Source organism: Pseudomonas asplenii (assembly GCF_001293465.1).
Classification (GTDB): Bacteria; Pseudomonadota; Gammaproteobacteria; order Pseudomonadales; family Pseudomonadaceae; genus Aquipseudomonas; species Aquipseudomonas fuscovaginae_B.
On sequence record NZ_JSYZ01000001.1, the window covers coordinates 154774 to 327502 of the forward strand.

General features: G+C 63.7%; 146 protein-coding genes and 1 pseudogene. 79 read left to right on the forward strand and 68 right to left on the reverse strand.

Annotated features, from left to right (window positions below):
• Window positions 1–110: 110 nt before the first annotated feature.
• Both PF66_RS00770 and ybaK read right to left on the reverse strand, forming a co-directional pair.
• Window positions 111–893 carry a PhzF family phenazine biosynthesis protein gene (locus tag PF66_RS00770; protein WP_054057474.1) on the reverse strand — a complete coding sequence of 261 codons (783 nt, stop codon included), beginning with the start codon at window positions 891–893 and terminating at the stop codon, window positions 111–113.
• A gap of 96 nt (window positions 894–989) precedes the next feature.
• The gene (gene ybaK / locus PF66_RS00775; protein WP_017902750.1) at window positions 990–1460 is read right to left on the reverse strand and encodes a Cys-tRNA(Pro) deacylase; all 471 of its coding nucleotides are present in this window, start codon (window positions 1458–1460) and stop codon (window positions 990–992) included.
• A gap of 372 nt (window positions 1461–1832) precedes the next feature.
• Here ybaK and PF66_RS00780 point away from each other — a divergent pair, with 372 nt between their 5' ends.
• The 13 genes from PF66_RS00780 to PF66_RS00840 all read left to right on the forward strand — a co-directional run bounded on the left by PF66_RS00780 (window position 1833) and on the right by PF66_RS00840 (window position 16077).
• Entirely contained in the window at window positions 1833–2681 is an 849-nt protein-coding gene (locus PF66_RS00780; RefSeq protein WP_054057473.1) for an MIP/aquaporin family protein, read from the forward strand.
• Window positions 2682–2774: 93 nt separating this feature from the next.
• Window positions 2775–4280, forward strand: coding sequence for a glycerol kinase GlpK (gene glpK / locus PF66_RS00785; protein WP_054057472.1), 1506 nt, complete (start codon window positions 2775–2777; stop codon window positions 4278–4280).
• A gap of 298 nt (window positions 4281–4578) precedes the next feature.
• Window positions 4579–5334 carry a DeoR/GlpR family transcriptional regulator gene (locus PF66_RS00790; RefSeq protein ID WP_054057471.1) on the forward strand — a complete coding sequence of 252 codons (756 nt, stop codon included), beginning with the start codon at window positions 4579–4581 and terminating at the stop codon, window positions 5332–5334.
• A gap of 290 nt (window positions 5335–5624) precedes the next feature.
• Window positions 5625–7163 (forward strand): glycerol-3-phosphate dehydrogenase, encoded by a 1539-nt coding sequence (glpD, locus tag PF66_RS00795; RefSeq protein ID WP_054057494.1) that lies wholly within the window; start codon window positions 5625–5627, stop codon window positions 7161–7163.
• A gap of 420 nt (window positions 7164–7583) precedes the next feature.
• Complete coding sequence (locus PF66_RS00800) at window positions 7584–8498, forward strand: glutamate/aspartate ABC transporter substrate-binding protein (RefSeq protein ID WP_054057470.1); 915 nt, start codon at window positions 7584–7586, stop codon at window positions 8496–8498.
• 202 nt (window positions 8499–8700) lie between these two features.
• A complete protein-coding gene (locus tag PF66_RS00805) occupies window positions 8701–9447 on the forward strand; it encodes an amino acid ABC transporter permease (protein WP_054057469.1) in 747 nt (248 codons plus the stop codon).
• Window positions 9447–10118, forward strand: coding sequence for an amino acid ABC transporter permease (locus PF66_RS00810; protein ID WP_054061667.1), 672 nt, complete (start codon window positions 9447–9449; stop codon window positions 10116–10118). Before PF66_RS00805 ends, PF66_RS00810 begins: the two co-directional genes overlap by 1 nt.
• Window positions 10115–10849 carry an amino acid ABC transporter ATP-binding protein gene (locus PF66_RS00815; protein WP_054057467.1) on the forward strand — a complete coding sequence of 245 codons (735 nt, stop codon included), beginning with the start codon at window positions 10115–10117 and terminating at the stop codon, window positions 10847–10849. The genes PF66_RS00810 and PF66_RS00815 overlap by 4 nt, the downstream gene beginning before the upstream one ends.
• Before the next feature lie 140 nt (window positions 10850–10989).
• Window positions 10990–12891, forward strand: coding sequence for a sensor histidine kinase (locus PF66_RS00820; RefSeq protein WP_054057466.1), 1902 nt, complete (start codon window positions 10990–10992; stop codon window positions 12889–12891).
• Between the two features lie 44 nt (window positions 12892–12935).
• Window positions 12936–14213, forward strand: a complete 1278-nt coding sequence (locus tag PF66_RS00825; RefSeq protein ID WP_241494274.1) for a sigma-54-dependent transcriptional regulator — start codon at window positions 12936–12938, stop codon at window positions 14211–14213.
• 151 nt (window positions 14214–14364) lie between these two features.
• Window positions 14365–15285 (forward strand): arginase, encoded by a 921-nt coding sequence (locus PF66_RS00830; protein WP_054057464.1) that lies wholly within the window; start codon window positions 14365–14367, stop codon window positions 15283–15285.
• Entirely contained in the window at window positions 15282–15656 is a 375-nt protein-coding gene (locus tag PF66_RS00835; protein WP_054061669.1) for a transporter, read from the forward strand. The genes PF66_RS00830 and PF66_RS00835 overlap by 4 nt, the downstream gene beginning before the upstream one ends.
• A gap of 19 nt (window positions 15657–15675) precedes the next feature.
• A complete protein-coding gene (locus PF66_RS00840; RefSeq protein ID WP_054057462.1) occupies window positions 15676–16077 on the forward strand; it encodes a transporter in 402 nt (133 codons plus the stop codon).
• Window positions 16078–16105: 28 nt separating this feature from the next.
• Here the strand turns inward: PF66_RS00840 and PF66_RS00845 are convergent, their stop codons facing one another.
• Both PF66_RS00845 and PF66_RS00850 read right to left on the reverse strand, forming a co-directional pair.
• A complete protein-coding gene (locus PF66_RS00845) occupies window positions 16106–16966 on the reverse strand; it encodes a fatty acid desaturase family protein (RefSeq protein ID WP_054061670.1) in 861 nt (286 codons plus the stop codon).
• Between the two features lie 115 nt (window positions 16967–17081).
• Window positions 17082–17855: a MipA/OmpV family protein gene (locus tag PF66_RS00850; protein ID WP_054061671.1), complete on the reverse strand. Its 774-nt coding sequence runs from the start codon at window positions 17853–17855 to the stop codon at window positions 17082–17084.
• Between the two features lie 228 nt (window positions 17856–18083).
• Here PF66_RS00850 and PF66_RS00855 point away from each other — a divergent pair, with 228 nt between their 5' ends.
• From PF66_RS00855 to PF66_RS00880, 6 genes are read left to right on the forward strand one after another with little or no spacing between them, the layout of a single operon-like run.
• Entirely contained in the window at window positions 18084–18803 is a 720-nt protein-coding gene (locus PF66_RS00855; RefSeq protein ID WP_054061672.1) for an MtnX-like HAD-IB family phosphatase, read from the forward strand.
• Window positions 18796–20190 (forward strand): aspartate aminotransferase family protein, encoded by a 1395-nt coding sequence (locus PF66_RS00860; RefSeq protein ID WP_054057458.1) that lies wholly within the window; start codon window positions 18796–18798, stop codon window positions 20188–20190. The genes PF66_RS00855 and PF66_RS00860 overlap by 8 nt, the downstream gene beginning before the upstream one ends.
• Window positions 20187–21041 (forward strand): alpha/beta hydrolase, encoded by an 855-nt coding sequence (locus PF66_RS00865; RefSeq protein ID WP_054061673.1) that lies wholly within the window; start codon window positions 20187–20189, stop codon window positions 21039–21041. The genes PF66_RS00860 and PF66_RS00865 overlap by 4 nt, the downstream gene beginning before the upstream one ends.
• An 11-nt stretch (window positions 21042–21052) precedes the next feature.
• Window positions 21053–22177: a GNAT family N-acetyltransferase gene (locus PF66_RS00870; protein ID WP_054061674.1), complete on the forward strand. Its 1125-nt coding sequence runs from the start codon at window positions 21053–21055 to the stop codon at window positions 22175–22177.
• Window positions 22177–23970, forward strand: a complete 1794-nt coding sequence (locus PF66_RS00875) for a sensor histidine kinase (RefSeq protein ID WP_054061675.1) — start codon at window positions 22177–22179, stop codon at window positions 23968–23970. The genes PF66_RS00870 and PF66_RS00875 overlap by 1 nt, the downstream gene beginning before the upstream one ends.
• Window positions 23960–25360 carry a sigma-54-dependent transcriptional regulator gene (locus PF66_RS00880; RefSeq protein ID WP_054057454.1) on the forward strand — a complete coding sequence of 467 codons (1401 nt, stop codon included), beginning with the start codon at window positions 23960–23962 and terminating at the stop codon, window positions 25358–25360. Before PF66_RS00875 ends, PF66_RS00880 begins: the two co-directional genes overlap by 11 nt.
• Window positions 25361–25495: 135 nt before the next feature.
• Here the strand turns inward: PF66_RS00880 and PF66_RS00885 are convergent, their stop codons facing one another.
• Window positions 25496–26503 (reverse strand): alpha/beta fold hydrolase, encoded by a 1008-nt coding sequence (locus tag PF66_RS00885; protein ID WP_054061676.1) that lies wholly within the window; start codon window positions 26501–26503, stop codon window positions 25496–25498.
• 226 nt (window positions 26504–26729) lie between these two features.
• Between PF66_RS00885 and metR the strand changes: the two genes are divergently transcribed.
• On the forward strand, window positions 26730–27647 hold the full coding sequence (metR, locus tag PF66_RS00890; RefSeq protein WP_054057452.1) for a transcriptional regulator MetR: 918 nt from the start codon (window positions 26730–26732) through the stop codon (window positions 27645–27647).
• Window positions 27648–27707: 60 nt separating this feature from the next.
• Here the strand turns inward: metR and PF66_RS00895 are convergent, their stop codons facing one another.
• The 3 genes from PF66_RS00895 to PF66_RS00905 form a co-directional block, all read right to left on the reverse strand.
• The gene (locus PF66_RS00895) at window positions 27708–28346 is read right to left on the reverse strand and encodes a LysE family translocator (protein WP_054057451.1); all 639 of its coding nucleotides are present in this window, start codon (window positions 28344–28346) and stop codon (window positions 27708–27710) included.
• Window positions 28347–28369: 23 nt separating this feature from the next.
• Window positions 28370–28798: an NUDIX hydrolase gene (locus tag PF66_RS00900; RefSeq protein WP_054057450.1), complete on the reverse strand. Its 429-nt coding sequence runs from the start codon at window positions 28796–28798 to the stop codon at window positions 28370–28372.
• A 90-nt stretch (window positions 28799–28888) separates the two neighbouring features.
• Window positions 28889–30229 carry an HD domain-containing phosphohydrolase gene (locus PF66_RS00905; RefSeq protein ID WP_054057449.1) on the reverse strand — a complete coding sequence of 447 codons (1341 nt, stop codon included), beginning with the start codon at window positions 30227–30229 and terminating at the stop codon, window positions 28889–28891.
• 244 nt (window positions 30230–30473) lie between these two features.
• On the opposite strand from PF66_RS00905, the gene PF66_RS00910 reads away from it, so the two are divergent.
• The 5 genes from PF66_RS00910 to PF66_RS00930 are packed head-to-tail and all read left to right on the forward strand — an operon-like array spanning window position 30474 to window position 38812.
• Complete coding sequence (locus PF66_RS00910) at window positions 30474–32726, forward strand: putative bifunctional diguanylate cyclase/phosphodiesterase (RefSeq protein ID WP_054061677.1); 2253 nt, start codon at window positions 30474–30476, stop codon at window positions 32724–32726.
• Window positions 32726–34600 carry a putative bifunctional diguanylate cyclase/phosphodiesterase gene (locus PF66_RS00915; RefSeq protein WP_054061678.1) on the forward strand — a complete coding sequence of 625 codons (1875 nt, stop codon included), beginning with the start codon at window positions 32726–32728 and terminating at the stop codon, window positions 34598–34600. Before PF66_RS00910 ends, PF66_RS00915 begins: the two co-directional genes overlap by 1 nt.
• A 35-nt stretch (window positions 34601–34635) precedes the next feature.
• On the forward strand, window positions 34636–35595 hold the full coding sequence (locus tag PF66_RS00920; protein ID WP_054061679.1) for a cytochrome-c peroxidase: 960 nt from the start codon (window positions 34636–34638) through the stop codon (window positions 35593–35595).
• On the forward strand, window positions 35592–37406 hold the full coding sequence (locus PF66_RS00925; protein ID WP_054061680.1) for a DAHL domain-containing protein: 1815 nt from the start codon (window positions 35592–35594) through the stop codon (window positions 37404–37406). Before PF66_RS00920 ends, PF66_RS00925 begins: the two co-directional genes overlap by 4 nt.
• Window positions 37403–38812: an ATP-binding protein gene (locus tag PF66_RS00930; protein WP_054057444.1), complete on the forward strand. Its 1410-nt coding sequence runs from the start codon at window positions 37403–37405 to the stop codon at window positions 38810–38812. Before PF66_RS00925 ends, PF66_RS00930 begins: the two co-directional genes overlap by 4 nt.
• 22 nt (window positions 38813–38834) lie before the next feature.
• Here the strand turns inward: PF66_RS00930 and PF66_RS00935 are convergent, their stop codons facing one another.
• Complete coding sequence (locus tag PF66_RS00935; RefSeq protein WP_054061681.1) at window positions 38835–40160, reverse strand: APC family permease; 1326 nt, start codon at window positions 40158–40160, stop codon at window positions 38835–38837.
• 201 nt (window positions 40161–40361) lie between these two features.
• A complete protein-coding gene (locus PF66_RS00940) occupies window positions 40362–41183 on the reverse strand; it encodes a carbon-nitrogen hydrolase family protein (protein ID WP_054061682.1) in 822 nt (273 codons plus the stop codon).
• Window positions 41184–41325: 142 nt separating this feature from the next.
• Between PF66_RS00940 and PF66_RS00945 the strand changes: the two genes are divergently transcribed.
• Window positions 41326–42126, forward strand: coding sequence for a helix-turn-helix transcriptional regulator (locus PF66_RS00945; RefSeq protein WP_054057441.1), 801 nt, complete (start codon window positions 41326–41328; stop codon window positions 42124–42126).
• A gap of 33 nt (window positions 42127–42159) precedes the next feature.
• Window positions 42160–43770 carry an FMN-binding glutamate synthase family protein gene (locus tag PF66_RS00950; protein ID WP_054057440.1) on the forward strand — a complete coding sequence of 537 codons (1611 nt, stop codon included), beginning with the start codon at window positions 42160–42162 and terminating at the stop codon, window positions 43768–43770.
• 214 nt (window positions 43771–43984) lie between these two features.
• Here the strand turns inward: PF66_RS00950 and PF66_RS00955 are convergent, their stop codons facing one another.
• Genes PF66_RS00955 through PF66_RS00965 form a run of 3 tightly spaced genes read right to left on the reverse strand, consistent with a single transcriptional unit; the run spans window position 43985 to window position 46900 of the window.
• Window positions 43985–45550, reverse strand: a complete 1566-nt coding sequence (locus PF66_RS00955; protein ID WP_081005904.1) for a glycosyltransferase family 39 protein — start codon at window positions 45548–45550, stop codon at window positions 43985–43987.
• Window positions 45543–46514 (reverse strand): glycosyltransferase family 2 protein, encoded by a 972-nt coding sequence (locus tag PF66_RS00960; protein WP_054057438.1) that lies wholly within the window; start codon window positions 46512–46514, stop codon window positions 45543–45545. The genes PF66_RS00955 and PF66_RS00960 overlap by 8 nt, the downstream gene beginning before the upstream one ends.
• Window positions 46511–46900: a GtrA family protein gene (locus tag PF66_RS00965; RefSeq protein WP_054057437.1), complete on the reverse strand. Its 390-nt coding sequence runs from the start codon at window positions 46898–46900 to the stop codon at window positions 46511–46513. The genes PF66_RS00960 and PF66_RS00965 overlap by 4 nt, the downstream gene beginning before the upstream one ends.
• Before the next feature lie 165 nt (window positions 46901–47065).
• On the opposite strand from PF66_RS00965, the gene PF66_RS00970 reads away from it, so the two are divergent.
• From PF66_RS00970 to opgC, 3 genes and pseudogenes are all read left to right on the forward strand, one after another.
• Window positions 47066–47908: an alpha/beta fold hydrolase gene (locus tag PF66_RS00970; protein ID WP_054057436.1), complete on the forward strand. Its 843-nt coding sequence runs from the start codon at window positions 47066–47068 to the stop codon at window positions 47906–47908.
• 212 nt (window positions 47909–48120) lie between these two features.
• A partial coding sequence (locus PF66_RS00975) for an OpgC domain-containing protein (protein ID WP_241494272.1) occupies window positions 48121–49015 on the forward strand: 895 nt, incomplete at its 3' end.
• 2 nt (window positions 49016–49017) lie between these two features.
• Window positions 49018–49259 (forward strand): annotated as a pseudogene (gene opgC, locus PF66_RS33350) (OpgC domain-containing protein); the annotation flags it as partial.
• Between the two features lie 233 nt (window positions 49260–49492).
• On the opposite strand, the gene PF66_RS00980 reads toward opgC, so the two are convergent.
• Window positions 49493–50911, reverse strand: coding sequence for an amino acid permease (locus tag PF66_RS00980; protein ID WP_054057434.1), 1419 nt, complete (start codon window positions 50909–50911; stop codon window positions 49493–49495).
• Between the two features lie 522 nt (window positions 50912–51433).
• Here PF66_RS00980 and PF66_RS00985 point away from each other — a divergent pair.
• Window positions 51434–54532, forward strand: coding sequence for a transglycosylase domain-containing protein (locus tag PF66_RS00985; RefSeq protein WP_054061684.1), 3099 nt, complete (start codon window positions 51434–51436; stop codon window positions 54530–54532).
• 26 nt (window positions 54533–54558) lie between these two features.
• On the opposite strand, the gene PF66_RS00990 is transcribed toward PF66_RS00985, so the two are convergent.
• Window positions 54559–55065, reverse strand: coding sequence for a C40 family peptidase (locus PF66_RS00990; RefSeq protein WP_054057493.1), 507 nt, complete (start codon window positions 55063–55065; stop codon window positions 54559–54561).
• 261 nt (window positions 55066–55326) lie between these two features.
• On the opposite strand from PF66_RS00990, the gene PF66_RS00995 reads away from it, so the two are divergent.
• Together PF66_RS00995 and PF66_RS01000 are read left to right on the forward strand one after the other, a co-directional pair.
• The gene (locus tag PF66_RS00995) at window positions 55327–55911 is read left to right on the forward strand and encodes a PadR family transcriptional regulator (protein WP_054057432.1); all 585 of its coding nucleotides are present in this window, start codon (window positions 55327–55329) and stop codon (window positions 55909–55911) included.
• Window positions 55908–56690 carry a siderophore-interacting protein gene (locus PF66_RS01000; RefSeq protein ID WP_054057431.1) on the forward strand — a complete coding sequence of 261 codons (783 nt, stop codon included), beginning with the start codon at window positions 55908–55910 and terminating at the stop codon, window positions 56688–56690. Before PF66_RS00995 ends, PF66_RS01000 begins: the two co-directional genes overlap by 4 nt.
• 45 nt (window positions 56691–56735) lie before the next feature.
• Here the strand turns inward: PF66_RS01000 and PF66_RS01005 are convergent, their stop codons facing one another.
• Both PF66_RS01005 and PF66_RS01010 read right to left on the reverse strand, forming a co-directional pair.
• Window positions 56736–57410, reverse strand: coding sequence for a Pr6Pr family membrane protein (locus PF66_RS01005; RefSeq protein WP_054057430.1), 675 nt, complete (start codon window positions 57408–57410; stop codon window positions 56736–56738).
• A 9-nt stretch (window positions 57411–57419) separates the two neighbouring features.
• Window positions 57420–57644 carry a VF530 family DNA-binding protein gene (locus PF66_RS01010; protein ID WP_054057429.1) on the reverse strand — a complete coding sequence of 75 codons (225 nt, stop codon included), beginning with the start codon at window positions 57642–57644 and terminating at the stop codon, window positions 57420–57422.
• Between the two features lie 266 nt (window positions 57645–57910).
• Here PF66_RS01010 and PF66_RS01020 point away from each other — a divergent pair, with 266 nt between their 5' ends.
• Together PF66_RS01020 and PF66_RS01025 are read left to right on the forward strand one after the other, a co-directional pair.
• Window positions 57911–59935 (forward strand): TonB-dependent receptor, encoded by a 2025-nt coding sequence (locus tag PF66_RS01020; protein ID WP_054061686.1) that lies wholly within the window; start codon window positions 57911–57913, stop codon window positions 59933–59935.
• Window positions 59936–60349: 414 nt separating this feature from the next.
• Entirely contained in the window at window positions 60350–62743 is a 2394-nt protein-coding gene (locus PF66_RS01025; protein ID WP_425357880.1) for a glucose/quinate/shikimate family membrane-bound PQQ-dependent dehydrogenase, read from the forward strand.
• A 56-nt stretch (window positions 62744–62799) separates the two neighbouring features.
• Here the strand turns inward: PF66_RS01025 and PF66_RS01030 are convergent, their stop codons facing one another.
• From PF66_RS01030 to PF66_RS01045, 4 genes are read right to left on the reverse strand one after another with little or no spacing between them, the layout of a single operon-like run.
• Window positions 62800–63222 carry a group I truncated hemoglobin gene (locus PF66_RS01030; protein ID WP_054061688.1) on the reverse strand — a complete coding sequence of 141 codons (423 nt, stop codon included), beginning with the start codon at window positions 63220–63222 and terminating at the stop codon, window positions 62800–62802.
• A complete protein-coding gene (locus PF66_RS01035; RefSeq protein ID WP_054057425.1) occupies window positions 63222–64088 on the reverse strand; it encodes a DUF3034 family protein in 867 nt (288 codons plus the stop codon). The genes PF66_RS01030 and PF66_RS01035 overlap by 1 nt, the downstream gene beginning before the upstream one ends.
• Before the next feature lie 5 nt (window positions 64089–64093).
• The gene (locus PF66_RS01040) at window positions 64094–66451 is read right to left on the reverse strand and encodes a putative bifunctional diguanylate cyclase/phosphodiesterase (RefSeq protein ID WP_054057424.1); all 2358 of its coding nucleotides are present in this window, start codon (window positions 66449–66451) and stop codon (window positions 64094–64096) included.
• Window positions 66435–67124, reverse strand: a complete 690-nt coding sequence (locus PF66_RS01045) for a methylamine utilization protein (RefSeq protein ID WP_054057423.1) — start codon at window positions 67122–67124, stop codon at window positions 66435–66437. The genes PF66_RS01040 and PF66_RS01045 overlap by 17 nt, the downstream gene beginning before the upstream one ends.
• A gap of 296 nt (window positions 67125–67420) precedes the next feature.
• Between PF66_RS01045 and lon the strand changes: the two genes are divergently transcribed.
• The 5 genes from lon to cmoB all read left to right on the forward strand — a co-directional run bounded on the left by lon (window position 67421) and on the right by cmoB (window position 72939).
• Complete coding sequence (gene lon / locus PF66_RS01050; protein WP_054057422.1) at window positions 67421–69856, forward strand: endopeptidase La; 2436 nt, start codon at window positions 67421–67423, stop codon at window positions 69854–69856.
• A 234-nt stretch (window positions 69857–70090) separates the two neighbouring features.
• Entirely contained in the window at window positions 70091–70483 is a 393-nt protein-coding gene (locus tag PF66_RS01055; protein WP_054057421.1) for a protease inhibitor I42 family protein, read from the forward strand.
• 1 nt (window position 70484) lies between these two features.
• Complete coding sequence (locus PF66_RS01060) at window positions 70485–71141, forward strand: lysoplasmalogenase (RefSeq protein ID WP_054057420.1); 657 nt, start codon at window positions 70485–70487, stop codon at window positions 71139–71141.
• A 101-nt stretch (window positions 71142–71242) separates the two neighbouring features.
• Window positions 71243–71986: a carboxy-S-adenosyl-L-methionine synthase CmoA gene (gene cmoA, locus PF66_RS01065; protein WP_054057419.1), complete on the forward strand. Its 744-nt coding sequence runs from the start codon at window positions 71243–71245 to the stop codon at window positions 71984–71986.
• Window positions 71983–72939 (forward strand): tRNA 5-methoxyuridine(34)/uridine 5-oxyacetic acid(34) synthase CmoB, encoded by a 957-nt coding sequence (gene cmoB / locus PF66_RS01070; RefSeq protein ID WP_054061689.1) that lies wholly within the window; start codon window positions 71983–71985, stop codon window positions 72937–72939. Before cmoA ends, cmoB begins: the two co-directional genes overlap by 4 nt.
• A 6-nt stretch (window positions 72940–72945) precedes the next feature.
• On the opposite strand, the gene tadA is transcribed toward cmoB, so the two are convergent.
• The 7 genes from tadA to treP form a co-directional block, all read right to left on the reverse strand.
• Window positions 72946–73437: a tRNA adenosine(34) deaminase TadA gene (tadA, locus tag PF66_RS01075; RefSeq protein ID WP_054057417.1), complete on the reverse strand. Its 492-nt coding sequence runs from the start codon at window positions 73435–73437 to the stop codon at window positions 72946–72948.
• Entirely contained in the window at window positions 73437–74813 is a 1377-nt protein-coding gene (locus PF66_RS01080) for a multicopper oxidase family protein (RefSeq protein WP_054057416.1), read from the reverse strand. Before PF66_RS01080 ends, tadA begins: the two co-directional genes overlap by 1 nt.
• A gap of 105 nt (window positions 74814–74918) precedes the next feature.
• A complete protein-coding gene (locus PF66_RS01085; protein ID WP_054061690.1) occupies window positions 74919–75221 on the reverse strand; it encodes a PTS transporter subunit EIIB in 303 nt (100 codons plus the stop codon).
• A 2-nt stretch (window positions 75222–75223) separates the two neighbouring features.
• On the reverse strand, window positions 75224–77764 hold the full coding sequence (ptsP, locus tag PF66_RS01090) for a phosphoenolpyruvate--protein phosphotransferase (protein ID WP_054061691.1): 2541 nt from the start codon (window positions 77762–77764) through the stop codon (window positions 75224–75226).
• Window positions 77765–77826: 62 nt separating this feature from the next.
• Window positions 77827–79047 carry a maltoporin gene (locus tag PF66_RS01095; RefSeq protein WP_054057413.1) on the reverse strand — a complete coding sequence of 407 codons (1221 nt, stop codon included), beginning with the start codon at window positions 79045–79047 and terminating at the stop codon, window positions 77827–77829.
• Window positions 79048–79152: 105 nt separating this feature from the next.
• Window positions 79153–80802, reverse strand: a complete 1650-nt coding sequence (gene treC, locus PF66_RS01100; RefSeq protein ID WP_054061692.1) for an alpha,alpha-phosphotrehalase — start codon at window positions 80800–80802, stop codon at window positions 79153–79155.
• Between the two features lie 31 nt (window positions 80803–80833).
• On the reverse strand, window positions 80834–82276 hold the full coding sequence (gene treP, locus PF66_RS01105) for a PTS system trehalose-specific EIIBC component (protein WP_054061693.1): 1443 nt from the start codon (window positions 82274–82276) through the stop codon (window positions 80834–80836).
• A gap of 224 nt (window positions 82277–82500) precedes the next feature.
• On the opposite strand from treP, the gene treR reads away from it, so the two are divergent.
• Window positions 82501–83205 (forward strand): trehalose operon repressor, encoded by a 705-nt coding sequence (gene treR, locus PF66_RS01110; RefSeq protein ID WP_054057410.1) that lies wholly within the window; start codon window positions 82501–82503, stop codon window positions 83203–83205.
• 217 nt (window positions 83206–83422) lie between these two features.
• Here treR and PF66_RS01115 read toward each other — a convergent pair whose 3' ends face one another.
• The 6 genes from PF66_RS01115 to PF66_RS01140 all read right to left on the reverse strand — a co-directional run bounded on the left by PF66_RS01115 (window position 83423) and on the right by PF66_RS01140 (window position 89088).
• Complete coding sequence (locus tag PF66_RS01115; RefSeq protein ID WP_054061694.1) at window positions 83423–83836, reverse strand: helix-turn-helix domain-containing protein; 414 nt, start codon at window positions 83834–83836, stop codon at window positions 83423–83425.
• Between the two features lies 1 nt (window position 83837).
• Window positions 83838–84149: a type II toxin-antitoxin system HigB family toxin gene (locus PF66_RS01120; protein WP_054061695.1), complete on the reverse strand. Its 312-nt coding sequence runs from the start codon at window positions 84147–84149 to the stop codon at window positions 83838–83840.
• Window positions 84150–84444: 295 nt separating this feature from the next.
• Window positions 84445–86022, reverse strand: coding sequence for a glutamine-hydrolyzing GMP synthase (gene guaA, locus PF66_RS01125; RefSeq protein ID WP_054057408.1), 1578 nt, complete (start codon window positions 86020–86022; stop codon window positions 84445–84447).
• A 105-nt stretch (window positions 86023–86127) separates the two neighbouring features.
• Window positions 86128–87597, reverse strand: a complete 1470-nt coding sequence (gene guaB, locus PF66_RS01130) for an IMP dehydrogenase (protein WP_054057407.1) — start codon at window positions 87595–87597, stop codon at window positions 86128–86130.
• A gap of 82 nt (window positions 87598–87679) precedes the next feature.
• On the reverse strand, window positions 87680–88228 hold the full coding sequence (locus PF66_RS01135) for a hypothetical protein (RefSeq protein ID WP_054057406.1): 549 nt from the start codon (window positions 88226–88228) through the stop codon (window positions 87680–87682).
• Between the two features lie 92 nt (window positions 88229–88320).
• On the reverse strand, window positions 88321–89088 hold the full coding sequence (locus tag PF66_RS01140) for a sulfite exporter TauE/SafE family protein (RefSeq protein ID WP_054061696.1): 768 nt from the start codon (window positions 89086–89088) through the stop codon (window positions 88321–88323).
• 101 nt (window positions 89089–89189) lie between these two features.
• On the opposite strand from PF66_RS01140, the gene PF66_RS01145 reads away from it, so the two are divergent.
• The 4 genes from PF66_RS01145 to rlmF all read left to right on the forward strand — a co-directional run bounded on the left by PF66_RS01145 (window position 89190) and on the right by rlmF (window position 93566).
• Window positions 89190–90086: a LysR family transcriptional regulator gene (locus PF66_RS01145; protein WP_054061697.1), complete on the forward strand. Its 897-nt coding sequence runs from the start codon at window positions 89190–89192 to the stop codon at window positions 90084–90086.
• A gap of 162 nt (window positions 90087–90248) precedes the next feature.
• Complete coding sequence (gene xseA / locus PF66_RS01150; protein ID WP_054061768.1) at window positions 90249–91628, forward strand: exodeoxyribonuclease VII large subunit; 1380 nt, start codon at window positions 90249–90251, stop codon at window positions 91626–91628.
• Between the two features lie 18 nt (window positions 91629–91646).
• Entirely contained in the window at window positions 91647–92468 is an 822-nt protein-coding gene (locus PF66_RS01155; protein ID WP_054061698.1) for a M23 family metallopeptidase, read from the forward strand.
• A 57-nt stretch (window positions 92469–92525) separates the two neighbouring features.
• Window positions 92526–93566 carry a 23S rRNA (adenine(1618)-N(6))-methyltransferase RlmF gene (gene rlmF, locus PF66_RS01160; RefSeq protein ID WP_054061699.1) on the forward strand — a complete coding sequence of 347 codons (1041 nt, stop codon included), beginning with the start codon at window positions 92526–92528 and terminating at the stop codon, window positions 93564–93566.
• A 71-nt stretch (window positions 93567–93637) separates the two neighbouring features.
• Here the strand turns inward: rlmF and PF66_RS01165 are convergent, their stop codons facing one another.
• Entirely contained in the window at window positions 93638–93919 is a 282-nt protein-coding gene (locus PF66_RS01165; RefSeq protein WP_010445708.1) for an HU family DNA-binding protein, read from the reverse strand.
• Between the two features lie 399 nt (window positions 93920–94318).
• On the opposite strand from PF66_RS01165, the gene yejK reads away from it, so the two are divergent.
• The gene (gene yejK / locus PF66_RS01170) at window positions 94319–95326 is read left to right on the forward strand and encodes a nucleoid-associated protein YejK (RefSeq protein ID WP_054057843.1); all 1008 of its coding nucleotides are present in this window, start codon (window positions 94319–94321) and stop codon (window positions 95324–95326) included.
• A gap of 3 nt (window positions 95327–95329) precedes the next feature.
• Window positions 95330–95680: a glutaredoxin family protein gene (locus PF66_RS01175; protein ID WP_054057842.1), complete on the forward strand. Its 351-nt coding sequence runs from the start codon at window positions 95330–95332 to the stop codon at window positions 95678–95680.
• A gap of 123 nt (window positions 95681–95803) precedes the next feature.
• Here PF66_RS01175 and PF66_RS01180 read toward each other — a convergent pair whose 3' ends face one another.
• From PF66_RS01180 to PF66_RS01220, 9 genes are all read right to left on the reverse strand, one after another.
• A complete protein-coding gene (locus PF66_RS01180; protein WP_054061700.1) occupies window positions 95804–96739 on the reverse strand; it encodes a glutathione S-transferase family protein in 936 nt (311 codons plus the stop codon).
• A 126-nt stretch (window positions 96740–96865) separates the two neighbouring features.
• A complete protein-coding gene (locus PF66_RS01185; protein ID WP_054061701.1) occupies window positions 96866–97195 on the reverse strand; it encodes a GIY-YIG nuclease family protein in 330 nt (109 codons plus the stop codon).
• Between the two features lie 46 nt (window positions 97196–97241).
• Window positions 97242–97712 carry a nuclear transport factor 2 family protein gene (locus PF66_RS01190; RefSeq protein ID WP_054061702.1) on the reverse strand — a complete coding sequence of 157 codons (471 nt, stop codon included), beginning with the start codon at window positions 97710–97712 and terminating at the stop codon, window positions 97242–97244.
• A gap of 102 nt (window positions 97713–97814) precedes the next feature.
• Window positions 97815–99128, reverse strand: coding sequence for a CynX/NimT family MFS transporter (locus tag PF66_RS01195; protein ID WP_054057838.1), 1314 nt, complete (start codon window positions 99126–99128; stop codon window positions 97815–97817).
• Window positions 99118–99777: a FadR/GntR family transcriptional regulator gene (locus PF66_RS01200; RefSeq protein WP_054057837.1), complete on the reverse strand. Its 660-nt coding sequence runs from the start codon at window positions 99775–99777 to the stop codon at window positions 99118–99120. Before PF66_RS01200 ends, PF66_RS01195 begins: the two co-directional genes overlap by 11 nt.
• A 145-nt stretch (window positions 99778–99922) precedes the next feature.
• Entirely contained in the window at window positions 99923–100687 is a 765-nt protein-coding gene (locus tag PF66_RS01205) for an amino acid ABC transporter ATP-binding protein (RefSeq protein ID WP_054057836.1), read from the reverse strand.
• A gap of 10 nt (window positions 100688–100697) precedes the next feature.
• Entirely contained in the window at window positions 100698–101792 is a 1095-nt protein-coding gene (locus PF66_RS01210; protein WP_054057835.1) for an amino acid ABC transporter permease, read from the reverse strand.
• A 10-nt stretch (window positions 101793–101802) separates the two neighbouring features.
• Window positions 101803–102984: an amino acid ABC transporter permease gene (locus PF66_RS01215; RefSeq protein ID WP_054057834.1), complete on the reverse strand. Its 1182-nt coding sequence runs from the start codon at window positions 102982–102984 to the stop codon at window positions 101803–101805.
• Window positions 102985–103051: 67 nt separating this feature from the next.
• The gene (locus PF66_RS01220) at window positions 103052–104083 is read right to left on the reverse strand and encodes an amino acid ABC transporter substrate-binding protein (RefSeq protein ID WP_054061703.1); all 1032 of its coding nucleotides are present in this window, start codon (window positions 104081–104083) and stop codon (window positions 103052–103054) included.
• Window positions 104084–104560: 477 nt separating this feature from the next.
• Here PF66_RS01220 and PF66_RS01225 point away from each other — a divergent pair, with 477 nt between their 5' ends.
• From PF66_RS01225 to PF66_RS01245, 5 genes are all read left to right on the forward strand, one after another.
• On the forward strand, window positions 104561–105217 hold the full coding sequence (locus PF66_RS01225) for an alpha/beta hydrolase (protein ID WP_054057833.1): 657 nt from the start codon (window positions 104561–104563) through the stop codon (window positions 105215–105217).
• 81 nt (window positions 105218–105298) lie between these two features.
• Complete coding sequence (gene rhlB / locus PF66_RS01230) at window positions 105299–106759, forward strand: ATP-dependent RNA helicase RhlB (RefSeq protein WP_054057832.1); 1461 nt, start codon at window positions 105299–105301, stop codon at window positions 106757–106759.
• 133 nt (window positions 106760–106892) lie between these two features.
• Window positions 106893–107840 carry an ornithine cyclodeaminase family protein gene (locus PF66_RS01235; protein WP_054061704.1) on the forward strand — a complete coding sequence of 316 codons (948 nt, stop codon included), beginning with the start codon at window positions 106893–106895 and terminating at the stop codon, window positions 107838–107840.
• Between the two features lie 129 nt (window positions 107841–107969).
• A complete protein-coding gene (locus tag PF66_RS01240; protein WP_054061705.1) occupies window positions 107970–109097 on the forward strand; it encodes an NAD(P)/FAD-dependent oxidoreductase in 1128 nt (375 codons plus the stop codon).
• A 68-nt stretch (window positions 109098–109165) separates the two neighbouring features.
• Complete coding sequence (locus PF66_RS01245; RefSeq protein ID WP_054061706.1) at window positions 109166–109795, forward strand: helix-turn-helix transcriptional regulator; 630 nt, start codon at window positions 109166–109168, stop codon at window positions 109793–109795.
• 52 nt (window positions 109796–109847) lie between these two features.
• Here PF66_RS01245 and PF66_RS01250 read toward each other — a convergent pair whose 3' ends face one another.
• From PF66_RS01250 to PF66_RS01275, 6 genes are all read right to left on the reverse strand, one after another.
• The gene (locus PF66_RS01250; protein ID WP_054057828.1) at window positions 109848–110624 is read right to left on the reverse strand and encodes an ABC transporter substrate-binding protein; all 777 of its coding nucleotides are present in this window, start codon (window positions 110622–110624) and stop codon (window positions 109848–109850) included.
• Between the two features lie 298 nt (window positions 110625–110922).
• Complete coding sequence (gene moaE, locus PF66_RS01255) at window positions 110923–111372, reverse strand: molybdopterin synthase catalytic subunit MoaE (protein ID WP_054057827.1); 450 nt, start codon at window positions 111370–111372, stop codon at window positions 110923–110925.
• Window position 111373: 1 nt separating this feature from the next.
• The gene (locus tag PF66_RS01260; protein ID WP_054061707.1) at window positions 111374–111619 is read right to left on the reverse strand and encodes a MoaD/ThiS family protein; all 246 of its coding nucleotides are present in this window, start codon (window positions 111617–111619) and stop codon (window positions 111374–111376) included.
• Entirely contained in the window at window positions 111616–112089 is a 474-nt protein-coding gene (gene moaC / locus PF66_RS01265; protein WP_054057825.1) for a cyclic pyranopterin monophosphate synthase MoaC, read from the reverse strand. The genes PF66_RS01260 and moaC overlap by 4 nt, the downstream gene beginning before the upstream one ends.
• A gap of 106 nt (window positions 112090–112195) precedes the next feature.
• Window positions 112196–113590, reverse strand: a complete 1395-nt coding sequence (locus PF66_RS01270; RefSeq protein WP_054057824.1) for a PhoH family protein — start codon at window positions 113588–113590, stop codon at window positions 112196–112198.
• Between the two features lie 379 nt (window positions 113591–113969).
• Window positions 113970–115094 (reverse strand): polysaccharide deacetylase family protein, encoded by a 1125-nt coding sequence (locus PF66_RS01275; RefSeq protein WP_054061708.1) that lies wholly within the window; start codon window positions 115092–115094, stop codon window positions 113970–113972.
• Between the two features lie 241 nt (window positions 115095–115335).
• On the opposite strand from PF66_RS01275, the gene yaaA reads away from it, so the two are divergent.
• The 16 genes from yaaA (at window position 115336) to PF66_RS01360 (ending at window position 135660) form a co-directional block, all read left to right on the forward strand.
• Window positions 115336–116115, forward strand: a complete 780-nt coding sequence (yaaA, locus tag PF66_RS01280) for a peroxide stress protein YaaA (protein ID WP_054057822.1) — start codon at window positions 115336–115338, stop codon at window positions 116113–116115.
• Between the two features lie 1068 nt (window positions 116116–117183).
• Entirely contained in the window at window positions 117184–118500 is a 1317-nt protein-coding gene (locus PF66_RS01290) for a nucleotide sugar dehydrogenase (RefSeq protein WP_054057820.1), read from the forward strand.
• 167 nt (window positions 118501–118667) lie between these two features.
• Complete coding sequence (gene alg8 / locus PF66_RS01295; RefSeq protein WP_054057819.1) at window positions 118668–120149, forward strand: mannuronan synthase; 1482 nt, start codon at window positions 118668–118670, stop codon at window positions 120147–120149.
• Between the two features lie 37 nt (window positions 120150–120186).
• Window positions 120187–121365 carry an alginate biosynthesis protein Alg44 gene (locus tag PF66_RS01300; protein WP_054057818.1) on the forward strand — a complete coding sequence of 393 codons (1179 nt, stop codon included), beginning with the start codon at window positions 120187–120189 and terminating at the stop codon, window positions 121363–121365.
• A 9-nt stretch (window positions 121366–121374) separates the two neighbouring features.
• On the forward strand, window positions 121375–122778 hold the full coding sequence (gene algK, locus PF66_RS01305; protein ID WP_054061709.1) for an alginate biosynthesis TPR repeat lipoprotein AlgK: 1404 nt from the start codon (window positions 121375–121377) through the stop codon (window positions 122776–122778).
• Entirely contained in the window at window positions 122775–124259 is a 1485-nt protein-coding gene (locus PF66_RS01310; RefSeq protein WP_054061710.1) for an alginate export family protein, read from the forward strand. Before algK ends, PF66_RS01310 begins: the two co-directional genes overlap by 4 nt.
• A 26-nt stretch (window positions 124260–124285) precedes the next feature.
• Window positions 124286–125875 carry a mannuronan 5-epimerase AlgG gene (gene algG / locus PF66_RS01315; RefSeq protein WP_192842766.1) on the forward strand — a complete coding sequence of 530 codons (1590 nt, stop codon included), beginning with the start codon at window positions 124286–124288 and terminating at the stop codon, window positions 125873–125875.
• Between the two features lie 11 nt (window positions 125876–125886).
• The gene (locus PF66_RS01320) at window positions 125887–127320 is read left to right on the forward strand and encodes an alginate O-acetyltransferase (protein WP_054060206.1); all 1434 of its coding nucleotides are present in this window, start codon (window positions 125887–125889) and stop codon (window positions 127318–127320) included.
• 11 nt (window positions 127321–127331) lie between these two features.
• Entirely contained in the window at window positions 127332–128441 is a 1110-nt protein-coding gene (locus PF66_RS01325; RefSeq protein WP_301600503.1) for a mannuronate-specific alginate lyase, read from the forward strand.
• 188 nt (window positions 128442–128629) lie between these two features.
• A complete protein-coding gene (locus PF66_RS01330; protein WP_054060204.1) occupies window positions 128630–130186 on the forward strand; it encodes an MBOAT family O-acyltransferase in 1557 nt (518 codons plus the stop codon).
• An 11-nt stretch (window positions 130187–130197) separates the two neighbouring features.
• A complete protein-coding gene (locus tag PF66_RS01335) occupies window positions 130198–131376 on the forward strand; it encodes an alginate O-acetyltransferase (protein ID WP_054061712.1) in 1179 nt (392 codons plus the stop codon).
• Window positions 131377–131392: 16 nt separating this feature from the next.
• Window positions 131393–132058, forward strand: a complete 666-nt coding sequence (locus PF66_RS01340; RefSeq protein WP_054060202.1) for an alginate O-acetyltransferase AlgF — start codon at window positions 131393–131395, stop codon at window positions 132056–132058.
• Between the two features lie 139 nt (window positions 132059–132197).
• On the forward strand, window positions 132198–133649 hold the full coding sequence (locus PF66_RS01345; RefSeq protein WP_054060201.1) for a mannose-1-phosphate guanylyltransferase/mannose-6-phosphate isomerase: 1452 nt from the start codon (window positions 132198–132200) through the stop codon (window positions 133647–133649).
• Between the two features lie 202 nt (window positions 133650–133851).
• Window positions 133852–134316 carry a hypothetical protein gene (locus PF66_RS01350; protein WP_054060200.1) on the forward strand — a complete coding sequence of 155 codons (465 nt, stop codon included), beginning with the start codon at window positions 133852–133854 and terminating at the stop codon, window positions 134314–134316.
• 107 nt (window positions 134317–134423) lie between these two features.
• Window positions 134424–134825 (forward strand): thioredoxin family protein, encoded by a 402-nt coding sequence (locus PF66_RS01355; RefSeq protein ID WP_054060199.1) that lies wholly within the window; start codon window positions 134424–134426, stop codon window positions 134823–134825.
• A gap of 10 nt (window positions 134826–134835) precedes the next feature.
• Entirely contained in the window at window positions 134836–135660 is an 825-nt protein-coding gene (locus PF66_RS01360) for an SDR family oxidoreductase (protein WP_054060198.1), read from the forward strand.
• 92 nt (window positions 135661–135752) lie between these two features.
• On the opposite strand, the gene PF66_RS01365 is transcribed toward PF66_RS01360, so the two are convergent.
• From PF66_RS01365 to PF66_RS01380, 4 genes are read right to left on the reverse strand one after another with little or no spacing between them, the layout of a single operon-like run.
• Window positions 135753–136613: an efflux RND transporter periplasmic adaptor subunit gene (locus tag PF66_RS01365; protein WP_054060197.1), complete on the reverse strand. Its 861-nt coding sequence runs from the start codon at window positions 136611–136613 to the stop codon at window positions 135753–135755.
• A gap of 10 nt (window positions 136614–136623) precedes the next feature.
• A complete protein-coding gene (locus tag PF66_RS01370) occupies window positions 136624–136824 on the reverse strand; it encodes a DUF1656 domain-containing protein (protein WP_010445139.1) in 201 nt (66 codons plus the stop codon).
• A complete protein-coding gene (locus PF66_RS01375) occupies window positions 136814–139000 on the reverse strand; it encodes an FUSC family protein (protein WP_054061713.1) in 2187 nt (728 codons plus the stop codon). Before PF66_RS01375 ends, PF66_RS01370 begins: the two co-directional genes overlap by 11 nt.
• 10 nt (window positions 139001–139010) lie before the next feature.
• Window positions 139011–140522, reverse strand: a complete 1512-nt coding sequence (locus PF66_RS01380) for an efflux transporter outer membrane subunit (RefSeq protein ID WP_054061714.1) — start codon at window positions 140520–140522, stop codon at window positions 139011–139013.
• Window positions 140523–140784: 262 nt separating this feature from the next.
• Between PF66_RS01380 and PF66_RS01385 the strand changes: the two genes are divergently transcribed.
• The 5 genes from PF66_RS01385 (at window position 140785) to PF66_RS01405 (ending at window position 146124) form a co-directional block, all read left to right on the forward strand.
• Window positions 140785–141192: a hypothetical protein gene (locus PF66_RS01385; protein WP_054060425.1), complete on the forward strand. Its 408-nt coding sequence runs from the start codon at window positions 140785–140787 to the stop codon at window positions 141190–141192.
• Window positions 141193–141207: 15 nt separating this feature from the next.
• Window positions 141208–141555, forward strand: coding sequence for a hypothetical protein (locus PF66_RS01390; RefSeq protein WP_054060424.1), 348 nt, complete (start codon window positions 141208–141210; stop codon window positions 141553–141555).
• 6 nt (window positions 141556–141561) lie between these two features.
• Window positions 141562–143859 carry a hypothetical protein gene (locus tag PF66_RS01395; protein WP_241494273.1) on the forward strand — a complete coding sequence of 766 codons (2298 nt, stop codon included), beginning with the start codon at window positions 141562–141564 and terminating at the stop codon, window positions 143857–143859.
• Window positions 143860–143956: 97 nt separating this feature from the next.
• On the forward strand, window positions 143957–144913 hold the full coding sequence (locus PF66_RS01400; protein WP_054060423.1) for a LysR family transcriptional regulator: 957 nt from the start codon (window positions 143957–143959) through the stop codon (window positions 144911–144913).
• A gap of 236 nt (window positions 144914–145149) precedes the next feature.
• The gene (locus PF66_RS01405) at window positions 145150–146124 is read left to right on the forward strand and encodes a 2-hydroxyacid dehydrogenase (RefSeq protein WP_054061770.1); all 975 of its coding nucleotides are present in this window, start codon (window positions 145150–145152) and stop codon (window positions 146122–146124) included.
• A gap of 21 nt (window positions 146125–146145) precedes the next feature.
• Here the strand turns inward: PF66_RS01405 and PF66_RS01410 are convergent, their stop codons facing one another.
• Window positions 146146–152454, reverse strand: a complete 6309-nt coding sequence (locus PF66_RS01410) for an NEL-type E3 ubiquitin ligase domain-containing protein (protein ID WP_054061715.1) — start codon at window positions 152452–152454, stop codon at window positions 146146–146148.
• Window positions 152455–152540: 86 nt separating this feature from the next.
• Window positions 152541–153443 (reverse strand): DMT family transporter, encoded by a 903-nt coding sequence (locus tag PF66_RS01415; RefSeq protein ID WP_054060421.1) that lies wholly within the window; start codon window positions 153441–153443, stop codon window positions 152541–152543.
• A 148-nt stretch (window positions 153444–153591) separates the two neighbouring features.
• Here PF66_RS01415 and PF66_RS01420 point away from each other — a divergent pair, with 148 nt between their 5' ends.
• Window positions 153592–154467, forward strand: a complete 876-nt coding sequence (locus PF66_RS01420; RefSeq protein ID WP_054060420.1) for a helix-turn-helix domain-containing protein — start codon at window positions 153592–153594, stop codon at window positions 154465–154467.
• Between the two features lie 42 nt (window positions 154468–154509).
• Here PF66_RS01420 and dacB read toward each other — a convergent pair whose 3' ends face one another.
• The 5 genes from dacB to PF66_RS01445 all read right to left on the reverse strand — a co-directional run bounded on the left by dacB (window position 154510) and on the right by PF66_RS01445 (window position 161219).
• Window positions 154510–156030, reverse strand: coding sequence for a D-alanyl-D-alanine carboxypeptidase/D-alanyl-D-alanine endopeptidase (dacB, locus tag PF66_RS01425; RefSeq protein ID WP_054061716.1), 1521 nt, complete (start codon window positions 156028–156030; stop codon window positions 154510–154512).
• A gap of 258 nt (window positions 156031–156288) precedes the next feature.
• Window positions 156289–158739, reverse strand: coding sequence for a TonB-dependent siderophore receptor (locus PF66_RS01430; protein ID WP_054061717.1), 2451 nt, complete (start codon window positions 158737–158739; stop codon window positions 156289–156291).
• A 174-nt stretch (window positions 158740–158913) separates the two neighbouring features.
• Window positions 158914–159900, reverse strand: coding sequence for a FecR family protein (locus PF66_RS01435; RefSeq protein ID WP_054061718.1), 987 nt, complete (start codon window positions 159898–159900; stop codon window positions 158914–158916).
• Window positions 159897–160469, reverse strand: coding sequence for an RNA polymerase sigma factor (locus PF66_RS01440; RefSeq protein WP_081006049.1), 573 nt, complete (start codon window positions 160467–160469; stop codon window positions 159897–159899). The genes PF66_RS01435 and PF66_RS01440 overlap by 4 nt, the downstream gene beginning before the upstream one ends.
• Window positions 160470–160805: 336 nt before the next feature.
• Window positions 160806–161219 carry an HPF/RaiA family ribosome-associated protein gene (locus PF66_RS01445; RefSeq protein WP_054059996.1) on the reverse strand — a complete coding sequence of 138 codons (414 nt, stop codon included), beginning with the start codon at window positions 161217–161219 and terminating at the stop codon, window positions 160806–160808.
• 428 nt (window positions 161220–161647) lie between these two features.
• Between PF66_RS01445 and PF66_RS01450 the strand changes: the two genes are divergently transcribed.
• Window positions 161648–161971: a DUF3509 domain-containing protein gene (locus PF66_RS01450; RefSeq protein ID WP_054059997.1), complete on the forward strand. Its 324-nt coding sequence runs from the start codon at window positions 161648–161650 to the stop codon at window positions 161969–161971.
• Here PF66_RS01450 and PF66_RS01455 read toward each other — a convergent pair.
• Window positions 161968–163167, reverse strand: a complete 1200-nt coding sequence (locus PF66_RS01455; RefSeq protein WP_054061719.1) for a DUF1501 domain-containing protein — start codon at window positions 163165–163167, stop codon at window positions 161968–161970. The two genes, PF66_RS01450 and PF66_RS01455, sit on opposite strands and share 4 nt — an antisense overlap.
• Before the next feature lie 8 nt (window positions 163168–163175).
• Window positions 163176–164711, reverse strand: a complete 1536-nt coding sequence (locus tag PF66_RS01460; RefSeq protein WP_054061720.1) for a DUF1800 domain-containing protein — start codon at window positions 164709–164711, stop codon at window positions 163176–163178.
• A 281-nt stretch (window positions 164712–164992) separates the two neighbouring features.
• Here PF66_RS01460 and PF66_RS01465 point away from each other — a divergent pair, with 281 nt between their 5' ends.
• The gene (locus PF66_RS01465) at window positions 164993–165337 is read left to right on the forward strand and encodes a YXWGXW repeat-containing protein (protein ID WP_054060366.1); all 345 of its coding nucleotides are present in this window, start codon (window positions 164993–164995) and stop codon (window positions 165335–165337) included.
• A gap of 28 nt (window positions 165338–165365) precedes the next feature.
• Here the strand turns inward: PF66_RS01465 and PF66_RS01470 are convergent, their stop codons facing one another.
• On the reverse strand, window positions 165366–165866 hold the full coding sequence (locus PF66_RS01470) for a phosphate-starvation-inducible protein PsiE (RefSeq protein ID WP_054060365.1): 501 nt from the start codon (window positions 165864–165866) through the stop codon (window positions 165366–165368).
• Window positions 165867–166177: 311 nt separating this feature from the next.
• Here PF66_RS01470 and PF66_RS01475 point away from each other — a divergent pair, with 311 nt between their 5' ends.
• A complete protein-coding gene (locus PF66_RS01475) occupies window positions 166178–166444 on the forward strand; it encodes a YebG family protein (protein ID WP_054060364.1) in 267 nt (88 codons plus the stop codon).
• Window positions 166445–166453: 9 nt separating this feature from the next.
• Here PF66_RS01475 and PF66_RS01480 read toward each other — a convergent pair whose 3' ends face one another.
• Window positions 166454–167473, reverse strand: coding sequence for a Leu/Phe/Val dehydrogenase (locus PF66_RS01480; protein ID WP_054060363.1), 1020 nt, complete (start codon window positions 167471–167473; stop codon window positions 166454–166456).
• A gap of 183 nt (window positions 167474–167656) precedes the next feature.
• On the opposite strand from PF66_RS01480, the gene PF66_RS01485 reads away from it, so the two are divergent.
• Window positions 167657–168460, forward strand: a complete 804-nt coding sequence (locus PF66_RS01485; RefSeq protein WP_054061721.1) for a SirB1 family protein — start codon at window positions 167657–167659, stop codon at window positions 168458–168460.
• 18 nt (window positions 168461–168478) lie between these two features.
• On the opposite strand, the gene maiA is transcribed toward PF66_RS01485, so the two are convergent.
• The 3 genes from maiA to hmgA are packed head-to-tail and all read right to left on the reverse strand — an operon-like array spanning window position 168479 to window position 171736.
• Window positions 168479–169117 (reverse strand): maleylacetoacetate isomerase, encoded by a 639-nt coding sequence (gene maiA / locus PF66_RS01490; protein WP_054060360.1) that lies wholly within the window; start codon window positions 169115–169117, stop codon window positions 168479–168481.
• Window positions 169118–169129: 12 nt separating this feature from the next.
• The gene (fahA, locus tag PF66_RS01495; protein ID WP_054061722.1) at window positions 169130–170434 is read right to left on the reverse strand and encodes a fumarylacetoacetase; all 1305 of its coding nucleotides are present in this window, start codon (window positions 170432–170434) and stop codon (window positions 169130–169132) included.
• A gap of 3 nt (window positions 170435–170437) precedes the next feature.
• Window positions 170438–171736: a homogentisate 1,2-dioxygenase gene (gene hmgA, locus PF66_RS01500; RefSeq protein ID WP_054061723.1), complete on the reverse strand. Its 1299-nt coding sequence runs from the start codon at window positions 171734–171736 to the stop codon at window positions 170438–170440.
• 182 nt (window positions 171737–171918) lie between these two features.
• On the opposite strand from hmgA, the gene PF66_RS01505 reads away from it, so the two are divergent.
• Window positions 171919–172713 carry an IclR family transcriptional regulator gene (locus tag PF66_RS01505; protein WP_054061724.1) on the forward strand — a complete coding sequence of 265 codons (795 nt, stop codon included), beginning with the start codon at window positions 171919–171921 and terminating at the stop codon, window positions 172711–172713.
• Window positions 172714–172729 lie beyond the last annotated feature (16 nt).

The window sequence follows — 172729 nt, forward strand, 5'->3', positions numbered from 1 at the left end:
CAATTTCGTACACAGCCTAGGTCGCGTCATCGTTCTTCGCGGGCAAGCCCGCTCCTACAGGGACTTGCGCGTTTTTCGCGAGCAAGCGGCCACAACGCCGCTCTGCCGACTCAGACCAGTGTCAGCCGCCCACTGGCCACCAGGGTGGCCTGGCCGCCGATCTTCACCCGCTCGCCTTCCAGCCGGCAGAACAGCTCCCCGCCCCGCGGCGAACACTGATAGGCCGTCAGCGCAGTCTTGTCCAGGCGCTGCGCCCAGTAGGGAATCAGCGCGCAATGGGTCGAGCCGGTAACCGGATCCTCGTTGATACCGATGGCCGGGGCGAAATAGCGCGAGACGAAATCATGCCGCTCGCCCGGCGCGGTGACGATCACGCCCGGCCAGGGCAGCCTGGCCACCGCCGCCCAGTCAGGCGTGCAGTCGCGCACGGCCTGTTCGGAGGGCAGCACCACGAACAACTCATTGGCCCCCAGTACATCGATCACCGGCGTACCGAGTGCCCGTTCGACCTCGACGGTGACACCGACTCCACCTGGCACCCTCACCGGGAAATCCAGCCACAGCCGATCAGCCTCACGACTGACACTCAGTGCACCGGCCTTGCAGACGAACTCGAGGGTCTCCTGCCGTTCGCCGTAGACCTCGAACAATACGAAGGCGCTGGCCAGGGTGGCATGGCCGCAGAGCGGCACTTCGGTGGTCGGGGTGAACCAGCGGATACGCCAGGCAGCGCCCTCGCGGACCAGAAAGGCGGTTTCCGCCAGATTGTGCTCGGCGGCGATTTTCTGCATCAACTCATCGGCCAGCCAGGTGTCGAGCCGATAGACCATCGCCGGATTGCCGCTGAAGGGCCGTTCGCTGAAAGCATCGACCTGGTGAAATTCAAGCTGCATGACGTCCTCTCTCTCCTTGTCCAAGAGCGTCAGTGTGCTCGTTCCCCCCATCGTCGCCCAGTGACAGAACCGCTGAATTTACGCCATACAGACCGCTCAGGCGCGGCCGATGTCCGCGAACTTCGCCTGGGTATGCTCGGCCAGCAGCGCCGGGGCCAGCTCGACCTCCAGACCACGGCGTCCGGCACTGACGAAGATGGTCGCGAAACCCTGGGCGCTCTGGTCGATGAACGTGCGCAAGCGCTTCTTCTGCCCCAACGGGCTGATGCCACCGAGTAGATAGCCCGTCGCCCGCTGGGCGGCAGCCGGGTCGGCCATCTCGACTTTCTTCACCCCGGCGGCGTGGGCCAGAGCCTTCAGATCCAGACTTCCGACGACCGGTACCACCGCCACCAGCAATTCGGCTTTTTCGCTGCTCGCCAGCAACGTCTTGAACACCTGGGCCGGCGCGAGCGCGAGCTTTTCCGCGGCCTCCAGGCCATAGGAGGCGGCTTTCGGATCATGTTCGTAACTGTGCACACGATGTTCGGCACGAACTTTTTTCAGCAGATCCAAGGCAGGCGTCATGATCAATCCTGGCAGACGGGTAGGTAAGCGCGGATTTTAGGTCATCCCTGCGCAAAAGGCTCTATTGGCGGCACGAAACCCTCTAGTTCAAGGGTCAGAAATCTCAGGAGGCACCTGCAAGCTCGCCATATTCCTACAAGCCAAACAACCTCATTCACTCAATCAATAGTCACAATGTGGATAACCGTTCACTTTCGACCTTTGACAGCAGTGTTTCTTGTCTATATTTTTTCGAATCTGAAGATCATAGTCCTAATCCAGCAATACCCAGCGGTAAGTCGACTTCAGGGATGGGGATCCCCGACAGTCGATGTGAAGACCACGCCAACCACCGGGTCTGGCGTCACACAACAACAAAAATCGAGGTATCCAATGACTACCGCTCTGAAACAACCATCGCTATCGGGACAATGCATTGCCGAATTCCTCGGGACTGCCCTGCTGATTTTCTTCGGCACCGGCTGCGTCGCCGCGCTCAAGGTCGCGGGTGCCAGTTTTGGCCTGTGGGAAATCAGCATCATCTGGGGGGTCGGCGTGAGCATGGCGATCTACCTGACCGCCGGCGTTTCCGGTGCGCATCTCAACCCGGCCGTCAGCATTGCGCTGTGCCTGTTCGCCGACTTCGAAAAACGCAAACTGCCGTTCTACATCATCGCCCAGATCGCCGGCGCCTTCTGCGCGGCTGCGTTGGTTTACACGCTTTACAGCAACCTGTTCTTCGATTTCGAACAGGCTCACCACATGGTTCGCGGTTCGCAAGCCAGCCTGGAGCTGGCCTCGGTGTTCTCCACCTACCCGAATGCCGCCCTGACCACGGCCCAGGCCTTCCTGGTCGAAGTGGTGATCACCGCCATCCTGATGGGCGTGATCATGTCCCTGACCGACGACAACAACGGCCTGCCCAACGGCCCGCTGGCGCCCCTGCTGATCGGTCTGCTGATCGCGGTGATCGGTAGCGCCATGGGCCCACTGACCGGCTTCGCGATGAACCCGGCACGGGATTTCGGGCCCAAGCTGATGACCTTCGTTGCCGGCTGGGGTGAAATAGCCTTCACTGGCGGGCGCGACATTCCGTACTTCCTGGTTCCGATCTTCGCGCCGATTCTCGGTGCCAGCCTCGGGGCCGCCCTGTATCGCGGGATGATCGCCCGCCACCTGCCCAGCACCACCGCCGTAGAGGAAGAGCCTGCGACCGCTGCAAAGAAGGTTCGCGCTTCCTGATCCACCGCGTCACGCCAGACCCGGCGGGTATCGTCCTCCCTTGATGGGACCCGCCTGAACATTTTTCCCTATACCAGTCCAAGGCAATCGAAAATGACCGACATTCAGAATAAGAACTACATCATTGCCCTCGATCAGGGTACGACCAGCTCCCGGGCGATCATCTTCGACCGCGACGCCAACGTGGTCTGCACCGCCCAACGCGAATTCCAGCAACACTACCCGCAAGCCGGCTGGGTCGAGCACGACCCGATGGAAATCTTCGCCACCCAGAGCGCAGTGATGGTCGAGGCCCTGGCACAAGCCGGCCTGCACCATGACCAGGTCGCCGCCATCGGTATCACCAACCAGCGCGAAACCACCGTGGTCTGGGACAAGACCACCGGCCGGCCGATCTACAACGCCATCGTCTGGCAATGCCGCCGCAGCACCGAGATCTGCCAGCAGCTCAAGCGCGACGGGCATGAAGACTACATCCGCGAAACCACCGGCCTGGTCACCGACCCCTACTTCTCCGGCACCAAGCTCAAGTGGATCCTCGACAACGTCGAAGGCAGCCGCGAGCGTGCGCGCAATGGCGAGCTGCTGTTCGGCACCGTCGACAGCTGGCTGATCTGGAAATTCACCGGCGGCAAGACCCACGTCACCGACTACACCAACGCCTCGCGCACCCTGCTCTTCAATATCCACACCCTGGAGTGGGATTCGAAGATGCTGGAAATCCTCGACATTCCGCGGGAAATGCTGCCGCAAGTGAAGTCGTCCTCGGAAATCTACGGTCGCACCAAGAGCGGCATCGCCATCGGCGGTATCGCCGGCGACCAGCAGGCCGCGCTGTTCGGCCAGATGTGCGTGGAGCCGGGCCAGGCCAAGAACACCTACGGCACCGGTTGCTTCCTGCTGATGAACACCGGCACCAAGGCGGTGAAATCCAACCACGGCATGCTCACCACCATCGCCTGCGGCCCCCGCGGCGAAGTGGCCTATGCCCTGGAAGGCGCGGTGTTCAACGGCGGTTCCACCGTGCAGTGGCTGCGTGACGAGCTGAAGATCGTCAACGACGCCTACGACACCGAATACTTCGCCAACAAGGTCAAGGACAGCAACGGCGTCTACCTGGTCCCGGCCTTCACCGGCCTGGGAGCCCCGTACTGGGACCCCTATGCCCGTGGCGCGCTGTTCGGCCTGACCCGTGGCGTGAAGGTCGACCACATCATCCGTGCTGCCCTGGAGTCGATCGCCTACCAGACCCGCGACGTGCTCGACGCCATGCAGCAGGATGCCGGCGAACGCCTCAAGGCCCTGCGCGTAGACGGCGGCGCGGTTGCCAACAACTTCCTGATGCAGTTCCAGGCCGACATCCTCGGCACCCAGGTCGAACGCCCGCAAATGCGTGAAACCACTGCCCTCGGTGCCGCCTACCTGGCCGGCCTGGCCTGCGGCTTCTGGGGCAGCCTGGAAGAGTTGCGCGGCAAGGCGGTCATCGAGCGCGAGTTCGAACCGCAACTGGCCGAAGCCGAGAAGGAAAAACTCTACGGTGGCTGGAAAAAGGCCGTGAGCCGTACCCGCGACTGGGAACCGCACGAAGAGAGCCACTGAGTCGGATGAGCCGGGTTTAAGGGCCCATTCGCGGGCAAGCCCCGCTCCTGCAGGACTCGTGTCGTGTACGACACCGTTTTTTGCAGGAGCTTGGCTTGCCCGCGAATACGGCTCCACACTTGACCACAATCACGCAATCCCCCCCGCAACAACCCAGTCGTATCCGACTGCGCACGCCGAGCGACCGGCACTCGCCCGGTTTGCGACCTGAGAATCGTTTCAGCGGCCCTGCAAGTGGCAGACCGGTTCTTCCTGCGGCATCATGGTGGAATTTGTATGGCAGCCCAAAGGACGCCCCATGAATCTGCCTCCCCGCCAGCAGCAAATCCTCGAGCTGGTCCGCGAACGCGGCTATGTCAGCATCGAGGAAATGGCCCAGCTGTTCGTCGTGACCCCGCAAACCATCCGCCGCGATATCAATCAGTTGGCGGACTCCAACCTGTTGCGCCGCTACCACGGCGGAGCCGCCTATGACTCCAGCGTGGAAAACACCGCCTACGCCATGCGCGCCGACCAGATGCGCGACGAAAAGCAGCGGATCGCCGAGTCCATCGCCCGGCAGATTCCCGATCATGCCTCGCTGTTCATCAATATCGGTACCACCACCGAGTCGATTGCCCGCGCCCTGCTCAATCACAATCACCTGAAGATCATCACCAACAACCTGCACGTGGCGTCGATCCTCAGCGCCAAGGACGACTTCGAAGTGCAACTGGCCGGCGGCAACGTCCGTCGCGACGGTGGCGTGGTGGGTCAGGCCAGTGTCGACTTCATCAACCAGTTCAAGGTCGACTTCGCCCTTGTGGGCATCAGCGGCATCGACGAGGACGGCAGCCTGCTGGATTTCGACTATCAGGAAGTGCGGGTGTCCCAGGCGATCATCGCCAACGCCCGCCAGGTCATCCTGGCCGCCGACTCCAGCAAGTTCGGCCGCAATGCCATGGTGCGCCTGGGCCCGATCACCCTGATCGACTGCCTGGTCACCGACCAGGCCCCGGTTCCGGCCCTGGCGCAACTGCTCAACCAGCACAAGATCCGCCTCGACGTGGTCTGATCGGCTGCCACATCCCTGCCCCGGCAGAGCCCGGGACACTGACAACCGCTGCGGGGGCTGGCTTGCCCGCGAAGGGCCAGCGCAGCCCCTCAGAGCTGCGCGCGCAAGCCCGCTACCGCACTACCCTCCCCCACGCCGCCTCGATGTTCGATAATTTTCCTTTCAGACCTTTCTGATGAATTTTTTCAATCGGAAGCGGGTAGCTGCGTGCGTACATATCAGCTAATATTTTCGAAAATGAACATAAATGTTCGAATTCAAATATAGCAACCGCCATGCGAGGCTCGCCGATGACTTCCACCACCTTGCCTGCACCACCCCTTGCCGAGATCTATGACATCGCCGTGATTGGCGGTGGCATCAATGGTGTCGGGATTGCCGCGGACGCAGCCGGTCGCGGTCTTTCGGTGTTCCTTTGCGAAAAGGACGACCTGGCCAGCCACACCTCGTCGGCCAGCAGCAAGCTGATCCATGGCGGCCTGCGCTACCTGGAACACTATGAGTTCCGCCTGGTGCGCGAAGCCCTGGCCGAACGGGAAGTCCTGCTGGCCAAGGCCCCGCACATCGTCAAGCCGATGCGTTTCGTCCTGCCGCATCGCCCGCACCTGCGTCCAGCCTGGATGATTCGCGCCGGCCTGTTCCTCTATGACCACCTGGGCAAACGCGAAAAGCTTGCCGGTTCGCGCAGCCTCAAGTTCGGCGCCGACAGCCCGCTCAAGGCGGAAATCGGCAGGGGCTTCGAATACTCCGACTGCTGGGTCGACGACGCTCGCCTGGTGGTGCTCAACGCCATGGCTGCCCGGGAGAAGGGTGCGCATATCCACACCCGCACCCGTTGCACCAGCGCCCGCCGTGCCAAGGGCCTGTGGCACCTGGAAATGGAGCGCGCCGATGGCGCACGCTTCTCGATCCAGGCCAAGGCCCTGGTGAACGCGGCCGGCCCCTGGGTCGCCAAGTTCATCAAGGATGACCTGAAGCTCGACTCGCCCTACGGCATCCGCCTGATCCAGGGCAGCCACCTGATCGTGCCTCGGCTGTATGAAGGCGAACACGCGCATATCCTGCAGAACGAGGACCAGCGCATCGTGTTCACCATCCCCTACCTGGACCGTTTCACGCTGATCGGCACCACCGACCGCGAATACCAGGGCGACCCGGCCAAGGTGGCGATCACCGAGGCGGAAACCGACTACCTGTTGAAGGTGGTCAATGCGCACTTCAAGAAACAACTGGCCCGTGGCGATATCCTGCACAGCTATTCCGGCGTGCGCCCGCTGTGCAACGACGAATCCGACAACCCGTCGGCAGTGACCCGCGACTACACCCTGGCGCTGTCGGGCAATACCGAGGAAGCCCCACTGCTGTCGGTGTTCGGTGGCAAGCTGACCACCTACCGCAAGCTGGCCGAGTCGGCGATGAGCCAGTTGGCCCCGTTCTTCACCCAGATGCGGCCGAGTTGGACCGCTGCCTCGACCCTGCCCGGTGGCGAAGACATGACCACGCCACAGGCCCTGGCCGAGGCGATCCGCAAACGCTTCGACTGGGTGCCGAGCGAAATCGCCCGGCGCTGGGCCAGCACCTACGGCAGCCGTGCCTGGCGCCTGCTGGAAGGCGTACAGACGCTCGGCGACCTCGGCGAACACCTTGGCGCTGGCCTCTACAGCCGTGAAGTCGATTACCTGTGCAGTGAAGAATGGGCGACCGCCGCCCAGGACATTCTCTGGCGGCGCAGCAAGCTGGGGCTGTTCACCAGCCCTGAGCAGCAGCAGAAACTGCAGGACTACCTGGACAAGGTCGAGCAGGCGCGCAGCAAGATCGAGGCGGCCTGACTTTCCTGCCTGGGCTGCTTCAGGATTCCGGGCAGGGCGGCCGGCCTATTCGCGGGCAACCGAGCGTCGGCCGGCCGCTCCTGCGGTTCATGGGGCTCCAGAAACCGGGGTCGGGATCGGTAGGAGCGGCGCACCGCCGCGAATAGCGCCCCCGCTCCCCCCTCTACCATTCGGTTTTCCGAACGCCCGTTCGGCCAGCATTCGGCGAACCGGACGCCAGCCCCTTCCCCCTTCGCTCGAAAACCACAAAAAACCCTTATAAATCAATAGAGAAGCCCACATCGCCGGGTGTGGCACGAGTCGTGCTCTATACTTCCATTACCGAATGCTCACTCAGCCCCTTGGGCCCTGCGGGCCGTTCGCAGTACCCGAGCCGACTGAAAGGCTCCATAAGAAAAACAATCTCGAGGAAAGTAACCGATGCGCATCGTTCCCCACATCCTGGGCGCCGCAATCGCTGCCGCTCTGATCAGCACTCCAGTTTCCGCTGCCGAACTGACCGGCACCCTGAAGAAGATCAAAGAGTCCGGGACCATCACCCTAGGCCATCGCGACAGTTCCATTCCGTTTTCCTACATCGCTGATGCTTCCGGCAAGCCGGTCGGCTACTCCCACGATATCCAGCTGGCCATCGTCGAAGGTATCAAGAAAGACCTGAACCTGCCTGACCTGAAGGTCAAGTACAACCTGGTCACCTCCCAGACCCGTATCCCGCTGGTGCAGAACGGCACCGTCGACGTCGAGTGCGGCTCCACCACCAACAACGCCGAACGCGCCCAGCAGGTCGATTTCTCGGTCGGTATCTTCGAGATCGGTACCCGCCTGCTGTCGAAGAAGGACTCCACCTACAAGGACTTCGCCGACCTCAAGGGCAAGAACGTGGTGACCACCGCCGGTACCACTTCCGAGCGCATCCTCAAAGCGATGAACGCCGACAAGCAGATGGGCATGAACGTCATCTCCGCCAAGGACCACGGCGAGTCCTTCCAGATGCTCGAAGGCGGCCGTGCCGTGGCCTTCATGATGGACGACGCACTGCTGGCCGGCGAAATGGCCAAGGCCAAGAAGCCGACCGACTGGGAAGTGACCGGTACTCCACAGTCCTACGAAATCTATGGCTGCATGGTCCGCAAGGACGACCCGGCGTTCAAGAAAGCCGTGGATGACGCCATCGTGGGCCTCTACAAGTCCGGCGAGATCAACAAGATCTACGACAAGTGGTTCACCCAGCCGATTCCGCCAAAAGGCCTGAACCTGCAGTTCCCGATGAGCAAGGAGCTCAAGGCCCTGATCGAGAATCCGAACGACAAGCCAGCGCCGGATGCAAAGATCTGAGTCACGGCTAACCTGACTTCCCGGGGCCGCCAGCACGGCCCGGGAAGTCTGTTGAACACCTGCTGTACTGGCTTCTTCTGAATCGAACTGGAACAACACTCGGACCGCGAGCGGTACCGGTGTGCCCGACAGACACTGGCGGGCGGGGCGGAGTCCCGGGAAGCACGTGCTCGTACATCGATCGACCTGAGGGGAGACCCGAATGAATTACAACTGGGATTGGGGCGTGTTCTTCAAGACCACCGGCGTGGGCAGCGAGACCTATCTCGACTGGTTCATCTCCGGGCTGGGCTGGACCATCGCGATCGCCATCGTGGGCTGGATCATTGCATTGGTCCTGGGTTCCATACTCGGCGTGATGCGCACCGTACCCAACCGTCTGGTAGCCGGTATCGCGACCTGCTACGTGGAATTGTTCCGCAACGTGCCACTGCTGGTGCAACTGTTCATCTGGTACTTCCTGGTACCCGACCTGCTGCCGCCGAACCTGCAGGAATGGTTCAAGCAGGACCTGAACCCGACCACCTCGGCCTACATCAGCGTGGTGATCTGCCTCGGCCTGTTCACCGCCGCACGGGTCTGCGAACAGGTGCGCACCGGTATCCAGGCGCTGCCCCGCGGCCAGGAATCGGCAGCCCGCGCCATGGGCTTCAAGCTGCCGCAGATCTACTGGCACGTGCTGCTGCCCCAGGCCTACCGGATCATCATTCCGCCGCTGACCTCGGAATTCCTCAACATCTTCAAGAACTCGTCCGTCGCCTCGCTGATCGGCCTGATGGAACTGCTCGCGCAGACCAAGCAGACCGCCGAGTTCTCCGCCAACCTGTTCGAAGCCTTCACCCTGGCGACGCTGATCTACTTCACCCTGAACATGAGCCTGATGCTGCTCATGCGCCTGGTCGAGAAGAAAGTCTCGGTGCCCGGCCTGATCTCCGTGGGGGGTAAATAATGGAATTCGATTTCAGCGACATCGTCCCGGCCATCCCCGGCCTGTGGAACGGCATGCTGATGACTCTGCAACTGATGGCCCTGGGCGTCGTCGGCGGGATCATCATCGGCACCCTGCTGGCACTCATGCGCCTGTCCCACAACAAGCTGCTGTCGGCGATCGCCGGTGCCTACGTCAACTATTTCCGCTCGATCCCGCTGCTGCTGGTGATCACCTGGTTCTACCTGGCGGTACCGTTCGTGCTGCGCTGGATCACCGGCGAAGACACGCCGATCGGTGCATTCACCTCCTGTATCGTCGCCTTCATGATGTTCGAGGCGGCGTACTTCTGTGAAATCGTCCGGGCTGGCGTACAGTCGATTCCCAAGGGCCAGATGGGCGCCGCCCAGGCACTGGGCATGGGCTATGGCCAGACCATGCGCCTGATCATCCTGCCCCAGGCCTTCCGCAAGATGACCCCGCTGCTGCTGCAGCAAAGTATCATCCTGTTCCAGGACACCTCGCTGGTCTACACCGTGGGCCTGGTGGACTTCCTCAACTCGGCACGTTCGAGCGGCGATATCGTCGGCCGTTCCAACGAGTTCCTGATTTTCGCCGGCCTGGTCTACTTCACAATCAGCTTTGCCGCCTCGCTGCTGGTCAAGCGTCTGCAAAAAAGGTTTGCCATATGATCTCTATCAAGAACGTCAACAAGTGGTATGGCGACTTCCAGGTGCTGACCGATTGCAGCACCGAAGTCAAAAAGGGTGAAGTGGTGGTGGTCTGCGGCCCGTCGGGCTCGGGCAAGTCGACCCTGATCAAGTGCGTCAATGCCCTGGAACCGTTCCAGAAGGGCGACATCGTGGTCGACGGCACCTCCATCGCCGACCCGAAGACCGATCTGCCGAAACTGCGCTCGCGAGTGGGCATGGTGTTCCAGCACTTCGAGCTGTTCCCGCACCTGACCATCACCGAGAACCTGACCATCGCGCAGATCAAGGTGCTGGGCCGCAGCAAGGAAGAAGCCACCAAAAAAGGCCTGCAATTGCTCGATCGCGTCGGCCTGTCGGCCCATGCGCACAAGCATCCCGGCCAGCTCTCCGGCGGCCAGCAGCAGCGCGTGGCGATCGCCCGGGCGCTGGCGATGGACCCGATCGTCATGCTGTTCGACGAACCGACCTCGGCCCTCGACCCGGAAATGGTCAACGAAGTGCTCGACGTGATGGTCCAGCTGGCCCAGGAAGGCATGACCATGATGTGCGTGACCCACGAGATGGGCTTCGCCCGCAAGGTCGCCAGCCGTGTGATCTTCATGGACCAGGGCAAGATCATCGAAGACTGCAACAAGGAAGAGTTCTTCGGCGACATCAGCGCCCGCTCCGACCGTGCGCAGCACTTCCTCGAGAAAATCCTGCAGCACTGACAGGGCCGGACCGCAGTATCCGCGGACTGCGCAGTCTTGTGGGAGCGGGCTTGCCCGCGAAGCCTTCAGCGCACTCGCTGCCCTCGCGGGCAGCAGCGCCGCTCCCGCCAAGACGATCTGGTTGACCCAAGGCATCTGTGATGAAATGCGACCCCAATCTCTATCGTGCGACGCCGCCATCACTCGCCGTGAAACCCCGCCTGATCCGTCACCTGTTCCTGCCGCCGCTGATCATCCTGCTGATGATCGGCCTCGGCTATGCCGGCTATCGCATCAGCGAGCACTACGGCATCCGCACCCTCAGCGAAAATGGCCAGCGCGCACTGGAACTGCATGCGCGCACCGTCGAAAGCGAACTGAGCAAGTACACCTACCTGCCCAGCCTGCTGGAACTTGAGTCCAGCGTCTCGGACCTGCTGCGCGAGCCCGACGCCGACCATCGCCAGACCGTCAACGAATACCTCGAAGGCCTCAACCGCCGCAGCCGCAGCCGGGCGATCTATGTGCTGGACACCTCCGGCCGGGTGCTGGCCACCAGCAACTGGCGCGACAGCGACAGTTACCTCGGCGAAGACCTGTCGTTCCGCGCCTATTTCCAGGACGCCGTACGCGGCCAGCCGGGACGCTTCTACGGCATCGGCAGCACCCTCGGCGAACCCGGCTACTACCTGGCCCACGGCCTTGAGGAACAAGGCAAGATCATCGGCGTGGCCGTGATCAAGGTGCGCCTCGAAGCCCTTGAGGAACGCTGGCAGCGTGCCCGACTGGAAGCCTTCGTCAGCGACGAGAACGGCATCATCATTCTCTCCAGCGACCCGAGCCGACGCCTCAAGTCGGTCCGCCCGCTCAGCTCGGAGACCAAGGATCGCCTGGCGCGCAGCCTGCAATACTACTGGTGGCCGCTCAACGAGCTGCAGCCGCTGGCCCGCGAACGCCTCGGCGATGGCGTCGAGACCCTGACCTTCCCCGCCAACCCCGACCTGGTCAAGGACGGCGACAATGTCAGTTACCTGGCCCAGACCCGCCAGTTGGCCGACACCCCCTGGAACTTCACCCTGCTCACGCCCTTGCAGGACCTGCGGCGGGAAGCGGCCAACCAGGGCATCCTGGTCGCGGTGGCCTTTGCCCTGGTGGCGTTCCTGCTGATCGCCTGGAACGAGCGGCGCAAGGTGCTCGCCACCCGCCTGGCCGCACGGGAAGCCCTGCAGGAGGCCAACAACCAGCTGGAACGACGCATCACCGAACGCACCGCCGACCTGCGCGCCAGCAACGACCGGCTCAAGGACCAGATCCGCGAGCGGCGCCAGGCCGAGGAAACCCTGCGCCGGGCCCAGGATGAACTGGTGCAGGCCGGCAAGCTGGCCGCCATCGGCCAGATGTCCACCAGCATCGCCCACGAGCTGAACCAGCCCCTGGCAGCCTTGCGTACCCTGTCCGGCAACACCATTCGGTTTCTCGAACGCGGCGAGCTGGAGGTGGCCAGCACCAACCTGCGCACCATCAACGACCTGATCGACCGCATGGGCCGCATCACCGCCAGCCTGCGCGCCTTTGCCCGCCGGGGCGATGACAAGGGCGAGGCCAACCTGGGCAAATCCATCGATGCCGCCCTGCAGTTGTTGAGCGGCCGCATCGAGGCCATGCACCTGGAAATCCACCGCGACCATGACGACGTCCAGCTGGCGATCGATCCGACCCGCCTGGAGCAGATCCTGGTCAACCTGTTCGGCAACGCCCTCGACGCCATGCAGGCACAGCCGTTGCCGGAACTGTGGCTGGAGGGCGACTTCGCCGAAGGCAAGTACCGCCTGCAAGTGCGCGACAACGGCCACGGCATTGGCCTGGAAGCGCGCAAGCACCTGTTCGAACCCTTTTTCACCACCAAGCCCGGCGCACAAGGCCTCGGCCTGGGCCTGACGCTCTCGGCGAGCCTGGCGGCGGCGGCCGGCGGCAACCTGGGCGTGGAGCACCCGGCCAGCGGCGGCACCGCCTTCGTCCTCCATCTACCGCGGGTCATCCCTGCCAAGGCCGAGCCGATATGAACAACGACCTGACCGTCCTGATCGTCGAAGACGATCCCCATGTACTGCTCGGCTGCCAGCAGGCGCTGTCCCTCGAAGACATTCCCTGCGAAGGTGTCTCCAGCGCCGAAGCGGCCCTGGAACGGGTCGGCGACAACTTTCCCGGTATCGTCATCAGCGATATCCGCTTGCCGGGCATCGACGGCCTGGAACTGCTGACCCGCCTCAAGGCCCGCGACCGCAGCCTGCCGGTGGTGCTGATCACCGGCCACGGCGATATCTCCATGGCGGTCGGGGCGATGCGCAACGGTGCCTACGACTTCATGGAAAAACCCTTCTCGCCCGAACGCCTGGTCGAGGTCGCCCGCCGCGCCCTGGAACAACGTGGCCTGTCGCGGGAAGTCTGGTCGCTGCGCCGGCAACTGGCCGAGCGCGACAGCCTGGAAGGGCGGATCATCGGCCGCTCGCCGGCGATGCAGAACCTGCGGGAGCTGATCGCCAACGTCGCCGACACGTCGGCCAACGTGCTGATCGAAGGCGAAACCGGTACCGGCAAGGAACTGGTCGCCCGCTGCCTGCATGACTTCAGCCGGCGCCAGTCGCAACAGTTCGTCGCCCTCAACTGCGGTGGCCTGCCGGAAAACCTCTTCGAGAGCGAGATCTTCGGTCACGAGGCCAACGCCTTCACCGGCGCCGGCAAGCGGCGGATCGGCAAGATCGAGCACGCCCACGGCGGCACGCTGTTTCTCGATGAAGTGGAAAGCATGCCGATCCCGCTGCAGATCAAGCTGCTGCGGGTCCTGCAGGAACGCACCCTGGAGCGCCTGGGCTCGAACCAGAGCGTCGCGGTGGACTGCCGGGTGATCGCCGCGACCAAATCCGACCTCGACGAACTGGGCAAGGCCGGCGAGTTCCGCAGCGACCTCTACTACCGCCTGAACGTGGTGACCCTGGAACTGCCGCCACTGCGCGAGCGGCGCGAGGACATCCTGCAACTGTTCGAACACTTCCTGCAGCAGTCGTCGCTGCGTTTCGATCGTGCCGCGCCGGAGCTGGACAACCAGACCCTGTCGAGCCTGATGAGCCACGACTGGCCGGGCAACGTACGCGAACTGCGCAACGTCGCCGAGCGCTTCGCCCTCGGCCTGCCGGCCTTCAAGAAGCCCGGCGCACAGAGCGCTGGCGGCCTGGGTTTCGCCGAAGCGGTGGAAGCCTTCGAGCGCAACCTGCTCAACGAAGCCCTGCAACGCAGTGGCGGCAACCTGACCCAGGCCAGCCAGGAACTGGGCATGGCCAAGACCACCCTGTTCGACAAGGTGAAGAAGTACGGTTTGAGTCACTGACAGCCGCCTGCTGATCAAGGCGGCGCTCCCATGACGGCGGCACAGCTGTCTGGCCCGCCCTTTGCATTTCCCCGCCAAAGCCCGAAACACCTGCCCTCCAGCCTGGGCAGGGCATCCGATGCACGGGCGCTGCCACGGGAAAAACGACGTTTTGAACATCTTAGATCTCGACCACAGCCTCACGGTCCAGGCGCCGATCCGCAACCTGCTCGACAGTGGTCGCGCGCGGCGCCTGGACCTGCTCGACCTCGGCCCGAAACTGCGTCTGTGGACCACCGAACGCCAGTACCGGCGCTTCACCGAACGCCTGCGCCAGCTCGTCGCGCCAGCGGCAGGCAAGCCACAGATCATCTTCGTCGGCTCCGGCGACTACCATCACCTGACCCCGGCCTTCCTCGACAACCTGCCGGAACCGGTCAGCCTGATCCACTTCGACAACCACCCCGACTGGGTCCACCTGGCCCCGCGCCGGCACTGCGGCTCGTGGGTCAACCGCGCACTCAAGCTGCCGAACATCCAGCGCATCGTCACCCTCGGCCCCTGCAGCGAGGACCTCGATACCCCGCAACTGCGCGGTGGCAACCTCGGCGCCCTGCGCCGCGGCGTCCTGCAGCTGTTCCCCTGGCAGCACGCGCCGTCCAAGGTCTGGGGGCGGATCGGCGACGGTGCCGGCCACCAGCAGCAGGAGAACCAGTTGCACTGGCGCAACCTGGCCGACGAGCACTGGCCGGACTTCCTCGAACAACTGATCCAGAGCCTGCCCACCGAAGCGATCTGGATCACCATCGACAAGGACGTGCTGGCCAGCGAGGATGCCGCCACCAACTGGGACCAGGGCGGCATGCGCCTGACCCACCTGCTCGACGCCCTCCGCGCCCTGGCGGCGCGCAAACGCGTGCTGGGCATCGATATCTGCGGCGAGTTCGCCCAGCCGGCCTTCAGCAACGCCTTCAAGCGCTGGGAAGCCAGGTCCGACCAGCCGCCGGCCGAACGCTGGAGCGCGGCCGACCTGCAACGCAACGCGACCACCAACCAGGCATTGATCTCGCTGTTCGAGGAGCTGTTTCCGTGACCCTGACCGTTGTTCTACTGGTGGCCTTCTCCATTGTCCTCGACGTGGTCGGCCAACTCTGCTTCAAGATCGGCCTGGACCGCCTGCCGGAGCTGGAAGGCGGCTTTCGCCTGAACGCCTTCTGGGGCCAGGTATTCAACGCACCGCTGCTGTGGTGCGGGATCGGTGCCTATGCCGTGGAATTCCTGGTCTGGCTCGAGGCCCTGTCCCGGGCGCCATTGAGCCTGCTGTTCCCGGCCGCCGCGCTGGGCTACTGCGGGGTGGTGCTGGCCGGCAAGGTGGTGCTGGGGGAAACCGTCAGCCGCCGTCGCTGGATGGGCACCCTGGTGATCACCCTGGGCGTCATGCTGGTTGCCATCGCTGGCAGTTGAGAGTTGAAGGAACCTGATTATGAGTAATGTCAAACACATCGACTGGCTTCACGGCCGCCTGGGCACCATCGTGCTCTGGGCCCTGCTGATCCTCTTCGAAAGCGCCGGCCAGATCGCCACCAAGGTCGGCGGCGACCAGTTGGGCCAGGTGGATTTCAACCTGCAGTGGCTCACTGCGGTGCTGGTCAACCCGGGCGTCTGGGTAGCGATCGCCTGCTACATCGGCGCGTTCTTCGTGTGGATGCTGATCCTGCGGCGCAGCAGCCTGTCCCTGGCCTTCCCCTTGAGCTCGCTGGTGTTCATCGCCGTGCTGCTCGGCTCGTGGCTGGGGCTGGGCGAACAGATCAGCCCACTGCACTGGATCGGCGTGCTGGTGATTATCGGCGGGATCGCCCTGCTTGCCGAGGGCGAGGAGAACTGAGACAACTCCAGGCCCGCGGCTCCACCCTTCAGCGGTGCCTGAGCAGAAAGCCCAGGCCATGGGCCAGTGGAATCACCTTCACCCCCGCCTCGCGCTGCTGCTGCCTGATCTGCGCATGAAACGCCTTGACCTTGGTCCAGTGCATCTTCGGCCGGTAGTGGTGCTCGGCGTGATAACCGTTGTTCATCCAGATCAGGTTGTAGAGCCGGCTGTAGGAACTCACGCCCCAGGCGATCGGCAGGTCCGGGTTGCCACCCAGGTGCTCGTAGTAGCCGTTGAGCGAGGACAGCGACTGCCCCAGGTACCAGAACGGCAGCAGCACCAGCACCGCGTGCCAGTCATAGGCCGCCAGAGCCAGGTAGAACGCCACCGTCGCACAGATCTCGACCTTGACCCAGCGCGCATCCGCCGGATGCTTGCGCTGCATTTCCTCGTAGTAGGCCTTCGGATCATCGCGGAAGAAACTCAGGAAGGTGTAGGCCCAGACGTTGTCCGGCTGGCCGTCCTTGCCATGCAGGTAGATCGACAGCGGGTCGATGGTGGTCCCGTCCTCCCGCGGCAGGTCGGAGTTGCCGCGATGGTGGCGGTTGTGGATATCGCGATACATCGTCTGGGAAAAACCGATGGTCAGCGACAGCAGCAGGTCGAAGCCGCGGTTCATCCAGTGCGGGGTGAAATAGGGGTTGTGGATCTGGTTGTGGGAGATGCTGTTGATGCTCCACGACAGGCTGACCGCATAGAGCAGTGCCGTCGGGATGATCAGCCACCAGGAGTGGTCGTGAAAACCCAGCACCAGCCAGAGTACGAAGGCGAAATGGGCCAGCGCCATGACAATGGGCACCAGGTCCCAGAGCGAATAGGCCAACAGGCGATAAGCAGGACGAGCCATCTGAAAGTTTCCCGGACAGTGATTACCGGGAGGTCCATTGCAAACGGCAGACCAGTTTTGCCCGGCCGGACAAAACCCGCCGGGGCCCCTCAGCCAGCCGATCGCCCCCTTCCTGTCAGAACTTGTAGCTGATCGCGGTCTGCACCTGGCCCTGGTTGCTGTTGCCACGTTCCCTGACGATGCTGCTGTCAGCCGCGTTGCCTACCAGGCGAATCCAACTCGCGCTGGTCATCAGCGACCAGCTGCCACCCAGCGGAACCGCGAAGTTCTGGGTCAGGGTGAAGTTCTGCAGCCCGCCACCCGGCTTGTACTGCTCGATCCCCGAGGCCTGGGCCTCTTCGGCGGTCACGCCGAAAAAGGTCCGGGTCTGCCGCGCATCGGCGAAATGGGCGCTCAGGTTGCTGCTGCCGATGATGCCCAGGCCCAGCGGATAGCCGAGTTCGCCGCCGACCTTGCCGAGCAGGCCACCCTGGGCGTTGCCGCCACCGACCGCACTGCCGACCTGCACGAATACCCGCCAGAAGTCGGCCGGCGCGTACTGCACGTAACCGCCGACCTGGGCCATGTCCGGGACATTGCGCAAGCCGCGCAGGTCGCCGTCGGCGTTGCGCCCCGGCAGGTAGTTGATGAACGGCCCGGCCGTGAAGCCGCTGCCCTTGAAGGCATCCCAGGTCAGGCCATCGTCGCCACTGAGGCTGACGTCTCCCCAATCCAGGTCCAGATAGGGCAACGGCACAGTGTCGTAACTGCTGCCCGAAGGGTCATGGGGCTGATAGCCGATACCGAGACCGATCTGCCCGCCGAGCCCTTCCTCAGCCAGCGCAGCAGCACTCCAGCCGCCCAGGGCCAGCAGACCGGCAAGCAGCAATGTGGGGGTAAACCTGGCCATTGAGACGTTTCCTTGTTCTGAACATGCGCGCATCAATCACCAGAGCGCCTGCCTTAGGCAAGCACTGATCTTGTTTGTAGCAAGCTACAAAAATTGTAGCTCCTTGTAGCCAATTTCATACAAACATCCGGCAAACCCCGTGAATACAGGGCCTTCAGCGCTTTGGCACGCTCCGTGCTCTAGCCCTGACATGCGCAAGGTGCGCTCTTATTCAACAGGTAACTGCAGATGATGCACTGGCATATCGTGTGTGATTTCGACGGGACCATTTCCCGCACCGACGCGATCGACAACATCCTGGAACGTTTCGCCGACCCGAGCTGGGAAGCGATCGAGCAGGAATGGCTGGACGGTCACATCGGTTCGCGTGAATGCCTCAGCCGCCAACTGGCCCTGGTCAAGGCAACGCCGGCCGAATTGCTGGCCTACTTCGACACCATCGATATCGACCCGGACTTCCCCGACTTCGTCGACCACGTGATGAGCCTGGGCGCGACCATCGAAGTGGTCAGCGACGGCATCGAGCAAGGCATCGCGCGGATTCTGTCGCGCAACTACGTGACCCTGCTGCCGATCCTGGCCAACCGCCTGCGCCAGGTCGACCAGAACAGCTGGCGCATCGACTTCCCACATGCGAGCGACGCCTGCCGTGCGGCCTCCGGCAACTGCAAGTGCAAATCCACGCCCAAGGGCAAGCGTGTGCTGGTGATCGGTGACGGTCAATCGGACATGTGCGTGGCCGGCACCGCCGACTTCGTATTCGCCAAGGGCCGCCTGGCCGATCACTGCGAACGCAACGGCATCCCGTATGCGCGTTTCGAATCGTTCGGCGAACTTCCGGCATTGCTGGCCCTGCTGCCCAGCAGCGAAGCCGCCAACGCCACCACTTTCGCGCTCGACGGCGCCGAAAACCCTTCCCAAACTCAGGAACTCTTCCACCATGTCTGAGATTCGCATCGCTAGCGCCGAAGACCGCGTGCTTCTGGATAAAGAAGCCAAGTACTGCTCCTACGGCGATACCGTCCACTACATCGAGCCACCGCGCATTTTCAGCCGTTGTGAAGGTTCCTACGTGTGGGACACCGAAGACCAGGCCTACCTCGACCTGCAGATGTGGTACTCGGCCGTGAACTTCGGCTATGCCAACCCACGCCTGAACAACGCCCTGAAGCAGCAGATCGATACCCTGCCGCAGATCGCCAGCCAGTACCTGCACAAGGGCAAGATCGAGCTGTCGGAAATGATCGCGGTCGACGCCAAGAAGAAATTCGGCCTCGACGGTCGCGTACACTTCAACGTCGGCGGTTCGCAGTCGGTCGAAGACTCCCTGAAGGTCGTGCGTAACGCCAGCAACGGCAAGAGCCTGATGTTCGCCTTCGAGGGCGGCTACCACGGCCGTACCCTGGGCGCTTCGTCGATCACTTCGAGCTACCGCTACCGTCGCCGCTACGGCCACTTCGGCGAGCGCGCGCAGTTCATCCCGTTCCCGTATCACTTCCGCGGCCCGAAAGGCATGACCAAGGAAGAATACGGCAGCGAGTGCGTGAAACAGTTCGCCCGCCTGTTCGAAACCGAATACAACGGCGTGTGGGACCCCAAGGTCGGCGCCAGCGAATACGCCGCGTTCTACGCCGAGCCGATCCAGGGTACCGGTGGCTACGTGATCCCGCCCATGAACTTCTACCGCGAGCTGAAGCAGGTCCTGGACCAGCACGGCATCCTGCTGGTGGTCGACGAAATCCAGATGGGCTTCTACCGGACCGGCAAACTGTGGTCGATCGAGCACTTCGACGTGCAGCCGGACGTGATCGTCTTCGGCAAGGCGCTGACCAACGGCCTGAACCCGCTGGGCGGCATCTGGGCCCGTGAAGAACTGATCAACCCGACCGTGTTCCCGCCAGGATCGACCCACTCCACCTTCGCCTCCAACCCGCTGGGTACGGCGGTAGGCCTGGAAATGTTCAAGATGACCAGCGAAATCGACTACGGTGCGATGGTCATGGCCAAGGGCAAGTACTTCCTCGAAGGCCTGCAGGACCTGCAGAAACGCTTCCCGATCATCGGCGACGTCGATGGCCTGGGCCTGGCCCTGCGCTGCGAAATCTGCGGCCCGGACGGTTTCACCCCGGACAAGGCGACCCTGGACTTCATGGTCGAGGAAGGCATGAAGGGCGATATGATCGTCGACGGCCGCAAGCTGGGCCTGGTGCTGGACGTGGGCGGTTACTACAAGAACGTGATCACCCTGGCGCCTTCGCTGGAAATCACCTACGAAGAAATCGATCTGGGCCTGAAACTGCTCGAGCAGTTGCTGAACCGGGCCATGAAGCGGTGAACAGCGCAGCGATCGATCTGGGCGAAGGCGATGCCGGCTTCGTCCTCGGCGACGGTCCGGTCGGGGTCCTGCTGATCCACGGCCTGACCGGCACCCCGACGGAACTGCGCAAGGTTGCCCAGGGCCTGGTCAAGGACGGTACGTGCACGGTGTACGTACCGACCCTGCCCGGTCATTGCGGCGGCAATGCCGACCTGCAGGCCACCGGCTGGCAGGACTGGTACGAGGGCGTGCGCAAGACCTTCGTCGGCATCAGGCAGCGCCACGAACAGGTGTTCGTCGGCGGCCTGTCCATGGGCGCGGTCATGTCCATGTACCTGGCCTCCGAGTTCCCCGGCCAGGTCACAGGGCTGTTGATGTATTCGACCACCCTGCGCTACGACGGCTGGAGCATCAACAAGCTGGCGTTCCTGACGCCGCTGCTGATGAAGATCCCGTTCGGCGTGCATATCTGTCGGTTCGAGGAGAAGCCGCCGTACGGCATCAAGAACGAGCGCCTGCGGGCGATCGTCGAGCGCCAGATGAAGGCCGGCCAGAGCAGCGATGCCGGGCTGCTGACCATGGAGGGCATCACGGTGCGCGAACTGCACCGGATGAACGCCGTGGTGATGCGCCGCATGCCGTCGATCCGGACCCCGGCGCTGGTGATTCACTCCGTCGAGGACGATATCACCAGCCCGTGGAACGCCAACTATGTCGAGAAGCACCTGGGTGGCCCGGTGACCAAGGTCATGCTCGACAACTGCTACCACATGATCACCGTCGACCTGCAGTACCGCGAGGTGATCGAGTTGAGTGCCGGTTTCATCGAGCGCCTGAGCGTACGCGAAGACTATCGGCAACGGGCCTAAGGACAGACCACGTGATTGACGCCCAAGCCTTCTCCAGCATCGAGGCCATTGAACGCGCAGCCTGGAACGACTGTTTCCCGGGTGCGCTGGAGAATTGGGAGTATTACCTGGCGGTGGAAAAGGCCGGCATCGACGACTTCGAATGGCGCTACCTGGCGCTGTTCGAAGACGGCTGCCTGCTGGCCGTCGCCCCCGCCTTCACCACCCGCTACAAGCTCGACACCACGGTGCAAGGCGTGGCCAAGCGCATCACTGGCTGGGTCAACCGGGCGCTACCGGGGCTTCTGGAACTGGGGCTCTACGCCATTGGCTCGCCGGTGGCGGAACAGTGCCATGCCGGCATCGCCAGCCAGGTGCCGGCGCAACGCCGCCAGGCCCTGCTGGAGCGCCTGCTGTTGCTCGCTCGGGAAGACGCCGCCCGCCTGAACATCAGCCTCACGGCGGTCAAGGACGCGCCCAGTGCCGACAACGACTGGAACAGCGCCTGCAAAATGGCCGGTTTCCAGCAGTTGCCGAGCCTGCCCGGCTCGACACTGCCGGTGGCTTTCGGCTCGATCGACGCCTACCTGGGCACCCTGGGCAAGTCCACCCGCAAGGACCTGCGGCGCAAGCTGCGCGCTCCCGGTCCGCGGATCGAGTGGCGACGCAACATCGACGATGTGCTGCCACAGGTCATGCGCCTGTACGAGTCGACCCTGTCTCGCAGCGAAACCCAGTTCGAACGCCTGCCGGCGGACTACTTCACCGGTGTGCTCGAACAACTGGAAGAACGCGCCGCCTGCGTCCTGTACTGGATCGACGAGCGGCTGGTGGCGTTCAACCTGATCCTGCTGGACAAGGAACGGCTGATCGATAAATTTTTCGGCCACGACCTGAACGAAACCCGTCAACACAACCTCTATTTCCGCAGTTGGCTGGCCAATGTCGAGCACTGTATCGAGCAGGGTATCGCCCTGTACGAATGCGGTCAGGCCGGCTATGCGAGCAAGATTCGCCTGGGCTGCACCTTCCAGGGCAACAACCTGTTCTTTCACCATCGAAACCGGCTGGTCAACAATGTCCTGAAACTGGTCAAATGGGTTGTCCGACCGGATCGATTCGACCCCGCCATGGCTGCAGCGATAAACGAAACCTGATGAACTCCACTCCAGAACGCCGCCGTAAACGCCGCCCCTTCTCGATCTCGCGCTGGAGCGTGCAGCGCAAACTGTTGCTGGCGTTCTGGCTGGTCAGCGTCGTGCCGACCATGATCGCCGCCGAGCTGGCGGCGACCACCCTGTCGCAGATCTTCGACAGCAACGTGCGCATCTGGCTGCAGGAATCGACCAAGATCGTCAAGGACGAGATCAGCGAGATCCAGCGCGACAACGCGCGGGTCGCGCAGTTGTTCCTGCTCTACACCCGCCCACCGACCTCACGCCAGGCGGCCAAGCATGACAAGCTGACCGCCGATATCGCCGACGCGATGGGCATCGACGTCGTCGCACTGATCCGCACCCAGGATCACAAGGTGGTGTTCAGCACCGCTTCGCAAGACATCGTCGAACAGATCAACACCGCGCCCAATGCCGTGCTGCAGACCATCAAGGTCGCCGAGGTACCGACCGGGGTGGTGGTCTCGACGTTCCAGAGCACCCAGGAAGGGGTCGATTATCAGTTGCTGATCGCCACCTACCTGGACAGCAGCTTCCTCAACAGCGTGGCCGACGTGCACTCCCTCGACCTGCGTCTGTACCTGGCGAACGCCAAGGGTTTCGCCGAAATCTTCTCGACCCAGCGCTTCGAGGACCACCCGCTGCAAGTACCGGCGAAAATCGAGAAGAACCTGCGCGAGACCCGCCTGCCCAGCGAACTGTTCACCAGCCGCTACAGCGGCCTGTACTGGCCGATCTTCAACGATACCGGCGACCTGCAGGGGGTGATCTTCAGTGGCCTGCTGCGCCACACCAGCCTGGTCGGGCTGGTCAACCAGAGTAACCTGTTCATCCTGATCTTCCTGGTCGGCTCGGCGCTGTCCCTGAGTGTCGGCTGGCTGGTCTCGCAACGCCTGACCCTGCCCCTGCGTGGCCTGGCCGAGGGCGTCGGGGCGGTCATTTCCGGCAACTACAACAAGCGCATTCCGGTGATCGGCAGCGACGAGCTGGCCGAGCTCAGCCACACCTTCAACCACATGACCGAGCGCCTGGGCGAACTGCATCACCTGGAAGCCCAGTTGCGCCGCCGCGACCGCCTGCACGCCCTGGGCGAAGTCGCCATGGGCCTGGCCCACGAAATCCGCAACCCGCTGGGCATCATCAAGACCGCCACCCAACTGTTGCACCGCCGGGCCAGCCTGCCGGACAACGACAAGCGGCACCTGGAATACGTGATCAGCGAAGTGTCGCGGATCAATGACCTGATCACCGAGTTCCTCGACTTCGCCAAGCCCAGCGCACCGATCCGCGCCATTCAGCCGGCCCGGGCCCTGGCCGAGGAGATTCTCGGTTTCTGCGCCCCGGAACTGGCGACCCACAACATCGACGCGCGGATCGACGACCAGGCCCCCGGCGTCACCCTGTACGCCGATGCCGGCCAGTTGAAACAGGCCTGCCTGAACCTGATCCTCAACGCCATCGACGCCATGCCCAACGGCGGGCGCCTGACCCTGGGCATCGGCAAGGATCAGGACTACACCATCATCAGCGTCAGCGACACCGGCCAGGGCATCGAACCGGACATGATCGAGCGGATCTTCACCCCGTTCGTCACCACCAAGGCCTCGGGTACCGGCCTGGGCCTGGCCAAGGTCTTCTCGATCATGGAAAACCACGACGGGCGGATCGAATGCACCAGCGAGAAAGATGCAGGCGCGTGCTTCAAGCTGTACATTCCGGCCCATGGCGAAGACCTGGACGCCGGGGATGACGAGGAACACGACGATGACGCATAAGGTCCTGGTGGTCGATGACGAACCCAAGCTGTGCGACCTGCTCAGCTCGGCCCTGAGCCAGAACGATATCCAGGTGTTCACCGCCGGCAATGGCCTGCAGGCCCTGGTGGTGCTCGACCAGGAAGAGATCGACCTGGTCATCAGCGACTGGCGCATGCCCGGCATGGACGGCCCGCAACTGCTGGCCGAGATCAAGTCGCGCTTCCCGCAGTTGCCGGTGATCGTGATGACCGCCTACAGCACGGTGAAGAACGCCGTGCAGTCCATGCGCAACGGTGCCTTCGACTACATCGCCAAGCCGTTCGACATCGACGAGCTGGACATCACCGTCAGCAAGGCCCTGCAGTTCCGCGACATCCTGCGCGACAACGCGCGGATGCGCGCCGAACTCGACGAACACCGGCAGATCGACAGCCTGGTGGGCGACAGCCCGACGTTTCGCCGGGTACTGCAAGCCATCGATTCGGTACGCGAGAGCAGCGCCACCATCCTGCTGACCGGCGAAAGCGGCACCGGCAAGGAGATGGTCGCGCGGGCGATCCACCAGCACGGCAGCCGCGCCGACAAACCCTTCGTCGCGGTCAACTGCGCGGCGATTCCCGAGGGCCTGCTGGAAAGCGAAATGTTCGGCCACCGCAAGGGTGCCTTCACCGGTGCCGTCTCGGACCGGGTCGGGCGCTTCATGCAGGCGGACAAAGGCACGCTGTTCCTCGACGAGGTCGGCGACATGCCGCTGGCATTGCAGGCGAAGATCCTGCGCGCGCTGCAGGAGCGGGTGATCGAGCCGGTGGGCGATCCGCGCGAACGCAAGGTCGATGTGCGGGTGATTGCCGCGACCAACAAGAACCTGCTCGAAGCGGTGGCGAACAAGGAGTTTCGCGAAGACCTGTACTACCGCCTGAACGTCTTCCCGATTCCCCTGCCCGCCCTGCGCGAGCGGGTCGAGGATATCGCCCCGCTGGCCCGGCATTTCGCCCACGCCCTGGGCGCCAGTGCCGGCAAGCGCATCACCGGCTTCAGCCCGCAGGCCCTGCAGGCGATGGCCAACTACAGTTGGCCGGGCAACATCCGCGAACTGCAGAACTGCGTGGAACGGGCGACCATCGTCGCCACCAGCCCGGTGATCGAGGAAAGCGACCTGCCGGCCTACCTGTTCACCCCGCAGCCATCGGAGCCGGGCAACCCGACCGTGGCGCTGCACGCCGGCCCGGCGATCCCCAAGGACCTCGACGCGGCCCTGGCGGAAGTGGAAAAGGGCTACATCCTGGCGGCACTGCACGAGGCCAACGGTGTCCAGGCCGCCGCCGCGCAGATGATCGGGATTTCCGAGCGCAGCTTCTGGTACCGCCTGAAGAAATTGGCGATCCAGGTGGAAAAGATCATTCGCTGAGCACCAGGGAGTTTTCAGAAGCGCCCCATCAACTGTAGGAGCGTGGCTTGCCCGCGAAGCTTTTAGCGACCTCAAGGGCCATAGAAACTTTGCGGGCAAGTCACGCTCCTACAGCGGGGGGCGGTCCTGCTCGCCTCAGAGCTGCGCCACATGGCCGACATCCTGCTGCTGCGCCCGCAGGTACGGCAACACCGCCGCCAGCAACGGCGCCTTGAACGCCTCCTGGAAGCGGTGGGCCAACCCCGGGATCAGCACCAGCTGGCTACCCTGGATATGCGCCGCCAGGTGCACCCCATGCATCACCGGCAACAACGGATCGGCCGTGCCATGCACCACCAGGGTCGGCACCCGCAGCTGATTGAGCAGCGGCACCCGGCTCGGTTCGGCCAGGATCGCCATGATCTGGCGCTTTACCCCTTCCGGATTGAACGCCCGGTCATAGGCCGTCGCCGCCTGTTGCAGCAGCTTGTGCCGATCATCCTTCACCTCGGGGCTGCCCAGCGCCGCCAGCAGGTCGGCCTGCTGCTCGATCGCCACCTGGCGGTTCGGCGCACTGCGCCGCGACAGCAACTGCACCAGCGCCGCACTCGGCGCCGGCAAACCCTCGGCACCGGAGCTGGTCATCACCAGCGTCAGGCTCTCGACCCGCTGCGGCGCCATGGCCGCCAGCCGTTGGGCGATCATCCCGCCCATGCTGGCGCCCAGCACGTGGAACCGCTCGACCTGCAGCGCATCCATCAATCCCAGCGCATCGCCGGCCATGTCGCTCAGGCTGTAGGGCGCCGCCACCGGCAGGCCGAGCTTGTAGCGCAACACCTCGAACGTCAGGTTGGCGCTCGCCGGCGCCTGGCGCCAGGTCGACAGGCCGACGTCGCGGTTGTCATAACGGATCACCCGGAAGCCCTGCTGGCACAGGGCAACCACCACCTCGTCCGGCCAGTGGATCAACTGGCCACCCAGGCCCATGATCAGCAGCAGCGCCGGATCCGAGGCACGACCGATGCTCTGGTAGGCCAGGCTGACCTGATCCAGGTCGACATGCTCGGTGGGAACATTGACATCGCAGCGACCCGCGGCAAACGCCGGCAAGCCGAACAGCAAGGCGGCCAGCAGGACTGCCGCTGAAAGAAAACGTACACGCATGAAAAAATACCGAAACGCAGAACCCCAGTGGAGCGCGAGTCTGATGATATTTGTGCAAGCGCGCTGCCACAGTTCGGTGACAGTTTGATGAAGATTGCTCCAGCGGCTTCGTCCCATCAGGCAGGTGAAGGCATTTCTGCTCGGCGCGCCGGTCGACAGCCGGCTCAACATGAGACAAACTCACTCACATTGCACTTCTTACCAAAGTTTTCTCATGGAGCCCCAGGTGCTGGAAATCCGTCACTTGAAAACCCTGCATGCCCTGCGTGAGGCCGACAGCCTGGTGGAGGCCGCCGAACGCCTGCACCTGACGCAATCGGCCCTGTCCCATCAGTTCAAGGAACTGGAGGAACGCCTGGGCATGGCGTTGTTCGTGCGCAAGACCAAGCCGGTACGCTTCACCAGCGCCGGCCTGCGCCTGCTGCAACTGGCGGATGCCACCCTGCCGCTGCTGCGCGCGGCGGAGCGGGACATTTCCCGGCTGGCCGGCGGCACCGCGGGACGCCTGCACATGGCGATCGAGTGCCACAGTTGCTTCCAGTGGCTGATGCCGACCATCGACCAGTTCCGCGACGCCTGGCCGGAAGTCGAGCTGGACCTGGCCTCCGGCTTCGCCTTCGCCCCGCTGCCCGCCCTGGCCCGCGGCGACCTGGACCTGGTGGTCACCTCAGACCCGCTGGACCTGCCAGGCCTGACCTACGTGCCGCTGTTCACCTACGAGGCGATGCTCGCGGTCGCCAACCAGCATCCCCTGGCGAGCAGGCCCTATATCGTCCCCGAGGACCTGGCCCGGGAAACCCTGATCACCTACCCGGTGGAACGCGATCGGCTGGACATCTTCACCCGCTTCCTGGAACCGGCCGACGTCGAGCCGGCGCAGGTGCGCACCTCGGAACTGTCGGTGATGATGATGCAGTTGGTGGCCAGTGGCCGAGGCGTCTGCGGCATGCCCCACTGGGCGCTGCACGAGTACAGCTCGCGCGGCTACGTGAGGGCCAAGCGCCTGGGCGAAAAGGGCCTGTTCGCCACACTCTACGCGGCGATTCGTACGGACATGCTGGAGGTGCCCTACATGCGCGACTTCCTGCTGACAGCCAAGGACACCTCGTTCTCGACCCTCGACGGCGTCAGCGCGGTACGCTGAAACGACAACGGGGCGAGCCTTGCGCTCACCCCGTCGCTTTCCACCACGGGCTTTCCCGGCTCAGGCCGAACGGCGCTGCTCGAACATCAGCCGCACGGCCAGGCCGCCCAGCACGAAGCCCATGACATAACGTTGCAGCGCCAGCCAGCGCGGGTTGTGCTTGAACCAGCTGGCCAGGCCGCCGGCAAACAGCGCGATCAGCAGGTTGACCGTGAAGCTCACGCTGATCTGGGTGGTGCCGAGAATCAGGCTCTGGGCGAACACCGAGCCGTGCTCCGGGCTGATGAACTGCGGAAACACCGAGAGGTAGAACACCGCGATCTTCGGGTTCAGGGCACTGGTGAGAAACCCCATGGTCATCAACCGCAACGGGGAGTCCGGTGGCAACTGGCGCGGCTCGAACGGCGAGCGCGCGCCGGGCCTGAGCGCCTGCCAGGCCAGCCACAGCAGGTACAGCGCACCGGCCCACTTGAGCACCTCATAGGCCAGCGGCACGGCCATGAACACTGCGGTCAAACCCAGTGCCGCGGCAAACAGGTGAACGAAGAAGCCGCCCACCACGCCCAACAGCGACACCACCCCGGCCTTGGGCCCCTGGCAGATCGAGCGGGAGATCAGGTAGATCATGTTCGGTCCCGGGGTCAGGACCATCAACAGCGAAGCGGCAGCGAAGATCAGCAGGTCTTGAAGCGCAATCATGGGCAGTCCCTGTGCGGTGTCGATCAGGCGGTGGGTTCCAGCGAAGCCCGATAGAACGGCAGGATCAGGTCCCGTGTCAATGGCGCCAGGCACAGGTTGCCGTCGCCCGCCGGATCGATCCACACCACTTCCTCGATCTCGGCCGCAGGTTCCACGGTTTCGGCGACGTGCAACTGGAACAGCTCGGCCTGCACCTCGAAGCCCGGCTCGTTGGCCGCGGGAGCGGAAAACCGGCCGAGGTAGCGGGCGTCAGCGGGATCGACCCGCAACCCCAGTTCCTCCTCGAGTTCGCGGGCCAGGGCGTGCGCCGGCTGCTCATGGGGTTCGATCTTGCCACCCGGCTGCATGAAGGCCTGGGTGCCACGCTTGCGCACCAGCAGGGTACGGCCATCGGGGCCGATCAGCAGGGCCGCGGCGATACGGATAGTCTTGGAGGCAGCAGAAACAGTCATGGCGTCAACGCGATCCTGGCAAAAGCCGGCAGGATCACACCCGTGCGGGAAACTGGCAAGCCCACCGAAAGCAGGCTTGCCAGGCCGGGTTCAGGTGGCCTGCTCCAGTGGCGAGACCTCCTCGGGCACCTTGACGAACACGCTGTACTTGGCGCCCTCCATGGCCTCGAAACCGATCAGTTTCTCCACCAGTGGCGCACTCAGGACCTTGCCGGCATTGAGCAACAGCATGCCGTTGTCGGCATTGAGGTTGCGGGCCAGGACCATGCCCGCCTCCAACTCGCGTGTGCCCAGCACCTTGACCGTCGGATCGCCGGTGGTGACATCGCTCAGGTGCTCGGCACAGACCCGGACGAATTCCTCCACCAGCCCGGGATCGTAGAGTCGCCCGGCATACTTGCGGATGAACAGCAGGGCTTCGTCGCTGTTCAGCCGCCGCTCGAGAATCAGCCCGTGCTGCAGCTCGACGAAATCGACCGCCAGCTTCAGCACCCGGGAGCCCAGGGGAATCGCCTCGCCCTTGAGATGATCGGGAAAACCGGTGCCATCCCAGCGTTCCTGATGGTGCAGGATCAGCCGGGCCGCGTCCTGCATCGGCTCCAGCGTCATCAGCAGCGATTCGCTCTGCTTGGGATAACCGCGATAACGCTCACGCTCGGTATGGTGCAACTGGTCGGCCGGTGCGCCCATCATGCCGTCCGTCCAACCCATCTTGCCGATATTGTGCAGGGCCGCGGCCATGGCCAGGTTGCGGCTGTCGGTCTCGTCTTGGCCGGTGGCCTTGCACCAGGCCCGCACCAGGTCGATCACCGCCCGGTTGGTCTGCTTGTCCTTGGGCAGGCGCCACTCGACCATCCGCGAAAACACCTCGGCGGTCACCGCGTAGCTGCGCTTGAGCTCTTCATAGGCCAGGTCGAGCATGTCGGCGGTCTGCTGGACTTCGCTGGTACGCGCCAGCACGCGTTTTTCCAGGGTGGCGTTGAGCTGTTGCAACTGCTTGTTCTGCTCCCGGGCCAGCGCCTGCAGGCGCTGGCGCTCGCGCTCGGAGTGCTGGAAGGCCAGGGCCTGGCGCACCGTCAGCGTCAGTTCCTCGTCATTCCAGGGTTTGCTGAGATAGCGGTAGATCCGCCCTTCGTTGATCGCCTTGGTGATCATGTCCAGGTCGGCATAGCCGGTCAGCAGAATCCGCAGGGTCGACGGATACAGGTCATGAATGCGTGCCAGCAGGGTCGCACCATCCATGTTCGGCATGCGCGCATCGCTGATGACCAGGTCGACGGGCTGCTCGGCCAGGATCTCCAGCGCCCGCGCCCCGCTGTCGGCCAGGACCAGTTCATAGGGTTGACTGCGCAGCAGGCGCCGCAGGCTGTTGAGAATCGACTCCTCGTCATCGACCAGCAGGATACGGGGTCTGACGGCGGATTCATCCATGGCGCACCTCATGTCGTCGTGGGCTGCAGATTGCGGGACCCCCGAATGGCTGGCGATCCCTGTCCTCGCCCTAAGGGTAGATGCTTTTGCGCCATGTGATCGGGGATCGACCCAACTTCGCCAGCACCGCGACAAAACTGCATCTATGCTGCAAGCAGTCGAGCGCGCATTCGCTGTGTAGCCTGGGAAAAGGACCTCTTTGTATGCGTTCAGTGCATTTCAACCGGCTGGCAGGGACGTCGCGATGAGCACGATCAACCGTCGTATCCTGATCATCGACGACACCGTGTCCATTCACGAGGACTTCCGCAAGATCCTCTGCCCTGGAGGGGGCGTAGACGACCTGCAAGCGGCCGAGCAGGCGCTGTTCGGCGATAGCGTCAGCCGCCTGGAGCACGTCTTCGAGCTGGACTCGGCCTTCCAGGGCCGCGAAGGCCTGGCCAGGGTCGAGCAGGCGCTGGAGCAGGGCCGGCCGTACGCCATGGCCTTCATCGACATGCGCATGCCGCCGGGCTGGGATGGCCTGGAGACCATCGAACGGCTCTGGCAGGTCGATCCCAAGCTGCAGGTCGCGCTGTGCACCGCCTTCTCCGACTACTCGCTGGAGGACATGAACGCCCGCGTCGAGATGGGCGATCGCCTGCTGATCCTGAAAAAACCCTTCGATGCGATCGAGATCCGCCAGATGGCCAGTGCCCTGACCGTCAAATGGCAGATGACCGAGGACGCCGAGCTGAAGATGGACCAGCTCGAACAGGCCGTCGAGGAACGCACCCGCGAGCTGTCCGACGCCAACATCATCGTGCAGAACAGCCCGACCATCCTCTATCGCCTGCGCGGCGAACCTTCGTTCCCGCTGATGTACATCTCCCACAACATCACCAAGTTCGGCCACGTGGCCAAGGACCTGGTGGCCTCCAGCGACTGGACCCGGGAACTGATCCACGAGGAGGACCAGCCCAAGGTCGACGCCGCCATGGCCCGGGTGCTGGACAGGGATGCCCAGGGCGCCTCCATCGAGTTTCGCCTGCGTACCGGCGACGACCAGTGGCGCTGGGTGGAGAACCGCTACGTACCGGTACGCGACGCCGAAGGCCGGCTGCTGGAGGTCGAAGGCATCATCATCGACATCACCGAGCGCAAGGCTGCCGAGGAAAAGATCGCCCAGCTCGCCCGTACCGACGGGCTCACCGGGCTGGCCAACCGCTCGACCATGATCGAGCGGCTGCACCAGAGCTTTGCCGCCGCCCAGCGCGGCGCCTCGCCGTTCGCGGTGTTCTACCTCGACCTCGACCACTTCAAGCGGATCAACGACACCCTGGGCCATCCGGTCGGTGACCTACTGCTGCAGGAAGTGTCCCAGCGTATCAGGCGTTGCACCCGCGAAGGCGATGTGGTCGCCCGACTGGGGGGCGACGAGTTCGCGATCCTGCAGACGGAAATGAACGATCCGTCCATTTCCGGCGCCCTGGCGGCGAGAATCCGCAATGCCCTGGTCGAACCCTACAGCCTCGATGGCAACGAGGTGCGGATTTCCGTGAGCATCGGCATCAGCACCTACGCCGCCGACAGCGAAAGCGCCGACACCCTGCTGGTGCAGGCCGACATGGCGCTGTACCGCTCCAAGGAAAAGGGCCGCAACCAGTACCACTTCCACTCCGAGGAGATCAACCAGGAGGTCAGCGAGCGGGTCGCCATCGCCAACGACCTGAGGGAAGCCATCAATCAGGATCAGCTGGAACTGCACTACCTGCCGGAAGTCGACCTCACCACCGGCAAAATCCTCGGCATGGAGGCGCTGGTGCGCTGGAACCATCCCCAGCGCGGCCTGCTCGGGGCCGACGTGTTCATACCGGCTGCGGAAAAGACCGGCACCATCGTCGCCCTCGGCCACTGGGTGCTGGACCACGCCTGCCAGCAGATGCGCCAGTGGCGCGACGAGGGCGTGGCACCGCCGGTGATCGCGATCAACCTGTCGCTGGCCCAGCTCAAGAGCGGTGGCGAACTGTTGAACGATGTTGTCGAGACCACCGCCCGCTGGGGGCTGTCGCCATCGGACCTGGAGTTCGATGTCACCGAGGCGACCCTGGCCCAGACCAAGTGGACGCAGAACGACGTATTGCCGCGCCTGCGCGAACTCGGGGTGAAGATCGCCATCGACGATTTCGGTACCGACTACTCCTCCTTCGACTACCTCAAGACCTACCGGGTCAATCACCTGAAGCTGGCACAGTCGTTCATCAACCATGCCACCCAGGATGCCGACAGCGCCACCACCCTCAAGGCCATCATCAACTTCGCCCGCGAGATAGGCGTCGGCATCATCGCCGAAGGCGTGGAAACCCTGGAGCAGCGCAGCTCGCTGATGTCCACCGGCTCACCGATGACCGCCCAGGGTTATTACTTCAGCAAGGCCGTCGATAGCCACGAGGCCGCCCGGCTGCTGCAGCGGGGCACCATCGCTCCGCAGGCCCGGCAAGACTCCGGGAGGCCGTGATGGACACCCTGACCGGCGCCGCCAACCGGCGCATTCTGATCATCGACGACACCGCTTCGATTCATCAGGACTACCGCAAGATCCTCGGCCCGGAAGAAGAGGAAGACTTGAGCCTGGAGTCGACCGAAACCCTGCTGTTCGGCGTCGACCAACCGCAACGCCAGGTCTTCGAGCTGGACTCGGCCTACCAGGGCCAGGAGGCCCTGGAACTGGTCCGGCTGGCCCAGGCCGCCAACCGGCCCTACGCCATGGCCTTCATCGATATGCGCATGCCGCCGGGCTGGGACGGTCTGGAAACCATCGAACAGCTGTGGAAAGTCGACCCCCACCTGCAGGTCGCCCTGTGCACCGCCTACTCGGACTACTCCTGGGAATCGATGGCCGACCGCCTGGCCTTCGGCGACCAGTTGCTGATCCTGAAGAAACCCTTCGACAGCCTGGAAATCCGCCAGATGGCCAGCGCCCTGACCTGGAAATGGCAACTGGCCCGGGACATGGCCACGCGCATGAGCGAACTGGAGCGGACCGTCGAGGAGCGCGTCCAGGAACTGCTGCATGTCTCGCGCCTGCTGCAGTTCGACGTGCTCACCGAACTGCCCAACAGCACCCTGCTGGTCGACCGGCTCAGCCAGGCGATTGCCCTGGCCAAGCGGCACGACGAACAGACCGCGGTCATGTTCATCGGCCTGGATCGCTTCAAGCGCATCAACAATGCCCTGGGCCACCCCGTCGGCGACGAAATGCTCAAGCATGTGGCTCGCTGCCTGATCGGCGCCTTGCGTCAGTCGGACTCGGTGTTTCGCTATGGCTCCGACGAATTCGTCCTGGTACTGCCCGATATCGCCCACCCGCACCAGACCAACGGCATCGCGCAAAAGATCCTCAATGCCGTGAACACCCCACTGGAAGTGGCCGGGCATGCCCTGCGGGTCACCGCGAGCATGGGCATCAGCCTGTACCCGGGCGATGGCGAAGAGGCGCTGGGCCTGGTCAAGAAGGCCGAAACGGCCATGCGCAACACCAAGGAAGAAGGGCATGGCAACTTCGGCTTCTTCATTGAGGACATGAACTTGCGTGCGCGTCGGCAACAGTCCATCGAGTCGGGCATTCGCCTGGCCCTGGAGCGCGACGAATTCGTGCTGCACTACCAGCCCAAACTGGACCTCAGGCGCGGCCAAGTGGTCGGTGCGGAGGCGCTGATTCGCTGGCTGCACCCGGAGCGCGGCTGGATCTTCCCCGGCGATTTCATTCCCGTGGCCGAGGACAGCGGACTGATCGTTCCACTGAGCCGCTGGGTGGTCGGACAGGCCTGCCGCCAGGCCAAGGCCTGGCAGGAGCAGGGTCTGGGCCGGCTGATCATGTCGGTGAATGTGTCGGCCATCGATTTCCGCCAACGGGACTACCTCGACAGAATCCGCCAGGTGCTCGAGGAAACCGGGTTGGACCCGCACTGCCTGGAGCTGGAAATCACCGAAAGCATCCTGATGCAGAACATCGACGCCACGCTCGAGGTGCTGCACGCGCTCAAGGCCCTGGGCATTCGCCTGGCGATCGACGACTTCGGCACCGGTTATTCCAGCCTCAGCTACCTGCGGCGCTTTCCCGTCGATGTGCTGAAGATCGACCAGTCGTTCGTGCGCAATCTCGCCGGAGACCAAAATGATGCGGCGCTGGTCAGCGCGATCATCAGCCTGGGCAAGAGCCTGAACCTGAACACCATTGCCGAAGGCGTCGAGACCCGCGAGCAACTGGACTTTCTCAAGGCCCATGCCTGTGAAGAGGTGCAGGGCTACTACTTCAGCAAAGCCGTCGAAGCCAACGCGTTCGCCAGCTTGTTACAGGACTGGCGGGAAAAAGCACCGGGACAGGACTGAACGCCCCACGACCCTTACAGCCAGGGAAGCCTGCAATGTCACTTCGCCGATTGCTCGTGCTGCTACTGCTCGCCAGCGCCTGGGGCCAGCCCGCGCTGTCGGCGCCACTGGACGAACCGCTCAAGCCCCTGCCGGACATCCCCCAGCAGGACCCGCGCCAGGTCGAACTGGGCCGCCAGCTGTTCAACGAAAAACGCCTGTCGATCAACGACAGCCTGTCCTGCGCCACCTGCCACCAACTGGACAAGGGCGGGGTCGACGACAAACCGTTGTCCGTCGGTTTCCATGGCGAGACCGTCGCGGTCAATACCCCCACGGTGTTCAACGCGGCGCTGAACTTCAGGCAGTTCTGGAACGGCCGGGCCGACAGCCTGGAGGACCAGGCCGGCCAGGTCCTGCTGAGTCCAATCGAGATGGGCAACAACTGGCCGAACATCATCGATACCCTGGTCAAGGACCCGGCCTACAAGGCGGCCTTCGCCGCGGCCTACCGCGATGGCGTGACCGAGGCCAACGTGCGCAACGCCCTGGCCACCTACGAACGTACCCTGCTGACGCCCAACTCGCGCTTCGACCAGTACCTCAAGGGCAACACCGACATCCTCAGCCTCGACGAGAAGTACGGCTACCAGCGCTTCAAGGACTATGGCTGCATCGCCTGCCACCAGGGCGTGAACATCGGTGGCAACATGTTCCAGAAGTTCGGCGTGATGGGCGACTACTTCAAGGCCCGCGGCAACCCGACCGCAGCCGACGACGGGCGCTTCCTGGTCACCGGGGACGAGGACGACCGGCATGTCTTCAAGGTGCCCAGCCTGCGCAACGTGGCCCTCACCGCCCCCTACTTCCATGACAGCTCGGCCAAGACCCTCGAGGACGCAGTCGACGTGATGTTCACCTATCAGTTGGGGCGCATCCCCTCGGCCGAGGACAAGCGCCTGATCGTGCTGTTTCTCAAGACACTGACCGGTGAACAGGGAGGCAAGCCGCAATGAACCCGACCAGGCGCCTGCTGAACCGGATCCTCCTGCCGCTGTTGACCTCGGTGCTGGCGGCGGTGCTGGTGTTTCTCTACGTCATGTCGCGCAGCGACCTGACCCAGGAGTACGCCGAAGGCCGCGACCTGATCGGCCAGATCAAGCAACTGGACGCCCAGTGGGATACGGAGATCCTCAAGGCCAGGATCGCCGTGGCCCGCAACTACGATCCGCTGATCAGACCCCAGGTCGGCATGCACACGCACTGGCAGGCCTTCCAGGCGCTGCAGGTGAGTCAGCCGACCGATACCTCCGGGGCCTGGAAGGACCGTCGTGCGACGCTGAACCAGGCACTCAAGGAGAAAGAACGGCTGGTCGAACAGTTCAAGTCGCGCAACGCGGTGCTGCGCAACTCGCTGGCCTTCCTGCCCACCGCCGAGGACGACATCCAGCGCCAGTTGAGCACGCTGGAGGATGTCGACAAACTGATGCTGCAATCGACCTCCAACGATATCTACGACCTGTTGCTCAGTACCCTCGAATTCTCCCAGATCACCACCGACGACAGGGCTAACGAAATCCTGCTGGGGGTCAACCAACTGACGGTCGATCAGCAGCGCCTGCCGCCGGCCTTCAAGGCGCCGATCGATATCCTGCTCAACCACGTGCAACTGATCCTGCGCGAACAACCCAACGTCAATACCCTGCTGGACGAGATTGCCGCCGTGCCGGTTTCCGAAAGCCTCGACGCCATCACCGACCAGTTGAACCAGGACCAGCAGAGCGCCGAACGGATCGACCAGCAGTATCACCTGTACCTGCTGATTTTCTCGGCGCTGATGGCCGTGCTGCTGTTGTACCTGGCCAGTCGCCTGGCCCGCAGCTATGCGCAGATCAACCAGATCAACCGGGCCCTGCAGACCGCCAACGAGCATCTGGAGCAGCGGGTCGAGGAGCGCACCCGCGAACTGCGCGACGCCCAGAGCGAGCTGGTGGAGACCGCCCGCCACGCCGGCATGGCCGAGATCGCCACCAACGTGCTGCACAACGTCGGCAACGTGCTCAACAGCGTGAACATCTCCGCCGACCTGGTCGCCCGCAAATTGCGCAACAGCAAGGCACAGGGCCTGGCCAAGGCGGTCGGGCTGATGAACGAGCACCCCGATGACCTCGCTGAGTTCCTCACCCATGATGCCAAGGGCAAGCTGTTGCCGGGCTACCTGAACCAGCTCGTCGAGGCCATCGCCGTCGAGCAGCAGGGCATGACCGAGGAGCTGGGCCAACTGAGCAAGAGCGTCGACCACATCAAGGAAATCGTCTCGACCCAGCAATCCTATGCCGGGGTTTCCAGCCTGGAGGAGGCGCTGCACGTCGGCGACCTGCTCGAGGACGCCCTGCGCATGAATTCCGGCGCCCTGACCCGGCACAACGTCGTCGTGATCCGCGACTACGGCGATGTCCCGCGGATCATGGGCGACAAGCACCGCATGCTGCTGATCCTGATCAACCTCATCAGCAACGCCAAGCAGGCGATGTCCAACCTGTCCGACCGTGCCCGGCAGATCACCCTGCAGGTGCGGGTGGTCGACGACACGACCCTGCGCATCAGTGTCAAGGACGACGGCGAAGGCATCCTGCCGGAAAACATGACGCGGATATTCGCCCATGGCTTCACCACCCGCAAGGATGGCCACGGCTTCGGCCTGCACAGTTGCGCCCTGGCGGCGATGGAAATGAACGGACACCTGAGCGCCCATAGCGACGGCCCCGGCAAGGGTGCCGTCTTCACTCTCGAACTGCCCTTGAAAACCGCCGTGGGGGTCCCATGACAACACAGCCGAACCGCCGCATCCTGCTGGTGGACGACACGCCATCGATCCACGATGACTTTCGCAAGATCCTGATGCCGGAGCAGGACGAGAGCCCGGACCTGGACCTGATCGAGGCCCAACTGTTCGGCCATGAGGCCAAGGCCGTCGGCAGCCAGCCGTTCGAACTCGACTCCGCCTATGGTGGACAGGAAGGCCTGGCGCTGGTCGAACGCTCCCTGGCCGAAGAACGCCCCTATGCCCTGGCCTTCGTCGACATGCGCATGCCCCAGGGCTGGGACGGTGTCGAAACCATCGAGCACCTGTGGCAGGCCGATCCGCAACTGCAGATCGTGGTCTGCACCGCCTATACCGACTATTCCTGGGAGGACCTGCTGGATCGCCTGCACGGCCATGACCGGTTGCTGATCCTGAAGAAGCCCTTCGACAATATCGAGGTCCAGCAACTGGCCAATACCCTGACCAACAAATGGGACATGACCCGCCAGGCCAGCCTGCAGATGCATCACCTTGAGGAACTGGTCGAACAGCGCACCCAGGCACTCACCCAGGCGAGCCTGGCCTTGCAGCACGAGATCGACGAGCGCAAGCAACTCGAGGGTCAACTGGTGCAGTCGGAAAAGCTCGCCTCCCTGGGCCAGCTGGCGGCCGGTGTGGCCCATGAGATCAACAACCCCATCGGGTTCATCGGCTCCAACCTGGGCACCCTCGACGGCTACTTCACCCAGTTGTGGGAAATGCTCGACGCCTACCACAGCGCCGAGGAAGGCATCGCCTCACCCGAACTGCTCGGCCGCCTGCAGGCCTTGCGCGAGAAGATCGAACTGGACTTCCTCAAGGAGGACATTCCGCTGCTGATCAGGGAATCCAAGGACGGCATCGCCCGGGTCGGGCAGATCGTCAAGGACCTGAAGAACTTCTCCCGGGTCGACTCGAGCCAGGAATGGCAGTGGAGCAACCTGCAGCAGGGAATCGACTCGACCCTGAACATCGTCGCCAACGAACTCAAGTACAAGGCCGATGTGGTCAGGGACTACGCCGACCTGCCGGAAATCGAATGCCTGCCCTCGCAGATCAACCAGGTGATCATGAATCTGGTGGTCAATGCCGCCCAGGCCATGGGCCCCGAGCGCGGCACCATCAGCCTGCGCGGCGGCAGCGCGGGGGAGAAGGTCTGGCTGGAAGTGGCCGACAACGGCTCGGGCATGGCCCCGCAGACCCTGCAGAAGATCTTCGATCCGTTCTTCACCACCAAGCCGATCGGTAAGGGCACGGGGCTGGGGCTGTCGCTGTCCTACGGCATCGTGCAGAAGCATGCCGGGCAGATCACGGTCAGCAGCGAGCTGGGCGTGGGCACGACCTTCAGGATCGAGCTGCCGATCCGCCAGAACAAAACCGCCTCCTGATCGAGGCGGTTCGCCATACGCGTCAGTTGGCTTCCTGGAAATCCATCTCCGGTGGCTGCTGGCGGAAGCCGCCCGTGAGGAAAGCCAGGTACACCACGCCGATCGCCAGCCAGCTCACGCCCAGGTAGATCGCCAGGTGATCGAGGCTGATCATCAGCCACAGGTCCGCCAGCAGGCCGATCGATGGGCAGACCAGAAACAGCAGCAGCTCGCGCAGACCGCGCTGCTGCGCACCGATCCAGTAATGGAAGATCACCGACAGGTTCACCAGGCTGAAGGCCAGGAAGGCGCCGAAGTTGATGAACGAGGTGGAGGTGGTGACGTCCAGCTTCAACGCCAGCAAGGCCACCACGGCGCAGAGCAGGATGCTGTTGATCGGTGTGCCGAAGCGTTCGCTCAGGCTGCCGAAGAACGATTTCGGCAGCACACCGTCGCGGCCCATGGCATAGAGCAGGCGCGAACCGCTGGCCTGGGCCGACAAACCCGAGGCGAACTGGCCGACGATCAGGCCGATCAGGAAGAGGCTGACGAACAGGTCGCCGCCGATGTTGCGGGCGATCTCGTACGCCGCCGAGTCGACGTTGTCGAAGACGAATGCCGGGTGGGCCAGTTGCACGAAGTACGACACCGCAACGAAGATCAGCCCGCCGATCAGGGTGATCAGCATGATCGCCCGCGGGATGGTACGCCGCGGATCGCGGGTTTCCTCGGTCAGGGTGCTGACCGCGTCGAAACCGAGGAACGAGTAGCAGGCGATGGCCGCGCCGCTCATCACCAGCGGCATCTGCATGTCACCGTTGAAGAACGGAGCCAGGGTCCACAAGGGCTTGCTCGCGTCGCCGCAGATATAGTGGATCGCCAGGGCGACGAAGGCCACCAGCACCAGGAACTGCACCAGCATCAGCAGCGAGTTGACGCCGTTGGCCAGGCGCAGGCCGACGATGTTGATCAGGCTGGTGATGACGATGAAGGCCAGCACCCAGACCGGCTGCGGGACGGCGGGAAAGGCCGAACCCAAGTACGCCGCGCCGATCAGCCAGATCGCCATGGGCAGGAACAGATAGTCGAGCAACACCGCCCAGCCGGCGATGAAGCCGAGTTTCGGGCTGATGGCCTTGCGCACATAGCTGTAGGCCGAACCGGCCACCGGGAAGGCGGCGGCCATGCGCCCGTAGCTCATGGCGGTGAAGAACATCGCCACCAATGCCGCAAGGTAGGCGGCCGGGACCATGCCCGCGGTGGATTGGGCGAGGATACCGAAGGTGCCGAGCACGATGATCGGCGTCATGTAGGCGATGCCGAACAGCACCACCGACCCCAGCGAAAGGGTGCGTTGCAAACGAGCCATGAGGCGACTACTCCGAATGTTATTGGATTTATGGCAGAGCCGAGTTCGGCGAAAGTGCAGCGGTGTCACAAAATTCTTATGAGTGCGTGGGCCGGATCACGCAGTAGCTCCGTTCGCGGGCAAGCCCTGCTCCTACCGGTGACGCGGGAGGCTGCAGGAGCCGGGCCTGCCCGCGAAAGGGCCGGCCGCACAACGCAGGGATCAGCCCTGGGGAATCAGCAACTCCCGTACCCCGTCGGCCCGCTCGACCACCTCGCCCGGCAAGCGCAGGCGCTGGTCGTTCAGGTAGCTGTAGTCACGCCGGGCAGCCGCCAACTGACTCAGGTCCAGCTCGACGCTGAAATGGCTCTCCTCGCGCCCGGCCTCCTTGAGCAGCGTCCCGAACGGGTCCACCAGGGCACTGCCGCCAGCGAACAGCAGGCCGCCATCGCCCTCGCCGACGCGGTTGACCATCAGCGCAAAGGCCTGGTTTTCCTGGGCGCGGGCCATGATCGCGGTGCGGTGGGTCGGCCCGTACGGGTCCATGTTGCCGTTGGTGACGATCAGCAGCTCGGCACCCAGTTGCGCCAGGGCCCGGGCGGTTTCCGGGAACTCGATGTCGTAGCAGATCAGCAGGCCGACCCGCACCCCGTTCCATTCGCAGGTCGCATAACCATCGCCGGGGTTGAACACGCCACGGTCCGAGGCCCACAGGTGGGTCTTGCGATAACGCAGGGCAATGCCCTCGGGGGTGATCATCAGGGTGGTGTTGTAGAACCGGCCGTTGTCGTTCTCGGCCATGCCGATCACCACCGTCAGGTCGCGCTCGCGGGCGGCCTGCTGCACCGCCTGCACGGTCGGCCCGTCCAGCGGCTCGGCGACCCGGGCCACGGTCTCGGCGGACGGGAAGCCCATCAGGTGGGTTTCCGGAAACACGATCATCCGGGTATCGGCGGCGCAGGCGGCGATAGCGGCAAGGGCGCGCTCGAGGTTGTAAGCTGTATCGTTGTCCCGGCCGGCGAGCTGGGCAAGTTCGATTTTCATGGGTATTCCTTGTTCTGTTCAACCGCCGCGACCCGCCGAACTGGCAGAATGAGTCCGCGGTCATGACCTGTGGCCGCAGTATGCGCACCCGCGCCGGGCCATGGGAATCACGCCGCCGGGGTAACTCGATAGGGGTAGATGAATGACACTGTCGCTGGATGACATCGCCTGGCACCGTTCGGTGGGGCAAATGATCGAGGCCCTGGATCGGCCCAATTTCTGGACGCAACTGGTGCGCCTGCTCAACCGGTACGTGCCGTTCGACAGTTGGGTCGCCCTGCTGTTCAGCGCCCAGGGCCGCCCGGAAGTCTTCGCCGAATGCCCGGGCGAGGACGGCAGTCCCGATCAATTGTTCCAGGACTACCTCAAGGGCCTGTACCTGCTGGACCCGTTCTACATCGCCAGCCGCGAGCAGTCGCGCACCGGCCTGTACCGCCTGGCCGAGGTCGCCCCGGAACACTTCGAACTGACCGAGTACTACCAGCGCTACTTCCGCCTGAACGTGGTGGCCGACGAGATCCAGTTCAACTGCCAGCTCGACGACGACCGCACCCTCTGCCTGTCGCTGGGCTCCACCCGCCGCTTCAGCGACGAGCAGATCGCCCTGCTGTCGCTGATCCAGCCCTGGGTGCTGGGCCTGTTGCGCCAACGCCTGCCCCACGAACAACTGCCGGAAAACGTCACGCCGCCCACTGCGCCGCAGGGCGACTGGCGCATCCAGCTGGAAGCCTCGGTGCAGCAGCTCAAGGGCGCGCAACTGACCGCCCGCGAACTGGACGTCGGACGCCTGATGCTCAGCGGCTGCTCGAGCAAGGAAATCGCCCGCAAGCTGGAAATCTCCATCGAAACCGTGAAAGTCCACAAGAAACACATGTACAGCAAGCTGGGCATCAAGTCCCAGTCCGAGCTGTTCTCGATATTTCTGCAAGCGCAGAATGCCTGACCGACCTGATGAGTCCGAACCCAAGGAAACCGTATGAGCCTGTCCCTGCTGAGCCGCTACGCCTTCTTTGCCGGCTGCGTGATCTTCACCCTCGCCAGCCTGCCGTTCCTGGAACATGACTGGCTCTGGCCATTCACCCTGACCACCGGCCTGTTGAGCCTGCTGGGGGTGTTCGACCTGTTGCAGAGCCCTCACGCGGTGCGCCGCAACTATCCGATCCTCGGCAATATCCGCTACCTGGTCGAAGGCATTCGCCCGGAAATCCGTCAGTACCTGCTCGAATCCGACAGCGATGCCCTGCCCTTCTCCCGCTCCCAGCGTTCGCTGGTGTATGCACGGGCCAAGAACGAAGGCGGCGACAAGCCCTTCGGCACGCTGATCGATGTCTATGAGTCAGGCTTCGAGTTCATCGGCCACTCGATGCGCCCGGCGCCGTTGAGCGACCCCGCCAGTTTTCGCGTGACCGTCGGCGGGCCGCAGTGCAAGCAGCCGTACTCGGCCTCGGTGTTCAACATCTCGGCGATGAGCTTCGGCTCCCTCAGCGCCAACGCCATCCGCGCGCTGAACAAGGGCGCCAAGCTCGGCAATTTCGCCCACGACACCGGTGAAGGCAGCATCAGCCCCTATCACCGCGAACATGGCGGCGACCTGACATGGGAACTTGGCAGCGGCTATTTCGGTTGCCGCACCAGCGACGGGCGCTTCGACCCGGAGAAGTTCGCCGCCCAGGCGCAGAGCCCGCAGGTGCGCATGATCGAAATCAAGATGAGCCAGGGCGCCAAGCCTGGCCACGGCGGCATCCTGCCCAAGCACAAGGTCACCCGGGAGATCGCCGAGACCCGTGGCGTACCGATGGGTGAGGATTGTGTATCGCCGTCGAGCCACAGCGCCTTCTCGACGCCGATCGAGATGATGCACTTCATCGCGCAACTGCGTGAGCTGTCCGGCGGCAAGCCGGTGGGCTTCAAGTTCTGCCTGGGTCACCCGTGGGAATTCATGGGCATCGCCAAGGCGATGCTGGAAACCGGCATTCTCCCGGACTTCATCGTCGTCGACGGCAAGGAAGGCGGCACTGGCGCCGCGCCGGTGGAATTCACCGATCACATGGGTTCGCCAATGCGCGAGGGCCTGCTGTTCGTGCACAACACGCTGGTCGGCCTGAACCTGCGGGACAAGATCAAGCTCGGTGCCAGCGGCAAGATCGTCAGCGCCTTCGATATCGCCAGCGTGCTGGCCATCGGCGCCGACTGGGCCAACTCGGCGCGCGGCTTCATGTTCGCCATCGGCTGCATCCAGTCGCAGAGCTGCCACACCAACAAGTGCCCGACCGGCGTCGCCACCCAGGACAAGCTGCGCCAGCGTGCCCTGGTGGTACCGGACAAGGCCCAGCGGGTGTTCAGCTTCCACCGCAACACCCTCAGGGCCCTGGCCGAAATGCTCGCCGCCGCAGGGCTGCAGCATCCTTCGCAACTGGAAGCCAAGCATCTGGTACGGCGCATGTCGGCCACCGAGATCAAGCTGTTCTCGCAGTTGCACGTGTTCCTCAAGCCCGGCGAACTGCTGACCGGCGAGGTCAACGGCAAGTTCTACTCGCGCATGTGGGAGATGGCCCGGGCGGATAGCTTCGAGCCGAACGCGGCGTAGATCAGTCGATGCCCCAATCATTCGAATGAAACGAAACGGCAACCCATCGATGCAAGACAAGTAGACCTTGCCTCATCGGGTTGTCAGTTTCGCGCCAGTGGACAGGTCTTGTACAAGCGTACCTGGGCACAGCTCGTCCTGACACAGTTGCTCCTGAGATTTTTAGGGTATCCAGTGAAAGCCCACGGCCCAAGCAAAAGATAGCCAGATACGTTCACTCACACTTGATGGAGTTATCCGCTTTCGCCTTCGCACAGATCTGATACAACTTCATAACATTGTCCCCCATCGATAGCTGTTGGACCTGATGCCAACGCCGAGGTATATCCGCTTCTTCATCCGATTCCTTATCGGAGTAGTCAAGCCACCATACTCGACCTGTCGACGTATCGACACGATCCAGAGACTCGACAAAAGTGTCATCGCCATACTTCATCATGGGCGCAAAAAAACCTGAGGGGTTTGCACGGTCGTATGTCGACGGCGAATAATACAACAAAAGTTTCCGATGCTTATCATTATAAAAATTGCCAGCATAAAAAAGATAGGCATCACCCACGATCAATGTATCGCCATCAATTGATTTTTCTCCAAAGTACGCCATCAATTCAACTAGCCTATTATCCGCCACCTCATAAGGATTGTTCATGGTATGCTGCTGTTTATAAAGATAACCCAAGCCCAAAACCTCTACCGCCGACAAAGCGCACACCGCCATGAAAAACGCCCATTGGTTACGCAGCTTATCCAACACCATCGCCATGACAATAGGCATCATCACCGCAGAAAAAAAAAGATACCGCTCTACAAATACCGGGATATAGAAAGAGAACAAGAACACGACCAACACCGTCAAAAATCCACAGATGACAATCAGTGTCTGTACTGAGTGTCGACTGCGGTCTTTGCACATTACGACACTTCCTCCAGCCAGATACAGGATCGGCACCAGCCAATAGACCAAAGTGTTGCCGCCGCGCCCATCGTTAACGGTCAAGAACCTCCATATCGCCGAAGGCAAACTATAACTGGAAACGGGCTGAATCCATCCCACGCCGAATGTACTCAACTGTGCCAGGCTGCTTGATAACCATGGCAAGTAAAGTACGGCGATCATCAGATTTGCCAGCCACCACCTCGGGCTCTCGATATGTCGATACGCTCCACGAGCCGGTAGCCGGATCAATAACAGATACAACCAGTGGGAAAGTGCGCAGAAAATCGAAAAATAGTGCGTGTACAATCCACTCAGCATCAATAAGGCGTAGATAACCAGATAGATATTTTTTTTCGGTTTGCCTACCCAGTACACCAGCGCGATGGTGGCCCCCGTCAGCTCGACCCCCATTAAGGCATACATGCGTATATCCTGGCTGGTTCGAACCGCTATGGGTAATAATGCCAGCAACCAGCCGGCCGTTATGGCCGCTCGCGGTGTCGAAACCATTCGCGCCAACCAGATGCCGAGCCCGACGTTGACGATTCCAAGCACGGCGCTGAAACCTCTCGTCCATATCAGCGCATTGCTGCCGATCAAAGCGACCCAGCCATGCAGAAGCATGTAAAAAAGCGGGGGATGCACATCCCGACCGCTTAACTTCCAGATATCGGTGAGCGGATAGGCAATCAGCTCCAGGCTAAAGCCTTCGTCTGACCATATGGAAGCGTTGGTCAACAAGTAAAATCGTACCAGTGTCGATACGCTGAGAATCGCGACCACGACCCAGCTCCAGGTGCGTGAGCGCATGGTCGTTACGACAGTTGACGTGAGGTCACTCATTGCATTGCCACTTGTAGTTCGACGACAGTTGCTTTTCCCGCCGAGTGGAAACAATGTCCTTCACCACATACCTGGGCCGATGTTTCGCCTCGATATAAATCCTGCCGATGTATTCACCCAGTATCCCCAGGCCGATGAGCTGTACGCCACTCAGGAACAGAATGGCGGTCATGAGGGAGGGATAACCCGGCACCGCATTGCCGAACAGCAGCTTGTCGGAAACCATGTAGAGCGCGTACAGCAGCGAACCCAACGAGATGAGACCACCGATATAGGTCCATAACCTCAACGGCAAGGTGCTGAAGGATGTGATGCCATCCAGCGCCAGGTTCCACAGCTTCCAGCCATTGAACTTGCTCTTGCCATGGGTGCGCGGAGCCCGGTCGTACTCGATGACCCGGGTAGTGAACCCGGCCCAGGACAGCACGCCCTTCATGAACAACTGGTACTCGGGCAACTTCTTGATCACGTCGATGACCTTGCGGTCCATCAGGCGAAAATCACCGACGTTTTCCTCTATGTGCGAATAGGCAATCCTGTTCATCACCCGATAGAAAAGGATGGACGACTGCCGTTTCAGGTAACTGTCCGTCGAACGACTGCGGCGCTTGGCCAGGACCACATCCGCGCCGTTCTGCCACTCGGCAATCATGCGTGGAATGACTTCGATCGGGTCCTGCAGGTCGACATCGATGGGAATCACCGCATCACCGCTGGCAAACTCGATGCCGGCAAACAGGGCGGGCTCCTTGCCGAAGTTGCGGGAAAAATTGATCAGCAGGGTGTCGTTGTCCCGCAACGCCAGGTACTGGGCCACACTTTCGGTGTTATCGGTACTGCCATCGTTGACGAAAACGATTTCGACCTCATACGGCTCGGCGAGCAGTTCCCGTCGCACCGCCTCGTAGAACACCGGGATGGCCTGCTCCTCGTTGTACACGGGCACCACCAGGGAAATCTTCATTTGGCCTTGTCCCGAAAGACCACCTGGCTTGAATAGCAGTAACCGAGCACCAGGCTCACCCCCGAAAACACCACCAGCGTCACCAGCCCCGGCATGGTCAGCCAGTCACCCAGCCAACCGGTGGTAAAACTGAGCACGGCCATGAAACCGACGAAGGCCAGGTAACGGGGCAATGAGGCCGCCTGCCTGAAGGTGTAGCGCGCGTTGGCATGGAAGGAAAACGTAGCGGCCACCGCGAACGCGCAGAGGTTGCTGGTGGCCTGGCTGAACGCCATGCCGCCGTGCAGCGCGAGGAAGACGCACCCGTGGATCAGGGTATTGAGCACCCCGATATAAACATAGGTCGAAAAATTCTTGGGCAGCGCACGCAAGGCTATGTCATCCATTCCGCAGCCGAACAAACCCCGTCCGATAACGACCGGGATGGGCGTCCACGTACTACGCGATACCAGCGTGGCGATTCCTCAAGACTAGGATTGCCCGGTGGGTCTGTCTACTGTCAGAAATAACAGGTACAGACGAGTTCTGGCTTTCACCAACAGGAGATCAACATGGGAAATCGCTTCATCGCCGCCGCTTGCCTGATGCTGTCGTTCAGCCTGGCCCACGCCGCCGAACGCTGGGAAACCCTGCCGCCCACCCCGGCCCCGGTCGCTGGCGTGCAAAGCGGCTATGCCAACGTCAACGGCATCAAGCTCTACTACACCCGCACCGGTCACGGCTCACCCGTGGTGCTGCTGCACGGCGGCCTCGCCAACTCCGACTACTGGGGCAACCAGGTCAAGGCCCTGGCGGCGAAACACACGGTGATCGCCCTCGACAGTCGCGGCCATGGCCGCAGCTCGCGCGACAGCCGCCCCTACGGCTACGACCTGATGGCCGACGACGTGGTCGCCGTGCTCGACCACCTGAAGATCGCCAAGGCCGACATCGTCGGCTGGAGCGACGGCGCGATCCTCGGCCTGGACCTGGCGATCCGTCACCCGAGCCGCGTCGGCAGGATCTTCGCCTTCGCCGCCAACAGCACCACCGCCGGGGTGAAGGAGAACGTCGAGAAGAACCCGACCTTCGCCGCCTACATCGAACGGGCCGGCAAGGAATACGTGAAGCTGTCGCCAACACCGAAGGAGTACGACGCCTTCGTCGAGCAGATCAGCCATATGTGGGCCAGCCAGCCGAACTGGAGCGATGCCGATCTGGCGAAGATCAAGACCCCGGTGCTGATCGTCGATGGCGACCGCGACGAGGCGATCAAGCGTGAGAACACCGAGTACATGGCGGCGACCATTCCCGGCGCCGGGCTGCTGATCCTGCCCAATGCCAGCCACTTCGCGTTCCTGCAGGACCCGGCCTTCTTCAACGCCGCCCTGCTGAATTTCCTCGACGGCCAGTAACCCCTGGATCGGCCGGCCTGGCGACCCCGGGCCGGGCCGTCCATCCGCCGTCGGCCAAGCCAGCCGCCCTGGCAAATAATTGTGACATTCAGTAATACCCCACCTTTGCAATTCGCGGCGATTCGCGCCACCCTGCGCGCCGCCGCCCAAGCAGTGCAATTTCCGACAGCCGCGGCAGTCATATTCAACATTCGCCCACAGAGCCCGCTGCCATGCTGAACGGACGCGACCCACGCATCGACTTCTTTCGGGGACTGGCGCTGATCTTCATTTTCTGGGATCACGTGCCCCACAACCCACTCGGCCAGATCACCCTGCGTAATATCGGTTTCAGCGATGCGGCGGAGGTCTTCGTGTTCCTCGCCGGTTACGCGGCGGTCCTCGCCTACGGCAAGATCCTGCAACGCGACGGCTACCTGATCGCCTGCGTGAGGATCCTGCGTCGCGCCTGGGTGCTCTACGTGGTGCACATCTTCCTGCTGGCGATGCTGATGGGCATCGTGTTCTTCGCCAACAGCCATGTGGAAACCCGCGACCTGATCCAGGAAATGGGCCTGCAGCATTTCGTCAGCCATCCCGAACAGGCGCTGACGGATGAGTTGCTGCTGCGCTTCAAACCGAACCTGATGGACCCGCTGCCCCTGTACATCGTGCTGTTGCTCGGCCTGCCGCTGGTGCTGCCGTTGCTGTTGCGCCAGCCCCTGGCGGTGGTCGCGGTGTCGCTGACGGTGTACCTGCTGGCGCCCGTACTGGGCTGGAACCTGGCGGCAATCGGCGATGGCGTCTGGTACTTCAACCCCGTCACCTGGCAGTTGCTGTTCATCCTCGGCGGTGCGACGGCCATCCACGGCCAGCGGCCACGCCTGCCGGACCGGCGCCCATTGCTGCGCCGGCCACTGTTCGTCGCGGCGGCGGGTTATTCACTGATTGCCGGGGTGATCACCCTCTCCTGGCGTTGGCCGCAGATTCATGACGCCATCATGCCGGCCGCACTGAGCAACTGGCTGTACCCGATCAGCAAGACCGACCTGTCGCCGGTACGTCTGCTGCATTTCCTGGCACTGGCCTATGTCACCGCCAAGCTGCTGCCCACCGGCAACTGGACCCNNGCACCGGCCCCCGCCACTGGCTGGCGCAACAGACGTGCCGCATGGGTCGCTACTCGCTGGAAGTGTTCTGCCTGGGCGTACTGCTGGCGCCGCTGGCGGACATGGTCAACGCCCTGGCCGACGATGCCGTCGCCATGCAGGTCTTCACCGCGCTGGTCGGTGCCGGCCTGCTGGCCCTGCTCGGTGCCTGGCTGGACTTCAACAAGCGCCTGGGCCAGCCGATGCGCGCCGTTCCTGCCTGATCCGGCTGCGCGCCGGGTTTGGCGGTGTGGCGGATGACGTCTTCGCGGGCAAGCCCTGCTCCTACAGTTTTACGGCGTTCGCAGACCTTGTATACGACGCTACCTTGTAGGAGCAGGGCTTGCCCGCGAAGACGTCCGTAACCAAAACGCAGAAACATCAGGTTCCCCAACATTTCGTAGCGCACAAAAAAGCCCCGGTCATGCGACCGGGGCCTTGTCTTTTCAACGGAGGTCTACGCCGCCGGGTTCGCAGCCGGCGAGGCATTGCCCGGCTGCAGCTTGAACACGTGGAACAATAGCGTCAGCAGCACCAGGAACGCCGGGCCGACATACAGCGCGACGCGCGTGTCGGGGAAGTACGCCATCAGCCCGACCACCAGCACCAGGAACGCCAGCGCCAGGTACGAGCTGACCGGGTACAGCCACATGCGGTACTGCAGGCCTGCGACCTGCGCACGGCTCAAGCCCTTGCGGAATTTCAGTTGCGCCAACAGGATCATCGCCCAGGTCCAGATCGCGCCGAAGGTGGCAATGGACGTCACCCAGACGAAGACCTTTTCCGGCACCAGGTAGTTGAGCAGCACGCCCAGCAGCAAGGCCGCGATCGACAGCAGCAGCGCACGACGCGGCACGCCATTGCTCGAGGTCCTGGCGAAGGTCGCCGGTGCCTGGCCGTTCTGCGCCAGGCTGTAGAGCATGCGCCCGGTGCTGAAGATGCCGCCGTTGCAGGACGACAGCGCGGCGGTGATCACCACGAAGTTGATGATGCCGGCGGCGGTCTTGATGCCCAGGCGTTCGAAGGTCATCACGAATGGGCTGCCCTGGGTGCCGATGGCGTTCCACGGGTAGATCGAGAGGATCACGAACAACGCGCCGACATAGAACAGCAGGATGCGCCAGAACACCGAGCCGATGGCGTCGGGAATGGTTTTCTGCGGGTTGCGCGCCTCACCGGCGGTCAGGCCGATCATTTCCACGCCCAGGTAGGCGAACATCACCATCTGCAGCGACATCAGCACGCCGCTGACACCATTGGGCATGAAGCCACCGTTGCTCCACAGGTTGGAAATGCCCAGGGCCACGCCATCGTTGCCGAAGCCGAAGGCGATCACGCCGACACCGCCGATCACCATGGCGATGATGGTGACGATCTTGATCAGGGCGAACCAGAATTCGAACTCGCCAAAGGCCTTCACCGCGATCAGGTTGATGGTGCCCATGCTCAACAGCGCCGCCAGGGCCCAGATCCAGCGTGGCACGTCGGGGAACCAGACCCCCATGTACACCGCCACCGCGGTGATCTCCGCGACGCAGGTCACCAGCCACAGGAACCAGTAGTTCCAGCCGGTGAGAAAGCCCGCCAGCGGGCCGAGATAGTCCTGAGCATAACGACTGAAGGAGCCGGCCACCGGGTTGTGCACGGCCATTTCACCGAGGGCGCGCATGATCACCAGGATCGCCAGGCCGCCGATGATGTAGGAGAGCATGATCGCCGGACCGGCCATTTCGATGGCCTTGGCCGAACCGAGGAACAGGCCGACGCCGATACAGGCGCCGAGCGCCATCAGCCGTATGTGCCGTTCACCGAGTTCGCGTTTGAGCGGGCCGCCTTGAGCGGTCTCGCCGTGGGGCAGGTGGGTGCCAACTGGCATGGGTACAACCTCATCTTGTTATTGGGTATGAACCACCGAACAAGGGAGCGGCAGGCGAGTGGGCCCGGGCTCCCGACAGCGGACCCGCTTCGTGAGCGGGCCCGTCCCGCAGGGAAAACCGACGGGATCAGCGGGCGATGCAGTATAGGAATCCAATGGCAGGGCTTTTCACTCTATAAATCAGAAAATTCAGCTGGAAATCTCGGCACAAGCGCTGAAAACAGAGGTGCATTCGCTGGCAGAAGCCGGCCCGGCCGGACGAAAAACCCGTGGGAGTATGGCACGCCGGGCAGATCGCGTCATGTCCCGGCCCTTTTCGACCTTGCGCCAATGGACAGCTCTATTCCAAGGCTTGCAGGGCCTCGACAAAAACCATGGCAGGCGTCGTCTTCCCGGCATGATTGTCACGAAAAGTCAGCGTATGCAGGAAATAACTGACTGCATTAACAAAATTTTCGCAGCCCTTTACCAGCGTCTAAGCTTCAGGCAAGTGCGATCAATCTGCGTATGGATGAATCGACTATGGGCGCTCTGTGGGATTCCGATTCGACCAGGACTGTGCCAGCAACCGACAGTCCGGATGAAGCGCCCGTACCGAAAAAACCCCACAAGCGGCGCCTCTGGTGGCGCCTGTTCTGGCTGGTGGTGCTGCTCGCGATGATCCTGCTCGGCGTCGCCGCCTCCAGGGAAATGCGCACCTCCAGGATCCAGGCCCGGGAAATCAGCCGCTTTGCCGGCAATCTCGACTACGCCATGGCCAACGGCCCCAGCGACTCGATGCTCTATCCCGGCGAGGGCCCCTTCGACAAACGCCTGGGCTACAGCGACCTGGGCACGTTTCTCGGCCGGCTGGCCAAACGCGGCTACCTGATCGAGGCACAGGCGCGCTTCTCCCCCGCCCTGCTCGACTACGGCAAGGCCGGCTTCTTCGTACCCTATGCGGAAAAGATCCAGGCCGGCCTGTCGATCACCGACTGCCGCGGCGCCGGGCTCTACCAGTACAACTACCCGCAGCAGTTGTACGGGAGTTTCGCGGCGATTCCGCCACTGGTGGTCAACAGCCTGCTGTTCATCGAGAACCGCGACCTGCTCGACCCCGGCCAGCCCCAGGCCAACCCCGCCGTCGACTGGCCGCGTTTCGGCAAGGCGGTGCTGTCGCAGATCGGCAAGGTTCTGCATATCGGCGGGCAAAGCGCCGGCGGCAGTACCCTGGCGACGCAACTGGAGAAGTATCGACACTCGCCCGATGGCCTGACCCTGTCCGGCGGCGAGAAGATCCGCCAGATGATTTCCGCCAGCGTGCGCGCCTACCAGGGCGGCCCGCAGACCCTGGAAGTGCGGCAGAACGTGGTCCGCGACTACCTCAACAGCGTGCCCTTGTCGGCCGTGCCGGGGCACGGCGAGGTGCATGGCCTGGCCGAGGGCCTGCGGGTCTGGTACGGCGCCGACTTCAACGACGTCAACGCCCGGTTGAGCAGTACCGCCAGCGACCCGCAGAGCCTGGCCAGACGCGGTCTGGCGCTGCGCGAAGTGCTCTCGCTGATGATCGCCCAGCGTCGCCCCTCGCACTACCTGGCCCGGGGCCGCGATGAGCTGGCCGAGCTGACCGACAGCCACCTGCGCCTGCTGGCCCAGAACGGCGTCATCGACGCACCGCTGGCCGCCGCGGCCCTGGCGAGCAAGGTCAGCTACCGCGACTGGGTGCAGGAACCGACGATACAGCCGATCGAATCGAACAAGGGTATCAGCGTCGCCCGCAGCCGCCTGGCGGCGATGCTCGACCGCCCGCTCTACGACCTTGACCGCCTCGACCTGTCGGCCACCAGCACCCTGCAGGCGCAGTTGCAGGGCCAGGTCAGCGATTACCTCCGCAAGCTGGCGAATCCGCAGTTCGCCCAGTCCATCGGCCTGCTCGGCGATCGGCTGCTCACCGCCACCAGTACCCAGCAGGTGCGCTACAGCTTCACCCTGTTCGAACTGACGCCGGACAGCTATCGGGTGCGGGTGCAGACCGACAGCACCGACCAGCCCTTCGACATCAACGAAGGCAGCAAGCTGGAACTGGGCTCCACCGCCAAGCTGCGGGTGCTGACCACCTACCTGCAGATCATTGCCGAGCTGCATGATCGCTATGGCGATCAATCGCCGGCGCAACTGAAAAAGGTCGAAGTCGACGACCAGGACCGGATCACCCGCTGGGCCCTGGACTACCTGGCCCAGAACAGCGACCGCAACCTGCCCGCCATGCTCGATGCGGCGCTGAACCGACAGTACTCGGCAAGCCCCGGCGAAAGCTTCTTCACCGGCGGCGGCCTGCATCGCTTCCACAACTTCCGCAACGAGGACAACGGCCGCAACCCGACCCTGCTCGAAGCCCTGCGCGAGTCGATCAACCTGCCGTTCATCCGCCTCATGCGCGACCTGGTGCGCTACAGCACCTACCAGGGCCCGAACAACAGCGCCGAACTGCTCAAGGACGATGACAACCCGCGCCGCCAGGAATACCTGGCCCGCTTCGCCGACCGCGAAGGCACGGCGTTCATGCTGCGATTCTGGAAAAAGTATCGGAACAAGGACTCCCAGGAACGCCTGGAAACCTTTCTCGACAGCATGCACCCGACGCCGATCCGCCTGGCGGCGGTGCACCGCTACCTGCTGCCGGAGGCGCCGCAGAAAACCTTCGATACCTTCGTGCGGGCCCACCTGAAGACCGAGAAGGTCAGCGACGAACGCCTCGCCAAGCTCTACAAGAGCTACGGCCCCGGCGCCTACGACCTGCCGGACCAGGGCTATATCGCCAAGGTCCACCCGCTCGATCTGTGGCTGCTCGGTTACCTGCTGAAGAACCCGCAGGCCAGGTTCAGCCAGGCGGTGGCCGCCAGTGAGTTCGAACGCCAGGAAGTCTATGGCTGGCTGTTCAAGAGCAGGCACAAGAGTGCCCGCGACAGTCGTATCCGGGTCATGGTCGAGATCGAGGCGTTCCTCGATATCCATCGGCGCTGGCAGCAGGTGGGTTATCCGTTCGACCACCTGGTGCCGTCACTGGCCACGGCCATCGGCAGTTCCGGCGACCGGCCGGCGGCGCTGGCCGAACTGATCGGCATCATCCTCAACGACGGCGTACGCCTGCCCACCTTGCGCATCGACAGCCTGCACTTCGCCGCCCATACGCCGTATGAAACCCGAGTGACCAACGACCCGGGCAAGGGCAAGCGAGTCATGCCCTCCGAGGTCGCTACGGCGTTGCGCGAAGCCTTGTCGCAGGTGGTGGACGCAGGGACAGCGCGGCGGGTGTCGGGCAGCTTCAAACTGCCCGACGGCACGCCGCTGGCCATGGGAGGCAAGACCGGCACCGGGGACAACCGGATAGAAAGCATCGGCGCGGGTGGGCGGGTGCTGAGTTCGAAGTCGATCAACCGCACCGCGACGTTCGTCTTCTACATCGGTGCCCACCACTTCGGCACCTTGACCGCCTTCGTGCCCGGACGCTCGGCGGAGAACTTCAAGTTCACCTCGGCGTTGCCGGTGCAGGTGCTCAAGGGGATGGCGCCGATTCTGACCGACTACCTGCAGCCGGACAGCAGCACCCTGTGCAAGCCGCAGGCTGTGGCGCACCTGTAGGGTGGGGAATTTACGTCAGCCCCCCATCAGGGGCTGCTGTGAAAGCGCTTGGCCAGGGTATAACTCTTCTTCCAGTAGGCATTGTTCAGCGAGTCGATGCGCACGCTCTTGCCGCTGCGCGGGGAGTGAATGAATTTGCCCTCGCCCACATACAGCCCGACATGGCTCACATTGCCCTGGCCATTGCGGTTGAAGAACACCGCATCACCCGGCTTCAGGCTGCCACGCTGGATAGTCCTGGCGCTGGAACGGCGCATGCCCACCGTGGTCCGCGGCAGCTTGATGTCGGCCTCGTTCTGGAACAGATAGACCAGCAGCCCGCTGCAATCGAAGCCCTTCACCGACATGCCGCCCCAACGGTAGGGCGTGCCGATCAACTGATGGGCACGATCGATGACATTGTCGATGGAAGATTGCGCCTTCACCTCGGCAACCCTGGCCGGGGCGTTCTGTGTCGACTTGAGGTTCGCATGGGCTGACCAGGAGCCCAGCAGGACCCCCAGCGACAGCACCCCTGACACTAACCTGGACATGATAAACACCGCCTTTTCGAAACCTGGCGGCATGGTACGGAGCGGTCCCAGGCTTGCTCAGAGTGCTTTTCGCAGTTTCACGTAGGAAGCATCCCAGGCAAACCAGCGAAAACACCACATCCCTCCGCGCCGCGAAACCTCCAGTGCCTGTCTCTCCGTTCCCAACGTCCCTCTCGCCCATCAGCACGTTCGTCGGTTTTTCTTGCCTTAGGAATAAGATATATCTTACGGTATATCTTAAGAACAGAGGAGAAAGAGAAAATGAGAGAGCATCACCACCCTCCCCACCACCGCGAATTCGGCGATGGCCACGACGGCTTCGAACGCCGCCCCGGCCGTGAACGCGGCGGCCGCGGCCCGCGGGTGTTCGCCCCGGGCGACCTGAAACTGCTGTTGCTGGCCCTGGTCGCCGAACAGCCCTGCCATGGCTACGACCTGATCCGCCAGATCGAAGGCATGTTCGACGGTGCCTACAGCCCGAGCCCGGGGGTCATCTACCCGACCCTGACCTTCCTTGAGGAAAGCGATCTGATCAGCGGCGACGCCGAGGCTGGGAAAAAGCGCTACAGCGTGACCGACAACGGTCGCCAGTTCCTGCGCGAACAGGCTGTGGCCCTGGACGGCGTGCGCACCCGCATCGATGTCAGCAAGCGCTCCCTGCGCGGTCACGACCGGCCGCCGGAAATCCACGAGGCGGTGCATAACCTGCGCCACGCACTGCAACTGCATCACGGACGCTGGAGCCCGGAGGAAATCCTGCGGGTCCGCGACCTGCTGAACAACACCGCCAAGGCCATCGTCGATGGTCCCGTGTCCGCCCAGTCCCATTCGGAGCAAGCGCAATGAACGAAGTCAATCGCCAAGGCATTCATCGGGTCATGCACGAGATCAGGCGCCGCCGCCTGCAAGTGCTGCGGGTGCGGGACCTGACGCCGCGCATGCGCCGCATCACCCTCGGCGGCCCGGAACTGGCGGGTTTCATCAGCCTGGGCACGGACGACCACGTCAAACTGTTCTTCCCGCAGACCGCCGCCGAACAGGCTGCGCTGGAAACCCTGGTGATTGGCGCCAAGGACAACGGCCCGCTGCCGGCCATGCGTGACTACACGCCGCGTCGCTATGACCTAGAGCGGGGTGAACTGGATATCGACTTCGTCCTGCATGGCGACGGCCCCGCCTCGACCTGGGCGGAACAGGCCACACCCGGCCAGTTCCTGCATATCGGCGGGCCACGGGGTTCGCTGGTGGTCCCGGATATCTTCGACAGCTACCTGTTGATCGGCGACGAAACCGCCCTGCCGGCCATCGCCCGGCGCCTGGAGGGCCTGGCGGCCAACCGCCGCGCGCTGGTGGTGGTCGAGGTGGAGAACGCGGCTGAACAGCAGCCCCTGCACAGCCAGGCACAGGTCGAAGTGATCTGGGTGCGACGCGACGCGCCAGGACAGGGTCTGCTGCAAACCGTCGAGCAACTGACCCCGCCAAGCGGCAGCCTCTACGCCTGGGTCGCCACCGAGGCCGGGCTGTCGCGCAAGGTGCGCCGGGTATTGCTCGACATCCACGGGCTGGATGAGGCGTTCGTCAAGGCCGCTGGCTACTGGCGCCTGGACGGTAGCGCCGAAGAGTAATCTCCGGCCTCGGCAGTGGGTGGGCCGCCCCACTCACTGCAAGCCTCAAGTCCGCCGCCTGCCACCCCAACGATCCATGCCGATCAGCAGCAGCGAGACCAGCACGAAGCCCAACAGTATCTGCCCGGCGTTGACGAACACCTGGGGATAACCCAGCCGGTCAACATCGACGAAGGGATACGGATACGCGCCGATCAGGTGCCCGCGCAGCAGCACATAAGCGAAATACACCAGCGGATAGGCCAGCCACGACAACACCTGCGGGAAGCGCAAGCGGCCCTTGGGCACACACACCCACCAATAGACCACGAACAGCGCCGGCATCACGTCGTGCAGCAGTTCATCCGCCAGCCACTGAAAGCCCTGGGGATGCCACAACGAGCGCAGCAACAGGCTGTAGGCCAGCCCCACCACGACGATATTGGCGACGATCGCCGTGCGCACCGACGGTTTGAGGAAAAAGCGCCGGCCCCACGAATCGCGGGACGTCACTTCACAGGTCAGCACCACCGCCACCAGGGTGTTGGTCAGCACGGTGAAGAAACTGAAGAAGGTGATCAACCCGCCGAGCAGGCTCGCCCCGGCCTGCCAGCGCGAGATCAGGATCAGGTACATCTGGATGCCCAGGCCGCTCCAGCCCAGCACCGCCGCGGCCAGCAGCACGGCGCGCGAGCGGATGCGGCGCAGCGGCGGCTGGCCGGACACGCGCTTCGACTCCACGGCAGGACCTCAGCGTCGGGTGCGCATCAACTTCACGTACAGCCGCTCGACCTTCTCCCGCGCCCACGGCGTCCTGCGCAGAAAAGTCAGGCTCGACTTGATGCTCGGGTCGCTCTTGAAGCAACGGATATCGATGCGCTCGGCCAGGCCCTGCCACTCGTAATGGGCCACCAGGGCATTGAGGATCTGCTCCAGGGTCACCCCATGCAGCGGATTGTTGGATGTTTCGGTCATGCCGAACCTTCGATGAGGAAATGGAACAAGGCGCGCACCTTAGCCGAGCCCTTCGCCAGGGGGAAGAGCCACCGATAGCAGATGGCGCAATGGCCCTTACTTGAGTCTAGCCGCGTCGAGATACGTTGCAGGGGCAGTGTTTTAAAATCGAAAAACTGTGTTACGTTATAACAAATCATAACCATTCGTCGGACACCCCCTCCGTCATCCGCCTGCTCTTTCGACTCACCGATGCGCTTCGCATCGCGCTTGCCAAGGAAACATCGATGTCCCTCTCCTCCCCCCTGCGTACCCGACTGACTCCGCTGGCCGCCGCCTTGCTGATCGCGGGCCCGGCCCACGCCCTGGAGCTGCAACCCCAGGTCATCACCGCCAACCCCCTGGGCAGCGAACAGCCCGCCGCCCCCAGCACCGTGCTCGAAGGCGACGACCTGACCCTGCAGCAACAGGGCAGCCTCGGTGAAACCCTGAACAGGCAACCCGGGGTGTCGTCGTCCTACTTCGGCCCGGGCGCCAGCCGACCGATCATTCGTGGCCAGGACGGCGATCGCATCCGCCTGCTGCGCAACGGCGTCGGCGCGCTGGATGCCTCGGCGCTGTCCTATGACCACGCGGTACCGCTGGATCCGGTCAACGTCGAACGGATCGAGATCGTCCGTGGCCCGGCGGCGCTGCTCTATGGCGGCAGTGCCATCGGCGGGGTGGTCAACACCTTCGACAACCGCATTCCCACCAGCCCCATCGACGGCATCCACGGTGCCGGCGAACTGCGCTACGGCGGCGCCGACACCACCCGCAGCAGCGCCGGCAAGCTGGAAGCCGGCGACGGCACCTTCGCCCTGCACCTGGACGCCAACGCCCGCGAGTTCAACGACCTGCGGATTCCCGGCTACGCCCGTAGCCGCAATGCACCGGCCAGCGAGGACGGCGACGGACGCAAGGGCCGCCTGGGCAATAGCGACGGTCGCCAGGATGGCGGTGCCGTGGGCGGCTCCTACCACTGGGATAATGGTTACGCCGGGCTGTCCTACAGCAATTACGACAGCAACTACGGCTCACCGGCCGAGCAGGATGTGCGCATCCGCATGAAGCAGGACCACTACGCCTTCGCCTCGGAAATCCGCAACCTCGAGGGGCCGTTCAGTTCGGTGAAACTCGATGCCGGCTACACCGACTACGAGCATCGGGAAATCGAGGGGGGCGAAACCGGCACGATTTTCAGGAACAAGGGCTACGAGGCCCGGGTCGAGGCCCGCCACCTGCCGGTCGGCCCGTTCAACGGAGTGGTCGGGGCCCAGGTCAGTCGCAACGAATTTTCCGCACTGGGCGAGGAAGCCTTCGTTCCGCAAACCGACACCGACGCCGGCGCGCTGTTCCTGCTGGAAGAGCTCAAGGCCAGCGAGCGTCTGACCTTCAGCCTCGGCGGCCGCCTGGAACACACGCGTATCGACCCGGATGCCAAGGGCAACGAGCGTTTTGCCAATGCCGAGCGGAGCAACAGCTTCACCGCCGGCAGCCTGTCCTCCGGCGCGGTCTACCAGTTGACGCCGGTCTGGGCGCTGGCCGCGACCCTGGGCTACACCGAGCGCGCGCCAACCTTCTACGAGCTGTATGCCAACGGTGCCCACGTCGCCACCGGCACCTATGAAGTCGGCAACCCCGACCTGTCGAAGGAAAAGGCCGTATCCAGCGACCTGGCCCTGCGTTTCGACAACGGCACCCACAAGGGCAGCTTCGGTGTGTTCTACAGCCACTTCTCCAACTACATCGGCCTGCTCGGCAGTGGTCGTACCCTCAACGACGACGGCGAGGAAGACGCCGCTGGCATCCCCGAATACCGCTATTCCGGCGTACGGGCCCGCTTCGCCGGGTTCGAGGCCCAGGATCGCTGGAAACTGGGTGAAGGCGCCTACGGCAAGTTCGCCCTCGAACTGTCCGGCGACTACACCCGCGCCACCAACCTCGATACCGGCGAGGCCCTGCCGCGGATCGCGCCGCTACGCCTGAACAGCGGCCTGCTGTGGGAGCTGGATCGCTGGCAGGCGCGGATCGATGTGGAGCATGCGGCGGGCCAGGGACGGGTGCCGTCCAACGAGTCCGGCAGTTCGGCCTACACCACCTTCGGCGCCAGTGCCGGCTACCACTTCGATATCGGCAGCAGCCAGTGGCTGGCGTTCGTCAAGGGCGAAAACCTGACCAACCAGACCGTGCGTTATGCCAGCTCGATCCTGCGTGATATCGCGCCGGCGCCGGGCCGCAGCATCGAGGTCGGCCTGCGTACCACCTTCTGACATTCACCCAGGCAAGACCGTGGTGAGCAGGCCGGCCTGCTCACCACCACCCACCCGAAGACTGTTACCGAATCTGAAATGATCCATGTCAGGGAACCCCCTGTTTCCGCGATAGACATGGGTTTATCCTTTGTGCGCTAACACCTGAATCGTTTAATCAGCAAAGTTCGCTGCTGAAAACGCTCCGGTTCCCCCCTCGACTTCCCGTCCCGCAAGCAGCGCCTGCCTGTTGCGGCTCCCGCGTGGAAGTCCCTCGGGCAATTTATCTGAACGAAGTCCCCGCCGAATCGTCATCTACAGTGATTACAGCGCGGGATACCTTCAACGTCACGGAGAAACCAAACCATGAGCACTGACCGTGCTTCGAATCGAGGCCGCCTGCTACCGAGCCTGCTCGGTATCGTGCTGCTGTTGATGGGCCTCGCCCTGCTGGCCGGCGGGATCAGGCTGAGCCTGCTGGGTGGCTCGCTGTACTACCTGCTGGCCGGCATCGGCCTGTTGTTGACCGGCGGCCTGTTGCTGGCCGCCCGCCGGGCAGCCCTGGGCCTCTACGCCCTGGTGCTGTTCGCCAGTACCCTGTGGGCCCTGTGGGAAGTCGGCCTGGACTGGTGGCAACTGGTGCCGCGCCTGGCCCTGCTGTTCGCCCTGGGGATTGTCATGCTGCTGCCGTGGTTCCGCCAGCCATTGCTGCACAGCGGTGCCGCACCGATGGGTACCGGCGCGCTGGGCGTGGCCGTGGTGCTGGCCGGCGCCACCGCCGTCGCCAGCCAATTCACCAACCCGGGTGAAATCAAGGGCCAGCTCGATCGCGACAGCGTCCCTGGCATGAGCAACACCGCACCGGCCACGGCCGATGGCGACTGGGATTCCTATGGCCGCAGCGCCCATGGCGATCGCTACTCGCCGCTGGCGCAGATCACCCCGCAGAACGCGCACAAGCTGGTACCGGCCTGGACCTTCCGCACCGGCGACATTCCCGGGCCGAACGATCCCGGCGAAACCACGGCGGAAAACACCCCGCTGAAGGTCAACGGCATGCTCTACGTGTGCACGCCCCACAGCCAGGTGATCGCCCTCGACCCGGATACCGGCAAGGAAATCTGGCGCTTCGATCCGAAACTTTCCACGCAGAAGGCGGCGAACTTCAAGGGCTGGGCCCACATGACCTGCCGTGGCGTGGCCTATCACGATGAAAACGCCTACATCGCCAATACCGCGCCGTCCACAACCGACGCGTCCGCCACCGCGTCGCTGGCGGCCGACAACGCGCCAAGCGGCCGCCTGGTCGCCACCGGCCAGGAAAACCAGTGCCCACGGCGGATCTTCCTGCCCACCGCCGATACCCGCCTGATCGCCCTGAACGCCGACACCGGCAAGATGTGCGAAGACTTCGGCGACAAGGGCCAGATCGACCTCGGCGCCAACATCGGCACCTTCGCCCCCGGTGGCTACTACTCCACCTCGCCGCCGGCGGTCACCCGCAACCTGGTGGTGATCGGCGGCCACGTCACCGACAACGTCTCCACCGACGAACCCAGCGGCGTGATCCGCGCCTTCGACGTGCGCACCGGCAAGCTGGTGTGGAACTGGGACAGCGGCAACCCGGACGACACCACCCCGATCGCCCCGGGCAAGACCTACACCCGCAACTCGCCGAACATGTGGTCGATGTTCGCCGTCGATGAAAAACTCGGCATGCTCTACCTGCCGATGGGCAACCAGACACCGGATCAGTTCGGTGGCGCCCGCACCCCCGATTCGGAGAAATACGCCGCCGGCCTGACCGCGCTGGATATCGACACCGGACATGTGCGCTGGACCTACCAGTTCACCCACCACGACCTGTGGGACATGGACGTCGGCGGCCAGCCGACCCTGATGGACCTCAAGACCGCCGACGGCGTCAAGCAGGCCGTGCTGGCTTCGACCAAGCAGGGCAGCATCTACGTGCTCGACCGCAGCAATGGCCAGCCGATCGTGCCGATCAACGAGATCCCGGTACCACAGGGCGCGGTCGCCGGCGACCACACCTCGCCGACCCAGCCCAAGTCCGACCTCAACTTCATGCCGCCGCCCCTGAAAGAGCGCGACATGTGGGGCGTGACACCGTTCGACCAGATGCTCTGCCGGATCGACTTCAAGTCGCTGCGCTACGAGGGCCCGTTCACCCCGCCATCGCTGCAGGGCTCGATCGTCTACCCGGGCAACTTCGGCGTGTTCGACTGGGGCGGCATTTCGGTCGACCCGGTGCGCCAGATCGCCTTCGTCAACCCGAGCTACATGGCCTTCCGCTCCAAGCTGATTCCGGCGGCGGAGATCGCCTCGCAGGGCCCCCGCAAGAGCGAAACCGAAGGCGTGCAGCCGAACAAGGGCGCGCCATACGGGGTGATCCTCGAAGCCCTGCTGTCGCCAATGGGCCTGCCCTGCCAGGCACCGGCCTGGGGTTATGTGGCGGCGGTCGACCTGACCACCCACAAGACGCTCTGGATGCACAAGAACGGTACCGTGCGTGACAGCTCGCCGGTGCCGATCCCCCTGAGCATGGGCGTGCCGAGCCTGGGCGGGACCTTCACCACCGCCGGTGGCGTGGCCTTCCTCAGCGGTACCCTGGACCAGTACCTGCGCGCCTACGATGTGAAGAACGGCAAGCAACTGTGGGAAGGCCGCCTGCCAGCGGGCGCCCAGACCACGCCGATGACCTACACCGGCAAGGACGGCAAGCAGTACGTACTGGTGATGGCCGGCGGGCATGGCTCGCTGGGCACCCGCCAGGGTGATTACGTGCTGGCGTACAAGCTGTCCGAGTAACGTGCGGCAGACATGAAAAAGGCGGCCTCTCAAGGGCCGCCTTTCTTCCGTGACACCTAGTGTTCGATCACCTCGCCGCGCATCGGCGCCAGCCGGGCGATCAGGCGGTTCTGTACCCGCACCGGTATCCCCTGCTCATCCATCGCCGCGATCAGGTCCTCGACCAGCGCATTGAAATCGCTGCGGCTGACATTCTGGCCCTTGTGGCTCTCGGCCATGGTATCGCCGGTGTAGACACAGGGCCCGCCCGCCTCGACGCAGAACTGTTCGACCAGCTTGTTGCGCAGGCGCACGATGTCGATCTTGCGGAAGCGCTCGGCAATCCGCGGGTCGTGGGCGATCTTCAGCAGCATGCCCTCGACGATCCGGGTGATCCCGGCACGCTCGCCGAGGTCGCGGTAGAGGCTGTCATCCCTGGGCGGCTGCTGGGCACAACCGGCCAGCAGGACAGCAACCAGCAGCAGTTTCAAACCCCGCATCAGAAACTCCCCTGTACGGACAGATAAGTGCCGTTCTGGTTATCCAGTGTGGCGATTTCTCCCAGCCGGGCGTAGGCCAGGACGAAGGACAGGTGTTTGTTGGGGAAATAGCCGATGAATACGTCGGCCCAGTCGCTTTCACCAGCGAAGGACAGGTTGTCCGGCTTTTCCCGGTACTCCACGCCCACGGCCCAGCGCGGGTTGAACAGTACCGCCACGGAGCCTTCCTTGAGCACGCTGCGGGTATCGCGACGATCGCCGCCGAAGCCCATCAGCCCCAGCTCATTGGCCCGGCTGTAGCGTACACCGCCGTTGACCAGCAGGTTGTAGCCGAAGGCCGCGCCGATGAACAGCCGGCTGGCGGCCAGGTAGCCCTCGACGTCCTGGTCACGCTTGGCGCCGACCAGTTCGGGAATGTCGAAGTTGGTCTGGTGCTTGTACTCCAGGCCCAGGGACACCTGCGGCAGGGTGTCGTAGATCAGGTCGCCGAACAGCCGGACCTTGAGCCCGACGATATCCTGGCCGAGATGATCTTCCGGCAGGTTGAGCTTGTGCACCAGCGAGCCCAGGTCGAAGCGCTGACGGGCCAGGGACAGCTCCACGCGGTTGTCATAGGAGGCTGCCAGCCCGACTACGTCGAGCCGATAGTCCGGGACGTTGACGGTGGTGGCGAACGCGGTGGCGCCCCATTCGTTCTTTTCGCCATAGCCGGTCAGCACCGCCCACGGCGTGATGCCTCCGCCCGCCGCGCCCTCCAGGCTGCTGGCACCGCCTGTGGCGATCAGGCGGCCGTTATCGGCCTCGGCGGCATTGATTCCCAGGCCCAGCAGGCCCAGCAGGCACAACAGGGAATAACGACGTTTCATAGCAGTCAGTGGACCATGGCAGAGGGTGAATTCAAGGGTTTTGCGACCCAGGCCTCGAACGCCGCCGCACTCAGCGGACGACTGATCAGGTAACCCTGGGCGGTATCGCAATGCCAACGCTCCAGTAGGCGCAGGCTGTGTTCGTACTCCACCCCTTCGGCCACCACCTTCAAGCCCAGGTTGTGGCTCATTTCAATGGTCGAACGCACGATCACCGCGTCCTCGCTGGTTTCGTCCAGGTTGCGGACGAAGGACTGGTCGATCTTCAACTCCTGCACCGGCAGGCGCTTGAGGTGTGCCAGCGAAGAGTAGCCGGTACCGAAATCGTCCACCGACAGGCTGATGCCACAGGCACGCAGGCGTTGCAGGACCTGCAGGGCCTGTTCCGGCTCGCGCATCACCGCACTTTCGGTGATCTCGAAGATCAGTTGTTCGGCGGGCAGGCGATGCACCTCGAGCAGCGCCGAAACCCGGTCGGGCAGGTCGCCGATCAACAAGTCATCGGCGGAGATGTTCAGGGACAGTTGCAGGTGCAGGCCCCGCTGGTTCCACTCGGAGAGCTGGCGCATGCCCTCCTCGATCACCCAGCGGGTGAGGATCTGGATGCTGCCAGTACGTTCGGCGAGGGTGATGAATTCTCCCGGCGACACCATGCCGAACTGCGGATGCTGCCAGCGCAGCAGGGCTTCGGCCTGGCGCACCTGGCCCTGGCGGATATCCAGCTTGGGCTGGTAGTGCAGCAGCAGTTCACCGTTGGCGGCGGCATGGCGCAAGTCGCGGATCAGGGCGATCTGCCGGCGATGGGCCAGGTCGCGGCCCTCTTCGTAGATCTGCAGGCGGCCGGGCATCTGCGCGGCGTCCTGCATGGCGATGGCGGCACGCTCGAGCAGTTCCTCCGCCTCCTGGCCATCGTTCGGGAACGCCGCAATCCCCATCCGGCAATCCAGCGCCACGTCGTGATCGTTGATCCGCTGGGGCTTGAGCAGCAATTGCTGGATCTGGTCGGCAACCGCCACCGCGCCCTCGCTGCCGGTGCCCTGCAGCAGCAGGAGAAATTCCCCGGCAATCAGGTGGGCAACCGTGTCGCCCGCGCGCAGGGCCGACTTCAGGCGCTTGCCAACGCTCTGCAACACCTGGTCGACCGCGCCGGGTCCTCCGGTCTCGTTGACGGTACGCAGGTTGTCGATACCCAGGTAGACCAGCGCCACCGGGCGGGCGGCGTCTATCGTGCTGCTCAGCCGCTCCATCGCCAGTGCGCGGTTGGGCAGGCCGGTGAGCAGGTCGTGCAGGGCATTGTGTGCCAACTGCTGTTCGCGCTCGGCGATGGCACCCTGCATGGTATTGAACATCCTGGCGAGCAGACCCAGTTCATCACTGCGCCGCAACCTGACCGGCGTCTCGTAGTCGCCCTTGCCGATGCGCTCGGCGGCCTGGGCCAGAGAACGCACCGGCTGCGAGACGCTACGCGCCAGCAGCAGGGCCCCGACCAGCGAAGCCAGCAGCGCGACCAGCGCGATCAGCAGGATCTTTTCGTCCAGCGGCGCGAAGGCCTGCATCGCCACATCCAGGGGGCTCTGCAACAGGGCGATGACCTGGCTGTCATTGTTGTCGCTGGTGCTGGCCAGTCTCAGCGACTGGCTGAGGAAGTTCTGGCTGAGGTGCTCGGTCATCTGCGTGTCATGCCCACCGGACGCTTCGAGCATCAACCGGGTGATGCTCGGTGCCAGTGCTGCCGGCTGGGTGCTGACCAGTTCGCCGACCTGCTGCCGATCGACGCTGAGGAACGACACCTCGAGGTTGGTCAGCGAACGCAGTTGCGAGGCAAAGGCGTTGTCCATGGAAAAGCCCATCACCACCCGGGCGATCGGCAGCGGCGCCAGCACCTGCGCCTCGACCAGCAGGTGCGGCTTGCCCTGCAGCGGCACGATCAGGGCCGATTGCCGGTTGCGCCGGGCCTCGCGCAGTGCCTGGTCGAAACGGAATGGCGTACCGTCGGGCGTATCGGCCAGGGTGCTGGCCATGACCGTGCCATCCATGCTCAACAGGATCATGTCGTTGGCATTGATACGCTTGCCGTGGTTGATCAGCACCGAACGGATGGTCGCCGAGTCGCCGCTGGAGACCGCATCGCGAAAGCCGAAATCCGCCGCCAGCAGTTGCACGCCATCACCCAGGCGCCGGCTCTGCACGTCCAGCAGACGCTCGAAAACCCGCGTACCGACCTCCAGCTGCGCACGCGCCTGGCGCTGCACCGCTTCGTTGGTCGCCACCTTGACGCTGAAGTACAAGGCACCGATCACCACCAGCAACAGCAGGGTCAGTACAACGGCGATCCGCGCCTGAAAACTACTGCGCAGGTTCACTGAGAGCTTTATTGAAGGCATCACCAAAGGCACTCGATGCTGGCGCCGACGGAGCATCCGACGACAGCGGTTGAATCGTCAGGCTGAAGCGTTGCTTCAACCCCGTGGCCGGCACATCGATTTCGCCGCCCGCCTGCGGCTGCATGTCCGCGACCTGCGGGTGCCAGAGCGTGACGCGATAATGGCCGGCGGGCAGCTTGTCGAAAGCGATCCGGCCGTTGTCGTTGCTGGTCGCGAACCAGGGATCGTCGGTGACGTAGATGTAGCCGAGCATCCAGTCGTGGATATTGCAGCCCAGCACGACCACACCCGGCTTGTCGAACAACACCGGATCCGACGGTGTACCCTCGTAGAGGCGCAGTTCAAAGCGCTTGGGTTGCGAAAAGGAATAGACCTGATGGCGGATATTGTCGCTGTTGGGAAACTTGACCTGGGTCCCGGTATGCACCGCCAGCACGTGGGGTACGTACTCTTTGTTACGCTGGTCCATGTCGGCCTTCAGGCTGATGGCGGCAGGTGCGGCGCCACCCTGCAGGGTCAGCACCGCCCCCACCAGCGGCTTGCCCTGTTGGTCGACCAGATCGGCCTGCAGGCCGGCGGCATGGCTCGGGCCACTGGCGAGCAATCCAGCAACACACAGAAACAATCCAGGCAATGAAATGGGGCGGGCCATACAACAACTACTCACTGGTTCATTAAAAAGATGGCCTGCCCTGGCGCAAAGGGATCAGCAAGTGCAGATTACCGAGGCTCGGGCAGAAGATCACGCAAGAAATGAGGCGTTTTGCCACTATCTTGAGCCAGCCGACGAACGACTCATGCCCCTTAAAACCTCTACACGAAGATGAAAGATGTACAGGTTCATGCCCGGGCTATCGGCCGGTTTGACCAAAGCTATAGCAGCGGACCATTGAAACCGCCACCGGCTCGCCCCATCTAACCTGCATACTCAACTGTGCAGGTGCCCCAATGAGCAACCAGCAAGAATTCCCCGATCACCCGACCCAACAGACCAACGCCGAAGATCGTCACGACGCCGGCCAGGACAATCGCGAATCATCCGGCACCAGCCTGGCGCTGCCCGGGCAGAACCTGCCGGACACGGTCTACATCATCCCGATCCACAATCGCCCGTTCTTCCCGGCACAGGTCCTGCCGGTCATCGTCAATGAAGAACCCTGGGCCGAGACCCTGGAACTGGTGAGCAAGTCCGATCACCATTCCCTGGCCCTGTTCTTCGTCGATACCCCGACCGAAGATACCCGCCACTTCGACACCAAGAGCCTGCCGGAGTACGGCACCCTGGTGAAGGTCCACCACGCCAGTCGCGAGAGCGGCAAGCTGCAGTTCGTGGCCCAGGGCCTGACCCGCGTGCGCATCCGCACCTGGCTCAAGCACCACCGTCCACCCTACCTGGTGGAACTCGAATACCCGCACCAGCCGAGCGAGCCGACCGACGAAGTGAAGGCCTACGGCATGGCCCTGATCAATGCGATCAAGGAACTGCTGCCGCTCAACCCGCTGTACAGCGAAGAGCTGAAGAACTACCTCAACCGCTTCAGCCCCAACGATCCATCGCCGCTGACCGACTTCGCCGCCGCCCTGACCTCGGCCACCGGCAATGAGCTGCAGGAAGTGCTCGATTGCGTGCCGATGCTCAAGCGCATGGAAAAAGTGCTGCCGATGCTGCGCAAGGAAGTCGAGGTCGCCCGCCTGCAGAAAGAGATCTCCGCCGAGGTGAACCGCAAGATCGGCGAACACCAGCGCGAGTTCTTCCTCAAGGAACAGCTCAAGGTCATCCAGCAGGAGCTGGGCCTGACCAAGGACGACCGCAGCGCCGATATCGAGCAGTTCGAGCAGCGCCTGGAAGGCAAGGTCCTGCCGGCCCATGCGCAAAAGCGCATCACCGAGGAAATGGGCAAGCTGGCGATCCTCGAGACCGGTTCGCCGGAATACGCCGTCACCCGCAACTACCTGGAATGGGCCACCGCGGTACCCTGGGGCGTGTACGGCGAGGACAAGCTCGACCTCAAGCACGCGCGCAAGGTGCTGGACCAGCACCACGCCGGCCTCGATGACATCAAGGCGCGGATTCTCGAATTCCTCGCCGTCGGCGCCTACAAGGGCGAGATCAGCGGCTCGATCGTGCTGCTGGTGGGCCCGCCAGGCGTGGGCAAAACCAGCATCGGCAAGTCCATCGCCGAATCCCTCGGCCGGCCGTTCTACCGTTTCAGCGTCGGCGGCATGCGCGACGAGGCCGAAATCAAGGGGCATCGGCGCACCTACATCGGCGCCCAGCCGGGCAAGCTGGTGCAGGCGCTGAAAGACGTCGAGGTGATGAACCCGGTGATCATGCTCGACGAGATCGACAAGATGGGCCAGAGCTACCAGGGCGACCCGGCTTCGGCGCTGCTGGAGACCCTCGACCCCGAGCAGAACGTCGACTTCCTCGACCATTACCTGGACCTGCGCCTGGACCTGTCGAAAGTGCTGTTCGTCTGCACCGCCAACACCCTGGACTCGATCCCCGGACCGCTGCTGGACCGCATGGAAGTGATTCGCCTGTCGGGCTACATCACCGAGGAAAAACTGGCGATCGCCAAGCGTCACCTGTGGCCCAAGCAGTTGGAAAAGGCCGGTGTGGCGAAAACCAGCCTGTCGATCAGCGACAGCGCCCTGCGCACCGTGATCGACGGGTATGCCCGCGAGTCCGGCGTGCGCCAGCTGGAGAAGCAGTTGGGCAAGCTGGTGCGCAAGGCGGTGGTCAAGCTGCTGGATGCACCGGACAGCGTCATCAAGATCGGCCCCAAGGACCTCGAAGCCTCGCTGGGCATGCCGGTATTCCGCAACGAGCAGGTGCTCAGCGGCGTCGGCGTGATCACCGGGCTGGCCTGGACCAGCATGGGCGGCGCCACCCTGCCGATCGAGGCCACACGCATCCACACCCTCAACCGCGGCTTCAAGCTGACCGGGCAGTTGGGTGACGTCATGAAGGAGTCGGCGGAAATCGCCTACAGCTATGTCGGTTCGCACCTCAAGCAGTTCGGCGGCGACCCGCGATTCTTCGACGAGGCCTTCGTCCACCTGCACGTACCGGAAGGCGCCACCCCCAAGGACGGTCCGAGTGCCGGGGTGACCATGGCCAGCGCCCTGCTGTCACTGGCCCGCAACCAGCCGCCGAAGAAGGGCGTGGCCATGACCGGCGAGCTGACCCTGACCGGGCATGTGCTGCCCATTGGTGGGGTCCGCGAGAAGGTGATCGCGGCACGCCGGCAGAAGATCCATGAACTGATCCTGCCGGACGCCAACCGCGGCCACTTCGAGGAACTGCCGGACTACCTCAAGGAAGGCATGACCGTGCACTTCGCCAAGCGTTTTGCCGATGTGGCGAAAGTGCTTTTCTGACCATTGCGTCACGGGAGCGGTCGCTGAGCGCCCCCACGCTGGAGCGTGGGAGCACTCAAAAATGCCAATACCTCAGCGCTCCCTGATCGTTCCCACACTCCGCGTGGGAATGCCTCCCTTGACGCTCCTCGTCCCCCCATGCGCCCCGACCCGCCAGGACAGCTTCGATCCCGCCCAGCGCATCGGCCGCATCTTGGGTTATGCTCCAGCATCGCTGTAATGATTGGAGACACTATGACCCCGACTCGTCTGTTGCTTCCGTTAAGCCTTGTGCTACTCGCTGCCTGTGCGCAGCAACCGCGCCAGAACGTGACCGTGGAAAACCAGCGTGACTGTCCGATGCAGCTCAAGAACGGGCAGAACATGATCCTCAGCCTGCCGAGCAACCCCACCACGGGCTATCGCTGGGCCATCCAGGATTCCGCCGGCGGCGTGCTGAAAAGCCTTGGCCCGGAGGTCTACCACAACCCGGAAAACAGCGATGTGATCGGCGCCGCCGGCCAGTCGACCTGGCGCTTCCAGGCCTTCGCCACCGGCACCGGTCGCCTGCGCCTGACCTACCAGCAGCCCTGGGAACCGGAAGTCCCGCCGGTACAGAGCTTCGACTGCCCGATCGTGGTGAACTGACATGCCCTGGCTGATTCTCGCCCTGATGGGCGCCGTCGCGTTCCTGTATGGGCTGAGTATCGACTCGCCATTGATCTGCCTGCTGACCAAACCCCTGCCGGTGCTGGCCCTGCTCGGCTGGCTGCATGACGCACCGGGGGGCGAATATCGCCGCTGGCTGGCCCTGGGCCTGGTGTTCTCGCTGCTCGGCGACATCCTGCTGGCCTGGCCGGGCGATCTGTTCGTGTTCGGCCTGGGCGCCTTTCTGGTCGCCCATCTGTGTTATCTCAAGGCCTACCTCGGCGACTGCCGGCGCCTGGCGCCGGTCCAGCTGATCGTGGCCCTGCTCATCGGCGCCGCGCTGTTGGGCATGCTGATGTCCAAGGGGCTGGGCAACCTGCTGGTGCCGGTGAGTGTGTATGCCCTTGCCATCAGTTGCATGCTCTGGCGAGCCCTCGCACGGCTGGGTAGCGACGTGCCGCAACGCTCGGCGCGACTGGCTGCCGGTGGCGCGCTGGTGTTCGCCTTCTCCGACAGCCTGATCGGCATCGACCGCTTCGTGGTCAAGTTCGCCGCCGCGCCTTACCTGATCATCATTGCCTACTGGATCGGCCAATGGGGTATTGCCGCCTCGGCGTTCTCGCAAAAGGCCAACAGGCAGGAGCCGGGCTTCGCCTGAAGCCCGCGCCAACGCCTCAGGCGCTTTATCCGACAAACCGCGCATCCCGGCGCCAACTTGGCTAAAATGCCGACCCTTTTTCGATTGTCGCCGGAACCGCCGTGAGCAAAGAACCCGATCGCCTTTTCGCCCAGCCCCTGGCCCAGGTGCCGGACTTCGCCTTCAACGAAGATGTGGTACGGGTGTTCCCGGACATGATCAAGCGCTCGGTTCCCGGTTACCCGACCATCGTCGAGAACCTCGGTGTGCTCGCCGCCCAGTTCGCCCAGCCGGGCAGCGTGCTCTACGACTTGGGCAGTTCCCTCGGCGCGGTAACCCAGGCGTTGCGCCGGCACGTGCGCAGCGACGGCTGCCGGGTGATCGCGGTGGACAACTCCACGGCGATGGTCGAACGTTGCCGCGAATACCTCAACGCCCAGGACTCGATGTTCCAGGAGTTGCTGCCGGTGGAGGTGATCGAAGGCGATATCCTCGCCCTGGACTTCCGCCCGGCCTCGGTGGTGGCGCTGAACTTCACCCTGCAATTCATCGCCCCGGATCAGCGCCTGGCCCTGCTCGGACGCATTCGCCAGGCCCTGTTGCCCGGCGGAGCGCTGATCCTGTCGGAGAAATTGCGTTTCAACGACCCCGAGGAGCATGCGCTGCTCACCGACCTGCATATCGCCTTCAAGCGCGCCAATGGCTACAGCGAACTGGAAATCGCCCAGAAACGCAGCGCCATCGAAAACGTGATGAAACCCGACAGCCTCGAGGAACACCGCGAACGCCTGCTGGCGGCGGGTTTCTCGAAAGTCGTGCCCTGGTTCCAATGCCTTAACTTTGCCTCGTTGATTGCCCTGCCATGATCGATCTGTCACCCCTCGCCCGCCGCCTGGCGCGTACTCCCCTGGCCGAATGGGCCAACAGCCTGCAGGCCCAGCTCGATACCCGGCTGGAGAAAGGTCATGGCGACCTTGAGCGCTGGCAGGGGGCGCTCGACGCCTTGCCAGCACTGGAACCGACGACGATCGACCTGCTCGGCGGCCTGACCCTGGACAGCGACTGCGACGACGCGACCCGCGCCCAGGTGCGCAGCGCACTGATGGGCCTGAGTCCGTGGCGCAAGGGACCATTCGAGCTGTTCGGCGTGCATGTCGATACCGAATGGCGTTCGGACTGGAAATGGTCGCGAGTCGCCCCGCACCTGGACCTCAAGGGCAAACGCATCCTCGATGTCGGTTGCGGCAACGGCTACTACATGTGGCGCATGCTCGGTGCCGGCGCCGACACGGTGATCGGCGTCGACCCGAACTGGCTGTTCTTCTGCCAGTTCCAGGCCGTGCAACGTTACCTGGCGCAGGATGCGGCCTGGCACCTGCCGTTCCCGTTCGAGGACCTGCCGGCGAACCTGGAAGGCTTCGACACGGTATTTTCCATGGGCGTGTTCTACCACCGGCGTTCGCCCATCGAGCATCTGCTGGCGCTGAAGGACTGCCTGGTCAAGGGTGGTGAACTGGTGCTGGAGACGCTGGTGGTCGAAGGTGACGTGAACCAGGTACTGGTGCCCGAGGACCGCTACGCCCAGATGCGCAACGTCTGGTTCCTGCCCTCGGTGCCAGCGCTGGAACGCTGGTTGCGGCGGGCCGGCTTCAGCGACGTGCGCTGCGTGGATGTCAGCACCACCAGCGTCGAGGAACAGCGCGCAACCGAATGGATGAAGTACCAGTCCCTGAGCGACTTCCTCGACCCGAGCGACCACAGCAAAACCATCGAAGGCTTGCCGGCGCCGATGCGCGCGGTGATCGTCGCGCGCAAGTAACCGCCATCAGGCCTTGCTGCGGCGGGCCTTGAAGAACTCGCTGAGGATCGTGCCGCACTCCTCGGCGAGCACCCCACCTTCGAACAGCACCCGGTGGTTGAGAAAGCCCTGGGTGAAGAACTGCCCCTGGCTCTGCACCACACCGGCCTTGGGCTCCAGGGCACCGTAGACCACCCGCGCGATCCGCGAATGGACGATCAGCCCGGCGCACATGCTGCACGGTTCCAGGGTCACGTAGAGGGTGCTGCCCGGCAGCCGGTAGTTGCTCACCGCCTGGGCCGCCGCGCGGATGGCGACCATCTCGGCATGGGCACTCGGATCGCTGCCGCTGATCGGGCAGTTGAAGCCCCGCCCGATGATCTCGCCGTTCTGGACCAGCACCGCCCCCACCGGCACCTCGCCCAGGGCCGCGCCCTCGGCCGCCAGCGCCAACGCTTCACGCATGAAATCCTGGTCGCGGCTGCGATCGATGATCGCCGCCGGGCGAATCTGCCGCATCACGCCACCTCGATGGCGGCCATCAGGCCGGTTTCCATGTGGTCGATCACATGGCAGTGGAACATCCACACCCCCGGGTTATCCGCCACCAGCGCCACCCGTGCGCGCTCGTTCTTGCCCAGCAGGTAGGTGTCGGTGAAGTACGGAACGATGGTCTTGCGGTTCGAGGCAAGCACCTTGAAGCTCATGCCGTGCAAGTGGATCGGGTGCTGGTACTGGGTCATGTTCTTCAATTCGAAAATGTAGCTCTTGCCCTTCTCCAGCCTGGCGATGGGCCGGTCGGCGCAGGTCTTGTCGGTGATGTCCCAGGCCTTGCCGTTGATCTGCCAGAGGCTGGGCGGCTTGCCATTATCGACGTTCACCGAGACCGAGCCAACCCACTCGAAATTGAAGTTGAGCTTCTCGGCATTGGCCAGGTCCGGCTCGGCAATCGGGTTGGCAGGCAGCGCCGGTGGCCATTGGCTCGGTGCATCGCTGTTGGCCACCGAACGGAAGGTGCCGAGCCGGATCGGGCCGTTGCGCAGGGCCAGCTCCTCACCGGCCGCTGGCGCCTTGATCGCCAGGCAGATACGCATGCCCGGGCCAAGCCAGTATTCCTTGCCCAGCGGCCGTGGCTCGACGGGGTTGCCGTCCAGGGCATAGATCTGCGCCTCGGCATCGGGGATGTTGATGCGGTAGGTCAGGGTGTTGTCGAGATTGAGCAGGCGCACCCGGGTGATCTGCCCGGCCGGCAGCTCGACCACCGCCTGCGACACGCCATTGATCGTCGACAGCCGCCCCGCCGTGCCACCCCGGGCGGCCTCACGGGGAATGCTGAACGGCAGGAAGGCGCCCTCTTCATCGACATGCCAGCTCTTCAGGCTGAGGGTGCGTTCGTAGCGGAACCCGGTGGGCTCGCGCTCCTCGACGATCAGCGGCCCGACCAGCCCGCGCCCCAACTCCTCGCTGCTGCTGACGTGGGGGTGATACCAGTAGCTGCCGGCATCCGGCACGCGGAACTTGTAGTCGAAGTACTCGCCGGGCAGCACCGGCAGTTGCGAAACGTAGGGAACGCCATCCATCTCCAGCGGCAGGCGGATGCCGTGCCAGTGGATGGTGGTCGCCACCGGCAGGTGGTTGATGAAACGCACCCGCAGCCATTCGCCCTGGCGCACCCGCAGTTCGGTGCCCGGCGCCGAGGGGCCGAAGGCCCAGGCCGGAGTCTTGTGTCCCGCCACCAGCTCGACGTCCAGCGGCGCGGCGATCAGTTCGTAGTCATGCCCGGCCTCGGCGTCCGCCATCTTCCCCAGCCAGTAGCGCGACGCACCACCGGCTCCCACACCTACGACCGCCAGGCCGACCAGGCCACCGAGTACTTGTCGACGGGAAAAAGACATGACCCCAACCACCTCACCGAATCAGCCGCAAGCCCACGGCTCGCAAAAGGCGAATACGATACACCCGCAGTTGGGAAACAGTAAGGCCGGGGTGGCAATGAGCTGTCAGTCCAGCCCCACCAACAGATGAAACACACCACCGGGCAAGCTCATCAGCCCCTGGACCCCGGCACTACGCAACGCCGACGGGTCGAGCCGGCCGGCATCGTGCAGCTCGACCCGCAAACGCGTCAGCGCCACCCGCTGTCGGGATTTGAGATTGTCCGGCCCGCCCAGCGCCGCCAGTAGCGACTCGGCAAGCTCATCCGTCGGCGGTAATGGTCCGCCACCGCTCGCTGAGGCCGTGGTTTCCGGCACCAGATCCGGTGTCAGCGCCTTCCAGAACGCTTGCCTGAATTTCTCGAACATGTTCAGTGCTCCAGTACCGGCGCAGCCGCCGTCGCCTGTTGATGATCACGCAGGATCCCGCGCACCTGCTCGGCGCTTTCCTGCCCAAGAATCCGCTGCGCCAGAACCTGGCATTCAGCCAGGCTGACTTCCCGCACCGCCGCCTTGATCGACGGGATCAACGGCACGCTGACCGACAGTTCATCCACCCCCAACCCCAGCAACACCGGTACCGCCAGCGCCTCGGAAGCCAGCGCGCCACACACACCGACCCACTTGCCATGGGCATGGGCGGCCTTGACGGTACTGGCGATCAGGCGCAGCACCGCCGGGTGCAGGCTGTCGGCCTGGCTCGCCAGTTGCGGATGGTCGCGGTCCATCGCCAGGGTGTACTGGGTCAGGTCGTTGGTGCCGATGGAGAAGAAGTCCACCTCTGGCGCGAACTGGTCGGCCATCAGCGCCGCCGAAGGCACCTCGATCATGATCCCCAGCTTGGGCAGCTCGGCAATCCCCAGCGTCCGCGCCTCCTCGACCAGCCATTGCCGGGCCTCCCGCAGCTCGGACAGGCGGGCGACCATCGGCAGCATGATATGCAGCCGCGTCTGCCCAGCACAGGCGAGGATCGCCCGCAGTTGCTGACGCAGCAGTTCCGGACGCTGCAGACACAGGCGGATGCCGCGTATACCCAGGAACGGATTGGCCTCACTGTCCATCGGTACATAGGCCAGCGGCTTGTCCCCACCCACATCGAGCGTGCGAACCACCAGGTTGCGTTCAGGGCCCAGGGCCCGGGCAATCGCCAGGTAGGTCGCGCCCTGCTCCTCGACGCTCGGCGCGCTGCTGCGCTCCAGGTAGAGGAACTCCGAACGCAACAGACCGACCCCTTCTCCGCCCAGGGCCAGGGACTGCTTCACCTCCTCCAGCGAGGCGACGTTGGCCGTCACCTCGATAGGCTGACCGTCGCGGGTCAACGCGGCATGGTGGGAGAGCTCGCTGTCCCGCTCGCGGCGTTCGCGCTGCTGCTCGCGCTTGACCAGCAATTGCCGGACATCCGCATCCGCGGGCTCGAGATGCAACTGTCCGAGGTCGGCATCGAGCAGCACCGGAGTGCCGTTGGCGACCTCCAGCACCTGCACCGGCAGGCCACACAACGCCGGCAGGCCAAGGGCCCGGGCGAGGATCGCGACATGGCTGGTGGCACCGCCACCGACCGTGGCGAAACCCATGACCCGCCGGGTATCCAGGCTGGCCGTCTGCGATGGCGTGAGCTGGTCGGCAATCAGGATCGCCTCGTCCGGCAGTGTCGCTGCACGCTCTTCAACGCCCAGGATCAGCCGGAGCACGCGCTGGCCGACATCCGTCAGGTCCAGGGCACGCTCGGCGAGCAATTCGCTGCCAAGACGCCGGAACAGGGCGGCGGTGTCCTCGGTGGCCGCCCGCCAGGCAAAGGCCGCACTCTTGCCCCGAGCCAGCAGCGCCTGCGCCTGCTGCAGCAGATCCGGGTCTTCCAGCAGCTCCTGATGGGCGCGGAAGATCTCCACCTGGGCGCTACCGGCGGCGCTGTCCTGCAAGGCCTGCAACTCCCGGGTCGCCTGGAGCAGGGCGGCGTCCAGGCGCGCACGCTCCTGTTCCTCGCCAGTGCCGACCTCCTGGACATTCAGCACCTGCTCGGCCAGTTGCACCACCTGTCCCAGGGCCGCACCCGGCGAGGCGCAAACGCCGCGCAGCAGAGTCATGGTGGATTGCTCCGGGGCCTCGAAGGTTTCCTGCGGAGCCTGGGCGGCCCCCGTTTCACCGCAGCCATCGGCAATCAACGCGATCAGGCTGTCGAGGGCCGCCTGGGCGTCCTCACCGATGGCGCTCAGTTGCAGTACATCGCCCTGGACCGTCTGCAAGCCCATGATCGCCACCAGCGACTTGGCATTGGCGCTGCTCTGGCGCTTGTGCAACTGGATGCTGGCGGCAAAGCCTTTCGCCGCCTGGGCCAGGACGGCTGCCGGACGGGCATGCAGGCCGTTGGCATTGGGCAGGGTCAGCGGCCTGGAGAACAGCGCCTCGCCCTCCTGCTCTTCATGCTCAGGCAGCGGCACGCCATTCGACGGGGCCTGCAAGCCCAGGCGCAGCAGCGGCTGGCCGCTGTCGACCAGCGTGTCCGCCAGCACGCTGAAGGGCTCGCCACTGACCACCAGCACCAGCGTCAGCAGGCTGCGGGCATGCAGTGCCAGGTAATCGGCGTCGAACTCGATCAGTGGCTGGCCCGCCTCCACCCGCTCACCCTCGACGACCCATGCGGTGAAGCCCTTGCCCGCCAGGTTCACGGTATCCAGGCCGATATGCATCAGCACCTGCACGCCACGCTCATCGGTGATGCTGATGGCATGTCCGCTGTCCTGGATGTTGCTGACCACTCCGGCCAGGGGGGCGCAGAGCACGCCGGAAGTCGGATCGATACACACACCGTCGCCGATCAGGCGACCGGAGAATACCGGGTCGGGCACCTGGTCCAGCGGCATCAGCACCCCGGACAGCGGAGCCAGCAGTTCCAGGGAAGGAATTGCGCTCATGAGATCACCTTCTGATTGTTGTTCCGTGACGCGCCGACGGGCCCCTGCCCCCCGGCATGAAGCTACTTCCACCAGTACTCGACCTGTACGCCGAAGTTGGAACCATGCAGCGCATTGCCGAACGCGCCGCTGTCGGACAGCGCGGAGCCGGCGGCCAACTCGTTGGCCGCCCGTTGTGCCGCCGCGTTCCAACTGGCGTAGGTGTAGTACAGACGAACTTCGGGACGCGCCCAGAAGTCCGGCCCTTTCGGCGACCAGGTCGGCGCGAAGGTGAACTTGCTGAGCTTGCGGGTACCGCCCGGGGCCTCGATCTGGTCATGACCCAGTTCGGTCACCAGCTTGAACTGTTCGGTGAGCGCATAGGCCGGACGCACGCCCAGGGAGATCCAGTTCTGGTCCTGGCCGTCGGGGCGAATATCCTTCTGGTAGACCGCTTCGAACTGGCCGCCGAAGCGCGGGGTCACTTGCCAGTCGAAGAACTCCACCGCCCGGTAGCTCCTGCTGCTGGTATCCAGGCGCGGGTCACCGGTGTAGCCAAGGCCGGTGCCCGGCCCTTCACCGTATTGCAGGGCGAACTTGTTCTTGCCGCCGAGGAAGTTCTTCTGAACATGCTGCGCGGTGATCGCCCAGCCCTGGTGGGTATCGTTGCGCCGCGGTGCATCGATATAGCTGACACCGAACTCCAGCTCGCCGTCGGGGTTGACCTTGAAGCCGGCGACGTTGAAATCATGCCGGTTGATGTAGTCCTTCTGGTACAGGTTGTCCTTGCGCGAGAAGGCGTAGCTGTACTTGAGGTCGCCGATCAGCACGTCCTCGATACCGCCGCCGGTAGCGCTCTGGTTCCAGTAGTAGAAGTCGGAGATATGGATGTCGTTACGTTTGTAGTAGCGTCGCCCGGCCCACAGCGAACCACCGTTGAGCGATGGCATTTTCGACCACTGGGCATACATCTGCGGCATCCGCGCCGCGCCGTTCTCGCCGTCGAAGCTGAGGTTGCGGCCATAACGGTTGTACAACGAGGCCATGGCATCGACGCTCAGCACCGAACCGTCGTCGAGGGTCGCCAGGTCCTGGCGCAGTTCCAGTTCGGCATACTGTTCACACTCGTTGCCCAGGCGATACTTGGACGGTGCCCCCGGCAACTGGAAGCAGCTCTGCTTGCCGCCGTTGGTCGAGCCACCGATGCCACTGCGCAGGTAGCCGGCGAACTCCAGTGCTTCGGCCGGAAACGGCAGGCCGAGGCAGACACAGGACACCAGCAGACCTCTACTTATTGTCTTCATTAACCACTCCGCTGTTCTCATTGTTTTTATTGTCGAGATTCGATTTTCAGACGTGGCCCTCCAGCACACGACCTACTACGAGCTGCGTTTGATGAACGACTTTTCCTATTTTTCTGAAAGACTAAGTACAAAGGACTCATAAGGACGCAGGAAAAGTTCCCGCTCTCGGATCGGACAGTCCGGGTAGTTGCTGATCAGCAGCCGCTGCTGCTGCCCCGGCTGGAAAATCCCATGGGGCAAGGCTATCTCGCAGCTGTCGGCATAGAAGTTGTTGATCACCAGCAGGCGTTCACCACGGCCTTCACGCACATAGGCCCAGACCTGCGGATGCTCGGGCAACAGTTGCCGATAGCTGCCTTCGACCATCAGTGCTTCGCTGCGCCGCAGTGCCACCAGCCGGCGGTAGTGATGCAGCACCGAATCCGGGTCCTCGAACTGCTGTTCGACGTTGATCCAGGCAGCATTCGGCGGCACGCCGATCCAGGGTTGCGCCGAGGTGAAACCGGCATTCGGACCGGCAGTCCATTGCATCGGCGTGCGCCCGTTGTCGCGGGACTTCTGCATGATCGCCGCCATGCTCTGTTCCGGCGACTGGCCGGCATCGCGCTGGATGCGATAGATGTTGAGGGTCTCGACATCGCGGTAGTCGTCGATGTGCTCGAACCCCGGGTTGGTCATGCCCAGCTCCTCGCCCTGGTAGATGTAGGGCGTGCCCTGGAGAAAGTGCAGCGCCGTGGCGAGCATCTTGGCCGAGTGCACGCGATACTCGCCGTCGTCGCCAAAGCGCGAGACCACCCGCGGCTGGTCGTGGTTGCACCAGAACAACGCGTTCCAGCCACCGCCGGCCTGCATGCCAAGCTGCCAGTCGGAGAGGATGCGCTTGAGTTCGAGGAAGTCGAAATCGGCACACACCCACTTTTCCATGTTCGGGTAATCGACCTTCAGGTGATGGAAGTTGAAGGTCATCGACAGCTCCTGCGACTCCGGCCGCGAATAGCGGATGCAGTGCTCCAGGCTGGTGGAGGACATTTCGCCGACGTTGATCAGATCATGGCCGGCAAACACCTCACGGTGCATTTCCTGCAGGTACTGGTGAACGTTCGGACCGTCGGTATAGAAACGCCGGCCATCGGAGGCATCCTCGGGAAAGTCCTTCGGCTTGGAGATCAGGTTGATCACGTCCAGGCGGAAACCACCGACACCCTTGTCGCGCCAGAAGCGCATCATGCGGAACACTTCCTCACGTACCCGGGGGTTGTCCCAGTTCAGGTCGGCCTGGGTGTGATCGAACAGGTGCAGGTAGTACTGGCCGGTCTGCGCCTCGTACTCCCAGGCGTTGCCGCCAAATTTCGACTGCCAGTTGTTCGGCTGGTCACGCCAGATGTAGAAGTCGCGGTAGGGGTTGTCCAGGCTGCTGCGGGCCTGCTGGAACCAGGCATGTTCGATGGACGTGTGATTGACCACGATATCGAGCATCAGCCGAATCCCGCGTCGGCCGGCCTCGGCAATCAGCAACTCGCAATCGGCCATGGTCCCGTAGCTCGGGTCGATGGCGTAGTAGTCACTGATGTCATAGCCGTTATCGCGTTGCGGCGAGCGCAGGAACGGCGTGATCCACAGGTAGTCGACCCCCAGCCACTTCAGGTAGTCGAGCTTGTCGACCACCCCCAGCAGGTCGCCGGTGGGCAGGCCTGCATGGCTATGGAAGCTCTTCGGATAGATCTGGTAGATCACCGAGCGTTGCCAGTCTTGCATGGAGATTCCCTTGTAGTCGGTGGAGTCGATATCAGGCGACGCGATAGCCGGGGCGCACGATCTTCAGGCTCAGCGCACAGGTCAGGGCAAAGGGCACGAGCATCGCGACGGCCATGCCGATGATGAACACCGGAATCGACTGCGGGACGATCGAGATGAAACCCGGCAGGCCGCCCACACCGATGGCCGAGGCCAGCACCTTGTTCAGCGACAGGAACACGCTGGCCAGGGCCGAGCCGATCAGGGCGGCGTAGAACGGGAACTTGTAGCGCAGGTTGACGCCGAACATCGCAGGTTCCGTGATGCCGAAGTAGGCGGAAATCGCCGAAGTCGAGGCCATGCTGCGATCCCGGGCGTTGCGGCTCATGTAGAACACCGCGAGCGCTGCACTGCCCTGGGCCAGGTTGGACATCACGATCATCGGCCAGATGAAGGTACCGCCATGGCCGGAGATCAGTTGCAGGTCCACTGCGAGGAACATGTGGTGCATGCCGGTGATCACCAGCGGCGCATACAGCAGACCGAACACCGCACCGCCGACCGCCGGTGCCACGTCGAACAGCCAGACCATCCCCTCGGTGATCAGGATGCCCAGGTGACGGGTCACCGGGCCGATGATCGCCAGGGCCAGAACACCGGTGACGACGATGGTGGTGATCGGCACCACGAGCAACTGGACGGCATTCGGTACCCGCGCGCGCAGCCATTTCTCGATCACACTCATGACGTAGGCGGCCAGCAGGATCGGCAGGATCTGCCCCTGGTAGCCGACCTTCTCGATCCGGAACCAGCCGAAGATATCGAAGTACGGCAGGCTCTGACCGTCGAGGCCGGCCACCGCCTTGCCGTAGTTCCAGGCGTTGAGCAGGTCGGGATGGACCAGCATCAGGCCAAGGACGATACCGAGGATTTCGCTACCGCCGAAACGCTTGGCCGCCGACCAGCCGACCAGCGCCGGCAGGAACACGAACGAGGTGTTGGCCATGAGATTGATCAGGCTCCACAGCCCCTCCAGCGACGGATAGGCTTCGAGGAGCGTCTTGCCATCGACGAACATGCCCTTGGCGCCCATGAGGTTGTTCACCCCCATCAGCAGGCCGGCAATGATCAGCGCCGGCAGGATCGGCATGAACACATCGGAGAACACCCGCACCAGGCGTTGCATGGCGTTGCTCTTGTCGGCGCCGGCCTTCTTGACGTCGGCGATGGTCGATGCGGCGAGGCCGGTGGCCTCGCGCAGCGCGGCGTAAACCCGCTCCACCTCGCCGGGACCGATGACGATCTGGAACAGCCCGCCGGTGAAGAACGAGCCCTTGACCAGATCGATCGCGGACAACGCGGCCCGGTCGACCTTGTTCGGGTCCTTGAGCGCCAGCCGCAGGCGGGTGACGCAGTGAGCGGCCTGCTCGAGGTTGTCGGCACCGCCGAGGCCGCTCAGCAACTGGCGGGCTATATTCGGATAGTCGTGGCTCATGATTTTTCTTCCGCGCTGATTGTTATTGGAGGTTGTCGCAGCACATGAGTAGACGTTACTCGTCTGTACGAGTTAAAGCAACAACTCGTACAGACGAGTTGAGCGTTTATTGGCAAAAAGCCCGACAAATGGACAAAGCCTCGACCTGCCCTTAAGGTTCCATTCCTTGGGACATCCCGTCCGCTACGCTGTTACCGGGCGATTTCCGATCCAGAGCGAACACCATGAGCAAATACAACCAGATCTACAGCGATCTGCTTGCCAGCATCACCACCGAACAATTGGAAAAAGGCGCCCGGCTCCCTTCGGAAACCGAGCTGATGGACAGCTACCAGGCCAGCCGCGGCACCGTGCGCAAGGCCATCGAGCAGTTGCAGGAACGGGGTTTTGCCCAGAAGATCCACGGCAAGGGCACCTTCGTGCTGTCACGCAGCCCGATCGAGTTCCAGCTCGGCGGCATCGTCACCTTCCAGGAAGCCCATTCGAGCCTGGGCAACAACATCGGTACGGAAGTCGTGGAGTTCAGCGAAGTACCGCTGGAGGGTTTCCTGCAGGAACGCCTGCAGGGCGAACCGGGCAGCCCGGTGATCCGGATCAAGCGGGTCAGGCGCATCGACGGCAAGCGGATCATTCTCGACATCAACCACTTCCTCGCCGAGCTGATTCCCGGCCTCACCCGGGAGATCGCCGAACACTCGATCTACGCCTACATCGAGCAAACCCTGCAACTGAACATCAGCTTCGCCCAGCGCACCATCGAGGCGATGCGCTGCAGCAAGGACGACCTGCAGCACCTGGACCTGGACGGCGCCAGCCACGTGATCGTGGTGAAGAACCAGACCTTCCTGCAGGACGGCCGGCAGTTCGAGTACACCGAGTCGCGGCATACGCTGGACAAGTTCTACTTTTCGGATGTGGCGCGGCGCTGAGGCGCTGCCAGCCGATGATTCACAGCACCAGTGCCAGCAACTCGGGGCTCACCGCACCGAGTTTGCCGGTGGCCTTGGTGAGCCCGACCAGGTCCGGCACCACTTCAATGACGTGATCAAGTCAGATGCCAATCGAAGTCTCTCGGCAAGGTCAACAGGGAGATGAGCAACACTTAACGCACCTGAAGCTGCCGGTATGGGTGGAAAAGTGGCGCGATCAAAAGAAAAGTGCAGGACTGACCGCAAACCGCTTACTCAATGCCGCAATGTGGTCGCGGGTCAAGTTGCGGCCACGGCCATTAAGAATCTTGCACACCAGTGACTTGCTACCAATCTCTGGCAGATCAGCCACTCCTAGACCATGTTGCTCCATCAGCAACCGAAGCACGTCAACGCCTCCCAACTTTGCCACCCGTGCGTTGAACGCCACAAACTCCTCAGACTCGTTTTCCCAACTCTCAATGGAGCGAGCCAGGATTTCGATCAGCGGACGGTTGACCTCATAGTCCTCAAGCAGATCATCCATCAACGCCAGCGCCTTGGCGTAGTCGTCATCATTGGCTATGCGGCTAATGAAGCCCGCCTCGCTGAACAAGGCATGGGCTTTTTCCTTGATGGCGGCAAACCCCATATCAATCAGCCTCCTTCCGGTAACGTTTGCAAAGCTTGTCGTACTCGGCATGAGTCACGATGTGCTTGACGTACAGGCGGTTGTCGCGAAACTCGATGAAGGCAATCAGACGAAGATTGTTGCCACCAATGTCGAGTACCCACCACTTATCCTTGTATTTGAAGTTGTCCAGTGATGGAAAAACCTTCCTAAGCGCCTGCGGTGTATCGAAGTCGCCGGATCGCAAGACCCGATAGGTGCGGTCGATAGCTTCAACATCGTTTGGGTAGGCTCTTGCCGCATCGCTGAACGGCTTTCTGGATATGACGTGCATGTCGTTTCATGCCCACGGATATAGAATGATAAAAAGTTGACATTTTGTCAACCGCGATTGGCCGGTCCAGCTTTCTGCATGAAACGCAGTCCGCTCTTGATCACCATGGTCGGGGCTCCGCGCGAGAGTTTCTTGAGTGTACAGAGATAGAAAACGCAAGAAGACCAGTGTGTTTTCAGGATATTGCGACGGTTAAGAGCAGCGAATTTTCCTATAGCCAGAAACGACAATGGCGGTCGATACCGAGGTATCGACCGCCATTGTTTTAACGCCTTGAGCCTACATCAGGCAGGGATCACTCCCACTCGATAGTTGCCGGCGGCTTGCTCGACACATCGTAGGTCACGCGGGAAATGCCTTCGATCTCGTTGATGATCCGGCCGCTGACCGTCTCCAGCAGTTCGTAAGGCAGGTGCGCCCAGCGCGCAGTCATGAAGTCGATGGTTTCCACCGCACGCAGGGCCACGACCCAGGCGTAGCGACGGCCGTCACCGACCACACCTACCGATTTCACCGGCTGGAACACCACGAAAGCCTGGCTGACCTTGTGGTACCAATCGGCCTTGCGCAGTTCCTCGATGAAGATGTGGTCGGCGCGACGCAGCAGGTCGGCGTATTCCTTCTTCACTTCGCCAAGGATCCGCACGCCCAGGCCCGGGCCCGGGAATGGGTGACGGTAGACCATGTCATACGGCAGACCGAGTTCCAGGCCGAGGCGACGAACCTCGTCCTTGAACAGCTCGCGCAACGGCTCGACCAGCTTGAGGTTCATCTCTTCCGGCAGGCCACCGACGTTGTGGTGGGACTTGATCACGTGGGCCTTGCCGCTCTTCGCGCCAGCCGATTCGATCACGTCCGGGTAGATGGTGCCCTGGGCCAGGAACTTGATGTTGTTAAGCTTGCAGGATTCGGCATCGAACACGTCGATGAAGGTGCGACCGATAATCTTGCGCTTCTTCTCCGGGTCGGCTTCGCCGGCCAGGTTGTTGAGGAACTGCTCCTCGGCGTTGGCGCGGATCACCTTGACGCCCATGTTCTCGGCGAACATGGCCATCACCTGGTCACCTTCGTGCAGGCGCAGCAGGCCGTTGTCGACAAATACGCAGGTCAACTGGTCGCCGATAGCCTTGTGCAGCAGCGCCGCGACCACCGAGGAGTCGACACCGCCGGACAGGCCCAGCAGGACGTTGTCGCTGCCAACCTGGGCGCGGATCTGGGCAATGGCGTCGTCGGCGATGTGCGACGGGGTCCACAGCGCTTCGCAACCACAGATGTCGAGGACAAAACGCGACAGGATGCGGCCGCCCTGCTTGGTGTGGGTCACCTCTGGGTGGAACTGCACGCCGTAGTAGCGCAGGTCGTCGTTGAACATGCCGGCGATCGGGCAGCTCGGGGTGCTGGCCAGGATGTGGAAGTTCTCCGGCATCCGGGTGACCTTGTCACCATGGCTCATCCACACGTCGAGGCCGTACAGGCCGTCGGCGTCGATGTGGTCCTCGATACCGTCCAGCAGACGGCTCTTGCCGACCACGTCGACGCGGGCGTAACCGAATTCACGCAGCTCGGAACCTTCGACCTTGCCGCCCATCTGTTCGGCCATGGTCTGCATGCCGTAGCAGATACCGAAGACCGGTACGCCCAGTTCGAACACCGCCTGCGGGCAGCGTGGGCTGTTGGCTTCGTGTACCGACTCGGGGCCGCCGGCGAGGATGACGCCTTTGGGAGCGAATTCGCGAATCGCCTCGTCGTCCATGTCGAACGGATGCAGCTCGCAGTACACCCCGATCTCACGCACGCGGCGGGCGATCAGTTGGGTGTACTGGGAACCGAAGTCGAGGATCAGGATGCGGTGGGCGTGAATGTCGAGGGCCATGGCTCATTCTCGTCTGTGAAATCAGAAACAACACGGGGCTGTCATCAACAGCCCCGGTTCAAATTCGTCAATCGCCTCCCGACCAGCGCCAGGAGGCGATCACTATCAGCCTACGCGATAGTTTGGAGCTTCCTTGGTGATCTGCACGTCGTGGACGTGAGATTCGGCCATGCCGGCACCGGTGATACGCACGAACTCGGGCTTGGTGCGCATCTCCTCGATGTTGGCGCTGCCGGTGTAGCCCATCGAGGAACGCAGGCCGCCCATCAGTTGGTGAACGATGGCGGTCAGGGTGCCCTTGTAGGGTACGCGACCTTCGATACCTTCCGGCACCAGCTTCTCGGCACCTGCGGAGGAGTCCTGGAAGTAGCGGTCGGAGGAACCCTGGGACTGCGCCATCGCACCCAGCGAACCCATGCCGCGGTAGGCCTTGTAGGAACGGCCCTGGAACAGTTCGATCTCGCCTGGCGCTTCTTCGGTACCGGCGAACATCGAACCCATCATCACGCAGGAGGCGCCGGCCACGATGGCCTTGGACAGGTCGCCGGAGAAACGGATGCCACCGTCGGCGATCAGCGGAACACCGGTGCCTTCAAGGGCAGCGGCGACGTTGGCGATGGCGCTGATCTGCGGGACGCCGACACCGGCGACGATACGGGTGGTGCAGATCGAGCCCGGGCCGATACCGACCTTGACCGCATCCGCGCCCGCCTCGGCCAGGGCCTTGGCCGCAGCGCCGGTGGCGATGTTGCCGCCGATTACCTGCACCTGCGGGAAGTTTTCCTTGACCCAGCGAACGCGGTCGATCACACCCTTGGAGTGACCGTGGGCGGTGTCGACCACCACCACGTCAACGCCGGCATTGACCAGCGCGGTCACGCGGTCGCCAGTGTCCTTGCCGGTGCCGACCGCGGCGCCGACGCGCAGACGACCCTGGTCGTCCTTGCTGGCCAGCGGGTAGGCCTTGGATTTCTCGATGTCCTTGACGGTCATCATGCCCTTGAGGGCGAACTTGTCGTCGACGATCAGGACCTTTTCCAGGCGGTGCTTGTGCAGCAGCGCACGGACTTCGGCCTTGTCGGCACCTTCGCGAACGGTGACCAGACGCTCTTTCGGCGTCATCACTTCGCGAACAGGGACATCCAGACGGGTTTCGAAACGCACGTCACGGGAAGTGACGATGCCCACCAGGTCGCCATCGTGCAGTACTGGCACGCCGGAGATGTTGTGCATGCGGGTCAGTTCGAGCAGGTCACGGACCGAGGCGTCGGCCTCGATGGTGATCGGGTCCTTGACGACACCGGCCTCGAACTTCTTGACCTTGCGCACTTCGGCAGCCTGCTGCTCGATGGTCATGTTCTTGTGGATGATACCGATACCGCCTTCCTGGGCCATGGCAATGGCCAGACGAGCTTCGGTGACGGTGTCCATGGCAGCGGAAACCAGCGGAATATTCAGCTCGATGCCACGGGTGAGACGGGTTTTGAGACTGACTTCGTTGGGAAGCACCTCGGAATAACCGGGCACAAGGAGAATGTCGTCGAAAGTCAGGGCTTCTTGGCTGATACGCAGCATCGCGGGGGCTCCCGGGCGGGAAAATGGAAGCGCGCCATTATACTCACACCAGGGCCCCGGCTCAATGTAAACCTTGGCCTATTTACAGCTCGACCTGCACCCAGGCGACGGGCTGATCCAGCCAGTCGGCGAACTCGTCGAGAAACGCCTGCCTGAAACCGGCTTCCAGCCAGTTATTGAAGATGAATCCCAGGTTGGAGAAGGCGCAGGGCTGAAGGAACAGGAAACCGTTGATGTCGTCCTCATGCCCGCACAATGGGCAGATGAAGTTCTCGGTGCGCCCCGGCATCCAGTCTTCCAGGCTGTCGAACAGCGCCTCGCCGACTTCCCGGCGGCATTCGGCACAGCCGGCCTCTTCGAGAAAGCCCCTGGACGGAGTATAGATGCAGCGCTTGGTGACGATCTCCAGGCCGTTGATCGGCTCGCCGAACGGCAGCGCCTCGGGACGCAGGACCACATTGGCCGCACCGGGGGCGATGGCGTAGGCCATGCGATTGCCGGTGCGGCCGCAGGTGCTCAGTTGCTCCTCGACGATGTTCTTGCGTACCAGCCAACGCAGGATCGCCCGGGCACGAGGCTCGTGAACCGGCAGGGTGGAGATTTTCGGGACGATGATGCTTTGGGTGTTCATGCTCAGGGACTTCATGGCTACGGGCGGGTGCGTCGGGAGAGAACAGCTTTTCGGCAACCCGGCGCAGCAGCTTAATCCCCTGCCCCCCTAGGTCAAGCACTGAAGTAGCGGCTGATCAGCGCAATGCCACTGGCCAGCACCAGCAAGGTCACCAGACGCACGAAGGCTTCACGGGACAATCTCGCCGTCACCCGCCGGCCGATCCACAGCCCCAACGCCATTGCCGGCAGCAGGCACAGCGCCAACAGTAATAAAGGTAGTTCGGCGTAGACCCCGGCGATCACGAACAGCGACAGACGCACCACCGTGCTGCAACTGATCAGCGCGCTCTGCGTGGCCCGGGCCGCATCCTTGGGCAGCCGGCTGTTGAGGTAGATCGCATAGAGAAAGCCGCCACTGCCGAACAACGCGCCGAACATCCCGCCCACCGTCCCCATGGGCACTGCCCAGCCAGCCTTCAACTGTGTGGGCCGAACCTTGATCAGCAGGCTGTAGAGGGCATAGGCGCTGATGAACAGGCCCATCAGCAACAGCAGGATGTCGGACTTGAGGTTGAGCAGGAACACCACGCCCAGGGTGCAACCCACCGCCATGCAGGGCAACAGGCGCAACAGTTCCGAGCGGGCGACATCCTTGCGCGACGGCAGCAGGTTGCCGAACGCCGCGACGAAATCCAGCAACACCAGCAACGGCACGATCTTCGACAACGGCATGAACAGGAGCAGGATCGGACCGGCCACCAGCGCCGTACCGAAACCGGCCACGCCAAAGACGATATAGGCCAGGGCGACACCCAGTTCCACCACCAGCCAGTCGGTGGCACTGAACGGCCACTGGCTCAACAACGCGACGACACTCATGAGAAACGACTTCCACAATGGGTTCGCTTGACTTTAGCCATTGGCGAGCCTTGCGACTAATATGTTCAAAGCCCTTCACTCATCTCGAAAAGGCATGACTTGTGATTTCCACCCGCCAGTTGCGTTACTTCGTCGAAATCGCCGACTCCGGCAGTTTCAGTGCGGCCGCCGAGCGCCTGTTCATTGCCCAGTCCGCCTTGAGCCGGCAGATCAAGGAACTGGAACATCACCTGCAAACGCCCCTTTTCGAGCGCACCGCACGCCAGCCGCGGCTGACAGCGGCTGGCGAGGCCTTCTATCCAAGGGCGAGAAACCTGCTGAACGAATTGAACAAGGCCAGCGAGCTGGCGACCCAGGTCGGCAATGGCCAACTGGGCACGTTGCGCCTGAGCCATTCCAGCACCGTGCCGATGAGCGGACGCCTGCTGCGGGCAATCGGTCATTACCTGGAGCAGAGCCCGGGCGCTTCGATGGATATCGCCAAGTTGTCTTCCGAGGCGCAACTTGAAGAGTTGGCCGAGGGTCGGCTGGATGTCGGCCTGTTGCGCCTGCCGGTGCTGCGCCAGCGCGAAGGCGTACAGATCCTGCCGCTGTTCAGCGAGCGCCTGTTGCTGGCCGCGCCACCGGACCATGCGCTGGCGGGGTCGACCGAAGGCATTGACCTGGCACTGCTCAGGGACGAAGCCTTCATCTCCATCCCCCATCCCCAGCGGGGTGGCTTGAGTTACCTGTCGGCCGAGCTGTGCATGCGCCAGGGGTTCTTTCCCAAGGCGGCCCGAGTGGTATCGCGCAAGACCACTCAGTTGCAACTGATCCAGGCCGGGTTCGGCATCGCCCTGCTGCCGGAGTCGATGCGGGACATCGCCCCGGCCAACATCCACTTCCTGCCACTCAGTGACCCGGACTGCCAGAGCACCCTGGCCCTGGCCTGCCGCCAGGAACCGACACCGCTGGTGGCACAGTTCGTCGAGTGCTTCCGGCAGCACCTGCAACACTGATTGCCCCTTGTGGGGCCAGGCTGGCTGGCGATTGCGCCCTTCCAGACACGGAAGTTCCTGTTGAGTGGCCGCACAAAAGCCATCCTGATAAACCCACAAGAATAGTGGCCTCCATTCACAGAGCATGGTGATCGGCCAGCAAATGCCTTTATCATGCCCGCCATGATCAAAGACCCCTTTTCCCGTCTGGGCCTCGACCGCGAAGTCCTTACTGTCAGTCAGCTCAACGGCCGCGCGCGGGTGTTGCTGGAAGACGTGTTCAGCAATGTCTGGGTCGAAGGCGAAATCTCCAACCTCGCCCGCCCGGCCTCCGGCCACGTGTATTTCACCCTCAAGGACAGCGGCGCCCAGGTGCGCTGCGCGCTGTTCAGGCAGAACGCCGCCCGCGTACGCCAGGCCCTGAAGGATGGCCTGGCGGTCAAGGTGCGCGGCAAGGTCTCGCTTTTCGAGGGCCGCGGCGATTACCAGTTGATTCTCGACACCGTTGAACCGGCCGGTGATGGCGCGCTGCGCCTGGCGTTCGAAGCCTTGAAGGAAAAGCTCGGTGCCGAAGGCCTGTTCAGCGCGCAGCGCAAGGTCCCGTTGCCGGCCCACCCCCAACGGATCGGTATCGTCAGTTCGCCGACCGGCGCAGTGATCCGCGACATCATCAGCGTCTTCCGTCGGCGCGCACCGCAGGTGGAACTGACCCTGATCCCCACTGCGGTCCAGGGCCGCGAGGCCACCGCGCAGATCGTTCGCGCCCTGAAAATCGCCGACGCCAAGGGTTTCGACGCGCTGATCCTGGCCCGCGGCGGCGGCTCGCTGGAAGACCTCTGGTGCTTCAATGAAGAAGCGGTCGCCCGCGCCGTGGATGCCTGCGTGACGCCGATCGTCAGCGCCATCGGCCACGAAACCGATGTGTCCATCAGCGACTTCGTCGCCGACGTGCGTGCCCCGACGCCCTCGGCCGCGGCCGAACTGCTGGCCCCCGATTCCAGCGACCTGCAACGCCGGGTCGAGAACCTGCATCGTCGCCTGGTGATGCGCATGCAGGACCGACTGGCGCGTGAGCGCCTGCGCCTGGACGGCCTGGCCCGGCGCCTGCGGCATCCGGGCGAACGCCTGCGTCAGCAGGCCCAGCGCCTGGATGACCTGGACATGCGCTTGCGCCGGGCCTTTGAACGCCAGCTCGATAATCGCCGACAAAAGCTCCTGCGCCTGGAAACCCGCCTCGCCGGCCAGCATCCGGGCCGTCAGTTGGCGCTGCTGCGCCAACGCCTGGACAGCCTTGCCGAACGCCTGCCCCGAGCCATGCGCGAGGGCCTGAAGGCGCGGCGCCTGCAGTTGCAGAGCCAGATGCAAACCCTGCATGTGGTCAGCCCGCTGGCGACCCTCGGACGCGGCTACAGCATCCTGCTGGACGAACGCGGCCAGGCCATCCGCAATGCCGGGCAGACCCGCCCCGGCCAACGGCTGAAGGCGAAACTGGCCGAGGGCGAATTGCAGGTGCGGGTCGAGGACAACCACCTGACACCCGTGACCCTCTCGCTACTGGACTGACTTTCAAGGGATCTGAACATGCCGCGTTTTCTTGCCGCCCTGCTGCTCCTGGGCCTGGCCTGCAATGCCCACGCCGACAGCTACATCACCCGCCTGCTGAACAAACCGGTGCCCGGCGGCGTCGCCGTGGTCGACCTCGGCACGGCGGCCCAGGCGCCCAAGGCCAGTTACCAGGGCAAACCGGTGTTGGTGGTCAAAGAGCAGAACAACTGGCTGGCGATCGTCGGCATCCCGCTGAGCGTCAAGCCCGGCAACCAGCAGATCAGTTCGGGCAGCCGTAATCTCGGTTTCAGCGTCGGCAGCAAGCAATACCCGGAACAGCACATCACGCTGAAGAACACCCGCCAGGTCAATCCCAACCCGGCCGACCTCAAGCGCATCGATGAGGAACTGGCGGTGCAACTGCGCGCCTATCGCAGCTTCAGTCCGGGCACGCCGAGCAACCTGCTGCTGGACAAACCGGTGAACGGCCCATTGTCGAGCCGCTTCGGCGTACGCCGGTTCTTCAACGGCGAGGAACGTAACCCCCACGCCGGGCTGGACTTCGCGGTGCCGGCCGGTACGCCGATCAAGACACCGGCCGCCGGCAAGGTGATCCTCACCGGCAACTACTTCTTCAACGGCAACACCGTGTTCGTCGATCACGGCCAGGGTTTCATCAGCATGTTCTGCCACATGTCGAAGATCGACGTGCAGGTCGGCCAGACCCTGGCCCGCGGTGCCGTAGTCGGCAAGGTCGGCGCCACCGGACGCGCCACCGGGCCGCACATGCACTGGAACATCAGCCTGAACGACGCCCGGGTCGACCCGGCGATCTTCATCGGCGCATTCCAGCCCTGAGCGGGCGAATGTGGGACAATGCCGGTCAATCGAGCCTTACCTGAACCGACCCTGCCCATGAACGCCCCAAGCAAACCCAAGCCCCCCCGTAAAAAACCCGCCAAGGCCGCCCCGGCCAAGGCGGCACAGCCACGCGAAAAAGCCGCACTGCATCCGCGCAACCGTCACCAGGGGCGTTATGACTTCCCGCAACTGATCAAGGGCTGCCCGGAGCTGGGCCAGTTCGTGATCATCAACCCCTACGGCAAGGAAAGCATCGACTTCGCCGACCCGGCGGCCGTGCGCGTGTTCAACCGGGCCCTGCTCAAGGCCTTCTACGGCATCGCCCACTGGGACATCCCGGCGGACTTCCTCTGCCCGCCAGTACCGGGCCGGGCCGACTACGTGCACTTCCTCGCCGACCTGCTGGCCGAACACAACGACGGCGTGATTCCCCGTGGTGCTGCCGTGCGGGTGCTGGATATCGGCGTCGGGGCCAACTGCATCTACCCGCTGATCGGCCATGGCGACTATCGCTGGCAGTTCCTCGGCTCCGACATCAACCCCACGGCCCTCGCCGCCGCCAAGGCGATCGTCCAGTCCAACGGCCTGAACAGGGCCATCAGCCTGCGCCAGCAGGACAACCCGAAACACATCCTCAGCGGCCTGCTGGGCAGTGACGAGCATTTTGACCTGACCCTGTGCAATCCGCCGTTTCACGCCTCCCTCGATGAGGCCCGGAGCGGCAGTCGACGTAAATGGAAGGCCCTCGGCAAGGCCGACCCCAAGCGCAAGCTGCCGGTGCTGAACTTTGGCGGCCAGGCGGCGGAGTTGTGGTGCGAAGGTGGCGAGGCGCGCTTCGTGACGCAACTGATCAGCGAAAGCTCGCCGCTGGCGAACCAGGTGCTGTGGTTCAGTACGCTGGTATCGAAGGCCTCGAACCTGCCTGCCATCGAGGCGGCCCTGAAGAAGGCCGGTGTCCTGGAAAGCCGGGTCGTGGAGATGTCCCAGGGCCAGAAGCAGAGCCGCTTCGTCGCCTGGACCTTCCAGGACAAGGCCCGGCAACAGGCCTGGCGCCAGGAACGCTGGGCGCCTGCCGGCGGGTCAAGCCGGGGATAAATCGAACAACGCCATTTCGCAGGCGAAAAAAAACCGTGCCCGGAGCGCTCCGGGCACGGTTTCACGGCATCTTACTTGTTGACAGCGTCGGTCAGGGCCTTGGCTACAACCAGCTTGATCACTTTCTTGGCAGCGATTTCGATGGCAGCGCCAGTCGAAGGGTTACGGCCAGTACGGGCAGGACGCTCGGTCACTTTCAGTTTGCCAACGCCTGGCAGAGTGATTTCGCCGCCGTTTTCCAGCTGATCAGCAACGATATCGGTCAGTTGCTCGAGAACCTTGCGCACTTCAGTCTTCTGCAGAGCGGTAGCTTCGGCGATATCGGCGATCAGTTGGTCTTTGGTAATAGCCATTGAGATGTTCCTTCCCTATCAAATTCATTTGGATTGCAGAGTGCAGTGCCAGCCATCGAGCCAAGCCTTTTGGACCTGACACCCCGCTGATAAACCGCGACGGATCGCGGATGTAGATAACAAAAACGGGGTTTGGTTCGACCTGACACCTGCTGAAAACACGCTTTGCGCGCATACCTTGGCGCAAGACGGGGCAAAGCTAGCACAGAGACGGGGAAATATCCGCCTCTACCTAGCCATTTGGTCAGCTTTTGCGCTCGTTTTCGAAAAAAAACTGCCAGAAACCGCTGATTGGTCAAGTTTGTTCCGCCAAACGCTGCTTCAGCGCCACGGTACGGTACACTGACGGCTTTACCCGGGGAGCCGCGCCTCTCCCCCCGACCACCAGCCGAGAAGCCCATGCCGATCCGTCATTGCATCGTCCACCTGATCGACAAGAAACCCGATGGCACACCCGCCGTGCTCCATGCCCGTGACTCCGAACTGAGCGAGTCCCAGGCCATCGAGCACCTGCTGGCCGATCTCAATGAAAGCTACAACGCCAAACAAGGCAAGGCCTGGGGTCTTTTCCACGGCGAATCGGGCGCCTACCCGTTCAGCGGCTGGCTGAAGGAGTACCTCGATGGCGGCAAGGACTTCACCGCCTTCAGCCGGGTGGCGGTCGAACACCTGCAGAAGCTGATGGAGGAGTCCAACCTTTCCACCGGCGGCCACGTGCTGTTCGCCCACTACCAGCAAGGCATGACCGACTACCTGGCCATCGCCCTGCTGCACCACAGCGAAGGCGTGGCGGTGAACGCCGAACTGGACGTCCTGCCGTCCCGGCACCTGGACCTGGGCCAGTTGCACCTGGCCGCGCGGATCAACATTTCCGAGTGGCAGAACAACAAGCAGTCCAAGCAGTACATTTCCTTCATCAAGGGCAAGAACGGCAAGAAGGTCTCGGAGTACTTCCGCGACTTCATCGGCTGCCAGGAAGGCGTCGACGGCCCGGGCGAAACCCGTACCCTGCTCAAGGCCTTCAGCGACTTCGTCGAGAGCGAGGACCTGCCCGAAGACGACGCCCGCGAGAAAACCAAGGCCCTGGTCGACTATGCCAGCAGCCAGGCGAAACTCGGCGAGCCGGTAGCCCTGGAGGAACTCTCGGGGCTGATCGACGAGGATCGCCCACGGGCGTTCTACGAACACATTCGCAACAAGGACTACGGCCTGTCCCCGGAAATCCCGGCAGACAAACGCACCCTGAACCAGTTCCGCCGCTTCACCGGTCGAGCCGAAGGGCTGTCCATCAGCTTCGAGGCACACCTGCTGGGCTCGAAGATCGAGTATGACGAGGAAGCCGGCACACTGATCATCAAGGGCCTGCCGACCCAGCTCACCGATCAGCTCAAGCGCCGCAAGGACTGATCGATGCTCGCTGGCGTGCTGAAGAAGTTCCTGCTGATCCTGCTGGTGGTCGTGGTCTACCAGAACTGGGGCAGGATCGAGCGGGTGTTCCACCCCGAATCGGTGGTGTCCGAGCAGACCCGCAGCCAGGCCCGGGTGGTGCTCTACGCCACCGAATGGTGTGGCTACTGCCAGGCGACCCGGCGCTTTCTTGACCAGAAGGACATTCCGTTCAAGGAATTCGATATCGAAAAGGACGCGCAGGCGCGCAAGGCCTACCAGGCCCTGGGCGGCGGCGGGATTCCGATACTCGACGTCAACGGCACGCTGATTCGCGGTTATCGACCAGACGACATCCTCGCTGCCCTCAAGTGACTCCGCCCTGCAGGAGCGGGCTTGCCCGCGAAGCTTTCAGCAGCCGCACGGGCCTGTTCGCGGACAAATCGGACGCCGCACAGCCTGCTCCTACAGAATGCTGCTGCACGCGGCCTACGCCGCTCAACGCGGCTCGATACGGAACCCCAGCCGCGGGAAGTGCACATGCACCACCCCCGCCCGCTCATCCTCACGCCGCAGGATCAGTTCCTCGCTGCCGGCAAACAGCAGCTCGCCCGCCACCGGGTCGACGCCGTAGTCCGTGGCGGCAATCACCACCTGCTGCCCCGCGGTGAAGCCGTTCGGATCGACGAAAGGTTCCTCGGGCAGCTCTGCCGGCACAGCTTCCCGTGCCACCTGTACCGCCTCCTCGGCCGTCATCACGTTCGAGGCACCGTGCCCGAAGCCCATCACCCGCTCGAACCAGGCCAGCACTGCAGGGTACTCATCCACCAGCGGCGAAGTGACCGGCGTAGCCTTGAGGAACCACAGGATATGCGCCATCGAGAAATCGGCGATGGATGGCTCGCCGAACAGGAAGTCACCTTCCTCACGCTGCAGTTGCTGTTCCAGTCGGGCCATGAAGGCCGGCCATGAATGCCTGGCTTCCTCCAGCGGAACCCGGGTGGCCGACCCACCGCTGAACAACCCGGCACGGTCAGCCATGAAGGCCTTGGCCTGTTCCGGGGAGAACCGGGCGAAACGCACCGCCGCCGATTCCGGCTGGAACACCAGAGCCACGGCATGCCGGAAGGCCACCGAATCGGCCCAGGCGGCAAACGTCGTGGCCACCATCTCCCGGCCTTCGGGGAACAATGCCGGCGAAGCCTTTTCCTGCTCCAGGCGACGGGCGATCAGCGCGGTATCGCAGTAGATATCCGCGCCCACCTGCAGCACCGGAGTCTTGCGATAGCCACCGGTCAGGGCCGTCAGGTCAGGCTTGGGCATCATCGGCGGGATGTTCACCGAGCGCCAGGACAGCCCCTTGAAACCCAGCAGCAGCCGAGCCTTTTCGGCAAAGGGGGACGTTGGATAGTGGTGAAGAATCAGCTCAGACATGCCGGGATCCGCCGTACGAGTAGGAGTCCGCAGCTTAGCCTGCAAATCGGCGCCAGCCTACCCGACCTGGCTGATATCGCCCTATCGAAGGCACTAATGGCCGACGGTACGGCCAGGGAGCGCGGGTCATTTTCGCCCGACCGAAAAGGCTTCCAGGCAAAAGCTCGCCGCCAACGCCTCCTTGGCGCTCTTGCGCAGTTTCTTGATCAGGCGCTCCTGACGCAGGGCATCGCCCTTGTCACGGCACGCTTCGACGTAGACCAGCGCCACCGCGGGGCTCGAGTGAAAGAAGCGCGCGCCCTTGCCGCTCTGGTGCGAGGCGAAACGCCGCTGCGGGTCGTCGCTGATACCGCAGTACAACGAACCGTTGGCCGCCCGCACCAGATAGACGAACCAGGATTTGGTCGCCGGCACGACGGTCTCGGCGATGACTACGGGTTCCGGGCTGGTGTTCACGTGGCAGGCGGCTTGAGCGGAAACGGGGAAACGATCTTAACAGACCTCAGCGGCCTGCCTGGAATGCCTTGAGTCCCTTGAGCGCCTGGCCACGCACGGCATTCTTCACCAGCGGCGTCCAGCCCAGGATCAAGCCCTTGGCCCCCAATGCCTGGCGGGCCCAGCGCCACAGGTCAAAACTGTCGTGATGCTCGCAGATCTTGCCGTCGCGGAACACGAAGCGGGCCTGGATATCGTTGACCACGATGTTGCCGGTCTGGCTGAACAGGTAGGTCGCCACCCAATGAGCACCACCGCTGCGCTCGTCGGCACGGACATTGTCGAAGGTCAGGGAAAAGTCCTTGGCCCGGGTGGTGAGCATGCGCCACATGTCGCCGGCATCACGCCCGCGCAACTCACCGAAGGCCGGGTCGCTGAACAGCACATCCTCGGTGTAGCAGGCGCTCATCGCCTCGGCATCCAGCCGCTGGAAGGCCTTGTAGAACTCGGTAATCAACGCGCTGTGGGCATCACTCATGTACGGGCTCCGTGCAGGTAAAAGGATTGCCTGCACGATAGTCCGCAAATGCGCCGCTGACTATCGGCATTCGCCATTCGAATACCGGGAGTACGGGGCCATTCAGAGTTTTTCGCTGTTGACCTGCACATACAGCGCCCGCCCGGCCCCGAGCCCGGCGACGATGGCACCCAGGCCGACCACCGCGAAAATCCAGCCCAGCGCCTGCCAGCCGCCGGTGAGGTCATGCACCAGGCCCACCGCGAACGGGCCCATCGACGCCAGGGTGTAGCCGATGCCCTGGGCCATGCTCGACAGGTTCGCCGCCACATGGGCATCGCGCGAACGCAGGACGATCAGGGTCAGTGCCAGGCTGAAGGTCCCCCCCTGCCCAAGCCCCAGCACGATCGCCCAACCCCACAGGCCGTCGAGGGGCGCGTACAGGCAACCGAACAGGCCACCCAGGGTCAGCAGCATGACCACCAGGATCGCCAGTCGCTGGTCCTTGCCACGGGTCGCCAGCCAGGGCGCCGCCAGGGAACTGGCCAGCTGGACCAGGATCGAACCGGAGAGCACGATCCCCGCCTGGGTTGGCGTCAGGCCACGGCCGATCAGCACCGAAGGCAGCCAACCGAACACGATGTAGGCCAGCGACGATTGCAGGCCCATGTACAGGGTCACCTGCCAGGCCAGCGGATCACGCAACAGGCCACGCACACGATAGGCCGCCTGGTGCGCCCCCTGCCGGCTGCCGACCTGCGGCAGCCATACCACGGCCGCCACCAGGGCCGGCACCACCCAGAAGCCCAACCCCAGCGACCAGCTGTTACCGAAGTGCTGACTCAGTGGCACGGTCGAGCCCGCCGCCATGGCCGCCCCCAGGCACAGGGCCATGGTGTAGACCCCGGTCATGGTCCCGGCATGCCTGGCAAAGTCACGCTTGACGATCCCCGGCAGCAGGACGCCGATCACACCAATGCTCGCGCCAGCCAGGATACTGCCGGCAAACAGGCCGAACTCGCCCAGGGAACTGCGCAGGAGCATGCCGCCGGCCAGGGTCAGGAGAATCCCCAGAACCACCCGCTCGCTGCCGAAACGCCGGGCCAGCACCGGCGCCAGGGGCGCGAACAGGCCCAGGCAGAGTACCGGCAGGGTCGTCAGCAGGCCGGCCTTGGCCGCCGACAAGCCGAGGCTGCGGGACACTTCGCTGAGCATCGGTGCCATGCTCGACAGCGCCGGGCGCAGGTTCAACGCCACCAGCACCAGCCCCAGCAGCAACAGCCAGGGACGGCGCAGTACCGGGTGAGCCTGCTGGACGATGGCGTCATCGGCTTCGGCATCGATCAGCAGCGGATCGAGTTCGCCTCGGCGCGGCTGCGTCGAGGCGCCGGCCTCGGAAATGGAACGGGGCATGATGGTCTCGGATTCAAGGTTCATTGATCAGGGTCCTGCACAGGGCCTTGGCGCGTTCGGGATCGCGCTGCTCGACTGCCTCGAGCAGCGCGACATGCAGATCGAACACCGACTGGCGGCGGGGCGTGATGTCGAGGGTCTGGCGCAAGGCGCTGGCGATCACGCTGGAGAAGTAGCGATACAGCTCGCTGAGCATGGGGTTGTGCGCGGCGTCGATCAGCCGCTGGTGAAAGACCAGGTCGCAGGAGATGAAGCAGTCGAGATCACCATGGTAGTGGTGGCTGCTGGCATCCAGGGCTTCACGCAACCCCTTGAGGTCCTCATCGGTACGACGCAGGGCCGCCAGACCAATGGCCTCGACTTCAAAACTGTGCCGCGTCTCGCGCGCCTGGTCCAGGGAACAGCGCGACAACGCCTGCATGGTCGCCAGCGGATCGGTGGTGGCCCGCACATAACTGCCGTCGCCCTGGCGAATCTCGATCAACCCGGAAAACGCCAGCACACGCATGGCCTCGCGCATGGTGTTGCGGCTGATGCCCAGCTCGGCCGCCAACTCCGGCTCGGTCGGCAGGCGTTCGCCCACCACCCAGGTGCCGCGGGTGATGCGTTCGCGCAATTGCTCCAGGGCCTGGTCGACCAGGGAGCGCCTGATCAGGGGAATGCTTGGGGACATGGTCTCGCCTTGACATCCAATCATAGGATGAATTTTCACTAGCCTATCCCAGAAACCGGCGGGCGCTCAAGCCGCAGGCGACAGTCGATGCCGCCCCATAAAAAAACCCGGACCAGGTCCGGGTTCTTCATTCAACGCCAGTCGATCAATGCAGGATCTGGCTGAGGAACGTCTTGGTCCGATCGTTCTGCGGGTTGTCGAAGAAGTCGTTCGGGGCCGCCTGTTCGACGATCTCGCCCTTGTCCATGAAGATCACGCGGTTGGCCACGGTACGGGCAAAGCCCATTTCGTGGGTCACGCAGAGCATGGTCATGCCGTCTTCGGCCAAGCCGATCATGGTGTCCAGAACCTCCTTCACCATTTCCGGGTCGAGGGCCGAGGTCGGCTCGTCGAACAGCATGATCTTCGGTTTCATGCACAGTGCACGGGCAATCGCCACACGCTGTTGCTGGCCGCCGGAGAGCTGCCCGGGGAACTTGTGCGCCTGGTCCGGGATACGCACGCGCTCCAGGTAGTGCATGGCGATTTCTTCCGCCTTGCGCTTGGGCATCTTGCGAACCCACATCGGCGCCAGGGTGCAGTTCTGCAGAATGGTCAGGTGCGGGAACAGGTTGAAGTGCTGGAACACCATGCCGACTTCACGGCGGATCGCCTCGATCTGCTTGAGGTCGTTGGTCAGTTCCACGCCATCGACCACGATGCGGCCCTGCTGGTGCTCTTCCAGGCGGTTGAGGCAGCGGATGGTGGTCGACTTGCCCGAGCCGGACGGACCGCAGAGCACGATACGCTCGCCCTGCCGCACGTTCAGGTTGATGTCCTTCAGTACGTGGAACTGCCCGTACCACTTGTTCACGCCCTGCATCTGAATAATGCCTTCAGGACCCACAGGCTGTTTGATCGCTTCGCTCATCACTTGACTCCTAACGCTTGTGGCCTGTGTCCAGCTTGCGCTCCAGATGCATGGAGTAGCGGGACATACCAAAACAGAAAATCCAGAACACCAGGGCGGCGAACACGTAGCCCTCGGTAGCCATGCCGAGCCATTTCGGGTCGGCGGCGGCCTGCTTGACGCTGTTGAGCAGGTCGAACAGACCGATGATGATCACCAGGCTCGTATCCTTGAACAATGCGATCAGCGTGTTGACGATGCCGGGGATCACCAGCTTCAGGGCCTGCGGCAGAATCACCAGGCCCATGGCGCGCCAGTAGCCCAGGCCCATCGCGGCCGCGGCTTCGTACTGCCCTTTCGGAATGGCCTGCAGGCCGCCACGCACCACTTCGGCGACATACGCCGACTGGAACATGATCACCCCGATCAGTGCCCGCAACAGCTTGTCGAAGTTCATGCCCTCGGGCAGGAACAACGGCAGCATCACCGAGGACATGAACAGCACGGTGATCAGCGGCACGCCGCGCCAGAACTCGATGAAGGTCACGCAGACCACACGGATCGCCGGCAGATTGGAACGTCGTCCCAGCGCCAGCAGGATGCCCAGCGGCAGGGCGCCGGCGATACCGACGGTAGCGATCACCAGAGTCAGCATCAGGCCGCCCCACTGGCTGGTCGCCACGGTTTCCAGGCCGAAGCCGCCGTGCAGCAGGATGAAGGCGACGATCGGGAACACCACCAGGAAGCACAGGCCGTAGATCGCCTTGCGCGGGAAGCGCGAGATGAACAGCGGCGCCGCACCGATGATCGCCAGCCACACCGTCGAATCGATGCGCCAGCGCAGTTCCTGCGGGTAGTAGCCGTACATGAACTGGCCAAAACGCTGCTGGATGAACACCCAGCAGGCACCGCTCTTGGTGCAGTCGGCACGGGTGGTGCCGACCCAGTTGGCATCCAGGATCGCCCAATGCAGGATCGGCGGCACCACCAGATAGATCAGATAGAAGGCGAACAGGGTCAGCAGCGTGTTGATCCAGCTGGAGAACATGTTGGCCCGAATCCATGCGACCACGCCGATGCTGCTGCTCGGTGGGGGCATGTCAGGTTTGAAGGTATGGGAACTCATGGGCCTTTCCTCACCGCTCGATCAGCGCGATGCGCTTGTTGTACCAGTTCATCAGCAGGGAAATGCTGATACTGATCGCCAGGTACACGCTCATGGTGATGGCAATGACTTCGATGGCCTGCCCGGTCTGGTTGAGCACCGTACCGGCAAACAGCGAAACCATTTCCGGATAACCGATACCGGCCGCCAGGGACGAGTTCTTCGCCAGGTTCAGGTATTGGCTGGTCAGCGGTGGAATGATCACGCGCAGGGCCTGGGGGATGATCACCTTGCGCAGGGTCGGACCGTTGCGCAGCCCCAGGGAGCGCGCCGCCTCGGTCTGGCCATGGCTGACCGAACGGATACCCGAACGGACGATTTCGGCGATGAACGCCGCGGTGTACACCGTCAGGGCCAGGGTCAGCGCCAGCAGTTCAGGGATCAATACCCAGCCGCCAACGAAGTTGAAGCCTTGCAGCTTGGGCATTTCCCAGTGCACCGGCGCGCCGAAGACCAGCGTGCAGAGCAGCGGGATAACGATGAACAACCCCAGCCCGGCCCAGAACTTGTGGAACGGCTCGCCGGTTTCTTCAAAGCGCCGGTTGGCCCAGCGGGTCATGAAGACGATCGCGACGATGGCCAGTACCAGGCTGACCACGAACGGCCAGAAGCCTGGCGCGGCGATGGCCGCCGGCATGTTCAGGCCCCGGCTGCTGACGAAGAACGTATCGGCGATGTTATGGCTGTTGCGCGGCCCCGGCATGGTCAGGAACACCGCGAAGTACCAGAACAGGATCTGCAGCAATGGCGGGATGTTGCGGAACACCTCGACATAGATGGTCGCCAGCTTGTTGATGATCCAGTTCGACGACAGCCGCGCGACGCCGATGATGAAGCCCAGGATCGTCGCCAGGATCACACCGATAAAGGTCACCAGCAGGGTGTTGAGCAGACCGATGACGAATACACGCGCATAGCTGTCGGATTCGGTGTAGTCGATCAGGTGCTGAGCGATACCGAAACCGGCACTGCGCTCGAGGAAACCGAAGCCCGAGGTGATGCCCCGGTGTTGCAGGTTGGTCTGGGTGTTGTGGAACAGGTACCAGCCCAAGGCGATCACCGCGACAACCGTGATGATCTGGAATAACCACGCACGCACTCGCGGATCGCTGAGGCTGAGCCTCTGCTTTGGTGCGCCGACTTGATTTTGCATGAAGTGCCCCAGAAAAAACGGAACAGGGAAGATCGCCCGGCGGTTGGCCCGCCGGGCGACAGATCAATCAGCGCACAGGAGGTGCGTATTGAATACCGCCGTTGTTCCACAGGGCGTTCAGGCCACGATCGATTTCCAGCGGAGTGCTCTTGCCGAGGTTCTTCTCGAAGATCTCGCCGTAGTTACCGACCTGCTTGACGATCTGCACAACCCAGTCCTTGCGCAGCTTGAGGTCCTTGCCATATTCACCGTCGGCGCCCAGCAGGCGGGCTACGTCAGGGTTCTTGGTCGACTTGGCTTCAGCCTCGACGTTTTTCGAGGTGATACCGGCTTCCTCGGAGTTGAGCAGCGCGTAGCCGACCCAGCGCACGATGGCCAGCCACTCGTCGTCGCCGTTACGCACGACCGGGCCCAGAGGCTCCTTGGAAATGGTTTCCGGCAGAACCACGTAGTCCTTCGGCGAAGCCAGCTTGCTGCGCTGGGCGAACAGTTGGGACTTGTCCGAAGTCAGTACGTCGCAACGACCGGATTCCAGCGACTTGGCGCTTTCGTCGGAGGTGTCAAAGGTGATCGGGGTGTACTTCAGGCCATTGGCACGGAAGTAGTCGGACACGTTCAGTTCGGTGGTGGTACCGGCTTGAATGCAGATGGTCGCGCCATCCAGTTCCTTGGCACTCTTCACGCCCAGCTTGTTGTTGGCCAGGAAGCCCACGCCGTCGTAGTAGGTGATGAAGCCGGGGAATTTCAGGCCCATGCCCGCGTCACGGGAACTGGTCATGGTGGTGTTACGCGAAAGGATGTCGATCTCGCCGGACTGCAGGGCGGTGAAACGCTCCTTGGCATTCAACTGGCTGAACTTGACCTTGGTCGCATCGCCGAACACGGCAGCGGCAACGGCGCGGCAGACGTCGGCGTCGATACCGATGATCTTGCCGCTGGCGTCAGGTACCGAGAAACCTGGCAGACCATCACTCACACCGCACTGGATAAAACCCTTCTTCTGAACGGCATCGAGGGTGGCACCCGCTTGTGCAAAACCGCTGACACCCAGGACGACAGCAGCAGTCACGACTGCCAGGGTGGATTTCAACATCTTCATTCAAACCTCCAGTTGCTCTTGTTGTGTCGGAGCTAGAGCCTTGTCGCACCCTTATGAGGCGTTAGTTGACCCGGGTTGGCTTATTTTTGGGTCAGCGACAAAGACTTTGAGCCATGAGTCTAGTTGGGGGACATCCCCGGGGTGCACTCATTGCCCGCCAATCGGCCGAACGGCTTGCGCCCTGTGTTCGCGGAGCCTTCCCGGCCGGTGGCGAACATCAATCCGAATCCGTTAGCCGGATTCGTGCTATCCCACTGCTGACGCTAGCCTGTTAGTGTTACCGCCAGCGGGGGAAAGCACACACTCGAATCTCCCATAGCAAAGCCCGTACCACAGTGATGGGTAAAGCGATTCAGCCAGAGGTCAACAAGAAAACTTTCAAAGTTGCGACATCTTCTTAACAGATACGCCAGCTGTGCACTGCAATCACGCACCCAATCGGAGCGCACGCACATTAATGGAGCAAATGGAGCAGATATGACCGATCCCCTGATCATCCACCCGGCCAAACCCGCCGATGCCTGTGTCATCTGGCTTCACGGCCTGGGCGCCGATCGCTACGACTTCCTGCCCGTGGCCGAGGCCCTGCAGGAGCGCCTGCCGAGCACCCGGTTCGTGCTACCCCAGGCTCCAACCCGCGCCGTCACGATCAACGGCGGCTACGCCATGCCCAGCTGGTATGACATCCTGGCCATGAGCCCGGCGCGCTCCATCAGCCACGAAGAGCTCGAGGCCTCGGCAGACAGCGTGATCGCACTGATCGAGGCCCAGCGGGCCGAAGGTATCGACCCGACGCGAATCTTCCTCGCCGGCTTCTCCCAGGGCGGCGCGGTGGTGCTGCACACCGCTTTCCTGAGGTGGCAGGGCGCCCTCGGTGGCGTGCTGGCCCTGTCGACCTACGCCCCGACCTTCAGTGACGAATTGCAGCTTTCGGCCAGCCAGCAACGGATTCCGGTGTATTGCCTGCATGGCCATTACGACGAAGTGGTGCAGAACGCCATGGGTCGCACCGCCTACGAGCACCTGAAGCGCAATGATGTCACCGCGACATGGCAGGAATACCCAATGGGCCACGAAGTGTTACCGGAGGAAATCAACGACATCGGCACCTGGCTGGCCGCTCGTTTGCGCTGATCGCCGTAACGCACTACGCCGCGCCCGATTCTTGCATTACACTGGCCGGCGTACATTCCTTAACCAATTGATGAGACGACCGTGCTCAAAGCACTCAAAAAAATATTCGGTAAAGGCGAGACTGAGCAGCTCGCACCAGGTACCGGCACTCCGACTCCCCCACCAGAAAGCCGCCTGACCGGCCAGTCGTCGGAACGTGCCGAGCCCGCGGCCAAACCGAAAGCCCAGCCGACCGCCGCCCCACAGCCCTCCGGCCAGCCCAGCGCCGGGAAGCCCAAGGCCGCCCAGCCACGCCGCGAGCGGGCGCCGAAGCCAAAACCGGCACCGTGGAAGCTGGAGGACTTCGTCGTCGAACCCCAGGAAGGCAAGACCCGCTTCCACGACTTCAGGCTGGCACCGGAACTGATGCACGCCATCCACGACCTGGGCTTCCCCTACTGCACGCCTATCCAGGCGCAGGTGCTGGGCTACACCCTGGCCGGCAAGGATGCGATCGGCCGCGCCCAGACCGGCACCGGCAAGACCGCCGCCTTCCTGATCTCGACCATCACCCAGTTGCTGCAGACACCACCTCCGGCCGAGCGCTACATGGGCGAGCCGCGGGCACTGATCATCGCGCCGACCCGTGAACTGGTGGTGCAGATCGCCAAGGACGCCGCCGACCTGACCAAGTACACCGGCCTGAACGTCATGCAGTTCGTCGGCGGCATGGATTTCGACAAGCAGCTCAAGCAGCTCGAAGCCCGTCATTGCGACATTCTCGTCGCCACCCCGGGCCGCCTGCTGGACTTCAACCAGCGCGGCGAGGTGCACCTGGACATGGTCGAGGTGATGGTGCTGGACGAAGCCGACCGCATGCTCGACATGGGCTTCATCCCGCAGGTTCGCCAGATCATTCGCCAGACCCCGCCGAAAAGCGAACGCCAGACCCTGCTGTTCTCCGCAACCTTCACCGACGACGTGATGAACCTTGCCCGGCAATGGACCACCGACCCGGCGATCGTCGAGATCGAATCGCAGAACGTCGCCAACCAGAACGTCGAGCAGCACATCTATGCGGTGGCCTCGGCCGACAAGTACAAGCTGCTGTACAACCTGGTCAACGACAACGGCTGGGAACGGGTGATGGTCTTCGCCAACCGCAAGGACGAGGTGCGGCGTATCGAGGAACGCCTGGTGCGTGACGGCGTGAACGCCGCCCAACTGTCCGGCGACGTGCCGCAGCACAAGCGCATCAAGACCCTGGAAGGTTTCCGCGAAGGCAAGATCCGCGTACTGGTGGCCACCGATGTCGCCGGGCGCGGGATCCATATCGACGGCATCAGCCACGTGATCAACTTCACCCTGCCGGAAGTGCCGGATGACTATGTACACCGTATCGGGCGTACCGGTCGTGCCGGGGCCGATGGCGTGTCCATCAGCTTCGCCGGCGAGGACGACTCCTACCAGTTGCCGTCGATCGAGGAACTGCTGGGGCGCAAGATCAGTTGCGAGATGCCGCCGACGCACTTGCTGCGACCGGTGGTGCGTCAGCGTCCTTGACGCACACCCCAAGCGCTACGCAAGAACGCCGCCTGTTCGCAGTCGGCGTTTTTTTTCGCCTGCGGATTGCCGAATTGAACTAAAAGTCCATAATAGACAAAAAAGTTCAATAAAATCCAAGGGAACCCCACGCATGCCCAGCCCCACCCCTTACGTGATTGCACAGCCGCAGGCGCATCAGTTACTGCAGCAACTCGACGTACCGCAGATCATGCGCAGACTGTTCCGTGATCTCGCAGCCGCAAAGGCGGTGCAACCGGCCCAGCAACAGGTCGGTTTTCCACAAGGGGACGGTGATTTCATCAACTACCTGGGAGTGCTGGCCGAGGAGCGTGTCTACGGCATCAAGACCTCGCCCTATATCGTGCGCGAGCAGGGTCCGCTGGTCACCGCCTGGACCCTGCTGATGTCCATGGACAGCGGCCAGCCGCTGTTGCTTTGCGACGCCGGCGAGCTGACGACTGCCCGTACCGCGGCGACCACCGCAGTGGCCGTGGACGCCCTGGCTGCGCCGAGCGCCAGCCGCCTGGCGATCGTCGGCAGTGGCCCGGTGGCCCAGGCACACCTGCGTTATGCCAGGAACCTGCGTGAATGGCGGAGCATACGCTTGTATTCGCCCAACCTCGGTGCCGAAACCCGCGGGCGCCTGTTGGAGATCGAACCCCACCTGGAACTCGTCGCGCACCTCGACGCAGCCCTGGAGGAGGCCGATGTGATCATGCTTTGCACCTCCTCCGCGACCCCGGTCATTGATCCGCGCACACTGGGCAAACCGGCCCTGATCACCTCCATCAGCACCAATGCGCCGCGCGCCCATGAAATCCCGCCGCAAGCCCTGGAAGCGATGGAGGTCTACTGCGACTACCGCAAGACCACCCCGGACTCGGCGGGAGAGATGCTGATTGCCAGTTGCAAGCACGACTGGGAGGCCGACAGCATTCGTGGCGACCTGGCCGAATTGCTGAGTGGACAGGTCCCGCGCCCGGAGTACGCACGGCATGTCTTTTTCCGCTCCATCGGCCTGGGCCTGGAAGATATCGCGCTGGCCAATGCGCTCTATCATCTGCACAACGCCCGCTGATCGCACCTTGTCCCCCGCACTGTGGGGCGGGCCTGCCCGGGAAGAACGATAACGCGGCCCGCCGCAAAGACTGCCCAGCCCTTTTTCGGCAGGCCCGCCCCCCCAACCTCACCTTTCAGGAGACCTTGAATGAGCCAGGCAGATTTCATCATCATCGGCGGCGGCATTGCCGGCGCGTCCACCGGTTTCTGGCTCGCCGCACACGGCCGGGTCATCGTGCTCGAGCGCGAGTCGCATCCGGCCTACCATTCCACCGGCCGTTCGGCAGCCCTCTACAGTGCCGCCTACGGCACCGCTCAGGTACGCGCGCTCACCCTCGCCAGCCGGGACTTTTTCGACCATCCACCCGCCGGCTTCGCCGAACACCCGCTGCTCACCGCCCGTGGCGAGATGACAGTAGACTTCAACGGCGACCCGGACGAACTGCTGTCGCAGTACCTGAGCGCCAAGGCCAGCGTCCCCGAGGTACAGAAGCTCAGCGCCGACGAGGCCTGCGCACGCCTGCCGATCCTGCGCCGGGACAAGGTCCACGGCGCCTTCTATGACCCCAGCGCCAGCGATATCGACACCGATGCCCTGCACCAGGGCTACCTGCGCGGCATCCGTCGCCAAGGCGGGGAAATCCACACCGACTGCGAAGTCCTCGGCCTGGAGCGCGATGCCGACGGCCGCTGGCAAGTTCTGACCAACGGACAGACCTTCAGCGCCCCGGTGATCATCAACGCTGCCGGCGCCTGGGCCGATCATATCGGTCATCTGGCCGGTGCCGCCGCGCTGGGCCTGCAGCCCAAGCGCCGGGCCGCGTTTATCTTCGCACCGCCCGAAGGCCTGGAAAGCCATCACTGGCCCATGCTGGTGAGCCTGGACGAATCGTTCTACATGAAACCGGATGCCGGCATGTTCCTGGGCTCGCCGGCCAACGCCGACCCGGTCGAACCCCACGACGTACAACCCGAGGAACTGGACATTGCCATGGGCATCTACCAGATCGAGGAAGCCACCACCCTGAGCATCCGCCGCCCGACCCGCACCTGGGCCGGCCTGCGCAGTTTTGTCAGCGACGGTAACCTGGTGGCCGGTTTCGACCCTTCGGTCACAGGTCTGTTCTGGGTGGCGGCGCAGGGCGGTTACGGCATCCAGACCTCTCCCGCCATGGGCCAGGCCAGCGCTGCCCTGGTGCGTGGCCAGGCCTTGCCGGCCCACCTCGAACACTTCGGCCTGACCGCCGCGATGCTCTCGCCTGCCCGCCTGGGATGACGACCGCCGGCGATTACGGCACACTGCCAGCGCCCTTACCGGGGCGCTGACGCCGCCTGGAGAAGACCATGACACCCCGACAGGATCCCGCCCTGGATAATTTCCGAGCCATTGCCGACGCCATTGCCACGCTGTTCTTTCCCCATGCGGAAGTGGTGCTGCACGACCTGCGCACACAAAAGGTCGACTACATCGCCAACAATATCTCCAAACGCGAGATTGGCGACGATGCCGCCCTGGAGGACATGCTTGACGGGCAAGTCAGCGAGCGCAATATCGGCCCCTATGAGAAGCTCAACTGGGATGGCCAGAAGATTCGCAGTGTCAGCACCGTCCTGCGTGACAGCCAGGGCACTCCGCTGGCGGTGCTGTGCATCAATCTGAATATTTCCCTGTTTGAAAGCGTCAAGGCTGCGCTGGACCTGTTCCTCTCCTCCAGCAAGCTGGTGCCGCAACCGGATGCACTGTTTCGTGATGACTGGCAGGAACGGATCAACACTTTCCTGCACAACTGGCTGCGCCAGCGGCAACTGGGGCTCAACCTGCTGACCCGCGACCACAAGCGCGAGCTGGTGCTGGCCCTCCATGCCGAGGGCGCGTTCAAGGGCAAGAGCGCGGCCAACTATGTGGCGAACGTGCTGAACATGGGCCGGGCGACCGTTTACAAGCACCTGAAGGAATTGAAGGCAGAGGTCTGAAGCAGCCGGAGCTATCAGACAGACCCCCATTGTGGCGAGCGGGCTCCGGCACTCAGTCGCCGTAGATATCCGACTTGAAGTACTTCCCTTCGATCTTCTGGTATTCGCCACTGGCACGGATACCGTCGATGGCCTTGTTCAACTGACCCAGCAACTCGCTGTTGCCCTTGCGCACGGCGATCCCCGCGCCTTCGCCGACATATTTCGGGTCCTTCAGTTCAGGCCCTGCAAAGGCATAGCCCGCGCCCCGCGGCATCGCCAGGAAATCGCTCAAAGGAATGGTGTCGGCGAAGATGCCATCCAGACGCCCGGACGCCAGGTCCATATAGATCTCTTCGTTGTTGCCATAGCGCACCACCTTGATACCCCGCGGTTCCAGGACCTCGGTGGCGTAGCGGTCAGTGGTGGTCGCACGCTGTACGCCAATGGTCTTGCCCTTGAGGCTGGTGTACTGATCATCCACCACCGCACCCTGCTTCATCACCAGCCGCGAGGAGGTGAAGTAGTACTTGTGGGTGAAATCCACCGACTTCTTGCGCTCGTCGGTAATGGTCATCGACGACAGCGCCGCATCGATCTTCTTGACCTTGAGCGACGGAATCAGCCCGTCGAACTCGCCCTCGACCCATTCGCACTTGACCTGCATCTGCGCGCACAAGGCATTGCCGATGTCGTAGTCGAAGCCGCCGATCCTGCCTTCGGCGGTCTTGAACGCAAACGGCGGATAGGCCGCCTCGATGCCGATGCGCAAGGTCTTCTCGGCGGCGAACGGGCTGGCGCTGGTGAGCAGGCTCAGGGTAACGGCACAGATCCGGGTGAACTTCTTCATGCTGGGGCTCCCGCTGGTTATTGGAGGTGTTGTGACACGGCAGTAGACAGAAGAAAACAACTTGATTTTGTACTTATAAATCCATACTGGACTTATATGTACAATCCGTCAACGAGCAAATGCAGCCGGCCCGAGGTGGCCGTGAAGGGAGATTTACCGTGATTTCACCGCGGTCTTCGCGGGGATGCGGCAACCGACAGGCCCCAGTTCCAGCAGGCCTTTGGCGTACACAGAGCGGGTGAACGACGACTGACTGCAGGAGCCGGACCTGCCCGCAAAGAGGCCCTCAAGCAGACCGCTACTTCCAGCGTTGCGCCGCCGCCTGGTCGCTGGCCCGCCCCTCGACCCAACGCGGCCCCTCGGCGGTGTTTTCCTTCTTCCAGAACGGCGCCCGGGTCTTGAGATAGTCCATGACGAAGTTGCAGGCGTCGAACGCCGCCTGGCGGTGGGCACTGGCCACACCGACGAACACGATCGGCTCCCCCGGCTCCAGCGCCCCGATCCGATGCAGAACCTCCAGCCGCAGCAGCGGCCAGCGCTGCTCGGCCTCGCTGATGATCTTGCCCAGCGCCTTCTCGGTCATGCCCGGATAATGTTCGAGAAACATCCCGGCCACTTCGCGCCCGTCATTGAAGTCACGCACATAGCCGACAAAGCTGACCACCGCGCCGATACCCACATTCGCCGCGTGCAACGCATTGACTTCGGCGCCCGGATCGAAGGCTCCGGCCTGGATACGAACCGCCATCTCAGCCTCCGGTCACGGTAGGAAAGAACGCCACCTCGTCCCCATCGACCAGCGGCTCGCCCACCCCGCACAGTTCCTGGTTACGCGCGCACATCAGGCCCTGCTCGGCCAGCACCTGCCAGTTGCCACCGCGCTGCAGCAGGTGGTCGCGCAAGTGCCCGAGCGTGGCGAACTCGCCCTCGACCTGTTCGGCATCCACCCCGAGGACTTCCCGGTAGCGGGCAAAGAACTGCACATCGAGCTTCATGACGCATCCGCCTGATAGTGACCGCTCTTGCCGCCGAGCTTCTCCAGCAGGCGCACGTTCTCGATGGTCATGCCACGGTCGACCGCCTTGCACATGTCATAGATCGTCAACGCCGCGACACTGGCCGCCGTCAGCGCCTCCATCTCCACCCCTGTCTGGCCGGACAGCTTGCAGCGCGCCACGATGCGCACGGCATCCTCGCCCTCGGCGCTCAGCTCGACCTTGACGCTGGTGAGCATCAGCGGGTGGCAGAGCGGAATCAGTTCGGAAGTCTTCTTCGCCGCCTGGATCCCGGCGATACGCGCCACGGCGAACACGTCACCCTTGGGGTGACCGCCACTGACGATCATTTGCAGGGTTTGCGGCAACATGCGCACCCGCGCTTCGGCCAGCGCCTCGCGAAAGGTCACGGCCTTGTCGGTGACGTCGACCATATTGGCGCGACCTTGGGAATCGAGATGAGTCAGCACGGCGATACTCCTGATCAGGAGCGTCGATTGTAAACCCGCGGGTCAGTTTTCCGCACGCCCGAGATGGGCACCGGACCGGGCGGCGCGCGGCCGCCCGGGTTGCGGTTTACAGGTGGGATTCGGCGTATTCGGCCAGGATCGAACGCGGCACGCCCTGCAGGGTGATGTGCACGCCGTTCGGGAAGTCCTTGAAGCGTTCGGTCAGGTAGGTCAGCCCGGAACTGGTCGCGGACAGGTAGGGAGTATCGATCTGTGCCAGGTTACCCAGGCACACCACTTTGGAACCGGCGCCGGCACGGGTGATGATGGTCTTCATCTGGTGCGGCGTGAGGTTCTGGCATTCGTCGATCAGGATCAGGCTCTGCTGGAAGCTGCGGCCCCGGATGTAGTTGAGGGATTTGAACTGCAACGGCACCTTGCTGAGGATGTAGTCGACGCTGCCATGAGTGCTTTCGTCATCCATGTGCAGGGCTTCGAGGTTGTCGGTGATCGCTCCCAGCCAGGGCTCCATCTTCTCCGCCTCGGTGCCGGGCAGGAAGCCGATTTCCTGGTCCAGGCCCTGCACGCTGCGGGTGGCGATGATACGCCGGTAGCGCTTGCTGACCATGGTCTGCTCGATGGCGGCCGCCAGGGCCAGGATGGTCTTGCCGGAACCGGCGGCACCGGTCAGGTTGACCAGGTGGATGTCCGGGTCGAGCAAGGCGTACAGCGCCAGGCTCTGGTAGATGTCGCGGGGTTTCAGGCCCCAGGCCTCCTGGTGCAGCAGCGGTTCCTGATGCAGGTCGAGGATCAGCAGCACGTCGGCATCGATCTCTTTCACCCAACCGACGAAACCCTGCTCATCGATGATGAACTCATTGACGTGCACAGCCGGCAGGTTGTCGGTCATCTGCACCTGGTGCCAGGTGCGCCCATGCCCCTGACGGGTCTCGACCTTGCTGACCCGGTCCCAGAACGAGCCGGGCACATTGTGGAAGCCCTTGGGCAACAGGTCCACGTCATCGACCAACTGGTCGGTGCTGTAGTCCTCGGCCGCGATGCCACAGGCACGCGCCTTGAGGCGCATGTTGATGTCCTTGGTCACCAGTACCAGGCGCAGCCCCTTGTCACGCGCATGCAGGTCGACCAACTGGTTGATGATGATGTTGTCGTTGAGGTTTTCCGGCAGCAACAGATTGGGCTCGTTGCGCTTGCTCATCAGGATCGACAGCGCCCCCTTGGGACCACTCTTGCCCCGCTGGATAGGCACTCCCCGCTCGACGTCCTCGGGGCTGGCATCGCCCAGGGTCTTGTCGATCAGGCGGATCGCCTGACGGCATTCGGAAGCCACGCTGTGGTGGCCGCTCTTGAGTTTGTCGAGTTCCTCCAGGACCGTCATCGGGATGGCGACGTGATGCTCCTCGAAGTTCAGTAACGCGTTTGGATCGTGGATCAGTACGTTGGTATCGAGCACGTAAAGGATTGGCTGGTTGGAAGAAGGCGTGCGTCCGTGATCATCCATACTCGGTCACCTTTGTGGGAGCCAGTCGACGCGACGCCTGGACGGCATCGCGCCTCGAAGTGACCGCCGAACTCGCCTGGAAGGGGCAGGCGCTCTGTGCACAAGGTGGGGTCTTGGCAGACGCCACCTGTGTTGCAGGTTTCGGCGGTCTGACTCCGTAATACCGCAAAACCCGTGACAGGAAAAAGCACTTTGACGACTTTTTGAAGTTTATTTTTCAGAGTGACGAATAGCCCTTGGCGAGCAGGCCGGCCCCCGTTAAAGTCGGAAGTCCACCTGCCCCGAATTCCTTCGAAATTTCCTACATCCCGAGCCTTCAAGCCACGAGAACCCAGCTTATGGCACGGTTGGCGAGCACGGCGGACGTTCCCACAACGCACTAGCGAAACGCGTCGTTGCAATCACGCCAACCCAGGCCACTTTCCGCCGTCTGCCGTAACAGCCAGGGCAATGCACCAAGCGCCTTGTCCTGGGCATCGTGGAACACGATCACACCACGCCGCCACAACAGCATCAGGGTCATCACCCGCTGGGCGGACTGCTCGGCGCTGAGCTTGCCACTCCCATCGGCCGAATCGATGTCCCACAACACCACCTGCAAGCCCTGCTTCCTGAAGAACGCCCCGCTGTCCGCCTGGCGCTGGCCATAAGGCGGGCGGAACAACGGCAGGTAGTTCTCCGGCAACACGCTCTGTGCCAGCGCGGCACTGCGCTGCACCGAATCCTGCCAGTCCTGCCAGTGACTGTGGGAGCGATACTGCCAGCCCTCGATACCTACGCACTGCTGTTTATAGAGCTCCCGTACGGCCATGATCGAGCTCTTGTCCACCCGCGCCTGCAGGGCGCCGCCCAGGACAAGGAACAGGCCATTCATCTTCTGCCGGCGCAGGTACCCGGTCAGTTTGTCGGTATTGCCCGCGACCGGACCGGGACCGCCGTCGAAGCTCAGCAGGAACAGTCGATCATGGAAATCCTCGCCATTGCGCTCGGGCTCGCCGAACAGGGCGATTTCGCTGCTGGTCTGGGGAAACAGCGCGGCCATGCGCAGCAGTTCATCCAGGTAGCGCTCGTGAAACGCCCGGCTCGGCTCGGCCCAGCGGATATAGAAGGAGTCTTCCGGCACGCGGAACTTGCCGGCCTGTTCGCGCAGGCTGTCCATGTCTTCGACGTAATAGCAGAACGAAGCGTCCTGCTCGCAGCTCTGCTGGGCGAAGTTGTAGTTCTGCAGCAGGCGCGACCAGAGACGGGCACGCACCCGGTTGATCGACGCCATGTTGATCTGCCTGAGCCCCAGGCGCTGCCTGAGGGCCGGCTCGTCGGTCATCTCGCTGACCAGCAGGGCATGGGCGAAGGTGAGGATTTCCGCCCGCGAGGCGACATCGAACAGCGCCGGGCTGCTCAGCGCCTCGGGCCAGGTGCTGCGATCCAGGGTCGCGACGTCGTTCGGCGCGGCCGCGGCGCCCAGGCAGGCCAGCAGGGCCGAGCATAAAAGAAGAAAACGCAAGAAGGATGTCTCCGTGACAGGAACCTGCGCACTATAGCCGATCTCAACGTCCGCCCCTCCTGCTGCGCGTGTTCCGGCCCATTCGCGGGCAAGCCCGGCTCCTGCAGTCCCGGGTCGCATGACAATCCTGCGTAAAAATCGCCAAGCCCCAAAGACAAGCACCCGGCCGCTATCGGCATCATAGGTGGAGCCAAACCGCCCAACCCCCTAGAATCCCCCGACGATTACAGGAGACGACTTCATGCTGATGGTGATTTCCCCCGCCAAGACCCTCGATTTCGAAACACCACCGGTGACGAAACGCTATACCCAGCCACAATACCTCGACCACTCCCAGGAGCTGATCGAACAACTGCGCCTGCTGAGCCCGGCACAGATCAGCGAGCTGATGCATGTCTCCGACAAGATCGGCGGCCTCAACGCCGCGCGCTTCGGCAGCTGGACCCCGGCCTTCACCCCGGACAACGCCAAGCAGGCCCTGCTGGCCTTCAAGGGCGACGTCTACACCGGCCTGAACGCCGAGGATTTCAGCGACGCCGACTTCGACTTCGCCCAGACCCACCTGCGCATGCTCTCCGGGCTCTACGGCCTGCTGCGCCCCCTGGACCTGATGCAGGCGTACCGCCTGGAAATGGGTACCAAGTTCGCCAACGGCCGCGGCAAGGACCTCTACGCCTTCTGGGGCACGCGCATCAGCGAATGGCTCAATGAAGCCCTGGCCGCACAAGGTGACGACGTACTGCTGAACCTGGCCTCGAATGAATACTTCTCGGCGGTCAAACGCTCGGCGCTCAACGCCCGCATCATCAATACCGAGTTTCGTGACCAGAAGAACGGCCAGTACAAGATCATCAGCTTCTACGCCAAAAAGGCCCGCGGCATGATGGCCCGCTTCGTGATTCGCGAACGCATCACCAACCCTGAAAATCTGAAGACGTTCGACGAACAAGGCTACCGTTTCAGCGCAGAACTCTCCAAGCCGGACAACCTGGTGTTCCTCCGCGACCACGCGCCGGAGTAACCGTTTCAAGGCACAGCCCCCTGCACGGTGGGAGCGGACTTGCCCGCGAAGGCGTCTTCGAGAGCGGCAAAAGCTTCGCGGGCAAGCCCCACTCCCACAATAATCATGGCAGCAGCTCCGCGAACAACGGGCGCCGGTTTACTCTCGGGTGCCGGCTTGAACGCTCGTCGCCGGAGAGTCAAAGCCCATTGGCTCTCGCAGGCGATTCTCCCCTTGAGGAAAATGATTGCCGGCCCAAGGCGATTTTTCTGTTACCCTGCCCCGACCTGGTGCAATGCACGCAATGTGTAGAACCCACGATTTCCTCTCCTCCCCTTCGTGCGCCACCCCGGAAATCCATTTTTCTGACGCCATAAAATTGACTGTAACAACAATGAAAATTCTTTCACTCGACTTTTTTCATTTTTTTTCGTAGTGGCACCAAAAAATTTTTCCCATGATGGCATAGAACCATCGCAGCGTTTTTCGTCCCCGTAATCAAAGGGCGAAACGAGAAGTGCTATCAATATGAAAGCAGTGCCATCTCCAACAATATTTCAAGAATTTTCCGAAAACAGGATGAGCGGATCGGAACTTATGTTCCCCTCCATTGCTCATACCACCCGTGACGAGTCTCAACGATTTTGTAAGAGATGACTTACAGGCAGGCTGGATAACTTGTTTAAGTTTGAACCTAGGACTTACGAAAGAGCCCAGCCAATTGCAATCCATCAAAGGACAGGAGATACGCATCATTAATATCCCCTACGAAGGCCAGGGCGGCCACCCAGACAATGCACCAGTCAGACACTTGCCGGCTTATACCCCAAAGGCTCTGCCACGGGCATAAGCGCACGGCAAGCCCGCTGACAAGGACCGTCCTGAAGAAGGTCGGCCACATTAAAGGGCATGTCCCTCATAACAAGGCCAAGTTGCGCACAGCTTGAGTGCAATTATTTAGCCACTCGATATTTATATGCCTGCACTCGGTAGAGCAACCTCTTCCGGTGAGACTTTCGAGTGCATTACGACTACTGGCTACATTAACTTCCGCCATTTGATGGCGTAATTAAGATAGAGGTAAATGCAATGCGCATTAGCATATTCGGTTTGGGTTACGTCGGTGCAGTCTGTGCCGGTTGCCTGTCTGCACGAGGCCATGATGTCGTTGGCGTTGATATCTCCAAGGACAAGATCGACCTGATCAACAACGGCAAGTCGCCGATTGTCGAACCGGGTCTGGAGCCGCTGCTGGCCCAAGGTATTGCCAGTGGTCGACTGCGCGGCACCACCGACTTCGCCGAGGCGATTCGGGCCACTGATCTGTCGATGCTGTGTGTCGGTACGCCAAGCAAGAAGAACGGCGACCTGGAGCTGAACTACATCGAATCGGTGTGCCGTGAAATCGGTTTCGTCCTGCGCGACAAGACCACCCGCCACACCATCGTCGTACGCAGCACCGTGCTGCCGGGCACCGTGAAGAACGTGGTGATCCCGATTCTCGAGGACTGCTCGGGCAAGAAGGCCGGCGTCGACTTCGGCGTCGCGGTCAACCCCGAGTTCCTGCGCGAAAGTACCGCGATCAAGGACTACGACTACCCACCGATGACCGTCATCGGCGAACTCGACAGTGCTTCCGGCGATGTCCTGCAGGCCCTCTACGAAGAACTCGACGCGCCGATCATCCGCAAGGACATCGAAGTGGCCGAGATGATCAAGTACACCTGCAACGTCTGGCACGCCACCAAGGTGACCTTCGCCAACGAGATCGGCAACATCGCCAAGGCCGTCGGCGTCGATGGCCGCGAAGTGATGGACGTGGTCTGCCAGGACAAGACCCTCAACCTGTCCCAGTACTACATGCGCCCCGGCTTCGCCTTCGGCGGCTCCTGCCTGCCCAAGGACGTGCGCGCCCTGACCTACCGCGCCGGCTCCCTGGACGTCGAGTCGCCACTGCTCAACTCGCTGATGCGCAGTAACGAGACTCAGGTACAGAACGCCTTCGACATCGTCGCCAGCCATGACAAGCGCAAGGTCGCCCTGCTCGGCCTGAGCTTCAAGGCCGGTACCGACGACCTGCGCGAGAGCCCGCTGGTGGAACTGGCGGAAATGCTGATCGGCAAGGGCTTCGACCTGAGCATCTACGACAAGAACGTCGAGTACGCCCGCGTCCACGGGGCGAACAAGGACTACATCGAATCGAAGATTCCCCACGTGTCGTCCCTGCTCAACGCCGACTTCGACGCCGTGATCGACAACAGCGACGTGATCATCCTCGGCAACCGCGACGAGAAGTTCCGCGACCTGGCCGAGAACGCGCCACACGGCAAGCAGGTCATCGACCTGGTCGGCTTCATGTCCAAGCCGACCAGCGCCGGCGGCCGCGCCGAAGGGATCTGCTGGTAAACCCGCGGCAACCGCAACGCGGTTGATCGCCAGCAGGCCGGCCCCTCGGGTCCCTCCCCTCCCCGCGGGAGCCGGCTTGCTGACGATGGCGCCCCACCGGGCGCCTCGCCCCCAGGATTGCTAACGACCCCATCGGGCCTCGCCCGAGACACAGATGGATGCAGATTATGTACAGGCTGAAACATGGCCTCCTCCAGGCCGCCGGTTGGCTGTTCTACCTGACGTTGCTGATGGGCCTGGCCTCACTGCTGCCCACCTCGACCTTCGATGCCGAATCCAAGGACTTCATCTTCCTGATCGGTGCCGTGGGTATCTGGCGCTACTCCATGGGCGCCACCCATTTCGTGCGCGGGATGATCTTCCTCTACATCGTCTACCCGCACCTGCGGCGCAAACTGCGCAAGCTGGGCAAGGCCACGGACCCGTCCCACGTGTTCCTGATGGTCACCAGCTTTCGCATCGACGCCCACACCACCGCCCAGGTCTACCAATCGGTGATCCGCGAAGCCATCGACTGCGGCTTCCCCACCACCGTGGTCTGCTCGCTGGTGGAAATGTCCGATGAGTTGCTGGTCAAGAGCCTCTGGGCGCGGATGAACCCGCCGGAGCGCGTCACCCTCGACTTCGTCCGCATCGCCGGCACCGGCAAGCGCGACGGCCTGGCCTACGGATTCCGGGCGATCTCCCGTCACCTGCCGGACGAGCGTGCCGTGGTCGCGGTGATCGACGGCGACACCGTCCTCAGCGAAGGCGTGGTGCGCCGCACCGTGCCCTGGTTCCAGCTGTTCGACAACGTCGGCGGCCTGACCACCAACGAATTCTGCGAAGTGCGCGGCGGCTACGTCATGAGCGAATGGCACAAGCTGCGCTTCGCCCAGCGCCACATCAACATGTGCTCCATGGCCCTGTCCAAGCGCGTACTGACCATGACCGGGCGCATGTCGGTATTCCGCGCCAGCGTGGTCACCGATGCCGGCTTCATCGCCGACGTCGAGAGCGACTCGCTGGAACACTGGCGCCTGGGCCGCTTCCGCTTCCTCACCGGTGACGACAAGTCCAGCTGGTACAGCCTGATGCGCCTGGGCTACGACACCTTCTACGTGCCCGACGCGGCGATCCATACCGTGGAGCACCCGCCGGAGAAGAGCTTCATCAAGTCCAGCCGCAAGCTGATGTACCGCTGGTACGGCAACAACCTGCGCCAGAACTCCCGCGCCCTGGGCCTGGGTATCCGCCGCCTCGGTCTGTTCACCAGCGTGGTGCTGTTCGACCAGCGCGTGTCGATGTGGACCTCGCTGCTGGGCCTGACCGTGGCGCTGATCGCCAGCTTCAAGTACGGCATCGAATTCATCCTCGCCTACCTGCTGTGGATCGGCATCACCCGCCTGATCCTGACGATCCTGCTGGCCTGCTCGGGCCACAGCATCGGCCCGGCCTACCCGGCGATCCTCTATTACAACCAGATCGTCGGCGCACTGATGAAGATCTACGTGTTCTTCCGCCTCGACCGCCAGTCCTGGACCCGCCAGGACACCAAACTGAGCCGCGACCTCGCCAGCTTTCAAGGTTGGTTCAACACCTGGTCGTCCCGGACCATGACCTTCTCCGCCGGCAGCATTTTCATCGCCGTGCTGATGACGATGGTCTGACCCGACTCGCCTGAATTAGCCAATGGAGCTTTAACTCATGAACTCTAAAGTCAACGCCAACGTCGTCCACGAATCCGAAGCCCAGCGCCAGCACGCCCGGGTGAAGATCCCGGCCAAGCTGCGTTTCTTCGGTAGCGCGGGCAAGCCCATGGAAGTGCCTGTGCACGACCTGTCCGCCGGCGGCCTGAGCTTCAACCTGCCGCCGCAGCAGCAACAGGAACTGACCCTCGGCGAGGTGTACAAGGGCCGTCTGATGTTCGTCATCGACAACCTCGGCCTGGGCATGGATGTCGAACTGCAGATCCGCGCCTACGACCGCCAGCACGGTCGCGTCGGCTGCCAGTTCCAGAACCTGGAACCCCAGGACATCGCCACCCTGCGCCACCTGATCACCTCGCACCTGGCCGGTGACATCGTCAGCATGGGCGACGTGCTCGCCACCCTGCAGCGCGACAACTTCACCAAGGCCCGGCGCAAGAAGGACGACGGCACCGGCCTGAGCCCGCTTGGCCGCCTGCGTGCGGTGACTTTCAGCGTCGGCGTGTTCGTCGTCGGCCTGGCGGCGTTCGGCTTCGTGCTCAAGTCGATCTACGGCATGTACTTCGTCAGCCACGCCCAGGCCGGCCTGGTCAGCGTGCCGGGGGTGAACGTCACCATGCCGCGCGACGGTACCGTGCAGAGCCTGCTCAAGGACGACGGCATCGCCGCCAAGGGCGCGCCACTGGCGAGCTTCAGCACCAGCATGCTCGACGTGCTCAAGGGCCACCTGGACGAAGACCAGCTGCAACCGGCCAAGGTCGAGGAACTGTTCGGCAAGCAGATGACCGGTACCCTGACCTCGCCGTGCGACTGTGTGGTCGCCCAGCAACTGGTCGCCAACGGTCAGTACGCCAGCAAGGGCGACGTGATCTTCCAGTTGGTGCCACGCAACAGCGTGGCCAACGTCGAGGCACGTTTCTCCTATCGCCAGTTCGGCGAAGTACGTCCCGGCACCCGCGTGAACTTCCAGGTCGCCGGCGAAGAGCAGGTACGCCAGGGCCGGATCGTCAGCAGCTCCAGCCTGAAGAGCGACGACCTGTCCTCCGACATCCGCGTGCTGATCAAGCCGGATGAAAGCCTCGACAGCAGCCTCGCCGGCCGTCCGGTGGAAGTGCACAGCGACCGTGGCCCGAACCTCAACTGGCTGATCGACAAAGCCATGGCCGCCGGACTGTAAGCGGAGGACATGCCTGTGACGACCTTCAGACCCCTGCCCCTGACACTGGCCATGGCGATCGGCCTGGCCGGTTGCGCCGGTCTGCCCGACCAGCGCCTGGCCAACGAGGCGCTCAAGCGCGGCGACACCGCCCTGGCCGAGCAGAACTACCGCCAACTGGCGGACCTGGGCTACAGCGACGCACAGGTCGGCCTGGCCGATATCCAGGTGGAAAGCCGCGACCCGGCACAGATCCGTCAGGCCGAGGCGACCTACCGCGCCGCCGCCGACACCTCGCCCCGTGCCCAGGCCCGCCTGGGGCGCCTGCTGGTGGCCAAGCCCGGCGCGACCGAAGCCGAGCACCACGAGGCCGAGACCCTGCTGAAAAAGGCCTTCGCCAATGGTGAAGGCAACACCCTGATCGCCCTGGCGATGCTCTACCTGCAATTCCCGCAGAGCTTCCCCGAGGTCAACGCCCAGCGCCAGATCGACCAGTGGCGCAGCGCCGGCTACCCGGAAGCGGGGCTGGCCCAGGTCCTGCTCTATCGCACCCAGGGTACCTACGACCAGCACCTGGACGAGGTGGAGAAAATCTGCAAGGCCGCGCTCAACAGCACCGACATCTGCTACGTCGAGCTGGCCACCGTCTACCAGAAACGCGCCCAGCCGGACCAGCAGGCCGAACTGCTCAAGCAGTTGCAGGCCGCCTACAGCCGCGGTGCAGTCGGTGCCCAGCGGGTCGACAGCGTCGCCCGGGTACTGGCCGACTCGAGCCTCGGCCAGCCGGATACGAAAACCGCGCAGGCACTGCTCGAGAAGATCGCCCCCGGCTACCCGGCATCCTGGGTCAGCCTGGCGCAACTGCTCTACGACTACCCCGACCTGGGCAACGTCGACCAGATGATGGAGTACCTGAACAATGGTCGCGCCGCCGACCAGCCGCGGGCCGAACTGCTGCTGGGCAAGCTCTACTACGAAGGCAAGTGGGTGCCGGCGGACGCGAAACAGGCCGAGGCGCATTTCCAGAAAGCCGTCGGCCGCGAAGTCGCCGCCGACTACTACCTGGGGCAGATCTATCGCCGCGGCTACCTCGGCCAGGTCTACCCGCAGAAAGCCCTCGACCACCTGCTCAAGGCCGCCCGCAACGGCCAGAACAGCGCCGACTACGCCATTGCCCAACTGTTTTCCCAGGGTCGCGGGACCAAGCCCGACCCGCTCAACGCCTATGTCTTCGGCCAACTGGCAAAAACCCAGGACACGCCGCAAGCCAATGAGCTGGCCCAGCAACTCGACGAACAACTGCCGCCTGCCCAGCGCGCCGACGCCCAGCGCCTGTTGCAGCAGGAGCAGCGCCTGCGCGGCACCCTGAGCCGCAACGCGCTGGACCTGCAACAAGTCCTGCAGGAAGGCGACAGCGAGGAAAAGACCCTATGACTTTCAATCCTTTCGTGAAGGCCGGCATCGGCCTGAGCTTTGCCCTGGCCTGGTCCACGCCGACCCTGGCCGCCCTCACCGAAACCCAGAATTTCGGCCTGGAAGCGAAGATCACCGCGCAGTCGGAAGACGATCGCGACCTCGGCACCCTCAAGGGTGGCGACGCCAACGGCATCGGCCTCGACCTGCGCCCCTGGGTTTACGGCGAAAGCGGCAACTGGAGCGCCTACGCCATGGGCCAGGCGGTGACCGCCACCGACATCATCGAGACCGACACCCTGCAACAGGCCAATGGCGACCAGGAAAGCTCGAGCAACGACGCCCGCAAGCCGGACAAGAGCTACCTGGCCCTGCGTGAGTTCTGGGTCGGCTACAAGGGCTTCACGCCCTACCCCGGCGAGATCCTCAAGTTCGGTCGCCAGCGCCTGCGCAACGACGACGGACAGTGGCGCGACACCAACATCGAAGCGCTGAACTGGACCTTCGACACCACCCTGCTGCGCGCCAACCTGGGGACCGCCGAACGCTTCAGCGAATACCGCACCGACCTCACCGAACTCGCGCCCAAGGACAAGGACCGCCTGCACGTCTACGGCGACGTCGCCTACCAGTGGACCCCGGGCCAGTGGGTCGGCCTGCGCGCCCACCACAGCCACGACGACGGCAAGCTCGACTACCCGACCCCGGGTGTCGCCAGCGACCCGCTGGACAAGAAGGAAAACGGCAACCTGACCTGGCTCGGCCTGGAAGCCAACAGCGACGCCTACAACTTCCGCAACACCAACACGATCAACTACTGGGCCAGCCTGACCGGCATGAGCGGCCACCGCGATAGCGTCAACCCGCTCAACGCCGACGGTACCCGTCCGGCCGAAGCCAAGCGTGGCGACAGCGTCAATGGCTGGGCCACCGACCTCGGCGTGCGCCTGCGCCTGGATCCGAACTGGCAGGTCGGTGCCGCCTACGCCCGTGCCAGCGGCGACTACGAACAGAACGGCCTGGAAAGCAACCGCTCGAACTTCACCGGCACCCGCTCACGCATGCACCGCTTCGGCGAAGCCTTCCGTGGCGAACTGAACAACCTGCAGACCGCCACCCTGTTCGGCTCCTGGCAACTGCGCGAGGACTACGACGCCAGCCTGGTCTACCACAAGTTCTGGCGTGTCGACGGCAACAAGGACGTCGGCAGCAACGGCATCAACGCCGCGCAGAACACCTATGACGACAGCACCGGCGCCCTGCTCTCCAGCACCTCGCTGCCGCTGCAGGACGGCAAGAAGGACATGGGCCAGGAGATGGATCTGGTGGTCACCAAGTACTTCAAGCAGGGCCTGCTGCCGGCAGCCCTGAGCCAGTCGATCGACGAACCTTCGGCGCTGGTGCGCTTTCGCGGCGGCGTGTTCAAGCCGGGCAGCGCCTACGGCCACGACGTCGATTCCTACATGCACCGCGCATTCATCGACGTGATCTGGCGCTTCTGATGCCGGCCGCCAAGGGAGTTTCCAAGATGAATCAGATCGCCATGCAAGGTTCGCTCAGCGCTCTCGCTGCCGCCCTGTTGCTGGCCGGCAGCACGGCGTTCGCCAACGTCGAGAAGCCGGCCACCGCCAGCGGCCAGGCGCCGATCATTGCCAAGGAACTGCAACAGGCCAAGACCTATACCGTCAGCACCGCGCCGAGCGAACCGCTGCACCTGGAAAAGCCCAAGCTGCCGGACCTCGGCGGCTACACCGCCGAGGCCGTCGCGGCGAAGATCGTGCGCGGCCAGCCGGGCAAGATCAGCGTGCGCCGGATGATGCAGGAGGACGCCCTCAAGGACTTCATCGGCGGTGACAACAAGATGGCCGAATGGGTGGTGCGCCAGCACGGCATCCCCCAGGCGATCTTCATCGACGACGGTTACCTGAACCTCAAGGACCTGGTGAAGAAGCTGCCGGCCAAGTACATCAGCGAAACCTCGCCGGGCGTATTCCTGGCCAGGATTCCGATCGTGGTCGGGCGCAAGGGCATCCTCGAAATCGACGGTCAGACCCAGGAACTGCGGCTGTCCCAGGAAGGCGGCGCGTTCCTGGTCAACGACGGGCAACTGTTCGTGCGCGACACCAAGGTCACCGGCTGGCGCGAGGCCGACAACGGCCCGGCGACCTTCCGTTCGCCGAAGGAATTCCGTCCGTTCCTGCTGGCCTGGGGCGGCACCGAGACCTATATCGTCAACAGCACGATGGCCAGCTTCGGCTACTCCAACAGTAAGTCCTACGGTGTGAGTATTTCCCAGTACACGCCGAACATGGCCAAGGTGCTCAAGCGTCCCGAACCGACCGGCTGGATCATCGGTTCGCAATTCAGCGACATGTGGTACGGCTTCTACTGCTATGAAACCCGTGACTTCGTGCTCAAGGGCAATACCTATCGCGACAACATCGTCTACGGCATCGACCCCCACGACCGCTCGCACCGGCTGATCATCGCCGACAACACCGTGTACGGCACGAAGAAGAAGCACGGCATCATCATTTCCCGGGAAGTGAACGACAGCTTCATCTTCAACAACCGCAGCTACGACAACCACCTCTCGGGACTGGTGATCGACCGCAACAGCGTCAACAACCTGATCGCCTACAACGAGATCTACAAGAACCATACCGACGGCATCACCCTCTACGAGAGTGCCGACAACCTGATCTACGCCAACCGGCTGATCGGCAACAAGCGCCACGGCATCCGCATCCGCAACAGCGTCAACGTGCGCCTGTACGAGAACCTTTCGATGGCCAACGGCCTGACCGGCATCTACGGCCACATCAAGGACCTGAGCGACACCGACCGCGACATCAAGCTCGACCCGTTCGACGCCGAAGTCTCGCTGATCGTGGTCGGCGGCGAACTGGCCGGCAACGGCAGCGGCCCGCTGTCCATCGACTCGCCGCTGAGCCTGGAACTGTACCGGGTGTCGATGCTCGCCCCGGCCAAGAGCAGCGGCATCACCTTCACCGGCGTGCTGGGTGATCGCCAGGATGAAATTCTCGACCTGCTGGTGCGCCAGCAGAAAGCCGTGCTGATCGACCCCGTCGAACGCCAGACCGAAATGCGCGATTGAGGACGACCTTAATGAACCCACACCTGATCAAACTGCTCGGCCTCTCTGCCCTTGCCACCGCGATCCTCGCCGCCAGCGGCAACCTGCGGGCCGAGGAAGTGCAAGCGCCGAAATTCACCGCCGAGCCTTGCTGCAGCCTGTGCCCCGCGGCCCATGATGCAAAGAACTACGTGACCCGCTACCAGCAGAACTTCACCACCCTGGTCCAGGCCCAGGGCGACTGGCTGTTCCGTACCCAAGAAGACCTGCGTACCGAGTTCGACACCACGCCGGCCGGCTACAAGCGCCTGCAGCAACTGCACGATGCCTTCAAGAGCAAGGGCGTCGAACTGGTGGTGGTCTACCAGCCGACCCGTGGCCTGGTGAACCGCAACAAGCTGTTCCCCGCCGAGCGCGACAAGTTCGACTACCAGAAGGCCCTGCACAACTACCAGGCGATGCTCGGCCGCTTCGCGAAAATGGGCTACCACGTGCCCGACCTGTCGCCACTGACCAACGAGCAGCAGGCCCACGACTTCTACTTCCGTGGCGACCAGCACTGGACCCCGTACGGTGCCGAACGCACGGCGAAGATCGTCGCCGAGACGGTGAAAAAGGTCCCCGGCTTCGCCGACATCCCCCATCGCGAATTCGAGACCCACGTTTCCGGCCGCATGGGCAAGACCGGCACCCTGCACAACATGGCCGGCCAGCTGTGCGGCACCAGCTACGCGATCCAGTACATGGAACAGTTCGCCACCGAGCCCAAGGGTGAGGCAGCAGACGGCGACCTGTTCGGTGACGCCGGCGACCCGCAGATCACCCTGGTCGGCACCAGCCACAGTGGCAAGAACTACAATTTCGCCGGCTTCCTGCAGCAGTACATCGGTGCCGACATTCTCAACGTGGCCTTCCCCGGCGGCGGCCTGGAAGGCTCGATGCTGCAATACCTGGGCAGCGAAGAGTTCCAGAAGAAACCACCGAAGATCCTCATCTGGGAGTTCTCGCCGCTCTACCGCCTGGACCAGGAAACCATCTACCGGCAGATGATGTCCCTGCTCGACAACGGCTGCGAAGGCAAGAACGCCGACATGAGTGCCAGCACCACGGTCAAGCCGGGCAAGAACGAGCTGCTGGTCAACAGCAACAACCGCGACCTGCGCAACAGCGGCCACCAGGTCGACATCCGTTTCGCCGACACCTCGGTGAAAACCCTGCAAGCCACCCTCTGGTACATGAACGGTCGCCACGAGGACATCAAGATCGAGAAACCGGAAACATCGGACACGGACGGACGTTTCGCCTTCGAACTGCGCACCGACGAGGACTGGGCCAACCAGAACCTGCTGGCCGTGGAAGTCCAGGGCCCGGAACCGGGCACCGCGCCCCAGAAGGTCGAGGCGAAGATCTGCAAACGCAACGTATTCCCCAGCGCCGAGCCCCACCGGGCCCAGGCCGGGTTATGAGGTGCCTGAAGATGACTATCCGCACACTGCTCGTTCCTTCCCTGCTGGGCCTGGCGATCGTCGCCGGCTCCGCCCAGGCGGCGGCGCCACTGCGTCCGCCGCAGGGTTACTTCGCCGCCGTCGACAAGGTCAAGAGCGGCGACAGCAGCGAGGGCTGCGAGGCCATGCCCCAGCCCTACACCGGCCAGCTGCAGTTCCGCAGCAAGTACGAGGGTTCCGACAAGGCCCGGGCGACCCTCAACGTGCAGTCGGAAAAGGCCTTTCGCGACAGCACCGCCGACATCACCAGCATGGAGCGCGGCACCAGCAAACAGGTGATGCAGTTCATGCGTGACGGCCGCCCGCAGGAGTTGAGCTGTACGCTGAACTGGCTGACCGCCTGGGCCCAGGCCGATGCGCTGACCTCCAGGGACTTCAACCACACCGGCAAGTCCATGCGCAAATGGGCGCTGGGCAGCATGGCCTCGTCCTACCTGCGCCTGAAGTTCTCCGACTCCCGTCCGCTGGCGACCCACCAGAAGGAGGCGCAGCAGATCGAGGCCTGGTTCGGCAAGCTGGCCGACCAGGTGGTCAGCGACTGGGACAACCTGCCGCTGGACAAGACCAACAACCACTCGTACTGGGCCGCCTGGGCGGTGATGGCAACCGCCATCGCCACCGACCGCCGTGACCTGTTCGACTGGGCGGTGAAGGAATACAAGGTCGGTGCCAACCAGGTCGACCCGCAGGGTTTCCTGCCCAACGAACTCAAGCGCCAGCAACGCGCCCTGGCCTACCACAACTATGCGCTGCCGCCGCTGGCGATGATCGCCAGCTTCGCCCTGGCCAACGGCGTCGACCTGCGCCAGGAAAACAACGCTGCCCTCAAGCGCCTCGGCGACCGGGTGCTGGCCGGCGTCCAGGACCCCAGCCAGTTCCAGGCCCGCAACGGCCGCGAGCAGGACATGACCGATCTCAAGGTCGACAGCAAATTCGCCTGGCTGGAGCCCTACTGCACGCTCTACACCTGCCCGGACGATGTGCTGCAGCGCAAGCACGGGATGCAGCCGTTCAAGGCCTTCCGCCTCGGCGGCGACCTGACCCGGGTCTACGACCCGGCGCACGAGAAGGGTAACCGCTAACGAACCCGATGGTGCCCACGCTCCGCGTGGGCACGCAGCCCGTGACGCCCTGCGTCACAAAGCGGACGCCAAGCGTCCTGAGAGGCGTTCCCACGCAAAGCGTGGGAACGATCGACGCCCCCCGGATTGCATGGGGGGTTTGGGGGGGCCTTGGCCCCGGACTGTTGATCAGACAAGGAGAGATCGGGATGGTCTTCTCATCCAACGTGTTCCTGTTCCTGTTCCTGCCGATCTTTCTCGGCTTGTACTACCTGAGCGGGCAACGCTATCGCAACCTGCTGTTGCTGGTCGCCAGCTACGTGTTCTACGCGTGGTGGCGGGTCGACTTCCTGGCGCTGTTCGCCGGCGTGACCCTGTGGAACTACTGGATCGGCCTGAAAGTCGGTGCCGCCGGCGTACGCAGCAAACCGGCCCAGCGCTGGCTGCTGCTGGGCGTGGCCGTCGACCTGGGCATCCTCGGCTACTTCAAGTACGCCAACTTCGGCGTCGACAGCCTGAACGCGATCATGACCTCGTTCGGTCTGGAACCGTTCATCCTGACCCACGTGCTGCTGCCGATCGGAATCTCGTTCTACATCTTCGAGTCCATCAGCTACATCATCGACGTCTACCGCGGCGACACCCCGGCGACCCGCAACCTGATCGACTTCGCGGCCTTCGTGGCGATCTTCCCGCACCTGATCGCCGGTCCCGTGCTGCGCTTTCGTGACCTGGCCGACCAGTTCAACCACCGCACCCACACCCTCGACAAGTTCTCCGAAGGTGCCACGCGGTTCATGCAGGGCTTCATCAAGAAGGTGTTCATCGCCGACACCCTGGCGGTGGTCGCCGACCACTGCTTCGCCCTGCAACATCCGACCACCGGCGATGCCTGGCTCGGCGCGCTGGCCTATACCGCGCAGTTGTACTTCGACTTCTCCGGCTATAGCGACATGGCCATCGGCCTGGGCCTGATGATGGGCTTCCGCTTCATGGAGAACTTCAAGCAGCCCTACATCAGCCAGTCGATCACCGAGTTCTGGCGGCGCTGGCACATCAGCCTGTCGACCTGGCTGCGCGACTACCTGTACATCACCCTCGGCGGTAACCGCCGCGGCACCCTGATCACCTACCGCAACCTGTTCCTGACCATGCTGCTGGGCGGCCTGTGGCACGGGGCGAACATCACCTACATCGTCTGGGGCGCCTGGCACGGCATGTGGCTGGCGATCGAAAAGGCCCTGGGCATCAACACCACCCCGCGCAGCCTCAACCCGATCCGCTGGGCCCTGACCTTCCTGCTGGTGATCATGGGCTGGGTGATCTTCCGTGCCGAGAACCTGCACGTGGCCGGCCGCATGTACGGTGCCATGTTCAGCTTCGGCGACTGGTCGCTGTCGGAACTCAACCGCGCCAGCCTCACCGGCCTGCAGGTGGCGACCCTGGTGGTGGCCTACGCGACCCTGGCGTTCTTCGGCCTGCGCGACCTGTACCGCGACCCGCCCGCCGCCAAGGCGAAAGGCAAGCCGGCCGATGGCCCGGCCAGCGCCCAACCCGGCCTGATCAAGGCCGCGCCCGGCGAGGCGGCCGGCAGCATCCATGAGCCCGGCTACACCGTCGGCGTCGAAGCCCAGGTGCAACCGGCCTACTGGGTCGCCGACTGGCCGCGCTACCTGATGCGCGCCCTGGTGCTGCTGCTGTTCATCGCCTCGATTCTCAAACTCTCGGCGCAGAGCTTCTCGCCGTTCCTCTACTTCCAGTTCTGAGGGAGCCGACCATGACCCGCTCATTACGCATCCTCTATATCGCGCTGTTCCTCGCCCTGCTGCTGGCGCTGGGCCTGTGGTCCCTGCGCGGCCTCATCGGCTTCAGCACCAACCCCGACGCCACGTTCCTCAACGGGCGCTGGGCCAAGGCCGTCGAGACCCGCTACGACGACGAGTTCCCGATCAAGCGCCTGGGCACCAACCTCTGGGCCGCGCTGGACTTCAAGCTGTTCAACGAAGGCCGTCCCGGCGTGGTACTGGGCCGTGACCAATGGCTCTACAGCGACGAGGAATTCAAGCCGACCGCCGGCCAGCAGCAGAACCTGCAAGACAACTACGCACTGGTCGAAGGCGTGCGCCAGACCCTCAAGGCCAAGGGCGTGAACCTGGTGATGGCGATCGTTCCGGCCAAGGTCCGGCTGTATCCGGAACACCTCGGCGACGAGCGTCCGGCCAGCATCCATGCCGACCTGTACCGTGACTTCCACGCCCGCGTCGCCGCCGGGCACATCCTCGCCCCCGACCTGCTCGGCCCGCTGCAGCAGGCCAAGCGGAACGGCCAGCAGGTATTCCTGCGCACCGACACCCACTGGACCCCGGACGGTGCCCAGGTCGCCGCGAACCAACTGGCCAACGCGATAGCCCAGGCCATGCCGCTCAGCGGCCAGCCGCAGCGCTTCGTCACCGAGGCCGGGAAGACCGAGGAACACAAGGGCGACCTGCGTCAGTTCCTGCCGCTGGACCCATTGTTCGAGAACCTGATGCCGGCCGAGGAGCCGCTGGAAAAACGTGTCACCCGTGCCGTCGACAGCGAGTCGGCCGGCGGCGACGCCCTGTTCGCCGACAACGAAGTGCCGGTGGCACTGATCGGCACCAGCTACAGCGCCAACCCGAAATGGAACTTCGTCGGCGCCCTGAAGCAGGCACTGCACAGCGACGTGGTCAATTACGCCGAGGACGGCCATGGACCCATCCTGCCGATGCTCGCCTACCTGAAAAGCGACGCCTTCAAGAACAACCCGCCACAGGTGCTGATCTGGGAATTCCCGGAGCGCTACCTGCCGGTCAACAACGAAATCGGCGATGCCGACCCGCAGTGGGTCGCGCAATTGAAAGCCGCGGGTATCCGCCAACAGAACCTGGTTCTGAACACAACCCGATCCGAGTCGCCTGCACAGGCGCAAAACTGAAAAAGAGGTATGCACCATGACTTTTACTACTACTGGTAACACCCACGGCCGTACCCTCAAGACCCTGGCCATGGCCGCCGGCCTGAGCCTGCTCTCGCTGCAGGTCTGGGCCGCCGGCGACGCCGCCCTGTACGGCCCGACCGCACCGAAAGGCTCGAGCTTCGTACGCCTGTACAACGCCAGCAACCAGGAAGTCAGCGCCACCGTCGGGGCCACCGCGCTCAACGACGTCGCCCCACTGGCCAGCAGCGACTTCAGCTTCATGCCCGGCGGTGACTACAGCGCCAAGGTCGGCAGCCAGAGCCTGCCGGTGAAACTCGCCCCCGATCACTATTACACCCTGGTCAACAACGCCAGCGGCCAGCCACAGCTGATCGAGGAACCACCGTTCAAGAACAAGCAGAAGTCCCTGGTACGCGTGCAGAACCTCAGCGACAAGGCGCTGACCCTCAAGACCGCCGATGGCAAGACCGACGTGGTCCAGTCGGTGGCCGCCAAGGGTCGTGGCGAACGCGAGATCAACCCGGTGAAGGTCAGCTTCGCCCTGTACGACGGCAACCAGAAGGTCAGTGACCTCAAGCCGGTCGCGCTGGAGCGCGGCGAAGCGGCGGTGCTCTACGTCACCGGCAGCGGCAGCAGCCTGTCGCCGGTCTGGGTCAAGCGCCCGGTGTCGACCCGCTGATGAATTCGCCGGACGAACGCGACCTGAGCGTGCGGGCTCGACAGCTGCTGCTCCCGCCAACGCGCATCGTCCGGCACTGGACAACAACAAGACAGCACACAGTAGCTCTGAACCCAATATCGTTTAAAGGAGTAACAGCATGATCCCGGTAATCCTCTCTGGTGGTAGCGGCTCCCGTCTCTGGCCACTGTCGCGCAAGCAGTTTCCCAAGCAGTTCCTCGCCCTGACCGGCGAGCAGACCCTGTTCCAGCAGACCATCGAACGCCTGGTGTTCGAAGGCATGGACACCCCGATCGTGGTCTGCAACAAGGACCACCGCTTCATCGTCAGCGAACAGTTGCAGGCACGCCAGCTCGAAGCCCAGCGCATCCTGATGGAGCCCTTCGGCCGCAATACCGCACCCGCCGTGGCCCTGACCGCCATGCTGCTGGTCAACGAAGGCCGCGACGAGCTGATGCTGGTGCTGCCCGCCGACCATGTGCTGGAGGACCAGAAGGGCCTGCAGCGCGCCCTGGCCCTGGCCACCGTGGCCGCCGAACGTGGCGAGATGGTGCTGTTCGGCGTGCCGGCGACCAAGCCGGAAACCGGCTATGGCTACATCAAGTCGAGCAACGACGCGCTGCTGCCGGAAGGCGTCAGCCGGGTCTCGCAATTCGTCGAGAAGCCCGATGAAAAACGCGCCAACGAGTTCGTCGAGGCCGGCGGCTACTACTGGAACAGCGGCATGTTCCTGTTCCGCGCCAGCCGCTTCCTCGAAGAGCTGAAAAAGCATGATCCGGACATCTACGACACCTGCCTGCTGACCCTCGAACGCAGCCAGCAGGATGCCGACAGCGTGACCCTCGACGAAGCCACCTTCGCCCAGTGCCCGGACAACTCGATCGACTACGCGGTGATGGAAAAGACCCAGCGCGCCTGCGTGGTGCCGCTCACCGCCGGCTGGAGCGACGTCGGTTGCTGGTCGTCGCTGTGGGATGTGCACGAGAAGGACGAGAACGGCAACGTCAGCAAGGGCGACGTGGTGATCCAGGACAGCCGCAACTGCATGATCCACGGCAACGGCAAACTGGTGTCGGTGATCGGCCTGGAGAACATCGTGGTGGTCGAGACCAAGGACGCGATGATGATCGCCCACAAGGACAAGGTCCAGGGCGTCAAGCAACTGGTCAACACCCTCAACGCACAGGGCCGCAGCGAAACCCAGAACCACTGCGAAGTCTACCGGCCATGGGGCTCCTATGACTCGGTGGACATGGGCGGACGCTTCCAGGTCAAGCACATCTCGGTCAAGCCGGGAGCGTGCCTGTCGCTGCAGATGCATCACCACCGCGCCGAACACTGGATCGTGGTCAGCGGCACCGCCGAAGTGACCTGTGACGAAAACGTGTTCCTGCTCTGCGAGAACCAGTCCACCTACATCCCGATCGCCTCGGTGCACCGCCTGCGCAACCCGGGCAAGATCCCGCTGGAGATCATCGAAGTGCAATCGGGCAGCTACCTGGGCGAAGACGATATCGAGCGTTTCGAAGATATCTACGGCCGTTCGACTCCGGTCGAGCGGGGCGTCTCGGTGAAAACCATCGCCCAGTGACTCCCGCGTTCCACCACCTGAGCCCTGCCCGCCGCGTCCCCTATCCGCGGCGGGCAGGGCGCGGGTGCCCCCCATTGCGCTCACAACACTGCCCCCGAATTGTAAGAGCCACGCTCCCTGACAGGTGGGCAAATCTCCAGGATGGACCCGCGCCACCTACACTGTCAGGATGAGGCTTCCCGCATTATCGAGGCATCCGTTCATGTTCATCGGCGTCCTGCTGATCATCACCTGGCTGATCCTGTTGTTGCGCTACCCGGCCAAGGCCTTGCCGGTCTCCCTGGCCGCGCTGGCCGGACTGGGCATGGTGGCCGCCTGGGTGGCCTGGATGGATACCCGCGAAGCCCGGCAACTGGCGCGCCTGGAGATGCGTATCAGCTACGCCCCCGAGCACTGCCCGGCCGACCGACCGCTGCAACTGAAGATGAAAAACGACAACAGCGTGCCCCTGGTGGAACTGCGCTGGCGCATCGCCGCCTACGCTCCGGGCGACACCGTCAACCTCGCCGAAAACAGCTACAGCGCCCCCCGCTATCGCGGTCCTGGCCAGTTGCAGGCCGCAGGAGTCTGGGAAGATTGCCTGCCAATGCCGCCCCTGCGTCCCGGCTACCGTCCACAGACTCTGGAGTTTCGCGCAGAGCGTCTGCAGGGCAGTTTTTCCGGCTGAAACCGACAATGATGGCACTTGGCCACCTGTCATTTTTGACAGGTTACAACCCTCTGATTTTGGCGTTGAATAACCCTTTGGCGGTGCAACCCAGGCAGGGAGTCAGAATGAAGAGCCACACCTCAGTGACCGAGATAAAGACCCGGCGCGCGTTCCGCAGCGAGCTGGGCAGTCTGGAAGTGCCGCTCATCCGCCCCAAGCCCTCGGTCGTGCTGATCTACGGTCGCGGCTGCCCGCCCTGCGAACAACTCAAGCCGCAAATCGCGGCACTGGCCGCCGGGCCCTATCGGGACAAGGTGGCGTTTTTCCAGCTCAGCTATCCGATCTTCAAGCTGATGCAACCGGCTATCGAGATCGAGTTCGTACCCACCCTGTTCTTTCTCGATGGTCACGGTGGCCAGAGCCGCATGCACGGCACCAACCGGGAAAAGATCAAACAGGGGCTCGATTCACTCCTTTTTGTCACGGACAAGGTATTCTCGGAGGTCTTCGACTCCCAGGCCTCATAAGGATGTGCCCATGCCCGTCACCTTGATCACCGGATGCTCCAGCGGTATCGGCCGCGCCTTGGCCGACAGTTTCAGACAGGCCGGCCATGAGGTCTGGGCCACCGCACGCAAGGCCGAGGATGTCGCTGCCCTGGCCGCCGCCGGGTTCACCGCCGTGCAGTTGGACGTCAACGATGGCAAGGCCCTGCAACAGCTGGCCGAACGTATCGGGCAGCAGCCGGCGGGCCTGGACATCCTGATCAACAACGCCGGCTACGGCGCCATGGGTCCGCTGCTCGATGGCGGTGTCGAGGCCATGCAGCGACAGTTCGAAACCAATGTGTTTTCCGTCGTCGGCGTAACCCGCGCCCTGCTCCCGGCGCTGCGCCGCAGCCGTGGGCTGGTGGTGAATGTCGGCAGTGTCTCGGGCGTACTGGTCACTCCGTTCGCCGGCGCCTACTGCGCGTCCAAGGCGGCGGTGCATGCCCTGAGCGATGCGCTGCGCATGGAACTGGCCCCCTTTGGTGTGCGGGTGATGGAAGTGCAGCCCGGGGCGATCGACACCCATTTCGCCCGGAATGCCAGCCATGAGGCCGAGCAACTGATTGCCGAGGAGTCGCCCTGGTGGCCGTTGCGTGAGGGCATCCGCGCGCGGGCCAACGCGTCGCAGAACCGGCCGACGCCGGCCAGCGAATTTGCCGCCGGCCTGCTCAGGGCCGCCAGCCAGCCCAATCCGCCACGTCTGTTGCGCCTGGGCAACGGCAGCCGGGCCTTGCCATTGATGGCGAACCTGCTGCCCAAGGGCCTGCTGGAGAAGGTGCTGATGAAGAAGTTCGGCTTGGGAGGCCGGCTCTAGGCACCATCCGCCGTGATGGCCCCACAACGACCGAGTGAAGCCAGGCGTTGGCGGTGATCTTCGGGGCCCTTGCAGCCTGCCGCTGCCCCAGGTCACTGCGCGGTCGGCTTGACCACCACCGTGCAGGTGATCCCCGCCGCCAGCAAGACACCGTCCGGCACCTCGTCGATGTGAATCCGCACCGGCACCCGCTGGGCCAGGCGTACCCAGTTGAAGGTCGGGTTGACGTCGGCGATCAGTTCGCGGCTCTCGGGGTTGTCGCGGTCGTAGATACCCCGCGAAATGCTTTCCACGTGCCCCTTGAGCACCTGGCCGCTCATCAGTTGCAGGTCCGCCGGGTCGCCGACCTTCACATGGGGCAGTTTGGTCTCCTCGAAGAAGCCGTAGACCCAGAACGAGTTCATGTCGACCACCGCCATCTTCGCCTCGCCCATGCGCGCATAGTCGCCGCGGTGCACGTTGAGGTTGGTGACGTAGCCGTCCACCGCCGCGCGCACCTGGGTCCGTGCCAGGTTCAGTTGTGCCGCCTCCAGTTGCGCCTGGGCCTGCTGGTAGTCGGCCAGGGCCGCGTCGGCGAGGTTGCCGGCATCGTCGCGGCTTTCCTTGGAAATCACCATGTTGTCCAGGTCGGCGCGACGATGGGCATTGACCTTGCGCATCTCCCAGGTGGCCTTGCGCGAGTCCACCAGCGACTGCGCCTGCTTGACCGCGATGCGATAGTGCTCGGGGTCGATCTGCATCAGCAGGTCGCCCTTCTTCACCACCTGGTTGTCACGCACCGGCACGTCCACCACCTCGCCGGTGACGTCCGCCGCGACGTTGATGATGTCGGCGCGTACCCGGCCGTCGCGGGTCCAGGGGGTTTCCATGTACTGCACCCACAGCAGCCGGCCGATCCAGATCGCGAGGGCCAGGACCAGCAAGGTGGCGAGCAGGCTGAAGAGCTTTTTCATCGGGTCGTTCTCAACGGTAAACAGTGAGCGCCAGGGCGCCGAAGATGCAACTGAACAGGCTCAGGCGCAGCAGCGCCGGATGCCAGAAGAAGCGGTACAGGTCATGGCTGGCGATGAAGCGGTCGAGTGCCCAGCCCACCCCGGCGGCCACCAGGAACACCAGGGTCACGGTCGGCAGGTAGAGGCCGTGGAAGGCGATTTCACGAAGCATGGGCAGTTCCTTGTGGGTGGCCCAGGGCCGCCAGCGGCGAACGCGGGTCCAGCAGCGAGGTGCGGATGAAGTGCAGGTAGCTCTGCACCCGGCGCAGCACCGAGGTGTCGAAGTGGCGGGCAAAGGGTTCGTCGGTGGCCTGGACCCGGCTGATGGCGTGGTCCACCGCCACCAGTGCGCGCTCCAGGTTGCTGGCGCCCGGCTGGATGAACAGGCGCATCAGCGAGCGGCCCATGACCCGGATCGACTGGCGCCACGGCTGCGATTCGGCATAGGCCGGATGCACCGGCAGGATCGCCTGTTCCTTGCGCAGCTCGATGATCGCGTGGCCGACCTCCAGCACCACGAACATCCAGCGCAACAGCGAACTCTGCACCTGCGGCTGGCCCGCGGCGAAACCGTAGGCCTGGTGCAGCAGGTCGCGGGTACCGCTTTCGAAGGCCGAACCGAGGCCCTTGAGCTTGCCGCTGATGGCGAACACCACCTGCTCGCGCAGGTCCTGCTCCAGCCGCTGCCAGAGCCAGCGGCTGTTGGGCGGCAGGATGATCGCGCCCGCCGCCGCGCAGACCAGCATGCCCATGACCATGCCGATGTAGTCGTTGATGAAGGTGTAGGGGTTGTAGACCGTCAGGTTGTCCGGGACCGAGCCGGTGCTGAAGAAAATCAGCAGGCCGACCCCCACTCCCATGTAGGCCGGGCGCGAGGCGAGGAAGGCGCCCAGCACGAACACCGGGGCAAGCACCAGGCACAGCAGCGCGAAGCCGTCGATCCAGGGGAACACGAAGAACATCTCGCCAAAGCCGATCAGCGCGCCGAGAAAGGTCCCGCAGGCCATCTGGAACGACATGCGCTTGGGATTCGGGGTCGCGGCCGACAGGCCGACCGTGGCGGCGGCGATCAGGGTCATGGTCGCCCCGCTCGGCCAGGCGGTGGCGACCCAGTAACTGCCGAGCACCAGCAGGATGAACGCGGCCCGGAGGCCCGACGCCGAGGCCGCCAGCCAGTTGGTCTTGGGCACGAAGGATTCGTCCCACTGCTCGCGTTCGTGGCGGTGGTCGGCCAGGGACGCGTGGGTCAACGCATAGCTGTGCAGTTCCTCGACGAAGCGGTAGAGCAGTTCGAAGGCAGTGTGGAAATCCAGCAGGTCGGCTTCGTCCGGCTCGCGCTCCAGGAACGCCGAACGCAGGCTGCGCACCTGCTCCGGCAGGCTCGCCTTGTAGTCGGCCAGTTGCTGCGCCAGGCGTGCGGCATCGGCGTCGGTCAGGCCGCGCCCGGCAAAACCGTCGAGCAGTTCGGCCAGGCCCCGGAAGCCCGGCTCGATCAAGGCGAACACCGTCGGGGCCTGGTCAGCGCGCAAGCGCTCCAGCAGTTGGTGCAGGGCATTGAAGCGGGTGGTCAGGGCCATGAACTCGCTGTTCAGCCGGTTCAGGCGACCGTTGCGCCGACGCATGTGCGGATCTTCGAAGACGGTGACGCTGCGCAGGCCCTCTATGCCCACGGCCTGGGCGATGAAACCGATGTTCGCGGTTTCGAACGCCGCGCTGGCATGGGGGCCACGCAGGCCGCTGCTGACGAACCCGGCAAAGGCGCCGAAGCGCTGGTAGAGCGCGTTGCGCATCGCCGCACTGGCGCTCTGCGGCAGGATCGCGGCGCTGACGAAGGTCGAGCAGACCAGCCCCAGGGCGATCTCCAGCACCCGCCACACCGCCGCCATGAACGCCCCTTCCGGGTGTGCCAGGGCCGGCAGGCCGACCATCGCCGCGGTGTAGCCGGCGAGGACGAAACCGTAGGCGCGGAAGTTGCGGTTGCGCGCCGCACCGGCCGAGCAGACCCCGACCCAGATCGCCAGGGCGCCAAGAAACAGCTCGGTGTTCTGCGCGAACAGGGCGATCAGCAACACCATCATCGCCGAGCCGGCCAGGGTGCCGAGCAGGCGATAGAAACTCTTGGCGAACACGTGGCCGCTCTGCGGCTGCATGACGATGAACACGGTGATCATCGCCGTGCGCGGCTGCGGCAACTCCAGGCGCATGGCCAGCCAGAGGGTCAGGAAGGCGGCGGCCAGGACCTTGAAGATATAGACCCAGGTCACGCCATCGCTACGCGCCCAGTCAAAGAAACCGCGACGCCATTCGAGGGAGTACAGCCAGCGCACCGGGGCGGGCAAGGGAGTCATGGGGCGATTCTCAGTGATCGAAGGCGGCCATTACGGCGGGTGGTCTGGACGGCATGCTGCGCTCCGGCGCCGGTACATCGTTGCCTGCACCGAGGCCACCGCCCAGGGCGGTGACCAGCTCGGCGTGGGCACTCAGGCGCGCGGCCTGGACCTGCTGCTCGACCTGCTGCTGGTGAAACAGCAGGGTCTGCGCATTGAGCACATTGAGGTAGTCGGTGAGGCCGCGCTGGTAGGCGATCATCGCCAGGTCGTAGGTTTTCTGCGCCGCCGCCACCGACTCGGCGGCAAAGGCCTGCTGCTTGTCCAGCGACTCGCGGCGGATCAATCGATCGGAAATACCCTTGAGGGCATTGACCAGCGTCTGGTTGTAATGAGCCACGGCGATGTCGTAGCCGGCCGTGGCTTCGCCCAGTTCGGCACGCAGGCGGCCGCCATCGAAGATCGGCAACGAGATCGCCGGGCCGACGCTGTAGTTGAATTTCTTCCCGGCCAGGAACTCCAGCATGCCGCCGCCGGTGGCCATGTAGCCGAGGCTGCCGACCAGGTCGACGTTGGGGTAGAAACCGGCATGGGCCACGTCGATGCCGCGGGCCTGGGCCGCGACCTGCCAGCGGCTGGCGACCACATCGGGGCGCTGGCCGAGCAGGTCGACCGGCAGGGCCGACGGCAGTTTCAGTGCGGTGCGCAGAGACAGCGATGGACGCTTGAGGCGCGCGCCCTCGCCCGGACCGAAACCGGCCAGGGCCGCCAGCTGGTTGCGGCTCAGGGCGATTTCCTCGTCCAGCGCATCGAGCTGGCGGTGGGTTTCCGGCAACGGCGCCTGGGCCTGGCTGACTTCGAACTGGGTACCGATGCCGCCTGCCAGGCGGCGTTGTGCCAGGTCGAGAATCTGCGTCTGCTGGGTCAGGGTCGCCTCGACGATATCGCGCTGGGCGTAATGCAGCGACAACCGGATGTAGGCCCGCACGATGTTGCCCTGCAACTCCAGGCGGGCCTGGCGCTCCTCGGCGGCACTCATGTGTGCCAGGTCCACGGCGCGTTCGGTCGCGTTGCTCTCGCGGCCCCAGAGGTCGAGGGAATAGCTCAGGCCAAGGGCCGCATTGTTGTCCCAGGTGTTGGAGCCAGCCAAATCACCGGGCCCGTAGAACGGATCGGTGGCCCACTTGTGGCGCTTGAGGGTCGACTGGCCGTTGACCTGCAGCGCCTCGGCCGATTCGGCCAGACCGGCCAGGGCCCGCGCCTGGCGCACCCGGGCGGCGGCCATGGCCAGGCTCGGGCTGCCTTGCAGGGCCAGGTCGAGCCATTGGTCGAGTTGCGGATCGCCATAGGCCTGCCACCAACGGGCTGTCGGCCAGTGGGCATCGCGCGCGGCGCTGCGGATCGCTTCGTCGGTGGAAAGGGTGTTGGCGGCGAGGCTCTTGCCTTGTGGGGCAATTCCTCCGGTTCCGATGCAGCCGCTGATAGCCAAGGATAAAGCCCAAACACTGAGAGTCTTCAACTCTCTGCTGATGCGACGCGGCACTGCTGCGAATTCCCGACATGGATGGAGAAGCTTTGGAGCGGCAATTCTAGGGGGCGCCCGGCACGGCGATAAGCGTGGATTCCTGCGAATATTTGTTACCGTTCCCGCGATAATCCGTCGCAGGCGATGGCGAAATGACGTGCCGGAGCGACCCGGTCCATGAGCGCATTGTGATATTGGCGACCCAACCGCCATGCCAGTCTGAATCCATATCGACGTTGTCACCGGACTGACAATAAAAAACACAAGTCAGAGGCATTCCATGAATCTGTCTCTCGAACTACGCAAGCGCTGTGGTCTTTACCGCTCCCTCGCCCCTCCCGATCCCCTGGATGCATTGCAACACTGCCTGCTCGACGACTTGCGAATCGCGGTCGAACGGCGGGAAGACCGCTTGCACCTGCTGACTCTGGATGGCGATCCCTGCACCCTCGAGTACGCCGACGGCTACCGGGTCAGCCGGGCATTGCAGGGCGTCGGGCACATCGCGGTACGGCACTGGCAACAGCTCAACCTGAGCCTGTGCCGCAGCCACATGAGCATCGACTGCCAGGAGACGACACCCGTCGTCAGGGGGCTGATCCGCCCGGCCCACTCCCCGGAACAGGTACTGAGAGAACTGACCACCTTCTTCAACCTCTCCAGTGCCGCCAAACACTCCGCCGACTGAAACAGGACGCTCACCATGTCCGAAGCCATCCGTGATGACTTCATCCGCCTTCTGAGCCGCCAACTGCCGGATCCGCCGGCCGACTACTTCCAACTCGCCACCGATTGGGATCAGCACCGGCTCTGGCTGGAGTACGACCGGCCAAGACTGCTGCTCATGCTCGCCCGCCCCGATGCACCGGCCGGTAGTGGCTCGCCCGACTTTATCGTCCAGGGCCCCGATGCCCCCGTGATGCTGCTGTTCGATACCTGGTTCCGCGACCAGGCGGTCAAGGCCCTGTTCGTCGAACCCTGCCTGGGCGAAAGGACCGGCATCCTCGACGCCTGCGATTTTTTCCTGCGACGCTGCCAGGCGCCGGAGTGACGAACCATGAAGCTCTCCAGCGCGGTGCAAAACAAGCAGGCCCTGTTTCCCAGCGATCCTGCAGCCCCCAGGTTGCTCAGCTTCACCCGCATGGACTCGTACCACGACGAAGCCCCGTCGCTGAACCCGTCCCCGCAGGACCTCACGCAACACCTGCAAGGCGTCCAAGCGGCCCCTGCCAGTCAGGACCGCCCCCCGACAACCGTTGGCACGCTTTCCCATCACTTCCTGGAAAAGCTGGCAGACAGCCCGCCTGCCCGGCGTGCCACCCAGCAAAAGCTCTACCGACAGTTGCTGTCGCGCACCAGCGGCGCCCCCGACCCGGCCAGCCTCGGCAAAAAGGAGGCACAGGCCTGCTACGAGTACTTCAAGGCGGCCCAGCAATCATTTGACGAACTCGCCCGCACCGGCGCCGAACCACAACGCCAGGAGCACGAGGAGCAACGCGACCTGTGCCGGATGCTCAAATGGCAGTTTCGTGCCAGCCGCGACCAGCGCAGCAAAACCGTGCTGGACCAGGCCCTGGCCAAAAGCCGGGCCACGGTGGCCGAGGGTGGCTCACTGGGTAACCAGACCCGGCTGGGAGTGGGCATGGGGGTACCGGGCATGGCCAGTATCGTGCCAGGCATGGAGCTGTCCACGGGACTGAGCACCACCCAGGGCCGCATCATCAGGGATACCACCAGCGTCAGCGCGGGGGTGACGGCAAAGTTGTCAGCCAGAGTGGCCTCGGCACAGGCAGGTGTGTCGGTCGAGAAGTCCACCGTCCGCAAGTACGGCGATATCGACGCCTATGCCAATGCCCGCAGCCGCTCCAAATGGACCTGGTGGAACGGCTCCAAGCGCGACATGCTCACCCAGAGCCGCAACCTGTTCGCCAGTTGCAACCACTACAAGCGCAACATCCGGCTTGCCGCCCAGAGCCAGCTCTACCTGGAAAAAAAGCTGCGGGAAAACGGCCTCGCCTCGCCGGGGTTCGAGCGACACAGCCCCAAGGCCCAGCCGTTCCAGATCGAACGCGGCACGCGGGTTGCCCTGACCGGTAGCGCCGAATTCGATGGCCTGGGCGTCGTCACGCTGGGGGCGACGGTAAAGGCGGACATCCTGCACACCACGAAAAACCAGGCGATGGATATCATCGGGTTGCATGACAGCTACCCGGAGCTCGCCAGAACGCGCCTTGATAAAACACACAGCGACAACACCACAGCGCAGCAATTAATCAGCGCCATAGACGAACATGTCGCCAACAGCAGCGAGCAACTGACCAGCGCGGTACTGCGCAATCTGGACTCCCGCAAGCGAAAAGAGCTCACAGAGGCAGTCGACAGCCGCTCCCGGGAGTTGGCCAACCACTACATCCATCTCAAGATCAGCAACGATATCGCTGAACGCTCGGAAGAGGACCGGGCCATCCGCCAGCAGTTCACGGAGCATGCGCTGCTGCTGCGCCCGGACAGCCTGAAGATCCATACGGCCAAGGCCGACACCGAAACCCGGAGTATCACCACCGAAGCGAAACTCAAGGTCGCCGCCGGTGCCAGTGCGCAAACCTCGGTGAAACTCAGCCTGTCGTCGGTCAAGGACGACGACCCGCACCTGAGCGGGACCTACCTGGACCTTACGCTCAACGGCCAGTTCAACAGCCTGGAAAGCCTGCAGAACCTGGTCTCGAGCGGCCTGTCCCGGCTCGGCGTCAACGGCTTCGACCCGGCGCCTATCGTGGCGCTGATCGCCGGCACGGTGGTGTATCAGCAACATGGCGTCTCGGCGACGTTCTCGCTGAAGATCAAGGAGGGGAAACCGGTGTTGCTGTTGAGCCAGAAACTCCTCACGCAAACCGACAATGTCAATCGGACCATCGATACCCCCACCCCGCTGACGGTCGAGGTCGGCCTCGGCGGCCATCTGCACAGCCTGCTCGAGGAACAGCTGGGCAGCCAGTCGCTGGACCTGTTGCTACCGCTCGCCCTGGGCAAACTGGGCAATCGCGCGCAGGCCGACATCGACTGGTGGGACGGGTATGTTCACAAGCATGCGAACGCCTTCGACAAGCTGCTGGACAATATTGCCAATGGCGGCGAAAAGACGCTGATCGTTCAGGAACTCGCAGAAATCAGGAGGCGCATTTCACCGCCGGGAAGGCACGTCGTCGATAGCCTGTTCCAGGCCGCCAGGGCCGCCCGCGACACCCCGGACGAGCACCACCTGCAACAGGCCCGGGAAGCCCTGAAAGAGGTGTTTTTCGCCTACATCGACGACTACTATGACGCCGAGGTGAAGAGCGCCTGGCGGGTCGAATGAAGCCGATGGCGCAAAAGCGCCACATTCGGGCGGAGACAAGCTGCACATCGCCCTGTTACTTCGTGTCACAATTTGCCATCGCCCCAGAGAGAGCCCCATGGACACTTTGCAAAACATGCGCGCCTTCAGTTGCGTGGCCGAAGCCGGGAGCTTCACCGCCGCCGCCGTACAACTGGACACCACGACGGCCAACGTCTCGCGCGCGGTCTCCAACCTGGAAGCCCACCTGCAAACCCGCCTGCTCAACCGTACCACCCGCCGTATCGCCCTGACCGAGGCCGGCAAGCGCTACCTGCTGCGCTGCGAACAGATCCTGGCCTACGTCGAGGAAGCCGAGGCCGAAGCCAGCGACGCCCATGCGCGGCCGGCCGGGCTGCTGAAAGTGCACACCATGACCGGGGTCGGCCAGCATTTCGTGATCGATGCGATTGCCCGCTACCGCAAGACCCACCCGGACGTGACCTTCGACCTGACCCTGGCCAACCGCGTGCCGGACCTGCTGGACGAGGGCTACGACGTGTCCATCGTGCTCGCCAAGGAGCTGCCCGACTCGGGTTTCGTCTCGCAACGGCTGGGCATCACCTACAGCATCGTCTGCGCTTCGCCCGAGTACGTGAAGGCCAACGGCTGCGCGCGCAAGCCCAGCGAACTGCTCAACCACGCCTGCCTGCGCCTGGTCAGCCCGGTAACGGCCCTGGACAACTGGACCTTCAACGGCCCGGATGGCCAGGAGGCGGTGACCCTGTCCAGCTCGCCGTTCCTGGTGAACTCCGCCGACGCGATGAAAACCGCGATCACCAGCGGCATGGGCGTCGGCGTACTGCCGGTGTACGCGGCCATCGAAGGCCTGCGCAACGGCAGCCTGGTGCGCATGATGCCCGAGTACCGTTCCCAGGAACTGAACCTGTACGCGATCTATCCATCGCGGCAGTACCTGGATGCCAAGATCAAGACCTGGGTCGAGTACCTGCGCGGCTCGCTGCCGGAAATCCTCGCCGCCCACCAGGCCGAGCTGGCCGCCTATGAACTGAGCAGCGTACGCCTGGCGACCTGAGACGGTGGAAGAGCCCAGGATTGTGTGCAGGCTTGAGGGCCCCTTCGCGGGCAAGCCACGCTCCTACAAGGTCCGTGTCGAACCACAAATCCGCAAGCGACTGATGACCTGTAGGAGCCGGCGGTGCGGCGATCCGACTTGCCCGCGAAGGGGCCCTCAAGCCTTACTCGCCCCTACAGCCCCCCGGCGAAAAATGATAGCGTGCTTGCTATCCCCGCCGTTCGATGAGCTTCGCGATGAAAAAAACCGTACTTGCCTTCAGCCGCATCACCCCTGCCATGGTCGAGCAACTGCGCCAGGATTTCGAGGTGATAGTCCCGGATCCCAAGCTTGGCGATCTCAGTGCCCAGTTCGACGAAGCCCTGCCCCATGCCCACGGCCTGATCGGTGTCGGGCGCAAGCTGGACCGCGCCCAGCTGGAAAACGCCGACAGGCTCGAAGTGGTTTCCAGTGTCTCGGTCGGCTACGACAACTATGACGTGGCCTACCTCAGCGAACGCGGGATCATGCTCACCAATACCCCCGACGTGCTCACCGAAAGCACCGCCGACGTCGGTTTCGCGCTGCTGATGAGCACCGCTCGCCGGGTGGCCGAGCTGGATGCCTGGACCAAGGCCGGCCAGTGGAAAGCCACCATCGGCCCGGACCTGTTCGGCACCGACGTCTATGGCAAGACACTGGGTATCGTCGGCCTGGGCAATATCGGCGCCGCCGTCGCCCGCCGCGGCCACTTCGGTTTCAACATGCCGATTCTCTACAGCGGCAACAGCCGCAAGACCGAGCTGGAGCAGCAACTGGGGGCCCAGTACCGCAGCCTCGACGCCTTGCTGGCCGAAGCCGACTTCGTGGTGCTGGTGGTGCCGCTCAGCGAGAAGACCCGCCATCTGATTGGCGAGCGTGAGCTGGGCCTGATGAAACCGGGGGCGATCCTGGTGAACATCTCCCGCGGCCCGGTGGTGGACGAGCCGGCACTGATCCAGGCGCTGCAGGCCGGCACCCTGCGCGGTGCCGGGCTGGATGTCTACGAGAAGGAGCCGCTGGCCGAATCGCCCCTGTTCCAGTTGAAGAATGCCGTGACCCTGCCGCATATCGGCTCGGCCACCCATGAAACCCGCGAAGCCATGGCCAACCGGGCGCTGGCCAACCTGCGCAGCGCCCTGCTCGGCGAGCGCCCGCAGGACCTGGTCAACCCGCAGGTCTGGAAAGGCTGAGGCGTTTGCGACCGATCGGCCTCAGGCACTGCCCAGGGCCGATACCCCCTCCTTGAGCAGTGCCCGGATGGTCCAGTACCTGACCCAGACCGAACGCCGCGTGTTGTACTGGAACTGGCTCATCCGGGTACGCCAGAGCAGGCGATACTCGTTGTCTTCCGGATGGCTGTCGTACGCCAGCAGCTTGCCGAAGACCCGTTGAAAATCGGCGTCATGGGCATGAATCAGGAAATTGCTCCAGACATCGTTGCTCACCAGGAACCGCACCAGCGCAGAACTGCCATCCTCGACCGGCATGGCATCCTCCTGGGGCAGGTACTCGGGCAACACCTCGGGCGGCTCCGGCGCAACCTCCTCGGGCAACTCTTCGAGTACCTCACTCAGCAACATCCGTGACGGATCGGTGACCGGTGACTGGGGAGACTGCACGGCAAGCTCCTGGCTCAGCACCTGCGCCTTCATCTCTTCGATCTGTCGTGGGCTGAGCCGTACCGGGCTGGTGCTGAACAGGCCATTGAACTGGTCGGGCAAGGCCAGGTCCCGCGCCAGTGCATCATAGTAGGCCCGATACCAGAAAAGCGGCGACGTATGCCGGACAGTGCTTGCCAGGCGCATGGCCTCCAGGCGGAACTGCCCTCTCAACAGTGTCAGCAAGCGGGACTCGGCGGCCTGCGGCTCCAGCTTCAAGGCCTCGTGGCAATTCACGGCAAACTCCAGGCGGTTGAAAATCTGGTAACTGGTGGACCCCGAATAACGCCAGTGCCCCTCGATCTGAAACAACCGGTTGCACAGGCTCAGGCTCTGCGAGGCCACCTCGAGCACTCGCCAGACCCGCGCACTCAGATCGTTGCGCGCCCCCTGATAGTGCACACTGAAGAAGGTCGGCGGGGAGCTCATGCGCTCGAACAGCAGGAAGAACACGTCCGCCCCCGGCAGATCCCTGAGCTGACGCCACAGTGCGATCCTGTGCGGGGTCTTTTCGCCACCCACCGCCCAACGGTCGATCCCGAACGTGGACGATACCGGCAGGTCCTCAATGCCGAAGTTCACCTGCTGCTCATGCCGTTGCCGGTAGTTGAGAATCGCACTGAGTGCCTGGGAGGACAGTGGATTACCCGACAGATCGGTCCCATGACAGAGCTGATCGTTCCCATTGAACAACTGCACCGGCAGATCGCTGATGGTGTTCATCCGCAGCTCAACCCTCACCAGATCCCTGAGCCCAAGCAATCCGGGGGGCCATTCGTGAATACCGGTGTGACTGAGCCGCAGCACCCGCAAACGCTGCAGGCTGGCAAAATCGGGGAGCACGGCCAGCGGGTTGCCATTGAGATTGAGTTCGAGCAGTTGCGTCAATCCCTCCAGCTCCCGTGCAGTACCCCGGATCAGGCGCACGCGGTTGTTCTCCAGCGACAGCACCTGCAGCTTCTGCAACTGGGAGATACCGTTGGGCAGGCTGCTCAAGCCGCTACGCTCCATGCGCAAGGTGGTCAGCCCGGTGAAGCTTCTCAGGAACCGGCTCAGGTAGCGAACGCCTTCCAGTCCCATGTTGTTCATCGACAGCAGCGTGACATGGCTGAAATCGGCATTCAGCTCCGGCAGATCCTCGACTTCCAGGCCGTCGAGCACCAACACGTAGGACAACGGCGATTGCGCCCCGGTGCTCTGGCGACGCCAGCAGCGCCGGATACGCCGGGCAATCTCCCGACGCGGGACGACCCGGCTATCGACAGAGAAAGACTCGGGCTCATAGAGCAGCGGTGCAGCCACCCAGGCAGCCAGTTCCTTCCTGAGCCGGCGATACTCGGCCTGCAGCCCCTCGACAGCCCGGGTGCGTTCCTCGGTCGTGCGGCCCAGGTCCGCCAGAATGCTGAACAACTGCGCATCGCTACAACCGCGATAGAGCCCCCTGAGCTTTCTGAGCAGGCCGGGCGGATAGCCGCTCGCTCTTGCCCGTCCGGTCAGCGGATAGCCCAGCGTGCCACCGACCAGGCGCACCAGGCGTTGCGGCAGGTGGGCCCAGGGCATGACCGGAGATTGTCCGAGCAGGCGCCTGAGCTGATTGCGATCACTTGCCGCCCTCTGGAACATCACCCTTTTCAGATCCTGCTCGACCGTCTCGCCGAGATGAGCGATCCCCAGAGTGGTACGCCGCAATTGCGGCAAGGCCAGCAGCACGGCGGAAAACGGATCCTCATGAACCGTCGCCAGGCTGCGGGCACCATCGCGCTCCATGGCGAACGATTCATAACCCGCATCGCTCTTGACCAGTATCCGGCGAGTCATGGCCGTATCGACCCCGACACGGGCGATCAACGGACCGGCCGCCGTATCGCGGCGCAACTCGATCCGCAGGCTCGGCTCCCAACCGGGCAAATGTTCGAGCAACTGCAACAGCAACGTATCGTTGACGTCGGTTCTCTCGGTGGGCAGGCACAGGCTCTCGTACAGCCGGCAGACGTCGATCTCGCCACTCAGGTAGCGGGCCTCCTCGGCCAACCCCAGCGGCAGCCGCCGGGACTCGCGAATCAGCCGGCATTCGGACGACTCCGCCTGCTCCAGCATGGCCTGCGCCAGTTCCTCACTCAGTGACGGAAACTGCTCCCGGACAACGCTCACCAAGGGCGCGAGTTCACTGGAGGCCTCAGCACGGGCCGGCGGGCGGGCCAGGCCGAAGTGCCGGCTGACCTCGTCCAGCAGCGGCACCGGCACCTGGTTCTCGAACAGCAGCCGACCGGGCAGGCTGTCCGGCACCCCACTGGTGCCCAGCACCTGGCGGACCAGACTCTCGGAAAGCTCCGGGCCGTCCCCCAGCAGGCGCCGCAGCGCCCGCTCCGCGCTCCAGGCCAACGGCTGCTCGAACTCATGCCACCAGCCGCCGCGCCCATTGTGTTCCAGCAAGGGCCCATAGGCGCCCATGGCCGTCGGGTGCCGCCCCCGCCACTCACCGAACAAACCATCCCATTCGACTTCATGAAAGTCTTCGCCAAGGCGTACCAGCCAACGCCGATCCAGCGTGTACAACCCTGGCACAGCCGCCACCGCAAGGGGGTTGACCGGAAGCGGGCGCGCATACTGTTCCAGCCGCAGGCCCAGGCTGCCGTCCTCCCGACGCAACGTCAGCAGATAGGCAAAGATGCCGTCGCGCAGCGACTGGATGTCCTGCGGCGAAGACATCCCCAGCAGTCCCTGCTCCCGCGTCGAGAGCGACGCGGCCAGTGCCAGATAGAAACTCTGGCTCGGCACCGACAGGTCGACGTTCGGCTGGTGGCGTGCCTGCAACGTGGAGTAGGCGCCTTGCCCGTATCGACGCAGCGACAACCGGTCCGCCACGGGCAAGGCCGCACTGTCACCCTCGACCCACCTCAGGCCCCTGCCCAGGCGATCATGGAGAAAGTCGTCGGCGATGCATTGCAACCAGGCATCCGTTGACTCATGGAACGAACGCACCTGGCGAATGCCATCCAGCACACGTCCCAGGACGCTGAACTGCTGCTCGCGATCCAGGCTGTAGCGCAGCCGATAAGGCACACGTCGAGCGTCCAGCAACTCCCCGACCTGCGTCGACGACAGCGGATTGTCCCGCAGGAACTGCGCCAGCCTGGGCAACGACAGGTGTGGATACAACAGGCGCAGGGTCACCACCGAATGCGGTATGCCGCCGAGGAACACCGGCAGGTAGCCGATGGCGCCGCTGCTCGAGGCATGGGTACTGGTGCCAGCATCGATCTTCAACCAGCCCGAATACATGCCCAGAGCTTCGAACAGTTCTGCCGAACGCTCACGCGCCATCACGCCGAGTTGAAGACGCACCTCGCCCACCAGCACACGTCGTACCACCGGCTCCATGCCGCCGATCAGTGTCTCGCCAGGCAACAGGCCGAGGATCAGGTCGAGCACGCCGGCTTCATGGGCCAGGGTGGTCATCGCCGCGCCGCTCACCCCGGAATGCTCGACGAAACCGCCCTGCGCCAGTTGCCTGATTTTCACCGAGCGACTGAACATGCCCAGGCGCTGGCGCCGGCCATAAACCTGCTGCAGTTCGCCGTTGCTGTCATGAACCCGCAGGCAAAGGTCCTCGGGCCAGAGTGACAAGTGAGGCAAGAGGCAGAACAGCACGCGCTGGGACATGGGCGACAGCAGGCCCTGCTCTTCGTCGGCGGCCACGATCCCGGCGATCCCCTGCTCGACCTCGAAACGCTCCAGCGCTTCAACCAGCGCCGGTTGCGGCAGTTGCCCCGACCAGACCTGGTCCAGATGCTCGCGGGAAACGCCACTGGTCTCCAGAACCCGCCGCAACTGCTCCGGGGTCCCCCCTTTCAGAGCGACCATGCGCTCGAGCAGGCGGGTATCCGAAAGCGTTCGACTGTCGTCGAGGGACACCGACCAGCGCCGGGACTCGGGATCGTAGGCCATCGGCGGATGAAATGCCGCAGGGTCGGCCGGGACCGCCCGATAACCCGGCAGGATTTTGTCGTACTGCAGCTCGACCGTCAGTTCCTGATCGTTCTCCCTGGCCTGGCCATACAGCTTGCCACCCTGGCGGCCCAGCCCGTCGCCATCGAACACCGAGGCCAGTTCGAGACGCTTGCGCGCATAAGGAATCAGGCTGTCTTTCCACAGGCGGGTGACCGTGCTCCCACCCGGCACCATGCGGTACCGGTCCAGTTGGGCGAACTCGCTGGCAATGTGTCGCGAAGCCAGGCGCCCGGCATAGCCATGCAAGCCGCCCATCAGCAACAGGCTGCCGATTTCCAGCCCAGCCTGCAGCAGGCTTTCCGGATGACCCTGCCCGGCCTGCTCGATCCCTTCGTACAGCTCCATCACCAGATTCATGCCCAGGGCAGCCGTGACGATCCGGCCGATACTGCCCAGCCCTCCCGGCACCGGCGTCAGCAACAGGTCGAGCAAATGGTGCATGAAGGTGATCACCCCCTCCTTGACCGCCCGCCAATCCTGTTGCCCCTTGGACACCGCCATCGCCTCGACATTGACGCGAAAACGCCAACTGTAGAACGTGCTCAACGCCTGCTGTGGATCCTGCCCGGTGGGCTGGTAGGCAAACTCCAGGTCATCCAGGGTCCGGACCGGAAACACCCAGTGAAAGGCGTCGTAGAGTTTCCCGGCGGCCCAGTTCAGGCCCTCTGGCTTGTGCTCGGGATCGAGCAGTGGCCAGAGCCGGCCCTGCTGCTCGAAGGACAGCGAGGAGATCAGCCAGCCCAGTTGTCCGCGGGCGTTGTCGACCTGGAGCAGGGCCTTGAACTCATGTTCGAAGGTCGCCTGCGACACGTGGTGACGCAGCACCCCGCCCGGCCGTTCGGCACAATAGCTGTACAGCCCGACCACCCCGGGGACCCGGATGATCAGCAGCGGCAAATGGAAACGCCCGTGGTCCGAAGGACTCGACGAAAACAGCTGCAGGATCGCCTCCTCGATGGTGAATTCCACCTCGGCGATACGGCCCGGCAGCGAGTCCGGCAGCTTGAGCGACACATGCTCGACCTTCAGCCAGGGCAGGCCGAGCTCCAGCGCATCGCGCAAGGCGTCGAACAGTTCCCGGCTCAGGCCGCTGTTGTTGGCATTGCGTGGCGCGTCATAGAGGTTGAAGCGGAACAGGTCGTGCATGTGCGCGCTGATCGCCCGGCTCAGCCCGGCATCGGGAGCCAGGGCCTTCTCGACCCGCTGGCGCAGGTCGGCGCCCAGGTTCAGTTCCCGGACGATGCGGATGAAATCGTCCACCTCGAGCAGACCGTACTTGCTGACACTCTCTGCCCCCTGGTCATGGCTGATCCAGCGGCCTTTCACTTCAGGGAAGTCGAAGAAGGCGAAGTTCAGGCGTGCGGCGTCCCACAGCGACAGCGTCGCCACCTCCACGACCGTCACGCTACTGGTATCGAGTGCCCGCTTGAAGATCGATGGCAAGCTGCCAGGCGTCTGCGGATCCAGGGCATAGGCGGTGTGCAGATAGGTGGTTTGCGGGTCGAGGTCCAGGCGGCTGATCTGCTTGAGCCACTTGCGCAACTCGCGCAGACCGTTCTGTTCGAACTCGTCGAGCAGACGCCGGCTCTCGGTATCCAGGGCATTTCCGGTCGCGTTCAATGAATGGAAAAGACCGAGCCAGGTGCGCTGCTCCCTCTCGTTCAGCGGGCCCATGGAAGCCTGGAACGTCTGGGTGATATGGTCGAGGACCTGCTGCCGGGCCCAACTGTCACGGGAATGCAGGCCCGGGTTCTGGCGGGCGACGAAGGCGTCGAGCTGCGGGTCGACGCCCGCAGCGATATCGGCTGGGAGTAACGCGGTGGTTGGCGATGGTGGTTCCGGCGGGCTCATTCGGCCTCCCTGGCAAGCGTTGAAAACGCCAGCCTAGAAAACCGCGACGGTCGCCGGGCGTTAGCCGGGTATCACGCCGACCGGGCTCATGCTGTCTTCACCGCCACCGCAGGCCGTGGGGCAGCGGGCTTGCGGAACACCAGCACGTTGCCGGCCATCACCGTCAGCAGCCCGAGCAGTGCCGGGGCACTCCAGTGGTAACCCTCGGCATAGGCCGAGACGTTCAGCGCCACCAGCGGGAACAGCACCGTACAGTACGCGGCCCGTTCCGGCCCCATGCGACCGACCAGGGTCAGGTAGGCGGTGAAACCGATCACCGAGCCCGGAATCACCAGGTACAGCAACGAGCCGATATAGCGGGTGTTCCACTCCATGGCGAAGGGAATGCCGCTGAGCAGGCAGTAGGTGCCGAGCATCGCCGCGCCGTAGAGCATGCCCCAGGCGTTGGTGGTCAGTGGCTTGAGCCCGGCCTTCTGCTGCAGGCTGGAAAGCAGGTTGCCGGCCGAGAAGCACAGGGTACCGAGCAACGCCAGGCCGAGGCCCAGCGCGGTATGCGGGCCGGCGCTGTGCCCGGACAGTTCGGGCCAGAACAGCAGGCCCAGCCCCAGCAGGCCCAGGGCGCCGCCCAGCAGCACGTTACGGGCGATCCGCTGCCTGAGGAATACCCGGGCGTTCAGGGCATTCCACAAGGTCGCGGTGGAAAACACCACCGCCACCAGGCCACTGGGAACCCACTGGCTGGCGGTGAGGAAACACATGAAATTTAGGCAGAACAGGCACAGGCCCTGGGCCAGGCAGATCAGGTGACCCCGCCGGTTCATCGGCTGCAGGCGCCGGCTGAGCAGCAACATGACGAACAGCACCAGCGCCGCCAGGCCGAAGCGATAGACGATCGACACCGGAATCGCCACCACGCCCAGTTGCAGTTTCAAGGCGATCCAGGTGGTACCCCAGATCAGTACGGTGAGCAGATAGAGAAAGAGGTTCATGGTGCGGGCTCCTGAAAGTCCGGCCCAGTCTGCGGCCATGGCGCAGGCTCGCGCTTGCATAAACTTGCGCTTTTGTCGCGACGGTCATCGCCTGGGGCTGGCAGCCGGCCCGCGAGGGAGTAGCATGCGAGACGTTGGAGAACAGACCATGTCCGCACTGGATACCCTGCAAGTCTTTCAAGCCCTCAACCGCTCGCCCCATTCGCGCCTGGAACACAGCGCCGAGCTGGGCGACGGGCTGGCGGCCGCCATCTGGAGCAACCACCACGATGCCCAGGATTACGAGGCGCCCGGCCATCACACCCTGTCCTGCTACCTCGCCGGTGGCACCGGCACCTTCCGCCGTGGCCGGCCCGAGACCAAGGGCGGCCCGGACAAGCTGTGCATCCTGCCGGCCGAACACCAGTCCGGCTGGGTGATCAACGGCAGCATCCGGCTGGCGCACCTGTACTTCAGCCCGGAGCAGTTCGCCCTCGGTTGCGTCACCCTGCTGGACCGCGAGCCGCGTGAACTGCAGTTGCAGGAGCACACCTTTCTCGAAGACCCGCAGCAGGCCCGCCGCTTTCGCCAACTGATCGGGCTGGACTGGAACGAACCGGCGGAACGCCTGCTTGGCAGCAGCCTGGCCCATGACCTGCTCGATCATGCGCTGCTCAACCAGGTCGGCCTGCGCCAGGGATTGCGGCTCAAGGGCGGGCTGGCCGCGCATCAGCGGCGCCTGCTGGTGGACTACATCGACCACCGGCTGGAACAGCCGTTGAGCCTTGGCGAGCTGGCCGGGTTATGTACATTGTCCGAATATCACTTCGCGCGGATGTTCCGCCACAGCTTCGGCCTGCCGCCCCACCAGTATGTCCTGGCGCGCCGCCTGGCACGGGCGCGGGTGCTGTTGCGCGGCAGTGCCCGGCCACTCGGAGAGATCGCCCTGGCCTGCGGTTTCGCCAGTGCCAGCCACTTCACCAACCGCTTCCGCCAGGTACTGGGGGCCACGCCCGGCCAGTACCGGCAGGCATTTCTGTACTGAAGGTCGAACACTGCTCCCTGGACTGCCCCCACAGACCAGGGCTCAATCGGTCTTGTTGGCCAGCGCCGTCACCACCTGGTTCTCGATGTCCTTGATCGCCCAGCCGCCCACCCGGTAGTTGTTGGTCAACATGGCGAACACCAGCGGTTGTCCGTTGCCGCTGGTGACGTACCCGGCCAGCGACGACACGCCACGCATGCTGCCGGTCTTGGCGTGCACATTGTTCGCCGCCGCCGTGCCGCGCAGACGCTTGCGCAAGGTGCCGCCGACCATCCGCTCGGGGTTGCCGGCCACCGGCAGCGCCGCGTACCAGGCGTTGAACCAGGGCCGGTTGCGCACCGCCAGCAGCAGATCGCTGAGGGTCCGCGCCGACACCTGGTTACGCCGGGACAGGCCGGAACCGTCGAACTGCTGCAAACCGGCCGGCGAGACGCCCTGGCGCTGCAGGAAACCGCTCACCGCCGCCGCGCCCGCCACCGCCGTGCCGCTGTTGGCGGTCTTGCGGCCCATGGCCTTGAGCAGGATTTCCGCCATGTTGTTGTTCGACAGTTTGAGCAACGGCGGCATCAGCTCCGCCAGCACCGGCGACTGGTGCTCCGCCAGCGGCCGGGCCTGGGCTGGCGTGGTCAGTCCCAGCACGCTGCCACCTTCGACGACGATACCGCGCTGGAGCAGCGCGCTACGGAACACGTCGGCCACCAGCCCGGTCGGCTCCCAGACACTCAGCTGCACCACACGCTCGGCGCCCTTGGGCAAGGCCCCGCTGATCTGCAGCAGGTTGCTGCCGGAGGCCCGGCTGACCACCAGCGGACCACCACGCCCGGTGATCGCGCGATTGGCCAGGGTCATGTAGCGGTTCTCTGGAGTGAAACTGACCCGTGGAGGCTGGCGTACACCCGCGGCCCGCACATTGACCAGGATCGAGCCGGCATCGAAGTCGGCATTCGGCGACACGCTCAACGCGGAAATCTGCGCGGCGAAGTACTGCTGCTCATCCGCCGGGTCCCAGTCGAGCCCGAGGCGCTGGCGGTCGAAAGCGGTGTCGTCGAGGATCAGCCGGCCCCGCACCCGGGTGATGCCCTTGCGGGCGAGATCCGCCGCCAGGGCCTGGTAATCCTCCTGACGCATGCTCGGGTCGCCGCTGCCGCGCAGGTACAGGTCGCCGACCAGCAGCCCACCCTGCTGCACGCCGGTGCTCAGCACGGTGGTGGAAAAACGGAAGTCGGCGCCCAGCACGTCCATGGCCGCCGCCGTGGTCACCAGCTTCATGCTCGAAGCCGGCACCAGCCGGCTTTGGGCGTTGTATTCGCAGACCAGCCTGCCGCTGCCCGCCTCACGCACCACCAGCGAGGTCACCGCCCCCTGCATGACCGGGCTGCGCAGGGTGTTGTCGAGCCCGGCGCAGAAATTCGAACGTGGCAGCGGCAACGGCAACTGCGCCGCCTGCAGGATAACCGTACGCACCGGCTCGGGTGCTGGCGGCGCCTTGCTGGAACAGGCCCCGAGCAATGCGCAGCAGACGACCACGACGCCCCTGCCGGTGAAACCTTGTAGCCAATTCATCCAATGCCCCAACTTCAATTGACACAGACACAGAAGAGCCGCGCGGCAAAGCGCGGCCCATCACTCAACGAGGCACATAGGAGAAGGTACTTATCGAGTCAACAGAAGGAATTATGCGGTAACAGGGCCCCGGGAATCCATGCAGGATAGCCGGCTTTCCCGGGACATGAAGCGCTCGGACAGCTGCGGTTAAGGTGCCAGAGGGTGAAGCAAGGCTCAGCCTGCCGGCGATACCCGGCAGGCGAACCGTATACCTGCTCAGAACTCCAGGGTGCTGGACAGCGAGACCTGCCGCGAATCCCCCATGGAGACGAAGACCCGGCTGGCCGCCGAGGTGTAGTAGGTCTTGTCGAACAGGTTCTTCACGTTGAGCTGGAACTTGACCTTCTGCCCTTCGACCTTGGTGTCATAGGTCGCGAAGGCATCGGCCACGGTGTAGCCCGGCAGTTCGAAGGTGTTGGCCACATCACCGGCACGCTCGCCGACATAACGGGCCCCGGCGCCGACGCGCAGCTGGTCGCCACCGATGATCGTGCCGAAGTCGTAAACCGCCGACAACGAGCCGCTGTTCTTCGCCACGTTCTGCAGGTCGTTGCCCTGGAAGTTGGCATCCCGGGTGACCTGGGCATCGGTGTAGGCATAGCTGCCGATCACGCTCCAGCGGTCGCTCAACTGGCCGCTGACATCCATTTCCAGGCCACGGGAACGCACTTCCCCGGCCACGCTGTAGACGTTGGTCGCGCCTTCGGCGACGGTGACCAGCACGTTGCGCTTGTGGATATCGAACAGTGCCGCGGTGGCGGTCACCCGGCCCGGCATGTCGAGCTTGGCGCCCAGTTCCCAGGACTTGGACTCTTCCGGATCGATCGAGCCGTCGAGAACCAGGCGCTGGGTGCCGGTGGTGAACAGCGGGGCAATGGTCGAGTTGGGCTTGAACGACTCGGTGTAACTGCCATAGAACGACAGCTCGTCGGTGTAGCGGTAGACCAGGCCGTAACGTGGCGAGAACTTCTGCCCGTTGGTATTGGTGTTGACCTGGAACGACTGGCCCTTGCCGGCATATTCGTCGAAGGTCTCGAAACGCCCGCCAGCGACCAGGATCCACTGGTCATCGAGGTGGATCGAGTCCTGCAGGAACACGGCATCGCTGCGCAGCAGATCGGTCTGGGCACTGTCCTTGGCGCTGACGGTGGTTCCCTCCACTTCACGCCCATACACCGGATTGAGGTAGTTGAACGCGCGGCGCTGGTTCTGGCGGATCAGCTCGGCCCGGTAGACCTTGCGGTACTCGTCATCCACGCCGAACACCAGGTCATGCTGCAGGCCGACGAGTTGTACCTTGCCTTCGAGGCTGGCGGTGGTGAAGCGGTCGGTGGTCAGTGCGCCCTGGGTGCCGTCCATGCTGCGGGTCAGGGTGCCGTTGGCATTCACCGAAGTGGTACGCACCTGACTGGCGTCATAGGTCTCGCGGTTCCAGCTGTAGCCGAAGTGGGCTTTCCAGTTGTCGTTCAGGTCGTGGTCGACCTCGAAGTGGTAGAGATCGGAACGGCCTTCCATGTCGTTGAACGGCTCGTCCAGGCGGCGGTCGGCCGGAATATTCAGCGGATGGTTGGTCTTCGGGTCGATGGCGGTGCCACGGTCGAACGGGGTCAGGAACTCGCGGTGTTCATAGGCGAACAGGACTTTGGTGTTGTCGCCGAACCAGGCCAGGGACGGTGCGATCAGGGTCTCGCGGTGGGTGCCGAAGTTGCGCCAGTAATCCTCGTCTTCATGATCGACGATCATCCGGTAGGCCAGGTTGCTGTCGCCGATCGCCCCGGTGCTGTCGAGGCTGCCGCCACTGCCGTTCTTGCCCGAGCCATAGGTCGAGCCGCGGATCGTCACCGCATTGTACTGCTCCAGTTGAGGCTTCTTGCTGACCAGGTTGACCACCCCGCCCGGGTCCTGGATGCCGTAGAGCAGCGACGCCGGACCCTTGAGCACTTCGACCCGCTCGGTGGTGGCGTTCAGGGCACGGCCCTGCACCACCGGCATGCTGTCGCGCATGATCGAGCCATTACGATTGTCGCCGAAACCACGGATCATCACCGCGTCCTGGGTGCTGCCGAGGGTGTTGGCCTGGGTGATGCCGCTGATGTTCCTCAACGCATCGTCCAGATTGCGCGGCGTCTGGTCGCGGATGACCTGGGCCGGGACGATGTTGATGGTCTGCGGGATCTCCTGCAGCGAGGCGCTGGAGCGGGCAATCGAGGTGACCTGCGGCGGCTGGTAGCTGGTGCCGCCCCCATCGTTCGGGCGGTTGCCGTTGATGGTGGTGGCGCCGAGGTTCAGCGCACCTTCGGTCGGCAGCGGCTCCAGGGCCAGGGTGTGTTCGTCGGTACGACGGAAGGTGAAACCGGAGTTGCCGAGCAGGCGCTGCATGGCCTGCTCGGCACTCAACTGACCGCTGACCGCCGGGGCCTGCAGGTTGTAGGGCGCCTCATCGGTGTAGACCACGCTCAGGCCGGTGACCCGGCTGAAATCGTTCAGGGCCTGGGGCAGCGGCTTGGCGGCGATGGAAAAGTTGAAGACTGCACTTTGCTGCGTGCTCGCTTCAACCGCCCGGACCACGCTCGACGGCAACAGGGCCAGCCCTGAAACCGCCAGCGCCGAAGCGCCGAGCCACTGTTTGACCGAATTGCCTGCCACCGATTTTGCCTTGGACTTCATGCTGGAGACCCGTGTATAGATAAGCCGTTGATGCGAATGCATCGCACTTTCACCCACTACACGAATGACGTCCGGGTTTACCTCACCTCCTTTTTGAAAATATTTTCAGGGCTCGCAGGGTGATGGCTTGATTATCCGGAGCCGCGGCTGATGCTCAGGTCCAGGCCAGGACACTCAGCGCAACACGATGACCCGCCCCAGCAGACTGTGCTGTTCGAACCCCAGCACGCCCTGCAGCGAATCCAGCACCGCCTGCGGGTCCCGATTGGGGAAACTGCCGCTGATCCGCCGCGCCGCCAGGGCGTCGTTGAACAGCAGGATGCGCCCCGGGTAGTAGCGTCGCAGGTCGTCCACCACCTCGGCCAGCGGCGCCTTCGAGTAGTTCAGCCAGCCCTGGCGCCAGGCCAGTTGCAGATCGCTGTCCACCGTCTGCAGCGGTTGCGCCGCGCCGTCGGCATAGGCCTGCTGCTGGTTGGCGGTCAGCACCTGTTGCGCCGCGCCCTGAGCGGGCGTAACCCCGACCCGCCCGGACAGCACGGTGACCCGCGCGCCCTCGCCCTGCAGGCGGACCTCGAACTGAGTCCCCAGTACCCGCACCTCGCCGCCCCTGGCCTCGACCACGAACGGCTCGCCGGTGTGGCTGACACTGAAGAACGCCGAACCACGACGCAGCCGAACATGCCGCTCGCCGCCGCGCAAATCCACGGCGATGGCACTGTCGGTGTCCAGGGTCACCTCGGAGCGATCGGCCAGGGTCACCGTACGCACCTGCCCCGGCGCCGACACATAATCCGCGCCCAGATCGTCGAGCCAGCGCTGCGGCTGCCAACCGGCGCCGATGGCGATCATCAACAACAGGCAAGCGGCCATTGCCAACGGCCCGGACCAGCGGCGCAAGACGCTACGACGCGGACGGTCCATTTCCCTGAGCAACCCCTGCAGGGCGAAGGCCTCTTCCTGCGCCAGGCGGCTGGCCGGCACCTCACTCAGTTCCCAGAGCACCTGGGCCTGGGCATAGGCCTCGGCATGGGCCGGATCAGCCTGTAACCAACGGCTGAACATCGCCTGCTCGGCGCTGCCGGGCTGGTCGTGCAAGCGGCTCAACCAGACCAGCGCGGCCTGTTCCTGAGCGGGCGTCACCTGGACGCTGGAGCGGTTCATTTCGAGGCATTCCCTGGCGTGCGCGGTATCTGGGGATCACGAAGGCTGGCCTTGCAGGCTTCGAGGGCGCGCATCATATGTTTTTCCACGGCACTTTGGGACAACCCCATGGCCCGGGCGATCTCGGCGTACTTGCGCCCATGGATGCGGTTCAGCAGGAAAATCTGCCGCGTGCGCTCCGGCAGCGCCCGCAACGCCGCTTCGACATGCCGCAGGTCATTGCCGGCTTCCAAGGCCGCCTCGGGCTCGTGGCTCTCGGTGGGCTGCTCGGGCAACCAGCCTTCATTGACTCGCACCCGGGCCCCCTCGCTGCGCAGATGATCGATGGCAATGTTGCCGGCACAGCGCAGCAGGTAGGTGCTCAACTCCTCCACCTGCACCAGCGGCCGGCGCCAGAAGCGCAGGAACAGGTCCTGCACCAGGTCGGCCGCCGTCGCCCGACAGCCGACGCGGCGGCTGACCAGGGCTTCCATCTGCGAACGCTGGGAGAGGAATACCCGCAGGAAATGCGCGCGCCCGGCACTGCTTTCCAGGTCATTGCCTTGTGGCGATTCGGGTGGCGTCAGCATCAGGTTCAAGCCAGCACTCGCGCAGCCGCCGGGCGGGACACCAGGCCCTGCGGCGCCGCGTTCACCTGCGAAGAGGCAAGCAGACCATAGGAAACCGACAGCCCATCAGCGCTGCTATTCATGGACCAACCTGGGAAAAGAGGAAGAAGCGAGAGACGACAACGGGGAAGTCTCCGATGAGTCGCGACAAATGGTCAGGCAATACTAATGATAAATATTCTCATACGCAAAGGTACCAAACGAATATTTCATTGATCATCAACGACACCGCGATGGAGATTACGTCAGGCAAAAAAAGGGCCTGCAAATGCAGGCCCTTTTTTTCAGCGCTGACGGTCAGCCATTGGCGGCCAGGCGTACGCGCTCTTTCTCTTCGAACTCCTCTTCCAGAAGGGCATCACCCAGGTCGCGGCGCTCGCCCCTGACGATGGTGGCGCGCTTGGCCGCCAGTTTGCCGAACAGGTGTTCCAGTGCATGCTCCAGTTTGCTGGACGCGCCGTCGATCGCCTGTTCCAGCGTATCGGCCTTATGGGTGACGGAAATCGGTTGGCGGCCTTTTGGCCGGGCTTCGATCTGGCAACGAATATCGTGGGGGCCGGGCTTGTCGCCGTTCTCATCCCCGAGGTGGACTTCGACCCGGGTCAGGTCGTCTTCGTAGCGTTCGAGCGTGCTCTCAACGGTCGTACGGACCCACTCCTCCAGTCGTTTGCTGCTTTGAATATGGTTATCACTATTGACTTGGATTTGCATAGTTCTTCCCTTATTTCAGCTAGCTCGCAAGAGGTTCGCCGCACCGCTGGAGGCAGTGCGAAACATAGCCTCTTGTCTACAGAGTTGGGCAGCTGGAAAAACAATTCAAGCCCTTTGAAAAGATAAATATTTTTCGACAAAAAAAGCCGGACAAGCCGCAAAAGCACTGGTATGGTCGGGAATTGGGTCAGGCCTTAGCATCTGAAATTTCCCGACACAACGTCAGCTGAAAATCCCCACCGAATCGACCTCCCCGCTCATGGCGAACGCCCCGCCCGCGATCCGGCACAGGGCTTGCTTTGTCATTCTCCAGTTCGACGGTTCCGGCATGAAGCCAGGACCACGGATGGCCAGTGGTCCGGAATAACGAACCAATCCGGTTTCCACGTAGTCAATGCCTGCATGTTCCGATCAGAACGGTGAAAACCATGGACAATCCCTTCCAGTTGATCAACGACGCCTTCCAGCCCGAGTACCGGGTCAACCTGAGCCTGCAGGGCCTGGATGGCAGCATCCTGCTGACTCTGTCCAATGCCGACGGCGTGGTCGCCAAGCGGATGATCAGCCCGGCGCAACGCAACGACCCGCAGCGCCTGAAACGCCTGATACAGAGCGTGCAGTTCGGCATTGCCATCGAGCAGGGCCACAGCGCCCTGGAGATTCTCACGGCCATGACCGACGACGACAATCTCAAGCTGCTGGCCCGCCCTGCCAGGCTTCCCCGGCCGGAGCTCGGCTACCTGGCGATCTAGACCAATTGCAGCCCATTGGGGCGCGCGCCGGGGAAAACGACCTGCAACTGCGCAGCGGACATTCCCCAGGTCCGCCCCAGCAGCCCACCCAGCAGGTCACGGTAGTTGTTGAGCACCGGATAGTCGCGGTTCTGCAGCAGGCCGGCCGCGTTCACCGCCACCTGCTCTCCGCCGATCCGCCCGCCCCGCACGCTGCCGCCCAGCACCCAATACACCGTGCCGTGCCCGTGGTCGGTGCCGCGGTTGCCGTTCTCGCGAAAGGTTCGGCCAAACTCCGAAACCACCACCACCGTGGTGTCTTTCCACTGCTCGCCCATGGCCTCGGCAAACGCGGCCAGGCCCTGGCCGAGGTTGGCCAGGTTGTTCGACAGTTGCCCCTGGACGCCCCCCTGATTGACATGGGTATCCCAGCCACCGACATCGACGAAACCCAGGCGGTATTGATCGCGCAACAGGGTGGCGATACGCCGGGTTTCGGCGGCGAAGTTGCGGGCCGTCGGTGCGCCGCGCCCGGCCTTCTGCATTTCCTCCTGCAACTCTCGGGAAACCTGCTGGCGCAGTTCCAGGCCGTCGACGACCGACGCCGCCAGCGGCGTGCCCCGGTACATCGAGGCGAGAATGTTCGACTGGCGCTCATCGAACACCGGGCTGGACAGCCCACGCAGCGACAGGTTGGGGATATCCCGGCCGCCCTGGAAGCTCGCCGGCAGGGCGTCGGTGAAGGCGATCGGCGCGCTGCCGGGGACGGCGCCCGCCAGGCGGGCGAGGAAGCCCGACCGGTAATGGGCCTGCTGCCCGGCCGGCTGCCCGGCCTCGATATTGTCCTGGGTCTCGAAATGGCTGCGGGACAGGTCGTCGGTCCCGGCGAACGGCACAAAGGCGATCTGCTTGCGCTGCCACAGCGGGTAGATCGAATCCCGCAGCACCGGGTTCAGGCCCCAGTGGCCATCCAGGGCGATGGCGCTGTCGGCGTTGTGGGCATCCGGGCGGGCAATCGCCAGACTCGGACGCGACTCGTAGTAGAAGTCGCTGGCGTAGGGCACCAGCAGGTTGTTGCAATCGTAGCCACCGCGCAGGAACACCAGCAGAAAACGCGGGGCCGACGCGGGGGCGGCGAACAGCCGTGTGGAAAACGACAGGCCCGGCAGCGTCACCGCGCCTGCCGCACAGGCCAGCAGAAAGTCTCGACGATTCATCAGGGCACCTAGCGATGGTTGAAGTCGGGGGAGGACAGCAGAAAGGTGTTCCACTCCTGCGGCGACCGGGCCTGATTCAGCGCCCCGAGGGTGGCCGCCGACAGATGCGGCTCAATGGCGTCGTAGTACAGCGGCGTGGTGATCAGCGGGAATCCGGCACCGATGCTCTGGCTGCCCTCGGGCGTGAACAGCCGATTGCTGCCCGCGCCAATGGCCCGGGCGATTTCAAAGCGCTTGGACATCTGCCCGGAACTGGCCCAGCCGGCCGCATCGAGCGGCCAGCCATCGGGCGTCAGACGACCGAACAACGGCTCGCCCAGCTGGTTCAGCCAGTTGAGCAGCGGACGCGGATTGGCGATCGGTTTGCCGTCGTAGGCCAGGCGTACGGCCGAGACCACGAACTGCATCGGATCCTTGAATTTCCTGCCGGCGCTGTGCTGCAGCTCCGGCGACTCGAACAGCGTGCCCATGACCTGGGCGATATCGCCGTCGGTGCGCTGAAAGGTGGCGCTCATGCGATCGACCAGGGCCTGCGGTGGCTGATCGGCGACGAAGTATTCGGCCAGCTTGCGCGAGATGAAGCGGGCACAGGCCGGCTGCCGGGTGATCAACTCCACCGCGCGGGTGATCTCGTCGAAGCCGCTGCCGGCTATCGGCTGGCCCAGCAGCACCTTGTCGCTGAAGTCATGCCGGTTGGGGTTGAACTGGAACAGGCCGTCGCGTACCACCAGCGGCGCGACCCGCGGGCCGAACTTCTGCACCCGGCCATCCAGCGGCAGCAGCCCGGCACCGGTGAGGATCAGCGCCAATTGCTGGACGTCCTGCTGGGTATAGCCGGAGCCGACACCCAGGGTGTGCAGCTCCATCAGTTCACGGGCGTAGTTCTCGTTGACCTTGCCCCGGGCGTTCTGCGCATTGTCCAGGTATTCCAGCATGGCCGGGCTCTTGAGCGTCGCCAATACCAGGTCCTTGAACTTGCCCAGCGCGTGCGGGCGGATCACCCGTTCCTCGTAGTCGGCCACCATCAGCCGCACCGAGCCCTTGCCGGCGAAGACGCTGAAGTGGTTGAGCCAGAACCACACCAGCTGTTCCTTGAGCGGGTTGCTGCCGTAGACCGCCCGCAGCAGGACGATCTGCCGGGCCTGGTCGGCGGCGTCGTTGGCCTGTCGCTGCAAGGACTTCTTCGCCTCGGCCTGGGGATCGCCCGTGGGCATCGCCTTGACCTGCTCCTGGGCCTGCCGGAAGGCCAGCAGGGTCGCCTGCAACGGGGTCGCCAGGATCGGATAGGCCTGCAACTGGGCCTCGATGGCGGGCGGCAACGAATCGTGGAGACGATCGTTCAGTTGCGCCTGCAACAGCCCGGTACGGCCCATGGCCCGGAAGCGGGCGACATTGGCTGCATCCAGGTCGAAACCGTCACGCCGCAGCCAGGCCGCATCAGCCGGGCTCAGGGGCGCGGCCGCCGCCATGGCGGCCACGGGGCAGAAAAGAGAGACGAGCAGCCAGCAGCACAGAGGTCGAAAAACAGCACGGGCAAGCGACATGCGGGAGATTTCCTTGCAGGGAAAATATTGTCCACGACAGGACCAGTGTCCATCCGCCTGCCTGTATGAAACCTGACGGCCCCTCACTCATCGGGCCGCCTGAGGCGCCTGACCACGCCCCTTTCATCCCACCCGACAAACGGCAGCCGACACGGAACAAAGCGCCTTCGGGTTCAGCCAACGGACAGACACACACTGTTACAACCTATTCAACGGCCGAACCTGAAAATTCCGTCGTTCACTACAGACACGCCATGCCAGGAAGAGTCCGAGGAGGTCTGATGTTTTTTCGTTATGCCGTGTTGGCCATCGCTGTGGTCGCCGCAGCGGGCTGTGTGCAGGAACGGGTGGTACGTGAACGCCCGGTGATCGTCGAGCGCCCTGCGCCGGTCAGGTACGTCGAGGTGGTGGCGCCACAACCGCCACCGCAGGAAGTCATCGAAGTCGAGCCGGCCTACCGTCCGGGCTTCATCTGGGCCCGCGGCTACTGGCATTGGGATGGTCGCCGCTATGTGGCGGTGCACGGCCACTGGGAGCCGGTGCGACCCGGCTACCGCTACGTGCACCCGCACTGGGAGCAGCGTGGGGATGGCTGGCACCTGCGGGCCGGGATGTGGATCAACTGACCCACGGGAGCGTTCCTGGAAGGCGGGCTCAGAGCTCGCCTTTTTCCACTTCAGGATGTTCGGCCGAACCCTCGCCGACCTTGCGCTGCGGGTGCTCGATCTTCACCGAGGGGAACTGCGACGAGGCGTAACGCACCACCAGGATCGCGAACGCCAGCAGCAGGATCGCCCCGGACACGTAGACCACGCCCATGTCCGGTGGGTTGTGGTGCGACACATTGGAGATCAGCAGGCGGGTCAGCGCGGTGATCGCCACGTAGATCAGGAAGCGCACCGGCATGTGGTTGGTCTTGAAGTAGATCCCGACCATCGCGCCCAGCTCGAGGTAGATGAACAACAGGAGGATGTCATCGATCTTGATGTGCCCCTCCTCGATCATCAGCAGGAACTCCATCACGGCCGCCCAGGCCGTGACCCCACCGATGGCGAACAGTGCCAGGTAATGGAAGGACTCGACGAACAGATTGCCCAGGGACTCGGCCACCTGATGCACGTTTTGCCGCAGTTTCTCGGCCCAATTGATTTTCACGGTGCACGTCCTTAGATCGGCTCGATCGGATGATGCGGGTTGAAGGTGACTGTTTCACTGCACGTAAAAGCCATGCAGAAAAAAGGCCAGGGGCTGGAGTGAGATGGTGACCGCGGCCTTCGAGGCACGTGCCCCCGGCCTATGACGGCGGCTTTGCCCGCGACCGGAAGCCGCACCCCCTGACAAAACCCGAAACAGGTCTACATTAAAAAGCCACTATCCAAACCTCGAGGATTCGCATATCCTCTTAACTGTATATAAATACAGTAATCGTACAAGACAACCTATCGAGAAGGCATGTGAGGTGGTAAATGGCCGTCGAAGTGGTATACCGCAGCAGCCGAGATCTGGAGCGTTTGTTCATGGATAAAGCCGAAGCTGACCGTCATGACAAGATGCTCGAACTGGCCGAATTGCTGGCTGAAGTCCTGCAGAAGGCCGTGCCTTCGCTGAACGAGCAACAGGTGGAAGAAGTCGGCATCTACATGGCGAAGAACCGCGATGTATTCGCCAAGGCCTTCAAGAGCCAGCCGGACGCCCTGTCCGAACTGCTCTCGGCCCCGGCAGACGCCGAGTAACCTGGGACCTCAGCGGTACAGCAGGCGTTCCGCCAGCTCGTCCGCGACCCGCGCTGGCGAGCGTTTTTCCGCCTGGGCATGGGCAAAGACCTCGGTCAGCCGCGCACCGATTCGTGACAGGTGCGCGGTGATGTCCGACAGTTCCCCCCCGTGGTGTCTGAGCGCCACATAGATCAACCCTCCGGAGTTGATCACGTAATCCGGCGCATAGAGGATCCCGCGCTTTTCCAACTGGTCGGCGACGCTCAGGTTGGTCAATTGCGTGTTGGCGGAACCGGCGACAGCCGCACAACGCAACTGCATCACGCTCTGGCTGGTCAGGACGTTGCCCAGGCCGCAAGGCGCGAAGATATCGCAGGGTGTGCTGATCAACGCCTCGGTCGCGACCGGATGGGCGCCCAACTGCTCCATCGCCAACTGCACCTTGCCCGGGTCGTTGTCACTGACCAGCAACTCCGCCCCCACCGCGTGCAGTTGTTCGGCCAGGGCATAACCGACATTGCCCAGCCCCTGGACCGCCACGCGCAGGCCTTCGAGATTGTCGCTGCCCAGGCGCGCCATGGCCGTGGCACGGATGCCGGCGAATACCCCCAGGGCCGCGTAGGGCGAAGGGTCGCCCGCGCTGGTGGTGCTGGTGACATGCCGGGTGTACTGGGCGATGCAATCCATGTCGGCCGTTGAAGTGCCGCTGTCGATCGCCGTGATGTAGCGGCCATCGAGCTGTTCGATACAGCGGCCGAAGGCCTCGAACAGCGCGGCCCGGCTCTCGACATGGGCAGGCCGGACGATCACCGCCTTGCCACCGCCCACCGGGAGGCCGGCGAGAGCCGCCTTGTAGCTCATGCCCTGGGCCAGGCGGATGGCGTCGGTCATGGCGGATTCGTCGTCAGGGTAGGCCAGGTAACGACAACCACCCAGGGCAGGCCCCAGGCGACGGTTATGGATGGCGATCACCGCCTTCAACCCGGTCACCGGGTCGACGCTGAGGTGCAGCGATTCAAGGCGAGTGCTTTGCATGAGAGCAAACATCGAATAGCCCCCCTGATCACTTCTTGTACACAGCGAGTATAGGCCTGCCCGCAAAGAATGCCGAAGTACCGGGGAATAAGCCGGCCAGCATTGCAGGCTTTATGACATAACCCGCCGGGGTGCCCAAACCACTGGACGAAACCCCGCCGCAGCGCTAAAACAGAGCATCTGCCGGAGATTTCGATGAACCCCCGCCAAGCTTTTTTTGCCTGTCTGGAGCGTACGCCGCCCGCGGTGTTCGAAGCGGCGTTGTGGATCGCCGCCGAGCATGATTCCAAGGTGCGGCCCGAAAGCCTGCTGCGCGATTTCAAGGATCTGCAACAGCGGGTCAGCGCGGGGCTGCCACTGCTGCCGGTCAGCGAGCTGGCGCAACCGCTGCTGCGGCGCATGAACGAGCTGGGTTTCCAGCAGGACGAGTTCACCCCGCTACGCCCCCATGCCGCCCTGCTCGACAAGGTCCTGCAACGTCGTCGCGGACAACCGCTGGTGCTGGCACTGATTGCCCTGGAGCTGGCGCGAGGCCTGGAGATTCCGCTGGTGGGGGTCAACTTTCCCGGGCACTTCCTGCTGCGGGTACCGGGCGCGGACCACCTGCTCGATCCCTGCGGCGGCCGCCGTCTCTACCCCAACGATTGCCGTGAGTTGCTCAGCCGCCAGTACGGCCCGACCCTGCTCCTGAGTGCCGAACACATGCAGACGGCGACACCGGTGGACATGCTCCAGCGCCTGTCGCGCAACCTGCGGCAACTGCACCTGGCCAACGATGACTTCCTCGCCGGCCTGCGCGATGCCGAACGGGTCCTGGAACTGGGCCAGGGCAACGCCAGCGACTACCTGGCCCGTGCCAGCCTGTACCAGAAACTCGACTGTCCGCGGGCCGAACGCTATGACCTGGAACGCGCCCTGCTGCTCAGCGACGACCCGATCCAGCGCCTGCGCCTGACCGAACGCCTCGGGCGCATGCCGCCCGATACCGTCGTGCACTGACGGTCCGGGCGACTGACCTCAGGCCGGAGTATCCGGCTGATTGGCCGGGTGAGCCTGGATGAACGCCGGATGCTGCTGTGCCAGCGCCGCGACCCGGCGGATACGCGGATAGGCCTCCAGCGGCACCTTGAAGCGCTCGGCTGCGTACAGTTGCGCAATCAGGTAGACGTCCGCCAATCCCGGCTCATTGCCAAAGCAGTAGCCCGTCTCGCCAATCAACTGCTCGACGGCGGCCAGCCCCTGGGTGATCCAGTGCCCGATCCACTCCTGAACTTTCTGCTCATCATGCCCCCACTGGCGCAGCAGGTTGAGCACGCTGACGTTGTGCAGCGGATGGATGTCGCAGCCGATCAACGCCGCCACCGCCCGCTCCTGGGCCCGGGTCGCCAGGTCGCGGGATAACAGCGGCACCTGTGGATAACGCTCCTCCAGAAACTCGATGATCGCCGACGACTGGGTCAGCAGGTGCCCGGCATCGGTGCGCAATGCCGGCACCCGCCCCTGCGGGTTGAGTGCCAGGTACGCCGGCTGGCGGTGTTCACCGCCCCCCGGCGCGATCAGGTTGACCGGTTGCGCGTGATAGTCCAGGCCCTTGAGCGCCAGGGCGATCCGCACCCGGTAGGACGAGGTCGAGCGGTAGTACGTGTAAAGCTCCATGGCTCGCTCCTCTCAACGCGCCGGCAGGATCCTGCCACGGCATTCGCCGAAGCCGATCGACGCAAAGCCTTCGCGGTGGCAGCGAGCACGCAGGATGACTTCGTCGCCATCCTCGAGGAACCGGCGCACTTCGCCCGACGGCAGCTCCACCACTTTCTTGCCGCCCTCGGTGATTTCCAGCAGGCTGCCGAACTGGCCGGCCTCGGGGCCGGACAGGGTGCCGGAGCCGAACAGGTCGCCGGGCTGCAACTGGCAGCCGTTGACACTGTGATGCGCAACCATCTGCGCCACGGTCCAGTACATGTGCAGGGTGTTGCTCAAGGCCAGGCGCAAGGGTGGCAACTGCTGCTCGCGCATCGCCTCGGTTTGCAGCAGCACTTCCAACTCGATATCGAGGGCACCGGTTTCCCGGTCCCGCGGGTCGAGCAGGTACGGCAGCGGCTGCGGATCACCCTCGGGACGCGCCGGCTGGGCCTTGCGAAACGGCTCCAGGGCCTCGGCGGTGACGACCCAGGGCGAGATGCTGGTGACGAAACTCTTGGACAGGAACGGCCCCAGCGGCTGGTACTCCCAGGCCTGCACGTCACGCGCCGACCAGTCGTTGAGCAGACAGAAGCCGGCAATATGCTCCGCGGCGTCGGCGATGGCGATCGAGTCGCCCATGGCATTGCCCTGGCCGATCCAGATCCCCAGCTCCAGCTCGTAGTCCAGCCGGGCGCAAGGGCCGAACACCGGTTCGCTCTGCCCGGCAGGAAGGGTCTGCCCCTTGGGCCGACGTACCTCGGTACCGGATGGACGTACGGTCGAGGCCCGGCCGTGGTAGCCGATCGGCACATGCTTGTAGTTGGGCAGCAGCGGGTTGTCGGGGCGGAACAGCTTGCCGACATTCTGCGCGTGCTGGATACCGACGTAGAAATCGGTGTAATCGCCGATCTTCGCCGGCACGTGCATGACACAGTCCGCCGCCAGCGGCAGCAGCTTCGCCCCTTCGGCTTCGATCCGGCCCCGCAGGCTGCTGTTTTCCCCGAGCAGTTCCAGCAGGCGCTGGCGCAGGGCCTGGCGGGCACTGCGGCCGAGCTCGAAGAAGGCGTTCAGTTGACCGCCACGGGTGGCTTCGACCGCGGCCTTGGCCGCACCGTCGAACAGACCGGCTTCCAGCGCCGCCTGCAGGTCGAAGATATGCTCGCCGATCGCCACGCCGCTGCGTGGGGCCGAGCCCTTATGGCTGAAGATGCCCAGTGGCAGGTTCTGCAACGGGAAGTCGGCATGCCCGTTGGCGGATGCGACCCAGCTGCGCGCAAGGTTGGGTTGAGTCATGGGTTATCTCCGATCCGGGGTGAAGGTGTTGGGCAGGCTTGCCCAGCAGGCGTCGTAATTGTTCTGCAACTGTGGGCAGTCGAGGGCGAAGCGGCTCGGACGCAGTACCTGGCTGGTCTCGAACATGAAGGCCATGGTGTTGTCGATCTTGCTCGGCGCCAGCTCGGCGGCGATCGCCTTGCTGCAGGTCTCGCCGTCCGGCCCATGGGCGCTCATGCAACTGTGCAGGGACGCGCCGCCGGGCAGGAAACCTTCGGCCTTGGCATCGTAGGCGCCCTGGATCAGCCCCATGAATTCGTTCATCAGGTTACGGTGGAACCACGGCGGACGGAAGGTGTTCTCCGCCACCATCCAGCGCGGCGGGAAGATCACGAAGTCGAGGTTGGCCATGCCCGGCACGCTGGTCGGCGAGGTCAGCACGGTGAAGATCGACGGGTCCGGGTGATCGAAGCTGACCGTGCCGATGGTGTTGAAGCGCCGCAGGTCGTATTTGTACGGCACGTTGTTGCCATGCCAGGCGACCACGTTCAGTGGCGAATGATCCAGCTCGCAGCCCCACAGCTCGCCGAGGAATTTCTGCACCAGGGTGGTCGGCTGCCGGCGGTCCTCGTAATGGGCCACGGGCGCGAGGAAATCGCGTGGGTTGGCCAGGCCGTTGCTGCCGATGGGTCCCAGGTCCGGCAGGCGCAACGGCGCGCCGTGGTTCTCGGCGACATAACCACGAGCCGTTGCATCGAGCAGTTCGATGCGGAATTTCAGGCCACGGGGCAGCACGGCGATTTCCAGCGGTTCGAGTTCCAGCACCCCCAGCTCGGTGGCGATGCGCAGGCGCCCCTGTTCGGGTACCAGCAGCAGTTCGCCGTCGGCGTTGAAGAACACCCGCTCCATCGAGCGGTTGGCGCGATAGCCGTAGACGCTGATGCCGGCCGGTTTATCCGCTGCCGAGTTGGCGACCATGCTCACCAGGCCATCGATGAAATCCGTGGGTTGCTCCGGAATCGGCAACGGGTTCCAGCGCAGGCGATTGGGCGTGACCTCGCCCAGAGGGCCGCCGGCCAGCTGTCGCTCCAGCTTGGCGAACGCCGGATGGTTGGCCGAGGGCTGTATGCGATACAGCCAGGTGCGCCGGGCTTCGCTGCGGGCCATGGTGAACGCGGTGCCGGACAGCAGCTCGGTGTAGAGCCCGTAGGGGGCTTTCTGCGGCGAGTTCTGGCCGACCGGCAGCGCGCCGGGCAGCGCCTCGCTGCTGAATTCATTACCGAAGCCGGACTGGTAGGCCAGCGTCGTGGGGTCGAGGTTCATGGAGCCTCCTGGTGGAGTGGACCCGTGCCGGCTCCCCCAATCACGGACAGGCAGCAAGGTCGGTTGTTTTTATTGGATCGAAATTTATGAATTGCGTAATTCGATTATGCAAAACGTAATTTGATTGCCTGTGCTCGTCAAGCTATAAAGACGCCCATTCGTCCCGGGATCACATCGCCTCCATGGAAAAGCCGCGCAGCAGCGACAGCAACGCCAAACAGAAAGTCCGCTCGGCCGAGGTCGGCACCGATATCCTCAAGGCCCTCGCCGAGCTGTCGCCCAGCACCTCGCTGTCGCGCCTGGCCGAGCATGTGCAGATGCCGGCGAGCAAGGTGCACCGCTACCTGCAGGCGCTGATCGCCAGCGGTTTCGCCGAACAGAACGTCGCCACCAATCACTATGGCCTCGGTCGCGAGGCGTTGCGGGTCGGTCTCGCGGCGCTGAACGGCATGGATGTGCTGCAGGTGGCGGCGATGCCCCTGGCGGAGCTGCGCGATGACCTGAATGAAAGCTGCTTCCTGGCGGTCTGGGGCAATCACGGGGCGACCGTGGTGCATATCGAGCCGGCGGTGCGTGCGGTGACCGTGGTCACGCAGTTGGGCTCGGTGTTGCCGCTGCTCAGTTCATCCACCGGCCTGGTGTTCAACGCCTTCCTGCCGGATCGCGAGACCGTCGACCTGCGCGAGGCCGAGCTCAAGGCCGGCCACCCGCATCCCCTGGCCGATGCCGCCACCTACGCCGCGACCTGCGAACAGATCCGCCAGCGTGGGCTGCACTTCGTCCATGGCCTGCTGATGCCGGGGGTCGATGCGTTGTCGGCACCGGTGTTCAATGCCCTGGGCCAGGTGGTGGCGGTGCTGACGGTGGTGGGCCCGACGTCGCTGTTCCATGCCGATGAAAACGGCCCGGCGGCCAAGCGCCTGCTGGCGGCCAGCGAGGCGATCAGTTGGCGCATGGGCTACCAGAAAAGCCAGTGACTGTGGGAATGCAGTG

Bases quoted from the DNA above. Each gene is read 5' to 3' on its own strand.
- PF66_RS00770 (WP_054057474.1), bottom strand. From the start codon at position 893: ATGCAGCTTGAATTTCACCAGGTCGATGCTTTCAGCGAACGGCCCTTC.
- ybaK (WP_017902750.1), bottom strand. From the start codon at position 1,460: ATGACGCCTGCCTTGGATCTGCTGAAAAAAGTTCGTGCCGAACATCGT.
- PF66_RS00780 (WP_054057473.1), top strand. From the start codon at position 1,833: ATGACTACCGCTCTGAAACAACCATCGCTATCGGGACAATGCATTGCC.
- glpK (WP_054057472.1), top strand. From the start codon at position 2,775: ATGACCGACATTCAGAATAAGAACTACATCATTGCCCTCGATCAGGGT.
- PF66_RS00790 (WP_054057471.1), top strand. From the start codon at position 4,579: ATGAATCTGCCTCCCCGCCAGCAGCAAATCCTCGAGCTGGTCCGCGAA.
- glpD (WP_054057494.1), top strand. From the start codon at position 5,625: ATGACTTCCACCACCTTGCCTGCACCACCCCTTGCCGAGATCTATGAC.
- PF66_RS00800 (WP_054057470.1), top strand. From the start codon at position 7,584: ATGCGCATCGTTCCCCACATCCTGGGCGCCGCAATCGCTGCCGCTCTG.
- PF66_RS00805 (WP_054057469.1), top strand. From the start codon at position 8,701: ATGAATTACAACTGGGATTGGGGCGTGTTCTTCAAGACCACCGGCGTG.
- PF66_RS00810 (WP_054061667.1), top strand. From the start codon at position 9,447: ATGGAATTCGATTTCAGCGACATCGTCCCGGCCATCCCCGGCCTGTGG.
- PF66_RS00815 (WP_054057467.1), top strand. From the start codon at position 10,115: ATGATCTCTATCAAGAACGTCAACAAGTGGTATGGCGACTTCCAGGTG.
- PF66_RS00820 (WP_054057466.1), top strand. From the start codon at position 10,990: ATGAAATGCGACCCCAATCTCTATCGTGCGACGCCGCCATCACTCGCC.
- PF66_RS00840 (WP_054057462.1), top strand. From the start codon at position 15,676: ATGAGTAATGTCAAACACATCGACTGGCTTCACGGCCGCCTGGGCACC.
- PF66_RS00845 (WP_054061670.1), bottom strand. From the start codon at position 16,966: ATGGCTCGTCCTGCTTATCGCCTGTTGGCCTATTCGCTCTGGGACCTG.
- PF66_RS00850 (WP_054061671.1), bottom strand. From the start codon at position 17,855: ATGGCCAGGTTTACCCCCACATTGCTGCTTGCCGGTCTGCTGGCCCTG.
- PF66_RS00855 (WP_054061672.1), top strand. From the start codon at position 18,084: ATGATGCACTGGCATATCGTGTGTGATTTCGACGGGACCATTTCCCGC.
- PF66_RS00860 (WP_054057458.1), top strand. From the start codon at position 18,796: ATGTCTGAGATTCGCATCGCTAGCGCCGAAGACCGCGTGCTTCTGGAT.
- PF66_RS00875 (WP_054061675.1), top strand. From the start codon at position 22,177: ATGAACTCCACTCCAGAACGCCGCCGTAAACGCCGCCCCTTCTCGATC.
- PF66_RS00880 (WP_054057454.1), top strand. From the start codon at position 23,960: ATGACGCATAAGGTCCTGGTGGTCGATGACGAACCCAAGCTGTGCGAC.
- PF66_RS00885 (WP_054061676.1), bottom strand. From the start codon at position 26,503: ATGCGTGTACGTTTTCTTTCAGCGGCAGTCCTGCTGGCCGCCTTGCTG.
- PF66_RS00895 (WP_054057451.1), bottom strand. From the start codon at position 28,346: ATGATTGCGCTTCAAGACCTGCTGATCTTCGCTGCCGCTTCGCTGTTG.
- PF66_RS00900 (WP_054057450.1), bottom strand. From the start codon at position 28,798: ATGACTGTTTCTGCTGCCTCCAAGACTATCCGTATCGCCGCGGCCCTG.
- PF66_RS00905 (WP_054057449.1), bottom strand. From the start codon at position 30,229: ATGGATGAATCCGCCGTCAGACCCCGTATCCTGCTGGTCGATGACGAG.
- PF66_RS00910 (WP_054061677.1), top strand. From the start codon at position 30,474: ATGAGCACGATCAACCGTCGTATCCTGATCATCGACGACACCGTGTCC.
- PF66_RS00915 (WP_054061678.1), top strand. From the start codon at position 32,726: ATGGACACCCTGACCGGCGCCGCCAACCGGCGCATTCTGATCATCGAC.
- PF66_RS00920 (WP_054061679.1), top strand. From the start codon at position 34,636: ATGTCACTTCGCCGATTGCTCGTGCTGCTACTGCTCGCCAGCGCCTGG.
- PF66_RS00925 (WP_054061680.1), top strand. From the start codon at position 35,592: ATGAACCCGACCAGGCGCCTGCTGAACCGGATCCTCCTGCCGCTGTTG.
- PF66_RS00930 (WP_054057444.1), top strand. From the start codon at position 37,403: ATGACAACACAGCCGAACCGCCGCATCCTGCTGGTGGACGACACGCCA.
- PF66_RS00935 (WP_054061681.1), bottom strand. From the start codon at position 40,160: ATGGCTCGTTTGCAACGCACCCTTTCGCTGGGGTCGGTGGTGCTGTTC.
- PF66_RS00940 (WP_054061682.1), bottom strand. From the start codon at position 41,183: ATGAAAATCGAACTTGCCCAGCTCGCCGGCCGGGACAACGATACAGCT.
- PF66_RS00945 (WP_054057441.1), top strand. From the start codon at position 41,326: ATGACACTGTCGCTGGATGACATCGCCTGGCACCGTTCGGTGGGGCAA.
- PF66_RS00950 (WP_054057440.1), top strand. From the start codon at position 42,160: ATGAGCCTGTCCCTGCTGAGCCGCTACGCCTTCTTTGCCGGCTGCGTG.
- PF66_RS00955 (WP_081005904.1), bottom strand. From the start codon at position 45,550: ATGAGTGACCTCACGTCAACTGTCGTAACGACCATGCGCTCACGCACC.
- PF66_RS00960 (WP_054057438.1), bottom strand. From the start codon at position 46,514: ATGAAGATTTCCCTGGTGGTGCCCGTGTACAACGAGGAGCAGGCCATC.
- PF66_RS00965 (WP_054057437.1), bottom strand. From the start codon at position 46,900: ATGGATGACATAGCCTTGCGTGCGCTGCCCAAGAATTTTTCGACCTAT.
- PF66_RS00970 (WP_054057436.1), top strand. From the start codon at position 47,066: ATGGGAAATCGCTTCATCGCCGCCGCTTGCCTGATGCTGTCGTTCAGC.
- PF66_RS00980 (WP_054057434.1), bottom strand. From the start codon at position 50,911: ATGCCAGTTGGCACCCACCTGCCCCACGGCGAGACCGCTCAAGGCGGC.
- PF66_RS00985 (WP_054061684.1), top strand. From the start codon at position 51,434: ATGGGCGCTCTGTGGGATTCCGATTCGACCAGGACTGTGCCAGCAACC.
- PF66_RS00990 (WP_054057493.1), bottom strand. From the start codon at position 55,065: ATGTCCAGGTTAGTGTCAGGGGTGCTGTCGCTGGGGGTCCTGCTGGGC.
- PF66_RS00995 (WP_054057432.1), top strand. From the start codon at position 55,327: ATGAGAGAGCATCACCACCCTCCCCACCACCGCGAATTCGGCGATGGC.
- PF66_RS01000 (WP_054057431.1), top strand. From the start codon at position 55,908: ATGAACGAAGTCAATCGCCAAGGCATTCATCGGGTCATGCACGAGATC.
- PF66_RS01010 (WP_054057429.1), bottom strand. From the start codon at position 57,644: ATGACCGAAACATCCAACAATCCGCTGCATGGGGTGACCCTGGAGCAG.
- PF66_RS01020 (WP_054061686.1), top strand. From the start codon at position 57,911: ATGTCCCTCTCCTCCCCCCTGCGTACCCGACTGACTCCGCTGGCCGCC.
- PF66_RS01025 (WP_425357880.1), top strand. From the start codon at position 60,350: ATGGGCCTCGCCCTGCTGGCCGGCGGGATCAGGCTGAGCCTGCTGGGT.
- PF66_RS01030 (WP_054061688.1), bottom strand. From the start codon at position 63,222: ATGCGGGGTTTGAAACTGCTGCTGGTTGCTGTCCTGCTGGCCGGTTGT.
- PF66_RS01035 (WP_054057425.1), bottom strand. From the start codon at position 64,088: ATGAAACGTCGTTATTCCCTGTTGTGCCTGCTGGGCCTGCTGGGCCTG.
- PF66_RS01045 (WP_054057423.1), bottom strand. From the start codon at position 67,124: ATGGCCCGCCCCATTTCATTGCCTGGATTGTTTCTGTGTGTTGCTGGA.
- lon (WP_054057422.1), top strand. From the start codon at position 67,421: ATGAGCAACCAGCAAGAATTCCCCGATCACCCGACCCAACAGACCAAC.
- PF66_RS01055 (WP_054057421.1), top strand. From the start codon at position 70,091: ATGACCCCGACTCGTCTGTTGCTTCCGTTAAGCCTTGTGCTACTCGCT.
- PF66_RS01060 (WP_054057420.1), top strand. From the start codon at position 70,485: ATGCCCTGGCTGATTCTCGCCCTGATGGGCGCCGTCGCGTTCCTGTAT.
- cmoB (WP_054061689.1), top strand. From the start codon at position 71,983: ATGATCGATCTGTCACCCCTCGCCCGCCGCCTGGCGCGTACTCCCCTG.
- tadA (WP_054057417.1), bottom strand. From the start codon at position 73,437: ATGCGGCAGATTCGCCCGGCGGCGATCATCGATCGCAGCCGCGACCAG.
- PF66_RS01080 (WP_054057416.1), bottom strand. From the start codon at position 74,813: ATGTCTTTTTCCCGTCGACAAGTACTCGGTGGCCTGGTCGGCCTGGCG.
- PF66_RS01085 (WP_054061690.1), bottom strand. From the start codon at position 75,221: ATGTTCGAGAAATTCAGGCAAGCGTTCTGGAAGGCGCTGACACCGGAT.
- ptsP (WP_054061691.1), bottom strand. From the start codon at position 77,764: ATGAGCGCAATTCCTTCCCTGGAACTGCTGGCTCCGCTGTCCGGGGTG.
- PF66_RS01095 (WP_054057413.1), bottom strand. From the start codon at position 79,047: ATGAAGACAATAAGTAGAGGTCTGCTGGTGTCCTGTGTCTGCCTCGGC.
- treC (WP_054061692.1), bottom strand. From the start codon at position 80,802: ATGCAAGACTGGCAACGCTCGGTGATCTACCAGATCTATCCGAAGAGC.
- treP (WP_054061693.1), bottom strand. From the start codon at position 82,276: ATGAGCCACGACTATCCGAATATAGCCCGCCAGTTGCTGAGCGGCCTC.
- treR (WP_054057410.1), top strand. From the start codon at position 82,501: ATGAGCAAATACAACCAGATCTACAGCGATCTGCTTGCCAGCATCACC.
- PF66_RS01115 (WP_054061694.1), bottom strand. From the start codon at position 83,836: ATGGGGTTTGCCGCCATCAAGGAAAAAGCCCATGCCTTGTTCAGCGAG.
- PF66_RS01120 (WP_054061695.1), bottom strand. From the start codon at position 84,149: ATGCACGTCATATCCAGAAAGCCGTTCAGCGATGCGGCAAGAGCCTAC.
- guaA (WP_054057408.1), bottom strand. From the start codon at position 86,022: ATGGCCCTCGACATTCACGCCCACCGCATCCTGATCCTCGACTTCGGT.
- guaB (WP_054057407.1), bottom strand. From the start codon at position 87,597: ATGCTGCGTATCAGCCAAGAAGCCCTGACTTTCGACGACATTCTCCTT.
- PF66_RS01135 (WP_054057406.1), bottom strand. From the start codon at position 88,228: ATGAACACCCAAAGCATCATCGTCCCGAAAATCTCCACCCTGCCGGTT.
- PF66_RS01140 (WP_054061696.1), bottom strand. From the start codon at position 89,088: ATGAGTGTCGTCGCGTTGTTGAGCCAGTGGCCGTTCAGTGCCACCGAC.
- xseA (WP_054061768.1), top strand. From the start codon at position 90,249: ATGATCAAAGACCCCTTTTCCCGTCTGGGCCTCGACCGCGAAGTCCTT.
- PF66_RS01155 (WP_054061698.1), top strand. From the start codon at position 91,647: ATGCCGCGTTTTCTTGCCGCCCTGCTGCTCCTGGGCCTGGCCTGCAAT.
- rlmF (WP_054061699.1), top strand. From the start codon at position 92,526: ATGAACGCCCCAAGCAAACCCAAGCCCCCCCGTAAAAAACCCGCCAAG.
- PF66_RS01165 (WP_010445708.1), bottom strand. From the start codon at position 93,919: ATGGCTATTACCAAAGACCAACTGATCGCCGATATCGCCGAAGCTACC.
- yejK (WP_054057843.1), top strand. From the start codon at position 94,319: ATGCCGATCCGTCATTGCATCGTCCACCTGATCGACAAGAAACCCGAT.
- PF66_RS01175 (WP_054057842.1), top strand. From the start codon at position 95,330: ATGCTCGCTGGCGTGCTGAAGAAGTTCCTGCTGATCCTGCTGGTGGTC.
- PF66_RS01180 (WP_054061700.1), bottom strand. From the start codon at position 96,739: ATGTCTGAGCTGATTCTTCACCACTATCCAACGTCCCCCTTTGCCGAA.
- PF66_RS01190 (WP_054061702.1), bottom strand. From the start codon at position 97,712: ATGAGTGATGCCCACAGCGCGTTGATTACCGAGTTCTACAAGGCCTTC.
- PF66_RS01195 (WP_054057838.1), bottom strand. From the start codon at position 99,128: ATGAACCTTGAATCCGAGACCATCATGCCCCGTTCCATTTCCGAGGCC.
- PF66_RS01200 (WP_054057837.1), bottom strand. From the start codon at position 99,777: ATGTCCCCAAGCATTCCCCTGATCAGGCGCTCCCTGGTCGACCAGGCC.
- PF66_RS01205 (WP_054057836.1), bottom strand. From the start codon at position 100,687: ATGAGCGAAGCGATCAAACAGCCTGTGGGTCCTGAAGGCATTATTCAG.
- PF66_RS01210 (WP_054057835.1), bottom strand. From the start codon at position 101,792: ATGAGTTCCCATACCTTCAAACCTGACATGCCCCCACCGAGCAGCAGC.
- PF66_RS01215 (WP_054057834.1), bottom strand. From the start codon at position 102,984: ATGCAAAATCAAGTCGGCGCACCAAAGCAGAGGCTCAGCCTCAGCGAT.
- PF66_RS01220 (WP_054061703.1), bottom strand. From the start codon at position 104,083: ATGAAGATGTTGAAATCCACCCTGGCAGTCGTGACTGCTGCTGTCGTC.
- PF66_RS01225 (WP_054057833.1), top strand. From the start codon at position 104,561: ATGACCGATCCCCTGATCATCCACCCGGCCAAACCCGCCGATGCCTGT.
- PF66_RS01235 (WP_054061704.1), top strand. From the start codon at position 106,893: ATGCCCAGCCCCACCCCTTACGTGATTGCACAGCCGCAGGCGCATCAG.
- PF66_RS01240 (WP_054061705.1), top strand. From the start codon at position 107,970: ATGAGCCAGGCAGATTTCATCATCATCGGCGGCGGCATTGCCGGCGCG.
- PF66_RS01245 (WP_054061706.1), top strand. From the start codon at position 109,166: ATGACACCCCGACAGGATCCCGCCCTGGATAATTTCCGAGCCATTGCC.
- PF66_RS01250 (WP_054057828.1), bottom strand. From the start codon at position 110,624: ATGAAGAAGTTCACCCGGATCTGTGCCGTTACCCTGAGCCTGCTCACC.
- moaE (WP_054057827.1), bottom strand. From the start codon at position 111,372: ATGGCGGTTCGTATCCAGGCCGGAGCCTTCGATCCGGGCGCCGAAGTC.
- PF66_RS01260 (WP_054061707.1), bottom strand. From the start codon at position 111,619: ATGAAGCTCGATGTGCAGTTCTTTGCCCGCTACCGGGAAGTCCTCGGG.
- PF66_RS01270 (WP_054057824.1), bottom strand. From the start codon at position 113,590: ATGGATGATCACGGACGCACGCCTTCTTCCAACCAGCCAATCCTTTAC.
- yaaA (WP_054057822.1), top strand. From the start codon at position 115,336: ATGCTGATGGTGATTTCCCCCGCCAAGACCCTCGATTTCGAAACACCA.
- PF66_RS01290 (WP_054057820.1), top strand. From the start codon at position 117,184: ATGCGCATTAGCATATTCGGTTTGGGTTACGTCGGTGCAGTCTGTGCC.
- alg8 (WP_054057819.1), top strand. From the start codon at position 118,668: ATGTACAGGCTGAAACATGGCCTCCTCCAGGCCGCCGGTTGGCTGTTC.
- PF66_RS01300 (WP_054057818.1), top strand. From the start codon at position 120,187: ATGAACTCTAAAGTCAACGCCAACGTCGTCCACGAATCCGAAGCCCAG.
- algK (WP_054061709.1), top strand. From the start codon at position 121,375: ATGCCTGTGACGACCTTCAGACCCCTGCCCCTGACACTGGCCATGGCG.
- PF66_RS01310 (WP_054061710.1), top strand. From the start codon at position 122,775: ATGACTTTCAATCCTTTCGTGAAGGCCGGCATCGGCCTGAGCTTTGCC.
- algG (WP_192842766.1), top strand. From the start codon at position 124,286: ATGAATCAGATCGCCATGCAAGGTTCGCTCAGCGCTCTCGCTGCCGCC.
- PF66_RS01320 (WP_054060206.1), top strand. From the start codon at position 125,887: ATGAACCCACACCTGATCAAACTGCTCGGCCTCTCTGCCCTTGCCACC.
- PF66_RS01325 (WP_301600503.1), top strand. From the start codon at position 127,332: ATGACTATCCGCACACTGCTCGTTCCTTCCCTGCTGGGCCTGGCGATC.
- PF66_RS01330 (WP_054060204.1), top strand. From the start codon at position 128,630: ATGGTCTTCTCATCCAACGTGTTCCTGTTCCTGTTCCTGCCGATCTTT.
- PF66_RS01335 (WP_054061712.1), top strand. From the start codon at position 130,198: ATGACCCGCTCATTACGCATCCTCTATATCGCGCTGTTCCTCGCCCTG.
- PF66_RS01340 (WP_054060202.1), top strand. From the start codon at position 131,393: ATGACTTTTACTACTACTGGTAACACCCACGGCCGTACCCTCAAGACC.
- PF66_RS01345 (WP_054060201.1), top strand. From the start codon at position 132,198: ATGATCCCGGTAATCCTCTCTGGTGGTAGCGGCTCCCGTCTCTGGCCA.
- PF66_RS01350 (WP_054060200.1), top strand. From the start codon at position 133,852: ATGTTCATCGGCGTCCTGCTGATCATCACCTGGCTGATCCTGTTGTTG.
- PF66_RS01355 (WP_054060199.1), top strand. From the start codon at position 134,424: ATGAAGAGCCACACCTCAGTGACCGAGATAAAGACCCGGCGCGCGTTC.
- PF66_RS01360 (WP_054060198.1), top strand. From the start codon at position 134,836: ATGCCCGTCACCTTGATCACCGGATGCTCCAGCGGTATCGGCCGCGCC.
- PF66_RS01365 (WP_054060197.1), bottom strand. From the start codon at position 136,613: ATGAAAAAGCTCTTCAGCCTGCTCGCCACCTTGCTGGTCCTGGCCCTC.
- PF66_RS01370 (WP_010445139.1), bottom strand. From the start codon at position 136,824: ATGCTTCGTGAAATCGCCTTCCACGGCCTCTACCTGCCGACCGTGACC.
- PF66_RS01375 (WP_054061713.1), bottom strand. From the start codon at position 139,000: ATGACTCCCTTGCCCGCCCCGGTGCGCTGGCTGTACTCCCTCGAATGG.
- PF66_RS01385 (WP_054060425.1), top strand. From the start codon at position 140,785: ATGAATCTGTCTCTCGAACTACGCAAGCGCTGTGGTCTTTACCGCTCC.
- PF66_RS01390 (WP_054060424.1), top strand. From the start codon at position 141,208: ATGTCCGAAGCCATCCGTGATGACTTCATCCGCCTTCTGAGCCGCCAA.
- PF66_RS01395 (WP_241494273.1), top strand. From the start codon at position 141,562: ATGAAGCTCTCCAGCGCGGTGCAAAACAAGCAGGCCCTGTTTCCCAGC.
- PF66_RS01400 (WP_054060423.1), top strand. From the start codon at position 143,957: ATGGACACTTTGCAAAACATGCGCGCCTTCAGTTGCGTGGCCGAAGCC.
- PF66_RS01405 (WP_054061770.1), top strand. From the start codon at position 145,150: ATGAAAAAAACCGTACTTGCCTTCAGCCGCATCACCCCTGCCATGGTC.
- PF66_RS01410 (WP_054061715.1), bottom strand. From the start codon at position 152,454: ATGAGCCCGCCGGAACCACCATCGCCAACCACCGCGTTACTCCCAGCC.
- PF66_RS01415 (WP_054060421.1), bottom strand. From the start codon at position 153,443: ATGAACCTCTTTCTCTATCTGCTCACCGTACTGATCTGGGGTACCACC.
- PF66_RS01420 (WP_054060420.1), top strand. From the start codon at position 153,592: ATGTCCGCACTGGATACCCTGCAAGTCTTTCAAGCCCTCAACCGCTCG.
- dacB (WP_054061716.1), bottom strand. From the start codon at position 156,030: ATGAATTGGCTACAAGGTTTCACCGGCAGGGGCGTCGTGGTCGTCTGC.
- PF66_RS01430 (WP_054061717.1), bottom strand. From the start codon at position 158,739: ATGAAGTCCAAGGCAAAATCGGTGGCAGGCAATTCGGTCAAACAGTGG.
- PF66_RS01435 (WP_054061718.1), bottom strand. From the start codon at position 159,900: ATGAACCGCTCCAGCGTCCAGGTGACGCCCGCTCAGGAACAGGCCGCG.
- PF66_RS01440 (WP_081006049.1), bottom strand. From the start codon at position 160,469: ATGCTGACGCCACCCGAATCGCCACAAGGCAATGACCTGGAAAGCAGT.
- PF66_RS01445 (WP_054059996.1), bottom strand. From the start codon at position 161,219: ATGCAAATCCAAGTCAATAGTGATAACCATATTCAAAGCAGCAAACGA.
- PF66_RS01450 (WP_054059997.1), top strand. From the start codon at position 161,648: ATGGACAATCCCTTCCAGTTGATCAACGACGCCTTCCAGCCCGAGTAC.
- PF66_RS01455 (WP_054061719.1), bottom strand. From the start codon at position 163,167: ATGAATCGTCGAGACTTTCTGCTGGCCTGTGCGGCAGGCGCGGTGACG.
- PF66_RS01460 (WP_054061720.1), bottom strand. From the start codon at position 164,711: ATGTCGCTTGCCCGTGCTGTTTTTCGACCTCTGTGCTGCTGGCTGCTC.
- PF66_RS01465 (WP_054060366.1), top strand. From the start codon at position 164,993: ATGTTTTTTCGTTATGCCGTGTTGGCCATCGCTGTGGTCGCCGCAGCG.
- PF66_RS01475 (WP_054060364.1), top strand. From the start codon at position 166,178: ATGGCCGTCGAAGTGGTATACCGCAGCAGCCGAGATCTGGAGCGTTTG.
- PF66_RS01480 (WP_054060363.1), bottom strand. From the start codon at position 167,473: ATGTTTGCTCTCATGCAAAGCACTCGCCTTGAATCGCTGCACCTCAGC.
- PF66_RS01485 (WP_054061721.1), top strand. From the start codon at position 167,657: ATGAACCCCCGCCAAGCTTTTTTTGCCTGTCTGGAGCGTACGCCGCCC.
- maiA (WP_054060360.1), bottom strand. From the start codon at position 169,117: ATGGAGCTTTACACGTACTACCGCTCGACCTCGTCCTACCGGGTGCGG.
- fahA (WP_054061722.1), bottom strand. From the start codon at position 170,434: ATGACTCAACCCAACCTTGCGCGCAGCTGGGTCGCATCCGCCAACGGG.
- hmgA (WP_054061723.1), bottom strand. From the start codon at position 171,736: ATGAACCTCGACCCCACGACGCTGGCCTACCAGTCCGGCTTCGGTAAT.
- PF66_RS01505 (WP_054061724.1), top strand. From the start codon at position 171,919: ATGGAAAAGCCGCGCAGCAGCGACAGCAACGCCAAACAGAAAGTCCGC.